Source organism: Streptomyces sp. NPDC052079, assembly GCF_040680275.1.
In the GTDB taxonomy this organism is placed as follows: Bacteria; Actinomycetota; Actinomycetes; order Streptomycetales; family Streptomycetaceae; genus Streptomyces.
The window spans coordinates 1-213,739 of sequence record NZ_JBFAWL010000006.1 but is presented as its reverse complement, the minus strand read 5'-3'; the positions used below and the strand labels follow the sequence as shown (position 1 = coordinate 213,739).

The 213,739-nt window shown below is 70.7% G+C and carries 183 protein-coding genes, 5 tRNA genes, 7 pseudogenes and 2 riboswitches; of the genes and pseudogenes, 53 read left to right on the top strand and 142 right to left on the bottom strand.

What is annotated here, in order from left to right; translation table 11 throughout:
• A partial coding sequence (locus AB0L56_RS13375) for a DUF4190 domain-containing protein (protein WP_365422469.1) occupies window positions 1-471 on the bottom strand: 471 nt, incomplete at its 3' end.
• Window positions 472-1,060: 589 nt separating this feature from the next.
• Here AB0L56_RS13375 and AB0L56_RS13370 point away from each other — a divergent pair.
• Both AB0L56_RS13370 and AB0L56_RS13365 read left to right on the top strand, forming a co-directional pair.
• Complete coding sequence (locus AB0L56_RS13370; protein ID WP_365422466.1) at window positions 1,061-2,128, top strand: adenosine deaminase; 1,068 nt, start codon at window positions 1,061-1,063, stop codon at window positions 2,126-2,128.
• A 20-nt stretch (window positions 2,129-2,148) separates the two neighbouring features.
• Window positions 2,149-2,913, top strand: coding sequence for a glycerophosphodiester phosphodiesterase (locus AB0L56_RS13365; protein ID WP_365422463.1), 765 nt, complete (start codon window positions 2,149-2,151; stop codon window positions 2,911-2,913).
• Here AB0L56_RS13365 and AB0L56_RS13360 read toward each other — a convergent pair.
• Both AB0L56_RS13360 and AB0L56_RS13355 read right to left on the bottom strand, forming a co-directional pair.
• A complete protein-coding gene (locus tag AB0L56_RS13360; protein ID WP_365422460.1) occupies window positions 2,870-3,400 on the bottom strand; it encodes a hypothetical protein in 531 nt (176 codons plus the stop codon). The genes AB0L56_RS13365 and AB0L56_RS13360 overlap by 44 nt on opposite strands.
• 107 nt (window positions 3,401-3,507) lie before the next feature.
• Window positions 3,508-4,947, bottom strand: a complete 1,440-nt coding sequence (locus tag AB0L56_RS13355; protein WP_365422457.1) for a gamma-aminobutyraldehyde dehydrogenase — start codon at window positions 4,945-4,947, stop codon at window positions 3,508-3,510.
• A 203-nt stretch (window positions 4,948-5,150) separates the two neighbouring features.
• Between AB0L56_RS13355 and AB0L56_RS13350 the strand changes: the two genes are divergently transcribed.
• The 7 genes from AB0L56_RS13350 (at window position 5,151) to AB0L56_RS13320 (ending at window position 11,858) form a co-directional block, all read left to right on the top strand.
• Window positions 5,151-5,669, top strand: a complete 519-nt coding sequence (locus AB0L56_RS13350; RefSeq protein ID WP_365422631.1) for an Lrp/AsnC family transcriptional regulator — start codon at window positions 5,151-5,153, stop codon at window positions 5,667-5,669.
• A gap of 2 nt (window positions 5,670-5,671) precedes the next feature.
• Window positions 5,672-7,045 (top strand): aspartate aminotransferase family protein, encoded by a 1,374-nt coding sequence (locus AB0L56_RS13345; protein ID WP_361024495.1) that lies wholly within the window; start codon window positions 5,672-5,674, stop codon window positions 7,043-7,045.
• A gap of 226 nt (window positions 7,046-7,271) precedes the next feature.
• On the top strand, window positions 7,272-8,021 hold the full coding sequence (locus AB0L56_RS13340) for an ATP-binding cassette domain-containing protein (protein ID WP_361024498.1): 750 nt from the start codon (window positions 7,272-7,274) through the stop codon (window positions 8,019-8,021).
• Window positions 8,003-9,382, top strand: coding sequence for a hypothetical protein (locus tag AB0L56_RS13335; protein WP_365422453.1), 1,380 nt, complete (start codon window positions 8,003-8,005; stop codon window positions 9,380-9,382). The genes AB0L56_RS13340 and AB0L56_RS13335 overlap by 19 nt, the downstream gene beginning before the upstream one ends.
• Before the next feature lie 84 nt (window positions 9,383-9,466).
• Window positions 9,467-9,874 carry a VOC family protein gene (locus tag AB0L56_RS13330; protein ID WP_361024504.1) on the top strand — a complete coding sequence of 136 codons (408 nt, stop codon included), beginning with the start codon at window positions 9,467-9,469 and terminating at the stop codon, window positions 9,872-9,874.
• A gap of 18 nt (window positions 9,875-9,892) precedes the next feature.
• A complete protein-coding gene (locus AB0L56_RS13325) occupies window positions 9,893-11,014 on the top strand; it encodes a Rossmann fold nucleotide-binding protein (RefSeq protein WP_361024507.1) in 1,122 nt (373 codons plus the stop codon).
• 148 nt (window positions 11,015-11,162) lie between these two features.
• Window positions 11,163-11,858 (top strand): LAETG motif-containing sortase-dependent surface protein, encoded by a 696-nt coding sequence (locus AB0L56_RS13320; protein ID WP_361024510.1) that lies wholly within the window; start codon window positions 11,163-11,165, stop codon window positions 11,856-11,858.
• A 63-nt stretch (window positions 11,859-11,921) separates the two neighbouring features.
• Here AB0L56_RS13320 and AB0L56_RS13315 read toward each other — a convergent pair.
• From AB0L56_RS13315 to rpsB, 10 genes and pseudogenes are all read right to left on the bottom strand, one after another.
• Window positions 11,922-12,286, bottom strand: a pseudogene (locus AB0L56_RS13315) (hypothetical protein); the annotation flags it as partial.
• Between the two features lie 65 nt (window positions 12,287-12,351).
• A complete protein-coding gene (locus AB0L56_RS13310; RefSeq protein ID WP_365422448.1) occupies window positions 12,352-13,371 on the bottom strand; it encodes an ABC transporter ATP-binding protein in 1,020 nt (339 codons plus the stop codon).
• Window positions 13,372-14,973 carry an iron ABC transporter permease gene (locus AB0L56_RS13305; protein WP_365422445.1) on the bottom strand — a complete coding sequence of 534 codons (1,602 nt, stop codon included), beginning with the start codon at window positions 14,971-14,973 and terminating at the stop codon, window positions 13,372-13,374.
• A 47-nt stretch (window positions 14,974-15,020) separates the two neighbouring features.
• On the bottom strand, window positions 15,021-16,109 hold the full coding sequence (locus AB0L56_RS13300; RefSeq protein ID WP_361024519.1) for a thiamine ABC transporter substrate-binding protein: 1,089 nt from the start codon (window positions 16,107-16,109) through the stop codon (window positions 15,021-15,023).
• A gap of 80 nt (window positions 16,110-16,189) precedes the next feature.
• Window positions 16,190-16,295, bottom strand: a riboswitch (TPP riboswitch).
• 35 nt (window positions 16,296-16,330) lie between these two features.
• A complete protein-coding gene (rlmN, locus tag AB0L56_RS13295; RefSeq protein WP_365422440.1) occupies window positions 16,331-17,437 on the bottom strand; it encodes a 23S rRNA (adenine(2503)-C(2))-methyltransferase RlmN in 1,107 nt (368 codons plus the stop codon).
• A gap of 210 nt (window positions 17,438-17,647) precedes the next feature.
• Entirely contained in the window at window positions 17,648-18,772 is a 1,125-nt protein-coding gene (locus tag AB0L56_RS13290; protein WP_361024582.1) for a phosphatidate cytidylyltransferase, read from the bottom strand.
• Window positions 18,772-19,329 (bottom strand): ribosome recycling factor, encoded by a 558-nt coding sequence (gene frr, locus AB0L56_RS13285; RefSeq protein ID WP_190165539.1) that lies wholly within the window; start codon window positions 19,327-19,329, stop codon window positions 18,772-18,774. Before frr ends, AB0L56_RS13290 begins: the two co-directional genes overlap by 1 nt.
• A 121-nt stretch (window positions 19,330-19,450) precedes the next feature.
• Window positions 19,451-20,209, bottom strand: coding sequence for a UMP kinase (gene pyrH, locus AB0L56_RS13280; RefSeq protein ID WP_361024585.1), 759 nt, complete (start codon window positions 20,207-20,209; stop codon window positions 19,451-19,453).
• Window positions 20,210-20,399: 190 nt separating this feature from the next.
• On the bottom strand, window positions 20,400-21,236 hold the full coding sequence (gene tsf, locus AB0L56_RS13275) for a translation elongation factor Ts (protein ID WP_365422435.1): 837 nt from the start codon (window positions 21,234-21,236) through the stop codon (window positions 20,400-20,402).
• Between the two features lie 154 nt (window positions 21,237-21,390).
• Window positions 21,391-22,278, bottom strand: a complete 888-nt coding sequence (rpsB, locus tag AB0L56_RS13270; protein WP_361024590.1) for a 30S ribosomal protein S2 — start codon at window positions 22,276-22,278, stop codon at window positions 21,391-21,393.
• A 282-nt stretch (window positions 22,279-22,560) separates the two neighbouring features.
• Here rpsB and AB0L56_RS13265 point away from each other — a divergent pair, with 282 nt between their 5' ends.
• On the top strand, window positions 22,561-23,160 hold the full coding sequence (locus AB0L56_RS13265; protein WP_365422432.1) for a M23 family metallopeptidase: 600 nt from the start codon (window positions 22,561-22,563) through the stop codon (window positions 23,158-23,160).
• 539 nt (window positions 23,161-23,699) lie between these two features.
• Here AB0L56_RS13265 and AB0L56_RS13260 read toward each other — a convergent pair.
• The 17 genes and pseudogenes from AB0L56_RS13260 to AB0L56_RS13180 form a co-directional block, all read right to left on the bottom strand.
• Complete coding sequence (locus AB0L56_RS13260; protein WP_365422628.1) at window positions 23,700-24,257, bottom strand: helix-turn-helix domain-containing protein; 558 nt, start codon at window positions 24,255-24,257, stop codon at window positions 23,700-23,702.
• A gap of 91 nt (window positions 24,258-24,348) precedes the next feature.
• A complete protein-coding gene (gene whiG, locus AB0L56_RS13255; protein ID WP_365422429.1) occupies window positions 24,349-25,191 on the bottom strand; it encodes an RNA polymerase sigma factor WhiG in 843 nt (280 codons plus the stop codon).
• Window positions 25,192-25,463: 272 nt separating this feature from the next.
• Window positions 25,464-26,624 (bottom strand): DNA-processing protein DprA, encoded by a 1,161-nt coding sequence (gene dprA / locus AB0L56_RS13250; protein WP_361024598.1) that lies wholly within the window; start codon window positions 26,622-26,624, stop codon window positions 25,464-25,466.
• A complete protein-coding gene (locus AB0L56_RS13245) occupies window positions 26,621-28,246 on the bottom strand; it encodes a YifB family Mg chelatase-like AAA ATPase (RefSeq protein WP_361024601.1) in 1,626 nt (541 codons plus the stop codon). The genes dprA and AB0L56_RS13245 overlap by 4 nt, the downstream gene beginning before the upstream one ends.
• 1 nt (window position 28,247) lies before the next feature.
• Entirely contained in the window at window positions 28,248-28,619 is a 372-nt protein-coding gene (locus AB0L56_RS13240; protein WP_361024604.1) for a YraN family protein, read from the bottom strand.
• Between the two features lie 109 nt (window positions 28,620-28,728).
• Entirely contained in the window at window positions 28,729-29,037 is a 309-nt protein-coding gene (locus AB0L56_RS13235; protein ID WP_361024607.1) for a DUF2469 domain-containing protein, read from the bottom strand.
• Between the two features lie 53 nt (window positions 29,038-29,090).
• Window positions 29,091-29,618: an NUDIX hydrolase gene (locus tag AB0L56_RS13230; protein WP_365422423.1), complete on the bottom strand. Its 528-nt coding sequence runs from the start codon at window positions 29,616-29,618 to the stop codon at window positions 29,091-29,093.
• Window positions 29,608-30,384, bottom strand: a complete 777-nt coding sequence (gene lepB, locus AB0L56_RS13225) for a signal peptidase I (RefSeq protein ID WP_365422420.1) — start codon at window positions 30,382-30,384, stop codon at window positions 29,608-29,610. The genes AB0L56_RS13230 and lepB (AB0L56_RS13225) overlap by 11 nt, the downstream gene beginning before the upstream one ends.
• 33 nt (window positions 30,385-30,417) lie before the next feature.
• On the bottom strand, window positions 30,418-31,404 hold the full coding sequence (gene lepB, locus AB0L56_RS13220; RefSeq protein ID WP_365422417.1) for a signal peptidase I: 987 nt from the start codon (window positions 31,402-31,404) through the stop codon (window positions 30,418-30,420).
• Window positions 31,334-32,383 (bottom strand): annotated as a pseudogene (gene lepB / locus AB0L56_RS13215) (signal peptidase I); the annotation flags it as partial. The gene lepB (AB0L56_RS13220) and the pseudogene lepB (AB0L56_RS13215), both read right to left, overlap by 71 nt.
• Entirely contained in the window at window positions 32,376-33,116 is a 741-nt protein-coding gene (lepB, locus tag AB0L56_RS13210; protein ID WP_365422414.1) for a signal peptidase I, read from the bottom strand. The pseudogene lepB (AB0L56_RS13215) and the gene lepB (AB0L56_RS13210), both read right to left, overlap by 8 nt.
• 45 nt (window positions 33,117-33,161) lie before the next feature.
• Window positions 33,162-33,512: a 50S ribosomal protein L19 gene (gene rplS / locus AB0L56_RS13205; RefSeq protein ID WP_190098062.1), complete on the bottom strand. Its 351-nt coding sequence runs from the start codon at window positions 33,510-33,512 to the stop codon at window positions 33,162-33,164.
• A gap of 130 nt (window positions 33,513-33,642) precedes the next feature.
• Entirely contained in the window at window positions 33,643-34,476 is an 834-nt protein-coding gene (gene trmD, locus AB0L56_RS13200) for a tRNA (guanosine(37)-N1)-methyltransferase TrmD (RefSeq protein WP_365422411.1), read from the bottom strand.
• Window positions 34,476-35,030 carry a ribosome maturation factor RimM gene (gene rimM / locus AB0L56_RS13195; RefSeq protein ID WP_361024626.1) on the bottom strand — a complete coding sequence of 185 codons (555 nt, stop codon included), beginning with the start codon at window positions 35,028-35,030 and terminating at the stop codon, window positions 34,476-34,478. Before rimM ends, trmD begins: the two co-directional genes overlap by 1 nt.
• 112 nt (window positions 35,031-35,142) lie before the next feature.
• On the bottom strand, window positions 35,143-35,382 hold the full coding sequence (locus AB0L56_RS13190) for an RNA-binding protein (RefSeq protein ID WP_055606155.1): 240 nt from the start codon (window positions 35,380-35,382) through the stop codon (window positions 35,143-35,145).
• Between the two features lie 2 nt (window positions 35,383-35,384).
• On the bottom strand, window positions 35,385-35,801 hold the full coding sequence (rpsP, locus tag AB0L56_RS13185) for a 30S ribosomal protein S16 (RefSeq protein ID WP_361024630.1): 417 nt from the start codon (window positions 35,799-35,801) through the stop codon (window positions 35,385-35,387).
• A gap of 284 nt (window positions 35,802-36,085) precedes the next feature.
• Window positions 36,086-36,682 carry a hypothetical protein gene (locus AB0L56_RS13180; RefSeq protein WP_361024633.1) on the bottom strand — a complete coding sequence of 199 codons (597 nt, stop codon included), beginning with the start codon at window positions 36,680-36,682 and terminating at the stop codon, window positions 36,086-36,088.
• 559 nt (window positions 36,683-37,241) lie between these two features.
• On the opposite strand from AB0L56_RS13180, the gene AB0L56_RS13175 reads away from it, so the two are divergent.
• Entirely contained in the window at window positions 37,242-38,096 is an 855-nt protein-coding gene (locus AB0L56_RS13175; protein WP_361024635.1) for a methyltransferase domain-containing protein, read from the top strand.
• Window positions 38,097-38,156: 60 nt separating this feature from the next.
• On the opposite strand, the gene ffh is transcribed toward AB0L56_RS13175, so the two are convergent.
• The 5 genes from ffh to AB0L56_RS13150 form a co-directional block, all read right to left on the bottom strand.
• A complete protein-coding gene (gene ffh, locus AB0L56_RS13170) occupies window positions 38,157-39,707 on the bottom strand; it encodes a signal recognition particle protein (protein WP_361024638.1) in 1,551 nt (516 codons plus the stop codon).
• Window positions 39,708-39,799: 92 nt separating this feature from the next.
• Window positions 39,800-42,238 (bottom strand): [protein-PII] uridylyltransferase, encoded by a 2,439-nt coding sequence (locus AB0L56_RS13165; RefSeq protein ID WP_365422404.1) that lies wholly within the window; start codon window positions 42,236-42,238, stop codon window positions 39,800-39,802.
• Window positions 42,239-42,267: 29 nt separating this feature from the next.
• Complete coding sequence (locus AB0L56_RS13160) at window positions 42,268-42,606, bottom strand: P-II family nitrogen regulator (RefSeq protein ID WP_030231663.1); 339 nt, start codon at window positions 42,604-42,606, stop codon at window positions 42,268-42,270.
• Window positions 42,603-43,943, bottom strand: coding sequence for an ammonium transporter (locus AB0L56_RS13155; protein WP_365422400.1), 1,341 nt, complete (start codon window positions 43,941-43,943; stop codon window positions 42,603-42,605). The genes AB0L56_RS13160 and AB0L56_RS13155 overlap by 4 nt, the downstream gene beginning before the upstream one ends.
• A 346-nt stretch (window positions 43,944-44,289) precedes the next feature.
• On the bottom strand, window positions 44,290-45,786 hold the full coding sequence (locus tag AB0L56_RS13150; RefSeq protein ID WP_365422397.1) for a hypothetical protein: 1,497 nt from the start codon (window positions 45,784-45,786) through the stop codon (window positions 44,290-44,292).
• Between the two features lie 446 nt (window positions 45,787-46,232).
• Here AB0L56_RS13150 and AB0L56_RS13145 point away from each other — a divergent pair, with 446 nt between their 5' ends.
• Window positions 46,233-46,898 carry a bifunctional DNA primase/polymerase gene (locus tag AB0L56_RS13145; protein WP_365422394.1) on the top strand — a complete coding sequence of 222 codons (666 nt, stop codon included), beginning with the start codon at window positions 46,233-46,235 and terminating at the stop codon, window positions 46,896-46,898.
• 294 nt (window positions 46,899-47,192) lie between these two features.
• Here AB0L56_RS13145 and ftsY read toward each other — a convergent pair whose 3' ends face one another.
• From ftsY to AB0L56_RS13120, 5 genes are all read right to left on the bottom strand, one after another.
• Window positions 47,193-48,395 (bottom strand): signal recognition particle-docking protein FtsY, encoded by a 1,203-nt coding sequence (gene ftsY, locus AB0L56_RS13140; protein ID WP_361024653.1) that lies wholly within the window; start codon window positions 48,393-48,395, stop codon window positions 47,193-47,195.
• 230 nt (window positions 48,396-48,625) lie between these two features.
• Complete coding sequence (locus AB0L56_RS13135; RefSeq protein ID WP_361024656.1) at window positions 48,626-50,044, bottom strand: sugar porter family MFS transporter; 1,419 nt, start codon at window positions 50,042-50,044, stop codon at window positions 48,626-48,628.
• 194 nt (window positions 50,045-50,238) lie between these two features.
• Window positions 50,239-54,105 carry an AAA family ATPase gene (locus AB0L56_RS13130; protein WP_365422390.1) on the bottom strand — a complete coding sequence of 1,289 codons (3,867 nt, stop codon included), beginning with the start codon at window positions 54,103-54,105 and terminating at the stop codon, window positions 50,239-50,241.
• A 287-nt stretch (window positions 54,106-54,392) separates the two neighbouring features.
• Window positions 54,393-54,596 carry a hypothetical protein gene (locus AB0L56_RS13125; protein ID WP_030824772.1) on the bottom strand — a complete coding sequence of 68 codons (204 nt, stop codon included), beginning with the start codon at window positions 54,594-54,596 and terminating at the stop codon, window positions 54,393-54,395.
• A 377-nt stretch (window positions 54,597-54,973) separates the two neighbouring features.
• The gene (locus AB0L56_RS13120; RefSeq protein WP_365422386.1) at window positions 54,974-55,255 is read right to left on the bottom strand and encodes an acylphosphatase; all 282 of its coding nucleotides are present in this window, start codon (window positions 55,253-55,255) and stop codon (window positions 54,974-54,976) included.
• A gap of 177 nt (window positions 55,256-55,432) precedes the next feature.
• On the opposite strand from AB0L56_RS13120, the gene AB0L56_RS13115 reads away from it, so the two are divergent.
• On the top strand, window positions 55,433-56,701 hold the full coding sequence (locus AB0L56_RS13115) for a CAP domain-containing protein (protein WP_365422383.1): 1,269 nt from the start codon (window positions 55,433-55,435) through the stop codon (window positions 56,699-56,701).
• Window positions 56,702-57,066: 365 nt separating this feature from the next.
• On the opposite strand, the gene mutM is transcribed toward AB0L56_RS13115, so the two are convergent.
• From mutM to AB0L56_RS13055, 12 genes are all read right to left on the bottom strand, one after another.
• Window positions 57,067-57,927: a bifunctional DNA-formamidopyrimidine glycosylase/DNA-(apurinic or apyrimidinic site) lyase gene (gene mutM / locus AB0L56_RS13110; protein ID WP_365422380.1), complete on the bottom strand. Its 861-nt coding sequence runs from the start codon at window positions 57,925-57,927 to the stop codon at window positions 57,067-57,069.
• Window positions 57,928-58,032: 105 nt separating this feature from the next.
• Entirely contained in the window at window positions 58,033-58,851 is an 819-nt protein-coding gene (rnc, locus tag AB0L56_RS13105; RefSeq protein ID WP_361024672.1) for a ribonuclease III, read from the bottom strand.
• A gap of 19 nt (window positions 58,852-58,870) precedes the next feature.
• Window positions 58,871-59,044 carry a 50S ribosomal protein L32 gene (rpmF, locus tag AB0L56_RS13100; RefSeq protein WP_003951102.1) on the bottom strand — a complete coding sequence of 58 codons (174 nt, stop codon included), beginning with the start codon at window positions 59,042-59,044 and terminating at the stop codon, window positions 58,871-58,873.
• 2 nt (window positions 59,045-59,046) lie between these two features.
• Window positions 59,047-59,691: a DUF177 domain-containing protein gene (locus AB0L56_RS13095; protein WP_361024675.1), complete on the bottom strand. Its 645-nt coding sequence runs from the start codon at window positions 59,689-59,691 to the stop codon at window positions 59,047-59,049.
• Between the two features lie 149 nt (window positions 59,692-59,840).
• On the bottom strand, window positions 59,841-60,917 hold the full coding sequence (locus AB0L56_RS13090) for an ATP synthase F0 subunit B (protein ID WP_365422377.1): 1,077 nt from the start codon (window positions 60,915-60,917) through the stop codon (window positions 59,841-59,843).
• Window positions 60,918-61,026: 109 nt separating this feature from the next.
• Entirely contained in the window at window positions 61,027-61,506 is a 480-nt protein-coding gene (gene coaD / locus AB0L56_RS13085) for a pantetheine-phosphate adenylyltransferase (RefSeq protein WP_361025019.1), read from the bottom strand.
• A 26-nt stretch (window positions 61,507-61,532) separates the two neighbouring features.
• Window positions 61,533-62,120, bottom strand: coding sequence for a 16S rRNA (guanine(966)-N(2))-methyltransferase RsmD (gene rsmD / locus AB0L56_RS13080; protein ID WP_365422375.1), 588 nt, complete (start codon window positions 62,118-62,120; stop codon window positions 61,533-61,535).
• A 49-nt stretch (window positions 62,121-62,169) separates the two neighbouring features.
• The gene (recG, locus tag AB0L56_RS13075) at window positions 62,170-64,377 is read right to left on the bottom strand and encodes an ATP-dependent DNA helicase RecG (protein ID WP_365422372.1); all 2,208 of its coding nucleotides are present in this window, start codon (window positions 64,375-64,377) and stop codon (window positions 62,170-62,172) included.
• 61 nt (window positions 64,378-64,438) lie between these two features.
• The gene (locus AB0L56_RS13070; protein ID WP_365422369.1) at window positions 64,439-64,690 is read right to left on the bottom strand and encodes a hypothetical protein; all 252 of its coding nucleotides are present in this window, start codon (window positions 64,688-64,690) and stop codon (window positions 64,439-64,441) included.
• A gap of 70 nt (window positions 64,691-64,760) precedes the next feature.
• Window positions 64,761-65,012, bottom strand: coding sequence for a hypothetical protein (locus AB0L56_RS13065; RefSeq protein ID WP_365422366.1), 252 nt, complete (start codon window positions 65,010-65,012; stop codon window positions 64,761-64,763).
• Window positions 65,013-65,039: 27 nt separating this feature from the next.
• Window positions 65,040-65,192 carry a hypothetical protein gene (locus AB0L56_RS13060; RefSeq protein WP_365422363.1) on the bottom strand — a complete coding sequence of 51 codons (153 nt, stop codon included), beginning with the start codon at window positions 65,190-65,192 and terminating at the stop codon, window positions 65,040-65,042.
• Window positions 65,193-65,232: 40 nt separating this feature from the next.
• Window positions 65,233-66,924 (bottom strand): DAK2 domain-containing protein, encoded by a 1,692-nt coding sequence (locus AB0L56_RS13055; RefSeq protein WP_365422360.1) that lies wholly within the window; start codon window positions 66,922-66,924, stop codon window positions 65,233-65,235.
• A 269-nt stretch (window positions 66,925-67,193) separates the two neighbouring features.
• Here AB0L56_RS13055 and rpmB point away from each other — a divergent pair, with 269 nt between their 5' ends.
• Entirely contained in the window at window positions 67,194-67,379 is a 186-nt protein-coding gene (gene rpmB / locus AB0L56_RS13050; RefSeq protein ID WP_003993230.1) for a 50S ribosomal protein L28, read from the top strand.
• Window positions 67,380-67,632: 253 nt separating this feature from the next.
• Here the strand turns inward: rpmB and thiD are convergent, their stop codons facing one another.
• On the bottom strand, window positions 67,633-68,430 hold the full coding sequence (thiD, locus tag AB0L56_RS13045; RefSeq protein ID WP_365422357.1) for a bifunctional hydroxymethylpyrimidine kinase/phosphomethylpyrimidine kinase: 798 nt from the start codon (window positions 68,428-68,430) through the stop codon (window positions 67,633-67,635).
• The gene (locus AB0L56_RS13040; protein WP_361024699.1) at window positions 68,427-69,392 is read right to left on the bottom strand and encodes a thiamine-phosphate kinase; all 966 of its coding nucleotides are present in this window, start codon (window positions 69,390-69,392) and stop codon (window positions 68,427-68,429) included. Before AB0L56_RS13040 ends, thiD begins: the two co-directional genes overlap by 4 nt.
• Window positions 69,393-69,598: 206 nt before the next feature.
• On the opposite strand from AB0L56_RS13040, the gene AB0L56_RS13035 reads away from it, so the two are divergent.
• Together AB0L56_RS13035 and AB0L56_RS13030 are read left to right on the top strand one after the other, a co-directional pair.
• Window positions 69,599-69,832: an Lrp/AsnC ligand binding domain-containing protein gene (locus tag AB0L56_RS13035; RefSeq protein WP_361024702.1), complete on the top strand. Its 234-nt coding sequence runs from the start codon at window positions 69,599-69,601 to the stop codon at window positions 69,830-69,832.
• Between the two features lie 27 nt (window positions 69,833-69,859).
• Window positions 69,860-70,031, top strand: a pseudogene (locus AB0L56_RS13030) (DUF3515 domain-containing protein); the annotation flags it as partial.
• Between the two features lie 153 nt (window positions 70,032-70,184).
• Here the strand turns inward: AB0L56_RS13030 and AB0L56_RS13025 are convergent.
• The 3 genes from AB0L56_RS13025 to AB0L56_RS13015 form a co-directional block, all read right to left on the bottom strand.
• On the bottom strand, window positions 70,185-71,342 hold the full coding sequence (locus AB0L56_RS13025) for a D-alanine--D-alanine ligase family protein (protein ID WP_365422353.1): 1,158 nt from the start codon (window positions 71,340-71,342) through the stop codon (window positions 70,185-70,187).
• Between the two features lie 82 nt (window positions 71,343-71,424).
• Window positions 71,425-72,435, bottom strand: a complete 1,011-nt coding sequence (locus tag AB0L56_RS13020) for an NAD(P)H-dependent glycerol-3-phosphate dehydrogenase (protein ID WP_365422350.1) — start codon at window positions 72,433-72,435, stop codon at window positions 71,425-71,427.
• Window positions 72,432-73,235, bottom strand: coding sequence for a lysophospholipid acyltransferase family protein (locus tag AB0L56_RS13015; protein WP_361024710.1), 804 nt, complete (start codon window positions 73,233-73,235; stop codon window positions 72,432-72,434). Before AB0L56_RS13015 ends, AB0L56_RS13020 begins: the two co-directional genes overlap by 4 nt.
• A 219-nt stretch (window positions 73,236-73,454) precedes the next feature.
• On the opposite strand from AB0L56_RS13015, the gene cofC reads away from it, so the two are divergent.
• Window positions 73,455-74,093, top strand: coding sequence for a 2-phospho-L-lactate guanylyltransferase (cofC, locus tag AB0L56_RS13010; RefSeq protein WP_365422346.1), 639 nt, complete (start codon window positions 73,455-73,457; stop codon window positions 74,091-74,093).
• A 9-nt stretch (window positions 74,094-74,102) separates the two neighbouring features.
• Window positions 74,103-74,306, top strand: coding sequence for a hypothetical protein (locus AB0L56_RS13005; RefSeq protein WP_361024716.1), 204 nt, complete (start codon window positions 74,103-74,105; stop codon window positions 74,304-74,306).
• A gap of 99 nt (window positions 74,307-74,405) precedes the next feature.
• Here AB0L56_RS13005 and AB0L56_RS13000 read toward each other — a convergent pair whose 3' ends face one another.
• From AB0L56_RS13000 to leuC, 4 genes are all read right to left on the bottom strand, one after another.
• Window positions 74,406-75,023, bottom strand: a complete 618-nt coding sequence (locus AB0L56_RS13000) for an HU family DNA-binding protein (protein ID WP_361024718.1) — start codon at window positions 75,021-75,023, stop codon at window positions 74,406-74,408.
• Window positions 75,024-75,159: 136 nt separating this feature from the next.
• Window positions 75,160-75,390 carry a hypothetical protein gene (locus AB0L56_RS12995; RefSeq protein WP_361024721.1) on the bottom strand — a complete coding sequence of 77 codons (231 nt, stop codon included), beginning with the start codon at window positions 75,388-75,390 and terminating at the stop codon, window positions 75,160-75,162.
• A 277-nt stretch (window positions 75,391-75,667) separates the two neighbouring features.
• The gene (leuD, locus tag AB0L56_RS12990) at window positions 75,668-76,261 is read right to left on the bottom strand and encodes a 3-isopropylmalate dehydratase small subunit (RefSeq protein ID WP_365422342.1); all 594 of its coding nucleotides are present in this window, start codon (window positions 76,259-76,261) and stop codon (window positions 75,668-75,670) included.
• A 6-nt stretch (window positions 76,262-76,267) separates the two neighbouring features.
• Window positions 76,268-77,698, bottom strand: coding sequence for a 3-isopropylmalate dehydratase large subunit (leuC, locus tag AB0L56_RS12985; RefSeq protein WP_365422340.1), 1,431 nt, complete (start codon window positions 77,696-77,698; stop codon window positions 76,268-76,270).
• A 196-nt stretch (window positions 77,699-77,894) separates the two neighbouring features.
• On the opposite strand from leuC, the gene ndgR reads away from it, so the two are divergent.
• Window positions 77,895-78,608, top strand: coding sequence for an IclR family transcriptional regulator NdgR (ndgR, locus tag AB0L56_RS12980; protein ID WP_006130487.1), 714 nt, complete (start codon window positions 77,895-77,897; stop codon window positions 78,606-78,608).
• A 225-nt stretch (window positions 78,609-78,833) separates the two neighbouring features.
• Here the strand turns inward: ndgR and AB0L56_RS12975 are convergent.
• From AB0L56_RS12975 to AB0L56_RS12940, 8 genes are all read right to left on the bottom strand, one after another.
• Window positions 78,834-78,906: transfer RNA gene (locus AB0L56_RS12975), tRNA-Glu, on the bottom strand.
• Between the two features lie 27 nt (window positions 78,907-78,933).
• Window positions 78,934-79,005 (bottom strand) — tRNA-Gln (locus AB0L56_RS12970).
• Window positions 79,006-79,026: 21 nt separating this feature from the next.
• A tRNA-Glu gene (locus tag AB0L56_RS12965) sits at window positions 79,027-79,099 on the bottom strand.
• Window positions 79,100-79,186: 87 nt separating this feature from the next.
• Window positions 79,187-79,259, bottom strand: a tRNA-Glu gene (locus AB0L56_RS12960).
• Between the two features lie 39 nt (window positions 79,260-79,298).
• Window positions 79,299-79,370: transfer RNA gene (locus tag AB0L56_RS12955), tRNA-Gln, on the bottom strand.
• Between the two features lie 209 nt (window positions 79,371-79,579).
• On the bottom strand, window positions 79,580-81,064 hold the full coding sequence (gene gltX / locus AB0L56_RS12950; RefSeq protein WP_361024730.1) for a glutamate--tRNA ligase: 1,485 nt from the start codon (window positions 81,062-81,064) through the stop codon (window positions 79,580-79,582).
• Complete coding sequence (locus AB0L56_RS12945; protein WP_361024733.1) at window positions 81,057-81,842, bottom strand: fumarylacetoacetate hydrolase family protein; 786 nt, start codon at window positions 81,840-81,842, stop codon at window positions 81,057-81,059. The genes gltX and AB0L56_RS12945 overlap by 8 nt, the downstream gene beginning before the upstream one ends.
• A gap of 170 nt (window positions 81,843-82,012) precedes the next feature.
• On the bottom strand, window positions 82,013-82,201 hold the full coding sequence (locus AB0L56_RS12940; protein ID WP_361024736.1) for a hypothetical protein: 189 nt from the start codon (window positions 82,199-82,201) through the stop codon (window positions 82,013-82,015).
• A gap of 607 nt (window positions 82,202-82,808) precedes the next feature.
• Here AB0L56_RS12940 and AB0L56_RS12935 point away from each other — a divergent pair.
• The 8 genes from AB0L56_RS12935 (at window position 82,809) to AB0L56_RS12900 (ending at window position 93,443) form a co-directional block, all read left to right on the top strand.
• On the top strand, window positions 82,809-86,591 hold the full coding sequence (locus tag AB0L56_RS12935; protein ID WP_365422334.1) for a nitrate- and nitrite sensing domain-containing protein: 3,783 nt from the start codon (window positions 82,809-82,811) through the stop codon (window positions 86,589-86,591).
• 9 nt (window positions 86,592-86,600) lie between these two features.
• A complete protein-coding gene (locus AB0L56_RS12930; protein ID WP_030231800.1) occupies window positions 86,601-87,014 on the top strand; it encodes a roadblock/LC7 domain-containing protein in 414 nt (137 codons plus the stop codon).
• 112 nt (window positions 87,015-87,126) lie between these two features.
• Window positions 87,127-87,522 (top strand): DUF742 domain-containing protein, encoded by a 396-nt coding sequence (locus tag AB0L56_RS12925; protein WP_004924977.1) that lies wholly within the window; start codon window positions 87,127-87,129, stop codon window positions 87,520-87,522.
• Window positions 87,503-88,093, top strand: coding sequence for an ATP/GTP-binding protein (locus AB0L56_RS12920; protein ID WP_361024742.1), 591 nt, complete (start codon window positions 87,503-87,505; stop codon window positions 88,091-88,093). The genes AB0L56_RS12925 and AB0L56_RS12920 overlap by 20 nt, the downstream gene beginning before the upstream one ends.
• A gap of 376 nt (window positions 88,094-88,469) precedes the next feature.
• A complete protein-coding gene (locus tag AB0L56_RS12915) occupies window positions 88,470-91,790 on the top strand; it encodes a nitrate- and nitrite sensing domain-containing protein (protein WP_365422330.1) in 3,321 nt (1,106 codons plus the stop codon).
• Between the two features lie 10 nt (window positions 91,791-91,800).
• Entirely contained in the window at window positions 91,801-92,214 is a 414-nt protein-coding gene (locus tag AB0L56_RS12910; protein WP_004983065.1) for a roadblock/LC7 domain-containing protein, read from the top strand.
• A 94-nt stretch (window positions 92,215-92,308) separates the two neighbouring features.
• A complete protein-coding gene (locus AB0L56_RS12905; protein WP_361024749.1) occupies window positions 92,309-92,881 on the top strand; it encodes a DUF742 domain-containing protein in 573 nt (190 codons plus the stop codon).
• A complete protein-coding gene (locus AB0L56_RS12900) occupies window positions 92,862-93,443 on the top strand; it encodes an ATP/GTP-binding protein (RefSeq protein WP_009314218.1) in 582 nt (193 codons plus the stop codon). The genes AB0L56_RS12905 and AB0L56_RS12900 overlap by 20 nt, the downstream gene beginning before the upstream one ends.
• 395 nt (window positions 93,444-93,838) lie before the next feature.
• On the opposite strand, the gene AB0L56_RS12895 is transcribed toward AB0L56_RS12900, so the two are convergent.
• The 3 genes from AB0L56_RS12895 to AB0L56_RS12885 all read right to left on the bottom strand — a co-directional run bounded on the left by AB0L56_RS12895 (window position 93,839) and on the right by AB0L56_RS12885 (window position 96,968).
• Window positions 93,839-94,033 carry an acyl-CoA carboxylase subunit epsilon gene (locus tag AB0L56_RS12895; protein WP_361024752.1) on the bottom strand — a complete coding sequence of 65 codons (195 nt, stop codon included), beginning with the start codon at window positions 94,031-94,033 and terminating at the stop codon, window positions 93,839-93,841.
• A 15-nt stretch (window positions 94,034-94,048) separates the two neighbouring features.
• Entirely contained in the window at window positions 94,049-95,632 is a 1,584-nt protein-coding gene (locus AB0L56_RS12890; RefSeq protein ID WP_365422325.1) for an acyl-CoA carboxylase subunit beta, read from the bottom strand.
• Window positions 95,633-96,131: 499 nt separating this feature from the next.
• Window positions 96,132-96,968, bottom strand: coding sequence for an SDR family NAD(P)-dependent oxidoreductase (locus tag AB0L56_RS12885; protein WP_361025023.1), 837 nt, complete (start codon window positions 96,966-96,968; stop codon window positions 96,132-96,134).
• A 287-nt stretch (window positions 96,969-97,255) separates the two neighbouring features.
• Between AB0L56_RS12885 and hpnR the strand changes: the two genes are divergently transcribed.
• Window positions 97,256-98,755: a hopanoid C-3 methylase HpnR gene (gene hpnR, locus AB0L56_RS12880; RefSeq protein ID WP_365422322.1), complete on the top strand. Its 1,500-nt coding sequence runs from the start codon at window positions 97,256-97,258 to the stop codon at window positions 98,753-98,755.
• Window positions 98,756-98,909: 154 nt separating this feature from the next.
• Complete coding sequence (locus AB0L56_RS12875) at window positions 98,910-99,515, top strand: YceI family protein (protein ID WP_365422319.1); 606 nt, start codon at window positions 98,910-98,912, stop codon at window positions 99,513-99,515.
• A gap of 48 nt (window positions 99,516-99,563) precedes the next feature.
• Here AB0L56_RS12875 and AB0L56_RS12870 read toward each other — a convergent pair whose 3' ends face one another.
• From AB0L56_RS12870 to AB0L56_RS12820, 11 genes are all read right to left on the bottom strand, one after another.
• Window positions 99,564-100,904, bottom strand: a complete 1,341-nt coding sequence (locus AB0L56_RS12870; protein ID WP_365422316.1) for a hypothetical protein — start codon at window positions 100,902-100,904, stop codon at window positions 99,564-99,566.
• 93 nt (window positions 100,905-100,997) lie between these two features.
• On the bottom strand, window positions 100,998-102,602 hold the full coding sequence (gene cimA / locus AB0L56_RS12865; protein WP_361024767.1) for a citramalate synthase: 1,605 nt from the start codon (window positions 102,600-102,602) through the stop codon (window positions 100,998-101,000).
• Window positions 102,603-103,276: 674 nt separating this feature from the next.
• Window positions 103,277-103,822, bottom strand: a complete 546-nt coding sequence (locus AB0L56_RS12860) for a TetR/AcrR family transcriptional regulator (protein WP_361025026.1) — start codon at window positions 103,820-103,822, stop codon at window positions 103,277-103,279.
• A gap of 53 nt (window positions 103,823-103,875) precedes the next feature.
• Window positions 103,876-104,940 (bottom strand): agmatine deiminase family protein, encoded by a 1,065-nt coding sequence (locus AB0L56_RS12855; RefSeq protein WP_365422312.1) that lies wholly within the window; start codon window positions 104,938-104,940, stop codon window positions 103,876-103,878.
• An 8-nt stretch (window positions 104,941-104,948) separates the two neighbouring features.
• Window positions 104,949-106,661 (bottom strand): urease subunit alpha, encoded by a 1,713-nt coding sequence (locus AB0L56_RS12850; RefSeq protein ID WP_365422309.1) that lies wholly within the window; start codon window positions 106,659-106,661, stop codon window positions 104,949-104,951.
• Window positions 106,658-107,365: an urease subunit gamma gene (ureA, locus tag AB0L56_RS12845; RefSeq protein WP_365422306.1), complete on the bottom strand. Its 708-nt coding sequence runs from the start codon at window positions 107,363-107,365 to the stop codon at window positions 106,658-106,660. The genes AB0L56_RS12850 and ureA overlap by 4 nt, the downstream gene beginning before the upstream one ends.
• A 181-nt stretch (window positions 107,366-107,546) precedes the next feature.
• Window positions 107,547-108,635, bottom strand: coding sequence for a branched-chain amino acid aminotransferase (locus AB0L56_RS12840; protein ID WP_365422303.1), 1,089 nt, complete (start codon window positions 108,633-108,635; stop codon window positions 107,547-107,549).
• Between the two features lie 250 nt (window positions 108,636-108,885).
• The gene (locus AB0L56_RS12835; protein ID WP_365422300.1) at window positions 108,886-109,929 is read right to left on the bottom strand and encodes a 3-isopropylmalate dehydrogenase; all 1,044 of its coding nucleotides are present in this window, start codon (window positions 109,927-109,929) and stop codon (window positions 108,886-108,888) included.
• A 75-nt stretch (window positions 109,930-110,004) separates the two neighbouring features.
• The gene (locus AB0L56_RS12830) at window positions 110,005-110,136 is read right to left on the bottom strand and encodes a hypothetical protein (protein WP_106979167.1); all 132 of its coding nucleotides are present in this window, start codon (window positions 110,134-110,136) and stop codon (window positions 110,005-110,007) included.
• A gap of 308 nt (window positions 110,137-110,444) precedes the next feature.
• Complete coding sequence (gene pruA, locus AB0L56_RS12825) at window positions 110,445-112,076, bottom strand: L-glutamate gamma-semialdehyde dehydrogenase (RefSeq protein ID WP_365422297.1); 1,632 nt, start codon at window positions 112,074-112,076, stop codon at window positions 110,445-110,447.
• A gap of 111 nt (window positions 112,077-112,187) precedes the next feature.
• Window positions 112,188-113,114: a proline dehydrogenase family protein gene (locus AB0L56_RS12820; RefSeq protein WP_365422294.1), complete on the bottom strand. Its 927-nt coding sequence runs from the start codon at window positions 113,112-113,114 to the stop codon at window positions 112,188-112,190.
• A 138-nt stretch (window positions 113,115-113,252) separates the two neighbouring features.
• On the opposite strand from AB0L56_RS12820, the gene AB0L56_RS12815 reads away from it, so the two are divergent.
• Window positions 113,253-114,485 (top strand): helix-turn-helix domain-containing protein, encoded by a 1,233-nt coding sequence (locus tag AB0L56_RS12815; RefSeq protein WP_365422291.1) that lies wholly within the window; start codon window positions 113,253-113,255, stop codon window positions 114,483-114,485.
• Between the two features lie 22 nt (window positions 114,486-114,507).
• Here AB0L56_RS12815 and AB0L56_RS12810 read toward each other — a convergent pair whose 3' ends face one another.
• From AB0L56_RS12810 to AB0L56_RS12770, 9 genes are all read right to left on the bottom strand, one after another.
• On the bottom strand, window positions 114,508-115,701 hold the full coding sequence (locus tag AB0L56_RS12810) for an amidase domain-containing protein (protein WP_365422289.1): 1,194 nt from the start codon (window positions 115,699-115,701) through the stop codon (window positions 114,508-114,510).
• Between the two features lie 145 nt (window positions 115,702-115,846).
• On the bottom strand, window positions 115,847-117,130 hold the full coding sequence (locus tag AB0L56_RS12805; RefSeq protein ID WP_365422286.1) for a hypothetical protein: 1,284 nt from the start codon (window positions 117,128-117,130) through the stop codon (window positions 115,847-115,849).
• A 69-nt stretch (window positions 117,131-117,199) separates the two neighbouring features.
• Window positions 117,200-119,326, bottom strand: a complete 2,127-nt coding sequence (locus tag AB0L56_RS12800; RefSeq protein ID WP_365422622.1) for a transglycosylase domain-containing protein — start codon at window positions 119,324-119,326, stop codon at window positions 117,200-117,202.
• A gap of 494 nt (window positions 119,327-119,820) precedes the next feature.
• The gene (gene serA / locus AB0L56_RS12795; RefSeq protein ID WP_365422283.1) at window positions 119,821-121,422 is read right to left on the bottom strand and encodes a phosphoglycerate dehydrogenase; all 1,602 of its coding nucleotides are present in this window, start codon (window positions 121,420-121,422) and stop codon (window positions 119,821-119,823) included.
• Window positions 121,423-121,689: 267 nt separating this feature from the next.
• On the bottom strand, window positions 121,690-122,688 hold the full coding sequence (ilvC, locus tag AB0L56_RS12790) for a ketol-acid reductoisomerase (protein ID WP_365422280.1): 999 nt from the start codon (window positions 122,686-122,688) through the stop codon (window positions 121,690-121,692).
• Window positions 122,689-122,809: 121 nt separating this feature from the next.
• Window positions 122,810-123,334, bottom strand: coding sequence for an acetolactate synthase small subunit (ilvN, locus tag AB0L56_RS12785; protein WP_030216544.1), 525 nt, complete (start codon window positions 123,332-123,334; stop codon window positions 122,810-122,812).
• Window positions 123,335-123,355: 21 nt separating this feature from the next.
• Window positions 123,356-125,206, bottom strand: a complete 1,851-nt coding sequence (locus AB0L56_RS12780; RefSeq protein ID WP_361024809.1) for an acetolactate synthase large subunit — start codon at window positions 125,204-125,206, stop codon at window positions 123,356-123,358.
• Between the two features lie 227 nt (window positions 125,207-125,433).
• Entirely contained in the window at window positions 125,434-128,427 is a 2,994-nt protein-coding gene (locus tag AB0L56_RS12775; protein WP_361024812.1) for an EAL domain-containing protein, read from the bottom strand.
• 409 nt (window positions 128,428-128,836) lie between these two features.
• The gene (locus tag AB0L56_RS12770) at window positions 128,837-129,790 is read right to left on the bottom strand and encodes a 2-hydroxyacid dehydrogenase (RefSeq protein WP_365422275.1); all 954 of its coding nucleotides are present in this window, start codon (window positions 129,788-129,790) and stop codon (window positions 128,837-128,839) included.
• Between the two features lie 297 nt (window positions 129,791-130,087).
• Here AB0L56_RS12770 and AB0L56_RS12765 point away from each other — a divergent pair, with 297 nt between their 5' ends.
• Entirely contained in the window at window positions 130,088-131,086 is a 999-nt protein-coding gene (locus AB0L56_RS12765; protein WP_361024818.1) for an aldo/keto reductase, read from the top strand.
• Between the two features lie 89 nt (window positions 131,087-131,175).
• On the top strand, window positions 131,176-132,339 hold the full coding sequence (locus AB0L56_RS12760) for a PQQ-dependent sugar dehydrogenase (RefSeq protein ID WP_365422271.1): 1,164 nt from the start codon (window positions 131,176-131,178) through the stop codon (window positions 132,337-132,339).
• Here AB0L56_RS12760 and AB0L56_RS12755 read toward each other — a convergent pair.
• The 16 genes from AB0L56_RS12755 to AB0L56_RS12680 all read right to left on the bottom strand — a co-directional run bounded on the left by AB0L56_RS12755 (window position 132,332) and on the right by AB0L56_RS12680 (window position 152,204).
• Window positions 132,332-132,541, bottom strand: a complete 210-nt coding sequence (locus tag AB0L56_RS12755) for a DUF6191 domain-containing protein (protein ID WP_361024824.1) — start codon at window positions 132,539-132,541, stop codon at window positions 132,332-132,334. The genes AB0L56_RS12760 and AB0L56_RS12755 overlap by 8 nt on opposite strands.
• 36 nt (window positions 132,542-132,577) lie before the next feature.
• Window positions 132,578-135,634 carry an AAA family ATPase gene (locus AB0L56_RS12750; RefSeq protein ID WP_365422619.1) on the bottom strand — a complete coding sequence of 1,019 codons (3,057 nt, stop codon included), beginning with the start codon at window positions 135,632-135,634 and terminating at the stop codon, window positions 132,578-132,580.
• Window positions 135,635-135,795: 161 nt separating this feature from the next.
• Window positions 135,796-135,981 carry a hypothetical protein gene (locus AB0L56_RS12745; protein ID WP_361024827.1) on the bottom strand — a complete coding sequence of 62 codons (186 nt, stop codon included), beginning with the start codon at window positions 135,979-135,981 and terminating at the stop codon, window positions 135,796-135,798.
• Window positions 135,982-136,225: 244 nt separating this feature from the next.
• Window positions 136,226-136,774, bottom strand: a complete 549-nt coding sequence (locus AB0L56_RS12740; RefSeq protein ID WP_365422266.1) for a hypothetical protein — start codon at window positions 136,772-136,774, stop codon at window positions 136,226-136,228.
• A 35-nt stretch (window positions 136,775-136,809) separates the two neighbouring features.
• A complete protein-coding gene (locus AB0L56_RS12735; RefSeq protein ID WP_365422263.1) occupies window positions 136,810-137,364 on the bottom strand; it encodes a GNAT family protein in 555 nt (184 codons plus the stop codon).
• Window positions 137,342-139,588 carry an MMPL family transporter gene (locus tag AB0L56_RS12730; RefSeq protein ID WP_365422260.1) on the bottom strand — a complete coding sequence of 749 codons (2,247 nt, stop codon included), beginning with the start codon at window positions 139,586-139,588 and terminating at the stop codon, window positions 137,342-137,344. Before AB0L56_RS12730 ends, AB0L56_RS12735 begins: the two co-directional genes overlap by 23 nt.
• Before the next feature lie 252 nt (window positions 139,589-139,840).
• Window positions 139,841-141,355 carry an Asp-tRNA(Asn)/Glu-tRNA(Gln) amidotransferase subunit GatB gene (gene gatB, locus AB0L56_RS12725; RefSeq protein WP_361024839.1) on the bottom strand — a complete coding sequence of 505 codons (1,515 nt, stop codon included), beginning with the start codon at window positions 141,353-141,355 and terminating at the stop codon, window positions 139,841-139,843.
• Between the two features lie 16 nt (window positions 141,356-141,371).
• A complete protein-coding gene (locus tag AB0L56_RS12720) occupies window positions 141,372-141,611 on the bottom strand; it encodes a hypothetical protein (protein WP_361024842.1) in 240 nt (79 codons plus the stop codon).
• Window positions 141,608-143,104: an Asp-tRNA(Asn)/Glu-tRNA(Gln) amidotransferase subunit GatA gene (gene gatA, locus AB0L56_RS12715; protein ID WP_361024845.1), complete on the bottom strand. Its 1,497-nt coding sequence runs from the start codon at window positions 143,102-143,104 to the stop codon at window positions 141,608-141,610. The genes AB0L56_RS12720 and gatA overlap by 4 nt, the downstream gene beginning before the upstream one ends.
• A gap of 6 nt (window positions 143,105-143,110) precedes the next feature.
• A complete protein-coding gene (gene gatC / locus AB0L56_RS12710) occupies window positions 143,111-143,407 on the bottom strand; it encodes an Asp-tRNA(Asn)/Glu-tRNA(Gln) amidotransferase subunit GatC (RefSeq protein WP_125504077.1) in 297 nt (98 codons plus the stop codon).
• Window positions 143,408-144,202: 795 nt separating this feature from the next.
• Entirely contained in the window at window positions 144,203-146,533 is a 2,331-nt protein-coding gene (locus AB0L56_RS12705; protein ID WP_361024849.1) for a bifunctional diguanylate cyclase/phosphodiesterase, read from the bottom strand.
• A 259-nt stretch (window positions 146,534-146,792) separates the two neighbouring features.
• Window positions 146,793-148,988 (bottom strand): NAD-dependent DNA ligase LigA, encoded by a 2,196-nt coding sequence (ligA, locus tag AB0L56_RS12700; RefSeq protein ID WP_365422254.1) that lies wholly within the window; start codon window positions 148,986-148,988, stop codon window positions 146,793-146,795.
• 14 nt (window positions 148,989-149,002) lie between these two features.
• Window positions 149,003-150,010 (bottom strand): methionine synthase, encoded by a 1,008-nt coding sequence (locus AB0L56_RS12695; RefSeq protein WP_361024856.1) that lies wholly within the window; start codon window positions 150,008-150,010, stop codon window positions 149,003-149,005.
• A 137-nt stretch (window positions 150,011-150,147) separates the two neighbouring features.
• Window positions 150,148-150,846 (bottom strand): SDR family oxidoreductase, encoded by a 699-nt coding sequence (locus AB0L56_RS12690; protein ID WP_361024859.1) that lies wholly within the window; start codon window positions 150,844-150,846, stop codon window positions 150,148-150,150.
• 18 nt (window positions 150,847-150,864) lie between these two features.
• Complete coding sequence (locus AB0L56_RS12685; protein ID WP_365422249.1) at window positions 150,865-151,404, bottom strand: TIGR00730 family Rossman fold protein; 540 nt, start codon at window positions 151,402-151,404, stop codon at window positions 150,865-150,867.
• Window positions 151,401-152,204 carry a class I SAM-dependent methyltransferase gene (locus tag AB0L56_RS12680; RefSeq protein WP_365422246.1) on the bottom strand — a complete coding sequence of 268 codons (804 nt, stop codon included), beginning with the start codon at window positions 152,202-152,204 and terminating at the stop codon, window positions 151,401-151,403. The genes AB0L56_RS12685 and AB0L56_RS12680 overlap by 4 nt, the downstream gene beginning before the upstream one ends.
• Before the next feature lie 73 nt (window positions 152,205-152,277).
• On the opposite strand from AB0L56_RS12680, the gene AB0L56_RS12675 reads away from it, so the two are divergent.
• Window positions 152,278-152,601 carry a DUF427 domain-containing protein gene (locus AB0L56_RS12675; protein ID WP_365422243.1) on the top strand — a complete coding sequence of 108 codons (324 nt, stop codon included), beginning with the start codon at window positions 152,278-152,280 and terminating at the stop codon, window positions 152,599-152,601.
• Window positions 152,602-152,681: 80 nt separating this feature from the next.
• Window positions 152,682-153,461, top strand: coding sequence for an alpha/beta hydrolase (locus AB0L56_RS12670; protein ID WP_365422240.1), 780 nt, complete (start codon window positions 152,682-152,684; stop codon window positions 153,459-153,461).
• Window positions 153,462-153,497: 36 nt separating this feature from the next.
• Here AB0L56_RS12670 and AB0L56_RS12665 read toward each other — a convergent pair whose 3' ends face one another.
• The 3 genes from AB0L56_RS12665 to AB0L56_RS12655 form a co-directional block, all read right to left on the bottom strand.
• Window positions 153,498-154,241: a SprT family zinc-dependent metalloprotease gene (locus AB0L56_RS12665; protein WP_365422238.1), complete on the bottom strand. Its 744-nt coding sequence runs from the start codon at window positions 154,239-154,241 to the stop codon at window positions 153,498-153,500.
• 53 nt (window positions 154,242-154,294) lie between these two features.
• Complete coding sequence (locus AB0L56_RS12660; protein WP_365422235.1) at window positions 154,295-157,873, bottom strand: type I restriction endonuclease; 3,579 nt, start codon at window positions 157,871-157,873, stop codon at window positions 154,295-154,297.
• A 217-nt stretch (window positions 157,874-158,090) separates the two neighbouring features.
• Window positions 158,091-158,660: an ATP-binding protein gene (locus AB0L56_RS12655; RefSeq protein WP_365422232.1), complete on the bottom strand. Its 570-nt coding sequence runs from the start codon at window positions 158,658-158,660 to the stop codon at window positions 158,091-158,093.
• Window positions 158,661-159,005: 345 nt separating this feature from the next.
• Here AB0L56_RS12655 and AB0L56_RS12650 point away from each other — a divergent pair, with 345 nt between their 5' ends.
• A complete protein-coding gene (locus AB0L56_RS12650) occupies window positions 159,006-159,857 on the top strand; it encodes a helix-turn-helix transcriptional regulator (protein WP_365422229.1) in 852 nt (283 codons plus the stop codon).
• Between the two features lie 3 nt (window positions 159,858-159,860).
• Window positions 159,861-160,070 carry a DUF397 domain-containing protein gene (locus AB0L56_RS12645; RefSeq protein WP_365422226.1) on the top strand — a complete coding sequence of 70 codons (210 nt, stop codon included), beginning with the start codon at window positions 159,861-159,863 and terminating at the stop codon, window positions 160,068-160,070.
• On the opposite strand, the gene AB0L56_RS12640 is transcribed toward AB0L56_RS12645, so the two are convergent.
• The 5 genes from AB0L56_RS12640 to mnmA form a co-directional block, all read right to left on the bottom strand.
• Complete coding sequence (locus AB0L56_RS12640) at window positions 160,067-161,302, bottom strand: restriction endonuclease subunit S (RefSeq protein WP_365422223.1); 1,236 nt, start codon at window positions 161,300-161,302, stop codon at window positions 160,067-160,069. The genes AB0L56_RS12645 and AB0L56_RS12640 overlap by 4 nt on opposite strands.
• Window positions 161,292-163,922: a class I SAM-dependent DNA methyltransferase gene (locus AB0L56_RS12635; protein ID WP_365422220.1), complete on the bottom strand. Its 2,631-nt coding sequence runs from the start codon at window positions 163,920-163,922 to the stop codon at window positions 161,292-161,294. Before AB0L56_RS12635 ends, AB0L56_RS12640 begins: the two co-directional genes overlap by 11 nt.
• A gap of 106 nt (window positions 163,923-164,028) precedes the next feature.
• The gene (locus AB0L56_RS12630; protein ID WP_365422217.1) at window positions 164,029-164,865 is read right to left on the bottom strand and encodes an RloB family protein; all 837 of its coding nucleotides are present in this window, start codon (window positions 164,863-164,865) and stop codon (window positions 164,029-164,031) included.
• Complete coding sequence (locus AB0L56_RS12625; protein WP_365422214.1) at window positions 164,862-166,124, bottom strand: ATP-binding protein; 1,263 nt, start codon at window positions 166,122-166,124, stop codon at window positions 164,862-164,864. The genes AB0L56_RS12630 and AB0L56_RS12625 overlap by 4 nt, the downstream gene beginning before the upstream one ends.
• A gap of 177 nt (window positions 166,125-166,301) precedes the next feature.
• Window positions 166,302-167,432, bottom strand: coding sequence for a tRNA 2-thiouridine(34) synthase MnmA (mnmA, locus tag AB0L56_RS12620; RefSeq protein ID WP_365422212.1), 1,131 nt, complete (start codon window positions 167,430-167,432; stop codon window positions 166,302-166,304).
• A gap of 60 nt (window positions 167,433-167,492) precedes the next feature.
• Between mnmA and AB0L56_RS12615 the strand changes: the two genes are divergently transcribed.
• The gene (locus tag AB0L56_RS12615) at window positions 167,493-168,158 is read left to right on the top strand and encodes an N-acetylmuramoyl-L-alanine amidase (RefSeq protein WP_365422209.1); all 666 of its coding nucleotides are present in this window, start codon (window positions 167,493-167,495) and stop codon (window positions 168,156-168,158) included.
• A 113-nt stretch (window positions 168,159-168,271) separates the two neighbouring features.
• On the opposite strand, the gene AB0L56_RS12610 is transcribed toward AB0L56_RS12615, so the two are convergent.
• The 5 genes from AB0L56_RS12610 to AB0L56_RS12590 form a co-directional block, all read right to left on the bottom strand.
• Window positions 168,272-168,850: a hypothetical protein gene (locus AB0L56_RS12610; RefSeq protein ID WP_365422206.1), complete on the bottom strand. Its 579-nt coding sequence runs from the start codon at window positions 168,848-168,850 to the stop codon at window positions 168,272-168,274.
• Between the two features lie 88 nt (window positions 168,851-168,938).
• Entirely contained in the window at window positions 168,939-169,514 is a 576-nt protein-coding gene (locus AB0L56_RS12605; RefSeq protein WP_365422204.1) for a hypothetical protein, read from the bottom strand.
• Between the two features lie 59 nt (window positions 169,515-169,573).
• Entirely contained in the window at window positions 169,574-170,743 is a 1,170-nt protein-coding gene (locus AB0L56_RS12600) for a cysteine desulfurase family protein (RefSeq protein WP_365422201.1), read from the bottom strand.
• Between the two features lie 68 nt (window positions 170,744-170,811).
• Entirely contained in the window at window positions 170,812-171,078 is a 267-nt protein-coding gene (locus tag AB0L56_RS12595; RefSeq protein WP_361024895.1) for a DUF4190 domain-containing protein, read from the bottom strand.
• Window positions 171,079-171,139: 61 nt separating this feature from the next.
• Entirely contained in the window at window positions 171,140-171,307 is a 168-nt protein-coding gene (locus AB0L56_RS12590) for a hypothetical protein (RefSeq protein WP_361024898.1), read from the bottom strand.
• A 138-nt stretch (window positions 171,308-171,445) separates the two neighbouring features.
• On the opposite strand from AB0L56_RS12590, the gene AB0L56_RS12585 reads away from it, so the two are divergent.
• Window positions 171,446-172,126 (top strand): TetR family transcriptional regulator, encoded by a 681-nt coding sequence (locus AB0L56_RS12585; RefSeq protein ID WP_365422197.1) that lies wholly within the window; start codon window positions 171,446-171,448, stop codon window positions 172,124-172,126.
• 106 nt (window positions 172,127-172,232) lie between these two features.
• Here AB0L56_RS12585 and AB0L56_RS12580 read toward each other — a convergent pair whose 3' ends face one another.
• The 10 genes and pseudogenes from AB0L56_RS12580 to AB0L56_RS12535 form a co-directional block, all read right to left on the bottom strand.
• Window positions 172,233-173,090, bottom strand: a complete 858-nt coding sequence (locus AB0L56_RS12580) for a thioesterase family protein (protein WP_365422194.1) — start codon at window positions 173,088-173,090, stop codon at window positions 172,233-172,235.
• A gap of 54 nt (window positions 173,091-173,144) precedes the next feature.
• Window positions 173,145-173,801 (bottom strand): trimeric intracellular cation channel family protein, encoded by a 657-nt coding sequence (locus AB0L56_RS12575; protein ID WP_365422191.1) that lies wholly within the window; start codon window positions 173,799-173,801, stop codon window positions 173,145-173,147.
• Window positions 173,802-174,276: 475 nt separating this feature from the next.
• A pseudogene (locus tag AB0L56_RS12570) lies at window positions 174,277-175,665 on the bottom strand (oligopeptide/dipeptide ABC transporter ATP-binding protein); the annotation flags it as partial.
• Window positions 175,662-176,663 (bottom strand): ABC transporter ATP-binding protein, encoded by a 1,002-nt coding sequence (locus tag AB0L56_RS12565; protein WP_361024910.1) that lies wholly within the window; start codon window positions 176,661-176,663, stop codon window positions 175,662-175,664. The pseudogene AB0L56_RS12570 and the gene AB0L56_RS12565, both read right to left, overlap by 4 nt.
• Window positions 176,664-176,669: 6 nt before the next feature.
• Entirely contained in the window at window positions 176,670-177,629 is a 960-nt protein-coding gene (locus AB0L56_RS12560; protein ID WP_361024913.1) for an ABC transporter permease, read from the bottom strand.
• 1 nt (window position 177,630) lies between these two features.
• Window positions 177,631-178,635 (bottom strand): ABC transporter permease, encoded by a 1,005-nt coding sequence (locus AB0L56_RS12555; RefSeq protein WP_365422187.1) that lies wholly within the window; start codon window positions 178,633-178,635, stop codon window positions 177,631-177,633.
• 113 nt (window positions 178,636-178,748) lie between these two features.
• Window positions 178,749-180,419 (bottom strand): ABC transporter substrate-binding protein, encoded by a 1,671-nt coding sequence (locus AB0L56_RS12550; RefSeq protein WP_365422184.1) that lies wholly within the window; start codon window positions 180,417-180,419, stop codon window positions 178,749-178,751.
• Between the two features lie 411 nt (window positions 180,420-180,830).
• Complete coding sequence (locus tag AB0L56_RS12545; protein ID WP_361024924.1) at window positions 180,831-181,619, bottom strand: enhanced serine sensitivity protein SseB C-terminal domain-containing protein; 789 nt, start codon at window positions 181,617-181,619, stop codon at window positions 180,831-180,833.
• Window positions 181,620-181,727: 108 nt separating this feature from the next.
• Entirely contained in the window at window positions 181,728-182,507 is a 780-nt protein-coding gene (locus AB0L56_RS12540) for an enhanced serine sensitivity protein SseB (protein WP_365422180.1), read from the bottom strand.
• Window positions 182,508-182,560: 53 nt separating this feature from the next.
• Complete coding sequence (locus AB0L56_RS12535) at window positions 182,561-183,235, bottom strand: AAA family ATPase (RefSeq protein ID WP_365422177.1); 675 nt, start codon at window positions 183,233-183,235, stop codon at window positions 182,561-182,563.
• 214 nt (window positions 183,236-183,449) lie between these two features.
• A riboswitch (glycine riboswitch) is annotated at window positions 183,450-183,550 on the top strand.
• Between the two features lie 200 nt (window positions 183,551-183,750).
• Between AB0L56_RS12535 and gcvT the strand changes: the two genes are divergently transcribed.
• From gcvT to AB0L56_RS12515, 4 genes are all read left to right on the top strand, one after another.
• Window positions 183,751-184,869 carry a glycine cleavage system aminomethyltransferase GcvT gene (gcvT, locus tag AB0L56_RS12530; RefSeq protein WP_365422174.1) on the top strand — a complete coding sequence of 373 codons (1,119 nt, stop codon included), beginning with the start codon at window positions 183,751-183,753 and terminating at the stop codon, window positions 184,867-184,869.
• 138 nt (window positions 184,870-185,007) lie between these two features.
• Window positions 185,008-185,385 (top strand): glycine cleavage system protein GcvH, encoded by a 378-nt coding sequence (gene gcvH / locus AB0L56_RS12525; RefSeq protein ID WP_361025032.1) that lies wholly within the window; start codon window positions 185,008-185,010, stop codon window positions 185,383-185,385.
• A gap of 14 nt (window positions 185,386-185,399) precedes the next feature.
• Complete coding sequence (gene glyA, locus AB0L56_RS12520) at window positions 185,400-186,659, top strand: serine hydroxymethyltransferase (protein WP_365422171.1); 1,260 nt, start codon at window positions 185,400-185,402, stop codon at window positions 186,657-186,659.
• 146 nt (window positions 186,660-186,805) lie between these two features.
• Window positions 186,806-188,173 (top strand): L-serine ammonia-lyase, encoded by a 1,368-nt coding sequence (locus AB0L56_RS12515; RefSeq protein WP_365422169.1) that lies wholly within the window; start codon window positions 186,806-186,808, stop codon window positions 188,171-188,173.
• 42 nt (window positions 188,174-188,215) lie between these two features.
• On the opposite strand, the gene AB0L56_RS12510 is transcribed toward AB0L56_RS12515, so the two are convergent.
• Both AB0L56_RS12510 and AB0L56_RS12505 read right to left on the bottom strand, forming a co-directional pair.
• Entirely contained in the window at window positions 188,216-188,347 is a 132-nt protein-coding gene (locus tag AB0L56_RS12510) for a hypothetical protein (protein WP_365422166.1), read from the bottom strand.
• A 204-nt stretch (window positions 188,348-188,551) separates the two neighbouring features.
• Window positions 188,552-188,964, bottom strand: a pseudogene (locus tag AB0L56_RS12505) (transposase); the annotation flags it as partial.
• 310 nt (window positions 188,965-189,274) lie between these two features.
• On the opposite strand from AB0L56_RS12505, the gene AB0L56_RS12500 reads away from it, so the two are divergent.
• The 3 genes from AB0L56_RS12500 (at window position 189,275) to AB0L56_RS12490 (ending at window position 192,190) form a co-directional block, all read left to right on the top strand.
• The gene (locus AB0L56_RS12500; protein WP_365422163.1) at window positions 189,275-190,039 is read left to right on the top strand and encodes a hypothetical protein; all 765 of its coding nucleotides are present in this window, start codon (window positions 189,275-189,277) and stop codon (window positions 190,037-190,039) included.
• A 1,207-nt stretch (window positions 190,040-191,246) separates the two neighbouring features.
• Window positions 191,247-191,441, top strand: coding sequence for a hypothetical protein (locus AB0L56_RS12495; RefSeq protein ID WP_365422161.1), 195 nt, complete (start codon window positions 191,247-191,249; stop codon window positions 191,439-191,441).
• Between the two features lie 191 nt (window positions 191,442-191,632).
• Window positions 191,633-192,190, top strand: coding sequence for a glycoside hydrolase family 25 protein (locus AB0L56_RS12490; protein WP_365422158.1), 558 nt, complete (start codon window positions 191,633-191,635; stop codon window positions 192,188-192,190).
• A gap of 52 nt (window positions 192,191-192,242) precedes the next feature.
• Here AB0L56_RS12490 and AB0L56_RS12485 read toward each other — a convergent pair whose 3' ends face one another.
• The 4 genes and pseudogenes from AB0L56_RS12485 to AB0L56_RS12470 form a co-directional block, all read right to left on the bottom strand.
• On the bottom strand, window positions 192,243-192,455 hold the full coding sequence (locus AB0L56_RS12485) for an EF-hand domain-containing protein (RefSeq protein ID WP_361024945.1): 213 nt from the start codon (window positions 192,453-192,455) through the stop codon (window positions 192,243-192,245).
• A 49-nt stretch (window positions 192,456-192,504) separates the two neighbouring features.
• Window positions 192,505-192,765: pseudogene (locus tag AB0L56_RS12480) on the bottom strand (MerR family transcriptional regulator); the annotation flags it as partial.
• Window positions 192,766-192,800: 35 nt separating this feature from the next.
• Window positions 192,801-193,997 (bottom strand): RNA-guided endonuclease TnpB family protein, encoded by a 1,197-nt coding sequence (locus AB0L56_RS12475; protein WP_365422155.1) that lies wholly within the window; start codon window positions 193,995-193,997, stop codon window positions 192,801-192,803.
• Between the two features lie 10 nt (window positions 193,998-194,007).
• Window positions 194,008-194,805 carry a MerR family transcriptional regulator gene (locus AB0L56_RS12470; RefSeq protein WP_365422152.1) on the bottom strand — a complete coding sequence of 266 codons (798 nt, stop codon included), beginning with the start codon at window positions 194,803-194,805 and terminating at the stop codon, window positions 194,008-194,010.
• Between the two features lie 50 nt (window positions 194,806-194,855).
• Between AB0L56_RS12470 and AB0L56_RS12465 the strand changes: the two are divergent.
• Window positions 194,856-195,511: pseudogene (locus AB0L56_RS12465) on the top strand (GNAT family N-acetyltransferase).
• 275 nt (window positions 195,512-195,786) lie between these two features.
• Here the strand turns inward: AB0L56_RS12465 and AB0L56_RS12460 are convergent.
• From AB0L56_RS12460 to AB0L56_RS12445, 4 genes are all read right to left on the bottom strand, one after another.
• On the bottom strand, window positions 195,787-196,395 hold the full coding sequence (locus AB0L56_RS12460) for an ATP-binding protein (protein ID WP_365422149.1): 609 nt from the start codon (window positions 196,393-196,395) through the stop codon (window positions 195,787-195,789).
• A 179-nt stretch (window positions 196,396-196,574) separates the two neighbouring features.
• Window positions 196,575-197,342: an enoyl-CoA hydratase-related protein gene (locus AB0L56_RS12455; protein ID WP_361024957.1), complete on the bottom strand. Its 768-nt coding sequence runs from the start codon at window positions 197,340-197,342 to the stop codon at window positions 196,575-196,577.
• Window positions 197,343-197,399: 57 nt separating this feature from the next.
• On the bottom strand, window positions 197,400-198,641 hold the full coding sequence (locus tag AB0L56_RS12450) for an Ig-like domain-containing protein (RefSeq protein WP_365422145.1): 1,242 nt from the start codon (window positions 198,639-198,641) through the stop codon (window positions 197,400-197,402).
• A 149-nt stretch (window positions 198,642-198,790) separates the two neighbouring features.
• A complete protein-coding gene (locus AB0L56_RS12445; protein WP_365422142.1) occupies window positions 198,791-200,017 on the bottom strand; it encodes an Ig-like domain-containing protein in 1,227 nt (408 codons plus the stop codon).
• 187 nt (window positions 200,018-200,204) lie between these two features.
• Between AB0L56_RS12445 and glgX the strand changes: the two genes are divergently transcribed.
• From glgX to AB0L56_RS12420, 5 genes are all read left to right on the top strand, one after another.
• Window positions 200,205-202,457: a glycogen debranching protein GlgX gene (glgX, locus tag AB0L56_RS12440; protein ID WP_365422139.1), complete on the top strand. Its 2,253-nt coding sequence runs from the start codon at window positions 200,205-200,207 to the stop codon at window positions 202,455-202,457.
• 142 nt (window positions 202,458-202,599) lie between these two features.
• Window positions 202,600-204,630, top strand: a complete 2,031-nt coding sequence (locus AB0L56_RS12435; protein ID WP_365422136.1) for an ABC transporter ATP-binding protein — start codon at window positions 202,600-202,602, stop codon at window positions 204,628-204,630.
• Complete coding sequence (locus AB0L56_RS12430; protein WP_365422134.1) at window positions 204,627-206,477, top strand: ABC transporter ATP-binding protein; 1,851 nt, start codon at window positions 204,627-204,629, stop codon at window positions 206,475-206,477. The genes AB0L56_RS12435 and AB0L56_RS12430 overlap by 4 nt, the downstream gene beginning before the upstream one ends.
• A gap of 33 nt (window positions 206,478-206,510) precedes the next feature.
• Window positions 206,511-208,220, top strand: coding sequence for an ABC transporter ATP-binding protein (locus tag AB0L56_RS12425; protein WP_365422131.1), 1,710 nt, complete (start codon window positions 206,511-206,513; stop codon window positions 208,218-208,220).
• On the top strand, window positions 208,217-210,001 hold the full coding sequence (locus AB0L56_RS12420) for an ABC transporter ATP-binding protein (RefSeq protein ID WP_365422128.1): 1,785 nt from the start codon (window positions 208,217-208,219) through the stop codon (window positions 209,999-210,001). The genes AB0L56_RS12425 and AB0L56_RS12420 overlap by 4 nt, the downstream gene beginning before the upstream one ends.
• Window positions 210,002-210,024: 23 nt before the next feature.
• On the opposite strand, the gene AB0L56_RS12415 is transcribed toward AB0L56_RS12420, so the two are convergent.
• Window positions 210,025-210,186: a hypothetical protein gene (locus tag AB0L56_RS12415; protein WP_365422125.1), complete on the bottom strand. Its 162-nt coding sequence runs from the start codon at window positions 210,184-210,186 to the stop codon at window positions 210,025-210,027.
• Window positions 210,187-210,760: 574 nt separating this feature from the next.
• Here AB0L56_RS12415 and AB0L56_RS12410 point away from each other — a divergent pair.
• Both AB0L56_RS12410 and AB0L56_RS12405 read left to right on the top strand, forming a co-directional pair.
• The gene (locus AB0L56_RS12410; RefSeq protein ID WP_365422122.1) at window positions 210,761-212,803 is read left to right on the top strand and encodes a M4 family metallopeptidase; all 2,043 of its coding nucleotides are present in this window, start codon (window positions 210,761-210,763) and stop codon (window positions 212,801-212,803) included.
• Window positions 212,804-212,877: 74 nt separating this feature from the next.
• Window positions 212,878-213,399 carry a DUF1990 domain-containing protein gene (locus tag AB0L56_RS12405; RefSeq protein ID WP_365422119.1) on the top strand — a complete coding sequence of 174 codons (522 nt, stop codon included), beginning with the start codon at window positions 212,878-212,880 and terminating at the stop codon, window positions 213,397-213,399.
• The last annotated feature ends 340 nt before the right edge of the window (window positions 213,400-213,739 follow it).

The following is a 213,739-nucleotide window of genomic DNA, read 5'->3' as shown; positions in this document are numbered from 1 at the left end:
GGCGATCCCGACCGCGCCGCAGATGATCCCGGCCATGGCCTGCCCCGCGTTCGTGGCCTTGCCCCGGTGGGCCTTGCTCCGGCCGATTCCGCCGAAGATCAGGGCCAGCACCCCCAGCAGGATGGCCACCGGCCAGAGGCAGAAGACGGCGGCCGAGATGATGCCGAGCACGAGTCCGGTGACGCCCGGCCCGTTGCTCGGCATCGGTGCCGTGCCGGACCATCCGGCGTACCCCGGTGCCGGGGCGCCGCCGTACGGGGTGCCCGGATAGCCGTACGGGACCCGGCCCGGGCCCTCGGGGCCGATGGGCGGCGGCGGAACGGGCTCGCTCCCGGCCGGGGGTGCGAACGGGTTGGCCGCGGGGGTGGGGGCGGAGGGCGGCACCGGAGCGGACGGGCCCGCCCACGGCTGGGGCTGCGCGGGGGCGCCGCCCATCGCCGGGAAGGACGTCACCGTCTGCTGGTCGTGCACGGAAGGGGGCGGGGCGGAGGAGGGCACGGACGGCGCGGCAGGTCCAGCAGGGGCGGCAGGCCCGGAGGGCACGGACGGCGCGGCAGGTCCAGCAGGGGCGGCAGGCCCGGAGGGCACCGAAGGCACGGATGGCGCGGACCACGGCGGGGGGTCGCCGGCCACGACGGTCTCGCCCGGGCCGCCTGCTCCCCCGCCCTCGGAGCGCGGGCCGTCGGATCCGGGGCCCGGCGCCGCGGCACCGTCCGCGGGCGGCGGCCAGGTGCTCGAGGGCGACGTGTCGGTGGTCCGCACGTCCACCAGGGAACCGTCCTGCGCCGCCGCGTCCCGCGCACCGCCGTCGGCCGGTGCCGGCCACACGGCACCTGCATGCGTGTCACCGGACGGCGTGCCCCCCGTGGCCTGTTCCCGCGCCTGAGGCGTCTGCGCGTCGTCGCCCATGTTCTGGGCCCCCTCCGTCGGACGTCCCGCCATGCTACGGCCCGTGCCCGCACCGCGCGCGCCCGGCCTACGATGACCCGAACACCGATCAGCCGATCATCTGCGTGCCGCCCCAGCACGGCCGGGGGTACGCCGTTCCCGGGGAGGAACATTGACCGACCACCTGGACGCAGCCACCGCCGGGCCGGTCCGCGACCTGCACGCCTTCATCGCCGGACTGCCCAAGGCCGAACTGCATGTGCACCACGTCGGCTCCGCCTCCCCCCGTATCGTCTCGGAGCTGGCCGCCCGCCACCCCGACTCCAAGGTCCCCACCGACCCCCAGGCCCTGGCCGACTACTTCACCTTCACGGACTTCGCCCACTTCATCGAGGTGTACCTGTCCGTCGTCGATCTGATCCGCACCCCCGAGGACGTCCGGCTGCTGACCTACGAGGTGGCCCGTGAGCTGGCCCGGCAGCAGGTGCGGTACGCCGAGCTGACGATCACCCCGTTCTCCTCCACCCGCCGCGGGATCGACGAGCGTGCCTTCATGGACGCCATCGAGGACGCGCGCAAGGCGGCCGAGTCCGAGTTCGGCACGGTGCTGCGCTGGTGCTTCGACATCCCGGGCGAGGCCGGGCTGGAGTCCGCCGAGGAGACCGCGCGCCTGGCCACCGACGACCGGCTGCGCCCTGAGGGCCTGGTCTCCTTCGGCCTCGGCGGCCCGGAGATCGGCGTGCCCCGCCCCCAGTTCAAGCCGTACTTCGACCGTGCCATCGCCGCCGGACTGCACTCCGTACCGCACGCGGGCGAGACGACGGGGCCGGAGACCGTGTGGGACGCGCTCAACGAACTGGGCGCCGAGCGCATCGGGCACGGCACCAGCTCCGCGCGGGACCCCAAACTGCTCCAGCACCTGGCCGAGCAGCGCATCGCGCTGGAAGTGTGCCCCACCTCCAACATCGCCACCCGCGCGGTGAGAACGCTCGACGAGCACCCGATCAAGGAGTTCACCCGGGCCGGTGTCCTGGTGACGATCAACTCCGACGACCCGCCGATGTTCGGCACCGACCTCAACAACGAGTACGCGGTCGCCGCCCGGCTCCTCGGCCTCGACGAGCGGGGCCTGGCCGGTCTCGCGAAGAACGCGGTCGAGGCGTCGTTCCTGGACGCCGCCGGCAAGAAGCGGCTGGCCGCCGAGATCGACACCTACACCGCGTCCTGGCTCGCCCCCTGACCGCCCCGCGAAGGTCCGCCATGCACAACGTGACCGCCGTGGCCCACCGCGGCGACCCCTACCGCTTCCGCGAGAACACCCTCCCCTCGCTGCGGTCCGCGCTGCGGCGGGGCGCGGACGCGGTGGAGATCGACGTACGTCTCACCCGGGACGGCGTCCCGGTGCTGCTCCACGACGACACCCTGAAGCGGCTGTGGGAGCACGACCGCCCGCTGGCGTCGCTGTCGTGGGAGGAGGTGCGCGGGGTGACGGACGGCGGGGTGCCCACGCTCTCCGAGGCGCTGGCGGCGACGGACGGCAGCCGGGTGATGATCGACCTGCCCGGGACACCGGACGTGCGCGCCGCGCGCCGGGTCGTGGACGTCGTGCGCGAGAGCGGCGCCGAGGACCGCGTCTACTACTGCGCGGGCGCCCCCGCCATGCTCGCCGTGCGCGCGGCCGACCCGTCCGCCGAGATCGCGCTCACGCGGACCACGCTGGCCCCGCCGCGCGCCGGTCTCCTGGAGGCGATCCGGCCCCGCTGGCTGAACTACCGCTTCGGCCTGGTGGACCGGGCGCTCGCCGACCGCGTCCACCGCGGCGGCCATCTGCTCTCCGTGTGGACCCCGGACACCCGCCGTTCCATGCGCCGCCTGCTGGCGATGGGCGTCGACTCGATCACCACCAACCGCATCGACGTCCTGTGCGCCCTGCGCGACCGCCGGGCACGCTCCGGCGCCTCCTCCTCGCCCGGCCGGCGTCTCACTGCGGCACGGGAACGGGGCGGGCGCCGGCCTGCGGGCTGAGTGCCTCCAGCCGCTTGATCTTCCGGCGTACGACGTACAGCGGGAGGACGCCGAACACCCCGAACGCGATGTCGATGACGCTCCACCAGAACGGGATGCCGCGGATCGGGCCGCAGACGAGGGCGAGCGGGACGATGCCGGCGCAGGCGATCATGCCGAACTCGACGACCCAGATGTTGCGGACCGGGTCGCGGTAGGGGCCGTAGAGGGCGACCGCGATCACGAGATGGGCGAAGGCGAGCCAGTCGGTGCCGTAGAGGAGGAAGGGATAGTCGGCGTCGGCGGTGTCGAGCCCTTCCCGCACGCGCTCGATCCACTCCATGAGGGCGGGCAGGTGCTCCGGCACCGACAGCGCCCGCAGCAGGTCCTCGCTCCAGCGCAGCTCGTGCACCAGGGGGAAGGCCGTGGCTCCGCTGAGCACCAGGCAGACGATGAAGAACACCAGCCAGACACGGATGCCCCGGAGCAGGGCGGCTTCGTCGCTCATGGCGGCAGCGTACGCCGGAAGTTGAACATGTTCAAAAATGGTCCGGCGCCCGGACACACGCCGGCCCCGGACGGTGCACCACCGTCCGGGGGCCGACGCCGTGACGCCTACGCGTCCAGGGACGTCATCACGTGCTTGATGCGGGTGTAGTCCTCGAAGCCGTACGCCGAGAGGTCCTTGCCGTAGCCGGACTTCTTGAAGCCGCCGTGCGGCATCTCGGCGACCAGCGGGATGTGGGTGTTGATCCAGACGCACCCGAAGTCGAGCTTCTTGGACATCCGCATCGCACGCCCGTGGTCCTTGGTCCACACCGAGGAGGCCAGCGCGTACTCGACGCCGTTGGCGTACTCGACGGCCTGGTCCTCGTCCGTGAAGGACTGGACGGTGATGACCGGTCCGAAGACCTCCTTCTGGATGATCTCGTCGTCCTGCTTGAGACCGGAGACCACGGTCGGCGCGTAGAAGTAGCCCTTGTCGCCGACCCGCTTGCCGCCCGCCACCACGCGCGCGTGCGCGGGCAGCCGCTCGATGAAGCCCTCGACCTGCTTGAGCTGGTTGGGGTTGTTGAGCGGGCCGAAGAGAACGTCCTCGTCGTCGGGCATACCGGTCTTGGTGTCGCCGGCCGCCTTGGCGAGCGCCGCGACGAAGTCGTCGTGGATCGCCTCGTGGACGAGGACGCGCGTGGCGGCCGTGCAGTCCTGGCCGGCGTTGAAGAAGCCCGCCACCGAGATGTCCTCGACGGCCTTGGCGATGTCGGTGTCCTCGAAGACGACGACCGGGGCCTTGCCGCCCAGCTCCAGGTGGACCCGCTTGAGGTCCTTGGCCGCGGACTCGGCGACCGACATGCCGGCGCGCACCGAGCCGGTGATGGAGGCCATCGCCGGGGTGGGGTGCTCGACCATCAGACGGCCCGTGTCACGGTCGCCGCAGACGACGTTGAAGACACCCTTGGGCAGGACCGAGCCGAGGATCTCGGCGAGCAGGACCGTGGAGGCCGGGGTGGTGTCCGAGGGCTTGAGGACCACGGTGTTGCCCGCCGCGATGGCCGGGGCGAACTTCCACACGGCCATCATCATCGGGTAGTTCCAGGGGGCGACCTGCGCGCAGACGCCGACCGGCTCGCGGCGTACGAAGGAGGTCAGCCCCTCCATGTACTCGCCCGCGCCCTTGCCCTCGAGCATCCGCGCCGCGCCCGCGAAGAAGCGGATCTGGTCCACCATCGGCGGGATCTCCTCGGTGCGGGTCAGCCCGACGGGCTTGCCCGTGTTCTCCACCTCCGCCGCGATGAGTTCCTCGGCGCGCTCCTCGAAGGCGTCCGCGATCTTCAGCAGGGCCTTCTGCCGCTCCGCCGGGGTGGTGTCGCGCCAGCCGGGAAACGCCTCGGCGGCTGCCGCCATCGCGGCGTCCACATCCGCCGGCCCGGACAGCGGAGCGGTCGCGTACGCCTCGCCGGTCGCGGGGTTGACCACCTCGGTGGTCCGTCCGTCGGCGGCGTCCCGGAACTCCCCGCCGATGTAGTTGCGCAGACGACGCAGCTCGGTGCTCACTGCAGGCCCTCCTGGTGTTCCTTGTGGGTGTCCGAGGTGTCGGCTCGAAACTGTCGAGCTGTCCAAGCTCTGAGACACCCACCCTAGACCGACGGCTGACGTTTTCAACACCCCCGCCCACTCGGCATCTGCGAAATCCGCAGGACCAACCCCTGAAGACAACGGATTTCATCGATCGAACCTTGCAAAACTGTCGATACGTGGTGCAGAGTGGCCGCGTGGCCAGTCGAAGCGCAGACCCGAAGGACTCGCGCGAGTCCAGGAACGGCGGCGGTCCCCAGTTGGACGCCGTCTCTCTCGCCATCATCGAGCAGCTCCAGGAGGACGGCCGCCGGCCGTACGCCGCCATCGGCAAGGCCGTGGGCCTGTCGGAAGCGGCCGTGCGCCAGCGCGTCCAGAAGCTGCTGGACCAGGGCGTGATGCAGATCGTCGCCGTCACGGACCCGCTCACCGTGGGCTTCCGCCGGCAGGCGATGGTCGGGGTCAACGTCGAGGGCGACGTGGAGTCCGTGGCCGACGCGCTGGCCGCCATGGCCGAATGCGAGTACGTGGTGATGACCGCGGGCTCCTTCGACCTGATGGTCGAGATCGTCTGCGAGGACGACGACCACCTTCTGGAGGTCATCAACAAACGCATCCGGGCCGTTCCCGGAGTGCGCTCCACCGAGAGCTTCGTCTACCTCAAGCTCAAGAAGCAGACCTATATGTGGGGAACCCGATAATCGTGAGTACCGACAGCCCCAAGGACCTCAGCAAGTCCGCGTACGACCACCTGTGGATGCACTTCACCCGCATGTCGTCGTACGAGAACGCCCCCGTCCCCACCATCGTCCGGGGTGAGGGCACCCACATCTACGACGACAAGGGCAAGCGCTACCTCGACGGCCTCGCGGGCCTGTTCGTGGTGCAGGCGGGCCACGGCCGTCAGGAACTCGCGGAGACGGCCTCCAAGCAGGCTCAGGAGCTGGCCTTCTTCCCGGTGTGGTCCTACGCCCACCCCAAGGCCGTGGAGCTCGCGGAGCGGCTGGCGAACGAGGCCCCGGGCGACCTCAACAAGGTCTTCTTCACCACCGGCGGCGGTGAGGCGGTGGAGACCGCCTGGAAGCTCGCCAAGCAGTACTTCAAGCTCGTCGGCAAGCCGACCAAGTACAAGGTGATCTCCCGCGCGGTGGCCTACCACGGCACCCCGCAGGGCGCCCTGTCCATCACCGGACTGCCGGGGCTGAAGGCCCCGTTCGAGCCGCTGGTGCCGGGCGCGCACAAGGTGCCGAACACCAACATCTACCGTGCGCCGCTCTTCGGTGACGACCCGGAGGCGTTCGGCCGCTGGGCCGCCGACCAGATCGAGCAGCAGATCCTCTTCGAGGGCCCGGACACGGTCGCGGCCGTCTTCCTGGAGCCGGTGCAGAACGCCGGCGGCTGCTTCCCGCCCCCGCCCGGCTATTTCCAACGGGTGCGCGAGATCTGCGACCAGTACGACGTGCTGCTCGTCTCCGACGAGGTCATCTGCGCCTTCGGCCGCCTCGGCACGACATTCGCCTGCGACAAGTTCGGCTACGTCCCGGACATGATCACCTGCGCCAAGGGCATGACCTCGGGCTACTCCCCGATCGGGGCCTGCATCATCTCCGACCGCCTCGCCGAGCCGTTCTACAAGGGCGACAACACCTTCCTGCACGGCTACACCTTCGGCGGCCACCCGGTCTCCGCCGCGGTCGGCATCGCCAACCTCGACCTGTTCGAGCGCGAGGGCCTGAACCAGCACGTGCTGGACAACGAGGGTGCCTTCCGCGCCACCCTGGAGAAGCTGCACGACCTGCCGATCGTCGGCGACGTCCGCGGCAACGGGTTCTTCTACGGCATCGAACTGGTCAAGGACAAGAACACCAAGGAGTCCTTCGACGCCGACGAGACCGAGCGGGTCCTGTACGGCTTCCTGTCGAAGAAGCTCTTCGAGAACGGCCTGTACTGCCGTGCCGACGACCGCGGCGACCCGGTGATCCAGCTCGCGCCGCCGCTGATCTCCAACCAGGAGACCTTCGACGAGATCGAGCAGATCCTGCGCGCGACCCTCTCCGAGGCGTGGACCAAGCTGTAGTCCGTTACGCCATCCGAGGTTCCGATCTTCCTTCTGGATGATCAACACCAGCCCCGGAGCCGCCCGTTCGAGTGAGAAACGGCGGCCCGGGGCCGCGTGCTGTCCGGCCCGCCGCCATGGCCTGCCTAGCGTGCCCAGTGACCGATCGGCCGCGCCTTCGTTCCCCCGGACGGGGGACTTACCCGAATAGCGCACGGCATTTCCGATCCGAACCGAGGTGTACGCCATGGTGGCCCCACCGGACAACGACGTGCTCTGGGCGCGATCCCTGCACTTCCGGCATGACGACGGCTCACCCGGACTGAGCGGGGTCTCGCTCGGCGTCCGGGAGAGCGAGATCCTCGCCGTCGGCGGCCCGCGCGGCAGCGGCAAGACCACCCTGCTGCGCTGCCTGTCCGGCCTGCTGCCCGCGCGCAGCGGCGAGATCTGGTTCAACAGCGTGCCCGTGCACACCATGACCCGGGCGGCCCGCGAGCGGCTGCGCCGGGACCGCTTCGGCTGGGTCGACCCGGCCCCGGTGCTCGTCCCCGAGCTGAACGTCTGGGAGAACGCCGCCCTGCCGCTGATGCTGCGCGGCACCGGCCGGCGCCGCGCCAAGACGGCGGCCGTGGAGTGGCTGGAACGCCTCGACGTCGGTGACAAGGCTCGCAAGCACCCCGTCGAACTGACGCATGCGGAGCGGCAGCGGGTGTGCGTCGCCCGCGCCCTCACCCCGGCGCCCACGGTGGTGTTCGCCGACGAGCCGACCGCGCCCCTGCACGGCGTCGACCGTGCCCACGTCCTGCGCACACTCATCACCGCGGCGCGCTCGCACGGCATCACCGTCGTCCTCGCCACCCACGACACGCAGACCGCCGCGCTCGCCGACCGCACCGTGTCGCTGCTCGACGGGCGGCGCGTGCACACCCTCCACCTGCCGCCGGTCTCCGGGACGGCCGACACGGAAGGCCGAGCGGCGTGCTCGCTCTCCGTCTGAGCCTCGGCGCCCATCCGGCCGTCCAGCTGCGCCGGCTGCTGGTCGCGGCCGCGTCGGCGGGCACCGGCTTCCTGCTGCTGAGCGCCCTCGGCCATGCCCTGGGCAACCCGGACCCGTCCGTCTCGGCGCTCCGGCTGGCCTGGTGCGCGGCCCCGCTGGCCGCCACGGTGTACTTCGCGGTCGCGGTCGCCCGCACCGATCCGGCGACCCGGCCCCGGCCCGGTCTGTCGGCGATCGGCCTGGGTCCCGTCCGTCTGATGGTGATCTCCGCGACCACCACGGCCCTGTCCTGCCTGCTGGGCTCGGCGCTGGCCCTGCTGGTCTTCCTCCAGCTGCGCGGCGACCTCACCGGCATGCCCCTCGACGGCGCCGCGACGGACTTCCTCGCCGCCGGGCGGCCGCTTCCACTGCCGGCCGCGCTGACGCTGCTGGCCCTGGTGCCGCTGAGCGCGTCGGGGGCGGTGGCGGTGACGCTGCGGCCACGCGAGCCGGTTTCGGGCGCGCCCCGCGCGGCACGGACGTACGGCAGGTTCGGCGCGTACCGGCGTACGGCGGCACGCGAGTCGTTCGGGGCGTACGGACGCTTCGGCAGGCAGCTGGGCACTCCGGCACGCAGTCGGCGTACTGCCGGGGCGACGCCGGAGCAGCCGGAGCAGGAGGGCGCGGCGGAGGCCGCCGGGAGCTTCGCGGGGCCGGATGGCGAGTCCGCTGAGTCAGCCGAGTCCGCGCAGTCCGTTGAGTCCGCGGTGTCCGCCGAGGTGCCGCCCGCCGTTCCGCACGCACCGCCGTCCGGGCTGCCCTGGGGCATCGCGGTGCTGGCGGTCGGGCTGGCCGTGGAGGCCTTCGCGAGCCGTACGGGCGCGGGAGGCGGACCGGGCGACCGGCCGGCCGCGCTGCTCGGGCTGGCCCTGGCCTGCGTCGGGCTCGCGCTCGCCGGCCCGGGTCTCACCCATCTGTGCGGCCGGCTGCTCCAGACGATCCGCCCCGGCGCGCTGCGGCTGCTCGCCGGGCGGGTGCTGATGACGGAGGCCACGCGCATCGGCCGTCCGCTGGGCGTGGTCTGTGCGGTCATGTCGGCCGCGTACGCCATGGCCTCGCTGTACGACCGGGAGGACGCGTCCTCCGGTCCGCTCGTCGCGCTCGGGGTGCTGCTGGTGACGGGCTGCACGCTGGCGACCCTGCTCACGGCAGCGGTCGAGTCGAAGCAGGCCCGCTCCGACACCACCGCCGCGCTACGGCGCCTCGGTGCGCCCGCGACCACGCTGCGCCGGGCGGCCGTGCTCCGCGCGGGCACGCTGCTCGCCCTGTTCGGCCCGTTGTCGCTGGTCGTCGCCGAACTGTCGGCGTGGCCGCTGAACTGAAATCTGCGTGCACCGATGAGTTTCGCGCGGGCGGCCTGTCCACCCCTACGAACGCTACGGAACCGATTGGCGGAGGCCCCCGTTATGTACCAGCAGATGATCTTCGTGAACCTTCCCGTCAACGACCTCGACGCCTCGAAGAAGTTCTTCACGGAGCTGGGCTACTCGATCAACCCGCAGTTCAGCGACGAGACCGCCGCCTCGGTCGTGATCAGCGACACCATCGTGGCGATGCTGCTGACCCGGCAGAAGTACGCGGAGTTCACGAAGAAGGAGATCGTGGACGCGAGGAAGAGCAGCGAGGTGCTGATCGCGCTGAGCGCCGAGAGCCGCGAGAAGGTCGACGAGCTGGTGGACAAGGCCCTGGCGGCGGGCGGGACGGTCGCCGGCGAGACCCTGGACCACGGCCTCATGTACGGCCGCTCCTTCGACGACCTCGACGGCCACACCTGGGAGGTCGTGTGGATGGACCCGGCAGCCCTGGAGGGCTGAGCGACCTAGCATGGGCGGGTGCAGACCAGTCCCGCCCATGCCGTCCATCACGGGGACCGCGAGATCGAGACGCTCGAGGAGTTCGACGCGATCGTCTCCTCGCGCGGCACGCTCGCCGGGTTCCGTGTCCAGGCCGTCGATCTGACCGACCGGACCCGGGAGTTGCTCACCACCGACACCGCCGAGGCGGTGTTCCTCGGCTGCCGGATGCGTCCAGAGGCGGCGGAGAAACTCCGTGCCGACGGCGCCCTGGTCCTGCCGCCGGTCCCGGGCCTGCCCTTCGATCCCTATCGGGGGCATCTCTACACACCCGGTGACCTGTTCGCCTCGCTCGACAAGGGCTATGAGGCGACTCCGGACGCGCTGACCTACACCTGGTTCCAGCGGACCAAGGCGGACGGCGACATCTTCGCCTCCATGCTGCGCGCGGTCCACGACGACTCCATGTCCGACGCCCTCGACGAACTCCTGCGCGGGGCACGGGTCGTGGGGGTGATGGGCGGTCACGCGATGGCCCGCGGCACCGAGCAGTACCTGGGTGCCGCCCGGCTCGGACGGGCGCTGACCCACGCCGGTTTCACGGTGGCGACGGGCGGCGGCCCGGGCGCGATGGAGGCGGCGAACCTCGGCGCCTACGCGGCCCCCTACGACGAGGCAGTGCTGGACGAGGCCTGCCAACTGCTGGCGGCGGCACCCTCGTTCACGCCGTCGATCACCGACTGGGCGCGGGCCGCCTTCGAGGTGCGCACCCGCTGGCCGAAGGGCAACCACTCGGTCGGGATTCCCACCTGGTTCTACGGCCACGAGCCGCCCAACGCCTTCGCCTCCCACATCGCGAAGTACTTCGCCAACGCCACGCGCGAGGACGGACTGCTGGCCCGCTGCAACGCGGGCGTGGTCTTCCTGCCGGGCGCCGCCGGCACCGTCCAGGAGATCTTCGACAACGCGACGCCGAACTACTACGAGTCGCGCGGTGAACCCACGCCCATGGTGCTGGTGAACCGGGCGCACTGGACGGAGAAGCTGCCGGCCTGGCCGCTGCTGCGGTCGCTCGCCCGAGAGCGTTCGATGGACACGCGGATCACCCTGGTGGACCGGATCGAAGAGGCCCCGGAGGCGTTGAAACGTCTGGGCGGTTAATGAAAAGGCAAAGCCCGGGCCCGCGGTCGGCATATGCGTTGACACTACTTATGCGGCGCTTATAGACCTGGGAGCTACCTGGGAGTGCTGATGCTCCGTCAACACTCCCTCAACCCCCCGCATTTACACATCCCCGTAAAGGACAAACGTGGCAGTTCTGTCCGTATCCCGCCGTACCGTCGCGCGCTCCGTGCGCGCCCTCGGTGTCGCCTCCGCGTCCGCCGCGCTCGCGCTCGGCGTCGCCGGCAGCGCGGCGGCCTGCGACATCACCGAGTTCTCGGCCGAGGCCACGTGCGTCGGTGACAGCGGTGTCATCACCGTCACCGACGTCGACCCGGCCGGCGTCCCCGCCACCGTCACCGTGTTCCTGCTGAACAACGGCGCCGACATCAAGAAGGTCGGCGAGCAGGTGGTCAAGGGCACCCGTGAGGGCACCACCATCACCTTCGAGGAGGACTGGAAGCCCAACGCCGAGTACCGCGTCCACGTCAAGGCGACGCCCTACGTCGACGAGGACATCAAGCCGAACCTGACCACCCCGGCGACGTCCTGCAAGAAGACGGAGAAGTCCCCGGCTCCGGCGCCCTCGACCCCCTCGGAGAACCCTTCGACCCCGGCCGAGGAGCCCGGCTCCCCGACCCCGTCGGCGTCGGAAAGCGAGAGCACCCCTCCGGCGGACACGTCGAACAACGCGCCGTCCCCGGCCGGTGAGTCCAACCTCGCCGAGACCGGCGCCGGCTCCAACACCGGCCTGATCGCCGGCATCGCGGCCGCCCTGGTCGCGGTCGGCGGTGGCGCGATCTTCTTCGGCATGCGCCGCCGCGGGGCGAACAGCAACCGCTGACCCCGCACGGACACAGAAGCGGCCCGCCCCCTCGGGAGCGGGCCGCTTCGTCGTTCCGAACGCTCAGCCGAACGTCACCCGCTCCAGCCAGAACTCCAGCAGCTTCCGGTCGCCGAGCACCTGCAGTTCCGGGGCGTCCTGGAGCACCTCGGTGAGCGGTCCGCGCGGGGCGACCGTGGCCTTGTCATGGCCCCGGTGCCAGGGGACGCCCTCCTCGCGTCGGCGGCGGCATCGGGCGCGACCTCGAAGGGCAGTCCGGCGGCGAGGGCCGCGTCCGCGCGGTGGACGATCAGCTCGTGCGTCATACGGCGGGCCCAGAACCCGGCATTGCGGATGTCCGCCCAGCTTCACAACTGCGCGCCCGGCCCCGCCGTCCGCAGGTCGCCGACGATCAGCCGGCCGGACTCCGACGGCCACCCGTCCAGCGCGCCGCGATCGCGCAGTAACGGCCGTACCCGAGTCGAATCATGACGCAGACCGTAGACAGCAGCGGTCACCCCAGCACGGCGATTTCCGCCTCGTCGAACTCCACTCCGACCTCGTCCCCGACGTCCGGCGCGGCCCTGAGCGCGCAGGCCGCCTCCAGCCGGGGCGCGTCCTCGGGCTGGAGGTGCACGGCGACATGGGTGCCCCGAAAGGTGCGTGCGGCCACGGTGCAGCGCAGTCCCTCCTCGACGGGGACCAGACGGACACCGGCGGGCCGGACCAGCAGCGTCCGCGTGCCCTGTGGGGCGCCGTCCGGGACGGGGACCTTGCCCCAGGGGGTCACGGCGACCCCGTCCCCGACGGCTGCCTCGACGACGTTCTCGAAACCGAGGAAACGCGCCACGAAGGCGTCGGCCGGCCGCTGCCACACCTCGAGCGGCGTTCCGGACTGGGCGATCCGCCCGTCCCGCATCACCACCACCCGGTCGGCCAGCGCGAACGCCTCGCCCTGGTCGTGGGTCACGGCGAGCACGGTGGTGCCCAGCCGGCCGAACAGCTCGCGCAGTTCGACGACGAGCCGCTCCCTGAGCGACCGGTCGAGCTGTCCGAGCGGCTCGTCCAGCATCAGCAGCCGGGGGCTGGGAGCGAGGGCGCGGGCCAGCGCGACACGCTGCTGCTCGCCCCCGGACAGCGAGGCGACGGCCCGCCCGGACGCCCCGGGCAGACCGACCAGGTCCAGCAACTCCCCCACCCGCTCCGCCTGCCGGGCGCGTGACGCGCCGCGCATCCGCAGCCCGAACGCCACGTTGCCGCCCACGTCCCGCTGCGGGAAGAGCTGGTGGTCCTGGAACATCAGCCCCACCCCGCGCCTGTGCGCGGGCACGCCCGACTGGTCGTGCCCGTCGAGCAGGACCTGCCCGGAGTCGAGGGGCTGCAGACCCGCGACCGCCCGCAGCAGGGTCGACTTGCCGCTGCCGCTGGGCCCGAGCACACACACGATCTCCTGCTCGGCGACCTCCAGGTCGACGGCGTCCAGCACCGCGCGCCCGCCGAAGCGGACGGTTGCGGCCCGAAGGCTCAGCAGCATCTAGAACTCCCCGGTCCGGTCGGTCCGCAGCCGCTCCAGCACCAGCAGCGCCACCGCGCACACGATCATCAAAATCGTCGACAGGGCCATGGCCTGGCCGTAGTTGAGGTCTCCGGGCCGCCCGAGCAGCCGCGCCACGGCCACCGGCAGCGTGGGGTTCTCCGGCCGGGCGATGAACACCGTCGCCCCGAACTCCCCCAGCGACACCGCGAAGGCGAACCCGGCCGCGATCAGCAGCGCCCGCCGCACCATCGGCAGGTCAACCTCACGCCAGGCCCGCCACGGCGACGCCCCGAGCACCGCCGCCGCCTCCCGCAGCCGTACGTCCACCGCCCGCAGCACCGGCAGCATGGTCCGTACGACGAACGGCACGCCCACGAGCGCCTGCGCGAGCGGGACCAGGATCCAGGAGGCCCTGAGGTCCAGCGGCGGCTCGTCGAGGGCGATCAGGAAGCCGAAGCCGACGGTCACCGCCGACACCCCGAGCGGCAGCATCAGCAGGGCGTCGAACCCGCGCACCAGCCGTCCCGCGTCCCGCCGGGTCAGCGCGACGGCCGCGAGGCCGCCGATCACCACGGCGATGGCGGTGGCGGCGAGGGCGTACCGCAGCGAGTTGCCGACCGCCTCGATCGGCGCGACCAGGAACACTCCTCCGTCGTCCTCGGTCAGCGCCCGGTAGTAGCCGAGGCCGGCGCCGTCGAAGGAACGCTGCACCAGCACCGCGAGGGGCAGCAGAAGCAGTACGGCGACACCGGCGACGACTCCGCCCAGCAGCGCCCACTGCCCGGTGCCGCGCGGCCGGCGGGCGGTCACCGAGGCGTCCACGAGCCGCAGGGCGGTCTCCCGCCGCCGGACGGTCCAGGCGTGCAGGGCGAGGATGGAGCCCACGGCGACGAACTGGATCATCGTCAGGACGGCGGCCGTGGACAGGTCGAAGATCTCGGAGGTCTGCCGGTAGATCTCCACTTCCAGCGTGGAGAAGGCCGGCCCGCCCAGGATCTGCACCACACCGAAGGAGGTGAAGGTGAACAGGAAGACCATCAGCGCGGCCGCGGCCACGGCGGGCGCGAGCGCGGGCAGAGTGACGGTCCGCCAGGCCGCGAACCGTGAGGCGCCGAGCACCCGCGCGGCCTCCTCCTGCCGCGGGTCGAGCTGGGACCAGAGGCCGCCCACCGTGCGCACGACGACGGCGTAGTTGAAGAAGACATGCGCGAGCAGAATCGCCCACACGGTGGTGTCCAGGCGCACCCCCCACAGTTCGTCGAGGAGTCCGCCGCGTCCGACCAGCGCCATGAACGCCGTACCGACGACGACCGTGGGCAGCACGAACGGCACCGTGACCACGGCCCGCAGCACCTGCTTGCCGGGGAAGTCGAAGCGGGCGAAGACATAGGCGCCGGGCAGGGCGATCAGCAGGGTGAGGACAGTGGAGACGAGAGCCTGCCAGGTGGTGAACCACAGCACCTGCCGGACGTCGGACTGGGCCAGTACGTCCCCGATCCGCCCGAGCTGCCAGGTCCCGTCCGTCTTGAGTCCGCGCGCGACGATCGCGGTGACGGGATAGGCGAAGAAGACGGCGAAGAACGCGACGGGCACGGCCATGAGACCGAGCCGCGCCGCGCTCCCGCGCCGCCTTGCCGCCGCTCGCGTCACTTCAGTACGAGCGAGGTCCACGACTTGACCCACTGGTCACGGTTCTCGGCGATCTTCGCCGGGTCCATGGTCTCCGGATCCTTGGCCTGCGGCCCGAACTGCTTGAACTCCTCGGGCACCTCGGCGCCCTCCACCACCGGGTACACGAACATGTTGAGCGGCATGTCCTCCTGGAACCGCTTGCCGATCAGGAAGTCGAGCAGCGCCTTTCCGCCCTCGGGGTTCTTCGCGTTGCTCAGCAGTCCGGCGTACTCGACCTGGCGGAAGCAGGTGCCCTCGGCGACGCCGGTGGGCGCGGTCTCCGGCCGGGGCTCGGTGTAGATGACCTCGGCGGGCGGCGAGGAGGCGTACGACACGACGAGCGGACGGTCGGCCTTGGCCTTCCTGCCGCCGGCCGAGCCGGAGAACTCCTCGTTGTAGGCCTGCTCCCAGCCGTCGACCACCTTGACGCCGTTGGCCCGGAGCTTCTTCCAGTAGTCCGGCCAGCCCTCGTCGCCGTACTGGGCGGCCGTGCCGAGCAGGAAGCCCAGGCCGGGCGAGGAGGTGGAGGCGTTCTCGACGACGAGGAGGTCCTTGTACTCGGGCTTGATCAGGTCGTCGAAGGTCTTGGGCGGGTTAAGGTCGTGCTCGGCGAACCACGCCTTGTCGTAGTTGACGCAGATGTCACCGGTGTCGACGGGGGTGACCCGGTGTTCGTCCTCGTCGGCCCGGTACTCGGGCAGGACCTTGTCCAGGCCCTTGGCCTCGTACGGCTGGAACAGCCCGTTGTCGAGGGCGCGGGAGAGCAGGGTGTTGTCGACGCCGAAGAAGACATCGCCCTGGGGGTTGTCCTTGGTCAGGATGGCCTTGTTCACGGCCTGTCCCGCGTCGCCGTCCTCCAGGACCTTGAGCTCGTAGCCGGACTGCTTCTCGAAGGCGGCGACGACGTCCTCGGACACGGCCCACGAGTTGTGGCTGACGAGGGTGACGGTCTTGGACCCGCCGCCGTCGCCGCTGCCGCCGTCCCCGTCGGACGACCCGCACGCGGACGCCGTGACCAGCCCCAGCCCGACGGCCAGGACCGTGACCTTCTTGGTGATGCCCACTTGATTCCTCCTGGGGGTGACCAGGAAGAGACGCGGCCCTGCCCGGGACCCCTGGCGGAGTCCCGGGCAGGGCGCAACAGCTCGAGTGATGACCGATCTCCCTACCCAGAATGACCTGGGCCAGGTTCGGAGGGTCTGCGGCCGGTGCCGCACTCTCAGCGCTGTGGCGCTCCCCTGTCGGAATATGAGGTTGTCCTTACCTCTGACTTACACGGGTCACCCTACCGCTCGCTCGCGGCGAGCTGACCGCATGCCCCGTCGATCTCCTGTCCACGGGTGTCCCGGATCGTCACCGGCACACCGTGCGCGGCGATCGCCTCCACGAACGCCTTCTCGTCCTCGGGCCGGGAGGCGGTCCACTTGGAACCGGGCGTCGGGTTGAGCGGAATGAGGTTGACGTGCACGGGCCGCCCCTTGAGCAGCCGCCCCAGCCGGTCACCGCGCCACGCCTGGTCGTTGATGTCCCGGATGAGCGCGTACTCGATGGACAGCCGCCGCCCCGACTTGGCCGCGTACTCGAACCCGGCGTCCAGCACCTCGCGCACCTTCCACCGCGTGTTCACCGGGACGAGGGTGTCGCGCAGCTCGTCGTCGGGGGCGTGCAGCGAGATGGCGAGCCGGCACTTGAAGCCCTCGTCGGAGAAGCGGTGGATGGCCGGGACGAGGCCGACGGTGGACACGGTGATCCCGCGCTGCGACAGCCCGAGCCCGTCCGGCTCGGGGTCGGTGAGCCGCCGGATGGCGCCCACGACCCGCTTGTAGTTGGCGAGCGGCTCCCCCATGCCCATGAACACGATGTTGCTCAGCCGCGCCGGGCCCCCGGGCACCTCACCGTCCCGGAGCGCGCGCATCCCGTCCACGATCTGGTGCACGATCTCGGCCGTCGACAGGTTCCGGTCCAGCCCCGCCTGCCCCGTGGCGCAGAACGGGCAGTTCATACCGCACCCGGCCTGCGAGCTGATGCACATGGTCACCCGGTCCGGGTATCGCATCAGCACCGACTCGACGAGCGTCCCGTCGAACAGCTTCCACAGCGTCTTGCGGGTCGTCCCCTGGTCGGTGGACAGATGTCGTACGACCGTCATCAGCTCCGGAAGCAGCGCCTCCCGCAGCCTGCCGCGCGCACCGGCCGGGATGTCGGTCCACTGCTCCGGCTCGTGCGCGTACCGCGCGAAGTAGTGCTGCGACAGCTGCCTGGCACGAAACGCCTTCTCACCGACCGCAACGACCGCCTCCTTCCGCTCGGCAGGCGTGAGATCGGCAAGATGCCGCGGCGGCGTCTTGGCTCCGCGCGGCGCAACAAAAGTAAGTTCTCCGGGCTTAGGCATGGCTGTACCAGTGTCGCAGATCGACATGGGTGGCCCGGCCGGGCTCAGAACAGGTCGGCGATCAGAACGGTGACCTTGGTGGCGTGGCTCTTCGTACGGTTCCAGGGGGCCGCGCAGTAGCGGCGTGGTCATTGGGTGATCGTACTGAAACGGACGTCGGGCCCGCGTCCTGGGAGGGCGGGGGCCGATCGGTTTGGGGGTGGGTGCGGGTCAGGTGGAGCCGACGAAGATCACCAGTAGGAGCCACACCACCGGTGCCGTCGGGAGCAGGGAGTCCAGGCGGTCCATGATGCCGCCGTGGCCGGGCAGCAGGGTGCCCATGTCCTTGATGCCCAGGTCGCGTTTGATCATGGACTCGCCGAGGTCGCCCAGGGTGGCGCTGGCCGCGACCGCGAGGCCCAGCAGCAGGCCCTGCCACCAGCTGCCGTCGTCGATCAGGAACTGCATGCACAGGGCGCCCGCGACCATCGCGAACGCGATTGCGCCCAGCAGGCCCTCGCGGGTCTTGCCGGGGCTGATCCGCGGGGCGAGCTTGTGTTTGCCGAAGCGCCAGCCGACGGCATAGGCGCCCGTGTCGCTGACCACCGTCAGCAGGAGGAAGGTGAGGACCCGCCAGTGACCGTCGTCGGCGGTGAGCATCATCGCGACGAAGGTCGCCAGGAACGGGACGTAGAACGCCGCGAAGACACCCGCCGTGACGTCCTTGAGGTAGCCCTCGGGCGGCGCCGTCATACGCCAGACCAGCACCGCCAGCGTGGTGAGCGCCATGGCGACCCACGCGCCCTCGGCCCCCCGGGCGTACCCGGCGACGACCATGGCGGCACCGCCGAGCGCGAGCGGGACGAGGGGCGCCTTGATGCCCTTGCGCTCCTCGAGCCGCGTGGTCAGCTCCCACAGGCCGACCACGACGGCGACGGTGATCACGCCGACGAAGACGGCCTTGACGACGAACAGCGACGCGACGATCACCGCGCCGAGTCCGACGCCGACGCCTATCGCGGCGCCGAGGTCGCGCCCCGCGCTCTTCTTCTGCGGGGCGGGCGCCGGCTGCGGGACGTCGGGCATGGGCTCCGGATTCTGCCGCACCTCCCCGGGATGGGGCCGTGCCTGCGGGATCTCGTCTCGGAACAGGGGACCGCCCAGCCGAGCGGCCCCCCGGTCCACATCCTGGTCTCCGCCGTGTTCGGGCACGTCGGGCACGATGGGCATGGGGCGAGTCTGCTGCGCGTAGTGCGCATGGTACGCGGGACCCGCAGGGGCAGCCCCCTGGCCGGGCCCGTGGTCGGACGGCCCCCAGTACCCGGTCTGCGGCGGCCCCCAGGAAGAGTCGTTCATCAGACCTCGAGCAGTTCCGCTTCCTTGTGCTTCAGGAGCTCGTCCACCTGGGCGACGTACTTCGCGGTGGTGTCGTCGAGCTCCTTCTCCGCACGGCGGCCCTCGTCCTCGCCGACCTCGCCGTCCTTGATCATCTTGTCGATGGCGTCCTTGGCCTTGCGGCGCACGGAACGGATGGAGACCTTGGCGTCCTCACCCTTGCCCTTGGCGACCTTGATGTACTCGCGACGGCGCTCCTCGGTCAGCTCGGGGAACACCACCCGGATGATGTTGCCGTCGTTGCTCGGATTGACGCCCAGGTCGGAGTCGCGGATCGCCTGCTCGATGTTGCGCAGCGCGCTCTTGTCGAACGGCGTCACCACGGCCATGCGCGGCTCGGGCACGGAGAACGAGGCCAGCTGGTTGATCGGCGTCGGTGCGCCGTAGTAGTCGGCCACGATCTTGTTGAACATCGCCGGGTGCGCACGGCCGGTGCGGATCGCGGCGAAGTCCTCCTTGGCGACCACGACGGCCTTCTCCATCTTCTCCTCGGCCTCGAGGAGGGTCTCTTCGATCACCACTTGCTCCTGCGTGTCTTGAGTAGGCCCGGCTGCGGTTCCTTGTCAGGGCGGCGGCCGGCTGCGTCGCGTCTTATTCCTGCACGGTTCCCGACCGGCAGGACATTGTCCATCCCCCCGGTCAGTTGCGTCCGGCGTGGTCACCCACAAGCGTGCCGATCTTCTCACCCTTGACCGCGCGGGCGATATTGCCCTCCTTCAGAAGCTCGAAGACGACGATCGGCAGGCTGTTGTCACGGCAGAGCGTGACGGCCGTCGCGTCGGCGACCTTCAGATCCCGGGTGATGACCTCGCCGTAGACGAGCGCGTCGAACTTCACGGCGTCGGGGTTGGTCTTGGGGTCGGAGTCGTAGACCCCGTCCACGCCGTTCTTGCCCATGAGCAGCGCCTCGGCGTCGATCTCCAGGGCGCGCTGGGCGGCGGTGGTGTCGGTGGAGAAGTACGGCATGCCCATACCGGCGCCGAAGATGACGACGCGGCCCTTCTCCAGGTGGCGTACGGCGCGCAGCGGGATGTAGGGCTCGGCGACCTGCCCCATGGTGATGGCGGTCTGCACACGGCAGTCCACTCCCTCCTTCTCCAGGAAGTCCTGGAGGGCGAGGCAGTTCATCACGGTGCCGAGCATGCCCATGTAGTCGGAGCGGGCGCGGTCCATGCCGCGCACCTGCAGCTCGGCGCCGCGGAAGAAGTTGCCGCCGCCGATGACGATCGCGATCTGCGCGCCGTCCCGTACGACGGCCGCGATCTCACGTGCGATGGCGTGCACCACGTCCGGGTCGACACCTAGTCCCCCGCCACCGGAGAAGGCCTCTCCGGACAGCTTCAGCAGAAACCGGCCGCGTACTTTGCCGTCGTCGCTCTTCTCAGCCTTGGTGGTCATCGGGGATCCCGCCTCTTTCGCGTGTTGCACATACGAAGAAGGCCATTGCCGGTGGGGCGTGGTTCGCATCCCATACGGCAATGGCCTCCTCGTCAGATCTGCTGTCGCCCGGCACGCGCGCATGCGCGGACGCGTGTCCGTACGACTGCTCTCGACCCTATCGGGGTCGCGCGCCCGTCGCGGTACGGACTCAGATGCCGACCTTGATGCGCGTGAAGCGCTTCAGGGTGACACCGGCCTCGTCCAGGACCTTCTGGACGGACTTCTTGTTGTCGAGCGCGTAGGGCTGGCCGAGCAGCGTGGCGTCCTTGAAGAAGCCGTTGAGGCGGCCCTCGACGATCTTCGGCAGGGCGGCCTCGGGCTTGCCCTCGGCGCGGGTGGTCTCCTCGGCGACGCGGCGCTCGGACTCGACGACCTCGGCCGGGACGTCCTCCTTGGAGAGGTACTTCGGCGCGAAGGCGGCGATGTGCTGGGCGACACCCTTGGCGATCTCGGCGTTGGGCTTGTCCAGCTCGACGAGCACACCGATCTGCGGGGGCAGGTCGGGCATCGTGCGGTGCATGTACGCCGTCACGTAGCCGTCGGCGAACTGCGCGAAGCGGTCCAGGACGATCTTCTCGCCCAGGTTGGCGTTGGCCTCGTCCACGAACGCCTGGACGGTCTTGCCGGGCTCGATCTCGGAGGCGAGCAGGGCCTCGAGGTCGGCCGGGGAGGTCTTGGCGACGTGCTCGGCGATGGCCTTCGCCACTGCCTGGAACTTCTCGCCCTTGGCGACGAAGTCCGTCTCGCACTTCAGCTCGACGAGGACACCGGAGGAGTTGTCGTCGGCGATGATCGAGACCACGGCGCCGTTCTCGGCGGAGCGGCCCTCGCGCTTGGCGACGCCCTTCTGGCCCTTGATGCGGAGCGCCTCGACGGCCTTGTCGACGTTGCCGTCGGCCTCGTCCAGTGCCTTCTTGCAGTCCATCATGCCGGCGCCGGTGAGCTCCCGGAGCTTCTTGACGTCTGCGGCGGTGTAGTTCGCCATGAGTCTGTGAATCTTTCTCGAAGTCTGGAGGTTCGGAGATCTGCGGGTCAGGACCTGACTGAGGGCGGGTCTCCGACTCGCCGCTGACCTACGGGTGAACGGCGGGAGCGATGAGATGTCACCGCTCCCGCCATCAACGGCTCTGACGGGGCGGTCAGGCCTGCTCGGCCTGGGCGGCCGGAGCGGCCTCGGCGGCGGGAGCCTCGGCGGCGGGGGCCTCGGCCGGCTTCTCGGCCTCGGCGGCGGCCGGAGCGGCCTCCTCGGCCTTCTTCTCGCCCTCGAGCAGGTCGCGCTCCCACTCGGCCAGCGGCTCGCCGGCGGCCTTCTCGCCCTTGCCCTCGGTGGCGACACCCGAGCGGGCGATGAGGCCCTCGGCGACGGCGTCGGCGATCACGCGGGTGAGCAGGGTGACGGAGCGGATCGCGTCGTCGTTGCCCGGGATCTTGTAGTCGACCTCGTCGGGGTCACAGTTGGTGTCGAGGATGGCGACAACCGGGATGTTGAGCTTCCGGGCCTCGCCGACCGCGATGTGCTCCTTCTTGGTGTCCACGATCCAGACGGCGCTGGGCACCTTCTGCATCTCGCGGATACCGCCGAGGGTCTTCTCCAGCTTGGCCTTCTCGCGGGAGAGGACCAGCAGCTCCTTCTTGGTGAGGCCGGAGGCGGCCACGTCCTCGAAGTCGATCTGCTCGAGCTCCTTGAGGCGCTGCAGACGCTTGTAGACGGTCGAGAAGTTGGTGAGCATCCCGCCCAGCCAGCGCTGGTTCACGTAGGGCATGCCGACGCGGGTGGCCTGCTCCGCGATGGCCTCCTGCGCCTGCTTCTTCGTGCCGACGAACATGACCGTGCCACCGTGGGCGACGGTCTCCTTGACGAACTCGTAGGCGCGGTCGATGTACGACAGCGACTGGAGCAGGTCGATGATGTAGATGCCGTTGCGCTCCGTGAAGATGAAGCGCTTCATCTTCGGGTTCCAACGACGGGTCTGGTGACCGAAGTGGACGCCGCTCTCCAGCAGCTCCCGCATCGTGACGACGGCCATGGCCGTATCTCCTTGAATTTCTCGGTTGTGCCGCGGATGCCGGACGGCTTCCGCGCCTGACGCCCACGACGCGCCGCTGCCGCAAGGACCGAGGGGCGCTGACACCGGGGTTCCGGCCGTGACCGGTCCTGATGTCGGGGCGTGCGAAGTCGACCCGGTGGCCCGGGTCGCCACCAGAAGTGTACGGGACCCGCGGGGCCGCGGGTGACGCCGTTGTCCACAACCCGGCCGTCGGTCCACAGGTCCCGGCGCTGATCGCGAGCTCCCGGCACGCTTTCGGGCATGCGAACGATGCGATGGGCGAGGACGGCCGTACGGCTGGTCCTGCTGGTGATCATGGCCCTGGCGGCGCTGCTTGCCCCGCCGCCCCCATCCTGGCTGCCGGCGGCGGCACCGACGCCGGCGGCCGAGGACGACGGCACGGCACCGGCCGTCGGGCGGGCGTGGCCGGTGGGGGTACGGCCCCGGGTGCTGCGCGGCTGGGAGCCACCGGCGACGGTGTACGGGCGCGGGCACCGGGGCGTGGACCTGGCGGCGGCGCCGGGAACTCCGGTACGGACGGTGGCGGCGGGCCGGGTCTCCTTCGCGGGCCGGGTGGCCGGACGGGGCGTCGTCTCGGTCGAGCTGGCGGGCACGGGCGATCCCCCACTGCGCACGACCTTCGAACCGGTCCGCGCGTCGGTGGCCAAGGGCGACGAGGTGGCGGCGGGCGAGGCGATCGGCACGGTGGAACCGGCGGGCTCCCACTGCACGGCACCGTGCGTGCACTGGGGACTGCTGCGGGCCGACACCTACCTGAATCCGCTCACCCTGCTGCCCCCGTGGCTGCTCCACAGGCCGTCGAGACTGCTGCCGGTCCTGGGGGGCGCGGCGCCCGGCTGATCACCACCGGACACGTCCCGCGGTCCCCCCGCAGGTCGGCCGGCCACCGCCCCGCCCCGCCCGCCGAACCGGCCCCCTGCACCGCAGCGCCCGTCCCGGCACACCCCCGCCACGCTGCAGCTCGCTCTCCTTGGCGGGACGAGACACCGAAAGGCACAGCGGAAACGTCCCGTGTCCGGAGCGGCCCGACGCCGGTCCCGCACCCTGACAGGCCGCGGTGCCCACGGCGACTCGCCCTGCCCGGAGACACCAGACACCGGCGGGCCCGGCGAAGGGCGGCGCGAAACGGCCCGTGTCCCGCGCGGCCCAACGCCCGTTCCGCCACCCGGACAGGCCGCGGTGCCCGCGGCGACTCGCCCTGCCGGGACACGAGACACCGGCGGGCACGGCAAAGGATGGCGCGAAAACGGCCCGTGTCCCGCGCGGCCCAACGCCCGTTCCGCCACCCGGACAGGCTGCGGTGCCCGCCGCGACACGCCCTGCACGGAGACACCAGACACCGGCGGGCGCGGCGAAGGGTGGCGCGGAAACGGCGGTCGTCAGCCTCGTACGCCCCTGAGGACCATCGTGACCGCTGCCTCGGTGATCGCGTCGGGGTGTTCCGCCGCGCCCAGTTCGATGCGGCGCACGGCGGCGTCCACGACGCCCTGGAGGAGCATGGCCGCGAGGCGGGGCTCGGTGTGGCCCAGGCCGGCCAGGGCGTCGCCGATCATCGTGACGAGACCGCCGTGCGCGGCGCGGATCTTCTCGCGCGCGCCCGCGTCGAGCTCGCTCGCGGAGATCGCGACCACGGCGCGGTGCCGCCGGTCCCCGACCAGTTCCAGCTGCTTGCGGACGTAGGCCTCGATGGTGGCCTCGGCTCCGTCGGCGGCCGCCATCGCCGCCTCGACCTCCGCCGCCCAGACCGGGAAGTCGACCTCGCACAGTTCCTCGACGACGGCCGCCCGCGAGCGGAAGTACTCGTACACGGACGAGCGCGCGAGGCCGGTGCGCTCGGCGAGGGCCGGGAAGGTCAGCGCCTCCGTACCGCCCTCGGACAGCAGGGAGCGTGCCGCGTCCAGCAGGGCGGCTCGCTGCATCGACCGGTGCTCGGCCACGGAGGCCGCTCGAATCCTTGGCACGTCAACCACTTTACGGAGGCACGGCCCGCGGCGGCCAGGGGATCGGCCGGCTCTCCGCCGGACGGGCTCAGCGGCCGAAGCTCGCCAGCTTCGCGCGCAGCTGGAGCACGGACTTGGTGTGGATCTGGCTGACCCGGCTCTCGGTGACGCCGAGGACATTGCCGATCTCGGCGAGGGTGAGGCCCTCGTAGTAGTACAGCGTGACCACGGTCTTCTCCCGCTCAGGGAGCGTGTTGATGGCCCGGGCGAGGAATCTCCGCAGCTCCCGGTCCTCGGCCACTTCCACCGGATTGTCGGCGGCGGTGTCCTCCAGGGTGTCCATGAAGCTCAGCTGGTCGCCGCCGTCGCCCCCGGCGTGCAGCAGCTCCTCCAGGGCGACGACGTTCGCCAGCGACAACTGGCTGAAAACCGCGTGCAGCTCCGCGACCGTGATGCCCATCTCATCGGCGACCTCGCCCTCCGACGGCGTACGCCGCAGCCGCGCCTCCAGCGTGGCGTAGGCGCGCTCCACGTTGCGCGCCTTCTGCCGCACCGAGCGCGGGATCCAGTCCAGTGCCCGCAGCTCGTCGATCATCGCGCCCCGGATGCGGGTGATCGCGTAGGTCTCGAACTTGATCTCCCGGTCGACGTCGAACTTCTCGATGGCGTCGATCAGCCCGAAGATCCCGGAGGAGACGAAGTCCGCCTGCTCGACATTGGGCGGCAGCCCGACACTGACCCGGCCGGCCACGTACTTCACCAGCGGCGAGTAGTGCAGGATCAGCTGCTCCCGCAGTCGTTCGTCCCCCGTCGCCTTGTACGACCGCCACAGCTCGTCGAGTGTCGAGGGAGCGGGCGGCCGCGCGCTGCCACCATCGCGGGCGGCTGGGGGGATCGCCGCCCGGTCGGACCCGGAGGTGTGCTGGGGCATTCGTCGCCTAGTGCCGTTCTGCCGTGGGCTGGTGCTGGCTGGGTGCGTGGTCTGTCCGATGTGGAGTTGCCTGTCCGTGTCGGGGTCCTCGTGAGCGTAGCGTGACTGCGGCGTCGCGGTGTGCGAAGAATCGAGGTGGGGCCGTGCGCAGATTCGTTCCGGGGGCCGTCCCACCGGGGCACGACCGTCGCTCTGAGTGATCGCCGGGGTACCCCAACTGGCGTATGTGCCAAGGAGTGTCGGGGTTCCCCCGGACGGCCGAACACGCTCCGTCAACGCGGGTCGGGACCACCGCGGACCGACATCACCGCCTGGCGCGTCAACTTCCAGCCGTCGCCGTGTCGTTCGACGTAACCAAGTGCTCGTAGTTCGTACAGTCTCGCGATCGCGTCGTCCGGCGTGGTCTGCGCGGCCCGTGCGATCTCGTCCGGCGGGGCCGCTCCGCGGGCCGGGAGCGCGGCGAGAACCTGGCGGCCCGCCGGGTCGAGGAGGTCACGCGGCAGCACCGGCCCCCGGCGCTCCGGCGCGAGCTCGCCCATGTCCCCGACCAGTTCAATGACCTCGTCGGCATCGGTGACCAGGACGGCGTCCTGGCGCAGCAGTTCGTGCACCCCGGCGGAGAGCCCGCTGGTGGCCGGTCCCGGGACTCCTATGGTGTGCCGTCCCAGTCGCCGGGCCGCCCGGGCGGTCACCAATGAGCCGCTGCGGTGGGCGGCCTCGACGACGACCGTGCCCCTGGTGAGGGCGGCGATCACTCTGTTGCGGAGGATGAATCTGCTCGGTGTCGGATGGTCGCCGGGCGGCAGCTCGCCGACGACGAGCCCCTGGTCGGCGATTCTGCCGATCAGCCCGGCGTGTCCGCGCGGATAGGGCCGGTCCAGGCCGCAGGCGAGGACGGCGACGGTGGCGCCGCCCGAGCCCAGCGCCCCGCGATGGGCGGCGCCGTCGACCCCGTAGGCACCACCCGAGACCACGATCCAGCCGCGTTCGGCAAGACCTGACGCGAGCGTGGCGGCCATGTGCGCGCCGTACTCGGTGCAGGCGCGGGCGCCGACGACGGCGACCGAGCGCAGCGCCCACATGCGCAGGTCCGCGCCGCCGCGCACCCACAGCCCGAGCGGCCGGGCGTCCCCCAGGTCGTCGAGCTGCGCGGGCCACTCGGCGGTCCCGGGACAGACGAACCGCACCCCGGCGTCCCGTGCGACGGCGAGATCCCGGCCCGGCTCGGCCCGCCCGGCCCGGGCGACCAGGCCGGCCCATCGTCTGCCGCTGACCCCGGGCAGCGGCTCGGTCCGTTCCCGCAGCCTCCGCACCACCTCCTCCACGCCGAATTCCCTGACCCAGCGCCCGCCGGTCTCGTCACCGGGTTCGACGACCCGGGTGAGGAAGACCCGGCCGAGCAGCTCCCGCGCGGGCCCGGCCGCGGCGCTCATACTCCCGCTCCGACGGCCATGGGCACCCCTCGCGGGACACCGGTGCGCAGTTGCAGGGCGAGGGCGACGTCCGTGGCGTCGGGACGGTCGTGTCCGCGGAGGTCGGCGACGGTCCAGGCGACCCGCAGCACCCGGTCCAGGCCCCGGGCGGTGAGCGCACCGCGCTCCAGGCTCCGCTCGGCGTCGTCCATGGCGCCGGGTGCGGCCTGCCAGCGGCTGCGCAGCTCCCGTCCGGGGACTTCGCTGTTGGTCCCCCACGGCGTGCCGGTGAGCCGGGCGGCCGCGCGTTCCCGAGCGGTCCGTACCCGTGCGGCGACCGTGGCGGTGGCCTCGCCCCGGGCGCCGTTGGCCGTCAGTTCGGTGCGGGTGACGCGGTCCACCTCGACGCGCAGGTCGACCCGGTCGAGCAGCGGCCCGGACAGTCTGGCCTGGTAGCGGCGGATCGCCGCGGGCGGGCATTCGCACTGGTCGTTCGTCTGCGAGAAGCGTCCGCAGGGGCACGGGTTGGCGGCGAGCACCATCAGGAACTGTGCCGGGAAGCGCACCACCCCCGCACTGCGCGCGATGATCACATGTCCGGCCTCCAGCGGCTGACGCAGAGCGTCCAGGGCCCGGCTGCTGAACTCCGGCGTCTCGTCCAGAAACAGCACGCCTCGGTGCGAGAGGGATACCGCTCCCGGCCGGGCCGTACCGGGGCCGCCGCCGACGAGTGCCTGCATCGTGGCCGAGTGGTGCGGGGCGCAGTAGGGGGCCGTGTCGATCAGGGGCTTGCCTGGTGGCAGCAGGCCCGCCACCGAGTGCACGGCCGTCACCTCGAGGGACGCCTGCCGGTCCAGCGGCGGCAGGATCGACGGCAGCCGCTCGGCGAGCATGGTTTTGCCGGCGCCGGGCGGCCCCTCGAGGAAGAGGTGGTGTCCGCCGGCCGCGGCGACCTCCACCGCCGTCCGCGCCGAGAGCTGGCCCACGACGTCCGCGAGATCGTGACCCTGGTCGTGCTGGGCCGCGCCGGCGCTGTGCATGCCGGTGGCCGCTCCGGTGCCGGGGATGCGCAGCCCGGCGAGCAGCGGATCGGGCCGTGTCGGTTCCTCGGCCGCCTCCTCGGGCACGGGCTCGTCGGTGAGGACCGCGATCAGCTGGCGCAGGCTGCGGATGCCCAGGACGGACACGCCCGGTACCAGCGAGGCCTCGGCCGCGGCGCACTCCGGTACCACCACCTGCTCGTATCCCGCGTCGGCCGCGGCCAGCACGGCGGGCAGGATGCCGCGCACGGGCCGTACCCGGCCGTCCAGCCCGAGTTCGCCGATCATCACGATGTCGGCGAGCGCCCGTGGATCGATCCGCTCGGCGGCGCCGAGCACGGCGCAGGCGACGGCGAGGTCGAACCCGCTGCCGGCCTTCGGGACCGAGGCCGGGCTGAGTCCCACGGTGAGCTTCTTCTGCGGCCACTCCCCGCCGGAGTTGACCACGGCCGCCCTGACCCGGTCCCGGCTCTCCGTCAGGCTCTTGTCCGGCAGCCCCACCAGCGTGAACGCCGCGACCCCCGGTTCCAGGTCGGCCTGGACCTCCACGACGACGCCCTCGACGCCCACCAGCGCCACCGAACACGTACGGGCGAATCCCATGTCAGGCCACCCCCCGGACGTGCTCGACGACGGGTGCGCCGCGGGCGGGCAACAGCACGCCGACCAGGTCGATGCGGACGCCGCCGGGCGGTGCTCCCCCGTGTTCCTGCAGCCAGCGTTCCGCCAGGCCCCGGAGTCGGCCCGCCTTGGCCGGTGTGACGGCCTCCATGGGGTGCTGGAACGGCCCTGCCCTGCGGGTCTTCACCTCGCAGACGACCAGGGCGTCACCGTCCCTGGCCACGATGTCGATCTCACCGGTCCTGCCGCAGCGCCAGTTGCGCTCCAGGACCGTCATCCCCGCCTGCGTCAGCCGTCGTGCGGCCAGTGTCTCGCCGTACCTGCCGAGTGCGCTGCGTGCCCGTTGTGCGGTCATGTCGAACACCACCTCCGGGGACAACGGTCACGCAGCCCGCCGCCCGGAGTGGATCTTGGTGCACAACTCGGCGGCTGTGGACAACTCCATCACCCGCACGAGGGGCGGCTCACCCCCTCGGGAGCTCCAGATCGCTCTTGTTGAGCTCCTCGATATTCACGTCCTTGAAGGTCAGGACGCGCACCTGCTTGACGAAGCGGGCCGGCCGGTACATGTCCCAGACCCAGGCGTCCGCCATGGACACCTCGAAGAACACCTCTCCCTGGACCGAGTGCACCTGCATCTCGTAGTCGTTGGTCAGGTAGAAGCGCCGCTCCGTCTCGATCACGTATTTGAACAGACCGACGACGTCGCGGTACTCCCGGTAGAGCTTCAGCTCCATCTCGGTCTCGTACTTTTCGAGGTCCTCGGCGCTCATGGCATGTTCCCCTTCAGCCGTGCGATCCCACCATTGTGCGCCAGTCCCGGGGGTCACCGGACGATTTCGGTGTCCAGGGTCACGGGCCCGGCGGGGGGACCTTCATCGAGCAGTGTCCGCAGCAGCCCGGCGAGTCTGGTCGGATACACCGTCTCATGGGCCCGGGCGAGTTCCTGGCATGTCCACCAACGTGCTCCGGCGACACTGCTCCGCTCCAGTTCGGTCAGGGCCGTGGCGGCGATCGCCGTCTGTGTGGTGCGGGCGAGGTAGTACCACTCGTCCTGGTTCCAGCGGCGCCCCGCGAACGGGAAGGAGCACCTGCGCCGCCAGAGCACGGGCCCCAGCTCGACGTCCGTGATGCCGGTCTCCTCGGCGAGTTCCCGCAGCGCGGCCTGCTCCCGGGTTTCGTCGCCTTCCACACCGCCGCCGGGGGTGAACCACCAGTCGTCGGCGGGGTCGTCCGGTTCATGGCCGTGCAGCAGGAGGATGCGGTCGTGCGGGTCGAGCAGCACGACCCGGGCGACCTTGCGCAGCCCGCCGGTGTACGAGTCCTCGATCGCCGGGACCGGTTCAGCGGACACCGGTGGTTCCCGCGTTCGCCCGGGCCCTTGACGCGCCCGCACGCTTGGCGACGGGGCCGTACGCGGCCCCGCCGAGCACGAGCACGGCGCCGCCGATCACCAGTGCGACGACGGTCCTGAGCGGGCCCGGTGAGGAGAGCGCACCAAGCTGTTCGAAGCCGGTGGGAGCCTCCAGCATGCCCTCCATCGGCCAGGCCACGGCGTCGACCCGGGCCTGGACCGCACCGCGGGCGACGGTGCCACTGGCGGCGTCGGTCAGATGGGCCGTGGAGTCGACCGACCCGGAACGCTCGTCGCCGAGCAGGAACAGCCGCCCCTTCGGGACGGTGACCTCGGGGAAGTTGGCGAACCCGGTCACCGTGTCCCTGGGGAGATACGGTTCGTCGATCTCCTTGCCGTTCACCTTCAGCTTGCCGTCCTGGCAGCAGGAGACCTTGTCACCGCCGACGGCGACCACCCGCTTCACCATGGGTGCGTTCGACCAGCTGGCGTCCTTGAAGACGACGACGTCACCGCGGCGGACGTCACCGCCGTCGATGCGCTGGGCCAGCACCCGGTCGCCGGCGCCGATCGTCGGTGCCATCGAGGTGGTGGGCACGGTGTACGGCCGGTACACCACCGCACCCCAGACGAAGCCGCCGAGGAAGAGCACCATGCCCAGCGCCACGGCCAGGTTGGACAGACGCTGCCCGGTCCGGCCGCCCGCCCGGTTGCTGCCCGGGCCGCTGCTGCCGGGGACCGTGCGCGTCGTGCTCTGACCACTCATGGGCCGCACCCTACCCGGCAGTACCGGACGCGGTCAGCCCTCCTGGCGGCCCGCTCCGCCGCCGTGCCGCCGGCGCCGCAGGAGCACCAGCGGCGCCGCTCCCGCGAGCGCGAGTCCCTGCGGCGCGACCGACAGGGCCGCGGCGGACGGCGACGACGCGTTCAGGCCGGGCTGGTCGAAGGTGTCCGGGACCGGGAGGTTGGACCACCGGTTGATCGGCCAGGCGATGACGATGGCGCGGCCGACGACCTTGTCCACGGGGACGAAGCCGTCGTTCTTGTCGGCCCGGTTGTAGCGCGAGTCCCGGGAGTTCTGACGGTGATCGCCCATGACCCAGATGTGGTCCTCGGGGACCTTCACCTTGAACTGGCCGCCCTCGCGGTCCTGGCTGCACGGGGTGTTGCCCGGGTACACATACGGCTCGTTCAGCGCCTTGCCGTTGACCTTGAGCGGGCCGGTGCCCTTGCACTCGACGGTGTCACCGCCGACGCCGATGACCCGCTTGATCAGGTCCTTCTCCTCCGCGGACGGCATCAGGCCGATCCAGCTGAGGACCTTCTGCAGGGGGTTGGGGTCGGGGGTCGGCTCACCCGCCAGCCAGTTGTCGGGGTCATGGAAGACGACCACCTCACCGCGCTCGGGCTCGGAGCCGAACCAGGGGGTGAGCTTGTCGACCAGGACCCGGTCACCCTTCTGGAGGGTGTTCTGCATCGAGTCGGACGGGATGGAGAACGCCTGCACCAGGAACGTCTTGATCAGCAGCGCGAGCACCAGCGCGATGCCGATCAGGATGGGCAGCTCCTTCCAGAAGGAGCGGGGCTGCTTCGCCCGGGGGGAGCCGTCGCCCGGCCCTCCCTGCTCCGTGGGGGGCTCGTCCCCGGGACCGTCGCCGCCACCCGCCGAGGAGGGTTTCCCAAGGGACACGGTGTCGTCCGCCGCCGGATAGCCCGCTCCCGCGGGACGTCCGCGCTGCTCCTCGCCCTCGCGTCCGGACCGTGCGCCAACCGCCGCATCCCCCACGCCAACTCCTCACTCTCTGCCGCCGCCCGCGCCATGCCCGGCGCAGGCCCACCACTCCCATAACGAGCGGGAGTTCCGCAGGGGTCGGGAGCCGGACGATTCCGTTGGGACCGTCCGGGGCAACCCTATGCGACAGCGGGCCGGCAGCGGTCGAACCCGGCGCCGAGTCCGACACGGAAGCGTAGGTCGTGGGTTCCTCCAGCATGCTCCAGTGGGCGAGCGGCCAGGCGATCACCATGGCCCGGCCCACCACCTCGTCCTCGGAGACGGTGCCCCCGTATCCCCGGTCCTGGTGGAAGCGGGAGTCGGCCGAGTTGGACCGGTGGTCGCCCATCACCCACAGCCGCCCCTCGGGCACCGTGACGTCGAAGGGCGTCTTGGAGGGGACATTGCCGGGGTAGAGGTAGTCCTCGTTCAGCGGTACGCCGTTGACGGTGACCCGGCCGTCCTTGTCGCAGCACTGGACCCGGTCGCCGCCGACGCCGACGACCCGCTTGATGAGGTCCTTCTCGTTCTCGGACGGCAGCAGTCCGATGAAGGTGAGCCCCTCCTTGATCTGCTTGATCCCGACGGGGTCCTCCTTCTTGCGGACGGTCCCCTCGTCCTTGAGCCAGCCGCCGGGGTCCTTGAACACGACCACGTCGCCGCGCTGCGGCGTGGAGCCGAACCACGGGGTGAGCTTGTCGACCAGCACCCGGTCGCCGATCTGGATCGTCTGCTCCATGGAGCCGGACGGGATGACGAAGGCCTGGACGAGGAACGTCTTGAGCACCAGCGCGATCAGGACGGCCACACCGATGAGGAGCGGGATCTCCTTGACCGCGCTGCGCCTGCGGCGCCGCTTGACCTTGCGCTGGAGCTTGCGCCGCTCGGCCCGGCTGCGCCCCGAGCCGGGGGCGGCCGTGCGCCGGGAGCCGGTGGGCAGCAGGTTCTCCGTGGGGCTCTCCGGGATGCCGCGGGGCTTGCCGCGATTACCCATGGCCGCCCCCTGCCGGACGGACCACGTCCGCCTCCCGGTCGGGCACGCGCGCATAGGAGTCGGGCCGGTGCAGCCCGGTGGCACGATCGAACGGCCATACGATCCCGTCGGCGCGGCCGATCACCTCGTCCACGGGGACCATGCCGCCGCCGGGCGAGCCGAGGCGGTCCCGGGAGTCACTGGAGTCGCTGCGGTGGTCACCGAGGACGAACAGTCTCCCGTCGGGCACGACGACGTCGAACGGCACCGTGGAGGGGCTGTCACCGGGGAACAGGAAGCCCGACTCGTCGACCGAACGGCCGTTCACCCGGATCCTCCCCTCACCGTCACAGCAGACCACGTGATCCCCGCCCACCCCGACGACCCGTTTGATGTAGTCGGCGTCACCGAAATACCCGGTGCCGTCGAACACAATCACGTCGCCGCGCTCCGGCCCGTCGCCGAAGCGGTACGCCAACTTATTTACGAGAACACGGTCCCCGGCCCTCAATGCGCGTTCCATCGATCCGCTGGGAATCTCGAACGGCCGCGCCACGAGGGTGTTGACGGCCAGCAGGAAGAGCAGACAGAGCAGCAGGGCCAGGGTAATGCGCCCGCCGGGCAGCGAACGCGTGATGCGCGGCACCAACGCGGAACGCGACCGCCCCTCCAGCCCCGCCGGACCCGAGGTGTCCTCAGGTCCGGCCGGGGGAAAGGAACGGTCGCGCTCCGTCGGCTGTGCTTCGGTGTCCATCGGGGCCAGATGCTATCCGGCCGCGACGTGACGCCGGTAAAGCGCTCAGTTCTCGCGCTTCTCCTTGATCTTCGCCGCCTTGCCGCGCAGCTCGCGCAGGTAGTACAGCTTGGCGCGGCGGACGTCACCCTTGGTGACGAGCTCGATCTTCTCCACGATCGGGGTGTGCACCGGGAAGGTGCGCTCGACGCCGACGGAGAAGGAGACCTTGCGGACCGTGAAGGTCTCGCGGACGCCGGCACCCTGGCGGCGGATCACCACGCCCTTGAACTGCTGCACACGGGAGCGGTTGCCCTCGATGACGCGCACGTGGACGTTGACGGTGTCGCCGGGGCGGAACGCCGGGACGTCGCTGCGCAGCGACGCGGAGTCGACGGAGTCGAGCAGGTGAGACATTTCGTCTGCTTTCTTCGCTGATGCCGCAGGTCATCAACGGCAACTAGGGTTTCGGACCAGAGGTGCGATCCGGGCGGGCGTCGTGTCCCCCTGCGGCAGGGGCGCACGCCGGACGGCGCACAACAGCGGCCTATTCTTCCACGCCGTCGGTCCTGCGCCAAAATCGGCCGTACCGCTCACCCTCGGGGTCCGGTTCCCAGCCCAGGATGGACAGCATCTCGCGGTCCTTCTTGTCGAAGGCCTTGGGATCGCAGCGCTCGACGAGGTCGGGCCGGTGGGCCGTGGTCCGCCGCAGCGCCTCGTCGCGCCGCCAGCGGGCGATCTTCCCGTGGTGGCCGCTGAGCAGCACGTCCGGCACGCCCCGGCCGCGCCACAACGGGGGCTTGGTGTGGACGGGGCCCTCCAGCAGGTTGGCCATGGCGCCGGGTGCGAAGGAGTCGTCGCGGTGCGATTCGGCGTTGCCGAGAACACCGGGGAGCAGCCGTGCCACGGCCTCGGTGATGACGAGGACGGCCGCTTCGCCGCCGGCCAGGACGTAGTCCCCGATGGACACCTCGTACACGGGCATCCGGGTGGCGTACTCGTCGACGACACGACGGTCGATGCCCTCGTAGCGCGCCGGAGTGAAGATCAGCCAGGGGCGCTCGGAGAGGTGGACCGCGAGTTCCTGGGTGAAGGGACGGCCGCTGGGGGTGGGGACGATCAGGGCAGGTTCAAGGGAGCCGGCCTCGTAGCCGTCCGCCAGCACCGAGTCCAGCGCGTCGCCCCAGGGCTCGGTCTTCATGACCATGCCGGGGCCACCCCCGTACGGGGTGTCGTCGACGGTGTTGTGCCGGTCGTAGGTCCAGGCGCGCAGGTCGTGAACCTGGACGTCGAGCTGGCCGCGCGCGCGTGCCTTGCCCACGAGGGAGACGTTCAGCGGCTCCAGGTACTCAGGGAAGATCGTGACGACGTCGATCCGCATTACGCCTCTTCCTCGCCGGCGTCCCGCGTGGAGGCGATCTCGGCACGGTCGTCGATCAGTCCGGGCGGCGGGTCGATGACCGCGCGCTGCTCCTCCAGGTCGATCTCGGTGACGATCTCCTCGACGAACGGCACGTACACCTCGGTGCCGTCGGGGCGTTCGACCACGAAGAGGTCCTGGGAGGGCAGGTGCGAGATCTCGGAGATCCGGCCGACCGCGGTGCCCTCGACGGTCACCACGTCGAGGTCGATCAGCTGGTGGTCGTAGTACTCGTCCTCGTCCTCGGGCCGCTCGTCCGGGTCGACGTCGGCGATGAGGAGGGTGTTGCGCAGCGCCTCGGCGGCGTTGCGGTCGCGCACGCCCTCGAAGCGCAGCAGAAGGCGGCCGCTGTGCACACGGCCGGTCTCGATGGTGAGCGGACCGACGGAGGCGGGGTCGGTGGTCAGGACGGCACCGGGCCCGAGCCTGAGTTCCGGTTCGTCGGTACGGACCTCGACGGTGACCTCGCCCTTGATGCCGTGGGCGCGGCCGATGCGAGCGACTACCAGCTGCACTGTGCTTGATCTCCTGTCGGACTGTGACGAACCGCCGCCGGCTCCTACGACTGCGGGCCGGGGACGGCCCAAAAGAGGCCCTCCCCGGCCCGAGCCGGTGCTGCGTTGTGCGTCAGCGGACGTGGTCCACGTCGACGAGGTCGACACGGACACCGCGGCCGCCGATGGCGCCCACGACGGTACGCAGAGCGCGTGCGGTGCGGCCGTTGCGGCCGATCACCTTGCCGAGGTCGTCCGGGTGGACCCGGACCTCGAGCACTCGCCCGCGCCGCAGGTTGCGCGAGGCGACCTGCACATCGTCGGGATGGTCGACGATGCCCTTCACGAGGTGCTCGAGAGCCTCCTCGAGCATGCTCAGGCCTCGGTCGAGGACTCGGCGGCGGCCTCGTCCTTCTTCTCAGCCTTCTTCTTCTGGGTGATCGCCTCACCCTTGCCCTCGTCCTCGCCGCCGATCGCCTCGAACGACGGACGGGCGGGCTTCTCGGCCTGCTGCAGCAGCGGCGCGGGAGCGGGCTCGCCCTTGAACTTCTGCCAGTCGCCGGTCTTCTTCAGGATGGCGAGCACGGGCTCGGTCGGCTGGGCGCCGACACGGAGCCAGTACGCCACACGCTCGCTGTCGACCTCCATCACCGACGGGTTGTACGTCGGGTGGTACTTGCCGATCTCCTCGATGGCCCGGCCGTCACGGCGGGTACGGGAGTCGGCGACGACGATGCGGTAGTGAGGCGAACGGATCTTGCCCAGACGCTTCAGCTTGATCTTGACTGCCACGGGAGTGGGTTCTCCTGGATTTGACGTGGTTGGGCACGGCGAGACGCCGCGTGGGGTTGCGGTACCCGAGTGCCCGATGGACGCGTCAGCCGGAGGAGAGAGGGGTCCTGTGCGGCTGTCGAGTACAGCTGACCATTCTGCCACACCCTTCGGGGCGCGGATGCCGCGGGGCGTCCGCGCGCGGGCACGCCTCCGCGGCACCCGGCGCTGCACTGTCACCACGCCGGGTGCACGGCCTGAAAGCGGCGGCCGAGCCGACCCGGCACCCACGAGGTGCCGGGTGGTCAGCTCGCTGCCGCGACTTCCGGGATCCGGAAGGGCTTGCCGCAGCCTCCGCAGACGATGGGGGCCTGGGCCAGGACCGAGGGGACGACGCGGACGTTGCGACCGCAGTCGCAGACGGCCTTGACGCGCACCCCGCCCCCGGAGGAGCCGTGCCGTGCGGCCGGCCCGCGGAAGCTGCGGGCGGTGTCGCCCGCGGTCGCCGCGGTGTGGGCCTTCAGGGCGCGATGGAGGCGCTCCGTCGTCTGACGGTAACGCCGCTTCGCCTCGGGAGTGAGCGTGACCAGCGAGAAACCGCTGCTGGGGTGCGGCTCCTCGGGGTGGTCCAGGCCCAGCTCCTCGGCAATCGCGAGGAATCTGCGGTTGTGGTAGCGGCCGGCGCGGGATGTGTCGCGTACGCCGCGCGCTGCGGCGACGCCATGGACTGCCTCATGCAGCAGTCGTTCGAAGGAGAGCTCGTGACCGCATGCGGACGACGACTCCCCGATCAGGGACTCGGGCGCGGCAAGGTCGGGCAGTTCGGGGTGGTACCGCTGAATGTCGGCCCACGCCTGTGCCAGCTCTGCGGCGAGAACAGGTGGTGTCTGTGTCGTGCTCACGTAATGACAACGAGCCGGGATGCCTCTGTGTTCCGATTCCGGGGCATCCCAAATAATTTGCACGTACCCGTCAGTTGCCGCTGATGCGTCCTGACGAGGGCGGGTGCGCTGATCTGCGGAGAAGCCTCGCAGCTCACCTCAAGGTGGTGCGTAGGCTGACGTACGCCCTCCCGTCTCCCGCCACCACCCTCAGAGGAGGCCCTCGCGGGCCGCCCCCCTGCTTGGCGCGTAAGCGGTCTCCCCCGCCGGTGTGCGTGAGGCCCCCGGATGCGCAAGAGGCGTTTCGGCCGCCCTCGTGGCGACATGCCGCCCCTCCGGCTCACCGCGGGCGCTAAGACCGTGACGTTACCGCGTCCCCCACCGGCACCACACACCGCCCGGATTACCGGAATGCGAATTCTTGCCACTGGCACGAGCAACTACCAAGCCGCGGCCGCATTCCACTGGACGACACGTCGAGGCCGGAGTTTCCTGGCATACGGGGGGTGTGCGGGCGCACTGCACGGGGGCCAGGGAATCGGGCACTGCGGCAACTCTCGGCTGATTGGGGCGCTTACCTATGACACCTACGCTCGTGCGGCAGCACCTGCCTCAGACCGGGGCCGCCCCCCGGGTGGACCTGCGTGCACGCGCGCGTGACTGGTCCGAGATCCAGGAGCGGATGCTCGTACCGCTGTACGAGGCCGTCTACGAGCGACTGGACGTGGGTCCCACGACGCGGCTGCTCGGCCTCGGCTGCGGCTCCGGACTGGCCCTGCTGATGGCGGCCTCGCGCGGTGCCACGATCACCGGTGTCGACACCTCCGCCGACCGGCTGGCTCTCGCGCGGGAACGGCTGCTGCCCGAGGAAAGGGAGCCGTACGCGCCGGCCGGCACCAGAATCGTGCAGGGCTCACCGGCGGACACGGCCCGCGCGGACGCGGCCGCGTACACCGTGGTGACCGCGTTCGAGCCGATCGGCTGTCTCGCGGGCGACGCGGAGGGGCTGGGCGAGTTGCTCGCCGAGGCGGTGCCGCTCGCCGGGCGCCGAGCGGCCGTGGTGCTGGCCGGCTGGGGCCCGCCGGAGCGGTGCGCCACGGCGTCGGTGCTGCGGGTGGCCGCCAAACTCGCGGAGCCGCTGCGCGGCGGGGGCACCTGGCGCCCCGCCGACCGCGACGACCTGGAACGGGTCGCCGAGCGGGCGGGACTGCGGCCGGACGGATCCGGACGGGTGGCCTGCCCGTTCGGCTACGCCGACGCCGACAGCGCGGTGCGGGGCCTGAAGTCGACCGGGCTGTTCGACCCGGCGATCAGGGCGACGGACCAGGTGCAGGTCGACAAGGAGCTGACGGAAGCCGTGCACCCCTATCAGCGGCCGGACGGGACCGTGTGGATGCCCAACGTGTTCCGGTACCTCGTCGCACGCACCCCCTGAAACATGCCACCGGGGCGCCCCCACGTGGAGGGGGCGCCCCGGTGTCACGCCGGTGCGGCCTCAGCCCATGAACTTCTTGAACTCGTCCGGCAGCTCGAAGTCCTTGCCGCCCTGCTGCGGCAGACCGAAGGCGCTGCCGCCCTCCGCGGCGGCGGCGCGGCGCGCGGCCGCCTCCTGCTCCTGCTGCTTGCGCTTCATCGGGTTGCCGGAGCGCTGCTTGCCCTTGGCCTGCTTCTGCTTCTTCTTCTGCCGGCCCGGGCCGCCGCCCGTGCCCGGCATCCCGGGCATCCCCGGCATGCCGCCGCCCTGCGCCATGCGGGACATCATCTTGCGCGCCTCGAAGAACCGCTCGACCAGGTTCTTCACCGCGCTGACCTCGACACCGGAGCCCTTGGCGATACGGGCGCGGCGCGAGCCGTTGATGATCGTCGGCTCCTGGCGCTCGGCCGGGGTCATCGACTTGATGATCGCGGCAGTGCGGTCGACGTCCCGCTCGTCGAGGTTGTTGATCTGGTCCTTGATCTGGCCCATGCCGGGCAGCATCCCGAGCAGCTTGCTGATGCTGCCCATCTTCCGGACCTGCTCCATCTGGGCCAGGAAGTCGTCCAGGGTGAAGTCCTGGCCCTTCTTCGACGCCAGCTTGGAGGCCATCTTCTCGGCCTCTTCCTGGCTGAACGTCTTCTCCGCCTGCTCGATCAGGGTGAGCAGGTCACCCATGTCGAGGATGCGGGAGGCCATCCGGTCCGGGTGGAAGGCGTCGAAGTCGTCGAGCTTCTCGCCGTTGGAGGCGAACATGATCGGCTTGCCGGTGACCTGCCGGATCGACAGCGCCGCACCACCGCGCGCGTCACCGTCGAGCTTGGAGAGCACCACGCCGTCGAAGCCGACGCCGTCACGGAAGGCCTCCGCGGTGTTGACCGCGTCCTGACCGATCATCGCGTCGACGACGAAGAGGATCTCGTCAGGGCTGACGGCGTCCCTGATGTCCGCGGCCTGCTGCATCATCTCCTGGTCGATGCCCAGGCGGCCCGCGGTGTCCACGATCACGATGTCGTGGACCTTGGTCTTCGCGAACTCGATGGAGTCCTTGGCGACCTTCACCGGGTCGCCCACACCGTTGCCCGGCTCGGGCGCGTAGACGGCGACGCCCGCACGCTCGGCGACGACGCTCAGCTGGTTGACGGCGTTGGGGCGCTGCAGGTCGGCGGCGACCAGCACCGGCGAGTGCCCCTGCTCCTTCAGCCAGCGGCCGAGCTTGCCCGCGAGGGTGGTCTTACCGGCACCCTGCAGACCGGCCAGCATGATCACGGTGGGGGGCTGCTTGGCGAAGCGCAGCCGGCGGGTCTCGCCGCCCAGGATCTGGATCAGCTCGTCATTAACGATCTTGATGATCTGCTGGGCCGGATTGAGCGCCTTGGAGACCTCGGCGCCGAGCGCACGCTCCTTGACGTTCTTGATGAACGCGCGAACGACGGGCAGGGCCACGTCGGCCTCGAGGAGGGCGATGCGGATCTCTCGCGCCGTGGCGTCGATGTCCGCCTCGGACAACCTGCCTTTGCCGCGGAGGTTTTTGAAAGTCGCGCTGAGGCGGTCGGAGAGGGTATCGAACACGGTGGCGTCGGTCCTCGAGGTCGGGGGCGAAACTGGGCTGCCCTCCAGGGTATCCGGCCCGGCAAGCAAATCGCCCCCGCCCGCTGAGGTGGTCACGCCCGCAGCGCCTCTTCCAGCTTCCGTGCCACAGCCACCGCCTCTTCATCCGGCAAAGGAACACCCTGCTCCTGCGTTACGTAGAACGCATCCACCGCGTTCGCCCCCAGCGTGCTCACATGGGCGCTCCGTACCCGCACCCCCGCGTCCTCCAGCGCCCGCCCCATGCGGAACAGCAGCCCGGGGGCGTCCTGGGCACGGACCTCGATCACCGTGGCGTGCCGGGAGGCGGCCGGGGCGACCGTCACGCGGGGCGGGGGTGCTACCACGCCGCGCCGCCTCGGGTACGCGGCGTCGCGCTCGGCGAGGCGGCTCCCGATGTCGAAGCTGCCGTCCAGGGCGCGGACGAGGTCGGCGCGGAGCCGGGCGGCCTGGGGCAGGGAGCCGTACTCGGCGGCGACCCGCCAGTCCAGCAGCAGCACGGAGCCGTCGACGCCGTCGGGCAGGTCCAGGGCCCGCAGCTCGGCGGTCCGCACGGTCAGCCGGTGCACGGCGAGCACACCGGCCACCGCGGGCAGCACGCCCGCCTGGTCGGGTACGGCGATGAGCAGCTCCACGCCCAGCGGTTCGGGGTCGCCGGAGGGCTCGGCGGGCGCGGCCTGGGCCCGCAGCGACAGCACGGGCGCGCCCGTGGCGATGGCCTCGAGCCCGAGGCGCTCGTGTTCCGCGGTGGGTGCGGCCTCGGCGGGGTCGGCCGGGACCTCCCCGGACAGCACGGCGGAGACCCGTGTGACCAGGTCGGCGACGAGCGAGGCACGCCAGGACGACCAGGCGGCGGGCCCGGTGGCGAGGGCGTCCGCCTCGGTGAGGGCGTGCAGGAGTTCGAGGGTGCCCTGGGTGCCGACGGCCTCCGCCACCGCGCGCACCGTGGCGGGGTCCTCCAGGTCGCGCCGGGTGGCGGTCTCGACGAGCAGGAGGTGGTGGCGTACGAGGGCGGCGATCACGGTGATGTCCTCGTGATCGAAGCCGATGCGGGCGGCCACGTCCTTGGCGATGATCTCGCCGGCCACCGAGTGGTCGCCGGGCCGGCCCTTGCCGATGTCGTGCAGCAGCGCGGCGACCAGCAGCAGGTCGGGCCGGTGCACGCACCGGGTGAACTCGGAGGCGCGCACGGCGGTCTCGATGAGGTGCCGGTCCACGGTCCACAGGTGGACGGCGTTGCGCTGGGGCCGGCAGCGGACCCGTTCCCAGTCCGGCAGCAGGCTGTTGACCAGGCCTTCCGCCTCCAGTGCCTCCCAGACCTGCACCGTGGGCCGGCCGGAGCCCAGCAGGGTCACGAGCTGTTCCCGCGCCTCGGCGGGCCAGGGCGTGGGCAGCGGGCACGCGCCGGTGGCCATGCGCCGTACGGCGTGCGGGGAGAGCGGGAGCCCGGCCTGTGCGGCGGCGGCTGCGGCGCGCAGGGGGAGCACAGGATCGCGTTCGGGGCGTGCGGCGCGGGCGAGTACCACCTCGCCGTCGTGTTCCACGACCCCTTCGGCCAGCGGGGAGCGCTCGGGCGCCGTCCTTCCGCGGCCCAGCACGGCACGCAACCGGGGGCGCACCGCGCGGGAGCGCAGGACGCGTCCCACTTCGCGCCAGGTGACGTCACCGGCGTAGGCGATGACCCGCGCGGCCTCGTACACCTGCCGGAGCAGCGCGTCCGCGTCGAGCAGGGCGAGTGCGGCCGCGACCTGGTCCTGCTCCTGGAGCGCCAGGCGGTCGGTGGCGCGGCCGGTCGCCAGATGCAGGGCGTCCCGTACGTCGAGGAGCCGGCGGCGGGCGTCGGTGAGGCCTTCGCGCGGGGCGTCGGCGAGCCAGGACGCCGCCACCGCGCGCAGGGCGGTGAGGTCGCGCAGTCCGCCGCGGGCCTCCTTGAGGTCGGGTTCCAGGAGGTACTGCAGCTCGCCGTGCCGTTCGGCGCGTTCCTCGCTCAGCTCCCGCAGCGCGGGGAGGCGTTTGGGCGCCTGGTTGCGCCAGTCGGCGAGCACGGCTGTGCGCAGGGCGGTGGTGAGGCCGAGGTCGCCGGCGATGTGCCGGGCGTCCAGCAGTCCGAGCTGGACCTTGAGGTCCTCGCCCGCGGTCCTGCGGGCCTCGGCCGGGGTGCGGACGGAGTGGTCGAGGGCGAGGCCCAGGTCCCAGACGGGGTACCAGAGGCGGTCCGCGAGTGCGGCGACCTCCTCGGGGGCGGTGCCGTCGTGCAGCAGGAGCAGGTCGAGGTCGCTGCGCGGGGAGAGTTCCGCGCGCCCGTAGCCGCCCACGGCGACCAGGGACACTCCGCGCGCCCCCTGGCTGCCGGCGGTGAAGAGCCCCGTGAGCCACTGGTCGGTGAGCCCCGCGAGGGCGGCACGGCGCGGCGGCCCGGGCCGCGCCTTGCTGTGGAGAAGGTGCAGCCGGGCCGCCGCGTAGCCGCTGGGTCCCGAGTCCTCTGCCTCGTTGTGCATGTCCGTCCCCGTCACCCGGCGGCTCCTGTTCCGTCCGTCTGCCGTCAGAGCGCGTCCGGGCCGCGCTCGCCGGTCCGCACCCGTACGGCCGTCTCGACCGGGATCGACCAGACCTTGCCGTCGCCGATCTTGCCGGTGCGGGCCGCCTTGACCACGACGTCGATCAGCTGCTCGGCGTCGTCGTCCTCGACCAGCACCTCGATGCGGATCTTGGGCACCAGGTCGACGGTGTACTCGGCACCGCGGTAGACCTCGGTGTGGCCGCGCTGGCGGCCGTAGCCGCTGGCCTCGGTGACCGTCAGACCGTGCACTCCGAAGGCCTGTAGGGCCTCCTTGATCTCGTCGAGCCGGTGCGGCTTCACAACGGCGGTGATGAGCTTCATGCGTCCACCTTCTTGGACTCGGCCGGGGCGACGGGGGCGGTGGCGGCGGTACGGGCCGCGCCGCCGCCGGCGCCGCTGAAGTCGTATGCGGTCTCGGCGTGCTGGGCCTGGTCGATGCCGGTCACCTCGTCGTCCTCGGAGACTCGCATGCCGATGGTCTTGTCGAGGAGGAAGGCGAGGATCGCGGAGGCGATCAGAGAGTAGGCGAGGACGCCGAAGACGCCGGCGCACTGCTTCCAGAACTGGTCCAGGCCGCCGCCGTAGAAAAGGCCCTCGACGGCGGACTGGCCCTTGCCGGTGGCGAAGAAGCCGATGAGCATGGAGCCGATGACACCGCCGACGAGGTGGACGCCGACGACGTCGAGGGAGTCGTCGTAGCCGAGCTTGTACTTCAGGCCGACGGCCATGGCGCACAGCACACCGGCGATCAGGCCGACCGCGATGGCGCCGAGCGGGGAGACCGCGCCGCCGGCGGGGGTGATGGCGACCAGACCGGAGACGGCGCCGGAGGCGGCGCCCAGCGTGGTGAAGGCGCCGTGGCGGATCTTCTCGTAGGCGAGCCAGCCGAGGACCGCGGCGCCGGCGGCGACCTGGGTGTTGACGAACATGAGCGCGCCCACGCCGTCGTCGTTGCCGAGCCACGAGCCGGAGTTGAAGCCGAACCAGCCGAACCACAGCAGCCCCGCGCCGAGCATGACCAGGGGGAGGCTGTGCGGGCGCATCGGGTCCTTCTTGAAGCCGATGCGCCTGCCGATGACCAGGATCACGCCGAGCGCGGCGGCACCGGCGTTGATGTGGACGGCCGTGCCGCCGGCGAAGTCGATGACGCCGAGCTCGAAGGCCCAGCCGCCGGATCCCCAGACCCAGTGGGCGACCGGGAAGTAGACGACGGTGACCCACAGGGCGATGAACAGCGCCCAGGCGGTGAACTTCACGCGGTCCGCGAGGGCGCCGCTGATCAGCGCGGGTGTGAGAACGGCGAACATCAGCTGGAAGACCAGGAAGACGAACACGGGGATGGTGTAGCCGTCCCAGAGTTCGGTAAGGCCGATGTCGCTGAGGCCGACCCAGTCGGAGTTCCAGCCGATGAGGCTGCCGGAGTCGGTGCCGAACGCCATGGAGAAGCCGTACAGCACCCACAGGACGGTGACGATGCCGAGGCTGATGAAGCTCATCATCAGCATGTTCAGGGTGCTCTTGACGCGGACCATGCCTCCGTAGAAGAAGGCCAGGCCCGGGGTCATGAGCATCACCAGGGCGGAACAGATGAGCATGAACCCTGTGTTGGCGGCGGACAGCGTGGGCGCGTCTGCGGCCAGGGTGATGGCTGATGCCATCGGCGTCTCCTCGTCGTTGGTACGGCCCCGTGCGGGCGAAGCCTTGAGCGGATTGAGGGGTGGGCCGGTTATGCGCCACGAGATTGGCGCAGCGCCGTTTCGGTGGAAGCCCCTCGTGGTTTCGCCGCCGTGACGAAGACACCCGGCGTGTTACAGGTCGATGAACTGCCGGATCCGGGCCGCGCCGGTCGTTATCGTGGCGCAACCTTCGGTGCTCGGCCGGGAGCCGTGGCCGTGGTGATGAAAAGGCCGGCCGCGACCGGCCTCCGAATGACTGGCATGGGGGAGCCGAGTCGGGCAGTTCGGGAGGGCCGGCCGCGGCCGGGGCACGGTGGTTCCTCTGGGGTCAGACCGCCTCGGCGGTCTCGGGGAGCTCGATCGCGAGCCGCTCGGTGAGTTCCACGACTTCGGCGAGATCCCCGAAGTCGCGTACGGCGGTGTCGACCGTTTTTCGGATACGAGTGTTGACGCGCTCGGAACGGACCTTCTTGGCCGCCTTGACGGCCTCGGTGGCGAGAACCGTGCTCTGCTCGGGCTCGCGCTGGAGGAGATGGACGGTGGCCATGCCGATCAGGTTGAGGGCGTAGGACCGCTGGTGTGCGCCGCCCTCCTGGCCGAACAGTTCCACGGCCCGCCGCATCAGCGGCTCGGCGAGCGAGGCGTAGGTGGGGCTGCGGCCGGCGACGTAGGCGAGGTCGCGGAAGGAGTGGGAGTTCTCGGCGTAGAGCTCGGCCTCGGAGAAGAAGCGGATCCAGTCGGCGTCGGGCTCGTCCCACTCGTCGGCCTCGGCGAAGGTGTCCTCGGCCATCCGCACGGCCCGCTTGCACCGGCCGGGCTGGCCCATGTTGGCGTAGGCGCGGGCCTCCATCGCATACAGCATCGACTGGGTCCGCGGGCTCGCGCAGTCGCGGCTGCCGTACTGCGCGAGGTGGATCAGCTCCAGGGCGTCCTCGGGCCGGCCGAGGTGGATCATCTGGCGGCTCATGCTGGACAGCACATAGGAGCCGAGCGGCCGGTCGCCGGCTTCCTTGGCGGCGTGCAGGGCGAGCACGAAGTACTTCTGGGCGGTGGGCTGGAGCCCCACGTCGTACGACATCCAGCCGGCCAGTTGGGCGAGTTCGGCGGCGACCTTGAACAGCCGTCGGGCGGTGGCCTCGGGCTGGGGTTCCTGGAGCAGGTCGGTCACCTCGTGCAGCTGGCCGACGACCGCCTTGCGGCGCAGCCCGCCGCCGCACTGGGCGTCCCACTGCCGGAACATGACGGTGGTGGTCTCCAGCAGGTCCAGCTCGGGCCTGGACAGCCGACCGCGGGCACGGGCGGAGGAAAGGACGGTGTCGGGTTCGGTCCGGGGCTGCGGGGCGGGCGGGGAGGGGACGAGCCAGCGCTGCATGGGCTCGATGAGGGACGGGCCCGCGGAGAGGGCGAGCGAGCTCCCGAGGAAGCCGCGCCGCGCCAGCATCAGGTCGCTGCGCGAGAACTCGCTGATCAGGGCCACGGTCTGCGGGCCCGTCCAGGGCAGGTCGACGCCGGTCGCGGAGGGTGCCGGGCGGGTGGTGCGCAGGCCCAGGTCCTCAACGGAGACGACGACGCCGAAGCGTTCGGAGAACAGCTCGGAGAGGATTCTGGGGATCGGCTCGCGTGGGTTCTCCCCGTCGAGCCAGCGGCGCACGCGTGAGGTGTCGGTGGAGATGTGGTTGGCGCCCAGCTGGCGGGCTCTGCGGTTGACCTGTCGGGCGAGCTCGCCCTTGGACCAGCCGCTGCGGACGAACCACGAGGCGAGAAGCCCGTTCGGACGCTTCTCCTGACTCGCCGTGTTCGCCCCGCCACCGCCGTTGCCGCTCACTGGAACGCCCCCATCCCTGAAGACCACTTGTCGCTGAGTGCGCCAAGCCCTATCAGAATGCCGGTTGTCGGGGCCGCCCGTCCGGCGGTTGCCACCCTTCGAACGGAAAGCCGAGTTGCCTCCGGCATACCCGCGAGTGCATGTGCCCCAAGAAACCGTGCACACAAAGTAACCCTACGATCACCCGTCTCACCATGGCGGAACCGCAATCGCCACCATTCGCCACCCCTTCGAATGAACTCACGGTCGCCGACCCGCGATTCACTTGACGCAGGACAGCCAAGAGTGGGTGCAGCGATGCATGCAGGGGCGCGCATCACCCGGCGCACCACCCTCGGCGCGTCGAAGCGCAGGTTGGTCGGCATGGCGTGGGGAAGTCGGAAACAGAGCGTCACGTTCTGCGTCCGCTACGTAACCACCGATACGTCGGACCCGTTGGAGGGGGCATGGGCTTCACGATCGGTATCAGTCGGGGCATCCGCGACATCCGGTCCGGTTCGCGTCGCCGGAGCCGCTCGTCGGACGGCACGGTCGTGGCGGAGTACACCGGGCTGTGGGGCTGGGATGTGGTGCCGGGGGTACGGGCCGCCGCGGGCGCCTGCTCCTGCGGACGCGCCGACTGCCGGGCACCGGGCGCCCATCCGCTCGGCCAGGCGCCGGTGCTCCGCGCCGGGGCGCCCCTGGACGAGGTCACCGCGGTCTGGTCCGAGTTCCCGGGCGCCACGCTGATGCTGCCGGTGGGTCGGGCGTTCGACGTGATCGAGGTCGCCGAGCCGGTTGGGCGGCACGCCCTGGCCCGGCTGGAGCGCATGGGCCTGCCGGTCGGCCCGGTCGCGGCCACCCCGGACGGCCGCGCGCACTTCTTCGTCGCCCCGGGTGCCGCCGCTGCCCTGCCCGATCTGCTCTACCGCATGGGCTGGGACGACCCGGCCGCCCTGGACGTACGCGGCCTGGGCCCGGGTGCGTACATCACGGCGCCGCCGTCCGACCGCGGCGGCCTCGGCCCGGTGCACTGGCTCCGCTCCCCCGCCCTCGACTCGGCCTCCTGCCCCCCAGAGGCCCGCCTACTCCTGGGCACCCTGGCCTACGTAGCCCACCGCTCGGGAGCGTAACCGCGACCCGCGGGCAGTCGTGCCGCTGGGGCGGCCGCGAGGGCCCCCCACCGCTCGGGAGCGTAGGTAGCCGCGATCCGCGGGCAGTCGTGCCTCCCCCAGTGCCTTAAGGGCCTGGGAGGTACCCCCAGGGCGGCACGGGTGGGCGCGACGGCACCCCGCCCGCGCTGGCTGCGCAACCCACCCCCGCCCGGCACCGACGCCGGCCACCCCGGAAAACAGCGAAGCGCCCGTCCCCCGTTTGCTCCGGGGGCGGGCGCTTCCTCGCAATCTGCGGGACCGATGAAGGGGACGTCACTCCCCGATGAGCGCATCCACGAACGCCTTCGGCTCGAACGGCGCCAGATCATCCGCGCCCTCACCGAGTCCGATCAGCTTGACCGGCACGCCCAGCTCACGCTGCACGGCGATCACGATGCCACCCTTGGCCGTGCCGTCCAGCTTGGTGAGCACGATGCCGGTGATGTCCACGACCTCGGCGAAGACCCGGGCCTGGACCAGCCCGTTCTGACCGGTCGTGGCATCGAGCACGAGCAGCACCTCGTCCAGCGGCGCCTGCTTCTCCACGACACGCTTGACCTTGCCGAGCTCGTCCATGAGCCCGGTCTTGGTGTGCAGCCGCCCGGCGGTGTCGATGAGCACCGCATCGGCGCCCATGTCCTTGCCCTCCTTGACCGCGTCGAACGCGACCGAGGCCGGGTCACCGCCCTCCGGCCCGCGGACGGTATGGGCGCCCACCCGCTCGCCCCAGGTCTGGAGCTGGTCGGCTGCGGCGGCACGGAAGGTGTCGGCGGCGCCGAGGACGACGGTGTTGCCGTCGGCGACCAGCACGCGGGCAAGCTTGCCCGTCGTGGTGGTCTTGCCCGTGCCGTTGACGCCGACGATCATCACGATGCCGGGGCCACCGGCCTCGTTCTCGGTGTGCACGGTGCGGTCCATGTCCGGACCGACCAGGGTGACCAGCTCCTCGCGGAGCAGCCCGCGCAGCTCCTCGGGGGTGCGGGTGCCGAGCACCTTCACCCGCTCGCGCAGCCGCTCGACGAGTTCCTGGGTGGGCTGCACACCGACGTCCGCGGTGAGCAGGATGTCCTCGACCTCCTCCCAGGTGTCCTCGTCGAGGTGTTCCCGGGACAGCAGGGTGAGCAGGCCCTTGCCCAGGGCGTTCTGTGAACGGGAGAGACGGGCGCGCAGCCGGACCAGCCGGCCTGCGGTGGGCTCCGGGATCTCGATCTCGGGAGCCTCGGCGGCGGGCGGTTCCTCGATGACGACGGGACCGGCGCCCGCCGGAAGATCAACCTCCTCGATGGTGCGCCGCGGTTCCTCCCGCGGCGTCTCGGCCTCTTCGCCGACGTGCGGCTCGGCCGGAGGGGCGGTGATGTCGGGCGCAGCGGGCGGCGGCGGGGGCTGCGGCTTCTTGCGCCGGGTGCCGACGATGAGCCCGCCGAGCGCGCCGAGCACGACCACGGCGATGACTACAGCAAGGATGACGATGTCCATAACGCGTCCAGTATCGGCCATGGGTACCCCGGTCGCGCCGATCGTGACCCGCGCCGGTCGGTGCGTGCCGCGCGGTGCGGGTGCCGCCCCGGGCCGGGGAGCGGCGTCGGGGGCGGACATGCCGCCGCCCCGGCTCGGACGGACCGGGCCGGGGCGGCGGGTGGGGGGGGTTGCGGGGAGAGGGACAGCGGGGACTTGAGCCCTTCTCCCCGGTCTTGGCGGACCGCTGGTCAGCCCATCTCCTCCAGCGACTTGCCCTTCGTCTCCTTCACGAACTTGAGGACGAACGGGATGGAGAGCGCTGCGAAGACCGTGTAGATCACGTAGGTGAGCGACAGGTTCCAGTCGGCCAGCGAGGGGAAGCTCGCGGTGATGGCCCAGTTGGCGATCCACTGTGCGGCTGCGGCGACACCGAGGGCGGCGGCGCGGATCCGGTTGGGGAACATCTCGCCGAGCATGACCCAGACGACGACACCCCACGACAGGGCGAAGAAGAGGACGAAGAGGTGCGCGGCGATCAGGGCGACCCAGCCCTCGGTGGCGGGCAGCCGGCCGTCCACGAGGTCCGACGAGAAGGCCCAGGCCTCCAGCGCGAGGCCGATCACCATGCCGACGGAGCCGATGATCGCGAGCGGCCGGCGGCCGATGCGGTCGACGAAGATCATCGCGATGACGGTGCCGACGATATTGATGATCGACGTGGTGAAGGAGTAGAAGAAGGAGTCCGACGGGTCGACGCCGACCGACTGCCACAGCGTCGCCGAGTAGTAGAACGCGACGTTGATGCCGACGAACTGCTGGAACACCGACAGGCCGATGCCGATCCAGACGATCGGCTTGAAGAAGAAGCTGCCGCCGAGCAGGTCCTTGAAGCTGGCCTTCTCCTCGCTGTGCATCGCCGACTCGATCTCGGTGACGCGGGCGTCCAGATCGATCCCCTTGCCCTCGACCTCTTCGAGGATCTGCCGGGCGCGCTCGTGCTTGCCGACGGAGATCAGGTAGCGGGGGGACTCGGGGATGGCGAAGGAGAGCAGGCCGTAGAGGACGGCCGGGACGACCATGACGCCGAGCATGAGCTGCCAGGCCTCCAGGCCCAGGAGCTCACCGCGCTGGTCGCCCTCGGCGGCGTTGAGGATGCCCCAGTTGACCAGCTGCGACACGGCGATGCCGATGACGATCGCGGCCTGCTGGAAGGAGCCGAGGCGGCCGCGGTAGGCGGGCGGGGCGACCTCGGCGATGTAGGCCGGGCCGATGACGGAGGCCATGCCGATGGCGAAGCCGCCGACGACCCGCCAGAAGGCGAGGTCGTACAGCGAGAAGGGCAGCGCGGAGCCGACGGCACTGACGATGAACAGGACCGCGGCGATCTGCATGCACCGGATGCGGCCGATGCGGTCGGCTATGCGGCCGGCGGTCGCGGCGCCGATGGCGCAGCCGATCAGGGCGACGGCGATGACCTGGGCGAGCGCGGCGGAGCCGATGTCGTAGCGACCGCGGATGGCCTCGACGGCACCGTTGATCACGGAGCTGTCATAGCCGAAGAGGAAGCCGCCCATGGCGGCGGCCGCCGCGATGAAGATGACGTGCCCGAGATGTTCGGGTTGAGCCGTCCCGGCTCCTGATGTCTGTGCCTGCGTGGTGCTGGTCACGTGTACTCCTCGGGCCACCGGCAGCGTCGCCGGATGGGGGGTCAGCCCTTCGAGGTCCAGCTGACGGTACCTGAAGGTAAAAACAACATTGCAGAGACTATGTCTTCAACTTTTGAAGTCAATAGGCCCGGGTCTATGAGTTCGGAGACACGGCGAGGTACAGATCGTTCAGGACTTGAAGGTTTTGTGCCGTTCTAGCGCAGGCGCTGGCTGATGACCTTGGAGACGCCGTCACCCTGCATGGACACGCCGTAGAGCGCGTCGGCGACCTCCATGGTGCGCTTCTGGTGCGTGATCACGATCAGCTGCGAGGCCTCCTGCAGCTCCTGCATGATCCGGATCAGCCGCTGGAGGTTGGTGTCGTCGAGGGCGGCCTCAACCTCGTCCATGACGTAGAACGGGCTGGGCCGCGCCTTGAAGATCGACACGAGCAGCGCCACGGCGGTCAGGGACCGCTCACCGCCCGAGAGCAGCGACAGCCGCTTGACCTTCTTGCCGGGCGGACGCGCCTCGACGTCCACGCCCGTGGTGAGCATGTTGTCGGGATCGGTCAGCACCAGCCGGCCCTCGCCGCCGGGGAAGAGGCGCGAGAAGACGCCCTCGAACTCGCGGGCGGTGTCCCGGTAGGCCTCGGTGAAGACCTGCTCGACGCGCTCGTCGACCTCCTTGACGACCTGGAGCAGGTCCGCGCGGGTCTTCTTCAGGTCCTCGAGCTGCTCGCTGAGGAACTGGTGGCGTTCCTCCAACGCCGCGAACTCCTCCAGGGCGAGCGGGTTCACCTTGCCGAGCTGCTGGTAGGCGCGTTCGGCGGCCTTCAGGCGCTTCTCCTGCTCGGCCCGCACGAAGGGACGGGGCCTGTTGCGCGGGTGCTCCGGGTCCTCCGGAAGCTGTTCGCCCTCGGCGGGGGGCGAGGGCGGCACCGGCTGGTGCGGGCCGTACTCCGCCACCAGCCCCGCCGGCTCGACACCCAGTTCCTCCAGCGCCTTGGTCTCCAGCTGCTCCACCCGCAGCCGCTTCTCGGCGCCGAGTACCTCGCCGCGGTGAACCGAATCCGTCAACTTGTCGAGTTCCGCCTTGAGATCGCGCCCCTCTGAGCGGGCACGGGCGAGGTCCTGCTCGCGGCGGGCCTTGGCGGCGTCGGCGGCGGTGCGCTCCTCGGCGGCGCGGGCAAGGGATACCTCGACGTGTGCGAGCAGTTGGCGGGCGCCTTCGGCGACCGCTCCGGCGACGGCGGCCTCGTGGCGCAGCCGGGCCCGGCGCTGCTCCGCACGCGCCCGTGCCTCACGCTCCGCGCGGGCGGCACGGTCCAGGGAATCGGCCCGTCCGGCCAGGCCCTTGACCCGTTCCTCGTGCGTACGGGCCTGGAGGCGGGCCTCCATCTCGGTCTGGCGCGCGTTGGCGCCGTCTGCGGCGAGCCGGTCGCGTACGGAGGTGTCGGGCTCCTCCTCGAACGGCATCTCCTCGGCGACCTCGAGCCGTTCGGCGAGTTCCTCGACGTCGGCGAGCGCCTTGTCCAGGGCCTCCTGCGCCCGTGCCGCCGCGGCACCGGCCCGCTCCGCCTCCCCGGCGGCACCGCGCGCCTGTCCGGCGAGCCGGCCGAGCTGCTGGGCGACGGCGGACTTCTCCCGGTCGGCGGCCCGGCGGCGTTCCCCGAGCTCCTCGACGAGGGCCGCGCACTCCCGGCGGCGGCCGGACGCGGCTTCCTGCGCCCCGGCGAACTCCTCGCACCGCACGGCCAGCTCCTCCAGCTCGGCGGCGGCCTCGTCCACGGACGCCTGCACCTCCAGCAGGCTGGGGGCGCCTGCGGAGCCGCCGTGCGCGAAGTGGGCGCCGAGGAGGTCGCCTTCGGCGGTGACGGCGGTGAGGTCGGGGTGGGCGTGGACGAGTTCCTCGGCGTCCTCCAGGGTGCCGACGACCACGATGCGGTGCAGCAGCCGTCGTACGGCCGGCATGAGATCGGCTGGGCCGCTGACGAGGCGCTCGGCGGGGAGGGGGGTTGCGGGTGCGGGGGCGTTGTGGTCGAGTGCGCCGTTCCCCGCGCCCCTGGAGGGGGTTGCCCCCGCGGCGTCGGATGCGGCGAGGTCCCCCTCGGGGACGGGGGTTGCGGAAGGAGTGGCGGGTGCGGAGGCGTCGTGGCTGGGCGCGCCGTTCCCCGCGCCCCTGGAGGGGGTTGCCCCCGCGGCGTCGGATGCGGCGACGTCTCCCTCGGGGACGGGGGTTGCGGAAGGAGTGGCGGGTGCGGAGGCGTCGTGGCTGGGCGCGCCGTTCCCCGCGCCCCTAGGGGGCGTCGCGGTGGGCCCGTCGGACTGGTCGGCGGCGGGGTGCTCCGGGGCGGCGGCCGGGGTGTCTGTCAGGAGGAGGGCTGCTCGGCCTGCGTCCTGTTTACGGAGGAGGCGGATGGCGTCGGCCGCCGCGGTCGGGGAGGTGACGGCGAGGGCGTCCGCTGCCGCGCCGAGGGCTGCCGCGAGCGGTACCTCGTAGCCGGGCGTCACCGTGAGCAGTTCCGCTGCCGGGCCCAGCAGTCCGGTGAGGCTGTCCTTCGCGTCCAGCAGGGCGCCGGTGCCGTCCTTGCGACGCAGGCCGAGGGCGAGTGCCTCGTGACGGGCCTGTGTCGCGGCGCGCTTGCGTTCCGCCGCGGTGAGCGCCTCGCGGGCGGCGGCGAGGGTGGCTTCCGCCTCCGCGAGCTGCCGCTTGGCCTCCTCGTGCCGTTCCGCGAGTTCGGCGTCGTCCGCGTCGAGGCCGTCGACCTCGGCCTGGAGCGCCTCGTACTCCTCCTGGGCGGCGGCGGCCCGTTCCCGGGCCTCGTCCCGGGCGACGGACAGCCGCTCGATCTCGGCCTGGGCCGCGGCGGCGCGGGACCGGGCGGCGCCCACCTGCCCCTTGAGCCGGGCGAGTCCCTCGCGCCGGTCGGCGATGGCCCGTGCGGCGTCCTTCAGGCGCCGTTCCTCCTGGGCGAGTTCGCGTTCCAGCTCCGCGCGGTGGGCGACCGTGTCCTCCAGGGCGCGCTCGGCCGCTTCCAGGGCGGCCTCCAGCTCGGCCTCCTGTTCACGGATGCGGGCGGCCTCGCGCTCCATGTCCTCGGGGTCCCGGCCCCGCCGTTCCTCGGGGGGCGCGGAGGTGGCGCTCTTCACGCGGGCGTCGGCCAGCGAGATGGTGCCGCGCACCCGCTCGGCGAGCTGGGAGAGCTCGTACCAGGTCTGCTGGGCGTTCTGGAGACGCGGGGTGAGCCGGCGGACCTCGTCCTCCAGCTGGGCCTCGCGTTGGAGCGCCTTCTTCAACTCCAGCTCGGCGGCTTCCTTGCGTTCCTTCAGTGCGGCTTCGTCGGCGATCTCGGCCTTGAGCGCCTCGCGCAGCCGTACCAGGTCGTCGGCGAGGAGGCGCAGCCGCGCGTCACGGAGGTCGGCTTGGATGACGGCGGCCCTGCGGGCGACGGCCGCCTGCCGGCCGAGCGGCTTGAGCTGACGGCGGAGCTCGTCGGTGAGGTCCTGCACGCGCGCGAGGTTGGCCTGCATCGCGTCCAGCTTCCGCAGCGCCTTCTCCTTGCGCTTGCGGTGCTTGAGAACACCGGCCGCCTCCTCGATGAAGGCGCGGCGGCCCGTGGGATCGGCGTGCAGTACGGAGTCGAGCTGGCCCTGGCCGACGATGACGTGCATCTCGCGGCCGATGCCGGAGTCGGAGAGCAGTTCCTGGATGTCCAGGAGACGGCAGGTGTCGCCGTTGATCTGGTATTCGCTGCCGCCGTTGCGGAACATGATCCGCGTGATGGTGACCTCGGCGTACTCAATGGGGAGGGCGCCGTCGGAGTTGTCGATGGTCAGCGACACCTCCGCACGGCCCAGCGGGGGCCGGCCGGTGGTGCCGGCGAAGATGACGTCCTCCATCTTGCCGCCGCGCAGCGACTTGGCGCCTTGCTCGCCCATGACCCAGCTGAGCGCGTCCACGACATTGGACTTGCCCGAGCCGTTCGGACCGACGACGCACGTGATTCCCGGCTCGAACCGGAGCGTGGTCGCGGAGGCGAACGACTTGAAGCCGCGGAGGGTCAGGGCCTTGAGGTGCACGCCGCCGGACTCTACCCGCCGGGTCTGTCTCACTCCATGAACGCGCGGTTTCGCGGGTGAACGCGAAGGGCACACCAGATGTTGAAGACGGTGAAAGGATGCGCGGTACAACAAGCGCTGAGCGCCGTGCGCGGGGGCACGGGGTCGCGGAAATTCGGTTCGCGGGGCAGAGGACGCGGAGGGGAAAGAAAGAAGGGACGCCGTGGCGTCCCTTGCCATTCTGACTGCTTGGCGGTGGTGACGGGCGGGCCCAACCACTGCTGTGCTTTTGTGGAGCGGTGCAGTGATCAGGTGAGCGCAGGCTCCGCCTGGTGTGCGTCAACGCTCTCCATGATCCTGTCGTGAGAAGCGGCAGCCGCCAGCGCGTCCTTCTCGGCCTGGATCCTGACGAGCTCGGATTCCAGGTCCTGGACACGCTGCTGGAGCCGTCGCATCTCGGCGAGGAGTCGAGGGTCGGAGCCGCCGACGTAACCGAGAAGCGCCTTTGCCATGATGGATGGTCCTCCACACTGAGTGACCGACCGATGCGGTGTGGGTCGTGAGGGATTCGCACCCGCGGTGCTTGGCAGGCCTGGAGTTGTGCTGCCGTTCAGCCATGCCAAACAGCTAAGGTGCGCGGGGCTTTCAGCGTCTCACCAAAAAGTTTGAGGGTCAACACGATCACGCCCCGTATTGGCGGACAACCGGGTGCACACGGCCAGGAAGCGGCGGCGTAGCGACTCTCACGGGTCCTCGGGACGTGGCGATCATCTTGGCGGCCGACGCGTCCCATGGCAAGCCGTTCGCCGCAATCACCAGGTCGTTTTCGTCGGCGGGGGTCCGCGGCGCGGACCGGACGGGCCTCGCGGAGGCGCTCCGGCGGGCCGGATCAGCGGATGGCGAAGCCGTCGTAGCCGCCTCTCGGTGTGTCCCAGATCTCGGTGACGCCCTCCAGGCGCCCGGGCGTGTCGCCGGACCGGAGCCACTCGAGCAGCCGCTCGCAGCGGTCGCGGGGGCCCTCGGCCACCACCTGGACCCTGCCGTCGCCCAGATTGAGCGCAAAACCACTCAGGCCGCCGATCTCCAGGGCCTTGGCGCGGGTGTACCAGCGGAAACCCACACCTTGGACATGTCCCCGCACCCAGGCGACCAGTCGCACATCATCGCTCATGGCTGAAACCTAACCGGACAAAGTCCACACTGGGCACTCCGGCCCCTGGCGCCATGCGGTACCGTCCCCACCCATGAATCTCATATGAAACTCACTCGTTCGTGTGAGTTTTGTGATCATCGAGTTTCGTGCTGGTCGCGACGACGAGTCGACCGCAAGGACGAGGAAGGCCACAACATGGGACGCCACCGACGCTCCGCCGCCGGCCGCGCCGCCACGGACCGCGCCACCGGGGTCGCTCACCACGACGGCCCCCACGACGGGGGTCCGGACCTTCTGGGCGACTGGGTGGACGGCCCGCCCACGATGGGCACGGCGCCGTATCTGAACCCGGAGGCCTACGCCGAGACGTACGCGAGGAGCGAGGCGTACCTCTACGCGACGGACGACGGCGGCGCGTACTCCGCCGCCCAGGACTTCACCCGGTGCGGCTTCCCCGGCACCAGCTTCTCGACGGGTCAGGACCTGCCCGGCCCCGCCTTCGCCGGTGACGGCTTCCCGGCCGACGGCTTCACCGTCCGCGACGGTTTCGCGTCCTCCGACGGCCTCCCCTCCCCCGGCGGCTCCTCCGCCGGCGAGATCGGCCGGCCCGCGAGCGGGCACCGGCGGCGCAAGAAGAAGGCCGCGACACCGGTCAAAACCGGCCTGCTCGGCGTCTCGGCCGCGGTGGCCATCGGCACGGTCGCGGTGGCCACGGGCGCGGTGCCCGGCCTGGAGAACTACAAGCTCGGTGGCGGCAGCAGCCCCGGCGAGGAGGTGCAGGCCGGCGGCACGGTGACCAGCCTGCCCACCCAGCAGGGCGGCACGTCCGGCAGCGTGGAGTCCCCCGGCCGGGACGCGGGCACCCCCGTCGGCCGCGGATCCGACCGCTCCGAGGCGGCCGAGCCATCCACGTCCCCCTCCCCCTCCGCCTCCGCGCCGACGAAGACCCCGGAGGAGAAGGAGAAGGGCGAGCCGCAGGAGAAGAAGCCCGCGGCGCCCCCGGAGAAGACGGAGGAGAAGGCGCCGTCCCGCAAGGCGACGCCCGAGCCGGGGAAGAAGACCAACAACCCCGCACCCAGTTCCGCGGAGGCCGTCGCCGGGGCGGAGGTGCTCCGGCTGGTCAACGAGGAGCGCGCCAAGGTGGGCTGCAGCCCGGTCACCGCGAGCAGTGTGCTGACCGCTCTGGCCACGGCGTTCAGCGACGACATGGCCAAGCGGGACTTCTTCGACCACACGGACCCCGACGGCGACACCCCGTGGGACAGGGCCCAGGCGGCCGGCATCAGCAGCCTCGGCGGCGAGAACATAGCCCGGGGGCAGGCCGACGCCGAGGCCGTGATGCAGGCCTGGATGGACAGCCCCGGCCACAAGGCGAACATCCTGAACTGCGACTTCAAGACGCTGGGCGTGGGCGTGCACATGGGCCCGGGCGGCCCTTGGTGGACCCAGAACTTCGGCTACTGAGATAACCGCAGGTCAGAGACCTAATCCCGCTCCTGGGCCGTCTCGGGGCCGTCTTCCGTGGGTTCGTCGTCCTGGAACACGCGGTCCACGGCGGCCCGGGTCCGGGTCTCACTGGACGGCATCAAGTGATCGTGCGGAACGGCGACGTTGTCCACGGCGCTAGCTGAGCCCTGAACCAGCCTGTCACGCCGGGGCGACTGGCGGGGCCGTCTCTGGGCCGTCCGAGGGTGCTCAACGACAACCAACGCTGACATCCGCCGACAGCTAAGTCGCAGGTCGCAGCGTTGATCGTTCACACGGCCACAGGTCAGAACCCCGGCCCTTCACTTCTTCGGCTACTAGTAACCGCAGGTCAAAGTAGTCCGCTACGACGAGACGCGCGGCGGGCGCTGGCACCTCGGGCAGAAGTAGCTGGAGCGGTTCATCCACGCCCGTCGGCGCATCGGCGTACCGCAGCGGCGGCAGGGCAGGCCCTCACGGCCGTACGCGTCCAGGGAGCGGTCGAAGTAGCCGGACTCGCCGTTGACGTTGACGTAGAGGCTGTCGAAGCTGGTGCCGCCGACCGACAGCGCGGCGTTCATGACGTCCCGGACGTGGCCCAGCAGGAGCAGGGTGCGCGGGCGGGTGAAGCCGGCCGTGGGGCGTTCGTAGTGGATGCGGGCGCGCCACAGCGCCTCGTCGGCGTAGATGTTGCCGACGCCGCTGATCAGTGACTGGTCGAGCAGGGCCCGCTTGATGGTGGTCCGCCTGCGGCGCAGGGCCTGGTGGAACGCCTCCTCGTCGAAGAGCGGGTCGAGGGGGTCCCGGGCGATGTGCGCGATGACGTCGGGCAGGCCGTCGGGGGTGGTGTCGTGCAGCGACAGTCCCCCGAAGGTGCGCTGGTCGACGAACCGGAGTTCGGTCTCCAGGGCGTCGGTGAAGCGGACGCGGATGCGCAGGTGCTTCTCGTCCGGCGCCGTGTGCGGCTGGACCAGCAACTGGCCGCTCATGCCGAGGTGGGCCAGCACGGACTGGCCGGTGTCCTCCAGCGGCAGCCAGAGGTACTTACCGCGGCGGCTGGGCACTCCGACACGGTGGCCCTTGAGCCGGTGCGTGAAGTCGTCCGCGCCGGTGAGATGGCGGCGTACCGCGCGCGGATGCAGTACCTCGGCGTCGGCGACGGTCCGGTGGGCGACCCACCGCTCGAGTCCCCGCCGTACGACCTCGACCTCGGGCAGCTCGGGCATGGTCTCCCTCCAGAAACCGGTGTGGCGGAGCGCCACCGCCGGACGGCCCCGAACGCCGAGCGCCCGACCCCGACCCGGGGGCGGGCGCTCGGATCGCGCTGTTCGTCAGGCGGAGGCCGACGGGGCGTCGGCGCTCTTGCCGGAGGCTTCGGCTTCGGCGGCCTGGACGACCTCCTCGGCCTCCGCCGCCGCCTTGGCGCGCTCGTCCGCAGCGGCCCGGATGGACCGCCAGGCGGACTCGGCGGCCTGCTGCTCCGCCTCCTTCTTGCTGCGGCCGGTGCCGGTGCCGTACGAGACGCCTCCGACGCGGGCGGCAGCAGTGAAGGTCTTCTCGTGATCCGGTCCGGTCTCCGTGACCAGGTACTCGGGGACACCGAGGCCTTCGGTCGCGGTGAGCTCCTGGAGACTGGTCTTCCAGTCCAGGCCGGCACCGAGGTTCGACGACTTCTCGATCAGGGGGTCGAACAGGCGGTGCACCAGCTCCGCCGCCGATTCCAGGCCCTGGTCGAGATAGACGGCGCCGATCACCGCTTCGAGGGTGTCGGCGAGGATGGACGCCTTGTCCCGGCCCCCCGTGCCCTCTTCACCGCGGCCGAGCCGGATGAAGGAGCCCAGTTCGAGCCCGCGGCCCACTTCCGCCAGCGCACGCGAGTTGACCACCGCGGCCCGCAGCTTGGCCAGCTGGCCTTCGGGCAGGTCGGGGTGGGTGCGGTACAGCGTGTCCGTGACGACGAGGCCGAGCACGGAGTCCCCGAGGAACTCCAGCCGCTCGTTCGTCGGCAGACCGCCGTTCTCGTATGCGTAGGAACGGTGGGTCAGCGCACGCACCAGAAGGGCGGACTCGACGTGGTAGCCGAGCCGCCCTTCCAGAAGCGTGTGGGACGAGGCCTGGTTGTCCGCAGAGTTTTTCTTCGGCGTGGACACAGTGCCTCTCACCAGCCGCTCAGACCTCGAGGACCTGGCGCTTGTTGTAAGTGCCGCAAGACGGGCACGCGATGTGCTGCTGCTTGGGCTCGTGGCAGCGCTCGCACGCAACCAGGGTGGGGACCGCAGCCTTCCACTGCGACCGGCGGTGGCGCGTGTTGCTGCGCGACATCTTCCGCTTCGGAACAGCCACGGCTACTTCTCCTGCTTCTCGTCGACGCCCGGTTCGGCGCCGCTCATCTCGTCCTTCTCGCCGTCCGACATGGTGTCGGCGAGTCCCTGCAAAGCCGCCCAACGGATGTCGACGGCATCGTGGTGGTGGTCCGGGTCGTCAGCGAGCCGTACTCCGCACTCGGAGCACAGACCCGGGCAGTCTTCCTGGCACACCGGCTGCATCGGCAGTGCGAGCACCACCGCATCACGCAGCACCGGCTCGAGGTCGAACAGGCCGTCCTCGAGAAAGAGCCGGTCCTCGTCGTCCTCGGCGTCGTCGCCCGGTTCCGCGATCACACGGCCCCGGTCGTCGGCGTCAGGGTACGAGAACAGCTCCTGGAAATCCGCTTCGAGCTGCTGCTCCAGCGGCTCCAGACACCTTACGCACTCCCCCTCGGCCTTGGCACGGACGGTGCCTGTGACGAGCACACCTTCCATGACCGACTCGAGCCGGAGTTCGAACTCCACCGGGGCGCCTTCCGGCACTCCGATGACCCCTGCGATCCCGAAATCCGCCGGAGCGTCGACCGTACGGGACAGACGCTGCAGCGCACCGGGCCGCCGCCCCAGCTCGTGCGTGTCGAACACGAGGGGGTTCCGGTGGTCGAGGCGGGCGTTCAGGGTCATTCCTGCTTTCGGTCTTCGAGCTCAGGGGTACCGCTGCCGTGCGGGGTTCCCGGGCAGCAAAGATCGCGGGCGTATACGGAGACAACGCAGGCGCACACGCGACCGAAGAGCCAGGATACTGGACCATTCGCTTTCGGCCCAATCCGCCTCTACAGACCCCGCTCGCGCTCGTACGCCCGCAACTGCTCGGGCGTGATCATGCTGGTGTCGAAGAGACTGGTCTCGTCCAGAGCGTAGCCCTGCTGGGCCTGGTGCGCCTGCTGGGCCTGGTGCGCCTGGTTCGGGTCGTACGCCTGCTGCTGGGCGTCGTAGCCCTGGTACGCGGCGTAGGGGTCGGACTGCTGCTGATAACCGTACTGGTCCTGCCCGCCGCCGTACTGCTGCTGATAGCCGGCGTAGGCGTCGGGCTGCTGCTGATAGCCGTACGCGGGTTCCGGCTGGGCGTACGGCTGCTGCGGCTGTTCGGGCTGCTGCGGCTGCGGGGACTGCTGGGGCGGGGCGCCCCGGTCGGTGACCGACGCGAGGTCGGCGAGGTAGTCGGCGTCGCTGGAGTGCTGGACGGTCGAGAGGTCGTCGGCGAGGGCGCCGAGGTCGTCGGAGGCGATCCGGCCGTGCAGCTTCTGCCGGCCCCGGCCGACCGCCTCCAGGGTCTTGGCGAGCACCGCCTCGAAGGCGCCCAGCTTGACGTCGACGTACTCGTCGGCGGTGCGGCGCAGGGTCTCCGGGTCGTGGCTGCGCTCGGGGGCGTCCTCGTCCTCGTAGCCCTGCTCGTCGAGGCCCGGGCCGGTGCCCAGCAGCTTCTCGCGGCCGCGGCCGACGGAGCCGAGGGTCTTGGTGAGGACGACCTCGAAGTTGGCGAGCTTGGAGTCGACGTAGTCGTCGGCCTCCGCGCGGATCTCCTCGGCCTCCTTGCGGGCGTCGGCGAGGATCCGGTCGGCCTCGGACTGGGAGCGGCGGGCGATCTCGGTGTCGGAGATCAGGGAGCCGCGCTGGGCGTGGGCGCTCTCGATGATCCGCTCGGCCTCCTGGCGGGCCTGCTCGACCATCTGCTCCCGGTCGCCGATCAACTCCTGGGCCTGGGCGAGGGAGTCGGGCAGCGCCGCGCGCACCTCCTCCAGCAAGGAGAGCAGTTCGGCGCGGTTGACCACACACGAGGCCGACATGGGCATCGACCGGGCGCCGGAAACCGCGGCGACGATCTCGTCGAGCTTCTTCTGCACGTCCACCTGTGCTCGCCACTCTCTACAGCTGTGTTGGAGACGGACGGGACGACTGTACGGCCCTGGGGCGCCCGGTGGACACCAGACGCCCGTACGACAGCGGCCGCGGGCGGGGTCAGTCCTTGCGCAGGCGGTCGGAGAGGGCGGTCAGGACCTCCGGCGGCACCAGGTGGGAGACGTCGCCGCCCCAGGCCGCGACCTCCTTGACGAGCGAGGAGGACAGGAAACTGTAGGTGGGGTTGGTGGGGACGAAGAGGGTCTCCACGCCGGAGAGGCCGTTGTTCATCTGGGCCATCTGCAGTTCGTAGTCGAAGTCGCTGACCGCGCGCAGCCCCTTGACGATGGCGGGGATGTCGCGCTGCTTGCAGAAGTCGACGAGGAGGCCGTGGAAGGCCTCGACCCGGACGTTGCCGTACTCGGCGGTGACCCGGCGGATCAGGTCGATCCGCTCCTCGATCTCGAACAGCCCCTTCTTGGACTGATTGATCATCACCGCGACGTAGACCTCGTCGTACAGCCGGGAGGCCCGGCCGATGATGTCGAGGTGTCCATTGGTGATCGGGTCGAACGACCCGGGGCATACGGCGCGGCGCACTGGCGATCCCTCGCTCTCCGGTCCGGTCATCGTGCGTCTTCGCACGTAGAGGCGGCGCGACCGTACCAAAACGTTCCCTCGCCGTAGCGACGGGCCCGGATCGCCTCGAAGCCGGGCGGCCAGGCGAATTCCCCGCCTCTGGTGCTGCGCTCCACGGTGACGAGGGCGTCTTCCGTGAGCCAGCCTTCCGAGCGGAGTGTGAGCAGAATCTCGCGAAGATCGTCGTCCCGGACGGCGTAGGGCGGGTCCAGGAAGACGATGTCGTACGGCTCCTGCGGGGGCGCCGTGCGGATGATCTGTTCCGCTTTGCCGGATCTGACCTCGGCGCCGGGGAGTTGAAGCGACTTCACGTTCTCCCGGACCGTGCGGGCGGCCCGGGCGTCGGCCTCGACGAGCAGGACATGTCCGGCGCCCCGGGAGAGGGCCTCCAGGCCGACGGCGCCGGAACCGGCGTACAGATCGAGGACGCGTTCGCCGTCCAGCGGGCCGCCGAGCAGCGACTGCCAGGTGGAGAAGAGGCCTTCGCGCGCCCGGTCGGAGGTGGGGCGGGTCCCCTGCCCGGGCGGAACGGCCAGGCGGCGTCCGCCGGCCGCGCCGGCGATCACGCGAGTCATGTCCTCGGTCCTTGTCGGTGGGTGCGGGTCGGTGGCCGTTCCCAGTCTGTCAGCCCTTCTCCAGGTACTGCTCCCGCTCCTCGTCCAGCAGTGCGTCCAGGGCGGTGCGCAGGGCGGGCAGGTCCGTCAGGTCCGGGTCTGCGGCGACGATCCTGGTGGCCTCCTCCCGGGCCTCGGCGATGATCTCCTCGTCGTCGATGACGGCGAGCATGCGCAGGCTGGAGCGGGTGCCGGACTGGGCCTGGCCCAGTACGTCGCCCTCGCGGCGCTGCTCCAGGTCGATGCGGGAGAGCTCGAAGCCGTCGAGGGTGGAGGCGACGGCGTTGAGCCGCTGCCGGGCCGCGCTCGCCTCGGGCATCTCGGTGACCAGCAGACACAGTCCGGGGGCAGAGCCCCGGCCGACGCGGCCGCGCAGCTGGTGGAGCTGGGAGACGCCGAAGCGGTCGGCGTCCATGATCACCATCGCGGTGGCGTTCGGGACGTTGACGCCGACCTCGATCACGGTCGTGGCGACCAGGACGTCGACCTCGCCGGCGGCGAAGCGGCGCATGACGGCGTCCTTGTCGTCGGGCTGCATGCGCCCGTGCAGAACCTCGACCCGGAGCCCTCGCAGCGGCCCTTCGGCGAGTTGGCCGGCGATGTCGAGGACGGCGAGCGGGGGCCGCTTCTCGGCCTCGTCCTCGGGGGACTTCTTCTTCGCGGCGCCCTTGGGGGCGTCCTCCTCGTCGCCGATGCGCGGGCAGACGACGTACGCCTGGTGGCCGCTCGCCACCTCCTCGCGGACCCGCTCCCAGGCGCGGGCGAGGAAGTGCGGCTTGTCGGCGGCCGGTACGACATGGCTGGCAATGGGCGAGCGGCCGGCCGGGAGCTGGTCGAGGACGGAGGTCTCCAGGTCGCCGAAGACCGTCATCGCGACCGTGCGCGGGATGGGGGTGGCGGTCATGACGAGCAGGTGCGGGGGCTGTTTGCCCTTGCCGCGCAGGGCGTCGCGCTGCTCCACGCCGAAACGGTGCTGTTCGTCGACCACGACCAGGCCCAGGTCGTGGAACTGCACCTTGTCCTCGATCAGCGCATGAGTGCCGATGACGATGCCGGCCTCGCCGGTGGCCAGGTCGAGCAGGGCCTGTCGGCGGGCCGCCGCGCCCATGGAGCCGGTGAGCAGCACCACCTTGGTGGCGTCGTCCGCTCCCACGAGCATTCCGCCCTCGGCCAGCTCCCCCATCATCTCGGTGACCGACCGGTGGTGCTGCTGGGCGAGCACCTCGGTCGGGGCGAGCATCGCCGCCTGCCCGCCCGCGTCGACGACGGCGAGCATGGCGCGCAGGGCGACGAGGGTCTTTCCGCTGCCGACCTCGCCCTGGAGCAGGCGGTGCATGGGGTGTTCGGTGGCGAGGTCGGCGAAGATCTCCTCGGAGACCTTCCGCTGGCCCTCGGTGAGGGTGAAGGGGAGGCGGGCGTCGAAGGCGGTGAGGAGGCCGTCGGGCTGCGGACGGCGGGCGACGGCGGGCAGTTGGGCGTCGGTGTGCCGGCGGCGGGCGAGGGCGGTCTGGAGGACGAAGGCCTCGTCCCACTTCAGGCGCGCGCGGGCGTCCTCGATGTCGGCCTTGGTGTGCGGGCGGTGGATCTTCAGCAGGGCCTCGGGGAGCGGGACGAGGCCGCGGCCGGCGCGCAGGGAGTCCGGGAGCGGGTCCAGTGCCTCCTGGGCGCTGGGCAGGACCGTCTGCAGCGCCTTGCCGATCTTCCAGGACTCCATCTTGGCGGTGGCCGGGTAGATCGGGATGAGGGCTCCGGCCCAGGTCTCGACGGTCTCCTCGGTGTCTCCACGCAGCAACTCGTAGGCGGGATGCGCGAGTTGCAGACGGCGGTTGAAGACGGAGACCTTGCCGGCGAACATCGCCCGGGTGCCGGGCAGCAGTTCCTTGTGCGGTTTGTGGACACCGGCGCCGAAGAAGACCAGTTGCAGCCTGCCGCTGCCGTCCGTGATGGTCACCTCCAGGCGCTGGCCCTTGCCGCGCGGGGCCTTGGCGGAGGCGAAGGTGTGCAGACGGGCGTCGGCGACCTGGGCGACCACCGTGACGTGCTCGTCCATGGGCAGGTCGGCGAGGTGGGTGAGGCGGCCGCGTTCCTCGTAGCGGCGCGGGTAGTGGTGGAGGAGGTCGCCGACGGTCTGCAGGCCGAGATGCTCGGCCATCACCTTCGCGGTGGCGGGGCCGAGCACCTTCTTCAGTGGTTCTTCCAGTGCGGGCACGACATCCATTGGACACCACAGCACTGACATCCCGGGGACCACCGACACGGACGCGCCCGGCCGGCGGGGATCATTCCACGCCGATGAGCAGGACGGCACCCTGTCCGCCGCCGTGGTAGATCACCGTATCGACGGCGAGACAGCCCTCACGGAGGCGCTTCTCCAGGTGGGCGGCGAGGTGGGTGAGGCGGCCGCGTTCCTCGTAGCGGCGCGGGTAGTGGTGGAGGAGGTCGCCGACGGTCTGCAGGCCGAGATGCTCGGCCATCACCTTCGCGGTGGCGGGGCCGAGCACCTTCTTCAGTGGTTCTTCCAGTGCGGGCACGACATCCATTGGACACCACAGCACTGACATCCCGGGGACCACCGACACGGACGCGCCCGGCCGGCGGGGATCATTCCACGCCGATGAGCAGGACGGCACCCTGTCCACCGCCCTGGTAGATCACCGTATCGACGGCGAGACAGCCCTCACGGAGGCGCTTCTCCAGGTGGGCGGCGAGGTGGGTGAGGCGGCCGCGTTCCTCGTAGCGGCGCGGGTAGTGGTGGAGGAGGTCGCCGACGGTCTGCAGGCCGAGATGCTCGGCCATCACCTTCGCGGTGGCGGGGCCGAGCACCTTCTTCAGTGGTTCTTCCAGTGCGGGCACAACACGGACGCGCCCGGCCGGCGAGGGTCATTCGACGCCGATGAGCAGGACGGCGCCCTGTCCTCCGCCGTGATAGACCACCGTATCGACGGCGAGACAGCCCTCGCGGACGCGGTTCTCCAGGTGGGCGGCGAGGCGTCCGCGTTCCTCGTAGCGGCGCGGGCACCACCGCACTGACATCCCGGGGATCACCGACACGGACGCGCCCGGTCGGCGGGGATCATTCGACGCCGATGAGCAGGACGGCGCCCTGTCCACCGCCCTGGTAGATCACCGTATCGACGGCGAGATAGCCCTCACGGACCCGGTTCTCCAGGTGGGCGGCGACGGAGGCCGGGGCGCCGTCGCCGAGGACCAGGGTGACCAGTTCGCCGCCGGCCGCGAGCATGCGGTCGAGGACGGCCTCGGCGGTGGCCGTGACGTCCTGGCCGATCACGGCGACATCGCCGTCGACCAGGCCGAGGATGTCTCCGGCCTGGCAGATGCCCGCCATCGTCCAGGACTGGCGTTCGGCGACGGTGACCTCTGCGTAGCGGGTCGCGCCCGCCGCCGATGTCATCGACACCACGTCCTCGTCGAAGCGGCGCCCCGGCTCGTGCACGGCGAGCGCGGCGATGCCCTGGATCGCCGAGCGGGTCGGGATGAGGGCCACCCTGATGCCGTCGGCCCGGACCTGCTCGGCCGCCGCCGCGGCGGTGTGGCGCAGGTCGGCGTCGTTCGGCAGCAGCACCACCTCGCGCGCGTGCGCACGCCGTACGGCCTCGACGAGCTCACCGCTGGCAGGCGGCTCCCCGGGGCGGGCGAGCACGGTGGTCGCGCCCGCCTCCGTGTACAGCCCCGCCAGGCCCTCGCCCGGCACCACGGCCACGACGGCCCGCTCGGCGCGTTCCTCCTGGGCCCGCCCGGCCGCCGCTGTCGCGTGGGCGTCGCCGGCGCCGAAGTGGGTGATCCGGATCCGGTACGGCCGGCCGGCCTCGACGCCCGCCTCGACGGCCGCGCCGGCGTCGTCGACATGCACATGGACGTTCCACAGCCCGTCGCCGCCGACCACGACGAGCGAGTCGCCCAGTGCGTCGAGCCGTTTCCTCAGCCGTGCCACGGCCGCGTCCTCGGCCTCCAGCAGGTAGATCACTTCGAAGGCGGGCCCCCCGGGTCCCGGTGCCGGCGCTGCATCCGCGCACCCGGGCGCCGCCCAGGATGTGCCGTCGCGGGCCTCTCCGCGTCGGTGCGGGTCGCGCGGCGGCTCCCCGGTGAACGTCGCCACCAGGGCCGCGAGCACCGCCACCAGCCCTCTGCCGCCGGCGTCCACCACGCCCGCGCGCCGGAGGACGGGCAGCTGGTCCGGTGTCTCGGCGAGCGCCGCGCGGGCGCCGTCGTGGGCCGCGCGGGCCACCGCCGCGCAGTCGCCGTCCGGCGCGCCGGCGGCGTCCGCTGCGTCCGCGGCGGCGGAGGCGACGGTGAGGACCGTGCCCTCGACGGGGTGTGCCACCGCCTGGCGCGCGGAGTCCGCCGCCCGGCGCAGGGCGAGCCGCAGCCCTTGGCCGTCGGCGTGGTCCGGGGCCTCGTCGCCGGCCAGCACCTGGGCCATGCCGCGCAGCAGCTGCGCGAGGATCGTCCCGGAGTTACCGCGGGCGCCGATCAGCGCTCCGTGGGCCATCGCCCGCAGCGCGTCGGCCAGGGTCGGCCCGGGTCCGCGGTTCCCGCCTGCCTCGTGGCCCTCGAACACCGCCTCCACCGCCGCGGCCGCCGACTCGACGGTCAGATAGAGGTTCGTGCCGGTGTCGCCGTCCGCCACGGGATAGACGTTGATCGCGTCGATCTCCTCCCGGGCCCGTCCCAGCGCGTCGAGCGCGAGACCGCACCAGGCGCGCACCGCGAGAGCATCGAAGAATGTCTGCGGCACCTGCGCCACCTGCGCCTCCCTGAGCTGCCGGCCGTGGCACGCAGCGTAGACCGTGGGGCCCTGCCGACCGGAAGAGGGCCGCGGGCGGGCCCCTGAGCTGCCGTGGTAGTTTCGTTGTACGGGTGCAGCCGTTGTATGCTGCTCCGGTTGCCCGATCCGATCGGGCCTCTCCCCTGGCAACGCCACTCAGATTCCAACAGGGCTCCCTGGAGCCCGGGATCTTGATCCCGGCCTGCCGGGATCAACCGTAAGTGCATCTGAAGTCTTTGGAGTGACCCGTGGCTGCCAACTGCGACGTCTGCGGCAAGGGGCCGGGCTTCGGCAACAACATCTCGCACTCGCACCGCCGTACGTCCCGTCGCTGGAACCCGAACATCCAGCGTGTGCGTACCGTGGTCGGCGGGACGCCGAAGCGCGTGAACGCCTGCACCTCGTGCATCAAGGCCGGTAAGGTCTCGCGCTGACGCTTTCGCTGAGCGCGCGGCCACTGCCGGTTTCGCCGCAACGGCCGGTCCACCTTGGGGTGGGCCGGCTTTTTGCTGTGTCGCGGTGCGCGTCGGTGGGGGCCGGGGGTGGGTTGCGCAGCCCGGCGCTTACGGGGTGCCGTCGCGCCCACCCTCCCCCACTCTCGGCTTCGCTCGAGCGGGGGGACCCCCATCGCCCTGGGGGTACCTCCCAGGCCCTTAAGGCACTGGGGGAGGCACGACTGCCCGCGGATCACGGGAGGTTCCAGGCGTGGTTGACTGGGCCTATGCCTGTGCCCAGGGGGAAGCCGGTGGAGATGGCTCCGGTGACGTAGGTCTTGGCCGCCTTCACCGCTTCCGGGACCGGGTGGCCCTTCGCCAGGTGTGAGGCGATCGCCGACGCCAGTGTGCAGCCCGTGCCGTGGGTGTGGCGGTTGTCGTGCCTGGGGGCGCGCAGCCAGTGTTCCTCGGACCCGTCGGTGAGCAGGTCCACCGCGTCACCGGACAGATGGCCGCCCTTGATCACCACCCAGCGCGGCCCGAACTCCAGCATCGCCTCGGCCGCCCGGCGCAGATCGCGCTCCGAGCCAACCCGGACGCCGGTGAGTTGCCTCACCTCGTCCAGGTTCGGTGTGGCCACCGTGGCCACGGGCAGCAGCCTGGTCCGTACGGAGTCCAGCGCGGAGGCGGCCAGCAGCGGGTCCCCGTGCTTGGAGACGCCCACCGGGTCGACGACCGTCGGCGCGTCCGTACCGGCGATCAACTCGGCCACCGTCTCGACGAGTTCGGCCGAGGACAGCATGCCGGTCTTGACCGCCCGCACCCCGATGTCGTCGACCACGCTGCGGTACTGGGCCCGCACAGCCTCCACCGGCAGCTCCCAGGCCCCCTGCACGCCCAGCGAGTTCTGCGCGGTCACCGCGGTGAGCACGCTCATGCCGTGCACGCCGAGCGCCAGCATCGTCTTCAGGTCGGCCTGGATGCCGGCGCCGCCGCCCGAGTCGGAGCCGGCCACGGTGAGGACCCCGGGCGGGGCGGTGCGGCCGCTCATGACTCGATGTCCCCGAAGTGGTCCCAGCCGCCCTGGCTGGTCCAGGGCGCCCCGTCGACCGTCACCTGGGGCAGCGCCGAGGGGTTGAGTACTTCGCCGATCACCTTCCAGCGGGCCGGCAGCTTCACGTCCGGCGGGAAGGTCGCCACGATCGCGTGGTCCTCTCCCCCGGTCAGCACCCACTGCATGGGGTCGACGCCGACGGCCTGGCCGATGTCGTTCATCTGCGACGGGATGTCGATGGCCGCTGAGCGGATGTCGATGCGCACCTTGCTGGCCTCGGCGATGTGCCCCAGGTCGGCGATCAGTCCGTCGCTCACGTCACACATCGCCGTGGCGCCGAGCCCGGCGGCGGCGGGTCCCGCGTGGTACGGCGGTTCGGGGCGCCGGTGCGCCTCGACGAAGGCGCGCGGCGAGCGGAACCCGCGGGAGAGCACCGCGTGTCCGGCCGCGGACCAGCCCAGCCAGCCGGTCACCGCGACGAGGTCGCCCGGCTGCGCTCCGGCGCGGGTGACGGGCTCCTGGTTGCGCAGATCACCGAGCGCGGTGATCGACACCATGATCTGGTCGCCGCGTACGACATCGCCGCCGACGACCGCGGCGCCGGCCACCTGACACTCGTCCCGCAAGCCGTCCATCAGCTCGCTCGGCCAGGTCACCGGCAGTTCCGCCGGGACGACGAGGCCGAGCAGCAACGCGGTCGGCACGGCGCCCATGGCGGCGATGTCGGCCAGGTTCTGCGCGGCGGCCTTGCGGCCGACGTCGTAGGCCGTGGACCAGTCGCGCCGGAAGTGCCGGCCCTCCACCAGGATGTCGGTGCTGGCCACGACCCGGCGATCGGGCGCGGAGACCACCGCGGCGTCGTCGCCGGGGCCGACCCGAACCGCCGGAGTGGTGGTGAGACGGGAGGTGAGCTCCCTGATGAGCCCGAACTCACCGAGCTCACCAACAGTGCCCTTCATTGCCCTTTCGCCCCTTCTCTCCCTGTGCATGCCCGGTCCCAAGCCGTCCGAGTCCTCGCTACGGTCGATATGACCGTCAACTTCTCTCGTGTCTGTACCCCGGCGCGCAAGGCCCGGTTCCCGCAGGTCTCCCCGCGATGTGCGGCAACGCGATACCGTGGCGTTCCTTTTCCCCACATGATCCTCGTGGCCGCCCTGGAGGTTCCGTGGTACAGGCGTACATCCTGATCCAGACGGAGGTCGGCAAAGCGTCGACCGTCGCCGACCTGGTCGGCAAGATCCCTGGAGTCATCCAGGCCGAGGACGTGACCGGACCGTACGACGTGATCGTGCGCGCCCAGGCCGACACCGTGGACGACCTGGGTCGCATGGTGGTGGCCAAGGTCCAGCAGGTGGACGGCATCACCCGCACCCTGACCTGCCCGGTCGTCCATCTGTAGCCCCCCGTCCCCGTCTCCCCCGCGCCGGTGAGGTCCTTCCCCCACCGGCGCCCGTGCTCCGCGCTCGCGGTGCTGATCGCCGCAGGCTGTTCCTCAGCAGACGACAGCGCGTCCGCGGCGGTTCCGGCCCGGACGCGAAGGTCACCGAGCTGTGCCGGAACCCGGACAAGCTCCTGCCGAAGTGAACGGTGAACGTCGCGAACGGTCCCGCAGCCGCGTCCAACCGGCCGCGGGCCGGGGCGGCGTGGCGATCATACTGCGGTGCGGGTCCGGCACCTTCCGGAAGACCGCCGCGCGCGAAGGCGACCCCCGAGGGGATCGCCTTCGCGGTGTGTGGGGGAGGTGGCGCGGCTCAGCGCAGCCCGGTCGACCGGCGCAGCGCCGCCTGCACCAGCCGGTCCACCAGCTCGGGGTAGCCGACCCCGGTGGCCTGCCACATCTGCGGATACATCGAGATGGGGGTGAAGCCGGGCATGGTGTTGATCTCGTTGATCACGAACTCGCCGTCCTCGGTGAGGAAGAAGTCCGCGCGCACGAGCCCTTCGCAGGACGCCGCGTCGAACGCCTCGACCGCGAGCCGGCGCACCTCGGCCGTCTCCTCGTCGGTCAGCGGGGCCGGCACGATGCCGGGGGTGGAGTCGATGTACTTGGCCTCGAAGTCGTAGTACGCGTGCGTGTCGGGGGGCGGGATCTCCGCGGGCAGCGACGCGCGCGGGCCGTCCTCGAACTCCAGCACCCCGCACTCGATCTCGCGGCCGCGCAGCGCCGCCTCCACGAGGAACTTCGGGTCGTGGCGCCGGGCCTCGGCGATCGCCTCGTCCAGGCCGGAGAGGTCGTCGACCTTGGTGATGCCGATCGACGAGCCCGCCCGCGCGGGCTTCACGAACAGCGGCCAGCCGTGCTCGCCCGCGAAGTCGACGATCTTCTTGCGGGCGGCGGACTCGTCACGCTCCCACTCGCGCGGCCGGATCACCAGGTACGGGCCGACCTTGAGCCCGAAGGAGGTGAACACCCGCTTCATGTACTCCTTGTCCTGGCCGACGGCCGAGGCGAGCACACCGGAGCCGACATAGGGGACGCCGGAGAGCTCCAGGAGGCCCTGGAGGGTGCCGTCCTCGCCGTAGGGGCCGTGCAGCACCGGAAAGACGACGTCGACCTCGCCGAGGGCCTTGGGCACCGAACCCGGCTCGCTGTAGACGACTTCGCGGTCGCCGGGGTCGACGGGGAGCACCACACCGCCCTCCGTCGACTCGGCGAGCTCGTCGACGCTGGGCGTACGGCGGTCGCTGATCGCCATGCGTTCCGGCGCGTCGGCGGTCAGCGCCCAGCGGCCGTCCTGCGTGATGCCGATCGGCAGGACGTCGTACGTGCTCCGGTCGATGGCCTTGAGGACGGCGCCGGCCGTGACCACGGAGATCCCGTGCTCGGAGCTGCGCCCGCCGAACACAACGGCCACACGCGGCTTACGGGACGGCTGCTCGGGGCTCTGGGGGAGGTTCTCGGTGCTCATATCGCGATGAGACTACCCGTTGACGAAGCCGGGAGTCAGCGCCCGCAACGCCGTGCGTGAGCCGAACGGAGGGGCCTGTCGCTCAGCGTCGTTCGGGCTTCGCGCTGCGCGACATCAGCTCCTTGAGGGCGACCACGGGGGGCTTGCCCTCGTGCACGATGCTGACGACCGTCTCGGTGAGCGGCATGTCGACGCCGTGCCTGCGGGCGAGGTCCAGCACCGATTCGCAGGACTTGACGCCCTCCGCGGTCTGCTTGGTGACCGCGATGGTCTCCTGCAGGGTCAGGCCCTTGCCGAGGTTGGTGCCGAAGGTGTGGTTGCGGGACAGCGGCGAGGAGCAGGTGGCCACCAGGTCGCCCAGGCCCGCGAGTCCGGAGAACGTCAGCGGGTCGGCGCCGAGCGCGACACCGAGCCGGGTGGTCTCGGCGAGGCCGCGGGTGATGAGCGAGCCCTTGGTGTTGTCGCCGAGCCCCATGCCGTCCGCGATGCCGACGGCCAGCCCGATCACGTTCTTCACGGCGCCGCCCAGCTCGCAGCCGATGACGTCGGTGTTGGTGTACGGGCGGAAGTACGGGGTGTGGCAGGCGGTCTGGAGCCGCCGGGCGACGTCTTCGTCGGTGCAGGCGACCACGGAGGCGGCCGGCATACGGGCGGCGATCTCCCGGGCCAGGTTGGGGCCGGTGACCACGGCGATCCGTTCGGGGCCGACCTTGGCGACGTCGTCGATCACCTCGCTCATCCGCATCGCGGAGCCGAGTTCGACGCCCTTCATCAGGGACACCAGGACCGTGCGGGGCGCGAGCAGGTCGGTCCACTCGGCGAGATTGCCGCGCAGCGTCTGCGAGGGGACGGCGAGGACGGTGAAGTCGGCGCCGCGGGCCGCTTCGGCGGCGTCGGCAGTGGCCCGCAGGTTCTTGGGGAGTTCGACGCCGGGCAGGTAGTCGGGGTTGGTGCGGGTCGAGTTGACGGCTTCGGCCAGTTCGGGGCGCCGTCCCCACAGCACGACGTCGCAGCCCGCGTCGGCGAGGACCATGCCGAAGGCCGTCCCCCACGATCCGGTGCCGAAGACGGCCGCCTTGACCGGCTTGCTCACGTGCCCAGCTCCTCTTCCCGTGCGGTGGGCCTGCCGCCCCGCGTCCGGTCCTGCCGCCGCTGCCTCTGCGTATGCGTCTTGTGGCGCTGCTCGACCCGCACCCGGCGCGGGTCGTAGGGCGTCTCGGGGGCCTTCTCGCCGCGGATCAGCTCGAGCTGGGCGGTGATGGCCGCCATGATGGCCTCGGTCGCCTCCTTGAGCAGTTCGGGGGTCATCTCCCGGTCGTAGAAGCGGTCGAGGTCCACCGGCGGCCCGGCCAGCACCCGGCTGGTCTTGCGCGGCAGCAGGCTGGGCTTCTTCGCATACGGCGGCAGCAGCTCGTTGGCACCCCACTGGGCCACCGGAATCACGGGGCACTTGGTCTGCAGCGCGACGCGGGCGGCACCGGTCTTGCCGGTCATGGGCCAGCCGTCCGGGTCGCGGGTGAGGGTGCCCTCGGGGTAGAAGGCGACGCATTCGCCGCGCTCCACGGCGTCGATCGCGGCACGGAAGGCACTGAGCGCGTCGGTGCTCTCGCGGTAGACGGGGATCTGCCCGGTGCCGCGCATCGCGGCGCCGATGAATCCCTTGTTGAAAAGGCCGCTCTTCGCCAGGAATCGCGGAACGCGTCCGGTGTTGTACTGAAAATGCCCATAGGCGAAGGGATCGATGTGTGAATTGTGGTTCACCACGGTGATAAATCCACCCTCGGCCGGAATGTTCTCCATTCCGCGCCAGTCCCGCTTGAGCAGAACCACCAGCGGCGGTTTGCAGAGAACCGCGGCGAAGCGGTACCAGAAGCCGATTCTGCGGCGCGGCACAAGTACACCTTCCTCTTCCGAATGACAGGCCCGGGCCCGGCCCCGGAGGCCAGGCGGGCCGCACAAGTGTCGCCCCGGGCCGCCGGTCTGTCGAGAACACCGTACGCCCGCCCGTCTCCCGCCACCGCCCTCGAAGGAGCTTCGCCCCCTCCACCCGGCTCCCGCGCCGCCCGGTGCTCCGGGGGACAATGGGCGCGACAAGAGAGGGACGCGACACTCGTGCAGTGGACCTTGGTGGTACCCCTGAAGCCGCTGGCCGAGGCCAAGAGCAGGCTGTCGGACACGGCCGGCGACGGCCTGCGGCCGGGTCTCGCGCTCGCATTCGCGCAGGACACGGTGGCCGCCGCGCTGGAATGCCCGGCGGTACGGGATGTGGTGGTCGTCACGAATGACGCCCTGGCCGCCCGTGAGCTGGCGGCGCTGGGCGCGGGAATCGTCCCCGACGAGCCGCGCGGCGGTCTCAACGCGGCGCTCGCGCATGCCGCGGCGGCGGTGGGCTCCGCGCGGCGCGCTGCTTGCGTGGCGGCCCTCAACGCGGATCTGCCGGCCCTGCGCCCGACGGAACTCGCCCGCGTTCTGGACACGGCGGCCGAATTCCCGCACGCATTCCTCGCCGATGCCGCCGCGGTCGGTACGACATTGCTGGCGGCGAGCCAGGGCCGGGAATTGCGTCCCTTCTTCGGACCCGCCTCCCGGCTCCGGCACCGGGCGTCCGGCGCGGTGGAACTCGGCCTGGACGCGGTGGATTCCGTACGGCAGGACGTGGACACCGGGGAGGACCTGCGGGCGGCGCTGGCGTTGGGGGTCGGCCCTCGCACTGCCGCGGTCGCCGCGCGGTTGCTGATATCGGAGCAGTAGGCTGCCCGCATGCAGGCCACCGCATACACCTACGACGCCGACAGCCGCAGCGGGCAGGTGCTCCTGGACGACGGCACCCCGGTGCCCTTCGACGCCCAGGCGTTCGACGCGGGGGGCCTGAGGCTGCTGCGTCCGGGACAGCGGGTGCGCATCGAGACCGAGGGCGAGGGCGAGGCCCGGAGGATCACGCTGGTGACGCTCCAGACGTTGTGACCGCCCTGGCCGCCGGCTCTTCGGACACACCGCGGGCCGGGCTCCTCGAGGAGTCCGGCCCGGCGTGAGAACCGCTTGCCCAAGGGGCTGGGGCGTCCGCTACTTCTTGCGGGCGGTCGTCTTCTTGGCGGTGGTCTTGCGCGCGGTCGACTTCTTGGCGGGGGCCTTCTTGGCCGTCGCCTTCTTCCCGGGGGCCTTCTTGGCGGTCGTCTTCTTCGCGGGGGTGGTCTTCGCCGCCGCGGTCTTGGCGGGCGCCTTCTTGGCCGTGGTCTTGGTGGTGGCCTTCTTCGCGGGGGCCTTCTTGGCGGTCGTCTTCTTCGCGGCGGCCTTCTTGCCCGTGGTCTTCTTCGCGGCGGCCTTCTTCACCGTCGCCGCGGCGCCGCCGGTCAGACTGCCCTTGGGCGCCTTCTTGACCGAGACCTCACCGCCACGCGGCAGCTTCTTCGAACCGCTCACAAGATCCTTGAAGCCCTGGCCCGCGCGGAAACGCGGAACGGAGGTCTTCTTGACGCGAACCCGCTCGCCCGTCTGGGGGTTACGGGCGTAGCGGGCCGGGCGGTCCACCTTCTCGAACGAACCGAAGCCGGTGACCGAGACCCGCTCACCCGCAACGACCGCGCGGACGATGGCGTCCAGTACGTGGTCGACGGCGTCGGCGGCCTGCTGGCGGCCGCCCACCTTGTCGGCAATCGCTTCTACGAGCTGCGCCTTGTTCACGTCTTCCCCTTCGGAGACATCGCCAGAACGAATGTGTTCAAGCTTTTTCGCACGTTAGGCAGATATATACCGCAAATCAAACACGAAACGGGCTAATCACCCTTGTGCCGCAACGAACTCGACTGCCTTGACTGGTTCAGCGTTCCTCTTCGGGGAATCGACCCGCGTCGAGATCCGCGTTGAACCGCTCCAGACGCCTTGCCGCACCGGCGAGATCGTGCTTGGCCGCGGCCGTAATGACCAGCAGCTTCCGGGTCAGCGCCATCCGTACGCCCTCCGGGACTTGCAGTGCGCGCACCCTTGCATGCGCTTCCTTGAGCCGGCCCGCGACCACCGCATAGAGCTCGAGTTGGCCATCGCGTTCCATGCACAGATTGTGCCATCTGGGGCGAGTTGTCGCCTGCCCAGGGGGCAACTGCCGCCTGTGACGACCGTCCGTGCTCGCGCGGGGATCACGCGCACGTGACACGTGTACCCCAGCAACCACTTTCTTAACGCGGCAAGTTGAGCACCCTCAAGACGGCGCGCGGGGCCGAACGGGTGCAGACACGCCCGTACCCCCGATCGAGCCGATCGGGGGTACGGGAGGGGCGATGCGGTGGCCGAAAGTCGACCTCTCGCGAGGACTTCGGCCGGGGTGCGGGTCAGGCCGTGAGCGTCCTCGGCTTGAACGACGGGCGCTTCGCCTCGTACGTGGCGATGTCCGCCTCGTTCCGCAGCGTGATGGAGATGTCGTCGAGCCCGTTCAGCAGCCGCCAGCGGGAGTTCTCGTCGAGCTCGAAGGAGGCGGTGATGCCCTCGGCGCGCACCTCGCGGGCCTCGAGGTCGACGGTGATCTCGGCGGTGGGGTCGGCTTCCGTGAGCTCCCACAGCGCGTCGACGATCTTCTGGTCGAGGACCACGGTCAGCAGGCCGTTCTTCAGCGAGTTGCCGCGGAAGATGTCGGCGAAGCGGGAGGAGATCACGGCCTTGAAGCCGTAGTTCTGCAGCGCCCAGACGGCGTGCTCGCGGGAGGAGCCGGTGCCGAAGTCGGGGCCGGCGACCAGGACCGTGGCGCCCTGCCGCTCGGGGCGGTTGAGCACGAACTCGGGGTCCTTGCGCCAGGCCTCGAACAGCCCGTCCTCGAACCCGTCCCGCGTGACCTTCTTGAGCCAGTGGGCGGGGATGATCTGGTCGGTGTCGACGTTGCTGCGGCGCAGCGGGACGGCCCGGCCGGTGTGGGTGGTGAATGCTTCCATGACTGATCAGACTCCAGCGGGCGCAGGGACGTCGGCGGCGGCGAGGTCGGCCGGGGAGGCGAGGTGGCCGAGGACCGCGGTGGCGGCGGCGACCTGCGGGGACACCAGGTGGGTGCGGCCGCCCTTGCCCTGCCGGCCCTCGAAGTTGCGGTTGGAGGTGGAGGCGGAGCGCTCACCGGGGGCGAGCTGGTCGGGGTTCATGCCCAGGCACATCGAGCAGCCCGCGTGCCGCCACTCGGCGCCGGCCTCCTTGAAGACCACGTCCAGTCCCTCGGAGACGGCCTGCAGGCCCACCCGGGCGGAGCCGGGGACGACCAGCATCCGTACGCCGTCGGCGACTTTGCGGCCCTTGACGATGTCCGCGGCGGCGCGCAGGTCCTCGATGCGGCCGTTGGTGCATGAGCCTACGAAGACGGTGTCCACGTGGATGGAGCGCAGCGGCTGGCCGGCCTCCAACCCCATGTATTCCAGGGCCTTTTCGGCGGCGAGGCGCTCCGAGGCGTCCTCGTACGAAGCCGGGTCGGGGACGGACGCCGAAAGGGGAGCGCCCTGGCCCGGGTTGGTGCCCCAGGTGACGAACGGCGACAGCTCGGAGGCCTCGATGACGACCTCGGCGTCGAACTCGGCGTCCTCGTCGGACTTCAGCGTCTTCCAGTAGGCGACGGCCGCGTCCCAGTCCTCGCCCTGGGGCGCGTGCGGACGGCCCTGGAGGTAGGCGAACGTCGTCTCGTCGGGGGCGATCATGCCCGCGCGGGCGCCGGCCTCGATCGACATGTTGCAGATGGTCATCCGGGCCTCCATCGAGAGCTTCTCGATGGCCTCGCCGCGGTACTCCAGGACATAGCCCTGGCCGCCGCCCGTGCCGATCTTCGCGATGATCGCCAGGATCAGGTCCTTGGCCGTGACGCCGTCGGGCAGTTCGCCGTTGACCGTGATCGCCATGGTCTTGGGGCGGGCCATCGGCAGCGTCTGGGTGGCCAGCACGTGCTCGACCTGGGAGGTGCCGATGCCGAACGCCAGCCCGCCGAAGGCGCCGTGCGTGGAGGTGTGCGAGTCACCGCAGACGACGGTCATGCCGGGCTGGGTCAGACCCAGCTGCGGGCCGACGACGTGGACGACGCCCTGCTCGACGTCGCCCAGCGGGTGCAGCCGGACGCCGAACTCCGCGCAGTTCTTGCGCAGCGTCTCCAGCTGGACCCGGGAGACCGGGTCGGCGATCGGCTTGTCGATGTCGAGGGTCGGGGTGTTGTGGTCCTCGGTCGCGATGGTGAGGTCGAGCCGACGCACCCGGCGGCCGTTCTTGCGGAGCCCGTCGAAGGCCTGCGGGCTGGTCACCTCGTGCAGCAGGTGCAGATCGATGAAGAGGAGGTCGGGCTCGCCCTCGGCGCGCCGGACGACATGGTCGTCCCAGACCTTCTCCGCGAGTGTCCTACCCATCGCTTTCCCTCCGGCCGGCAAGTGGTGCGCCGGCCCAACTAGATCTGTGGGGAGGCGGCGCCCGCACCCCTGACACCGGGCGCCCGCCGCCAGGCCCGGGTGGTCCACGGGCCGCGTTGCTTCCGTGCTTCAAGGGTGGCGGGTTCCACGCAAAATTGAACTTGCGTTTCACAGAGTGAGACGCAAGTATCGTTGCATGGACAACAGTAGCGGCGTCGGCGTTCTGGACAAGGCGGCACTCGTCCTGAGCGCTCTGGAGTCCGGTCCGGCCACCCTCGCGGGGTTGGTCGGGGCCACCGGACTGGCACGACCCACGGCCCACCGCCTGGCCGTGGCGCTGGAACACCACCGCATGGTGGCGCGCGACATGCAGGGCCGATTCATTCTCGGCCCGCGCCTGGCCGAACTGGCCGCGGCGGCGGGCGAGGACCGGCTGCTCGCCACGGCGGGCCCGGTGCTGACCCACCTCCGTGACGTGACCGGCGAGAGCGCCCAGCTCTACCGCCGCCAGGGCGACATGCGGATCTGTGTCGCCGCGGCGGAGCGGCTGTCGGGTCTGCGGGACACAGTGCCGGTGGGCTCCACGCTCACCATGAAGGCCGGCTCCTCGGCGCAGATCCTGATGGCCTGGGAGGAGCCCGAGCGGCTGCACCGCGGCCTGCAGGGCGCCCGCTTCACGGCGACGGCCCTGTCGGGCGTACGGCGCCGGGGCTGGGCCCAGTCGATCGGCGAGCGCGAGCCGGGCGTGGCGTCCGTCTCGGCGCCGGTGCGCGGCCCCTCCAACCGCGTGGTGGCCGCCGTCTCGGTCTCCGGCCCCATCGAGCGTCTGACCCGCCACCCGGGCCGTATGCACGCCCAGGCCGTCATCGACGCGGCCGCACGTCTCTCGGAGGCGCTGCGCCGCTCCTGACCTTCCAGCCCCCGTCCACATGGAGAACGGGTCCGCCTCAACGCCGCGGCGGACCCTCCCCCGCCTCACCCGCCGTCGGCGGCGCCTTTTCCGGCCGGTACGCGAACGTAGTTGATGAACGCTCACGCGCTGTGATGGATCGTGTCCGGCGCGTGCACGTAGGCGCTCTCCGCCGTGTATAAAGCGAAGGCCCCCTCACCGGAGTGAGAGGGCCTTCGTCGGTTGTACCCCCGACCGGATTCGAACCGGCGCTACCGCCTTGAGAGGGCGGCGTGCTAGGCCGCTACACAACGGGGGCGTGGATCACGCGTTTCCGCAGATCCTGCTGGTCTACCTGGACTCGAACCAAGACTAACTGAACCAGAATCAGTCGTGCTGCCAATTACACCATAGACCAATGATGGTTTAGACCAGTCAGTACCCCCGACCGGATTCGAACCGGCGCTACCGCCTTGAGAGGGCGGCGTGCTAGGCCGCTACACAACGGGGGCCCTAGCGATCCCCACCCGGCGGTAGCCGGATGTTGTCACCGCGGGGACAGCGGGAGCTACCCTGACTGTCCTCGCGGGAAGGATCTGTACCCCCGACCGGATTCGAACCGGCGCTACTGCCTTGAGAGGGCAGCGTGCTAGGCCGCTACACAACGGGGGCTTGCGGATGTGATCCGCGGGTGCAGATGAGCTCTGCGAGCTGGCCTACCTGGACTCGAACCAAGACTAACTGAACCAGAATCAGTCGTGCTGCCAATTACACCATAGGCCACTGGAACGCAAGCCCCTGAGGGGATCTTGTTCTAGTTCGACGCTTGGGGTTCCGGCCTTCCGGCCCGCTCCCCGCGGCGCAGGAAGAACATTACCTGAAGGTGGACGGGGCTCCAAAACGAGTATCGGAAGGCCATGTCACCGACCGTACCCAGAGACGGCAGGGGCGGTGCCGGATGCTCCCGGCGCCGCCCCTGGACGTCGGTGAACCTACGCGGTGAGCTTCTCCAGCGCCGCGTCGATCCTCGCCAGCGTCTTCTCCTTGCCCAGGACCTGCAGGGACTCGAAGAGCGGCAGGCCGACCGTGCGGCCGGTGACGGCAACGCGGACCGGGGCCTGGGCCTTGCCGAGCTTGAGGCCGTGAGCCTCACCGGCGGCCAGGACGGCCTCCTTCAGCGACTCGGGGGACGTCCAGTCGGCGGCCTCCAGCTTCTCCCGCGCGGTGCGCAGCAGGGCGTCGGAGCCCTCCTTCATCGCCTTGTTCCAGGAGGCCTCGTCGAAGACCGGCTCCGGCAGGAACAGGAAGTCGACGTTGTCCGTGATCTCGGAGAGGACCTTGACGCGGGTCTGCGCGTGCGGGGCGATGGCCTCCCACTTGGTCTCGTCGAAGTCCTCCGGGGCCCAGGGGGCGAACGGGGCCCTGAGCCAGGGGGCGCAGCGCTCCGTGAAGTCCTTCACATCGAGCATGCGGATGTGCTCGGCGTTGATCGCCTCGCACTTCTTCAGGTCGAAGCGGGCCGGGTTCGGCTGCACGTCGGCGATGTCGAAGGCGGCGACCATCTCGTCGAGGGTGAAGACGTCCCGGTCGGGGGAGAGCGACCAGCCCAGCAGGGAAAGGTAGTTGAGCAGGCCCTCGGGCAGGAAGCCGCGCTCGCGGTAGAGGTTGAGCGAGGCCTGCGGGTCGCGCTTGGAGAGCTTCTTGTTGCCCTCGCCCATGACGTACGGCAGGTGGCCGAAGGCCGGGGTCTGCTGAGCGATGCCCAGTTCGGTCAGCGCCTTGTACAGCGCGATCTGGCGCGGGGTGGAGGAGAGCAGGTCCTCGCCGCGCAGGACGTGGGTGATCTCCATCAGGGCGTCGTCGACCGGGTTGACCAGCGTGTACAGCGGGCTGCCGTTGGCGCGGACGATGCCGTAGTCCGGGACGTTCTCCGGGGTGAAGGTGAGCTCACCGCGGACCAGGTCGGTGAAGGTGATCGTCTCGTCGGGCATCCGGAAGCGGACGATCGGCTGGCGGCCCTGCGCCTTGTACTCCTCGACCTGGGCGGCGGTCAGCGCGCGGCAGTGGCCGTCGTAGCCGGAGGGCCGGCCGGCGGCGCGGGCGGCCTCGCGACGGCTGTCGAGCTCCTCCTGGGAGCAGTAGCAGTGGTAGGCGTGGCCGGCGTCGAGGAGCTTCTGCGCGACGTCCTTGTAGATGTCCATGCGCTGCGACTGGCGGTACGGGGCGTGCGGGCCGCCGATCTCGGGGCCCTCGTCCCAGTCGAAGCCCAGCCAGCGCATCGAGTCGAGGAGCTGGGCGTACGACTCCTCGGAGTCGCGGGCCGCGTCGGTGTCCTCGATACGGAAGACCAGGGTGCCGCCGTGGTGCTTGGCGAACGCCCAGTTGAACAGGGCGGTGCGGACCAGGCCCACATGGGGGTTACCGGTGGGCGAGGGGCAGAAACGGACGCGTACGGGAGAGCCGGGTGCGCTAGCCACGCTTGACAACCTTGTTGGTGAGAGTGCCGATGCCTTCGATGGTGACGGCGACCTCGTCGCCGACGTTGAGGGGGCCGACCCCAGCCGGGGTGCCCGTGAGGATGACGTCGCCCGGGAGCAGGGTCATGGCCTCGGAGATGTTGACGATCAGATCCTCGATGGGGTGGATCATCTCGCTGGTGCGGCCGAGCTGGCGCTGGGCGCCGTTGACGGTGAGCTGGATGGTCAGGTCGTTCGCGGCGTCGATGTCCAGGTCCGTCTCCACCCAGGGGCCGAGCGGGCAGGAGGTGTCGAAGCCCTTGGCCCGGGCCCACTGCTTCTCGCGCTTCTGGACGTCCCGCGCGGTGATGTCGTTGGCGCAGGTGTAGCCGAAGATCACGTCCCTGACGCGTTCACGCGGGACCTCGCGGCACATCCGTCCGATGACCACGGCCAGCTCGGCCTCGTGGTGCACCTCCTGGGTGAAGGAGGGGTACTGGATGTCGTCGCCCGGGCCGATCACCGAGGTGGCGGGCTTGAAGAAGGCGAAGGGGACGTCGGGCACCTCGTTGCCCATCTCCTTCGCGTGGTCGGCGTAGTTGCGGCCGAAGGCGACCACCTTGTTGGGGAGCACCGGGGGCAGCAGCCTGACCTTGCTCAGCGGGACCTTGGTGCCGGAGAGCTCGAAGTCCGTGAACGGGATGCCCTTGATGATGTCGAGGACGAGTTCGTCCTGCTGCTCACCCTCGACCGCGCCGAAGGCGACGTTCCCGTCGATGGAGAATCTGGCGATGCGCACGGGATGCTTGTCCCCTTGACCGATGGGCTGGAGTCTGACGCTCCAGGCTAACGCGGAGGTGTCCCCGCCTGGCGACATGAACGAGGGGCGCCCCTGTCGGTGTGGGGCGCCCCTCGTTCTTGCGCGGCGGGCCTTGAGCATTTCCCGGCCGGTGCGCGTATGGATCGTTGTCAGTTCGCGGCGGCCGCCGCGACCGGGATCTCCATGAGGACGGTGCGCTTGGGATTGGCAGTCTGGGCCGGGAGTTCGACGGAGTGTTCCTGCTGCACCGGCGTCTGCAGATCATCGGCACCCTCAAGGTGCGCCAGCGTCGTACGCCGGGGGTTGGCGATCTTGTAGAACATCGTCGTCGTCTTCACTGTTTACTTGACCCTGTCCTGATTCACGGGCGCCCGGAGGAGGTCCTGGACCCCGGTCGCGGGCGCGGCTTGTCGGTTCTGCCATCCCTGTAAAGCGTCAGGCTAAACATGCAATTCCCTGCCGACCGGGCCCGGAGGGCATGATCCCAGTGTGATTTTGCTCACAGCGTAGAGGACATACCAGGCAATCCGGACGCCCTCCCCGGGCGGCGGAATCCGACATTCTCCCCTTGAAGCCATCATTCCGCTCCTGATCATGTCGACTGGGACACCCGGACCACCCCGGGGATTCGCCCTTATGCGCCCGTTATGCACGAGATCACCGTCCACCCCCGGTGACTCATCGCTCACGCGGTGTCACGTATCTCACCTGTAAGGCCACGGGCCTTGTTGGAGATCCTGCACTGTGCTGGAATTCCACGGACCGCCGCAGGGATCGAGCCGGCGCACAGGGGGCGCACAAACGCGCCGAGTGGCGGGCGAGGAGGGGGAGCCAGCGCCGGTCACTCAGACCACCACGGGGGCGTATTCAGGGCGCCCCCATGACGCCGACACCGTGCCTCGCCGTTCACGCGGAGGGGTGCCTGGTCCAGAGGTTGCGACGCTAGTGCAGGGACGTTTCAAGAGGGATGGCAGCGCTTCGGCGGAGCCGGAGCCGCAGGGCGGGACTGGCCCCAAGGCCGTCAGCTCCTCGCCCCAGCACGCCCAGAACCAGGGCCCGACCACGCCCGGGAACGGCGGCGACCGTCCCGGTGCCGGCGCGCCGACGGCACCGCCGACTCCGGCGCCGGCCGCGCCCACGGGTCCGACCGGCCCCGGCCCGCGAATAGCCCTGCGCAACTGGCGCATCTCGACCCGTCTGGTGTCGCTGCTCGCCCTACCGGTGGTCGCGGCCACCTCGCTGGGCGCCCTGCGTATCCAGCAGTCGATGGACGACATCCAGCAGCTCGACAACATGAAGCTGCTGACGGACATGACCCAGCAGGCCACCGTGCTGGCCGCCGCGCTCCAGGAGGAGCGCGACCAGTCGGCCGGCCCGCTGGCGCACGGCGGCAAGGGCACCGACTTCGCGGTCAAGGGCGTCCGAGAGAAGACCGACCGGGCGCGGAACAACTTCATCGAGGGCTCGGAAGCGATTGACGCTGCGAGCAGGGACGGCAATCTCAAGGGCGTCCGCGACAACCTGGTACAGCTCGCCGGCGACCTGGGCGAACTCGAGAAGATCCGCAACACGGCCTTCCAGACGGAGAAGAACTCCACCCAGACCGTCGAGGGCTACCACCGCCTGATCGAGAACCTGATCGACCTCTCGCAGGACATGGCGGAGGCGACCAGCAACCCCGACATGATCCAGCGCACGCGTGCCCTGGCGTCCTTCTCCTCCGCCAAGGAGTACGCGTCGATCCAGCGCGCGGTCCTCGCCGCGGCGCTGCCCGCGAGCAACGCCTCCAAGGGCCAGCTCTCCGAGAACGACCGGCTCTACGCCGAGTCGGCGCTGGCGAGCCAGAAGTCCGAAATCCGCAGCTTCAAGAGCATCTACGGCGAGGCCTCGGCCGACGAGCTGCTGCTGCCGATCGAAGAGGGCAACACCACGATCAAGGCCACCGACGAGTACGCCGGCCGTGCGCTGGCCTCGGAGTTCGGTCTCGCCTCTGTGGGCGCCCGGTCCTACCGCGACTGGCTGGACGACAGCGGCACCAAGATCCAGCAGATGGAGAACATCGAGCGCACGCTGCTCGAGGAGATGGAACAGAAGGCCCGTGAGCTGCGCAGCGCCACCGAGCGCGACGCGATCATCTCCGGTGCGCTGATCCTGCTCGTGCTCGGTGTGTCGCTGGTCGGCGCCTTCGTCGTGGCCCGCTCCATGATCCGCTCGCTGCGCCGGCTGGAGGAGACCGCGACCAAGGTCGCCCAGGAGCGTCTGCCCGACCTGGTCAAGCAGCTGTCCGAGACGGACCCGCAGGACGTCGACACCTCCGTGCAGTCCGTCGGTGTGCACTCCCGGGACGAGATCGGCCGAGTGGCCGCGGCCTTCGACGACGTGCACCGCGAGGCGGTCCGCCTCGCCGCCGAGCAGGCCCTGCTGCGGGGCAACGTCAACGCGATGTTCACCAACCTCTCGCGCCGCTCCCAGGGTCTGATCCAGCGCCAGCTGTCGCTGATCTCCGAACTGGAGTCCCGCGAGGCCGACCCGGACCAGCTGTCCTCGCTGTTCAAGCTGGACCACCTCGCCACGCGTATGCGCCGTAACGGTGAGAACCTCCTCGTCCTCGCGGGTGAGGAGCCCGGCCGCCGGTGGACCCGCCCGGTCCCGCTGGTCGACGTGCTCCGCGCCGCCGCGTCCGAGGTTGAGCAGTACGAGCGCATCGAGCTGGCCGCGGTGCCGAGCACCGAAGTGGCCGGCCGGGTCGTCAACGACCTCGTGCACCTGCTCGCCGAGCTGCTGGAGAACGCGACCTCGTTCTCCTCGCCGCAGACCAAGGTCAAGGTCACCGGTCACGCCCTGCCCGACGGCCGGGTGCTGATCGAGATCCACGACACCGGTATCGGTCTGTCGCCGGAGGACCTGGCGGCGATCAACGAGCGGCTCGCCTCGCCGCCCACCGTGGACGTGTCGGTCTCCCGCCGCATGGGTCTGTTCGTGGTCGGCCGGCTGTCGCAGCGGCACGGCATCCGCATTCAGCTCCGACCGTCCGACTCCGGCGGTACGACCGCGCTGGTCATGCTGCCCGTCGACGTCGCCCAGGGCGGCAAGAAGCCCCAGGGCAAGCCCGGTCAGCCGGGCGGCGCGGCCGGTGGTGGCCCCGCGGCCGCCCAGGCTGCCGCCGGTGCCGCCGCCGCACGGCGTGGCGCCGGTGCCGGCCAGTCCGGCTCCGGTGCTCCCGGCGGCCGGCTCGATACCGGCCAGGGCCCGCGGGCCGCGCTGCCCGGGCGCGACGGCGGTGGCCGGCCGGGCGGCGGCCGGGGGCCGCAGGGTCCGTCGGGCAACCAGTCTCCTTCGCTGTTCGACCAGGGCGCTCCCTCCGGCCCGCCGCAAGGCCGTCCCGCGCCCGCCGGTGGGAGTGCCGGATTCGGCGACCGGGGGCCCGGCGCCCCGCAGGGGATGCAGGCCGCCGGTCCGAACGGGAAGCAGGACCAGGACGCCTTCGGTGGCGGACGCGGCCAGGTGCCCCCGCAGCGGGGCAACGGCAACGCCGAGCGCGGCCGTCGTCCGCAGCTCCCGCCGCGCGGTGGCGCGCGCCCCGAGCTGCCCAGCGGTGACCAGCAGCAGCCGCGCGTGCCCAGCTGGAGCGACGAGAACGCCCAGCCGCCGGTGCCGCGCGCCTCGCTGGACACCCCGCGCGGACACGAGGAGCCGGGCGTCTCGCGGACCTCTGCCATGCCGCGGTTCGACGAGCGGCAGGGTCCCGGCGCGACGGCGGAGATCCCGCGGTTCGACGAGCAGCAGAACCAGGGCGCGTACGGCGCGAACAGCGGCCAGAACACGGGCCAGTACGCCCAGCCGGGCGCGAACGGCAGCCAGAACACGGGTCAGTACGCCCAGCCGGGTGCCAACAGCGGCCAGTACGCCCAGCCGGGCGCGAACGGCGGCCAGAACACAGGCCAGTTCGTCCGGGGTGACATCTTCGGCGCCCCGCAGGGCCGGCCGGGCGGGCAGAACCCGTCCACGACGGGCCAGTTCCCCGCCCCCCAGGGCTACGACAACGGCTCGACCGGCCAGTACTCCCTCCCGGAGCGTCCGGCCGCGGACCCCGCGGCCACCGGCCAGTTGCAGCGTCCGCAGATGAACGGCGCGCACGGCGCCGGGCCGGGCGCACCGCGCCCGCCGGCCCCGCAGCAGCGGCCGGCCCGCCAGGAGCCCGGCGGCGCCCCGCGGCGGACCGACGCGTCCGACGCCTGGGCCCTGCCTCCGGCGACCGGTCCCGGCGACGGCCGTACGCCGCTGTACGACACGCTGGAGACCAACTGGTTCCGCGGCGGCCACGGCGGCTCGCAGGAGCAGGGCACCGGCTCGACTCCGGCTCCGTCGTCCCAGCAGCCGCAGCAGCAGTCCCAGCAGCAGTCGCAGGGCCCCACCGGGCCACAGCGGTCCGCCGCCGCCTGGCGCAGCTCGCCCAACGACGAGCTGGTCCGGCAGGCCGAACGCGTCCGGCAGCCGGCCGCGGGCGGCGTCACCACCTCCGGCCTGCCGCGCCGCGTGCCCAGGGCGAACCTCGTCCCGGGTACGGCTCAGCAGCAATCGCACCAGAGCGGTCCTCAGGTCTCGCGCGCCCCCGATGACGTGCGCGGCCGGCTGACCAATCTCCGTCGGGGTATCGCACAGGGTCGTCAGGCCGGGTCCACCCAGACCGGCAGCTTCCCGCGGCCCACTCACCAGCAGGAGCGTTAGTTGAGCCCGATGAGCCAGGCGGCACAGAATCTCAACTGGTTGATCACCAACTTCGTGGACAACACCCCTGGGGTGTCCCACACCGTCGTCGTATCGGCCGACGGTCTCCTTCTGGCGCTTTCCGAGGGGTTCCCGCGCGATCGCGCGGACCAGCTCGCGGCCGTCGCTTCGGGACTGACCTCCCTGACGGCCGGCGCCTCCCGGATCTTCGAGGGCGGCGATGTCGCCCAGACCGTCGTCGAGATGGAACGAGGATTTCTTTTCCTCATGTCCGTCTCCGACGGCTCCTCGCTGGCCGTTCTCGCGCACCCCGAGTGCGACATCGGCCTCGTCGGCTATGAAATGGCGCTCCTGGTCGACCGCGCGGGGGCGGTCCTCACCCCGGATCTGCGCGCCGAACTACAGGGAAGTCTGCTCCACTGATCGGCCCCGGCACCACCCGTCTCACCAAATCACCGTCCGGCCGCCACAATCCCCCCACCGGCCCCCGACAGACGGCTTGCCTGACCAACTTGCTGTCCCGCCCGGAGGATCCATGACCCCGCCCACCGCCTCTCATGATCCGTACGCGGAGCCGTACGAGGACGAGGGCGACCAGCCGCTGGTCCGTCCCTATGCGATGACCGGCGGCCGGACCAGGCCGCGCTATCAGCTGGCCATCGAGGCACTGATCAGTACGACAGCCGACCCGGCAGCGCTCATGGGACTCCTTCCGGAGCACCAGCGGATCTGCCATCTGTGCCGTGAGGTGAAGTCGGTCGCCGAGGTCTCGGCGCTGCTCAACATGCCGCTGGGGGTGGCCCGGATCCTGGTGGCCGACCTCGCGGAGGCGGGACTCGTCGCCGTGCACCAGCCGGGTGGCGACGAGACGACCGGCGCCCCGGACGTGACACTGCTCGAAAGGGTGCTCAGTGGACTTCGCAAGCTCTAGCAGCGGGGCGGTCTCCGACAACCGCGCCACCACCTCGGCGAAGATTGTGGTGGCGGGTGGCTTCGGCGTGGGCAAGACCACGTTCGTCGGGGCCGTTTCGGAGATCAACCCGCTGCGCACGGAGGCCGTCATGACGTCTGCTTCGGCGGGCATCGACGACCTCACCCACACCGGGGACAAGACCACCACCACGGTGGCCATGGACTTCGGCCGTATCACCCTGGACCAGGACCTGATCCTGTACCTGTTCGGTACGCCCGGTCAGGACCGCTTCTGGTTCATGTGGGACGACCTGGTGCGTGGCGCCATCGGCGCGGTCGTGCTGTGCGACACGCGCCGCCTGGCGGACTGCTTCCCCGCGGTGGACTACTTCGAGAACAGCGGGCTGCCGTTCGTGGTCGCCCTCAACGGCTTCGACGGCCAGCAGCCGTACACCCCCGAGGAGGTGCGTGAGGCGCTGCAGATCGGTCCCGACGCCCCGATCATCACCACGGACGCCCGGCACCGCGCGGATGCGAAGAGCGCGCTGATCACACTGGTCGAGCACGCCCTTATGGCGCGCCTCAGGTAGAGCCAAATCACAAGCGACATACCGCGGTTGTCGTAGATGTACCGGTGCCGGCTGTGTCCTTTGACACGGCAGGCCCCGGTGTTCATAACGTTTCGGCAGAGGAATCGGGTGAGGTCGACACGCGACGCGGTCACGCGGTACCGCTGTGCGCACGAACAGCTCGCCTTTTGCCGGGGCTCGCTCTGTATGACCGTTTTATCTGGGGCGTACATCACTCGGATTCCTCGCCTTCCCATGTTTGGAAGAGCGCTGGTCGGCATGCTGGAATGCCTGAACTGCCCATTGGTCAAAGACATACTCAGTAGTCGATGGCATGCCGGGCCCTGAGACACCGCGGCACGACGAAGGTGCCGACCGCCGGAAGGTTGTTGGTCGAGTGAGGCGAAGCACGAACAGTCCCGAGCCGTCGGCCCGGGGCAACTTCACGCCGCCGCCGCGCACAGCGGCGCCCGCCCCCGTGCCCGGTCCCGAACCGACGGCCGCGCCCGCGCCCAGCGGGGGCCGCATGTCCCCGCGGAACTGGCGGGTGGCGACCAGACTGAACGCGATCCTGCTCATACCCGTGCTGGTCGGCCTGGTCATGGGCGGCTTCCAGGTGAAGAGCTCGATCGACACCTGGAACGAGGCCGAGGACGCGGAGAACACCGCGCGTCTGGTGCAGGCCTCCCTCACCTACGCGAACGCCCTCTACAACGAGCGCGACGTCACCGCGGTGCCGCTGCTCCAGGGCAAGGGCCAGAGCGACCCGGCCGTCACCAAGGCGCGGGCCGCGACCGACAAGGCGGCCGACGCCTTCGACGAGGCCACGCAGAGCATGCCGGACAAGCCCGGCCTGGAGCGCCGGCTGAAGCTGTTCCGCGAGGCCGAGCCGCAGCTGACCGGGCTGCGTGCCGCCGCGTACACCTCCAAGCTCAAGGGCGTGCAGACGGAGGAGGGCTACGTCCGCGTCGCCCACCCCCTGATGGAGTTCGCCAACGAACTCGGTCTCGGCACCGGCAACATCACCAGCTACGGACGTACGGTCTACGCGATCTCGCTGACCAAGGCGGCGCTCTCCCTCGAGCGCTCCATCGGCATGCACCTTCTCGTGAAGCCGGGTCCGACCGACGGCCAGCTCGCCAGCCAGCGCGTGGCCCTCACGTCGTACGCCTACCTCGAGGGCATCGCCATCGAGGAGTACAAGGGCGGTGGCACCGATGCGGACACCGCCAAGCTGGAGCAGACCGCGCAGAAGATCCAGGCCGAGGGCGCGGCCATGGCCAAGGAGGCCAAGCAGCGGGACCCGGACTACGTCCCGCCGCCCGCCAAGCCCGAGACGATGATCGCCGAGCTCGGCGGCCTGCCCTCCACGGACCCGTCCGCCCGTGCCGAGCTCGCCGCGCAGGGCATCAGCCCCGCCAACTGGTGGGCCGTGAACACCCTCAAGTTCGACGGTTACCGCGAGATCGAGTCGGATCTGTCCGACACCGCGGTGAACGAGGCCGCCCAGATCGCCGACGACGCCCAGCGCGACGCGCTGATCACCGGTGCCGCCGTGGTCATCGCGCTGCTCGCCGCGTTCATCCTGGCCGGCATGGTGGCCCGCCAGATGAGCCGCTCGATGCGCCAGCTGCGCAACGCCGCCTTCGGCATCGCCGAGCAGCGCCTGCCGATGCTGGTCGACCAGCTCTCCCGCACCGACCCGGGCCGGGTCGACACCAAGGTCGCGCCGATCCCGATCACCTCCACGGACGAGATCGGCGAGGTCGCCCGCGCCTTCGACCAGGTCCACCGCGAGGCCGTCCGGCTCGCCGCCGAACAGGCCCTGCTGCGGGGCAACATCAACGCGATCTTCACCAACCTGTCGCGCCGCAACCAGTCGCTGATCGAGGGCCAGCTGACCCTGATCACGGACCTGGAGAACAACGAGGCCGACCCGGACCAGCTGGAGAACCTCTTCCGCCTGGACCACCTGGCCACCCGCATGCGCCGCAACGGCGAGAACCTCCTGGTCCTCGCCGGCGAGGAGCCGGGCCGCCGCTGGGACCAGCCGGTGCCGCTGGTCGACGTGCTGCGCGCCGCCTCCTCCGAGGTGGAGCAGTACGAGCGCATCGAGCTGTCCGGCGTCCCCGAGGCCGAGATCCACGGCCGCGCGGTGACCGACCTCGTGCACCTGCTCGCCGAGCTCCTGGAGAACGCCACCACGTTCTCCTCCCCGCAGACCAAGGTCCGCGTCACCGCGACCCGTCTCCCCGACGGCCGCGTGATGATCGAGATCCACGACAAGGGCATCGGCCTCACCGCCGAGGACTTCGCGGACATCAACCACAAGCTGGCCAACCCGCCGACCGTGGACGCCGCGATCTCGCAGCGCATGGGCCTGTTCGTGGTCGGCCGGCTGTCCGACCGGCACGGCATCCGGGTCCAGCTGCGCCCCTCGGGCGAGCAGGCCGGCACCACCTCGCTGGTCATGCTGCCCGACGCGATCACCCACGGTGGCGGCGGCGAGCAGCAGATCGACCGCGACGAGTTCACGGTCTCGCAGATCATCCCGGAGCAGAACTTCCGGGGTGAGGACTTCAACCACCAGCCGATGCGCACCGCCGCGGAGCTGGGCTTCGACGACAGCCGCTACTCGGAGGTCCCCGACGACATCCGGGAGCTGGACCCCGTCGGCCGTTCCCTGATGCGCGAGGAGCGCCGGGCGGCCCTGGAGGCCCAGTCGCAGCCCGAGTTGACCGCCCCGAACGCCCAGGAGACCCCCGAGGCGCCCGGCTACCCGGACGAGTTCGCCGCCCCGCAGGGCTACGACAACGGCCAGGGGTACGACAACGGGCAGGGCTACGACGTCAACGGTCAGGGCGGCTACGCCGAGGGCCATGGTTTCGACGGTCAGTACCAGGAGCAGCAGAACGCCGGGTACGACCAGCAGGCGTACGACAACGGGCAGCAGACGTCGTACGACGAGCAGCAGCAGGCGGCGTACGGCGACGGCTACTACGCGCAGAACGGTCACCTGCCGCAGAACGACTCCTTCTCGTCCGACGGCGGTTACGCCGACCCGTCCTACGGGGAGCCGGGCCGGCGCGGCCACGCGGCCCCGGGTGCCTCCGCCACCGACTCCTTCCCGGCCTTCGGCGACCGGCGCCAGCAGGACGACTGGCCGCAGCAGGACAACTACCGCAACGGCTACCCGGCCCAGTACCCTGCTCAGGCCCCCGGAGCGGAAACCGCGCAGGCCGGTGACGTACGCGAGCAGGACAGCGTAGGCTTCGACCGTCCGGGACCGGCTGCCTCCGAGGGCCGCCTGACCGACGCCGGGCTTCCGCGCCGCGGATCCACCCCGAGCGGCGCCAACGGCACGAGCGGCGCACGGCGTGTGAACCAGGAGCCGCCGGCCTCCACCCCGGAGAACGACGGCGACAGCGGCTGGCGTTCGGCGAACGACGAGCGCTGGCAGCAGGCCTCGTCGCTCCGTAAGCCCAAGGCGGGCGGAGTGACCTCCTCCGGTCTGCCGCGGCGGGTTCCCAAGGCCAACCTGGTCCAGGGAGCCGCCGAGACCACCCCCCAGGGAGGCCCCCAGGTCTCCCGCGCCCCGGAAGACGTCCGGGGCAGGCTGAGCAACCTGCGTCGCGGCGTCCAAAAGGGCCGCAGCGCGGGCAGTGAAACGAACGGCCAGGGCTTCGGTCCTGACAGCACCTACAACCAGGAGCGTTAGTGTGAGCCCGATGAGCCAGGCGGCACAGAACCTGAACTGGTTGATCACCAACTTCGTGGACAACACCCCGGGGGTGTCCCACACGGTGGTGGTCTCCGCCGACGGACTCCTTCTGGCGATGTCCGAAGGCTTTCCCCGTGACCGCGCCGACCAGCTCGCGGCCGTCGCCTCCGGTCTGACGTCTCTGACGGCAGGCGCCTCCCGGATCTTCGAGGGCGGCAGCGTGAACCAGACGGTTGTGGAGATGGAGCGGGGATTCCTCTTCATCATGTCCATTTCCGACGGTTCGTCGCTCGCGGTACTCGCACATCCGGAGGCGGACATCGGCCTCATTGGGTACGAGATGGCCCTTCTGGTCGACCGTGCCGGTACGGTCCTGACGCCGGACCTTCGAGCGGAGCTCCAAGGGAGCCTTCTCAACTAAAGGACAGACGGTGCGGTTTGGCGTCCCGGGGCCGTAAGGTTTCGGGACGCGGCTCCACACTGATGGGTGCCAGGCACAGTCGGAGGAGGAGAAAGTGGCAACACCCCCAGGCGGTTCGTCGTCGGGCAACTGGTCGTACGGTCCTGCACAGGGCCAGAACGACGCTGCCCAGAGCGGATACGGCTACCCCTCCGCCCCGAACCACCGGCAGCCGTACGCGCCGCAGGGCCCCGGTCCCTCGCCGTACGACCAGCCGCACGCCCCGCGCATCCAGCCGGTGCAGCCGCAGCGCCGAGCACCCGAGGCGTCGCCTGCCGGGGCGTCGAACAATCCCCTGGTGCGCCCGTACGCGATGACGGGCGGCCGCACCAGGCCGCGGTACCAGCTCGCCATCGAGGCGCTGGTGCACACCACCGCGCAGCCGCACCAGATGCAGGGCCAACTGCCCGAGCATCAGCGGATCTGCAACCTCTGCCGGGAAATCAAGTCGGTGGCCGAGGTCTCGGCCCTGCTGACCATCCCTCTCGGCGTGGCCAGGATCCTCGTCGCCGACTTGGCGGAGGCGGGACTGGTCGCCATCCATCAGCCCGGCGGCGACGAGAACGCCGGCGGCCAGCCAGACGTGACACTGCTCGAAAGGGTGCTCAGTGGACTTCGCAAGCTCTAGCGGCGGTCCTTCCCGCTCCACCACCTCGGCGAAGATTGTGGTGGCGGGTGGCTTCGGCGTGGGCAAGACCACGTTCGTCGGGGCCGTTTCGGAGATCAACCCGCTGCGCACGGAGGCCGTCATGACGTCTGCTTCGGCAGGCATCGACGACCTCACCCACACCGGGGACAAGACCACCACCACGGTGGCCATGGACTTCGGCCGTATCACCCTGGACCAGGACCTGATCCTGTACCTGTTCGGTACGCCCGGTCAGGACCGCTTCTGGTTCATGTGGGACGACCTGGTGCGCGGCGCCATCGGCGCGATCGTGCTCGTGGACACGAGGAGGCTCGCCGACTGCTTCCCCGCGGTGGACTACTTCGAGAACAGCGGGCTGCCGTTCGTGATCGCGCTGAACGGCTTCGACGGTCAGCAGCCGTACAACCCGGACGAGGTCCGGGAGGCTCTGCAGATCGGTCCGGACACTCCGATCATCACAACGGACGCGCGGCATCGGGCCGACGCGAAGAGCGCGCTGATCACGCTAGTGGAACACGCCCTGATGGCCCGCCTCCGCTAACGGCTCCGCCGCCACCCGCCGCCTCCGCCGACTGCCCGCAGCCTGCCGCCTTCCCGCCGCAGCCTGCGGGCAGTCGTGCCTCCCCCAGTGCCTTAAGGGCCTGGGAGGTACCCCCAGGCGGCACGGGTGGGCGCTGGGGGTACCCCCTCTGAGGGAGGAACCTCGTAGCGCCGAGTTGCGCAGGCACCCCCGGCCACGCGTCTGCGGGGTGCCTGTTCAGCGCCGGGTGCGGGCAGGTACGTGGCTGGTCGCGCAGTTCCCCGCGCCCCTGGGTGTGTTGAGCGCCCCGGCGCCACAAAGGCCCCCTCGGCAACAAGTCCGCCGCAAAGGCCCCCTCGGCAACAAGTCAGGGCCCCCTCCCATCCGGAGGGGGCCCTGACTTGTTGGCCGTGCGGTCAGCGCCAGCTGTGGGGCGCGCGGAAGCCGTTCTCGCGCTCCAGGCGCCGCCACCCGGCCCGGGCCCTCCCCCGGTGGCCCGGCGCAGCACCCGGCGCCGGCGCCGCAGCGCGGGCAAGCAGGATCGCCGTAATCGCTGCGACTTCCTCGGGCCCGGCATGGCCCTTCTCGACACGGATGTCAGGTGTACTCATGGGCGTGCGTCTCCCTTACTGCGGCGGATTGCCGTGCTTACGGGACGGCAGGTCGGCGTGCTTGGTCTGCAGCATCGCCAGCGAACGGATCAGCACCTCACGGGTCTCGGCGGGGTCGATGACGTCGTCCACCAGTCCGCGTTCGGCGGCGTAGTAGGGGTGCATCAGCTCGGACTTGTACTCCTTGACCATGCGGGCGCGCATGGCGTCGGGATCCTCGGCCTCGGCGATCTGCCGGCGGAAGATGACGTTGGCCGCGCCCTCCGCGCCCATCACGGCGATCTCGTTGGTGGGCCAGGCGTAGGTGAGGTCGGCGCCGATGGACTGGGAGTCCATGACGATGTAGGCGCCGCCGTACGCCTTGCGCAGGATCAGCGAGATCCGCGGCACGGTGGCGTTGCAGTACGCGTACAGCAGCTTCGCGCCGTGCCGGATGATGCCGCCGTGTTCCTGGTCGACGCCCGGGAGGAAGCCGGGGACGTCAAGGAAGGTGAGGATCGGGATGTTGAAGGCGTCGCACATCTGCACGAAGCGGGCGGCCTTCTCGGACGCCTCGATGTCCAGCACGCCCGCCAGCGACTGCGGCTGGTTGGCGACGATGCCCACGACCTGGCCGTCCATCCGGGCCAGCGCGCAGATGATGTTGCGCGCCCAGCGCTCGTGGACCTCCAGGTACTCGCCGTCGTCGACGATCTCCTCGATCACCTTGGCCATGTCGTAGGGCCGGTTGCCGTCGGCCGGCACCAGGTCCAGCAGGACCTCGGAGCGGCGCTCGGCGGTGTCGGAGCTCTCCACCCGCGGGGGGTTCTCACGGTTGTTCTGCGGGAGGAGGGAGAGGAGGTAGCGCACCTCGTGGATGCAGGTCTCCTCGTCGTCGTAGGCGAAGTGACACACACCGGAGGTCTCGGCGTGCACGTCCGCGCCGCCCAGACCGTTCTGCGTGATCTCCTCACCTGTCACCGCCTTGACCACGTCCGGGCCGGTGATGAACATCTGCGAGGTGTCGCGCACCATGAAGACGAAGTCGGTGAGGGCGGGGCTGTAGGCCGCGCCGCCCGCGCACGGGCCGAGCATCACGCTGATCTGCGGGATGACACCGGAGGCCTTGGTGTTGCGCTGGAAGATGCCGCCGTAACCGGCGAGCGCCGAGACGCCTTCCTGGATACGGGCGCCGGCGCCGTCGTTCAGCGACACCAGCGGCGCACCGGCCGCGATGGCCATGTCCATGATCTTGTGGATCTTCGTGGCGTGGGCCTCGCCCAGCGCACCGCCGAAGATCCTGAAGTCGTGGGCGTAGACGAACACGGTACGGCCCTCGACCGTGCCCCAGCCGGTGATGACACCGTCGGTGTGGGGCTTCTTCTCCTCCAGACCGAAGCCGGTGGCCCGGTGTCGGCGCAGCTGCTCGACCTCACGGAAGGAACCGGCGTCCAACAGCAGTTCGATGCGCTCCCGCGCGGTCAGCTTGCCCTTGGCGTGCTGCGCCTGGGTCGCCTTCTCGCTCGGGCCGGCCAGTGCCCGGGCACGGATCTCGTGCAGTTCGGCCACGCGTCCGCGCGCGTCGGTCGGCTCACCCGGCGCCTCATCCAAAACGGTCATGTAGTGACCTTACGAAGCACACCGCGGAATGCGAGCCGTCGACTCCTCACAGTCTCCGGGGTGTTTTCCTGGTGCCACTGAACAGAACCACGGGGACATGCAGGCGTTCCGACTGCTCAGAGGGCTTCCTGCTTGTAGGGGTCGCACAAAGACGCCCTCTGAGAGCCACCTCACACTCATGCGCGGCGCATGCCTCCCCAGGAGTGACGCACAGCCTCAGCCGCGGCCCGGGGTGCCCAGAATCCCACGGAGCCCGGGGCGTTCAGCACCCTCCGCACCGGCTGATCCCAAACGATGCCCATCGGTTCACCCGTTCGAGTCGCCCCGCTCCCGCAGAGGGTAGCGGTACGACCGTGACGGCGAAGCAGCACGACGTCCACTCAACGGACACCGCGAACGCCCTACCCCGCCGACCCCTCCCGGCACATACCGGAACACCGCCCCCTCAGGACCCCGGTCCAGGCTCGAGTCGTACAGGCGCGGTCGCGGTGCGCGGGGGTCAGCCGAAGCGGTTGAGGAGTTTGCGGTAGAGGGATGGGGTGAGGGCGCGTACTCGGGCGGGGAGGGTGAGCCAGGTGGGGATGTAGGTGTCGTCCCGGGACCGGGAGACGGCGTCCCAGACGGCGGCCGCGACTCGGCCGGGCGAGGCGGGACGGGGGTACGCGCGGTCGTACGGCCTGCCGCGGCGGGCGAAGAAGGCCGTCTGGACGGGGCCGGGCACGACGAGGGTCACGCCCACGCCCGTCCCCCGCAGTTCCTGCCGCAGCGCCTCGGCGAACGCGGCGAGTCCCGCCTTGGCGGCGGAGTACACCGCCTCCTCCCGCACGCCCACGGATCCGGCCACCGAGCCGATGAGCACCACCCGGCCCCGGCCGGCCGCCACCATGGCGGGCAGCACCTGCCGTACCAGGTGCAGCGTGGCCGTCAGGTCCAGGAACAGCACCCGGTCGATGTCGGTGTGCGGCATGGTCACGAACGGCCCCGCCCAGCCGATGCCCGCCCCGGCCACCAGCACGTCGATCCGGCCGGCCGCCCGCAGCGCGGCCTCGGCCAGCAGTCTCGCCCCGTCCGGGGCGGCGAGGTCGGCGGGGAGGACGACCGCCGAGGTGCCGGACGCCGTCCTCTCCAGCCGGCGCCGGTCCCGCCCGCTCAGCAGCAGATGCCAGCCCCCGGCGGCGAACCGCCGCGCGGTGGCCGCGCCGATGCCCGAGGACGCGCCGGTGACGAGGGCGACGCGCCGGTCCGTGCGCGGCGGCCCGTGCCGCGCGGAAGCGGCGGCACCGCGCGCGGGGCCCGCCGGGGGGTCGTAGGTGGAGCCAGAGCCGGTGGTGGTCACGAGACGGTCTCCCATGCGCTGTCGCTGCGGGTCCTCGTCATCCAGGACACCCCCGGTCCGCCGCACCCCGCCAGTGCGGGAGGCCCGGTCCGGCGCGTGCCGAACCCGGTCCGCGGGCGGGGCCCGGCTCTCCCCGGGGCCGGTGCTCCGCGCCGCAGGACCACTCCTGCGTGCCGCCGGATACACCCAGGCGGGCGAATGGGGCGCACGGGGCCGGGCCCGCCGGGATACGAAGAGGAGACCTTGCGTGTCCCGTCCGACCTGCCCCCTCCGTGACGAGGTCCCCCATGCGTCTGCTGCTCGTCCATCCCAGCGCCCTGATGTACTCCGAGATCTTCCTCCGGCTCGAACCCCTGGGCCTGGAGCGGGTGGCCGGTGCCGCCCGGGAGGCCGGTCACGAGGTCCGGGTGGTCGACCTGCAGGTACGCGGTGTCAACCGGCTGCGTGACGAGGTGCGGTCCTTCCGGCCGGACGCCCTCGGCATCTCCCTGAACTATCTGGCGAACATCCCCGAGGCGATCACGCTGGCCGCACGGGTGAAGCAGGAGGTGCCGGGCTGCTTCGTCTTCCTCGGCGGGCACAGCGTCTCCTTCGTCGCCGAGGAGGTCGTCGCGCAGGCGGGGGGCGTGGTCGACGCCGTGCTCCGCGGTGAGGGGGAACCGCTGGTCGGGCCGTTGCTCGAGGCGGTGCGCGACGGCGGCGTGGACGGCGTCCCGGGCATCGTCACGGCGTCGGGGCGCGGTCCCGGGCCGCTGATGCTGCACAGCATCGACGCACCGCTCCCCGCCCGTGACCTGATGCGCAACCGGCGCCGCTACTTCATCGGCGAGCTGGATCCTTGCGCCTCGATCGAGTTCACCCGGGGCTGTCCCTGGGACTGCTCGTTCTGCTCGGCGTGGACGTTCTACGGCCGCAGCTACCGCAAGGCCTCCCCCGAGGCGGCGGCGGAGGACCTGGCGATGATCCGCGAGCCCAACGTGTTCATCGTGGACGACGTGGCCTTCATCCGGCCCGAGCACGGCAACGCCATCGCCGCCGAGGTGGAGCGGCGGGGCATCCGCAAGCAGTACTACCTGGAGACCCGCTCCGACGTCCTGCTGCGCCACCCGGAGGTGTTCGAGCGGTGGGCGCGGCTGGGGCTGCGCTACATGTTCCTCGGCATGGAGGCGATCGACGCCGAGGGGCTCGACCTGTACCGCAAGCGCGTCAGCCCCGACGAGAACATGAAGGCTCTGGAGACGGCCCGCCGGCTCGGCATCAAGGTCGCGATCAACCTGATCGTGGATCCCGCCTGGGACGAGGATCGCTTCCGGGTGGTGCGGGAGTTCGCGCTGGCCGTCCCTGAGATCGTGCACTTCACCGTGATGACGCCGTACCCGGGCACGGAGATCTGGCACACCGAGTCCCGCCGGCTCACGACCCGTGACTACCGCCTCTTCGACATCCAGCACGCGGTGGTGCCGACGACGCTGCCGCTGGAGCGGTTCTACGAGGAGCTGGTGCGCACCCAGGCGGTGATCAACCGCAAGCATCTGGGGGTGCGCACGGCGTTCGGCGCGGGCCGCGTGCTCGTCCGCAACCTCGCGCACGGACAGACGAACTTCGCCCGCATGCTGTGGAAGTTCAACCAGGTCTACAACCCGCGCCGGCAGCTCGCCGACCACGCGCGGCCGGTCCGGTACGAACTGCCGCTGCCGGAGCGCCTCGACGTGGGCGACCGCCGCAAGCTGTACGTCCACACGCGGGGCGGCACGCAGGGCGCGCCGGCCCGCCGGGCGACGGAGTAGCCCGGGCAGGCCCCACCACCGGCGAGTTCCACGCGTTCCTGCGGCCCGATCGCGACACTCTTCCGGATGATGTTGAACATTGAAGGAAGTGGGTCTACGGTGGGTCGTGTCGGGATAGTTGAACATTCAACGTGATTTCCTCGGGAGGAACACCATGGGCATCTTCGGCAGCAAGAACGACGAGACCGCCACCGCGACCACCACCGGCGTGAACCCGGACCTCGCGGCGCTGACCGGCGAGTACACGATCGACCCCGCGCACACCACGATCGGCTTCGTCGCCCGTCACGCGATGGTCACCAATGTCAAGGGCAGCTTCCAGGACTTCACCGGCACGCTGGAGCTGGACGGCTCCGACCCGGCCAAGTCCACGGCCACGATCGACGTGGTGATGGACAGCATCGAGACGGGCAACGCCGACCGCGACGGCCACCTGAAGAGCGCGGACTTCTTCAAGACGGACGAGTTCCCGACGATGACCTTCCGCACCACCAAGGCGGAGGCCCTCGGCGGCGACGACTACCGCATCACCGGTGACCTGACGATCCTTGGCACCACCAAGCCGCTCACCATCGACCTCGAATTCAACGGTGCCGCGACCGACCCCTTCGGCAACCAGCGCGTCGGCTTCGAGGGCAAGGCGGAGATCCTGCGCTCCGAGTGGGGCCTGACCTGGAACGCGGCGCTGGAGACGGGCGGCGTCCTGGTCTCAGACAAGATCAAGCTGAACTTCGACATCTCGGCGATCCGCAAGGCCTGACCGCCGCTCCGGCGCTCCGGCCCGGTCGTCGTCGCGGAGGCAGGCCGTTCAGAAGCCTCCGCCGAAGTCCCCTCCGCCGAAACCGCCACCGCCGCCGAAGTCTCCTCCGCCGAAGCCGCCGCCGAAGTCACCGGCGTCGAAGTCGGCGCCGGAGACGTCGCCGCCGCCGAAGTCGCCGTAGCCGGCGCCGTAGTCGGCCGCGTAGCCGGGGCCGGCCATCATGCCGCCGAGCATCGTGCCGACGAGCAGGCCGGGCAGGAGACCGCCGCCGAAGTAGCCGCCGGCCCAGGGGCCGTAGGCGGGACCGGCCTCCCAGTACGGCCGGCGTCCGTACTCGGTGTCGACCTCACGCACGGCCGGGTCGGCACCGGCGGCCAGGCGGTCCCGGTCGGCCGCGCACACCGGGACCTCGCGCTCGGCGCCGCCCGGGGGCCGCCAGGTGGCGTCGGCGACCGAGGGGCCGTGCCGTGGGTCGAAGAAGCAGGGCGGGCGGCGCTCCGGCAGCGGCCGCCCCTCCCGGCGGGCCTCGAGCCGGGCGAGGGCGAAGCGGCCGTCCTCCACCGCCTGGGTGACGGCCCGCACGTCCTCCGGTTTCCGGGCGGCGGCCATGTACGACTTGGCCTGCTCGTAGGCGTCCAGCGCGTGCTCGTAGTCCGCGCGCATGGCGTCGTCCGCGCCGGCTTCGCCCGGGTGGAAGTCGAGGCGGTCCAGTTCCTCGCCGAACGCGGTGATGTCCTCGTCGACCACCACCCGCAGCTTCTCCAGCGCGGCCTGCTGTTCCTCCTCGTGGCGGCGCCGGTTGCGGCGGGAGACGGCGTACACGCCCGCGCCCCCGGCCGCCACCAGCGCGCCGATGGTGATCAGCCCGCCGACGGGCACCTCGGCGGACCCGTCGTTCCAGGAGCTCGGGGCGCCGCCGCCGGTGTTGCGCAGCGCGTTGTCGACGAAGTCGTTCAGCTGGGCCTTGGCGTCGCCGGCGCCCTGCACGGAGGCGACGAGGTTCCGCACGCCCTGCGGGCTCAACACGCTGCTGTCGGCCCGGGCGTCGAACCGGTCGCCGAGCCGGATGCCGTACAGACCGGTGACGCCGGTCTCGGTGCGCAGGTTCCGGAAGAGGTCCTGCGTCGGGTAGTCACCGGGGAGGACGGCGATGAAGATCGGTTTGTCCGCGTCCTCGATCTTGTCCGCGAGCGCCTCGGCGTCGGACGGCGCGAGGATGTCCTCGGCCTCGGGATCGACGTAGACGGGGCTCTCGCGGAGCTTCTCGGCGACGACCGAGAGATCCGTGGCGGCCTGCGCCCCCGGGGCACCGGCCAACAGGACCGCCAGAGCGGCGGCCACCGGCACGATCAGCAGGCGTACGAAAGTACGCGCCAGCGCGACCTTCATATACAAGAAGTTACCCGAATGAGGGCGAAAAAGGACATCCGGGCCGGCAGAGGTTTTTTGGTACGCCCCTGCCGGGGCCCGGTTGAGCGCGTACTAGGCCGCCGGCTCCACGCCGGCCCGCAGCAGTCCGTACGCGTACGCGTCCTCCAGCGCCTGCCAGGACGCGGCGATGACGTTGTCCGCGACGCCCACCGTCGACCACTCCCCCGCTCCGTCGGACGTGGAGATCAGCACCCGGGTCGTCGAATGCGTGCCGTGCTTGCCCTCGAGGATGCGGACCTTGTAGTCGACCAGCTCGAGCTTGGCCAGCTGGGGGTAGATCTTCTCCAGGGCGACGCGCAGGGCCCGGTCCAGGGCGTTGACCGGGCCGTTGCCCTCGGCGGTGGCGACGATGCGCTCGCTCTTGGCCCACAGCTTCACGGTGGCCTCGTTGGCGTGGCTGCCGTCGGGGCGGTCCTCGACGATCGCGCGCCAGGACTCGACCTCGAAGTACTTCAGCGGCCTGCCCTCGGCCTCCGCGCGCAGCAGCAGCTCGAAGGAGGCGTCGGCGGCCTCGTACGTGTAGCCCTTGAGCTCGCGCTCCTTGACCCGCTCCACGACCCGGCCGACCAGTTCCCGGTCGCCCCCGAGGTCGATTCCGAGTTCCTTGCCCTTGAGCTCGATGGAGGCGCGGCCGGCCATGTCGGAGACCAGCATCCGCATGGTGTTGCCGACCTGTTCGGGGTCGATGTGCTGGTAGAGGTCCGGGTCGACCTTGATCGCGGAGGCGTGCAGGCCGGCCTTGTGGGCGAAGGCGGAGACACCGACGTAGGGCTGGTGGGTGGACGGGGTGAGGTTGACGACCTCGGCGATGGCGTGCGAGATGCGGGTCATCTCGCGCAGCCGGCCCTCGGGGAGGACCTTCTTGCCGTACTTCAGCTCCAGGGCCGCCACGACCGGGAACAGGTTGGCGTTGCCGACCCGCTCGCCGTAGCCGTTGGCGGTGCACTGCACGTGGGTGGCGCCCGCGTCGACGGCGGCGAGGGTGTTGGCGACCGCGCAGCCGGTGTCGTCCTGGGCGTGGATGCCGAGCCGGGCGCCGGTGTCGGCGAGGACGGTGGAGACCACGGCCTGGATCTGCGCCGGGAGCATGCCGCCGTTGGTGTCGCACAGGACGACGACGTCGGCGCCCGCCGCGGAGGCGGTGCGCACGACCGCCTTCGCGTACTCGGGGTTGGCGCGGTAGCCGTCGAAGAAGTGCTCGCAGTCGACGAACACGCGGCGGCCCTGTCCCTTGAGGTAGGACACCGTGTCGCGGACCATCGCCAGGTTCTCGTCGAGGGTGGTGCGCAGGGCGAGCTCGACATGGCGGTCGTGGGACTTGGCGACCAGCGTGATCACCTGTGCGCCGGAGTCGAGCAGGGCCCTGACCTGGGGGTCCTGCTCGGCGGTGGTGCCGGCGCGGCGGGTGGCGCCGAAGGCGACCAGCGTCGCGTGCCGGAACTCGATCTCCTGCTGGGCGCGGGCGAAGAACTCGGTGTCCCGGGGGTTCGCGCCGGGCCAACCGCCCTCGATGAAACCCACGCCGAACTCGTCCAGATGCCGTGCGATGGCCAGCTTGTCGGCGACGGTGAGGTTGATGCCCTCCCGCTGGGCGCCGTCGCGCAGGGTGGTGTCGAAGACGTGGAACGAGTCGTCGGGCTCGCTTCTTGCGGTCATGGTCTGAAGGCTCCTGAGTTGATCTCGGTCTACCGGAATGACCGGTTCCACCGTTCCCCCATGGTCCCGCACGCCCGTCCCCCGGCTGCGGATGGGCCAGGAAACAGAAAAACCTCTCGCGGGTGCGAGAGGTCTGCGCGCGGGTCGAGGACGACGGTGCCCGCCCGTACGGTGTCGTACGTGCGGTCACTGCGGACCGGCGCGCCTGCTGCCAATAATCGTGGCGAACGAGAGCACGGGGGGAAGTTTTACACAAGTCACCCCCGTGCTCATGCTTCGTCTCAGGATGCGGGCGGTGCGTGTTCACCGCAGGCGACGGACGAAGCCGTCGCGCGGCCCGTTGGTGTCATCGGGGACGAGCTGTGCGGACGCACCGGCGAGGCCGACCAGGTCGTCGCCCCGGTATTGGAAGGCGATCGTCCGGCCGTCAGCGGACGGCGCCGCCCGGGTAGGCCGACCCCCCGTCGAGGCCGACGCTGATCCGCGCCCTGCGGCCGGTGCGCCGGTCGCGCAGGTAGATGTCGTAGACACCGGTGTCCGCCTGCACGCCGTCCGGGCCGACGTTGACCCGCTCGACGGTCCCCTTGCGGCCCCGCGCCGAGGGCTCCCCCGAGCCAATCGCACCTCCGGCCGGGTGGTCGATCCGCCGTTCCGACTAGAGCCCGGGCCCCGGCTCAGGCGTCCGCGAGGAGTGTTTCGGCGATGAACTCCCGGGCGTGGGTGAGGACTTGGGCCCGGTCCGTGCCGCGCAGGCCGATCGCGACCTGGATGGAGAGGCCGTCGAGCAGCGCGCGCAGCCGGGCCGCGTGGCGGTCGGCGTCGACGCGGCGGAACTCGCCGCGGGAGATGCCCTCGGCCAGCAGCGCCACGAGGTCGCGGTGCCAGGCGCCCTCGATGGCGGCCTGCCGGTCGCGGGCGTCGGCGTCGGCGTTCTTCGAGCGGTTCCAGACCTCCAGCCACAGCGTCCAGTGCGGATCACGATGGCCGTCGGGGACGTACAGACCGACGTAGGCGTCGAGACGTTCCCGTGCGGGGGCCGAACGGGCCAGCAGCCGTGCCCGTTCGGCGCCGAGGCGGCCCTCGCTCCACTCCAGGGTGCGCAGCAGCAGTTCGTCCTTGGAGTGGAAGTAGTAGATCAAGTGGCCGCTGCTCATGCCGACGTCACGGCCGAGGGCGGCCATGGTCAGCTGTTCGAGGCCGCGTTCGGCGATCATCGCCATGGCGGCGGCGAGGACGTCCTCGCGGGGCGGCGCCGGGGTGCGGCGGCGGGTGGTCACCGGGCGGCCTCCCTCCCGACGAGCCCCTTCGGCTGCTGCTGGGTGATGCAGTGGACGCCCCCGCCGCCGGCGAACACGGCCCGCGCGTCCACCAGCGTCACGGTCCGCTCCGGGAACAGCCGCCGGAAGATTCCGGCCGCGGTCTCGTCACGGGGGTCGTCGAAGCCGCACAGCACCACTCCGCCGTTGCAGAGGTAGTGGTTGATGTAGGAGTAGTCGGCCCAGCGCCCGTCCGCCTCAAGGACGGTCGGGGCGGGGACCTCCACGACCTCGAGGCGGCGGCCCCGCGCGTCCGTCTGCGAGGCGAGCAGCCCGACGATCTCCTTGGTGATCTCGTGGTCGGGGTGCGCCGGGTCCGGCTGCACATGGGCGACGACCACACCGGGACGGGCGAAGGCGGCGACGATGTCCACATGACCGAGGGTGCCGAAGCCTTGCGGGGGATAGTCCCCGGTGAGGCCGCGTGGCAGCCAGATCGCCTTGCGGGTGCCGAGGTGGGCGTGGATCTCCTGCTCGACCTCCTCGCGGGACCAGCCGGGGTTCCGCTCGGGGCCGAGTTGCACCGTCTCCGTGAGCAGCACCGTGCCCTCGCCGTCCACATGGATTCCGCCGCCCTCGTTGACGAGCGGCGAGGCGTACGTCCGTGCCCCCGCGAGGTCGGCGACATGCGCGGCGATCTTCGCGTCGTGCTCCCAGCGGGCCCACTCCTGGGCGCCCCAGCCGTTGAAGGTCCAGTCGACGGCGGCCAGCCGGCCCGCACGGTCGGTCAGGAAGGTGGGCCCGATGTCCCGCATCCAGGCGTCGTCGAGATCCCGTTCGACGGTGTCGATGCCGGGGCCGAGGAGCGCCCGCGCCCCGGCCGCCTGCCCGGTGCCGCACACCACCGTCACCGGCTCGAAGCGGCGCACCGCGCGGGCCACCGAGGCCCAGGCGGTGCGGGCGGCGGCCAGTTCACCGGGGTCGGCGAACGTGGGGTTGGGGCCGGGCCAGGCCATCCAGGTGCGCTCGTGCGGGGTCCACTCGGCGGGCATGCGGAAGCCGTCGGATGCGGGCGTGTTCATGGGGGTCCTCAGAGGAAGTAGAGGCGGTTGAGGGAGACCGAGTCGGCGGGCCGGGAACGCAGCGGTTCTCCGTCGAGGGTGACGAGGCCGGTGCGCGGGTCGACGTCGACGGCCCCGGTACGGGAGTTGAGGCGCAGGTCGGCGGGCCCGATGCCGCGGGTGCCGCGGACGGCGACCCGGCGGCGCCGGGTCGGCATCGTGTCGTGACCCTGTTCGGCGGCCGCGCGGGAGACGAAGGCGACCGAGAGGTCGGCGGGGGTGGCGCCGTACGCCCCGAACTGCGGCCCCAGGACGAGCGGTTCGCAGGTGTCGGTCGCCGCGTTGGGGTCTCCTGTCACGCCGTACGCGGGGAAGCCGGCCTTGAGCACCAGTTGCGGTTTGGCGCCGAAGTACTCCGGGCGCCACAGCACGATGTCGGCGAGCTTGCCGGTCTCGATCGAACCGATCTCGTGGGCGAGGCCGTGGGCGATCGCCGGGTTGACGGTGAGCTTGGCGATGTAGCGCAGCACCCGCTCGTTGTCGTCGTCCCCGTGGGCGCCGGACTCGGCCTTCATCTTCCCGGCCAGGGCGAAGGTGCGGCGGACGGTCTCGCCCGCGCGGCCCATGCCCTGGGCGTCGGACGAGGTGATGCCGATGGCGCCCAGGTCGTGCAGCACGTCCTCGGCGCCCATGGTCCCGGCGCGGATGCGGTCGCGGGCCAGGGCGGCGTCGCCGGGCAGGTCGGTCTTCAGATCGTGAACGGACACGATCATGCCGTAGTGCTCGGCGACCGCGTCCCGGCCGAAGGGCAGGGTGGGGTTGGTGGAGGAGCCGATGACGTTCGGCACCCCGGCCATCTTCAGGACGTTGGGGACGTGTCCGCCGCCGCAGCCCTCGATATGGAAGGCGTGGATCGTGCGGCCCTCCAGCACCTTCAGGGTGTCCTCGACCGAGAGGCACTCGTTCAGTCCGTCGCTGTGCAGGGCGACCTGGACGTCGTGCTCCTCGGCGACCCGGAGGGCGGTGTCCAGGGCACGGGTGTGGGCGCCCATGTCCTCGTGCACCTTGAAGCCGGACGCCCCGCCCTCGGCGAGCGCCTCGATCAGCGGCGCCTCGTGGGACGACGAACCCCGGCCGAGGAAACCTATGTTGACCGGCCAGGCGTCGAACGCGTTGAACGCGTGCCGCAGCGCCCAGGGCGAGTTGACACCGACCCCCCAGACCGGCCCGAACTCCTGTCCGATGATCGTGGTGACCCCGGAGGCCAGGGAGGCCTCCATGATGCGCGGCGACAGCAGATGGACGTGGGTGTCGACGGCCCCGGCGGTGGCGATCAGCCCCTCGCCGGACACGATCGAGGTGCCCGTGCCGACCACGACGTCCACACCGTCCAGGGTGTCGGGGTTGCCGGCCCGCCCGATCGAGCAGATCCGCCCCTCCCTGATCCCGATGGACACCTTCCGTATCCCGAGGACCGCGTCGATCACGACCACGTTGCTGATGACGACGTCACAGGTCTCGCGCACGGCGGCGGCCTTGAGGTGCAGCCCGTCGCGGGCGGTCTTGCCGAAGCCGGCCAGGAACTCGTCGCCGTGGCGCTGCGCGTCGGACTCGACGCGGATCACGAGACCCGAGTCGCCCAGGCGGAGCCGGTCGCCGGCGCGGGGGCCGTGGGTGGCGGCGTAGGCGTGGGGGTCGATGGCGAGGGACTCGTCGCTCTCGCGGCCCTTGGAGCGGCTCATCGTCCGTCTCCTTCCGGTTCCGCGGGTGCGGCGCCGAGATATCCGCAGGCCGCGGCCCGCCGCAGCGCCTCCTCCTTGGCGCCCGGCGCGTCCAGGGGGCCGTCGACCAGTCCGGCGAAGCCGATGGCGACCCGGGCACCGCCGATCGGCACCAGCCCGGCCTCGCGGGTCTCGCCCGGCCCGAAGCGCACGGAGGAGCCGGCGGGCACGGCGAGCCGCATGCCGTAGGCGTCGGCGCGGCGGAAGTCCAGGCGGGGGTTGGCCTCGAAGAAGTGGAAGTGGGAAGTCACCGAGACGGGCACGGTGGCGGTGTTGGTCACGGCCAGCCGCACCACCGGCTCCGGCTCGGTGTGCCGGCACGGTCCGGGCAGCAGCGCTCCCGGGGCCCGCTCCCCGAGTCCGCCGCCGATCGGGTCGGAGACGACCGCGAGCCGGGAGCCGTCGTCGAAGACGGCCTCCACGTGCACCTCGGTGACCACGTCCGCCACCCCGGGCAGGACGTCGTCGGGCCCGAGCACCGACCGGGCGCGCTCGACGGCCTCGGCGAGGCGCGCGCCGTCCCGGGCGGCCTCGCACACGGTGTCGGCGATCAGCGCCGTCGCCTCGGGCACGTTCAGCCGGAGCCCCCTCGCCCGGCGGGCCCGGGCGAGCTCGGCGGCCCCGAAGAGCAGCAGCCGGTCACGTTCCGTGGGGGTCAGTCTCACGACGCGGCACCTCCCTGTCATCCCGGAATTAGAGCATCACTCTAAACCCGGCATTCATGGAGAGGAACCATGGACGGACAGCCCAGCAGACCGTCACATGGAACGTCGCTCCAAAAGTCGGACGGCCGTCGAAGGAGGAGGGCCCGGGGGCGGAACCCCCGGGCCCTCCGACGCCGGTGCCCTACGCCAGCCGGTGCATCCAGCCGTGCCGGTCCTCGGCCGTACCCCGCTGGATGTCGAGCAGCGCCTGGCGCAGCCGCAGCGTGACCTCACCCGGCTCGCCCCCGCCCTGCTGCCACTGGGCACCCTCCCGCTTCACGGTGCCGACCGGGGTGATGACCGCCGCCGTACCGCAGGCGAAGACCTCGGTGAGACTGCCGTTCTCCGAGTCGCGCTGCCACTGCTCCGCGGAGACCCGCTCCTCGACCGCCTCATAGCCGAGGTCGCGGGCCACGGTCAGCAGGGAGTCGCGGGTGACGCCCTCCAGGATCGAGCCGGTGAGCGTGGGGGTGACGATCCTGTCGCCGTACACGAAGTACAGGTTCATGCCGCCGAGTTCCTCGACCCACCGGTGCTCCACGGCGTCGAGGTAGCAGACCTGGTCGCACCCCTTGGCGGCGGCCTCGGCCTGGGCGAGCAGGGAGGCCGCGTAGTTGCCGCCGGTCTTGGCGTCGCCCATGCCGCCGGGGACGGCGCGGACCCGGTCCTCGGAGACCCAGATGGAGACCGGCTTCACCCCGCCCGGGAAGTAGGCGCCGGCCGGCGAGGCGATGACCAGGAACAGGTACTCGTTGGCGGGCTTCACGCCCAGCCCGACCTCGGTCGCGATCATGAACGGACGCAGATAGAGGGACTCCTCGCCGCCGTGCGCCGGCACCCACGCCTTGTCCTGGTTGACCAGCGCGTCGCACGCCTCGATGAAGGTCTCGACGGGCAGTTCGGGCATGGCCAGCCGCCTGGCGGACCGCTGGAAGCGCTCGGCGTTCTTCTCGGGGCGGAAGGTGGCGACGGAGCCGTCGGGCTGACGGTAGGCCTTCAGGCCCTCGAAGATCTCCTGCGCATAGTGCAGCACGGTGGTCGCCGGGTCGAGGGAGAGCGGCGCGTACGGGACGAGCTGGCCGTCGTGCCAGCCGCGGCCCTCGGTCCACTTGATCGTCACCATGTGGTCGGTGAAGTGGCGGCCGAATCCGGGGCTGGCCAGGATCGCCTCGCGCTCTGCGTCCGAGAGCGGGTGTGCCGAGGGCTTGAGCTCGATCGTGGGCGTCGTCATGAGTGGTTGTCCTTCACCGGTTGTAGTGACGGGCCGCGCACACGCCCGTACGGCCGGTGGCCAGTGCTAGGACGTCCGAGCATTCCCTCATTCCGCGGCTCCGTGTCCGATTATCGCCCGGAGGCTGCGGCGGAAGAAACAGGGTGAATGCGGCCCGGTGGGTCGATGGTGGCACCCGGCGGGGACAGGGGGAAGCCGCCGGGTGCGGATACGACCCGGCGGCTTCGAATGGTGTCGAGGGGGCGCCGGGTCAGCCGGCTACTCGTGCGGCGAGCGCGTCGCCGATCTCCGAGGTGCTGCGGGCGGGCAGGCCGCCGCGCTCCGCGAGGTCGGCGGAGACGGCGTCCTCGATACGGGCCGCCTCGGCGTCGTGGCCGAGATGGCGCAGCAGGAGGGCGACGGACAGGACCGTGGCGCTGGGGTCGGCCTTGCCCTGACCGGCGATGTCCGGGGCCGAGCCGTGCACGGGCTCGAACATGGACGGGAACTCGCCGGAGGGGTTGATGTTCCCGCTCGCGGCGACGCCGATGCCGCCGGAGACGGCTGCGGCGAGGTCGGTGATGATGTCGCCGAAGAGGTTGTCGGTGACGATCACGTCGAAGCGGGCCGGGTCGGTGACGAGGTAGATCGTCGCGGCGTCGACGTGGATGTAGTCGGTGGTGACCTCGGGGTACTCCTCGGCCACCTTGGTGAAGATGTTCGTCCACAGGTGGCCGGCGAAGGTCAGCACGTTGTTCTTGTGGACCAGCGTGAGCTTCTTGCGCGCCCGCGCCTGAGCACGGGCGAAGGCGTCACGGACCACGCGCTCGACACCGAAGGCGGTGTTGACGGACACCTCGGTGGCCACCTCGTGCGGCGTGCCCTTGCGGATGGTGCCGCCGTTGCCCGTGTACGGACCCTCGGTGCCCTCGCGGACCACGACGAAGTCGATCTCCGGCTGTCCCGCGAGCGGGGTGGCCACGCCGGGCAGGAGCTTGCTCGGCCGCAGGTTGACGTGGTGGTCGAAGGCGAAGCGGAGCTTGAGCAGGAAGCCGCGCTCGAGCACGCCGGAGGGGACCGACGGGTCGCCGATGGCGCCGAGCAGGATGGCGTCGTGCCGCTTCAGCTGGTCGAGGTCGGCGTCGGTGAGGGTCTCACCCGTCGCGTGGTAGCGCTTGGCGCCGAAGTCGTACTCCTTGGTCTCCAGCTTCACATCCTGCGGAAGGACGGCGGAGAGGACCTTCAGGCCTTCGGCCACGACCTCCTGGCCGATGCCGTCACCGGGGATCACTGCGAGATTGAGGCTGCGAGACATGCGGGCACCCTACTCCTCGTCCCACGGAATGACATATGGCGTCCGGCATACGGACGCCGTGGGCGTGTGGGCGTATCAGTGGCCGGTCGAGCCGCCGTTGTCCCTGCGGTCGAGGGCGCGCTGGAGGGCGGCCGCGGCGTTCTTGCGGTCGGATTCGCTCGTGCGGGGGGTGTGACGGACGCGGCGGCGGACGGTCGTCTCGGCCATGGGTCATCGACTCCTTCGGCGTACATGGAGTGCGGAAACAAAGGGGTTGCGAGACACCGAGTGGGGGCGGGAAGCCGCGGGCCGCAGGGGTTGCCTGCACGGGGCCCGGCTCACGACCGCCGTTCGCTTGATCGAGCGATTCGTTCGGCTCCTACAAAGCTAGAGGAGCGGGGTGCATCTGTCTGCACGATTACTCGGACTTCCTACTATCTGAGACGGTGGACCGGGTCGCACCGCTCCCACCTGCGAAAACACCGGACGGGCCAGGTCGGGGGGGAGACCTGGCCCGTCCGGGGTCGGGGTGGGCGTCAGCCCATGTGCGGGTAGGTGTAGTCGGTCGGCGGGACCAGCGTCTCCTTGATGGCGCGGGTCAGCGTCCAGCGCATCAGGTTCTGCGGGGCACCGGCCTTGTCGTTGGTGCCGGAGGCACGGCCGCCGCCGAAGGGCTGCTGGCCGACGACGGCACCGGTGGACTTGTCGTTGATGTAGAAGTTGCCGGCCGCGTAGCGCAGCTTCTCCATCGTGTACGCCGCCGCCGCGCGATCGTTCGCGATGACCGAGCCGGTCAGGGCGTAGTCCGACACCGACTCCATCTGGGTCAGCATCTCGTCGTACTTCTCGTCGTCGTACACGTGCACGGCGAGGATCGGGCCGAAGTACTCGGTGCGGAACACCTCGTTCTCCGGGTCACCGCACTCGATGACGGTCGGACGGACGAAGTAGCCCTCGGAGTCGTCGTAGGAGCCGCCCGCGACGATCGTGCAGGAGGCGTCCTCCTTGGCGCGGTCGATGGCGGCCTTGTTCTTGGCGAAGGCCCGCTCGTCGATGACGGCGCCGATGAAGTTCGACAGGTCGGTGACGTCACCCATCTTGATGCCGTCCACCTCTGCCGCGAACTCCTCCTTGAAACCGGAGTTCCAGATCGACGCCGGGATGTACGCCCGGGAGGTCGCCGAGCACTTCTGGCCCTGGTACTCGAAGGCACCGCGGGTGAGCGCCGTCCTGAGGACGGCCGGGTCGGCGCTCGGGTGGGCGACGAGGAAGTCCTTGCCGCCGGTCTCGCCGACCAGACGCGGGTAGGTGCGGTACTTCTCGATGTTCTGGCCGACCGTCTTCCACAGGTGCTGGAAGGTCTTGGTCGAGCCGGTGAAGTGGATGCCCGCCAGGTCGCGGTGCTCGAGGGCCACCTTGGAGACCTCGATGCCGTCGCCCGTGACGAGGTTGATGACGCCCTTGGGCAGACCGGCCTCCTCCAGCAGCCGCATCAGCAGCACGGCGGCGTGGGTCTGGGTCGGGGACGGCTTCCAAACCACCACGTTGCCCATCAGCGCGGGCGCGGTGGGCAGGTTGGCCGCGATGGCGCTGAAGTTGAACGGCGTGATCGCGTAGACGAAGCCCTCGAGCGGGCGGTGGTCCAGACGGTTCCAGACACCCGGGGCGTTGGCCGGGGGCTGCTCGGCGAGGATGCCGCGTGCGTAGTGGACGTTGAAGCGCCAGAAGTCGACCAGCTCGCAGGGGCTGTCGATCTCGGCCTGCTGGACGGTCTTGGACTGGCCCAGCATGGTGGAGGCGGCGATGGTCTCGCGCCAGGGGCCGGCCAGCAGCTCGGCGGCGCGCAGGATGATCGCCGCGCGGTCGTCGAAGGACATCGCGCGCCACGCGGGCGCGGCGGCGAGGGCCGCGTCGATGGCGTCCCGGGCGTCCTGCTGGGTGGCGTTGGCGTAGGTGCCCAGGCGCGCCTTGTGGTTGTGCGGCTGCACGACGTCGAAGCGCTCACCGCCGCCCATCCGCTTCTCGCCGCCGATGGTGCAGGTGAGCTCGATCGGGTTGTCGGCCAGCTCCTTGAGCTTGGCCTCCAGCCGGGCACGCTCGGGCGTCCCGGGGGCGTAGCCGTGCACCGGCTCGTTGACGGGGGTGGGGACCTGGGTCACAGCGTCCATGGGTTCCGTACTCCTTAGGTGAGCGGTGTGGTGTCAGCCCTTGGTGATCATGCTTCGGGCGCAGAAGCAGAGGTTGGCCGGCGTCTCCGCCGGTCGGCGCATGCCGTCTTCTCAGCCATGGCTCATCACGCTCCGCAGGAAGAACCGCAGGTTCGCGGGCTTCTCAGCCAGTCGGCGCATGAAGTAGCCGTACCAGTCGGTGCCGTAGGCCGTATAGACGCGCATGCGGTGGCCCTCGGCGGCCAGTCGCAGGTGCTCGTCGCTGCGGATGCCGTACAGCATCTGGAACTCGTACTCGTCGAGCTTTCGCCCGGCGGTGCGGGCCAGTTCCTGGGCGATGGAGATCAGACGCGGGTCATGAGACCCGATCATCGGGTACCCGTCGCCCTCCATCAGCGTCCGCAGGATGCGCACGTACGCCTTGTCGATCTCGTGCTTCCGCTGGTAGGCGACCTCGGCGGGCTCCTTGTAGGCGCCCTTGACCAACCGTACGCGACTGCCGGCGGCGGCGAGGCGACGCGCGTCCTCCTCGGTGCGGAAGAGGTAGGCCTGGATGACGCAGCCCGTCTGCGGGACGTCCTTCCGCAGCTCCTCGTGGATGGCGAACATCGAGTCCAGGGTGGTGTGGTCCTCCGCGTCCAGCGTCACCGTCGTGCCGATCGCGGCGGCGGCCTCGACGACGGGGCGGACGTTGGCGAGGGCCAGCTCGTGGCCGCCGGGAAGGGCCTGGCCGAACATCGACAGCTTCACCGACATCTCGGCACGGGCGCCGAGCTCCAGCGGCTCGAGCCGGTCGATCAGCTCAAGGTAGGCGTCGCGGGCGGCGGCGGCCTGCTCGGGGGTGGTGATGTCCTCGCCGACGACGTCCAGGGTGAGTTCGAGTCCCTGGCCGGTGAGCTCCCGGATGATCGGCAGGACCTCGTCGACGGTCTCACCGGGGATGAAGCGGTCCACGACCTGTTTGGTCCCCGGGGCCGCCGAGATCAGACGTCGCATCCGGTCGCTGCGCGACGCGGCGAGAATCACGGGACCCAGCACGGGGCACCTCCACAAGCTGCGTGAGGCCGTCACCCGACCTTTCGGGTACGGCACGGAGAACCACCGTGAAACCTAAGGATGACCCCGATCGTGGGCCATCGACAGCTGTCACGCATCCGTGCGCCGGATCTCAGACAGATGTATGAAGGCCCCGGGACTTTGCGGCAGAATGCCCGGGTGACGTCGGAATACAGGGATGACTACCAGGAGCTGGTGGACGAGATCTCGGAGCTGCTGGGCGCTCCGGCGACCCTGGAGAACCGCGATTTCGAGCTGATCGCCTTCGGGGCCTACGACAGCGAGGGCGACCTGGACCCGTCCGCGCTGGACCCGGTGCGCACCCGCTCGATCCTGACCCGCCGTTCGACGGCCGCCGTCCGCACCTGGTTCGAGGGCTTCGGGATCACCCGCGCGACCGGCCCGGTGCGCATCCCCCGCACTCCTGAGGCGGGCGTGCACCGGGGGCGCATCTGCCTGCCGGTACGCCATCGGGGTGTCGTCCTCGGTTACGTCTGGCTGCTGGACTACGACCCGGGCCCCTCACGGCAGCAACTGGACGCGGCCATGCGGGTGACGGCACGGATCGGTGCGCTGCTCGCGGACGAGGCCCAGCACGGCGCCGACCTCACCCGGGAACTGCGTGCGGTGCTCACCGCGGAGCACGACTGGCAGCGGGAGATGGCCGTCGCCGAGCTGCGCACCGCCCTGGGCAGCCGCGCGGAGGGCCTGCACACGATGGTGTGTGCCGTCCCCTGGCCGTCCGACGACCCCGACGACGCCCCGTCGGTGCGGACGATCCCGGGGGCGACGGCGCTGTGCACCCTGCCGTGGGGTGCGACGGCCCTGTGTCTGGCCCTGCTGCTGCGGCTCCGCTCCAGCGATGTGCTGACCCCGGCGAGGACGGCGGCCGGCCGGCTGCTGGAGCGGGTGCGGGAGAGCGGGGAGGGCGGCGTCTGTGTGCCGGTGGCGGCCGGGATCGCCGTGCCCCGCACGGGTCTGGCCCAGGTGGGCAGCGCCTGGACGGAGGCGTCGGCCGCCGCCCGGGCGGCACTGGCCGAACCCCGGCTGGGCCCCGTCACCGAGTGGGCGTCGATCGGCCCCTACCGCCTGCTCACGGCGCTGCCGGCGCAGGCGGTCCATGACCCCGTGGTCCGCCCGTTGCTCTCCCCCGCCCACCATGAGCTCGCGCATACCGCGGAGGTCTACCTCGACTGCGCGGGACAGGCCGGCCGCACGGCCGCCGAGCTGGGCATCCACCGCCAGACGCTGTACTACCGGCTGTCCCGTATCGAGCAGCTGACGGGACTGGACCTGGACGACGGCGAGGACCGCCTGCTGCTGCACATGGCCCTCAAGTCCGCCCGCCTGTGATCCCCCGTTCGTGCGCCACCGCTCAGGTGCGGTACGCGTAGTACGCGGCGTTCGGGTACGAGGCGATGATGCTCGAGACCGACCGGCGCAGCGTGTTGGTGGAGTGGTAGGTCAGATACGGCACTCCCTGGGCGCTGCGGTACGTCACGACCATCGTGTGGTCCTTGGACCCGTCCCCGTCGAAGTCGACCTGCAGCACATCACCGACGTCCATCTGGTACACGTTGGCGAGGCTGGTGACGCGCTGGGAGTTCTGCGCGAACCACGACCACTCGTTGACCCCCACGAACGAGTGCGACTGGATCTCGGCATTGCCGAACCAGCGGGTGTAGTCGTACACATAGCCGGGCACGTGCTTCCAGCCGCCCGCCTTCAGGGACTGGCTGACGAAGTTGGTGCAGTCGCCCCCCGCACCCTGCCCGTCGAAGCTCGGGTAGTCCGGGTTGTAGTCGCGCCAGTACTTCTCCGCGTACGCGGCCATCGCCTTGTAGTCGTACGCGCCCCCCGTGAGCGTCTTCGGGGCGGATGGTGCGGGGCGTGTGATGGCCGCCCTCGGCGCCGACGGCGTGGTGTTGGCGGCAGCCGCGGCGGACGGACTGGGGCTCGGCGAGGACGCGACCATCGGCGTGACCGGCTGGTTGACGGCGAGCTGGTCGTCGTCGCTCTCGCGGATGTCGGTCAGGCGCCAGTTGCCCCGCTGGTCGGCGCGGAAGGTGAGCCGGTGGCGGGCCTGGAAGCCGGTCGTCCTGGGCTCGTCCCCGCGGACCCTGTCGTACGTCAGCGTCGTGGTCTCGGTGACCATGACGACGGCCTTGCGGCCGTCCACCCGGGTACGGTCGAGGGTGACCGTGGTGCGGGCGTCGCTGTACTTCTCCCCGTGCCGCGCGAGCCGTTCCCGGCGGGTGGTGAGCCGGTCCAGCGCCTTGTCCTCGTCCCGGGCCGTCCCGGAGGACAGCGCGACCCGGCCGGAGAAGCCGTTGGATATCTGCTTCCTCTTGCCCGGCCTGTCGACCAGGGCGTCGGTGCGGTCGGTGAAGACCGCGTCCGCCAGCCGCTGGAACGTGGCCTTCGTCCTGGCGTCCACCTCCGGCTCGGTGGAGGTGGAGGCGCCGGCGCTCCACACGGGAAGCATCGCCGCCCCCGCGACGACCGAGACGGCCGCAGCCGTGATCACGGTCGCGCGGCGTCGGGTGCCGCGCAGCTTTCTTGATCTCACTGGAACTCCCCTCTTCCCGGCGGGGGTTTGCCGGGTCGAGCGGAGTCTCGCATGACGTGTGTGAGTGCTGTTAAGGGGGTGGGTGCCTCGCCCGCGCGGAAGTTACCCGACCGTCACCTCCGCGCGGATGCGACGGCCGTTGGGGTCACTTGACGACCGTGGACCAGTCCGGGGACTGCGCCGGGTCCAGGGTCCTCAGCCGCTGCAGAACGGCCGGGTCCTGTGCGTCCATCCAGTCCGCGAGCTCCCTGAACGACACACACTTGACGTCCTTTTTGGTGCAGACCCGCTTGATGACCTCTTCGACGGCCTTCATATAGATACCGCCGTTCCATTCCTCGAAGTGGTTGCCGATGAACAGGGGCGCCCGGCTTCCGTAGTAGACCCGGTTGAACCCGTTCATGTACGTGTTGACCGTCTCCTGCTGCCACCGCGGGTACTGCGCCGGGTCGCCTTCGGTCTCCCCGTCGGACTGGTTGTAGAGGAAGTTGAAGTCCATGGACAGCCCCTGGTACTTGCCGCCCTCGTAGGGGAGCATCTGCAGCGGGAAGTCCCAGATGCCGTCCTTCTTCCGCGGCCATATCTGGAAGTCACCGGCGGAGCTGGCGTCGTAGCGCCATTTGTAGTGCTTGGCCGCCTTCAGCAGATTGGCCTGTCCCTCCAGGCACGGGGCACGGCCGCCGACGACCTCCCTCTCGATGTCGAACGGCAGGGGGTCCATATCGGTGAAGCCGGTGTTGGTCTTCCACGTCTTCACAAAGTCGTAGAACTGGTCGGTCTCGCTCTTCCACTCCTCGACGCTCCAGTCGCCACCGCCCTTGCTCCCGCAGAAGTGACCGTTGAAGTGGGTGCCTACCTCATGGCCGTCCTTCCAGGCCGCGGACAGCTCGGTCAGGGTGGTGCGGATGTGCTCGTCGGTGGGGAAGCTGATCGCCGCGGCGCCGGCGGGGTGTTTCGGCGGTTCGTAGAGATCCCGCTTGCTCTTGGGCACCAGGTAGATGCCCGTGAGGAAGAAGGTCATGTGCGCGTCGTACTGCTCGGCCGTCTGGCGGAAGTGGGAGAACAGGCCGTCGTCCCCCTGGAGCGCACCGTCCCAGGAGAAGACCACGAACTGGGGCGGCTTCTGCCCTGGTTCGAGCCGCTGCGGCTTGAGCCGCTTCTTCTGGGGGCCCGTGTAGGAGGTCGATCCGTCACCGATCACTCTGACCTTGCCGTCCCACTCCGGCTCCTCGGTCGCCCGCTGCTCCGGCCGCTTCGGTCCCTCGGCCTGGGCGGACCCGGTGGGCGCGGTGCTGTCCCGGCCGGAGAGCGTCAGATAGGCGATCACGAGGGAGGCGACGACGAGGACCGCCGTCATGCCGAGGACGTGTGGGCGGGCGGGACGGCGGGGTTCTTTGGTTTTGCGGCGGCGGCCCGACGGCTGCTTCATCTATGGCTCGACCTCTGTGAGACGGGGGAGTTGCTGGCTGGCGGGGAGGCGGGTGGCGGTACCGGTGACTCAGTCACCGATCCCCAGGGCTTGCGACCAGATGCGGTACGGGACACTCCCCGCCGGTTTGCCGCCCAAGCCCTTGAGCGGCAGCGGCTCGAGGCTCTCGGCCAGGTCGATGCGGTACACGACCACGGCGGTGCTCTCCTTGCCCAGGTTGCCGACGTACCAGGCGGCGGTGTCGTCCTCGGTCGTTCCCACCTTGCCCGCCGCCTCGGCCGGGCCGCCCGGGTGGGCGACGCGATGGCCCTCGGCCAGAGCGGCCTGGATCTCTCGTGCGGTGCCGGCGCCCACCGCACGGCGCTCCGAGGGCCGGGACAGCGGGATCGCGTGGCCCCCACGGGTGATCTTCCGCACCGAGTACGGCTCGGTGTGCACCCCGTCGGCGACGAACGTGGCGTAGCCGCTGGCCATCCGGATGGCGCTGGGTCTGGCGCTGCCGGCCGCCAGCGAGGGCACCTGCGCCCCGAAGCTGGAGGGCAGCAACCCCGCGGCCACCGCGGTGCTGCGCACCGTGGCCAGCCCGGTGTCCATGCCCAGTTGCAGGAACGGGGCGTTGACGGACAGCGCCAGCGCCCGGTGCAGCGAGATACGGCCGTAGGACTTGCCGCCGTCGTTGCGCGTGAGCACCTTGCGGCCGCCGCGGTCCCAGTACGGGCCCTCGGGCGTGGTGACGGGGACCCGGTCGTCGCCGTTGTAGAGCGTCTCACCGCTCACCGGTGTGGGCTTGCCCTCCCGGCTGGTGCGCACACCGTGCTCGAGAGCCGCCGCGTACACGAACGGCTGGAACGCCGAACCCGCGGGCACGGTGGTCGCGTTGGACTCGTTGTAGCCCTGCTTGCGGTGATCGGGGCCACCGTGGACGGCGAGGATCCTGCCGTCGGCGGCGACGGTGGCGGCTCCGTAGTGAGCGTCCGCGGCCGCCTTGGGGTGGTCCTTGCGGTTCTTGTCCCGTGCCTTCTCCACCGCCTTGGTGAGAAGGTCCTCGCGCTTCTTGTCGAACGTCGTGTAGATCTGGTAGCCGCCGAGGTCGAAGTCCCGTTCCGAGATGTTCGCGGTCTTCTTGACGTACTGGGCGGCGAGTTCCACCAGGTAGTCGCTCTGCTCACCGGTCGCGTACAGCGGATTGCGCTTCAACGGGTCGGGGAACTCGCGGTACTTGGCGCGCTCCTCGGACGACAGCTTCCCGAGCTTCACCATCCGGTCGAGGTTCCAGGTCCAGCGTTCCACCGCCCGGTCACGATTGGCCTGGCTCAGCGTGGGGTCGTACAGGCCGGCGCCCTTGAGCAGGGAGGCGAGGAACGCGGCCTCGCTCACATTGAGTTCCCGGACCTCCTTGCCGTAGTAGGCCTGTGCGGCGCGCTGGATGCCGTAGGTGCCGCGGCCGAACCAGCTGGTGTTGAGATAGCCCTCCAGGATCTCGTCCTTGCTCATCTCGTTGTCGAGCTTGAGCGCGATCATCGCCTCCTCGAACTTGCGGCCGAGCGTGCGGTCCTGGTTGAGGTAGACGTTCTTCACATACTGCTGGGTGATGGTGGAGCCGCCCTGGGTGTCGCCCTGGCCGAAGGTGCGCAGGAAGGCGCGGGTGATGCCCTTCGCCGAGATGCCCGGATCGCTGTAGAAGCTGTCGTTCTCGGCGGCGAGCACGGCCCAGCGCACATGCTCGGGGATCTCCTCCAGCGGCATGGCCTGCCGTTGCACCCATCCGGTACGGGCCAGCGGGGTGCCGTCGGACCAGAAGTAGACGTTGTCCTGCTGGGTGGCGTGGGTGTTGAGGTCATCCGGGATGTCGGTGGCGGCATAGGCGACCACGATGAAGAGGGTGCTCAGCCCCAGCGACGCCAGGAAGCCCGCGAGCGTCTGGCGCCGGGAGGGGACCCAGCGGCGCCACCCGGTGCGCCCCGGCCTCGGATAGTGCGGACGCAGCCGACGTGCGTAGGGGCCGAGCCGGGCGGCCAGGGGAGCGACCACGGGCTCCAGCCGGGCGGCCACGGGAGCGATCACGGGCTCCAGCCGTGCCGCCAGATGGGAGAAGGCGGACCGGCGGGGCGCCTTGCGGGAGCGGGGAGCCTCGGACGGCTTCCGCTCGGGTATGCCTTCCTCCGGTATGCCCCCCTCGGGCACCCGCAGTTGCATGGTCTCGTCGGCGGGTGCGCGCAGTTGGTCGACGCGCAGCTGCACCGTCACATCAGGACGAAGCGGCGGCGACGCATCGTCACTCCGCTCCTCGTCCTTGCGTCCGTCCCCCCGACCGACCCGGGCCATGCCCGTCCCTCCCTCCGCACATCGCGCGGGCGGCTCAGCAACCGCACGACAGTACGAGAACCGGGGACCACGGCCACGTCAGGCCTGGTTCCCCGCTCCCCCCGTTTCATGAGCATCACACTGCACATGAAATTACCAACATATCGGCCGTACAAGTTGGACGAACGTGCGAATGTCGCAACGTGGCGAGGGTCTCATCACGATGTGGCGGATCGCACCGTGAGGAGACCGCCGAGAATACGCCGGTCATGCGGGTGCGCGGGCACGTACACGACAGCGCCGGACGGGCTGATCGGCTCAGCCCGTCCGGCGCTCCGCACGCGGAAACAGGGGGCGGGGCTTGAGGTCCCGCTCCGGGGGGGGTGTCAGACGAGGTTGACGGAGCGGGCGAACGTGGCCCCGATCTCCGAAGCGACCTCGGCCACCACCGCGGCGGGCACCGTGTCGTCCACCGTGAGCACCGCCAGCGCCTCCCCGCCGACCGCGGCGCGGGCTACCTGCATACCGGCGATGTTGAGGCCCGCCTCGCCGAGGATACGGCCGACGGTGCCGACGACACCGGGGCGGTCCTCGTAGCGCAGCACCAGCATGTGGTCGGCGAGCGCCACGTCGACGTCGTAGTCGCCGACCGCGACGAGCTTCTGGACGTGCTTGGGGCCGGTCAGCGTGCCGGAGACCGAGACCTCCTCGCCGTCGGAGAGGGTGCCGCGCACGGTGACGACATTGCGGTGCTCGCCCGACTCCGAGCTGGTCGTCAGCCGGACCTCGACGCCGCGCTCCTGGGCGAACAGCGGGGCGTTGACGTAGGACACGGTCTCGTCGACGACGTCCTCGAAGACACCCTTGAGCGCGGAGAGTTCGAGCACCTTGACATCGTGCTGGGTGATCTCGCCGTACACCTCGACGTCGAGGCGGACCGCGACCTCGCCGGCGAGCGCGGTGAAGATCCGGCCGAGGCGCTCGGCCAGCGGCAGACCCGGCTTGACGTCCTCGGCGATGACACCGCCCTGCACGTTCACCGCGTCCGGGACGAGCTCACCGGCGAGCGCGAGGCGCACCGAGCGGGCGACGGCGATACCGGCCTTCTCCTGGGCCTCGTCGGTGGAGGCACCGAGGTGCGGGGTGCAGACGACCTGGTCGAACTCGAAGAGCGGGGAGTCGGTGCACGGCTCCTTGGCGTACACGTCCAGACCCGCGCCGGCGACCCGGCCCTCCTTCAGCGCCGAGTACAGTGCCTCCTCGTCGACGATGCCGCCGCGCGCGGCGTTGATGATGCGCACGCTCGGCTTGACCTTGCGCAGCGCCTCGTCGCCGATCAGGCCAAGGGTCTCGGGGGTCTTCGGCAGGTGGACGGTGATGAAGTCGGAGACCTCGAGCAGCTCGTCCAGCGACAGCACCTTGACGCCCATCTGCGCGGCCCGCGCGGGCTGCACATAGGGGTCGTAGGCGACGATCTTCATGCCGAAGGCGGACATGCGCTGCGCGACCAGGGCGCCGATCCGCCCCAGACCCACCACACCGAGGGTCTTCTCGGCGAGCTCCACGCCCGTGTACTTGCTCCGCTTCCACTCGCCGTTCTTCAGCGCGGCGTTGGCCTGCGGGATGTTGCGCGCGGTGGCGAGGATCAGACCACAGGCGAGCTCGGCGGCGGTGACGATGTTCGAGGTGGGGGCGTTGACGACCATCACGCCGGCCTTGGTGGCGGCGGAGACGTCCACGTTGTCCAGACCGACCCCGGCGCGGGCCACGACCTTCAGCCGGTTCGCGGCGGCGATCGCCTCGGCGTCGATCTTGGTGGCCGAGCGGATCAGGATGGCGTCCACGTCGGCGATGGCCGGGAGCAGCTCCGCTCGGTCCGCGCCGTTGCAGTGGCGGATCTCGAAGTCCGGGCCGAGCGCGTCGACGGTGGCGGGCGACAGCTCTTCGGCGATGAGAACCGTCGCTTTTCGACTGGGGTACGAGCTCACGTGAGTCCTCACAAGTCCAATGCGGACGGCCGTCCCGACGGCCGCAGGCGGTGAAGAAGTGCTAGCCGCGTGGAAGACGCACGACGCTGTGGGCCTGACGCGTTTGTTGTTCAGCAGTCTAGTGGCGCCGAGGGCGTCGTCTTACGCCGCTTCGGAAGGATCACCCGTCCGTGGCCGGACAGGATGGACAACGCCGTACCACCGACGTTACCCCGGGTTCGCCCCGAAGGGCCGGAGCATTCCGCTCCGGCCCTTCGGGCGTGAGACTCACGCCTCTTCGTCGACCCAGCTCATGAGCTTGCGCAGCTCCTTGCCGGTGGTCTCCAGCAGGTGCTCGGAGTCCTGCTTCTTGTACTCGTTGTACTTCTTCAGACCGCCGTGGTACTCGTCCATCCAGTTGCGGGCGAAGGTGCCGTCCTGGATCTCGGCGAGGACCTTCTTCATCTCCGCCTTGGTGGCGTCGGTGATGATCCGCGGGCCGGTGACGTAGTCGCCCCACTCGGCGGTCTCGGAGATCGACCAGCGCATCTTCTCCAGGCCGCCCTCGTACATGAGGTCCACGATCAGCTTCAGCTCGTGCAGGCACTCGAAGTAGGCGATCTCCGGCTGGTAGCCGGCCTCGGTCAGGGTCTCGAAGCCCGCCTTGACCAGGGCAGCGGTGCCACCGCACAGGACGGCCTGCTCACCGAACAGGTCGGTCTCGGTCTCCTCGGTGAAGGTCGTCTTGATGACGCCGGCGCGGGTGCCGCCGATGCCCTTGGCGTACGACAGGGCCAGCGCGAAGGCGTTGCCGGAGGCGTCCTGCTCGACGGCCGCGATGCAGGGAACGCCGCGGCCCTCCTCGTACTGACGGCGCACCAGGTGGCCCGGGCCCTTGGGGGCGACCATGCAGACGTCCACGCCGGCCGGGGGCTTGATGAAACCGAAGCGGATGTTGAAGCCATGACCGAAGAACAGGGCGTCGCCGTCCTTCAGGTTCGCGGCGATGTGCTCCTCGTAGACCTGGGCCTGGATCGGGTCCGGGACCAGGATCATGATGACGTCGGCCTCGGCGGCGGCCTCGGACGGGCTCACCACGCGCAGCCCCTGCTCCTCGGCCTTGGCCTTGGACTTGGAGCCCTCGTGCAGACCGACGCGCACGTCGACGCCGGAGTCGCGCAGCGACAGGGCGTGGGCGTGACCCTGGCTGCCGTAACCGATGACCGCGACCTTGCGGCCCTGGATGATGGACAGGTCGGCGTCGGCGTCGTAGAACAGCTCGGCCACTTTGGGTCTCTCCTTGAGTGCAGATGTTGCGTCCCACCGTATGACGGCGGGGGGACGGGAAGTTTCGGAGTCTCGGAATACGGGCGGCCGTTTCATTCGGCCGGCCGCCCGTTCCGTGTCTTTACGCCGACCGGTCCAGTGCGCGCAGCGACCGGTCGGTGATCGAACGGGCGCCGCGTCCGATCGCGATCGTGCCGGACTGGACAAGCTCCTTGATGCCGAACGGCTCCAGCATCTTCAGCATGGCGGACAGCTTGTCGCTGCTCCCGGTGGCCTCGATGGTCACGGCCTCCGGGGAGACGTCCACGGTCTTGGCGCGGAACAGCTGGACGATCTCGACGATCTGGGACCGCGTCTCGTTGTCGGCGCGCACCTTCACCAGAACGAGTTCGCGCTGGACGGCCTGCCCGGGTTCGAGCTCGACGATCTTCAGCACGTTGACGAGCTTGTTGAGCTGCTTGGTGACCTGCTCCAGCGGGAACTCCTCGACGCTCACCACGATGGTGATGCGGGAGATGTCGGGGTGCTCGGTGACCCCGACGGCCAGGGAGTCGATGTTGAAACCGCGGCGGGAGAACAGGGCGGCGATCCGGGCCAGGATGCCGGGGGTGTTCTCCACCAGGACGGAGAGCGTGTGCTTGGACATGATCTGCTTCCTTTACGGCTCTCAGTCGTCTTCGTTGTCGCCGAAGTCGGGGCGGACGTCCCGGGCGGCCATGATCGTGTCGTTGGAGGTGCCGGCGGCGACCATCGGCCACACCATCGCGTCCTCGTGGACGATGAAGTCCACGACGACCGGGCGGTCGTTGATCGAGTTGGCCTCCTCGATGACCTTGTCGAGGTCGGCGGGGTCCTCGCAGCGGATGGCATGGCAGCCCATGGCCTCCGACAGCTTCACGAAGTCGGGGACCCGGGTGCCGGCGCTCTTCTCGCCGGCATCCTGGCCGGGGCCGGAGTGCAGCACCGTGTTGGAGTACCGCTGGTTGTAGAAGAGGGTCTGCCACTGGCGGACCATTCCGAGGGCGCCGTTGTTGATGATGGCGACCTTGATCGGGATGTTGTTCAGGGCGCAGGTGGTGAGCTCCTGATTGGTCATCTGGAAGCAGCCGTCGCCGTCGATCGCCCAGACCGCGCGGTCGGGCATGCCGGCCTTGGCTCCCATGGCGGCCGGGACGGCGTAGCCCATGGTTCCGGCGCCGCCGGAGTTCAGCCAGGTGGCGGGCTTGTCGTACTGGATGAAGTGCGAGGCCCACATCTGGTGCTGGCCGACGCCGGCCGCGAAGATCGTGCCCTCGGGGGCGAGCTGTCCGACGCGCTCGATGACCTGCTGCGGGGAGAGCGAGCCGTCCTCGGGCAGGTCGTAGCCGAGCGGGTAGGTCTCGCGCCAGCGGTTCAGGTCCTTCCACCAGGCGGTGTAGTCGCCGCGGTTGCCGTCGGCGTACTCCTTCTGGACGGCCTGGATGAGGTCGGCCAGGACCTCGCGGGCGTCACCGACGATCGGCACGTCGGCGGCGCGGTTCTTGCCGATCTCCGCCGGGTCGATGTCGGCGTGGACGATCTTGGCGTATGGGGCGAAGCTGTCCAGCTTGCCGGTGACGCGGTCGTCGAAGCGGGCTCCGAGGGCGACGATCAGGTCGGCCTTCTGCAGCGCGGTGACGGCGGTGACCGAACCGTGCATGCCCGGCATCCCCACGTGCAGCTCGTGGCTGTCGGGGAATGCGCCGAGTCCCATCAGGGTGGTGGTGACGGGAGCTCCGGTGAGTTCTGCGAGGACCTTCAGCTCGGCGGTGGCGCGGGCCTTGAGGACGCCGCCGCCGACGTAGAGGACCGGCCGCCTGGCGGCGGTGATCAGCTTGGCGGCCTCCCGGATCTGCTTGGCGTGCGGCTTGGTGACGGGCCGGTAGCCGGGCAGGTCCATGGTGGGCGGCCAGGAGAACGTGGTCTTCGCCTGGAGGGCGTCCTTGGCGATGTCGACCAGCACCGGGCCGGGGCGGCCGGTGGAGGCGATGTGGAACGCCTGGGCGATCACCCGCGGGATGTCCTCGGCCTTGGTGACCAGGAAGTTGTGCTTGGTGATCGGCATGGTGATGCCGACGATGTCCGCCTCCTGGAAGGCGTCCGTACCGATCGACTTGGACGCGACCTGGCCGGTGATCGCGACCATGGGCACGGAGTCCATGTGCGCGTCGGCGATCGGGGTGACCAGGTTGGTGGCGCCGGGTCCGGAGGTCGCCATGCAGACGCCCACCTTGCCGGTGGCCTGTGCGTAACCCGTGGCCGCGTGGCCGGCGCCCTGCTCGTGACGGACCAGGACGTGGCGCACCCGGGTGGAGTCCATCAGAGGGTCGTAGGCGGGAAGGATCGCACCGCCGGGAATGCCGAATACCGTGTCGGCGCCGACCTCCTCGAGAGAGCGAATGAGGGACTGCGCCCCCGTCACGTGCTCGACGGGGGCTGACTGTCCTCCGGGTCGGGGCCGCGGCTGCGGGTGATGGGCCCCGGTGGCCTGCTCGGTCATCGGCTTCTCTTCTCGATGCTGAGGGTTTTGGCGAAGTTTGTGCGGGTTACGCGTGCTGCTCGGCAGGTGCCTGTGCAACAAAAAACCCCTCGTGCCAGGAGGCAAGCGAGGGGAAGCGCGTCGGGTGGTGGTCGCTGAGCGATCGCTCAGCGTCAGCCGACGCGCTGTCCAAGTACGAGAATTCGGGTGCGCATGGCACTGACCCTCCCCCCGGCGCACACCCACTGTCAAGTGGGTGGGACGGGAGTCTCACCATGTGAGCGAAGGGTCGTACCGGCTTTGAGTACGGCGGTCACTCCCGTGGCGTACACCCCGGGTCCGCCCGCGAGCACGGGCTCGGCCGGTCCGTGCGGCACCGGGTAGTGGCCGGCGGCCAGCGCTCTGCGCAGCCGGTACTCGTCCAGCGGTCCGGAGAAGGCCATGCCCTGTCCGTGGGTGCAGCCCATCGCGCGCAGGGCCACGGCCTGCTCGGGCAGGTCCACGCCGACGGCCACGGACTGCATCCCGAGGTCGGAGGCGATCCGCAGCAGTCCGCGGGTGATCTTGTACAGCCGTGCGGACTCCGCGACGCCGTCGACCAGGCCCCGGTCGAGCTTGAGCACATCGACGGGGAGCCGCCTGAGGGCCGTGATGGCCGCCAGCCCGCCGCCGAAGCCGTCGAGCGCGATCCGGACGCCGAGCCGCCTGAGCACGGCCAGCCGGCGCTCCAGCTCGTCGAGCGGGACCCGGTGGTCGGTATGGGCCAGCTCGACGACCAGGGAGCCGGACGGCAGCCCGTGCCGGGTGAGCAGGGACTCGATCGAGCCGAGCGGCAGCGACCGGTCCAGCAGCCGGCGCGCGCTCAGCCGGACGGCCACCGGCACGGGCAGGCCCGTGGCATGCCGCTCGGCAGCCTGCTCCACGGCCTCCTCCAGGACCCAGCGGCCCAACTCCGCCGTCTTCTCGCTGTCCTCGGCCACCCGCAGGAACTCCTCGGGCGTGAACAGCACACCCTGCGAGGAGCGCCAGCGCGCCTGCGCGCAGACCGAGGTGATCCGGCCGTCCGCCAGACGCACCACCGGCTGGTGCAGCAGGGCGAACTCGCCGTGGTGCAGCGCCGCGCGCAGCCGCGTGGCAAGCTCCGCCTTGCGGATGACGTCCTGCTGCATCTGCGGCCGGTACAGCTCCACGCGGCCTTTGCCGGCCGCCTTCGCCCGGTACATCGCGAGATCGGCGTTGCGCAGCAACTCGCCCGCGCCGAGGCCCGGTTCGGCGAAGGCCACGCCGATGGAGGCATTGACCCGGACATCGTTGCCGTCGATGAGATAGGGCTGGGACAGGGTCGCTCTGAGACGGTCGGCGAGCTCCAGCATGTGCCGCTCCCGGGCGTCCCGGTCACGGACGCCGTCCCCGGCGATCAGGGCCGCGAACTCGTCGCCGCCCAGCCGGGAGGCGGTGTCGCCCTTGCGGACCGCGTCCTGGAGCCTGCGGGCGGCCTGGACGAGCAGTTCGTCCCCGGCCTGGTGCCCGATGGTGTCGTTGACGCCCTTGAAGCCGTCGAGGTCGATGAAGAGCACGGCCGTGCCCCGGAGGGCGGTCCCGCGATCCGCGGCGCGGCGGCCGGACAGCGCCTGCTGGACGCGCCGGGTGAACAGGGCGCGGTTGGGCAGGTCGGTGAGCGGGTCGTGCTCCGCGTTGTGCTGGAGCTGCGCCTGGAGCCGGACTCTCTCGGTCACGTCACGGCTGTTGAAGATGAGGCCGCCGTGGTGCCGGTTGACGGTCGACTCGACGTTCAGCCAGCCTCCCCCGCCGCCGGACCGGAAGCGGCACTCGATGCGGGTCGTGGGTTCCTCCACCGGGTCCGCGGCAAGGAAGCGGCGCACCTCGTGCACCACGCTGCCCAGGTCCTGCGGGTGGATCAGAGCGGCCAGTTCCGTCCCCACCAGGTCTTCCGCGGAACGGCCGTACACCCCGGCGGCGGCCGGCGAGACGTAGCGCAGGATGCCGCTGGGCGCGGCGATCATGATGACGTCGCTGGAGCCCTGCACCAGGGAGCGGAAGTGGTTCTCCGCCTGCGCCAGCTCCTGGGTGAGGGTGATGTTGTCGAGCAGCATGATGCCCTGGCGCACCACGAGTGCGAGCACCACGGTCCCCCCGGTGATCAGCACCACCCGGTCGACGCTGCGGCCGTTGAGGACGTTGTAGAGGATCCCCAGGGTGCACACGGCCGCGGCGAGGTACGGCGTGAGCGCGGCGAGGGACCCGGCGATCGGCCGGGAGAGCGGATACCGGCCGTGGTCACCGCCGGCCGCGGGCAGGTGACGGTGGTCCGGCACGCCGCGCCGCCCCGGGAGATGCTCACGGACCACTCTCGTGTGCCCCTCCCGCTCGGGCAGGCCGCCGCGCGGCGCGGTCCAGGGGGCGTAGGCCAGCAGCAGCGAGCCGGCGAACCAGCCCGCGTCGAGCAACTGGCCGGAGCGGTACCCGGCGTGCAGCAGCGGTGAGGTGAACAGGGCGTCGCACATCACGGTCAGCGCGAGGGCGCCGATCGCGGTGTTGACCGCCGACCGGTTCACCGCCGAGCGCCGGAAGTGCAGCGCGAGCACCATGCTGACCAGGGCGATGTCCAGCAGCGGGTACGCCAGTGACAGCGCGGTGTGCGCGACGCCCGGCCCTTCGGCCTGGGCGGCCTGGGCGAGGGCGAGGCTCCACGCGAGCGTGAGCAGGGAGCCGCCGATCAGCCAGGCGTCCAGGGCGAGACAGACCCAGCCGGCCTTGTTCACGGGCCGTTTGGCCAGTACCAGCAGTCCCACGATGGCGGGCGGCGCGAAGCACAGGAAGAACAGGTCGGCGTAGCTGGGATTCGGCACGGTCACGCCCAGCACGACCTCGTACCATCCCCAGACCAGATTGCCCAGGGAGGCCATGGCCGAGGAAAGGCCGAACAGCAGCCAGGCGGGCCGAAACCGGGTGCCCGGGGTGCGGGCGTAGACGACGCACGACACGGCGGCGGCACCGGCGGCGGCGCTCAGCCCGAAGTCGCCCATGATCAGCGCGAGTTGCTCGGAGCCCCAGCCGAACGCGGCCCCGACGGCGTAGGCCGCGCACACACAGACGAGGACGAGCTGCGCCACCGGGCCGGGCCGGCGGTCGACGGCCGGCGCACTGGAGGGCCCTGTCCGCGCGGCGGGCGCCGGGCGCAGCGCTCCGTCGAGGGTCGGGGTCGGTGTCGGCGCGCTCACCGGTCCCTCCCGGTCCGCGCCGCTCCCGGATCCCTCTGCCGCCGGAGCACCGGGTGGGCATGCCTCCTGCGGCCGGTGTGCCCGTGGTGGTGGGGACCGGGCCCGCGCCGGCCGCCGTGCCGGGTGCGAAGCCCGCCGTGGTGACCGCGGCTGCGCGCGTCCGCGCTCCCCTGTCGTCGCCGACGGCTCCGCCGCATCGGATCGCTCGTCCTTAGGCCGTGCATCACCCGTCGCCCCCCTCGCAGTCTCCGTGTCCATCCCCCGCGCCGTTGGTCAGCGGCGCAGCCCCTGTCGGGACGATACACCAGTCTCGTCACTCAGGGACATAGGTTCTCTACGCTCCGTAACGATCACCTGATATATGAATACCCACCGCGCCCGGGAAAACGCGGACGGTACGCGAAGCGGACTAGACGGGTTCCGCTCCCGTCACCAGGACCACGTTGGCGAGCTCCTCCTGGTTCAGGTAACGGCGCAACTGGTCGCGCAGCAACCGCTCGGCGCGCGGCCGGAACGCGGAGGTGGGTCCGCCGACGTGCGGGGTGATGAGCACCCCCGGGGCCCGCCACAAGGGGTGTTCCGCGGGCAGCGGTTCGGGATCGGTGACGTCGAGCGCCGCGGTGATGCGTCCGCTCTCCAGCTCGGTGAGCAGGGCCTTGGTGTCGACGACGCCCCCGCGGGCCACGTTCACGAGCAGGGCGCCGTCCTTCATACGGGCCAGGAACCCGGCGTCCACGAGGTGCCGCGTGGTCTCGGTCAGCGGGGTGGAGAGGACGACGACGTCGGCCTCGGGAAGCAGGGAGGGCAGTTCGGTGAGCGGATGCACCGGCCCGCGCTCCGTGGTGCGCGCGGAGCGCGCGACGCGCGCCACCCGCGCGAGCTCAAACGGAACGAGCCGGTCCTCGATCGCCGCGCCGATCGATCCGTACCCCACGATGAGCACGTTCTTGTCGGCGAGCGCGGGCCGGAACCCGCCCCGCCACTTCCCCTTGTCCTGCGCCCGCACGAAGCCGGGGATACCGCGCAGGGATGCCAGGATCAGCGCGAGCGTGAGCTCGGCGGTGCTGGCCTCGTGGACCCCGCGCGCATTGCACAGCCGCACGCCGTCCGGCAGGTGCCTCAGCCCCGGCTCCACATGGTCGGTGCCGGCCGACAGGGTCTGTACGACCCGCACCGAACGCATCAGCGGCATCGGCCGCACACCGACCCCCGCGGGCTTCATGTACGGCACGACGTAGAAGGCGCAGTCGGCCGGATCGGCGGGGAACTCCTCACCGCCGTCCCAGAACAGGTAGCGCGGTCCCTCGGGCAGGCCGTCGACCTCGTCCGGCGGGATGGGAAGCCATACGTCAGCAGCAGTCATGGTCGGGAGGGTAGGGCCTGTCCGGCGGATCAAGTCGGGGGAAACGGGCGGCGCCGTGCAACCCAGGTGAGCGGGGTCTGGTGCGACCAGCCGCAAGGCGGAGGAGGGAGTCGACGCGATGGGGGTCCCCCCGCTCGAGCGGAGTCGAGAGTGGGGGAGTCGGCGACCGACGACAACGCTGCAGATGGGCGTGCCAGACCCCGCGTCCCCGGGATGATCCGCCGGACAGGCCCTCGTTCAGGGCCTGTCGGCTGCAGAGGTTAGGTTGGGGAGCCGGAGAGGGAGGGTCACGGGCAGGTGGAGCGCAGGACGATCGGCGCGGCGGCGCTCGCGGTGGGGGCCGTAGGACTCGGATGCATGCCGATGAGCTGGGCCTACAGCACGTCCCGGCAGCGCGGCGAGGAGTCGCTCAGGGCGGTGCACCGGGCGCTGGACGCGGGCTCGACCCTCCTCGACACCGCTGACATGTACGGCCCGTTCACCAACGAACTGCTGCTCGGGCGGGTGCTGAAGGAGCGGCGCTCCGACGCCTTCGTGTCGACCAAGGTCGGTCTTCTGGTCGGCGACCAGCACATCGTGGCCAACGGCCGCCCCGGATACGTGAGAAGGGCCTGCGACGCGTCGCTGCGCCGGCTCCAGACCGACGTCATCGACCTCTACCAACTGCACCGCGCCGACCCGGAGGTCCCGGTGGAGGAGACCTGGGGCGCGATGGCGGAGCTCGTACAGGCGGGGAAGGTACGGGCGCTGGGGCTGTGCGCGGTGGGCGCACGCTCGTCCCGGCGGCCGGGGGCACGGCTGCACGACGCGACGATCCGGCAACTGGAGCGGGTGCAGCAGGTCTTCCCGGTGAGCGCGGTGGAGGCGGAGCTGTCCGTGTGGTCGCCTGAGGCACTGGAGACGCTGCTGCCGTGGTGCCGGACCCGGGGGATCGGGTTCCTGGCCGCCATGCCGCTGGGCAACGGCTTCCTGACCGGGACGCTGACGCCCGGCGTGGGCTTCGAGGCGGACGATCTGCGCGCCCGGCACCCCCGCTTCACGGCCGAGATGATGGCCGCGAACCAGCCCATCGTGGTCGGCCTGCGCCGCGTCGCACGCCGGCACGGCGAGCAGGTCACCCCGGCGCAGGTGGCCCTGGCCTGGGTGCTGAGCCGGGGGCCGCAGGTGATCCCGGTCCCCGGCACCAAGCGGGAACGCTGGGTCGCGGAGAACGCGGCGGCGGCGGACCTCCGCCTGACGGAACAGGACCTCACGGAGATCGCGGCGCTGCCCGCGGCACAGGGGTCGTGGGACTGAACAAGGGGTTCGGGCTCGGGCGTTCGGGAACCTGTGAGGCGCGAGCGGTGTATGACAAGTAGAACCCGCCGCGTCGAAGGGACAAGATCGTGCGACATCGAGCCGTGACGGCCGTACTGGCCGCCGCCGCGCTCCTGCTGACGGCCGGCTGCTCCTCCGACGACGGAGGAGCAGCCGCCGGGGACGGCAGCGCCACCCCTAGTGACACGGCGACGCGGTCGTCGGCCCCGGAGCGGACGGGGGAGGAAACACCACCGGCGAAGGGCTCGGTGAAGGTGACCCGCACCGTCGCGACGGACCTGGAGAGCCCCTGGGGCCTGGCCCCCCTTCCGGGCGGCGACCTCCTGGTGTCGTCCCGGGACGAGGCGACGATCACCCGGATCGACGCGGAGTCCGGGAAGAAGACCGAGCTGGGCGAGGTGCCGGGGGTGTCGCCGTCCGGCGAGGGCGGCCTCCTCGGCATCGCCCTCTCCCCCGCGTACGCGTCGGACCACATGATCTACGCCTACTTCACCTCCGCCTCGGACAACCGCATCGTCCGCGTTCTCTACGACGAGAAGAGGCCCGCGGGAGAACAGCTCGGCGAGCCCGACACGGTCTTCCGGGGCATCCCCAAGGGCGTGATCCACAACGGCGGCCGGATCGCCTTCGGCCCGGACAAGATGCTGTACGTGGGCACGGGCGAGAGCGGGGACACGGGCCTGTCGCAGGACAAGGAGTCCCTGGGCGGCAAGATCCTCCGCCTGACGCCGGAGGGCGAACCGGCTCCGGGCAACCCCTTCTCCGGCTCCCCGGTGTACTCGTACGGCCACCGCAATGTGCAGGGCCTGGCCTGGGACGCCGAACAGCGGCTGTTCGCCTCGGAGTTCGGCCAGCACACCTGGGACGAGCTCAACGCGATCGAGCCCGGCGACAACTACGGCTGGCCGGAGGCGGAGGGCCGGTCCGACGACGGCGGCTTCCACAATCCGATCGAACAGTGGAGCACGGACGAGGCCTCGCCGAGCGGCATCGCCTACGCCGAGGGGTCGATCTGGATGGCGGGCCTGCGAGGGGAGCGCCTGTGGCGCATACCCCTGAAGGGCACGGCGGCCTCAGCGGAACCGGAGGCCTTCCTGGAGGGCGAGTACGGCCGGCTGCGTACGGTCGTCCCGGCGGGCGGCGACAAGCTGTGGCTGGTCACCAGCAACACGGACGGCCGGCGCAACCCGAAGGACGGAGACGACCGCATACTGGAACTCCGGATCAGCTAGCCGGCCCCGGGTCCTCGTCGGTCTCGTCGGCCTCCTCCGGCGGCGTCGGCGGGCGCACCGTGACCTTCCCGGACGCGAGGTCTATGGGCCCGCGTCCCGGGTCGGAGTCGCCGACGTCCTCCTTGGTCAGTTCCAGGCGCTTCTGCTCGTCACGGGTGTGTTTGCGACCGGGGGCGAACAGTTCCTCGAAGGCGTTGAACATCGCTCCCTTCCCAGGGCCGCATGTGTCGTACACCCATTATCCCGCCGCCAGCGGTTCCCCGGCCGCCGCAGGGAACAGGCCGAGCCGATGGGCCACCGCCGCCGCCTCGCCACGGCCGGAGACTCCCAGCTTGGCGAGGATGTTGGAGACGTGGACGCTCGCCGTCTTCGGGGAGATGAACAGTTCCTCGGCGATACGGCGATTGGTGTGGCCGGCCGCCACCAGACGCAGCACATCGCGCTCCCGGCTGGTGAGCCCGAGCGCCTCGGCCGGATCGGCGGGCCTTGCCTCGGCCTCCCGGGCGGCGGGGGCCAGCACCAGGCGGGCACGCTGGGCGAGCACGGCGGCGGAGCGGGCCAGCGGTTCGGCGCCGAGGTGCCCGGCGACGGCGTCGACCAGCCGCAGCAGTTCCGTGGCGCGGGCCCGCTCGTCCTCGCCCGCTCCGGAGGCGAGCAGCGCCTCGGCGAGCCGGAACCGGACGCGTGCGAGGTCGTAGGGCCGCCCCAAGGTCTCCACCGCCTCGACGGCCACGGACCACTCGTCCGGTTCGAGCCGGCCCTCGGCGCGCAGCAGCTCGGCCCGCAGCCAGAGGTCGTAGGCCTGCCACACGGGCACCCCGGTCGCCAGGGTCTTCGCCGCCGTGCGGATCCGCTCCAGGATCTCCGGGCGGCCGGGCTGGCTCGCCGGGTCGCCGTGGGCGTCGGCCTCGGCGGTCGTGGCGGCGAGCAGCAGGGGCCAGCCGTAGCGCTGGGTGCCGGGCGGGAGTCCGGTGTCGAGGGCGGCGAGCAGTTCGGCGCGGGCGTCGGGGAGGCGGCCCTCGGCGGCGGCCACGCCGACGGCGACCCACTTCATGGGGAGGGCGTACTGCGGCATCGGGTCGTGCGTGCCGAAGTAGGTGCGGGCGTCGGCGAGACGGCGGGCCGCCTCGGCTATGTCCCCCCGGTCGTGGGCGAGGCACGCCAGACGTATCGAGCCCCCGGCGCGCGGCTTGGCGCTCTGCTCGAGACGCTGTGCGCTCTCCGCGGCCTGCGCCGCCTCGTCCCAGCGGCCGAGGGAGTGGAGGGACTCGGCGAGGTTGCCCCACACCCAGCCCTCGGCGTCCGGCAGGCCGAGTCTGCGGGTGAGGTGCACGCCCTCCCGGAGGAGACGTGCGGCTTCCTCGGAGCGGCCGACGCCTTCGAGCACGGACGGCAGGTTCACGTACGCGCGGGCCACCACCGCATCCACGCCCAGTTCCATGGCCCGGTCCTTGACCTCGAACATCTCGGCCAGCCCGGTCTCGATGTCACCGGCGTCGACCATCAGGCCGCCCAGCGTGAGCCGGGCGTTGAGCTCGATGTCGTGGGCGCCGACCATCCGCGCGTACTCGACGGCGCTCTCGGCGGCCGCCATGGCCTCCGGACCGGGTTCGTGCAGCATCGACCAGTTGGCCGCGGAGGCGAGGACCTCGGCGTGCACCTCGGAGGGGGGCAGTCCGCGCACCAGGTCCTGAGCGGTGCCGAGTTCGGCCCAGCCGTCGCCGCGGGCGAGGGCCTGGGTGAGCCGGGAGCGCTGCACCCAGAACCAGGCGGCGCGCAGCGGGTCGGGTTCCTCGTCGAGGAGGCGCAGGGCCCGCTTGATGATCTTCAACGAGCGTTCGCGTTCCCCGCAGAGACGGCCGGCGACGGCGGCTTCGGCCATCAGGTCCAGGTAGCGCAGCGGGGTCGTCTCGGGGTCGCAGCCGCACGGAGGGTAGGCCTCGGCATAGTCGAGCGGGCGCAGGGTGTCCCGTACGGCGTCGGGGACGGCGTCCCACAGCTCCATGGCCCGCTCCAGCAGACGCAGCTGCTCGGAGTAGGCGTGCCGCCGGCGCGCCGCGACGGAGGCGTCCAGGACGGCGGGCAGGGCCTTGGCGGCGTCATGGGCGTGGTACCAGTAGCTGGCCAGGCGGGTCACCCGCTCGTCGGCGGGGACCAGGGTGGGGTCGGCCTCCAGGGCCTCGGCGTAGCGGCGGTTGAGGCGGGAGCGCTCGCCGGGCAGCAGGTCGTCGCTGACGGCCTCGCGGACCAGGGAGTGGCGGAAGCGGTAGCCGTCGCGGTCGGAGGCCGGCGCGAGGATGTTGGCGTTGACGGCGGCGCGCAGGGCCTCGATGAGGTCGTCCTCGGCGAGCCCGGCGACGGCGCCCAGCAGCCGGTCCTCAACGGTGGAGCCGCCCTCGGCGACGATCCGGGCGACCCGCTGAGCACTCTCCGGGAGGCCCTCGACACGGACCAGCAGGAGGTCGCGCAGGGAGTCGGTGAGGCCGGCGCAGCAGCCCTCGTCGGCGGCGACGGCGAGTTCCTCGACGAAGAAGGCGTTGCCGTCGGAGCGTTCGAAGATGTCGTCGACGCGGTCTGCGTCGGGTTCGCGGGCGAGGATGCCGGCGATCTGCCGGTGGACCTCCTCGCGGTTGAAGCGGCCGAGTTCCACGCGCCGGACCGTGCGGAGCCGGTCGAGTTCGGCGAGGAGGGGGCGCAGCGGGTGGCGGCGGTGGATGTCGTCGGAGCGGTAGGTGGCGAGGACGACGAGGCGGCCGGTGCGCAGGGTGCGGAACAGATAGGCCAGCAGGTGGCGGGTGGACGCGTCGGCCCAGTGCAGGTCCTCCAGGGCGAGGACGACGGTGTGCTCGGCGGTGACGCGTTCCAGCAGGCGGGCGGTGAGTTCGAAGAGGCGGGCCATGCCCTGTTCGTCGCGGCGGCCCTCGCGGGCCGCGGCGGTGCCGAGTTCGGGCAGCAGTCGGGCCAGCTCCTCCTCCTGCCCGGAGGCCGCGGCGGCGAGCTGTTCCGGAAGCTCCCGGCGGAGTTGGCGCAGGGCGGTGGAGAAGGGGGCGAAGGGCAGTCCGTCGGCGCCGATCTCGACGCAGCCGCCGAGCGCGATGATCGCGCCCTGGCGGCGGGCCGCCGCGGCGAACTCCTCGACGAGGCGGGTCTTCCCGACCCCGGCCTCACCGGCGACCAGCAGGGCCTGCGGCTCGCCGGCCCCGGCGCGGTCGAGCGCGTTGTTCAGGGTGCGGAACTCGGAGGTGCGGCCGACGAACACCGGACTGACGGACTTGGTCTCCACGCCCCAGAGCATCGCACGCACCTCCGACAACAGGGCACCGTTTTTCATACCAATCCCCACCGCGCCGGGCGTCGGCGGCGGATGTGGGCCGGTCCAGGGGACCCGCGGGTGCGAGCCGGTGTGCGAAGGGGACGGCGGCCGACCCCTGTGCGGCCGCCGTCCCGGGGGTGGAGTCATGCGGCCCGGGCGAACCGCGAGCGGCGGTGGCGGCGGGTATGGCTCTCGGCCTCGGCGCTCCGTGCGGCGGCTTCGCGGCGGGCGGCACGGCGGAGGCGGAGGGCCTCACGGACCTGGCGGTCGTGCTCGGCGGCCTGGAGGAGTTCGTCGTGGCGGAGCTGGTGGAGTGCGTACTCGAACATGGTGTGGTCTCCCTGGTGGAGTCGGTGTCGACATCGCTTTCTGCGATGCCTCCACCTTCGTCTCCAAGGCGGTCCGGCCACATCGGGAGAGTTCCGTATCTTCGAAGGGGCGAGAGGCCTTAGAAAGCACTTAGGAGGGCCACCGCGTACGGCGGACCCTCCTAAGACAGTCGGCCGACTCCCGGCCCCGGACGCGCACAAGGGGCCTCCGGCTGCCCGAAGACCCCTTGTGACCTGCGTCGGCTCAACCGGTTGCGGGCAGGGCGAGGAGTACGTCGGTGTACTTGAGGACGGCCAGCAGCAGTCCGATGACGCCGAGCGAGACACCGGCCCAGGCGACCGACTTGATCCAGGGCGCCTGGAGGGTCCGGCCAGGCGTTCCGAAGGCGGGCCGCGCGAGCACCACCACCCCGACGATCAGCGCGGTCAGCGCGAACAGGCCCGCCCACAGCGCGGTGGTGTTCCAGGCGTCGCCGTACACCTCCTTGACCTGGGTGGCGATGCCCGCGTCCGCGGCCGTCTCCAGCTGGCCCACAAGGGTCTCGCGCGCGGCGGCGACGGTGCCGAGCCAGCCGCCGGTGAGCGAGACGAGGCCCAGTGCCGCCGAGACGACCGCGGCGGCACCCTGTCCGACACCGGAGCCGGCTGGGACTTCGTCCGGTTCTGCTTCCGCTTCTGCCTCTGCTTCCGTCACGGTGACGTCGCCGGCCTCAGTGGCCTCCACCGCCGTCTCGTCGCGCTCGGTGTCGGCCCCGGTCTCGGCTCCGGTTTCGTCCACTGTCTTGGTTCCCATGCCCGGCACCGTACGGACGTTCTCTGAGAGCCCGCTTAATGGTCGCGTGCGCGCCACTCCGGGGCGAGCACGGACCAGACCTCCACGTCGTGACGCACCCCGTGGTGGAGATGGGCCTCGCGGCGCACGCCGTCGCGGGTCATGCCGAGCCGGCGGGCGACGTCGATGCTCGGCACATTGCCGGCCGCGGCGACCCATTCGACGCGGTGGATGCCGCGCTGCTCGACCGCCCAGTCGATGAGCACCCGCATCGCGCGGGTGACGAGCCCGCGTCCGGTGGCGGCGGGCTCCAGCCAGCAGCCGACCTCGCAGGTGCCGTTCTCGGCGTCGAAGTTCAGGGTGAGCACCCCGCCCACCAGCCTGCCCTCCAGCCACAGCCCGTGCAGGGAGGCGGTGTCGGCGGCGCGCCAGTCGGCGTATCTCTGGAGCACCTGCCGCGCACCGACCACGTCGGTGGCCTTGGAGCCGAAGGGCACGTACTGGTTGATGAACTCCCGGCCCCGGTCCAGGTGGGCGAGGAACTCCTCGGCGTGCCAGGGTTCCAGGGGGCGCAGTTCCGCTCCGTCGTCACCCAGTCCTATCGCGTACATCCCGCTGCCGCTCCTCCTCCGCCAGCACGTCCGCCACCTCGGCGTCCGTGGCGGCGGCCAGCTTCTCATGGGCGACGCGGCACTCGGGCGGCTCGATGCTGATCCGGGGCAGGATCCGGTCCAGCGAGCGCGGCAGCCACCAGTTGGCGCCGCCGAGGAGGTGCATGAGGGCGGGGACGAGCAGGGTGCGCAGGACGAAGGCGTCGAGGGCGACGGCTGCGGCGAGCGCGATGCCGAACATGGCGATCACGCGGTCGCCGCTGAGGACGAAGGCGAGGAAGACCGAGATCATGATCACGGCCGCGGAGTTGATCACCCGGCTGGTCTCCGCGAGGCCGACGCGGACGGCGCGCCGGTTGTCGCCGGTCTCCAGCCACTCCTCGTACATCCGGCTCACCAGGAAGACCTGGTAGTCCATGGAGAGCCCGAAGAGGACGGACACCATGATCACGGGGAGGAAGGGTTCGATGGGGCCGGCGCTGCCCAGGTCGAGCAGTTCGCTCCCCCAGCCCCACTGGAATATCGCCACGACGACGCCGAAGGCGGCGGCGACCGCGGCCACGTTCATCGCGGCGGCCTTGAGCGGTATGCCGATCGAGCGGAAGGCCAGCAGGAGCAGCAGACAGCCCAGCCCGATCACCACGCCCACGAAGAGGGGCAGCTTGTCGACGATGACGTCGGCGAAGTCGTCGTAGCCGGCCGTCACGCCTCCCACGTGCACGTCGAGTGAGGTCCCCGACTCGGCCCGCGGCAGCACGTCGTCGCGCAGCCGGTCGACCAGGTCACTGGTCGCCTTCGACTGCGGCGACGACTCGGGTACGACGGTGAGGTACGCGGTGTCGCCGCCCTGGCCGTAGGTGACCGGCGACGCCGACGCGACACCGTCGGTGGCGCGCAGGGTGCTGCCGAGGTTGTCGAGGGCGAGCCGGTCCTGGGCGCCGTCGACCTCGGTGACGAGGGTGAGGGGGCCGTTCACGCCAGGGCCGAAGCCGTCGGCGAGAAGGTCGTAGGCCTGGCGGGTGGTGGAGCCCTTGGGGTCGTTGCCCTGATCGGACGTGCCCAGGTGCAGCGAGAGGGTGGGCAGTGCGAGGGCGGCCATGACGACGACCGCGAGGGCGCCGAGCAGCTTCGGGTGGCGCTCCACGAACGCCGACCAACGGGCGGCGAACCCGGTCGGCATCTCCGGCTCGGGCCCGTGCTCCGCCAGCCGGCGCCGCTCGCGGCGGCTGAGCGCGCGCGTGCCGATCAACGACAGCAGGGCGGGCAGCAGGGTGACGGAGGCGGCGACGGTCAGCACCACGGTGAGCGAGGCGGCTATGGCGACGCCGTTGAGGAAGTTCAGCCGCAGGATCAGCATGCCCAGCAGGGCGATGCAAACGGTGGCACCCGCAAAGACGACCGCGCGTCCGGTGGTGGCGACGGCGTTGGTGGCGGCCTCGGTGACGGAGAGGCCGCGCTTCAGTCCGCGTCGGTGCCGGGTGACGATGAACAGGGCGTAGTCGATGCCCACGCCCAGCCCGATCAGCATGCCGAGCATGGGCGCGAAGTCGGCGACGGTCATGACGTGCCCGAGCAGCACGATGCCCGAGTACGCGGTCCCCACGCCGACCAGGGCGGTGGCGATGGGCAGCAGCGCGGCCGCGGGCGAGCCGAAGGCAAGCAGAAGAACGACCGCGGCGACCAGCACACCGACGATCTCGGCGGTGTGCCCGCCGGAGGACTCGCTCAGCTCGACGGCGCTGCCGCTCAGCTCGACGCTCAGTCCGTCGGTCTCCGCGCTCTTGGCCGTCTCGACAACGGAGGCGGCCTGACCGGCGTCGATGTCCTTGGCCTGGTCGTGGAAGGTGACCGTGGCGTAGGCCGTGCGGCCGTCCGGGCTGACCCGTCCGGCGCCCCCGTCGTCGTACGGGCCGCTCACGGCGGCCACACCGGGGAGGCCCTCGATCCGGTCCAGGGTGCGGGTCATGGTCTGCTCGACGCCGCTGTCTCTGACGCTGCCGGACGATGTGTGCCAGACCACGTTGTCGCTGTCGCCGCCGAGACCCGGGAAGCCCTCCTTGAGCAGCTCGGTGGCCCGCCCGGACTCGGTGCCGGGCACCTTGTAGTCGTTGGAGTAGGCGGAACCGGCGGCGAAGGCGCCCGCGGCGACCCCGCCGAGGGCGAGGAGCCAGAGCAGGACGACGACAAGACGGCGGTGGACACACCAGCGTGCAAGGGCTGCCACGAACGTGCTCCCAGAGGTGACTCGGTGTGGATCTTTGACCGGGAACAGTCGTGCAAGAACGAACAACCCGCAAAGAACGCATCAGCAATGCACTGACACTGTCGCAGGCAAAAATGATCCTTTGTCGCTTTCGTGGACTAACTCACATTTCCGGATGCGCACCCCACCGCCGCCCTGTCGGCGTCCTGATCGCACCACAGAGGGGACGCATCGACCCGATGCGTCCCCTCTGTTTGTCTCTCCGTGCGGAACTCAGTCCTCGCCCACGCCCAGCTTCTCCAGGATCAGCTCCTTCACGCGGGCCGCGTCCGCCTGGCCGCGCGTGGCCTTCATGACGGCACCGACCAGCGCACCGGCCGCGGCGACCTTGCCGCCGCGGATCTTCTCCGCGATGGCCGGGTTGCCGGCGATGGCCTCGTCCACGGCCGCGGTGAGCGCGCCCTCGTCGGAGACGACCTTCAGACCGCGCTTCTCGACGACCTCGTCCGGGGTGCCCTCACCGGCGAGCACACCCTCGATGACCTGGCGGGCCAGCTTGTCGTTCAGATCACCCTTGGCCACCAGCTCGGCGACCCGGGCGACCTGCGCCGGGGTGATCGCCAGCTCGTCCAGCGCCTTGCCGGACTCGTTGGCGCTGCGGGCCAGCTCACCCATCCACCACTTGCGGGCGGAGGCAGCGTCGGCACCGGCCTCGATGGTGGCGACGATCGGATCGAGCGCACCGGCGTTCAGGATCGCCTGCATGTCGGTGCCGGAGATCCCCCACTCCTCAAGGAGCCGGTTGCGGCGCACCAGCGGCAGCTCGGGCAGCCCCGCGCGCAGCTCCTCGACCCATGCGCGCGGGGGCGCCACGGGCACCAGGTCGGGCTCCGGGAAGTACCGGTAGTCCTCGGCCTCCTCCTTCACGCGGCCCGGGGTCGTGGACCCGGTGTCCTCGTGGAAGTGCCGGGTCTCCTGGACGATCGTGCCGCCGCTCTTCAGTACGGCCGCATGCCGCTGGATCTCGAACCGGGCGGCACGCTCGACGGATCGCAGCGAGTTGACGTTCTTGGTCTCGCTGCGGGTGCCGAACTTGTCGGCCCCCTTGGGCATGAGCGACAGGTTGACGTCGCACCGCATCTGGCCCATTTCCATCCGCGCCTCGGACACCCCGAGCGCCCGGATGAGCTCGCGCAGCTCACGGACGTACGCCCGCGCGACCTCCGGAGCACGCTCCCCGGCACCGACGATCGGCTTGGTGACGATCTCGATGAGCGGAATGCCCGCGCGGTTGTAGTCCAGCAGCGAGTAGGCGGCGCCGTGGATCCGGCCCGTCGCGCCGCCGACGTGCGTGGACTTGCCGGTGTCCTCCTCCATGTGGGCGCGCTCGATCTCCACGCGGAAGGTCTCACCGTCCTCCAGCTGCACGTCGAGGTAGCCGTTGAAGGCGATCGGCTCGTCGTACTGGGAGGTCTGGAAGTTCTTCGGCATGTCCGGATAGAAGTAGTTCTTCCGGGCGAAACGGCACCATTCGGCGATCTCGCAGTTCAGCGCGAGACCGATCTTGACGGCGGACTCGACGCCGATCGCGTTGACGACCGGGAGAGCGCCGGGCAGGCCGAGGCAGACGGGACAGGTCTGCGAGTTGGCGTCGGCGCCCAGCTCGGTCGAGCACCCGCAGAACATCTTGGTCTTGGTGCCGAGTTCGACATGGACCTCGAGGCCCATGACGGGGTCGTACGACGCGAGTGCGTCCTCGTACGACACCAGGTCGGTCGTGGTGGTCACGGTGAAAACTTCCCTCTCAGCCCAGCAGGACGTCGTCGTCGCCCAGCCGCTTCAGCTCGCGGTAGAGGATGGCGAGGCCGGTGACGATGGCGGCGGCGGACACGGTGGCGTCGATGAGGACCAGGGTGTCCTTCTCCAGCCGCGCCTTCTTGACACGCTTGGCGACGCCGATCGCGCCGAAGGCGGTGACGGCCATGGACAGGTACGTACCGGACTTGGACTTCTTGAAGCCCTTGGCCTTGGTCAGTGCACTCACAGCGACGGAGCCTCCTCGAGCAGCGGGTGGCCCCACTTTTCCACGAAGGCGGCCTCGACGGCGGCACCCACCTTGTAGAGGCGGTCGTCCTTCATGACCGGGGCGATGATCTGCAGTCCGACCGGCAGGCTGTCCTCGGGCGCGAGGCCGCAGGGCAGCGACATGGCGGCGTTGCCGGCCAGGTTGGTCGGGATGGTGCACAGGTCGGCGAGGTACATCGCCATCGGGTCGTCGGCGCGCTCGCCGATCGGGAAGGCGGTGGTGGGCGTCGTCGGGGAGACGATCACGTCGACCTGCTCGAACGCCTTGTCGAAGTCCTGCTTGATCAGCGTACGGACCTTCTGGGCGCTGCCGTAGTACGCGTCGTAATAGCCCGAGCTGAGCGCGTACGTCCCCAGCATGATGCGGCGCTTGACCTCGTCACCGAAGCCGGCCGCGCGGGTCAGCGAGGTGACCTCCTCGGCGGAGTGCGAGCCGTCGTCGCCGACCCGCAGGCCGTAGCGCAGGCCGTCGAAGCGGGCGAGGTTGGAGGAGCACTCGGAGGGTGCGATCAGGTAGTACGCGGAGAGCGCCAGGTCGAAGGACGGGCAGTCCAGCTCGACGATCTCGGCGCCCAGCTCCTTGAGCAGCTCGACCGACTCGTCGAACCGCTGGACGACGCCGGCCTGGTAGCCCTCGCCGCGGAACTGCTTGACGACGCCGACGCGCATGCCGGCCACGGACCCGTTGCGGGCGGCCTCGACGACCGCGGGCACCGGCTCGTCGATGGAGGTGGAGTCCATCGGGTCGTGCCCGGCGATCACCTCGTGCAGCAGGGCCGCGTCCAGGACCGTACGGGCGCAGGGGCCGCCCTGGTCCAGGGAGCTGGAGAAGGCGACCATGCCGTACCGGGACACGGCACCGTACGTCGGCTTCACGCCGACGGTGCCGGTGACGGCGGCCGGCTGGCGGATGGACCCGCCGGTGTCGGTGCCGATGGCGAGCGGGGCCATGTGCGCGGCCAGCGCGGCGGAGGAACCACCGCCGGAGCCGCCGGGGATCCGGGTGAGGTCCCACGGGTTGCCGGTCGGGCCGTAGGCGCTGTTCTCGGTGGAGGACCCCATGGCGAACTCGTCCATGTTGGTCTTGCCGAGGATGACGACGTCGGCGGCCTTGAGCCGCTTGGTGAGCGTCGCGTCGTACGGCGGGATCCAGCCCTCGAGCATCTTGGAGCCGACGGTGGTCGGGATGCCCTCGGTGGTGAAGATGTCCTTCAGCGCGAGGGGGACGCCGGCGAGCGGGCCGAGCTTCTCGCCCTTGGCGCGCTTCTCGTCGACGGCGCGGGCCTGTGCGAGGGCGCCCTCGCGGTCGACGTGCAGGAAGGCGTGCACCTTCTCGTCGACGGCCTCGATGCGGGCGAGGTGGGCCTCGGTGACCTCGACGGCCGTGAGCTCGCCGGAGGCGATCTTCGCGGCGGTCTCGGCCGCGGTGAGCCTGATGATGTGATCGCTCATGGCGGGTTACTCCTCCCCCAGGATCTGCGGCACCTTGAAACGCTGCTGCTCCTGGGCCGGGGCGCTGGAGAGCGCCTGCTCGGGGGTGAGCGAGGGACGGACCTCGTCCGGCCGCATGACGTTCGTCAGCGGGAGCGGGTGCGAGGTCGGCGGAACGTCTTGGTCGGCGACCTCGCTGACGCGGGCGACCGCGCCGATGATGTCGTCGAGCTGGCCTGCGAAGTGGTCGAGCTCTTCGGGCTTCAGCTCCAGACGCGCCAGCCGGGCGAGGTGGGCGACCTCCTCGCGCGTGATGCCAGGCATGCAGCGATCCTCTGGGGTGAGTGTGTGTGTTTTGGGTCCAATCCTATGGGGCGGGGGGCGGTGCCTGTGTAACCCATTCCGGGGGGCCGGTCATGGGGGGGCGCGTAGGCGCGCTGCAGCTCTGGGCTCGCACGGGCCCGGTGCAGGTGTGAACCGGGGGTGTTCCCGCACCCCGGCGCCCAGCAAGGTGCCCCGGCGGCGAATGCGAACCGGGGGTGTTCGCACACCCCGGCGCCCGGCGTGGGTTGCAAACCGGGGGTGTCCGCACAGCCCCGCACGGCGAGGTGCCCGGCGGCGAATGCGAACCGGGGGTGTTCGCACACGCCGGCGCCCGGCGTGGGTTGCAAACCGGGGGTGTCCGCACAGCCCCGCACGGCGAGGTGCCCGGCGCGAATGCGAACCGGGGTGTTCGCACACCCCGGCGCCCAGCGAGGTGCCCGGCGTGGGTGTGGACGGGGGGTGTTCGCGCAGCCCGACGCGTGCGGGGTGCCGTCGCGCCCACCCGTGCCGCCCCAGCGGCACGACTGCCCGCGGCTGTCGCGGCTGGCTGCCCGCGGGAGCGGCGGGGCGGCGGGGCGGTCGCTTCGCGGATGGCGGGCGGTCTCAGGTATGCCGCCTGCGGCGGGGAGGGGTCGGGGCGGGGGTGTTCGCCCGCAGTGGCTGGCGCGTCCGCGCCGTTCAGCTCCACCAACAAGGACAGTCGCGCCAGTCCGAGGACGGACACCCCCGACCCGGCCCCGCACCACCCACCCACCGTGGGCGACCGACAGCGGCGCCGCAGGCAGGAGGGGTCGGTCAGTCGTCGGCCGTGGTCGTCGCCGCCGGCAGGGCCGCGGCCGGGCGCTGCCAGCCCCGGGAGCCCCGGGCGAGGAGCCAGGCCGTCGTCTCGTCCGGCGGCATCGCCGCGGCGACCAGCCACCCCTGCACCGCGTCACACCGCAGATCCCGCAACCGCTCCCACGTCTCGTCGTCCTCGACGCCCTCCGCCACCACCAGCAGCCCCAGCGAGTGCGCCAGATCAACCGTGCAGCGCACGATCGCCGCGTCCTCGGTGTCCACCGCCAGCCGCGCCACGAACGACCGGTCGATCTTCAGCTCACTCACCGGCAGCCGCCGCAGATGCACCAACGACGAGTAACCCGTCCCGAAGTCGTCCAGCGACATCTTCACCCCGTGCCCCGTCAGCGCGTTCAGCGTGTCCGCCGCCCGCTGCGGATCCTCCAGCAGCACATGCTCGGTGATCTCCAGCTGGAGCGCTCCCGCCGGCACCCCGTGCCGCGCCAGCCGCGCCGCCACGGATCCGGCGAAGCCGGGCGTATGCACATCGCGCGGCGAGACATTGACGGCGACCGGCACGAACAACCCCTGCGCCCGCCACTCGGCGACCTGCCCGAGCGCGGTCTCCAGCACGTACTCGGTGAGATGCGGCATCAGCCCGGACGACTCCGCGATCGCTATGAACTCGTCCGGCGGCACCCTGCCCCGCTCCGGATGCACCCACCGCACCAGCGCCTCCAGCCCCGCGACCTGCCCGTCGAAGCGGACCTTGGGCTGGTAGTGCAGCTCCACCTCACGCGCATCCAGCGCCCTGCGCAGATCACCCAGCAGCCCTAGCCGGTCAGGTGTGTTGGAGTCGCGCTTGGACTCGTACGCCTCAACCCCCGTACGGTCCCGCTTGGCCTGGTACATCGCCACGTCCGCCCGCCGCAGCAACCCCTCGGCGTCCACCGCATGGTCCGGGAACACAGCGACTCCCGCGCTCGCCTCCAGGACCAGGGTGAGGCCGTCGAGGTCGAGCGGGGAGCTGAGGGCGGCGACGAGGCCGCGGGCGACGCGGGTCGCGGATGTCGTGGAGTCGGCGACGGGCAGTAAGACGGCGAACTCGTCACCGCCGAGCCGCGCGGCCTCCGCCCCGCGCGGCAACGCGGCTCTCAGCCGGTCGGCGATCTGCAGCAGCAGCCGGTCACCGGCACGATGCCCGAGCGTGTCGTTGACCGACCGGAACCGGTCCAGGTCGATCAGCATCAGGGCGGCGCGCGCCCCGATCCGCTCGGCATCGTCCAGCGCGGTCCAGATCCGCTCCAGCAGCCACTGCCGGTTGGGCAGCCCGGTCAGCGGATCGCGCAGCTGCTCCTCGGCCCGCGCGCGGGCTATCCACAGGGTGGAGTCGAGCGCGATCAAGGGGATGGAGAACAGCGGCAGCAGCACGGGTTTGGCGTCGGCGACGACACACACCAGGGGCGCTATGCCGAGCAGGGCGACGGCGACGAGCCCTTGCCGCATCAGGGCGGTACGGGCCACGGTGGGCAGCCCCTCGCGCGGGGTCCGCAGGTACCACAGCAGACCGCGGGTGACCGCGAGATAGACGACGGCGACCAGCACCACCCCGGGCGCGGTGTAGAACGTCCAGGTGTCCGGGGTCGACGGCGACTCGACGGACGGCACACAGCCGAACGCGGCCAGTACCAGCGCCCCGGCGCCGATGCCGAGCAGATCCACCGCGCCGTGCAGCACGCCCTGCCGCCAGCGGCCCCGCCGGGCGATGCCGACCAGCACGACGACGGTGAGGCTGACCATCCCGGCCGCGACCCAGCCGTACAGCAGCAGCACGGCCAGTGTGAGCGCGGCGCCCGAACCGGTGCCGCCCCACCAGCGCGCCCGTCCCAGCATCACCAGATGCCCGACGATGATTCCGGTCAGCACGGCCAGGCACCAGCCGACCGTCCCGGACGGGAACAGCGCGCGCCCTTCGGTGAACGCCCGCAGAAACCCCGCACCCAGGACGAACCCGCCCGCGGCGACGACGGCGGTGGGCAACGCGGGCCAGGAGGCGTGCCGTTCAGCCTCGCCCAACGAACCGGCCGCCGAACCACCGGAACCGCCCACCGAACTGGACAGCCCGGGACCGCACCCAACGCCCAACTCCCCGACGCCCGCCCCCCCGACACCGCGCCCGTCCGCGGCACCCGCCCCGGCGCGCCCCTGCGCCCCCGGCTGCCCCGCGGCCCGCCCGTCCCCCCGCCCGCGCCGCCATGCGACCGCGATGCGGCGCAGGCGCACCCGCAGGCGCAGCCGCATGCGCAGCCGCAGCCGTGAGCCCGGAGCGGCGCTCTCGGTCGGTTCCATTCCCGTCCCTCTCACAGCCGGCGGTGCCCACGCCACGCGGCCCGATGCCCGACAACTCTCAGCGGCTCCGCGGTGGAAAGCCCCTCCCCGGACCCTTCACAGGTACGGGGTTGCCCCGACCGCAACTGGGCACGGCAGGCGCACATCTCAACAGTAGGCCGCAGAAGGCTTCCACGGGCACCGGTCGCGGACGGTTGCCCGAATGCGCCCCAGCCACCCGTATGCATCTGGTATGCGCCGATCGGGTGTGCTTCAACCGCTACTCCTCGGCCGAAAGAGCGACCTCGGCCGCGGCCTTCGGGCCCTGCTCGAGAAGGATGTTGAAGCCCTCTTCGTTCAGAACCGGCACCTTCAACTGCATCGCCTTGTCATATTTTGACCCGGGATTATCACCCACCACGACGAACGACGTCTTCTTGGACACCGATCCGGTCACTTTGGCCCCCCGGCTCTGGAGTGCCTCTTTCGCGTCATCGCGGGTGTAGTTCTCGAGAGTTCCGGTCACCACGACGGTGAGCCCTTCCAACGGACGCGGCCCCTCGTCCTCCCCCGGCCGCTCGTCCTCCATGCGGACACCGGCCGCTTTCCACTTCCGGATGATCTCGCGGTGCCAGTCCTCGGCGAACCACTGCTTGAGCGAGGCGGCGATGATCGGGCCGACGCCCTCGGCGGCCGCGAGCTCCTCCTCGGTGGCCTGCTCGATGCGGTCCATGGAGCGGAACTCCCGGGCCAGCGCCTCGGCGGCGACCGGACCGACATGACGGATCGACAGGCCGGTCAGCACGCGGGCCAGCGGACGGTTCTTGGCCGCCTCGATGTTCTCCAGCATCGCGATCGTGTTCTTCTTCGGCTCGCCCCGCTGGTTGGCGAAGACCCTGACGATCTTCTCCTTGCCGGTCTTCGGGTCTCGCTTGGGCAGCCCGCTGTCCTGGTCGAGAACGTACGCCTTGATGGGCAGCAACTGCTCGACGGTGAGGTAGAAGAGGTCGCCCTCGTCCTTCAGCGGCGGCTCCTCGGGCTCCAGCGGCTGGGTCAGCGCCGCCGCGGCGACATAGCCGAGGTGCTCGATGTCCAGCGCCTTGCGCCCGGCGAGATAGAACAGCCGTTCCCGCAACTGGGCAGGGCAGCCACGGGCGTTCGGACACCGCAGGTCGACGTCGCCCTCCTTCATCGCCTTCAGCGGCGTACCGCACTCGGGGCACTCGGAGGGCATCACGAACTCGCGCTCGCTACCGTCCCGCAGGTCGGCGACCGGTCCGAGGATCTCGGGGATCACGTCACCGGCCTTGCGCAGCACCACGACGTCACCGATGAGCACGCCCTTGGCCTTGACCACCTCCTGGTTGTGCAGGGTGGCGAACTCGACCTCGGAGCCGGCCACGGTCACCGGCTCCACCTGTGCGTACGGCGTGACCCGGCCCGTGCGGCCCACGCCCACCCGGATGTCGACCAGCTTGGTGTTGACCTCCTCCGGCGCGTACTTGTACGCGATGGCCCAGCGCGGGGCGCGCGAGGTGCTGCCGAGGCGCCCCTGCAGCGGGATCTCGTCGACCTTGACGACGACGCCGTCGATCTCGTGGTCCACGGAGTGCCGGTACTCGCCGTAGTAGGCGATGAACTCCCGTACGCCGGAGAGGTCGTCGACGACCCTGTAGTGCTCGGAGATGGGCAGACCCCAGGCCCTGAGCAGCTCGTAGGCCTCGGAGAGGCGGGTGATGCCGTTGTAGCCCTCCAGGACACCGATGCCGTGCACCACCATGTGCAGCGGGCGGCTCGCGGTGACCCGCGGGTCCTTCTGGCGCAGCGAACCGGCCGCCGCGTTGCGCGGGTTGGCGAACGGCTTTTCGCCGGCCGCGTTCAGCCGCGCGTTGAGCTCCTGGAACTTCTCCATCGGGAAGTAGACCTCCCCCCGGACCTCCATCAGGTCGGGCACCTTGTCGCCCTTCAGCCGGTCCGGGACGTCCGCGATGGTGCGCACGTTGGGCGTGATGTCCTCGCCGGTGCGGCCGTCGCCGCGGGTGGCCGCGCGGACCAGCCGCCCCCGCTCGTAGGTGAGGTTGACGGCGAGGCCGTCGACCTTCAGCTCGCACAGGAAGTGGAACTTCTGGTCCCCGAGCTCCTTGTGGATGCGCTCGGCCCAGGCGGCGAGGTCCTCGTCGTTGAAGGTGTTGTCGAGGGAGAGCATGCGCGAGATGTGCTGCACGGAGGTGAACTCCGTCTCGTACTGCCCGGCGACCTTCTGGGTCGGCGAGTCCGGGGTGCGCAGCGCCGGATACTCCTCCTCCAGCGCCTCCAGTTCGCGCATCAGCTGGTCGAATTCGGCGTCGCTGATGATGGGGGCGTTCTTCACGTAGTACCGGAAGCGGTGCTCCTCGATCTGCTCAGCGAGCCTGGCGTGCTTCTCCCGTGCCTCGGCGGGCACGCTCGTCGTCTCCGCTTGCTTGTCGCCGGCCACCGTGTGTCCTCCCGTTACTCTGGGTTGTCCGCGAGGGATCTCGCCGCCCGGACGCAGTGTGCGTAGGCCGCGCGCGCGTACGCGGGGGAAGCCCCCGCGAGCCCGCACGCCGGGGTGATCGTGACCGCCTCCGGGAGGAGTCCCGGCCGCAGCCCCAGCCTGCGCCAGAGTGTCCTGACACCCATGACGCTACTCCCCGGGTCCGACAACGGACCGTCCGTCCCCGGGACGACACCGGCGAGCAGCCGGGTCCCGCTCTCCACGGCTTCCCCGATCGCCTCGTCGTCACGCTCGGTGAGAAGGGAGAAGTCGAAGGAGACCCCCGCCACGCCCGCCCGGCGCAGCAGGGCGAACGGGACGTCCGGTGCGCACGAGTGGACCACGACGGGCCCGTCGTCGTGCACCTCGATGACGTCCCGCAGTGTGGCCTGAACGATCTGCCGGTCCACCGCGCGGTGGGTGCGGTAGCCGCTCGCCGTCCGCACCTGGCCGCGCAGTACGGCGGTGAGGGACGGTTCGTCGAGCTGCAGGACGAGCTGCGCGCCGGGGACGCGCCGCCGCACCTCGTCAAGGTGGAGGCGGAGTCCTTCGGCGAGGGAGGCGGCAAGGTCGCGGCAGGCGCCGGGGTCGGAGAGGGCGGCCTCGCCGTTCCTCAGCTCCAGGGCGGCGGCGAGCGTCCACGGGCCGACGGCCTGGACCTTCAGCGGGCCCTGGTAGTCCTGCGTGAACTCCTCCAGGGCGTCGAGGTCCTCGCCGAGCCAGGAGCGGGCGCGCCTGGTGTCGCGGCCCGGGCGGTCGCCGATGCGCCAGCCGCTGGGCTCGACGCGGGCGTACAGCTCTACGAGCATGCCTGCGGTTCGGCCGATCATGTCCGCGCCGGGGCCGCGGGCGGGGAGTTCGGGGAGGTGCGGGAAGTCCTCGAAACTGCCGGTGACGGTTTTGGCGGCTTCTCGGGCGTCGCCGCCCGGCAGGGAGCCGATGCCGGTGGCCGGGCCGAAGCTGAACTGGCTGTTTTCGCTCACACGAGAAGCGTACGCAGGGTCGGCCGGGGTGGTTTTCGCCCCCGCCGCCCCTTCCCGTCCCGTCCCCGGGGGCTGCGCCCCCGGACCCCCTTGTCGGCCCTTCGGGCCTCGTCCTCAAACGCCGGACGGGCTCATTGCTACCGCCCCGGGCGTACCGTGAGGTCGTTGATCTCCGCGTCCCTCGGGAGGTCCAGGGCCGTCAGAATCGTCGTGGCGACCGACTCCGGGTCGATCCACTGGCCTGGGTCGTACTCCTTGCCCTCCTGGCGGTGGACCTTGGCCTGCATGGGGCTGGCCGTGCGGCCGGGGTAGATGGAGGTCACCCTGATGCCGGCCGCGTGCTCCTCGTGGCGCAGGGAGTCGGCGAGGGCCTTGAGGCCGTGCTTGGAGGCCGCGTAGGCGGACCAGCCGGCGTGGGCGCTCAGACCGGCGCCGGAGTTGACGAAGATCACGTGGCCGCGGCTCGCGCGGAGCTGGGGCAGGAAGAGGCGGGTGAGCTCGGCGGGCGCGACGAGGTTGACATCGAGCTGGTGGCGCCAGGTCTTCGGGGTCAGCTCACCGACGGGAGCGATCTCGACGACACCGGCGATGTGGAGCAGGGAGTCCACGTGGTCGGGGAGCGACTGGTGGGAGAAGGCCCAGCTGAGCCTGTCGGGGTCCGTGAGGTCGCCGACGAGGGTGCGGGCACCGGGGAACTCGGTCGCGAGGTCCTTCGCCCGGCCCGCGTCGCGCGCATGGAGCACGAGTTCGTCCCCGCGCGCGTGCAGACGGCGGGCGACGGCCGCGCCGATGCCGGAGCCCGCTCCGGTGATCACATGGGTAGCCATGTCCGCCATGCTCGCATCACCGGGCGCTCATTCCACGCCGAGGCTCTCCTCCAGGTAGGCGAGCGCGCCGACCGGCTCCTCGGCGAAGAACACCAGGTCGGTGAGCGGTCGGGGCAGGAAGCCCTCTTCGTCCATGCGGCGGAACTGTTCCTTGAGTCCGTCGTAGAAGCCGGCGGTGTTGAGCAGCACCACGGGCTTCTCGGTGTGGCCGTGCTTCTTCAGCTCGAGGATCTCGGTCGCCTCGTCGAGGGTGCCGGTGCCGCCCACCATGATCACGACGGCGTCCGCGTTCTCCAGCAACAGGCGCTTGCGCTCGGCGAGGTCCTTGGCGATGACCATGTGGTCGACGCCACGGCGCGCCTTCGCCGCGAGGAACCCCACCGAGACGCCGAGGAGCCGGCCGCCCGCATCCTCCACCCCGTCGGCGACGACCTTCATCAGCCCGACGTCGGAGCCGCCCCACACCAGGGTGTGTCCGCCCTTGCCGAGCAGCCGGGCGAAGTCCCGCGCGGGGCCCGTGTAGCGGTCGTCGAGGTCGGCGGCGGAGAGGAAGACGCAAATGTTCACGGACCTACAGTACGGGCCCGGTCGGACACCGCGGTGAGCCGCATCTTCGACTGCCGGTGCGGCAGCTCCTCCCAGTCCTTCATGAACTCGGCTGCCAGACCGTACCGGGCGGCCAGTTCCGCCAGCGTCTCCGTGCGGTAGTAGAAGTCCTCGTGCAGCACCTGGTGCTCCTCGCCCTCCGTGCGATCGAACGTGAAGTCGAAGAACCCGCCGGGCGCCAGCACCCTGCCGACGTGCGCGAAGCACTCCTCGATGACGTGCAGGGGCGAGTGCGAGAAGACGCTGTGCGCGTGGACGACGTCGAAGTGGCCGTCGGGCAGGAAGGCGAAGGTGAGGTCGTTCGCGAGGGTCAGGTGGGGCAGTTTCGCCTGGAGCCCCTCCCGTACGAGGGTGTCCTGGGCGGCGATCAGGATGTGCGGCGAGATGTCGATGCCGTAGTAGTGGCCCGGTTCCAGGTGGTCGATGAACAGCCGGCCCGCGCGGAGGTTGCCGCAGCCGATCTCCAGCATGCGGTGGTCCGGGCGCAGACCGTGTCGCAGCAGGTAGTCGAACTGCATCCGGCCGATGCGCGCCCATTGCTCGCGGGAGGGGTTGTGACCCACGGCCGCCTCGGCGCTGCGGGCCGCGTCGGAGGCCATCACCGCGCGGTAGTACGCGATGTGGTCGCGGTGCCGCAGCCGCAGCCAGGCGTCGCGCAGGGCGCGCCGCGCGTGGGCGGGGACGCGGCGCGGATGGCCCAGGGCGTAGCGGGCGCGGTGGGCGAGGGTTCCCCGGTTTCTGCGGGTGTCCGTGGCTCCCATGGCGCCTCCTCGGGAAGAACTCGGCTAAAGCCTGCGCTGTAACTGGCGAGTCGGCTACCCGGAAGGAGCGATCGTGACCAGAGGCCATCGCATCACCGTGGAACCGAGTGAACGCCACGTGCGCGTGGTGCACGGCGGGCAGCTCCTGGCGGAGAGTGACCGCGCGCTCGTGCTGCACGAGACGGGCTGTACGCCGCGGTACTACATCCCGCCGGAGGACGTGCGGCTCGAACTGTTGACGCCCTCGGACACCCGCACGCACTGCCCGTTCAAGGGCGACGCCTCCTACTGGTCGCTGCCGGACGCCGCGGACCTGGTCTGGGCGTACCGGGAGCCGAAGGCTGACGTCGCCGCGATCAAGGACCACCTCTGCTTCTACGAGGTGGAGACCGGCTGATCGCCGGGAAGGGTTGCAATCGGCGAACGCGCCGCCCGCCTCCCCGATGAAATTCACGCCGTGCGGCAGTCTGGTGTGACATGGACAAGAACATCACGTCGCGAGACGGCACTCCCCTGGCGTTCGAGAGCGCCGGGCGGGGTTCCACGATCGTCCTCGTCAGCGGGGCGATGTCGACGGGCGCCACGGTGGCACCGCTGGCGGCTCCCCTGTCGGAGCGGTTCCGGGTGGTGGTCTACGACCGCCGGGGCCGGGGCGCGAGCGGCGACACGCCGCCGTACGCGGTCGAGCGCGAGGTCGAGGACCTGGCGGCGCTGATCGAGTCGGTGGGCGACGAGGCGGCGCTGTACGGCATCTCCTCGGGCGGCGCGCTGGCGCTCCGGGCCGCGGCGAGCGGGCTGCCGGTGCGCCATGTCGCCGTGTACGAGACGCCGTACGCGATGTCGGAGGACGATCTCACGGAGCGCGCGCGGTACACCGACCAGCTGACGATGGCGCTCGCGGAGGGGCGGCGCGGGGACGCGGTGGAGCTGTTCCTGCGGCTGACAGGGCTGGACGAGGCGGTCATCCAGGGCGCCCGGCAGTCCCCGATGTGGACGGGGATGGAGGCGTTGGCGCCGAGCCTCGCGTACGACGACGCCGTGATGGGCGACGGGAGCGTGCCGCGCGAGCTGCTGTCGTCGATCGGTGTGCCGGTGCTGTCGATCGCGGGGGACGCGAGCCCGGCGTGGATGCGCGAGGCCGCGCGGGCGATCGCCGAGTCGGTCCCCCGGGGCACGTACCGCGCGCTGGAGGGTCAGACCCACATGGTCGAGCCGGACGTCCTGGCGCCGGTGCTGGCGGAGTTCTTCGCGCGGTGAGCTGTGTGGGTGCGGTCCGCCGACAACACGGACGTGCTACTTCACCGCGCCACGCCACAGCTCGGGTTCCTGTTCCGCGAAACGGCGTTCGCGCTCGTCCGCGTCGGGCAGCGTGCGCCGGACCAGCGCGCGGAACGCGGCACCGTGCCCGGGCGTCCGCAGGTGGCACAGTTCGTGGACGAGAACGAGGTCGACCAGCGCGGCGGGCAACTGCAGGACGGCCCAGTGGACGGTGATCGTGCCGTCGGGGGTGCAGGCGCCCCACCGGTAACCCAGGTCGCGTACTTCCAGTGCCTTCGGTGACACCCCGATCGTTCCGGCGTACGAGGGCGCGCGTACGGCGAGCCACCGGCCTCCGCACGCCCTGTACCACTCGGCGATGGCCTTCCCGCCTGCCCGCCGGTGGGCAGGCCGGGGCAGTTCGAGCCAGCCCTGGTTCAGGCGCACCCGCCGCCCCTCGCCCGCCGGGACGATCCGCAACCGGTGCCGACGGCCGAGGTAGGCGAAGCCCGTCCCGTCCACCAGTTCCTTGGCCTGCTCGGCGGGGCGCTCGCTCCGGCGCCGTACCTCGTCCGCGAGCCGGGGCAACCGGGACCGCACGGCGTCGGCCACCTCGCGGGGATCGGCGTCCGGCGGCACGGCGAAGCGCACGCCGCCGTCCGGGGCGACGTCGATGCCCAGGGTCCGGCGCCGGGGACGCACGACGAGCTCCCACTCCCACTCGTCGGGGAGCGGCAGCGCGGCGATCGCCTGCTGGGCGGGATGGACGGGGCCGGTCACCCGCCATTCCTACCACCGCGCGGGAAGGCCCGGGTGAGGGTGGTCCGTGGCGGTCAGCCGGTCCGGCGCCGGTAGCGCAGGAAGTCGGCGTGCCGGTCGCGGGCGAGCTCCACCAGGTGTCCGGCGAGTGGGCCGCCCCGCTCCCAGTCCACGTGCAGGTTCTCCTCCAGGTGGACGCGCAGTTCCCGGCGCACCCTGATCTGGGTGTCCGCGAGGACGACGAAGTCCTGGGAGCCGACGAGCCGCGCGATCTCCGCGGTGAGGTCGAGGGTCCCTTGGAAAAGGTCCACCCCCTCCGGCGTTCCGGTCTCCTCGAACGCGTCCTTCAGCAGCCTGTGGACCGGTTGTTCGGTCCATCGGTCGAGATCGCGCACCCGGTCGTCCCTGGGGCCCACGTAATCCCCGTCCTCGGCCGCGAGGACATCGGTGCGCAGGGCCGCGAGCGCGGCCGCCGCCTGTTCGAAGTCGTCGCCCATCTGGCGGACGATCTCCTCCAACCGGGCGCTGAACCGCTGGTGGAGCGTGCGGTCGGAGCCGAGGCGGGCGTCGATGTGGAGCCGGATCCTGCTCCTCATGTAGTCGGTTCTGGTCCGGGGGTCCGGGTTGGCGTCCACCCGCTCCATGAAGTCCGCCGCCGACAACTCGACCGACGGTACGCGCTCCTCGATGCCCGAGACCCGCAGGTGGCGGGAGATGAGCCCGCGCACCTTGGCGCCGTAACGGCGTGGGCTGAAGTCGTCGCGTCCGTCCAGGTAACGCTGCCGGGCCAGGTACTGGACCTCGCCCAGCAGGCGCGCGTCGGTCTCGTACTTCAGTGCGGCAGGCCTCGGCAGTACGGCGTTGAGCGCGGTCAGGAAGTCGCGTACGAGTTCGTCGAACTCGCCCAGCAGCAGGGGGTCGGCGAGCGAGGCGAGCAGGTCGTCGCGCTGCCGCTGGTCGGCGAGCGAGGTGACGCCCCGGTCCGCGAGGAGTTCGGCGATCTGTTTGCGCAGGTCGGCCAGCCGGTCGTCAGCGGCGGCCTCAGTCTCCAGCCACATCCGGTCGCGGACCGGCTGGTCACCGGTGTAGTCCGGCCTGAGATGGTCGAACGACGGGTCAGCGTAACCGTACACAGCCCGCAGATGGGCCAAGTCATACTCGTCCATGGACCGGGAGAGTTCGGTGCCGACACCGATGTAGTCGACGACCTGTCCCCATTGCTTGTGCGGGTAGATCCGGTTGGTACGGGCCACCGCCTGGAGCAGTCCGACACCAGAGAGCGGATTGTCCAGGTAGAGCACCTGCTCGACGGGAGCGTCAAAACCGGTGAGCAGCATCGACTGGACGATGAGGAAGGCCATCGGTTTGTCCGGATCGCCACCCCCGGCCCCCCGCCCGCCGCCACCGATCTCCGGCCGTATGCCGGCGTCCCATGGGTCACCCCACCCACGACCTCTGCCGAAGGTGGTGCCCGCGGGTCGTGCGTGCGCCGATACCTCCCAGGAGGGGTCGGCCGCAGCCGCATGAGGGTCACCGAGACCCTGCTTGAAGCGAGCGGTGTGGGCATCCTGCCGAGACTTCGCTGTCCAGGTCTGCCACCCCTTCGGGTCTTTCGGCTGGCCGGATGAGGCCTTCGAGATGACCACCGCCGCGTCGATGGAGCGGAGCAACGGAAGGTGAGGCAGGAGATCGAGTAGTTCCTGCTCTTCGGGGGAGGCAGAATCGTAACCGCTCGGGTCGTACACCATACTGGGGTTCAACTGTTCGATTCGAGCGACGAGACGGTCGAGGGCCGCGAGCAGCGCCGAGTGGTACATGACGGCCGCCTTCCGGGAGACAGTGGCGATCTGCGCACTGAAGCGGTCGGGAAGCGCCGTCCGCGCCCAGTGCCGCAGTATGTGCTCGGCCTTGTCCGCGATCACCGACGGCGTTTCGAGGACCTCCTTCCTGCGGGCGAATTTCCGCAGGATCCGTTCCCGCTGTTCCGGGTCGGCCGGCACCTCCACGTCGAAGGACGCGTCTAGGACGGCCTTCTCTATGACCTCCAGGCGCACGCTGTGGGCCTCGTAGCGGACGGGGACGACGGCCCGGTCGATCTCGGCGTCGCGGAGGGTGTAGGTGTCGGTGAAGCCACCAAAGACGTCCTCGGTGGTCTTGCGCGCCTTGCTGAGAATGGGGGTGCCGGTGAAACCGACCAGGACGGCGTTCGGCAGCATGGCGCGCAGCCGGGCGTGCTGCCAGGCGTGGTGCCCCCGGTGTGCCTCGTCGACCAGGACGACGATGTCGTGCCCGGGGTTGGCGACGTGATTCTGAACCACATCCTGCTCGTCCGGCGTCTCGGCGAGCTTCTCCTCGCGGCCGTCCCAGGCGGTATCGTCCCGGCGCGCCTTCTGGAGCATCACCAGGGTGACGTCGGGGACGTCGACGGCGAGGTACTTGCGGGCCCGGGGGACCGAGCCTGAGCGGTAGATCTTCTCCTCGGCGGCGGCGAGGCTGCGCCGGATCTGCTTCTCCAGGTCGATGCGGTCGGTGACCACGACGACCTTGTGCCCGCGCAGGTCCTTGGTGCTCCTGAGATGGCGGACGAGGAAGGCCATGGTGAGGCTCTTGCCGGAGCCCTGGGTGTGCCAGACCACCCCGCCGCGCTGGTGGACGTCCTCCCCCGCGTCGAGGGCCCGGCGGCGTTCGCGGAGCGTCGCGGCGATCGCGTGGACCGCCCGGAACTGCTGGAAGCGGCCGACGGCCTTCACGGTGCGTGAGCCGTGCCGGGTCTCGGTCGTGAAGTCCCTGACGAGGGTGAGGAGGTGGGCGGGCCGCAGGACACCGGCGACCAGTGTCTGCTGCGCCGAGAGCTCCCGGTCCTCCGGGACCCCGGCCTCCGGCTTGACCTCCGTCTCCCGGGCAGGTGCCACGGTCCGCCAGGGCGCGAAGTGCTTGGCCTCGGCGGTGACGGTGCCAAGTTCGGCGTGTGTCCAGTCGGTGCCGACGAGCAGCTGCGCGGAACGCATGAACTCGGCTACGGGGGCAGTGGCGTCCGTGCCCGCGTAGGCGATGACCTCCATGACCGCCTGGTCGAGGGCGAAGCGCGCGTTCTTGCGGCCGGTGGTCACGGGCGCCTTGCACTCGACGACCACCCAGGGCAGGCCGTTCACGAACAGCACCATGTCGGGGGTAGCGGCCGGCGCACCGGGACGTTCCACCCGGAACTGGGAGACGGCCAGGAAGTCGTTGCCGTCCTCGAAGCGCCCGTCCCAGTCGACGAGCCGGACGTGCTCGGGGTCGCCCTTGGTCCAGCCGGGGATCGTCCGGGCAGGAATGCCCTCCCTCAGCAGCCGGGTGACTTCTAAGTTCGCGGACACTCCTCGCCCGGCCGCGCCCTGGCCGGGGGCGGTGCCGCGTACGCGGGCCAAGATGTGGTCGAGCTGCTGGGCGGTGAGCCAGGAGGTGCCGTCCTCCGGGCGAACGTTGATCCGGGCCACGGCGTTACGGAACCGGTCCGCGTAGATGACGTCGGTGAACGACCTGCGCCCGGAGTCCTCGGGCCGGGTGGCGGGTTGTCCTGGGGGCGCGCCCCTCAGGTGTTCCCACCCCATGGCTTCCAGCTGCTCGATCAGCGGCCGTTCGACCTTCACGTACTCCGGCTGTTCCGCCACCGGCTCCCCTTGCCCCGCCCGTCGCCGTACGCACCGCCCACACCATCGTGAACAGAGGTGCGGACCAGCCTACCCGCGCAGGTGGTTGACGTCAGGAAGAGTGCGAGTGAGGTGGCGTATCCGGCCAACCGGCGGGTGGAGCACGGGGGTCACGAAACCGTGAACACTTGCCCAGCAAGTGTCCACGGTTTTCGGTGGGTGGGCCGGGGACGGCCGTTCAGGCCGCGAGCACCGGCAGTACGGGCGGTCTCGGTGTGATGCCGTCGCCGGTACCGCCGCCACTGGGTGGCGGGTCACCTCCGCCTAGCACCAACTCGAACCAGATGGTCTTGCCGCCCACGCCGAACAGCGACTCCCCGAGGCTGCATCCGCCCCATGCGTCGGCCAGCAGGTCAAGGATCAGTAGCCCACGGCCACACTCGGCGTCCGGCTTGTTCTGCACCAGCGGCAGGGGAAAGACGGGACAGGTGTCCATCACGCTGACCCGCAGGACCGGGTTGGTCCAGCACAGTCGCACGATGGCGGGCCCGAGGGAGTAGCGGACGGCGTTGGTGGTCAGCTCGGAGGTGAGCAGTTCCGCCCGGTCGGTGAACTCCGCCAGCCCGTGCGCGCCGAGCACGGCCTTGAGCGTCGTACGGGCGACGGCCGGCCCGCGCGGGTCACGAGGGAAGTGGAGTTCGTACTCCCAGGGTTCGGTGAAGGGGATGAGGGGCGGGGTGGGGATGAGGTGGTCATCCCGGCGGGACGGTTCGGGGGTCTGCTCGTGTTCCGGTTCCGCGTTCTTCACGCGTCACCTCCTTATGCGTGCGCAGGTTCGCGGTGCGACGGTCACGGTGTCGGTTCGTTGAGGTTGGTCGGTGTGGTGTCCCGTACGGCGTCACCCACGGCATGGGCCGAGTCCATTGCGTCCGGCGGTGGCCTGCCGCCGGGCCCCTGTCCCGTCGGGCCCGGGACGGGAAGGGGTGGGCGGTGCGCTTCCGCTGGAAGGGGATGGAGTGGTGGCGCGGATCACACGCTAGCGCGTCGACTAAAACGCGTGCTACTAACTTCACTAAAACGGGTTTTTTTTAGATTACGATGGACGCCGGCCCCAGACGATCGGCAAACTGTGCGCGCGAGCGAGGAGTTGTACATGGCACCACGGCATCAGCCGAGCATCCGTCAGCGTCGGTTCGGGGCCGAACTACGGCGGCTGCGCGAAGCCGCCGGCATGGCCGCACCCGCGGCCGCGACACGGCTCGGCGCGGACCGCACGATGATTTCGAACATCGAGTCGGGCCGGTTCGGCATCAGCGAGGAGCGGCTACGACGACTCGCGAGCATCTACGAGTGCAACGACCCAGACTTGATCGACGCCTTGGCCACGATGACGGGCGGACGCCCCAAAGGCTGGTGGGACGAGTACCGGGGAAAGATTCCGCCGGACTTCCTTGATGTAGCAGAGCTGGAGTACCACGCCACCAGTCTCAGAACCCTCCAGACCGCCCACATCCCGGGCCTCTTCCAGACAGAGGACCATGCCCGAGCCCTGTTCGATCTGTTCGTACCAGCACTCCCCCGCCTGGAGTTGGAACTGCGGGTGGCCCAGCGACTCGGTCGTCACAGCGTGGTGGCGAACAGCCCCGGCGTGCCGTACGTGGGGTACGTCCACGAAGCGGCCCTACGCATGCGGATCGGAGGACGGCACGTCGCCAAGGCACAACTGAACCGACTGCTCGAGGAGAGCGAACGCGACAACGTCCGACTGCTCGTCATCCCCTTCACGGCGGAGGGCTTCCCCATGGCCGGGGACACCGTGATGTACGCGTCAGCACCAAACCCGCACCTGGACACCGTGCAGGTGGACTCCCCTATCGGCGCGGTCTTCTTCGACTCCCCCACCCATCTGGCCAACTTCCGAACGCGGCTGGACTTGATCGAAAAAGTGGCGTTGAATCCCAAGAAATCGAGGGACTTCATCCTCGAAATCATTGGAGATCTGTAAGGGGTGCCAGCTTTGTCCGAGTTGAAATGGTTCAAGTCCTCGTTCTCGGAGGCTTCCGGCAACGCCTGCGTCGAGGTCGCGGTCCGCGATGACGCACGGGTGGCGATACGGCACAGCGTCTACCCTGCCTGGGGGTTCTCCGTCGACCGGACGACGTTCTCTTCCTTCGTTAGCGCGGTACGGTCCGGGACTCTCAGCATCAGCACACGTTAACCAGTAGCCGACGCAAGAAAATCTACTGGAGGCAGGGAGACTCTTCCGCTAAGCAAGTCCTCCATGAGACTAAGTTGAGTAGTGCGCAGTTTGGCAATCTGCCTCTGCACCGAATTGGCTCGTCGTCTGCCTACCGCCAGTGCGGCCTGGACTCGCCTCTGCTCCTCAAGCGGGACATCCGGCACCAACAGCCGTTCAATTGACCCCTGGCTGATGTTCTTCATGCTCCCACTCGTGCCCGTCGCGGCAGACTTAATCTGCGCCCGGACGGCAGGGTCGGACAATACTGCTGCAACAAACCCTACATCGGCCATCGAATCATCAACCATAAGCCTGAGCGTCTTGTCACTCAGCATGAGCCTGGGCGGTGAATTCCCCACGACGCAAGCGAGTCCCACAAGATCCTCCGTGTTGGCCCGCGTCATCAGCAAGTCGCCGGATCGAACTTCGAACTGAGGATTGATAAATTCAGCATCACGAACGACTTTGTTTTCGTGGCCCAAAAACCCGTCAGCCTGCACGGCACTAACTTTAAGCACTCCCCATTCACCATCCCCTGCGGGAGTGTCTTGAGCCAAGGGACTTTTCCCCGCTTCGATACGATGAAGCCAGGAACTGAGCGGCACCCTTTCCGAAGTCTCCGTGAGCTTCCTTGAAACGAGAGCGGTCTTAGCGGTCTTCAACTTGTCCCGCACACGCTCCAGCGCCGCAATTCGCCGCTCCGTCACCGCGTGAGCGGCGACGATCCTGCGCTGCTCCGACACCGGCGGCACGCCGATCTCCAGCTCCTGAAGTCGCTCCGTATCCAACCGCCCCGTGCCATGGCTGGTTTCCTCCACCATGGCCAAAATTTTCGGCGTGCGGGTCTGCAGAGCGTGGGCGAGGAAATGCGGGTCGATTCCGTCGGCTGCGATGATCGCCTTGCAGTCCTGGCCGAAAGCAACCTGACGCTCGGTGACCCCGATCCGGAACTCCGACTTCAGGCTCATCCCACGGACCACGAAGAGGACCGTGCCTCTGTCAACCAGACGCGAGCCGTTGTCCGCGCCGAGCCGCGTCACGCGGCGATCCGAGCGATCGATGCGAAATTCCTTCAAGCTGGCCGCACTGATCCAAGGGATGTCTCCATCCCAGTAAGCGCTGTTCGCCGTGCTGGGTGTGCCGCCGGACAGCCACTTACCGGCCTCCGCGAGCGGCACCCGCCTCCAGCCGTCAGGCCATTCACCGCGCATAGCCAAGCCCCTTCAGCCACGCCCCGAACTCCTCCGCCGCGCCCTCGCTGTCCGCCTCCAGCTCCGCGAGCGACACCGCGTACTTCTCGGCCCAGCGGCGGAAGGTCGCGACCAGTTCGCGGCGGCCCGTGGCCGACATCGCGTCCAAGCGGGTGGAGAGGCCCTCCCCAAGGACTTCCAGGACAACGTTCTGTCCACCGTCCCCGGCCTTGGCCATCTCCGCCGCCGCCTTCAGTTCCGGCAGGAACTTCGCGTCCACGGCCGACCGGCGCTTCGAGGCCGCCGTGCGCTCCTTGCGGCGTTGGGTGATCGTCTTCTCCAGGGCGGCGATCTCCTCAGGGTCGGCCAGCTCGGATTCCGTCACCTCCGCCTCGGAGGTCTCTTCCTCCTCGTCGTCCGCGTCCGACTCCGCAGGCCCCTGCCCCTCCGCCAGCCAGGCCACCGCCTCCTTGTACGCAGCCTCCGCCTCCGCCAGCGCCGCGTCCGCGCGGGCGACCTCCGCCAGGAACTCGGGGATGAGGGACCGTACGACCGACTCGTCCAGTGCGCGGCGCTTGTCCGCCGTAGTCACCGTGGACTTGGACCGGCCACGGCGGGGCCGTCCGCCCTCGATCTCCTCCTCGTCGGGGACGACCGGGTTGACCATGGTCTCCACCGTCTCCACCCAGCCGTCGAGCACCCGCTCGTAGCCGCCCGCAGCCAGCGCCTTCACGTCGTACCGCGCGGAGGACCACCAGTCGGCGACGATGCCGTCCGTCTCGTACCGGTCCAGGATGCCGACCGGCTCGATCACCGCCCGGAAGCCGGTGACCAGCCGCTCCCGCAACCGCATCGGCTGCTGGTCCACGCTCAGCTTCGAGAAGTGCTCGGCCTGCTCGGCCCACCACTTCTCGTACGCCTCACCCAGCTCGCGCTCCTTCACCGCCGCCAGGCCCGGAATGCGCTCAGCCGTGGCGTCCGGTCCCTCCGGCAGGAAGTCGACGTAGTCCTCGTCGTCCGCTCGCGCTGCGAAGAGAGACGGCAGGTTCACGCCGTAGGCCTCGAAGGCCTCCTTCTTCGCGTCGATCTCCGCCTTCGGCACCCCGCCGTACAGGTGCGCGCGCACGTCCTGCGGCTCCGCGGCCGGCGAGTTGTCGACCCAGCGGCGGATGTTGAGATTGCAGTCGGCGGCCAGCAGGTCGTCCCTGCTGACGACGCGCGCGTAGCCGTCGATCGGGGTCCAGTCGCGGTAGACCGTGACGATCTTCTCGACGTACTCGGGGCCGAGGACGTTCTGGTTCTTGCCCGGCCGGTACTCGCGGTCGGCGTTGATGAAGAGGACGTTGCCCTGCCGGTCGCCGTGCTTGCGGTGCGGCTTGCGCAGGATCAGGATGCAGGCCGGGATGCCGGTGCCGTAGAAGAGGTTGGGGCCGAGGCCGATCACCGCCTCGACGCAGTCGTCCTTCAGGAGCTCCCTACGGATGTCGCGTTCCTTGCCGCCCCGGAACAGCACGCCGTGCGGCATGACAGTGGCGGCGACGCCGTCGTGCTCCAGCACGGAGATCATGTGCTGGACGAACATCAGGTCGGCCTTCTTGCCCGTCTCCGGCGCCCAGCCCCACTTCATCCGGGTGCCGTGCGCCTCCTCGGCCTTCTCCACCTCGTCCTTGTCGTAAGGGAGGGAGAAGGGCGGGTTCGACAGCACCTTGGTGAACGTCCGCAGTTGCTTGCTGCCGTCCGGCCGCCAGTGCAGCGGCTCGGTGAGGGTGTCGCCGAGCTGGAGATCGAACTCGCGGATGCCGTGCAACACCATGTTCATGCTGGCCATGGACCAGGAAGGGCCGTTCTTGTCCTGCCCGTTGACGGACAGCAGCTGCGGCTCCCCGCCGTGCTCCTCGACGTGTTCCCGCGCGGCGATCAGCATGCCGCCCGAACCCGCGCAGGGGTCGTAGACCGATTCCCGCTCCTTCGGGTCCACGAGGCGGACCATCATCCGCACGACCTCGCGGGGGGTATAGAACTCGCCGCCGCGCTGGCCCGCCGAGTCGGCGAAGCGGGCGAGCAGGTACTCGTACGCGGCGCCGAGCATGTCCGGGAACTCGAAGTCCTCGTTGCGCAGCCGGTAGAGGCTGAAGTGCCGGATCAGGGCGCGTAGTTCGACCGTCGTGAAGCGGGACTTGGTGCCGACCGTGTCGTTGAAGGAGATGTGGGAGGTGACGCCCGCCAGCCGTTCGTTGGAACCGGTTAGTGCCGCCAGCGCCTGGTCGAGTGCCTGGCCCACGTGCTCGGTGAGGCCGGAGATGCCAGGCTCCGGCTCCGGGAACGGGCCGTCCTTCTCCAGAGGCTCGTGGTACTTGTGGGGCCCCTTCCACCAGCGTGCCTTCTGGGGCACGAAGAAGACGCGGGGGTAGCTCTCGGGATCGTTGGCGCGGGCGAGGGCGGCCTTCTCGTCCTTGCCCGGCTTCTCGAGCTCCGCGTGGTAGATCCGCTCCCACTCCGGCTGGAACTCGTCCGAGGAACGCTTCAGGAAGAGCATCCCGAAGATGTAGTCCCGGTACTCGGAGGCGTCCATGCGGCCGCGCAGGATGTCGGCAGCCGAGAACAGATGCCGTTCGAGCTGGGGCAGGGTCAGTCTGGCCACGGACCGGTCCTTCGTGCGCCGTCGGGATTCTGGAGAACTCCGGCAGCCTAGTCCGGTCGATCGGCCCACAAGAAATCGCCCGTGAGGCCGCGGACGATTCCCGGCCTCACCGGGCCGACGTCTCGTCCTCGACGATCCCCAGGTGGACGAGGAGCCGCCAAACGTCGGTGGACGGGTCGCGCTTGAGCGGGTCGCAGTTCTCCGCGTGGCCGCTGTGACGGGTCCATTCCGCGTAGCTCTCGGTACGTGGTCCGGGAATCGGGGTGTGCACGAGGTTCCTGGCCGAGCACGAGCCGTGCGAGCACAGGCTCACGAGCTTGCGGGCATTGCGTACGGCGTCCTTCTCCCGCCCCAGGAGCGACTGGCCGCGCTGGTCGTCGAGCCCCTTGCCGCGATCACCGGATGCCTTGTCGTACTCCGCGAAGCCCTTGGCGTCCCGGTGTTCACGCAGCCGGCGCAGGACGGTGTCGTTCACGCCTCCCTCCTGGCTGGTGAACTGCTGGAAGTGCAGCAGCAGCCACAGTTCGAAGGAGGGGTGGGAGAGCGCGACCTGGACGCCGTGGTCGGCGGCCTCGCGCATTGCCTCCGGGATGTCCTGGTCCCGGTTGTCCTGCGCGTCACGGTCGAAGAGCGCCCACTTCTCGTCCGCAGGGTCGGAGGCGGACTCGATCACCTTCTGCACGACCTCGGTGGGGCGCAGCCCGTTCCTGGCCCCGTGGAACTTGAGTAAGAACTTCTCCCGTTCGCCGTAGGTCTTGTTCAGCAGCGCGATGTAATCCCGTTCGGTCTTCTCGCCCTCGGCGGCGATGTAGACCACCCGGCGGGACTCGTCCTCGTAGGACTGGGGCGGCCGGCGCAGCGGCCTGGCCTCGTCGGCGTCGCGGCGGCGCCGGCGGCTCCGCGGCTGGTTCCGGTTCTGGCGGTCCTGTGGTCCCCTGCTCACGCTGTTGCCCGCAGCCCCTCTTCGATGAGTGCGATCTGCCGTGCGATCTCGCCGCTGGTCAGTCGGGGGACGCCGCCGTAGTGACCGTGCAGGTAGCGGCGTTCCAGGTTGTCGTCGCGGCGGGCCTTGCGGGCCGCCGTAATCGGGTAGAGCTGGGACTCGCCGGTGGCGTTCTTGAGGGCGATCCACACCTGGTCGCGGTCGAGTGGCCGCTCCACCACGGACGGGCCCAGCAGGGTCGCGTCGTGCGTGGTGAAGATCAGCTGTGCGGTGTGCGGGTTGGCTTCCTCGTCCTGGAAGAGGCGGATGACCTCGGCGGCGAGGATCGGGTGGAGGCTGGAGTCGAGTTCGTCGGCGAGGAGCACCCCGCCCTGGTCCAGGACGTGGAAGAGAGGCCCCAGGAAGGCGAACCAGGCGTGGGTACCCAAGGACTCCTGGTCCCAGAAGTCCAGGGGACGGGGAGTGCCGTCGGCGCTGCGGTGCAAGAGCTGTACCTCGCCGCTCTCGGGGTCCAGGGTCAGCCCGGTGATCCCCAAATCCGCTGCGGCCAGCATCGCACCGATGCGTTTACGCAGTTCAGCGCCGTTCTTGCGGTCGGTGAGCCGCGTACGGGTCCACTCCGTCCGATGGGGAACGTCCGCGCCGGACGTCACCAGCCAGAGGTTGTCGACGAACCAGCGGTGCACCGCTGAGAGCGCTGGGTGATTGAGCGTGGCTCCGGCTGTCAGGAACAGGGCGTCGGGTCGGGTGGACGCAACGATCACGTCCTTGTGCCCCTTCAGCCCGTTGCCGGGGAAGCGGAACTCGCCACCCTCGTCGTCCGGGCGGTCCGCCTCGCGGTCGAACCACACCTGGCGTCGCCCGGACGGATAGGCATGCAGCCACTCGGCCTCCACCCGGTCGTCGGACAGTTCGAAGCCGTAGGTGTAGCGGACGGGCTGCTTGCCGAGCAGCAGATCGACCTCGAAGAGGCTGGTCTCCTCCTGCGCCTCCGAGGCGAGTTCGAACGGCTCCCGCGGCACTCCGGGCCTCTTGCCCCAGTCCGCGAAGGAGTCCAACACCGCCTTCCGCATGAACCGCAGGGCGTCCAGGACGTTGCTCTTGCCGGAGGCGTTGGCCCCGAAGATGCCGACCGTTGGCAACACGGACACCGGCTTGCCCTCAGAGCGGGCACCGGTCTGCCGGGCGGTGTCCTCGTTGAGCTCCGTGGCCACGAGGGAGAGCTCGGTCTCCTCCCGGATGGACCTATGGTTGGCCACCCGAAAACTGAGCAGCACAGCCGACCTCCAGACGAGGCGGGTACCTGGTTCGCCGCCTTAGGCTCCTACGTGCGGGTAATCCGCACGGTCGAGCCTAAAGCGACTCATCGAGATGCGCCAGAGCTCGTCATCGAACGTTGACCGCGCTCTTCCCGTACCGGGCCCGCAGGAGCGCCGTCAGGCCGCGCCGGCCGTGGCCCGCACCGTCGACGCGATCGTCGCCGAGCCGACCACGCGGGTGCCGTCGTACAGGACGACCGCCTGGCCGGGCGCGACGCCGCGCACAGGCTCGGTGAAGCGGACCCGGAGTTCCCCGTCGACGAGTTCCGCCGTCACCTCGGTCTCGCCGCCGTGGGCGCGCAGCTGGGCGGTGTAGGTGCCGGGCCCGGAGGGGGCGGTTCCGCACCAGCGGGGCTTGATCGCGGTAAGGGCAGTGACGTCGAGGGCCGCCGCGGGTCCGACCGTGACGGTGTTGGTCACCGGGGAGATGTCGAGTACGTAGCGGGGCTTGCCGTCGGGGGCGGGGGTGCCGATCCGCAGTCCCTTGCGCTGGCCGATGGTGAAGCCGTACGCGCCCTCGTGGGTGCCGACCTTGGTGCCGGACTCGTCGACGATGTCGCCCTTGGCCCTGCCGAGACGGTTCGCGAGGAAGCCCTGGGTGTCGCCGTCGGCGATGAAACAGATGTCGTGCGAATCGGGCTTCTTGGCCACGGCCAGTCCGCGCCGCTCGGCCTCCGCGCGGATCTCCTCCTTGGTGGTGACCGTGTCGCCCAGCGGGAACATGGCGTGGGCGAGCTGGCGGTCGTCGAGCACGCCCAGCACGTACGACTGGTCCTTGGCCATGTCGGAGGCGCGGTGCAGCTCGCGGGTGCCGTCCTCGCGCAGGATCACCTTGGCGTAGTGGCCGGTGCAGACCGCGTCGAAGCCGAGCGCGAGCGCCTTGTCCAGCAGCGCAGCGAACTTGATCTTCTCGTTGCAGCGCAGGCAGGGGTTGGGGGTGCGGCCGGCCTCGTACTCGGCGACGAAGTCCTCCACGACGTCCTCGCGGAAGCGGTCGGCGAGGTCCCAGACGTAGAAGGGGATGCCGATGACATCGGCGGCGCGGCGGGCGTCGCGCGAGTCCTCGATGGTGCAACAGCCCCGCGCGCCGGTACGGAACGACTGCGGGTTCGCGGACAGGGCGAGGTGGACGCCGGTCACGTCGTGGCCCGCTTCGGCCGCGCGGGCGGCGGCGACGGCGGAGTCGACGCCTCCGGACATGGCGGCCAGGACGCGGAGGGGGCGGGAGGGCTGCGGGGTGTCAGTCATAACCCCTCCAGGGTACGGGGGCGCGGGAACCACGGCCGCCGAGTATCCGTTGACGATCACATGGGGGAGAAAAGGGCTTCCGAGGACGGGGACCGGCGCATCGGGCGGCGGGCGCTGATCGTGGGCGGGGCCGCGGCCGCGGCGGGCACGGCGGTGCTGGCGCGGGACGAGCTGGCGCGCCTGTGGTGGCGCATTCCCGGTGTGGAGAAGCCGCGCAAGCAGGGCGCGGTCGACTACGCGGGCGCCCGCTGGGTGGCCGCCTCGGACGCCAACTGGCGGCGTGCGGACCGGCCGGACGACTACGGCGTCGACATGGTGATCGTCCATGTCACCCAGGGCAGCTTCGACAGCGCGGTGAAGGCCTTCCAGGACCCGGGGCACAAGGCGTCGACGCACTACATCGTCGGGCAGGACGGCCGCATCACCCAGATGATCCGCGAGCTGGACGTGGCCTACCACGCGGGAAACCGCGACTACAACGAGCGCAGTATCGGCATCGAGCACGAGGGCTTCGTGGACCGCCCGGAGGACTTCACCGACGCGATGTACGAGTCCTCGGCCCGCCTCACGGCACGCATATGCGCCCGCTACGACATCCCGGTCGACCGGGAACACATCATCGGCCATATCGAGGTCCCGGGCACGGACCACACGGACCCGGGCCCCCACTGGGACTGGAACCGCTACCTGAAACTGATCCGCCGCGCCCGCACCTCGCGGGCCTGAGCGGGGCGGGCGGGACGCGGCTGCCGCTCACCGGCTCATCCCGACTGCCGCCCCGCCCGCGCGAACCGGCGGCGGGAAGGTGTGGACGGCGATGACTGAGGACCTTCACGGGGTCACTGGAAGATCTCCAGCCATTCCAGCGACCGGTTGAAGAAGGCGCGGACGGCGCCGCCCCGGGTGAGGTTGCGGGTGTTGACCCCGAGCATCACGGCGGCCAGCGCCAAGTCGGTGGCGTCGGCGGGGCCGTGGACGGCGAGGGTGGCCCTCTTGCGCGCGCCGCTGCCCTGCCGACCGGTCCGGATCTCCATACCATCGCGGACCAGGGCGCGGTCGCGGTGCCGTCGGCCCGTCGCGAGATAGCGGTACTCCCGCCCCGCGACCTGCAGCCGCAGGGCACGCCCGGATCTGGTCTGCGCCCAGCGGTTGCGCTTGATGCGGATTCCGGCGCCGCCGACGCTGAGCTGTGCCAGGTGCAGTGAGGGCTTGCGTCCGTGGGCCCAGCCGCCGAAGGAGGTGGCGGGGACGGTGTCGCCACTGACCTCGGTGACGTGACGATCGCCGTGCCGCTTCGCCGGGTAGACCACCTCGATCCGTCCGAACTCCCCCACCGTGCCCCGGTAGCCGAAGGTCCAGGTCATCCGATGGCCGGAGCGGTCCTCCCAGCGGTCGAGCGTGTACGTGTGCTGCTGCATGGTTTCTCGCAATCCACACCGAACCCGGAAGGCCCTCACCTGTTCAAGCACCCAGCACGCGTGTCACCAACGTCCAGGGACAGCACACCTAGCCCTCGTGGGCCCGCGTCAGTGCGTCGAGCAGGGCGGCGCGGTCGTGGGTGGCGATCAGCAGTGGCTCACCCTGCACGTTCTCGACCACGATCTGGTCCATGCCCAGCGGCACGGACCATCCGCCGCCCATGATCCGCGGGGGCACGGCCGCGCCGCTCCTTCGCCGCATCTCCGCGATCTCCTCACGCGAGCGTGCGGCCAGGGAGGCGGCGAACTCCGCGTCGGTGGGCTGTTCACGGGCTTCCCGGAGCGACGCCGCCGTCAACGATTCCACCGCGATCGTCTCCCGTCCCACGGTCAACTGCCCGTCGCCAAGGCGGATCCGGTGGTAGACGCGCTTGGAGAGGGGCACGGCGTTGAGGACCAGGGCGAGGAACGTGGAGCCGCCAAGAATGACGAACCAGACGGTGCTGTCCTCGGGAAGCAGGATGCTGCCCTGGTAGGCGACCCAGACGGCCAGCACCGTCACGGTGGCGACGCTCCAGCGCCTCGGCAGTTTCTCGTGGTACACCACCGCCCGCCCGTACGACGCCGTCGCCGCGCCCCCTCCGGAACCTCCCGTGCCGTCCACGTCCGCTCCCCTCAGCTCGTACCGGTCAAGGTGTCATGGTCCTGGCCCCCGGAAGCGCCTCAGGTCAGGCCCGCTGCCCGGGCCCGTTCCACGGCGGGGCCGATGGCCTTGGCCAGGGCCTCGATGTCGGCCTTCGTCGAGGTGTGCCCCAGGGAGAAGCGCAGGGTGCCGCGGGCCAGGTCGGGGTCCGTGCCGGTGGCCAGGAGGACGTGGCTGGGCTGGGCGACGCCGGCGGTGCAGGCGGAGCCGGTGGAGCACTCGATGCCCTGGGCGTCGAGGAGGAGCAGCAGGGAGTCGCCCTCGCAGCCGGGGAACGTGAAGTGGGCGTTGGCCGGAAGTCGCCCCTCGGGTGCGGGGTCGCCGCCGAGGACGGCGTCCGGGACGGCCTCGCGGACCGCGGCGATCAGGTCGTCGCGCAACTGCCCGATCTCGCGGGCGAACCACTCCTGCTGTTCGGCGGCGAGCCGTCCGGCCGCCGCGAAGGAGGCGATGGCGGGGACGTCGAGGGTGCCGGAGCGGACATGGCGCTCCTGGCCACCGCCGTGCAGCACGGGCACGGGGGTGTGCTCACGGCCCAGGACCAGCGCGCCGATGCCGTACGGGCCGCCGATCTTGTGGCCGGACACGGTCATCGCGGCGAGCCCGGACGCGGCGAAGTCCACCGGGATCTGCCCGAACGCCTGGACCGCGTCGGAGTGCAGGGGGACACCGAACTCGGCGGCGGTCTCGGCGAGTTCGCGGACCGGCAGGATGGTCCCGATCTCGTTGTTGGCCCACATGACCGTGGCGAGGGCGACGTCGTCGGGGTTGCGGGCGATGGCCTCGCGCAGGGCCTCCGGGTGGACCCGGCCGTGCGCGTCGACCGGCAGGTACTCGACGGTGGCGCCTTCGTGTTCGCCGAGCCAGTGGACGGCGTCCAGGACGGCGTGGTGCTCGACGGGGCTGGCGAGGACCCGGGTGCGGGCCGGATCGGCGGCGCGGCGGGACCAGTACAGGCCCTTCACGGCGAGGTTGTCGGCCTCCGTGCCGCCGGAGGTGAGGACGATCTCGCTGGGGCGGGCGCCGAGTGCTTCGGCGAGGGTTTCCCTGGCCTCCTCGACGGTGCGCCGGGCGCGGCGGCCGGCCGCGTGGAGGGAGGAGGCGTTGCCGGTGACGCCCAGGTGCGCGGTGAGTGCCTCGACTGCCTCGGGAAGCATCGGGGTGGTCGCGGCGTGGTCGAGGTAAGCCATGGTGGGGCCGATTCTACGGGGCCCCGTGCGCCGGCCACGGGTTGCGGTGGGCCGGGATGCTCGCGGAGTCAGAAGCTCCAGGAGACGGTGCCGTCGGCCTGCATGAACGCCAGGAGGACGAGGAGGTCGGCGACGCCGAGTCCGAGTCCGAGGAGGGCGCGGCCGCGTCGTGCTGTGCCGCGCCACAGCGCGACGGCCGCCAGCACGATGGCGGTCGGGCCGAGGAAGACGTTGAGGACGAGCAGGCCGAGCAGGCCCAGAACGAAGGACGCGACGGCCATTCCGTCGGCGTCATGGATTCCGGTGCGCCGGTCGGCCGGTGCGGTGAGGTGCATGGTGATCGGCTCCCATGGTTGTGGGTGTGCGGTGCGGACGGGACAGGCTGCTGTGCGTGGGTCAGCGCAGGGAGGGGCCGCGTCGGCGGCCACGGCGCTCGCGCAGGGCGAAGACGCCCAGCCAGACGGCGATGACGGCTCCGGCCGCGACGGAGAAGGACAGCGGCGCGTGGGCCACGGTGCCCAGGACGACGCCCAGCAGCAGGAGCGCGGCGACGAGGAACAGCATGAATGGATCCCCCAGGTCGGTGAACAGGTTCGGTGAACGGGTTCGGCGAACGTTTACGGTTACACTTGTTCACTGACTTTTCAGTCTAACGGGATGCCTGGCTTTTCATTTCGAGAGCACAGTTGTTAACTGCATGGTATGAGTCACATTTCCGGCGTCCGGCAGGCCCAGAAGCAGAAGACCCGGCAGGCACTGCTCGACGCGGCGCTGGAGCTGCTCGAGGGACAGAGCCTGAGCAGTCTGGGTCTTCGTGAGGTCACCCGGGCGGTGGGGATCGCGCCGACCGCCTTCTACCGGCACTTCCGGTCGATCGAGGATCTGGGCGTGGCGCTGGTCGAGGAGGCGCTGGGGAGTCTCCATCCGATGATCCGGACGACGGTGGCCACGACGGGGGACCGCGAGGAACGCATCGCGCGTGCGCTGGAGCTGATCGCCGATCATGTGGACGCGTACCCGGCGCACGTCCGGTTCATCGCTCGTGAGCGGCATGGCGGGGTGCGGGCGGTGCGGGAGGCGATACACGCCGAACTGGGCCGGTTCACGGCGGAGGTCGGGGAGGCGTTGGCCAAGGATCCGGTGTCCGCGGGGTGGAGCGAGGAGGATGTCCTGATGCTGGCGCAGCTGTATGTGGATCTGATGCTGGGGACTGCGTCGCTGTTTCTGGAGGCGCGGGGTGGGGAGGCGGGGGCTCGGGAGCGGGTGGCTCGGGTGGCTGCTCGGCAGATGCGGCTGATTGGGATCGGGCGGGAGTACTGGCTTGACCAGTCGGGTGGGGCGGGTGGGGCAGGCGGGATGGGTGAAGCCGGTGGGGGTGGGTGACCCCGGTTTTCGCCCCCGCCGCCCCTTCCCGTCCCGTCCCCGGGGCTGTGCCCCCGGACCCCCCTTCGACCCTTCGGGCCTCGTCCTCAAACGCCGGACGGGCTGACTACAGGCGGACTCTCGCCAGTTGGCGGGACTGGGCCACCAGGCGGTCGTTGGTGTCCCAGACCTCGGCGTCCTCCTCCAGGAAGCCGCCGGCGAGGTTGCGGGTGGTGATCGAGACGCGCAGGGGGCCCGGGGCCGGGCGGGAGCGGACGTGGACGGTCAGCTCGACCGTGGGGACCCAGCCGGAGATGCCCATCTCGAAGGCGGTCGGCGGCAGGGCGTCCACCGCGAGCAGCAGCGCCAGCGGGTCCGGGTCCCGGCCGTCGGCGAGGCCGAACCAGGCCCGCATCTCCCCCTTGCCGGACGGCTGCCCGAGCGCCCAGCCGAGGGTCGAGGGGTCGAGCTTGAGCATCAGGCGTTCGGTGATGGCGGAGCTGCCGTCGACGGGGGCGGGTCCGTCCTCGGGGCCGAAGCACTGCTCCATCGGCGGGATCGCGGGCGGCCCGGCCGTCGTACGGACGTCGGCGGGGAGGGAATCGAGGTCGCCGTAGGAGGCGAGAACGCGGATGCGCTCCACCTCGTTGCCCTGCTCGTCGAACTGGAACAGGGACGCCTGACCGGTCGACAGGGTCCGCCCGGTGCGCACGGTCTCCGTGCGGACGACCGCCGGGCCCGGCTGGGAGGCGGTCAGATAGTGCGCGGAGATGGTGAACGGGTCGGCGTGCGGCAGGGCGTCCGCGAGCGCGCGGCCGAGCACCGCCAGCAGGTAGCCGCCGTTGACCGCGTTGATGATCGTCCAGCCGGCGGAGAGGTCGATGTCGTAGACGCCGGGCGCCCGCCGGGTGAGAGCGGTGTCGCGGTCGAACTCACTGGCGCCGATCATGGCCCGGGTGGCCTGGGCGGAGGCTGCATCTGGCATGGCTGAACAGTACAAGAAGATAATACTAAGCGGTAGCTTTGCTCGCAGGCGCGGCTACTCCTCCCGGACCGTCGAACGGCGGTGCCAGGCGCGGGGAGCCCGCCAGTGGTACCGCATCGCGAGAAGCCGCAGCACGAAGGCCGTGATCACGGCGATGGTGCTGGTCACCGGGTTCAGCACGTCGTAGCGGAGGCACAGCGCGACCATGGTGGCGCCGACGATGGCCGGGACCGCGTACAGGTCCCGGTCCCAGCGCAGCAGCGAGGGCACCTCATTGGCGAGCACATCGCGAAGCACACTGCCGCCGACCGCGGTGGCCAGGCCCAGACAGGCGGAGGCGGTCAGGCCGAGTCCGTAGTCGTACGCCTTGGTGGTGCCGACGACGCAGAAGAGGCCGAGGCCGGCCGCGTCGAAGACGTTGACGGCCGCCTGGATGCGCTCCACGTGCGGGTGCAGGAAGAACACCAGGACCGCGGCGACCATGGGCGTGACGAAGTAGCCCAGGTCCGTGAAGGCTGCGGGCGGCACCGCGCCGATCACCAGATCGCGGAAGAGTCCTCCGCCCAGGGCGGTGACCTCGGCGAGTACGGCGATGCCGAACACGTCGAAGTTCTTGCGGACGGCCAGCAGTGCGCCCGAGATCGCGAAGACGAAGATGCCGATCAGGTCGAGCGTGTGCAGGACGGACGGACTGAACAGTTGCTGAAGCACCCGTACATTCTTACTCAGCAAGCACCCCTCGCCTTGCAAAACAAGGCGAGGGGCGGGGTGGGCTTGCTGACTTCTGTTTCGGCTATACGGCCTTGTCGGCCTTCTCGGGCTCACCGGCCGTTTCAGCCTCACCGGCCGCTTCGGCCGCTTCCGCCTTCGGCTCGGACGGCTCCGCGGGCTCGGTGTCCCGTTCGGCGGGCTCGTCCGACGCCTCGGCCTCCTCGGGCTCACCGGCCGCTCCCGCCTTCAGTCCGGCTGGCTCGGCGTCCCCTTCGGCGGGCCCGCCCGACGCCTCGGCCTCCTCCGCCTGCTCGGCCTGCTCGGCCTTCTCGGGCTTACCGGCCGTTTCAGCCTCACCGGCCGCTTCGGCCGCTTCCGCCTTCGGCTCCGCCGGATCGGCGGACTCGGCGTCCCGTTCGGCAGGCTCGTCCGACGCCTCGGCCTCCTCCGCCTGCTCGGCCTGCTCAGCCTGCTCGGCCTTCTCGGGCTTACCGGCCGTTTCAGCCTCACCGGCCGCTTCGGCCGCTTCCGCCTTCGGCTCGGACGGCTCCGCGGGCTCGGTGTCCCGTTCGGCGGGCCCGCCCGACGCCTCGGCCTCCTCGGCCTTCACGGCCTCCTCCGCCTGCTCGGCCTTCTCCGCCGTCTCCACGGCCTTCTCGGCCTTCTCCGCCGTCTCTACGGCCTTCTCTGGCTTCTCCGCCATTTCAGCCGTCTCGGCCAGCTCAGCCGTTTCGGCCTTCACCACCGTCTCGGTCCTCACCGCCGTCCCGGCCTGCTCCGGTACCTTCGCCGCCGCGAGCTCCTCGGATACGGGGGCGTCCTCGACGCCCTCGCGCGTGGCCGACACGACCTCTCCGGCCGTCCGCTTCACCGTCCCGGCCGCGATCTCCTCGGCGTAGTGGCAGGCCACCCGGTGGCCGCCGCCGACGTCCCGCAGCTGCGGCCGTTCGGTCGAGCACCGCTGGGCCTGGGCCCAGGGGCAACGGGTGTGGAAGCGGCAGCCGCTGGGCGGGTTGGCCGGGGAGGGCAGGTCGCCCGTGAGCAGGATGCGCTCGCGCTGGTCCTCGACCTCCGGGTCCGGCACCGGCACGGCCGACATCAGGGCCTTGGTGTACGGGTGCTTCGGCTCGGCGTAGAGCGCGTCGCTCGGCGCCTCCTCGACCAGCGAACCCAGGTACATCACGCCGATCGTGTCGGAGATGTGCCGGACCACCGCGAGGTCGTGCGCGATCACCACGTAGGTCAGACCGAGTTCCTTCTGGAGCTCGTCCAGCAGGTTGATGACCTGGGCCTGGACCGACACGTCGAGCGCGGAGACCGGCTCGTCGCAGATGATCACGTCCGGTTCGAGGACCAGCGCGCGGGCGATGCCGATGCGCTGGCGCTGGCCGCCGGAGAACTCGTGCGGGTAGCGGGAGAGGGCGTTGGAGGGCAGGCCGACCTTGTCCAGGATCGACTTGATCTTCTCCCGGCGCTCCTCCTGATTCTTGCCGATGCCGTGGGCGACCATGCCCTCGGACAGGATCGACTCGATGTTCTGCCGGGGGTTCAGCGAGCCCAGCGGGTCCTGGAAGACCATCTGCAGCCGGCGGCGGAAGCGGCGCAGTTCCTCACCGGGCAGCTTGGCCAGGTCGGTGCCGTCGAGGACGACGGACCCCTCGGTGATGTCCACCAGCCGCAGCACCGACCGCCCGAGGGTGGTCTTGCCGCAGCCGGACTCGCCGACCAGGCCGTAGGTCTGGCCGGCCTCGACCTTCAGGGAGACCCCGTCCACGGCGTAGACGTGGCCGACCGTGCGGTCGAACAGGACACCCTTCTTGATGGGGAAGTGGACCTTGACGCCGTCCAGTTCGAGCAGGCTCATGCGGGGACCTCCTCGGCCTTCGCGTCGTCGAGTACGGGATTGACGCACCGCACCTGGTGACCGGCCCCGCGCGGTTCGGAGAGCTGCGGGGTGCCGGTCAGACAGCCCATCTCGTACCGGTCGCAGCGGGGCGCGAAGGCGCAGCCGTCGGCCCAGGCGATGCGGTCGTTGATGGAACCGCGGATGGGGTTCAGCGGCTCGCCCCGGGGGGCGTCCAGACGCGGGATGGAGCCCAGCAGTCCGTGCGCGTAGGGGTGGGTGGGGTGACCGAAGAGCTCGCGGCGCCCGGCGGACTCCACGACCTTGCCCGCGTAGAGCACGTTGACCTGGTCGCAAAGACCGGCGACCACACCGAGGTCGTGGGTGATCATCAGCAGGGCGGTGCCCTCCTGGTCCACGAGTTCCTTGAGTAGTTCCAGGATCTGCGCCTGGATGGTCACGTCGAGAGCCGTGGTGGGCTCGTCGGCGATGAGCATGCGCGGGGCGCAGGCCACCGCCATGGCGATCAGCGCACGCTGGCGCATACCGCCGGAGAGCTGGTGCGGGTACTCCTTGAGCCGCCGGGTCGGGTCCGGGATGCCGACCCGGTCCAGCAGATGGGCGGCCTCCTTGCGGGCGGCCTCCCCCTTCATCGCGCGGTGGCGCTCGAGGATCTCGGTGACCTGCACGCCGAGCGGCACGACCGGGTTGAGCGAGGACAGCGGGTCCTGGAAGATCATCGCCATCTCGCTGCCGCGCAGATCACGGCGGGCGGACGGGCTCATCGTGAACAGGTTGACGCCGTCGAAGTCGGCACGGCCGCCGATGGTGACGCCCTTGTGCGGCAGGAGGCCCATCAGGGCGAGGGAGGTGACGGACTTGCCGCAGCCGGACTCGCCGACCAGGCCCACGACCTGGCCCTGGTCCACCTCGAAGGAGACGCCGTCGACCGCCCGGGACTCCGTGCGGCCGCGACCGCCGAAGGTGATGGTCAGTTCGTCGACAGTGAGCAGAGACATGGTGGTTCAGCCCCTCAGCTTCGGGTCGAGGGCTTCCCGCATGGCCTCGCCGAGGAGGGTGAAGCCGAGGGCGGTGATGATGATGCCGACGGCGGGGTAGACCGCCATCATCGGCGCGTTGTCGAAGAAGCGCTGCGCCTGGGTGAGCATGACGCCCCACTCGGGGATGGCCGGATCGGGGTTGCCGAGGCCCAGGTAGGACAGGGCGGCCGCCTCGATGATCGCGGTGGCCAGGGAGAGCGTGGCCTGCACGATCACCGGGCTGAGCGAGTTGGGCACGATCTGCGAGAGCACGATGCGCCGCTTGCGCACACCGAGGGACTTGGCGGCGAGCACGTAGTCCGCGCTGCCCTGGGCCAGCATGGAGCCGCGCAGCAGCCGGGCGAACACCGGGATCTGCACCACACCCACGGCGATCATCACGGTGGTCAGGGACTGGCCCATGACGGCGGCGATGGACACGGCCAGCAGTAGCGAGGGCATCGCCAGCATGATGTCGATGAAGCGCATGATGACGGAGTCCACGCGCTTTCCGGTGTCGCCGCCAAGGGTGGCGAAGGCACCGGCGAGGCCGCCGATCACGAAGCCGATGACCAGACCGATCATCGTGGCGACGACACCGACGAGCAGCGTCTGGCGGGCGCCGACGAGGATGCGGGAGAACATGTCCCGGCCGAGATGGTCGAGCCCGAACCAGTTCTCGGCGCGCATGCCGACAAACTCGCCCCGGTTGGGGAAGACCTCGCCGCGCCAGGTCTGGGCGGTCGGAGCGTACGGGGCCAGGAAGGGCCCGACGATCGAGAGGAGGACGAACAGGGCGATGATGACCGCACCGACGATCGCCATCTTGCTGTGCTTGAGGCGTCGGAACGCCTCCCGCCACAGGCTGGCTCCGGTGCTGGTCTCCTTGACTGCGGCCAGTTCGGCGAGGCGCTGGATCTTGTCTGTCTTGGTGGCGACACTCATGTCAGTGCACCCGCACTCTCGGGTCGATGAGGCTGTACGCGAGGTCCACCAGCAGGTTGATCAGGACGTATATCAGCGCGATGAACATGATGAACCCGACGAGCACGGGGTAGTCACGGCCGTCGATCGCGGTCCGGATGAAGGAACCGATGCCTCCGAAGGTGAACACCGACTCGGTGAGGACCGCCCCTGACAGCAGCGAGCCCGTGAGCAGGCCGACCGAGGTCACCACGGGAAGCAGGGCGTTGCGCAGCACATGCCGGTTGCGGACGACGCTCCGCTTGAGGCCCTTGGCCTCGGCGGTGCGGACGTAGTCCTCGTCCTGCACCTCGAGGATGCTGGCGCGGGTCATGCGCACGATCACCGCCAGCGGGATGGTCGCCAGTGCGATGGCCGGCAGGATCAAGTGGGTGATCGCGTTCCAGGAGGCGTCGAACTCCCCGGTGAGGATGCCGTCGAGGACGGCGAAGCCGGTGACCTTGGTGGCGTCGATGCCGGTGTCCAGGCGTCCGTAGCTGGGGAAGATCCCCATGTTGACGGCGAAGACGCCCTTGAGGATCTGCGCAAGGAAGAAGACCGGGATGCAGATGCCGATGAGCGAGCCCGAGACCGCGCCGACATCGAGCCAGCCACCGCGCTTGCGGGCCGCGAAGTAGCCCAGCGGAATACCGACCGCCACGGCGATGAGGATCGCGGTGAGGGACAGCTCCACGGTCGCGGGGAACCGCAGGACGAACTCGTCCCACACCGGCTGGCCGGTCTGGGTGGACGTGCCCAGGTCGAGTTCGAAGATGCGCTTGAGGAAGCGCCAGTACTGGACGTAGACGGGCTGGTCGAGCCCGAGCGCACGGTTGATGCGCGCCACTTCGGCCTCGGTGGCCTTTTCCCCCAGGATCGCTGAGGCGGGTCCACCGGGCAGCCGGTCGAGCCAGAGGAAGAGCAGAACCGACAGACCGAGCAGCGTGGGTATGAGCTGGAGCAGTCTTCGTACGACGAGACGCAGCACCCCGCATGCCCCTTTCTTGCGTGGTTTCCTACATGAATGGACCCGCCCGGCCGCCGAGTTGCGGCGGCCGGGCGGAACCCCCCGTTTTTGTTCACCTGCCGATCAGGCGCCTGCTACTTGAAGCTGGCCTCGGCGAACACTTCCTGCGTCAGCGGGGAGACGTTCGGCGGGTTCACGTTCTTGGCGAACGCGATGGCCGGCGGGGAGGAGGAGATCGGGACACCCGGCAGGTAGTCCATGATGACCTCGTTGGCCTTCTCGTAGGCGGCGATGCGCTCGTCGGCCTTGCCGAGCTTCGAGCCGGCGTTCACGGCCTCGAAGACCTTCTTGTCCTTGAAGCCCCACTGCTTGTCGTACTCGGCGAACCAGGTGCCGATGAAGTTGTAGCCGTCGTTGAAGTCACCGGTCCAGCCGAGCATGTGCAGGGCGCAGGAGCCTGCCTCGGTGGCGTCCAGGTAGTCCGGGGCCCACTTCATGGCCTTGGGCTTGACCGTGATGCCGGCCTTCTCGAGATCGGCCTTCATCAGCTCGAACAGGTCCTGCGGGGCAGGCATGTACGGGCGGGTGACCTCGGTCGGGTAGCAGAACTCGATCTCGAGCTTCTCCTCACCGGCCTTCTTGAGGAGGTCCTTGGCCTTGGCGGTGTCGAACGGGTACTTCGTGACGTTCTTGGAGTAGCCCGCGATCGTGTCCGGCATGAACTGGTCGGCGACCTTGCCGCCCTCGGGCAGCTGGGTCTTGACCAGGTTCTCCTTGTCGATCGCCTGCGCGATCGCCTGGCGGACTTCCTTCTTCTTGAGGGCCTTGTTGGCGTTCTGGCTCATGCCCACGTAGAAGAGGTTGAAGACGCCACGGGTCGGGACGACGTAGCCCTGGTCCTCGAGGGTCTTGACGTCGGCCGGGGCGACGAGGTCGTAGCCGTCGATGTCACCGGCCTGGAGCGCCTGGCGGCGGCCCTCTTCGGTGTCGATGGTGCGGAAGACCAGGTTCTTGATCTTCGCCTTCTCGCCCCAGTAGTCGTCGAAGCGCTCAAGGGTGACTTCCTTGTTGCCCTTGTTCCACTTCGTGATCTTGTACGGGCCGGTACCGGCGACCGTACCGGCCTCCTGGCTGTACTTGGGGTACGTGATGGCGTCGCCCTTGGCGGTCGCGTCCTGCTTCTTGTACTCCTCGATGGCCTTCGGGGAGTGAATGGCGAGGGCGTTGAGGGAGAAGCCGCCGGGGAGGTTGGCGGAGGGCTTCTTGACCTCGATGACGGCGGTGTTCTCGTCCTTCGCGGTGCAGGACTTGTAGTTCGCCTCGGGCGTCTCCTTGTCCTCGTTCTTCGCGAAGCCGCCCATGACGGTCTGCCAGTAGTAGGAGACCGCGCTGGACTGGTAGGTGCCCGTCCAGTTGAACCAGTGGTCGTAGTTGGCGCAGACGGCCGCCGCGTTGAACGCCTCGCCGTCGTGGAACTTCACGCCCTTGCGGAGGTTGAAGGTCCAGACGGTGCCCTTGTCGTTGCTCGACCAGGTCTCGGCGAGGCCGCCGACCAGCTTGGTGCCGCCGGACTCGTGCTCGAGCAGGGCCTCGAACGCCTGACGCGTCACACGGAAGGTTTCGCCGTCACTCGCGAGGGCAGGGTCCAGGGAACCCGGGTCACCGGCACCGGCGAAGACGAAGGTGTCCTTCCCGCCGTCGCTCTTGTTGTCACTGTCCCGCTCGCTGGAGCAGCCCGTGGCAATCAGACCGACCGCCACCGCGGCCGTGATCGCCCGAGCGACTCGGGACTTGGGTATGCGCATATTGGGGCCACTCCGGGTCCGCTACGTGGATGCATTTGACCGGCCGAACACTACAGACGTTCGCAGTCAGTCAGGAACAGTCCGGATAGCGGTGATACCTACCTGAGATCTGAACACTTGACATATGGGATGGTTCAGGCACCCCGGCGTCGACTTTTGACCCACCGGACACAAAAAACGGCGCTCGAAGGGCCGTTCGGATGGCGTCTTACGGGGTGAAGAAGGGGTGAAACCGCAGGTGACGCGAGGTCAACGGGTCGTCGCTCCCCGCACCTGGCCGGAAATCTGACGGAAATCAGCGGCGGCCACACCGGCCCGTCCTCGTCGGCGGTCATGTCCAGGTCGTGGACACGGTGACGCTGAGTCGGCGTGAGCCGTAGAACGGTGGGGGTGACCCCCGGATCCTGCCGGTCAGCGGTGCTGGGCGGGCGGGTAGCCGTACCCCGTGGCGGGCGGCTGGACCGCGCCGTGCGCCTCCCGGTCGTAGAAGGGGCGGGCGTTGACGCGCAGCCACATCGCGACCGGGTCGTGCTCGTCGGACATCGCGACGGTCGACACGGGCAGCCCGTCCGGGACCGCGCCCAGCGACTGCTGCATCATCGCGCGCACCGCGTCCACGGCGGGCGGGGAGGTGTCGTACACGTCCAGGCCGATGGCGAGGTACGGGGCGCCCAGCGCGGGCTGCACCCAGGCGCGGCGCAGGGCGCGGACGGCCGGGGTGCGGTGGGCGTTCTGCGCGAGGAGGGCGTAGAACTGGGGGATCTCGATGGCCGGTTCGGACAGCCGCAGCGGTCCGGCGGGCTGGCGGTCCAGTCCGCCGGCGATCCGGCGCAGGTCCAGCCAGGGGATGCCGACACCGCCGCCCGGCGCGTGCGGATTGAGCCAGAGTCCGTACCGGTCGGGGAAGAGCGCGCGGGCCACTTCGAGGCCGTCGACCACCTCGTACGACCGGTTCCAGCCGCTGGCCGACAGCTCCTGGGCCGAGGTGACGCAGGGCGCGTAGCCGAAGCCGTCGACGTCCATGTTCCCGTACTGGGCGTCCGGGGAGCCGGCCTGACCGTGCCACAGCAGCATCCAGACCTGGCCGGTCGAAGGGTTCGCGAGAGCGCGCAGCAACGCCTCGTAGGCGTCGTAACGCCCGGGCGTCACCTGGCGCAGCATGTGCTCGACCTGCCCGGCCGCCGCGGTGCCAGCGCTCACTTTGTATCGCCCCTCCGTAACACACCTCACCAGCGAACGAACCTAGCTTAAGCCGACGGCCTCCGGCGGTCTGCGTTCAGTACGCGGCAGGGCGCGCGTCCCGGAGGGTCACGGGTGGCGCTGGTAGAAGGGGGTGACCCGGGTGCGCATCCAGTCCGCCACCGGGTCCTGGGCCAGGTCCATGAGGATCAGGTTGACCGGCCAGCGGGCCGGGGTGCGGCCCAGGGCCCGGCCCAGGGCGTCCAGTGGGAGGGCGCGGGCGTCGCCCTCCGCGTGGGCGAGTTCCACGCCGATGAACAGGACCGGGTCCGCGGTCTCGATCGCGGCCAGGCAGCGGCGGGCGGTCGTCACGACGCCGATGGCGTCGAACTCCTCGGAGGCGGCGCCGAGGAAGTCCACCGGGTCGTCCTGCCAGTCGGGCTCGAACAGCCGGACCCGGCCGCCGCTCGCCGGGCCGTCCAGCGGGCCGCGTCCGGCCCGGCACAGTTCGGCCACGGCGCCCGGCGGCAGCGGCGCGGAGACCACGCCACCGGGGTTCACCGCGATCCCCGCCTGCGGCGGCAGACCGCGGGCGAACTCCACGGCGGGGGCGATCGTGTACGACATGTGGGAGCCGACGACCTGCCGGAACTGTTCCTCCGAGCTGAAGACGGGGACGTAGGCCTGGCCGTCGAGTTCCATGGTGGGCAGGTCCAGCGGGCCGCTGTGCGGGCCGCCGCCGTTCGGCAGCGGGACCCAGACGAAGCTGCGGCCCAGCACCTCGATGATCCTCGCTCCCGCGGAGGGAACGCCGAGGGAGGCGGAGAGCACCTCCTCCAGTTCGTTACCGGGCCATCCGCCGTGCGGATGGGGGTGCGTCCGGTCCGAGTATTCCGCCGGGAAGTCCATCGTTCGCCTACCGCCTGCCTGGAACCACTGCTGTGGCTGAAAAGGCTATCGGGTCATGCCGCGAAGCCGATCCGGTCCAACGCGTCCACCGCGTCCCGGTCGATGAGCACCGCCGAGCCGCAGCCCTCCGGTACCCGGCCGCGCTGCACCGCGCGCAACAGCCGGTCGCTCGCCGCGCGGTGGCGCCGGAAGGCGTACCGGGAGACTCCGCGGCCGCGCTCGCGCTGGCCGGCCAGGGCCTGCTGCGGGGTGACGTCGAGCAGCAGCAGATGCAGGCTCGCACCGCGGCGCCGGGCCTCGCGGGCCAGCCAGCGCCGTACCCAGGCCTGCGTGCCGCAGTCGTGGACGACGAGCGGGCCGCCGGCGCGCAGGGCGCGGCGCAGCCCGGCGTAGTGGGCGAGGCGGACCAGCGGGCGGTATACGGCGTACGGCAGGTAGCGCGGCATGCGGCGGTCCCAGCGGTCGCGGGTGAGCTGGGAGTCGACGCGGGCGCCGCGCACCGTACGCCGCATCAGCGTGGATTTGCCGCTGCCGGGCAGTCCGGTGACCACGACGAGGTCGCGGGGTCCGAAGAGCAGCGCGCGCGGGCTGCGGCCGGCGCGTGCCCGCAGATCGCGGACGACGGGCGACGGCAGCGCGCCGCGTGCCCGGCGGGTCCGGGCAGCCGGCTGCGCCGGCAGTGCGGCGCCGGTAGTGGTGGCGCACGCCGTGGTCCTGTTCACCGTCATGGTCCTCCCATGGGGCCGGGCACATGTCCCGTCCCCGCCGAGTGTAAAGAGAAGGTAATGCCAGGTGCTCTCGTTTCCGTGCCTTTCGTGAAACAGGCCTGTCACAGCTCCCTGTGACCGCGCCCGCACATCCTGTGCATACCAGGGAAGGGTCCCCCTGCCGGACCCCGGCGATGCGTGCAATGATGTGCGCGCCAACTGCATACCGGCCGTTTGAATCCGCGCGGGAGAGTCCCCGGCACCGTGTGCCGCCGGGGCGCCGAAGGAGCAAGTCCCTCCCTTGAATCTCTCAGGCACCGTTACCGCGTGGGCGAGGCACATCTGAAAAGCGGGCCGCCGCAGCCGTGCTCCAGCGACCCCACCCAAGGTGCAAGCCGTGACGCCGCCCCGGTGCGGGCGATCATGGCGAACCTCTCAGGTTCCGATGACAGATGGGGAGGAAATGTCCTCGCCTTCTCCCACGCTCGCATGAACTCGCGCGGGAGGGACCCCCATCGCCTCTGGGAGACCGACCGATGAGCAGTACCGAACCCCGCCGGACCGCGCTCGATGCCCTGCATCGTTCGCTCGGCGCGACGATGACCGACTTCGCCGGCTGGGAGATGCCGCTGCGCTACGGCTCCGAGCGCGACGAGCACAACGCCGTGCGCACCCGGGCCGGCCTGTTCGACCTCTCGCACATGGGCGAGATCACCGTCGCCGGACCGGGGGCCGCCGCCCTCCTCGACCACGCCCTGGTGGGCAACATCGGGGGCGTGAAGCCCGGCCGCGCCCGCTACACCATGATCTGCCGCGAGGACGGCGGCATCCTGGACGATCTGATCGTCTACCGGCTCGGCGAGACGGAGTTCATGGTGGTCGCCAACGCCTCCAACGCCCAGACGGTGCTCGACGCGCTCGTCGAGCGCTCGGCCGGTTTCGACGCCGAGGTCCGCGACGACCGCGACGCGTACGCGCTGCTCGCCGTGCAGGGCCCCGAGTCCCCGGCGATCCTCGCGTCGCTCACCGACGCCGATCTGGACGGCCTGAAGTACTACGCCGGTCTGCCCGCTGCGGTCGCCGGTGTCCCCGCGCTCATCGCCCGCACCGGCTACACCGGTGAGGACGGCTTCGAACTGTTCGTGAAGCCGGAGCACGCGGTGGAGCTGTGGCAGGCGCTGACCAAGGCCGGCGAGGGCGCGGGTCTGGTCCCATGCGGGCTGTCCTGCCGCGACACGCTCCGCCTGGAGGCGGGCATGCCGCTGTACGGCAACGAGCTGAGCACCGACCTCACGCCCTTCGACGCCGGTCTCGGCCGGGTGGTGAAGTTCGAGAAGGAGGGCGACTTCGTGGGCCGCGCCGCCCTGACGGAGGCCGCCGAGCGCGCCGCCACGCAGCCGCCCCGCGTGCTGGTCGGCCTGGTCGCCGAGGGCCGCCGGGTGCCGCGCTCCGGATACGCGGTCGTGGCCGGCGGCGAGGTGATCGGCCAGGTCACCTCCGGCGCCCCCTCCCCCACGCTGGGCAAGCCGATCGCGATGGCGTACGTCGACGCGGCGCACGCGGCGCCGGGCACGGAGGGCGTCGGCGTGGACATCCGCGGCAGCCACGAGCCGTACGAGGTCGTGGCGCTGCCGTTCTACAAGCGGCAGAAGTGACACCGTCGTAGGCAGCCTCCGGGCGGCCCCGCGCGCGCCCGAGCCGGCGTCGGCGTACCCGCTCACAGCGCTTTCCGCTGTCCCCACCGTCATCAGCAGTCCCCCGCGTACAGGAGAATTCAGGCCATGAGCAACCCCGTGAGCAACCCCCAGCATCTGCGGTACAGCAAGGAGCACGAGTGGCTGACGCCCGCCGAGGACGGCGTGTCGACGGTCGGCATCACCGAGCACGCGGCCAACGCGCTCGGCGACGTGGTGTTCGTCCAGCTCCCCGAGGTCGGTGACACCGTGACCGCGGGCGAGACCTGCGGCGAGCTGGAGTCGACCAAGTCGGTCAGCGACCTCTACTGCCCGGTCAGCGGCGAGGTCACCGAGGTCAACGAGGACGTCGTGAACGACCCGTCGCTGGTGAACTCCGCCCCCTTCGGGGAGGGCTGGCTGTTCAAGGTGCGCGTCACCGACGAGCCGGCCGACCTGCTGACCGCCGCCGAGTACCACGCCCACATCGCGGGCTGAGGAGCCGTAGCCGCATGTCGCTTCTGAACACGTCCCTGCACGCGCTCGACCCGGCGGTGGCCGCCGCGGTCGACGCCGAGCTGCACCGTCAGCAGTCCACCCTCGAGATGATCGCCTCGGAGAACTTCGCCCCGGTCGCGGTCATGGAGGCCCAGGGCTCGGTCCTGACCAACAAGTACGCCGAGGGCTACCCGGGCCGCCGGTACTACGGCGGCTGCGAGCACGTCGACGTGATCGAGCAGATCGCCATCGACCGGGTGAAGGAGCTCTTCGGCGCCGAGCACGCCAACGTGCAGCCGCACTCGGGCGCGCAGGCCAACGCGGCCGCGATGTTCGCGCTGCTGAAGCCCGGTGACACGATCATGGGCCTGAACCTCGCGCACGGCGGGCACCTGACCCACGGGATGAAGATCAACTTCTCCGGCAAGCTCTACGACGTCGTCGCCTACCACGTCGGCGACGACGGCCAGGTCGACATGGCCGAGGTCGAGCGGCTCGCCAAGGAGAGCAAGCCGAAGCTGATCGTCGCCGGCTGGTCGGCGTACCCGCGTCAGCTGGACTTCGCCGCGTTCCGCCGGATCGCGGACGAGGTCGGCGCGTACCTCATGGTCGACATGGCCCATTTCGCCGGTCTGGTGGCCGCGGGCCTGCACCCGAACCCGGTCCCGCACGCACACGTCGTGACGACCACGACCCACAAGACCCTCGGCGGCCCGCGCGGCGGTGTGATCCTCTCCACCGCCGAACTGGCCAAGAAGATCAACTCCGCGGTGTTCCCCGGTCAGCAGGGCGGTCCGCTGGAGCATGTGGTCGCCGCCAAGGCGGTCGCGTTCAAGGTGTGCGCCTCGGAGGAGTTCAAGGAGCGCCAGCGCCGTACCCTGGAGGGCGCCCGCATTCTGGCCGAGCGCCTGATCAAGGACGATGTCAGGGCCGTGGGCGTGGATGTGCTGTCCGGCGGCACGGACGTGCACCTGGTCCTGGTCGACCTGCGGAACTCCGAGCTGGACGGCCAGCAGGCCGAGGACCGGCTGCACGAGGTCGGCATCACCGTCAACCGCAACGCGATCCCGAACGACCCGCGCCCGCCGATGGTCACCTCGGGCCTGCGGATCGGCACTCCCGCCCTCGCCACCCGCGGTTTCACGGCCGATGACTTCACCGAGGTCGCGGACGTGATCGCGGAGGCGCTCAAGCCGTCCTACGACGTCGAGGCGCTCCGGGCCCGGGTGACGGCACTCGCCGAGAAGCACCCGCTGTACCCCGGTCTGACGTAATTTTCTTCCGCATTTCTTCTGTTTCGCACGCTTTTCTTTTGTACGGATATCCGGGGCATCGCGCACACTGAGCCGGTGAGCGCGGTGCCCCGCATCATGAACCACAGGCGGACAGCGTCGTCCGCCGAACCCTGAGGAGTCCTCCCGTGGCCATCTCGGTCTTCGATCTGTTCTCGATCGGCATCGGCCCGTCCAGCTCGCACACGGTCGGCCCGATGCGGGCGGCCCGGATGTTCGCCCGGCGGCTGCGCAACGAGGACCTGCTGGACTCGGTGGCCTCGGTGCGGGCGGAGCTGTACGGCTCGCTGGGCGCCACCGGGCACGGCCACGGCACGCCCAAGGCGGTGCTGCTCGGCCTGGAGGGCGACTCGCCGCGCACGGTGGACGTGGAGTCGGCCGACGAGCGGGTGGAGAAGATCAAGGACGGCGGCCGGATCCGGCTGCTCGGCGAGCACGAGATCGCGTTCTCCTTCGACGACGACATGCTGCTGCACCGCCGCAAGGCGCTCCCCTACCACGCCAACGGGATGACGCTGTGGGCATATGACGCGTCCGGCGCGGAGGTCCTGAGCAGGACGTACTACTCGGTGGGCGGCGGTTTCGTCGTCGACGAGGAGGCGGTGGGCGCGGACCGCATCAAGCTCGACGACACCGTCCTGAAGTACCCCTTCCGCACGGGCGACGAGCTGCTGCGCCTCACCCGGGAGACCGGTCTGTCGATCTCCGCCCTGATGCTGGAGAACGAGCGCGCCTGGCGGTCCGAGGAGGAGATCCGCGAGGGTCTGCTGGAGATCTGGCGCGTGATGCGGGCCTGCGTCGACCGCGGCATGTCCCGTGAGGGCCTCCTGCCGGGCGGTCTGAAGGTCCGCCGCCGTGCCGCGAACACCGCCCGCAAGCTGCGCTCGGAGGGCGATCCACAGGCCCTCGCCATGGAGTGGATCACCCTCTACGCGATGGCCGTGAACGAGGAGAACGCGGCCGGCGGCCGGGTCGTCACGGCGCCCACCAACGGCGCGGCGGGCATCATCCCGGCCGTCCTGCACTACTACATGAACTTCGTGCCCGGCGCCGACGAGGAGGGCGTGGTCCGCTTCCTGCTGGCGGCCGGGGCGATCGGCATGCTGTTCAAGGAGAACGCCTCCATCTCCGGCGCCGAGGTGGGCTGCCAGGGCGAGGTGGGCTCGGCCTGCTCCATGGCCGCGGGGGCCCTCGCCGAGGTGATGGGCGGCTCGCCGGAGCAGGTGGAGAACGCGGCCGAGATCGGCATGGAGCACAACCTGGGTCTGACCTGCGACCCGGTGGGCGGCCTGGTGCAGATCCCGTGCATCGAGCGCAACGGCATGGCCGCCGTCAAGGCGGTCACGGCGGCTCGCATGGCCCTGCGCGGCGACGGCTCCCACAAGGTCTCCCTGGACAAGGTCATCAAGACGATGAAGGACACCGGCGCGGACATGTCGGTCAAGTACAAGGAAACGGCCCGGGGCGGGCTGGCGGTGAACATCATCGAGTGCTAGGCGGATGGGCCCCTTAACAGGCGTTTGCATCTTTCAGCGCTGTCAGCCTTCCTTGCTTACGCGGCGGAAACCCTGGAAACGCCCTGGGGTAGAGGTGAAATTCCCTGAAAAGTCCCGCTCGGCCACGGCCAGCTCGGCCTGGATGCGTTCGGCTTCCTCCCGCAGCTCGTCCACCAGACGGCGAGCACCCGGCTCCCGCGCTTGCAGCAGCTCAAACCACCGATGGCATCCGCGACCCCCACAGCAGCAGCGACGACATGACGGGTCGTCACTCTCACCCAACCGCCGCCCCTATGCCCACCAGCGAAAACACGATCCTCACGTCCGGAATGACAACAGCTTCTCAGCTTGTTGTTTGACCTGGTTTGGCAACGTCAAGTACGGCCAGGCAGGGACGAACTGGTCGCTGGAGCGCCCGCTGCGGCCATAGACATGACAGAACAGGCGGTCCGCGCTGCATGGGGCGTGGGGCCGCAGCCAGTTGGCCATGTCGACCGCGAGGGTGAGCCGGTTGTCGGCGGGCTTGGGCTGCGGCAGTACCGCCAGGGCCCGCCGCAGCCCCGCCACGTCGATACGGCCGCAGTTCAGCGCGTCGTACAACGCTCCGTGACCGCGGCGGTGCTCGGCCAGCAGCGTCAGATCCACCGGCGACACGAACAGCCCGTTCTCGCGCAGGATCGCGTCGCACAACTCGAACAGGTGTCACCGCGCCGGGCCAGGCACGGGTAGAAGTCCTCCCGGAAGTGTGACGCGAAGTCGCACGCGTCCCGCCGGGCGTCGTCATGCAGCAGGCTCACCCCTGCGGCTTCCGTATGAATCTGGTTCCGTGGCGGAACGCGGGATCATGCGAAGGCCGTCCCCCTGGCGGTTCCCGAGGTCGGACCGTAAAGAACAAGCTCAGTCCCCATACCCAAGTCATAGAGCCCGCAGCTAACTTGACGCTAAGCTTGCGGGCCTTGCCGCGAGACGAGGAGACCTGGGATGACTGCCGGCCCGGAGACCACGCCATCTCCTGGAGCAGGGCCCGACGATGGGGACCACACCCCACGGCCATCACTGCGAGAGCGTTACAGGGCGCTGGACTCAGCCCATAAGGTGGCTGTGATCGGGCTCGCCGGGGCGATGCTCGCTGCAATGATCGGCGGGTTCTTCACTCTGGCCAACACTGTCCTAGCTGACGCCCTTGCGGACGACACGCCCGACCCTTCGGCTTCACCCTCAAAAAGCGCTGCTGGTTCTGACACGGCACGTCCCGCCGCACCAGCCGTCACGTATGACTGGCATGCACCATGCGCCCGCCGCTACCTGAAGCAGTCCGTGGAGCAGGTCGACCCCACTCAGGTGCCACCGGGTGAACCAGAGGAGGACGAGCCGGTAGTCGCTGACGACGCCTGGCTGGACATCTCGGTGGAGAACAGGAACAAGGCCGAGCTGCAGCTCACTGAGCTCCGGATCGAGGAGATCGACAGGAGCGCCACACCCCGCACAGGCATCCTTCTGCGACCCGGCATCGGCTGCGCCGAGGGAACCGCGCAGTTTGCATGGGATGTGGCCCTGGACGAACAGAAGCCGACGCTCTCTCCAAAGGACATGGCAGTCGGGGTGGATGGGGCCGTAAACCGGATTTCACTGCCGTACACCGTTAGCCACTCACATAGCGAGACATTCCGGCTGTACTTCAATAGCGAGGGCTGTTCGTGCCGGTTCCGCGTGGTGCTGGAATGGACGTACGGCGGAGAGCCGACCGAACCAAGCGAGTTTCCGGACGATGGAAAGCGGTTTCACGTCGTCCCGCGCGGCGACCTCCCAGGCTACCGCCTGGAACGATCCGCCGACGGACAGCTCTCCCTGGAGCCGGAGAGCTGAAGCCCACCGCCCCGTCCTAGCGCACCACACGTCGACCACGACGGCGCCCAGGCCAGCCGGTCTACCAGTCGGCAGTCCCTTACCAGTGGCACCGCCCCCGCTGTCTGGTGCAGGATCGCTGCCCTGGCTGCCCTGGCTGCCCAGGCCAGGATGCTCTGCCCTCGCATGGACAGCCCGAGCCGGTTCCAGTGGAAGATCACGTGGTAGCTGAGCACCTGCCGCAGCCCGCGGTCGAGAGTTCCGTCCTGGACGCCTTCGGCGAGAGCTTGACCGGTGCTGCGGAGGGTGGCGGCCCACTCTGCGACAGGCTCCAGCGGACCACCGGAGCGCAGCGGGACGTTGCTGTCGGCGAGAAGCAGGGGGTCGGATCTCCCTGGTGCTCGGGCGTTGAGCCGCTCCACCGGAAAGTCGCTGACGGCCGAGCGGTGCTCCGTCGTGATGACGCACTCCCAGACATCCGCCTGGCACTGGCTCGCCACAGCGAAGACGGACACCAGGCGTGGGGAGTTCGAAGATCCGGCGAGACGGTGACATGTGCCTCACCGAGTACATCGTCGACCACTGGTGGCCGAGTCGAACCGACCAGCCCTCGACTGAGGGACCCATGCGCAGCCCCATCTGGAACGACGTCATTCCGCCTCCTGGGCGAACTCCCTCTCCGAGAGATCGACGCCTCGGCGCTGCGCTCGTTCGCGGCTGCTCTGCCCACCCACGTTTCGAGGGCTCGACGGCAGAAGTGACCGGGCACCTCTCGTCCATCCTCAGCAGCGCGTTCGACGACAAGCGGCTGTTGAGGAATCGCATCAAGGAGCACCGCAGTCAAGCCTCCGCGGCGTACGGAGAAGAAGGCCAGGGCCTGGAGCCGGTCCGTCGTCGACGCGGCCCGCCGCGGCCTCCAGGACCGCTACTGGTTCGCAGTCGACCTCGGACTCGGACTCGACCTGCGCCAGGGAGAAGCCTTCGGCCCGGGGTAAGAGGACTTCGACTTGGAGGCCGGTGTCGTATACGTCCGGCGTCAGCTCAGGTGGGACACCAGGGGAAGGCCGTACTTCTGCCTCCCCAAGGGAGGCAACCCGAACCTCGCTGCCCGAGCCCGTCACCACTTCCGGCGTTTCCCGTCCACGGCGTGTACGTTGCCCTGGCGGAATCGGGAGCCCCGGGCCAACGCACTCGAAGCTCGACAGCGGGCGCCCATCACCGTGCGCTGGTGCTAATGACCTCGCACGGCAACCGCATCTACTACCGGACGTGGAATGACCAGAGCTGGAAGTCCGCCCTGGCGGCGGCCGGCCTCATCACGGCTGTGGGTGAGAAGGTCCGCCGGAACGGCGGCCGCATCCGGCGGGTTCCGGTCTACGCGGCGCAACGCGAGGACATGTCCATGTGTTCCCGGAACACGTAGCCAGCGTGCAACTGGAGGCCGCCGAATCAGTCGTGAGCCTGTCCACGTGGCTCGGGCACTCCTCGCCAAAACGGCCCGGGGCGGGCTGGCGGTGAACATCATCGAGTGCTGAACGGCGTTCCGCGTCAGCATGGTTGAAGCGGGGAATAAGACAACTCCCGTTCCCCCACGGCAATACACGGGAGACCCGCATGCTGCGTGGCATCGACGTGAGCTCGTACCAGTCCTCCTCGTACGACACGGACGGCCTGTCCTTCGTCTTCGTCAAGGCGACGGAGGGCCGCTCGTATGTGAACCCCAAGCTCAGCGCCCAGACCAGGACCGGCAGGGAGGCCGGTCTGGTGGTCGGGTTCTATCACTTCCTCTGGCCGGGACATGTCACCGCACAGGCCGAGTACTTCGTGAGCAAGGCCCCGGAGAAGCGGGGCGACATCCTCGCGGTCGACTGGGAGACGACGGGCGAGGGCTCGCATGCGAGCAACTCCGAGAAGGACCGCTTCCTCCGCAAGGTGAAGGAGCTGCGGCCGAACAACAGAGTTGTTCTGTATTGCAACAGGAATTTCTGGCTCAACGTCGATACGACGTCCTACGCCGGTGACGGCCTCTGGATCGCCGACTACGTCAGCGCCGGGAAGCCCCGTATTCAGGCGAAGTGGCGCTTCCACCAGTACACCGACGACCCGCTGGACAAGAACGTCGCGGACTTCTCCAGCAAGTCGGCGCTGCGACAGTGGGCCGAGGCCGCCTGAAGCCGGGCAATGGCGCGCCCCGGTGACGGTCCCCGGCCGGACTGTGGTTCACCTACTTGTTCAGGTGCGCCCAGAACTCGTCGAACGACAGGACCTTGTCGCCGTCCAGGTCGCGGGACTTGATCAGGGCCTCCGCGACCGCCTCGGTGACGTTCCAGTCCCCGCCCTGCGCCAGCGCGGTCTTGAACTCGGCAGCGGTGACGAACCCGTCCCCGTCCGTATCGATCCGCTCGAACTGCTTGCGCGCTTCCTCGATGTCCGCCACCGGTCCGCCCCTCATCTCGTGCTTTGCCGTCTTGCTGACGCCGGTCAGATTATCGGGCCGCCTGAGACCCCAGTGCGGCGACCACCCACCCGAACTCCTCCGCGTACGAGGACGGGGGCTCCAGACCGTTCACGATCGCGGACAACTCGCGGTAGCGGGCGAGGCGTACGTCGGCCGCGGACGCGAGGCGCTCCCGTACGGCGGCCGGGTCGGCCTCGCCGATCAGCTCGCGCAGCACGGCGCCGGCACGCGGGGAGCCGGGGGCGACGCCGTCCTTGAGAGCACCGCCCGCGAGTTGGATCAGACGGCTCTTGACATCCTCCCCTCCCTGAAGGGAGGGGATTCCTACGGCTCGCGCCGTGGGGTTTTCTGCTTCATCGCCGACTGCCCGCTCGGAGAACTCCGTTGAGGTCTTACACCAGCTCCACAGACAGACACCGCCAGTCCGGCGGCCAAAAGGTTCTTCGCTGCGTTCACGTCCCGGTCGTGGGTCGCCCCGCAGTCGCACGTCCAGGTGCGGACGCTCAGCGGCATCTTGTCCTGCAAGGTGCCGCAGGCGGAGCACAGCTTGGACGAGGGGAACCAGCGGTCGACCGCGATCACTTCGCGCCCGTACCACTGGGCCTTGTACTCCAGCATGCTCCGGAAGTCGGCCCACGCCGCGTCGGAGATGGCGCGGGCCAGTTTGCCGTTCTTCAGCATGTTCCGAACGGTGAGGTCCTCGATCACGATCGTTTGGTTTTCACGAACGAGCCGAGTGGTCAGCTTGTGCAGGTTGTCCCGGCGCCGGTCGGTAATCCGGGCGTAGACCTTGGCGGCCTTCTGGCGGGCCTTGCGGCGGTTGGCGCCGTCACCCTTGGCCTTGCGGGCAAGCTGCCGCTGGGCCTTGGCGAGACGGGCACGGTCGCGGCGCTCGTGCCGGGGGTTGGAGATCTTCTCGCCGGTCGAGAGCGTCAGGAGGTGGTCGAGTCCGACGTCTACGCCGACGGCCGTATCGGTGACCGGAAGCGGCTGAACCGTCGGGTCCTCGACCAGCATGGACACGTACCAGCGTCCGGCCGCGTCCTGCGACACGGTCGCCGTGGACGGCGACGCACCCTCGGGCAGCGGACGGGACCACACGATGTCGATTGGCTCCGCCATCTTCGCCAGGGTCAGCTTCCCGTCCCGGAACCGGAACGCGCTGGTGGTGTACTCCGCCGACTTCCGCGACTTCTTCCGCGACTTGAAGCGCGGGTACTTCGCGCGCTTGCCGAAGAAGTTGGTGAACGCCACTTGGAGGTGCCGGAGGGCCTGTTGCAGAGGGACGGAGGAGACCTCGTTGAGGTACGCGAGCTCCTCGGTCTTCTTCCAGACGGTCAGCATCGCCGACGTCTGGTTGTAGTTCACCCGCTCCTGCCGCCTCCACGCTTCCGTGCGCGCCGCGAGAGCCAAGTTGTAGACCTTCCGCACACACCCGAACGTGCGCGACAGCTCGGCTGCCTGCACATCGGTCGGATAGAAGCGGTACTTGAAAGCCCGCTTCACGTGAGTGGTCTTCACGGCTCACACACTACCGCATCAGCTTGTGACAGAGCAGGCAGTCGGGGTATACGCCGGTCCGCCCTGGCGTCGAACCGGCTTTTCCTGCCCTGCTCCGCAGGAGCTTCGTTTCCTCCCCGGCCTGAAGGCCGGGGTATCCACGAAGGAGAGCCCCGATGAACCACAGGGAACTGCCGGCGGGGACGTCCGGCCCCCGGTCCGCCGCGTTGAACTCGATCATCTTGCGCATCGTGGCCCGGAATTCCGGGTCCTGGATGAGCTCGGCCAGCTCCACCCACGCGTCCACCTGTGCGGGGGTGGGGTCGTCGGGCAGGTCAGCGGCGGCGAAGCGCAGGCGTTGGCGGATGTCGGGGTCCGCCGTGCCAATGCCCTCGAAGACCTCCGCCATGAAGTCGTCCAGGATGCGCCGGCGCTCAGCAGCGGACAGTCGGGCCAGTTTGTTCATGAGTGTCATCTCCTCGACGGTCGAGCCACGTCGTGCCACGGTGGACAGCACCGCGCGGGTCACCTTCAGGGCCCGGATCTGCGCCTCCAGCGCGGCCACATGCGCCGCCGCGACCTCCCCGACCGTCGTCTCGCCGGTCAGCACCCGGCGTACGTCGGCGAGACCGAGGCCCAGCTCGCGCAGGGTACGGACCAGTTCCAGACGGGCGACGGAGCCGGCGTCGTAGAGCCGGTAGCCGCCCGTGGAACGGGCCACCGGCGGCAGGGCGCCCTCGTCGGACCAGTAGCGGATGGTGCGTACGGACAGGCCGGTGGCACGGGCGAGTTCGCCGATGGTGAGAAGTCCGGTGCCGTCTTCGATCATGTCTGCGAGTCTGGGCCTTCCAGTGGGTGGAGACTCAAGGAGGCGGCTCGGTGGCGGACAGTCTGCGGGAGATTCTCGATGCGGCGGCGCGCGGTGTCTTTCCGGCGGCGGACGGGGGTACGACGGTGGTGCCCCAGCCGTCCGCGCGGGATGCGGGGGTGCTGGCGTTCACCGCGCACTCCGTCGTCTTCACCGACGAGGACCCGGCGTGGGTGCGGCGGGCGCTGGCCGCTGTCGACTGCGATGCCTTGGCCGCCAGTATGAACGCGCGGTTTCTGGCCGCCTTTATGGAGCGCACGGGGCGGCGGACGGACACGATCGATGTCATGGCGGTGGCGGCTCCGCTGGTGGATGTTCCGTCGGTTGGCCTGGAGGAGATCGTGATGCCGGGCATCCGCGGGTGGTGAGTGCCCGGCGGCGGCGGGATGGCGTGCGGGTGTGGGTGGCGGAGGGGGGTGGGGGCGTGGTGGTGCTGGGGCGTGGTGTGGCGGGGCGGCTGGAGGTCGCGGTGGAGATTGCGGAGGGGGCGCGGTGTCGGGGGGTGGGGCGGCGGTTGGCGTTGGCGGCGCGGGGGCTGGCGGGGCGGTTGGCGGGGGGTGAGGCGGTCTGGGCGCAGATTTCTCCGGGGAATGCTCGGAGTTTGCGGGCGTTTCAGGCGGCGGGGTATCGGGTGGTGGGGGCGGAGGCGTTGCTTCTGCCGGGGTGATGTGCGGGCGGTTCTGCGGGGGGCGCGTGGTCACCCGGCCCCCGGTTTACAAGCGCTGTTCGCGTGGCTCGCCGGGGGGCGTTTCAGGCGCTGCTCGCTTTGAGGTGCCGCTGCGCCCACCCTCCCCCACTCTCGGCTTCGCTCGAGCGGGGGGACCCCCATCGCCCTGGGGGTACCTCCCAGGCCTTTAAGGCACTGGGGGAGGCACGACTGCCCGCAGCTGGGCCCTGCTCCCGGCGGGGCGGCTGCCCGCAGCTGCGGGGGGGGGCGCGCAGCTAGCGGTCTGTTGTGCGGAGTTCGAACCAGGTGGTTTTGCCTCGGGGGAGGAGGTCGACGCCCCAGCGGTCGGCTAGTTTGTCGACGAGGAAGAGGCCGCGGCCGCTGATGTCCAGGTCCTGGACCGGCATGAGACAGGGCAGTCCGCGGGAGGGGTCACGGACCTCGACGCGGATCCAGCCGCGCCGGTGGCGCATGCGGAGGCCGAAGACCCGGGCCCCGGTGTGGCGTACGGCGTTGCCGACGAGTTCGGAGACGAGCAGGACGGCGTCCTCGGTGGTTCTGGCGGTCAGACCCCAGTGGCGCAGGACGACGATCTGGACGAGCCGGCGTGCGGTGGCGGCGGACTCGGGACGGGACGGCAGCGGAACCTCCGCCTCCGTGGGGTCGCCGAACAACTCCAGTGCCTCGAGGGCCCGTTCGTCCTCGACCGTCGGCGACCAGCGCGACGCGGTCACGCGTCCGTCTCCCCGCGGCTGTTCCCTGCCATCCAGCCCCGCCATGCCCCCATCATGGCCGTCCAAGGGGTCCTCCGGGGCCGTTCCGGGGGAATACGCCCCCTGTGCGCCCCCGCCCGACACCGGGCCCCCGGCATATGCGGATGGCACTTCGGCGTCGCCGGAAGCCCGTCCTACCTGCGGAAACGGCTCGCTCTCAGGCAATCGACGGGCTCCCTCGACACGAACGGCTTAAGGGTGCATCAAGGCTCCCATAATCCGCCCCATCGAGGGACCCACATCAGACATCGCGTCAATTGCAAGAGGGCAGAGAGGATTTCAGGGGGTCGTCAGAGGAACTTCGCCTTGCCGGGGCCCTCCTCGACGAAGCTGCGCATCCCGCGTTCCCGGTCCTCCGTGGCGAACAGGCCCGCGAACCAGTTGCGTTCGACGGCGAGGCCGGTGTCGATGTCCGTCTCCAGCCCGGTGTCGATCGACTCCTTGGCCGCGCGCAGCGCGATCGCCGGGCCCTGGGCCAGCTTCGCCGCCCAGGCGTGCGCCTGCGCGTAGACCTCGTCGGCGGGGACCACGCGGTCCACCAGGCCGAGGGTGAGCGCCTCGTCGGCCCGGACCTGGCGGCCGGTGAAGATGAGGTCCTTGGCCTTGGACGGGCCGATCAGCCGGGCCAGCCGCTGGGTGCCGCCCGCGCCCGGGATCAGGCCGAGCAGAATCTCAGGCTGGCCGAGCTTGGCGTTGTCCCCGGCGATGCGGTAGTCGGCGCAGAGCGCGAGCTCGCAGCCCCCGCCGAGCGCGTAGCCGGTGACGGCGGCCACGACGGGCTTGGGGATGCGGGCCACGGCGGTGAAGGAGTCCTGCAGGGCCCGGGACCGCGCGATCATCGCCGCGTGGTCCATGGCCTGCATCTCCTTGATGTCCGCCCCGGCCGCGAACACCTTCTCGCCGCCGTAGATCACCACGGCGCGCACGTCCTCGCGGCGCGTGGCCTCCTCGGCGAGTTCCTTCAGACGGTCCTGCGTGGCGACGTCCAGCGCGTTCATGGGCGGCCGGTCCAGCCGCAGCGTGCCGACGCCTTCGGCGACTTCGAGATGTACGGTCATGGCAGCAGGTTAACGGCCACTAACGACGTCGGCGAAGGTGCTGTCGGTCACCCCGGGTTACTCCTTCCACTTCTCCCAGGGCATGTTCCAGCCGTTGAGGCCGTTGTCCGGGGCGACGGTGGCGTCGTTGGAGTTCTTGACGATCACCACGTCGCCGATCATGGAGTTCTGGAAGAACCAGGCGCCCGGCGCCTTCTTGTCCCAGCCGCCGCGCACGTCGCGCAGGCCTATGCAGCCGTGGCTGGCGTTGTAGTTGCCGAAGGCGCCGCCGCCCCAGTAGTTGCCGTGCAGGAAGGTGCCGGAGGTGGTCAGGCGCATGGCGTGCGGGACGTCCTTGATGTCGTACTCGCCGCCGTAGCCGACCGTCTCGCCGTTCATCCGGGTCACCTTCAGCCGCTCGCTGATGACCATCTCGCCGTTCCAGGTCTCCATGCCGGCCTTGCCGGTGGTGACCGGGATGGTCTTGATGACCTTGCCGTCCCGCTCCACCTTCATCGTGAGCTTCTTGGCGTCGACGACGGAGACCTGCCTGCGCCCGATGGTGAAGGAGACGGTCTTGTCCTGCTCGCCGTACACGCCCTCGCGGCCCTCGACGCCGTCGAGGTTGAGGTGGACGGTGACCTTGGTGCCGGCCTTCCAGTACTTCTCCGGGCGGAAGTCGAGGCGGTCGTTGCCGAACCAGTGGCCCTCGACCTCGACGGCCGGCTCCGTGGTGATGCGGATGGCCTTCTCGACGTCCTCCGGATTGGTGATGCCCCGGGTGAAGCGCAGCGAGAACGGCATGCCGACGCCGACCTTGGAGCCGTCCTCAGGAGTGAAGGTGCCGATGAAGGTGTTCTTCGGCGTCAGGGTGGTGAAGCTGGAGTCCTTGGCGGCGCTGCGGCCCTCGGAGTCCTTGGCGACCGCGTGCACCGTGTACTTGGTGGAGGCGGCCAGGTGGGTGGACGGCGTCCAGGAGGCGCCGTCCGCGGATATCTCACCCTCGATCCTGTCGCCGCCGGGGTCCTTGACGACGACCTCGGTCAGCTTGCCCTTGTCGGCGTCGACCTTCAGCGCGCCGGTGGTGTTGACGGACTTGGCGCCGTCCTTGGGCGCGATGCCGATCACGGCCTGCGACTGCTTGCTCCGCGCCGCGGTGGAGTCCTTGCCCTTGCCGTCCCCCGACCCGGATCCCGAATCCGACCCTCCGCCGCCGCAGGCGGTGACCGCCAGCATCACACCGAGCGCGAGCGCCGCGAGCTTCCTGCCGCCTCGCCTGCGCACGCCAACCGAAGCCCCCGATATCGGCGCCACGTTCACTTGTTTTCTCCCCTCGGCGGGTCTGGCCCGACCCGCGCCCCCGCGCCCCTCGCGCACAGGACGGATGGTAACCACAGGCCAGAGGCGTTCGAGGCGGCGGAATTGTCACCGTTCCGTTCCAACTTCAACGGCCCGCCCGAGGGTTCGGATCAGCGCTGCTTCACCGCGCCGCCCGCCTTCCATTCCTTCCAGTTCATGTTCCAGCCGCCGAGGCCGTTGTCCGGCGCGACTTTCCTGTCCTTGCTGTGGACGACCTCGACGACGTCGCCGATGAGGCTGCGGTCGAAGAACCAGCCCGCCGGGGTGTCGGCGCCGCCGCCCTTCACATCGCGCAGGCCGATGCAGCCGTGGCTGACGTTGCTGCTGCCGAAGACATCGGGCTCGGCCCAGTAGTTGCCGTGCAGGAACGTGCCGGAGCTGGTCAGGCGGATGGCGTGCGGGACGTCGGGGATGTCGTACTCGCCGCCGAAGCCGACCGTGCGGCTGTTCATGCGGGTCACCTCGAGCATCTCGGTGATGACCATTTTCCCGTTGTACGTGGGGGTCTTCTTCGCTCCCGCCGTGATGGGCACGGTGGTCAGCAGCTCCCCGTCCCGCCGTACGCGCAGGGTCTGCGCGGCGGCGTCGACCACCGACACCTGGCTGCGGCCGACGGTGAAGGTGAAGGTGCGGTGCTGAAGGCCGTAGACGCCGGGTGCGCCCTCGACGTCGCGCAGGTTCAGGTCGACGGTGACCTTGGTGCCCGGCTTCCAGTAGCGCTCGGGGCGGAAGTCCAGACGCGAGTCGCCGAACCAGTGCGGGCGGATCTCGACGGCCGGGCGGGCGGTGACGCGGACGGCCCGTTCGACGGCCGCCCGGTGGGTGATCTTCCGGTTGAACTCCAGGGAGACGATCATGCCGGTGCCGACGGTGGAGCGGTCCTCCGGCGCCACGTAGCCGATGAAGCGTTCCTCCGGGACATAGGTGGTGAAGGTGGTGTGCCGGGCGGAGCGGCGGCCCTCGCCGTCCACGGCCACCGCGTCCACGGTGTACTTCGCGGCGAGCGCCAGCCGGTCGTCGTCGGGCTTCCAGGTCAGCCCGTCGGCGGAGATGCGGCCCGGGACCGGCGACTCCCGCGCGTCCTGGGACGCGACGACCTCCACCGATTCCAGCCGCCCTTCCGGCACCCGTACCCGCAGCTTGGAGTCGGGGCGCACGTCCTTGCGGCCGTCGGCCGGCGCCACCCGGATGACGTCCCCGCGGCCCGGAGGTCCGAACGCCCCCTCGATGGGGCCGCCCGCGGTACACCCGGCGGCTCCGGTCAGCAGTCCTGCCCATGTCAGTACGACGGCCAGTGCGGCCCTCGCGCGCCGTGCGCGCCCTTGTACGTGCCTCACGCGGTACCCAACGACGGGCCTCGCCTCCGGGAAACGACCATGCCGCCCCCCGGGGAAACGTGAGTGCGAGGCAGGCTTTGGGCAGAACTGTGGGAGGACGACGCGCCGGGGAGCCATGGCCGGGCCGCTGAACGGGCCGTACACCCCTGTCCGCCGCCGTCCTCCACGAGCCGCGGGAGGCTGACAGGTGTCCAGCGCAGCCGAGCAGGAGGCGGTGGCCGGAGAGCGGGCCACCGGGGACGGGCGCCCGGCCGCCGTCGTGAACGGCTCGCGGCCGGCGCCGCCCGTGCCCACGGTGCCCGTGCGGCCGGGCCGGGCGACGCCGCTGGGCGCCCGGTTCCGGGTGGGCCCGGACGGGGTGGCGGGGACCAACTTCGCGTTGTGGGCGGGCGGTGCGGAGGGTGTCGAGCTGTGTCTGTTCGACGAGCGCGGCAAGGAGAGCAGGGCCCGGCTCACCGAGCTGACGCACGGGATCTGGCACGGCTTCGTCCCGGGGGTGCGGCCCGGGCAGCGCTACGGCTACCGGGTGCACGGCCGCTGGGACCCGTGGACCGGCGCTCGCTGGAATCCGGCGAAGCTGCTGCTCGATCCGTACGCCCGCGCGGTGGACGGAGACTTCCGGCTGCCGGGAGAGGTGTACGGGCATGTCCGGGACTGGCCGGAGCAGCATGTCGCGGACACCGTGCGCGACGACCGGGACTCCGCGCCGTACGTCCCCAAGGGTGTGGTCGTCCACGATGACGACGACTGGGCGGACGACCGCCGGCCGAAGACCCCGTGGGCGGACTCGGTGATCTACGAACTGCATGTCAAGGGGTTCACGCAGCGGCATCCCGGCATACCCGAGGAGCTGCGCGGCACCTACGCGGGGCTGGCGCACCCCGCGGCGATCGGGCATCTGACCCGGCTCGGGGTCACGGCCGTGGAGCTGCTGCCGGTGCACCAGTTCGCCCACGAGGACCATCTGCTGCGCCGGGGGCTGCGCAACTACTGGGGCTACAACTCCATCGGCTACTTCGCCCCGCACGCCGGCTACGCGGCCTCCGGGACGACCGGGCAGCAGGTCGGCGAGTTCAAGCGGATGGTGCGGGCCCTGCACGCGGCCGGGATCGAGGTGATCCTCGACGTGGTGTACAACCACACGGCGGAGGCGGGCGAGCTGGGCCCCACCCTGTCCCTGAAGGGCATCGACAACCGCGGCTACTACCGTCTCCAGCCGGACGCCCGCAGGTACGCCGACTACACGGGCTGCGGCAACACCCTGCACGTCGTCCAGCCGCACGTGCTGCGGCTGATCACGGACTCGCTGCGCTACTGGGTGACGGAGATGGGCGTCGACGGCTTCCGCTTCGACCTGGCGGCCGCGCTGGCCCGCTCGATGCACGACGTCGACATGCTGTCGCCGTTCCTCGCGGTGATCGCGCAGGACCCGGTGCTGCGCCGGGTGAAGCTGATCGCCGAGCCGTGGGACGTCGGCTCCGGCGGCTACCAGGTGGGGGCGTTCCCGCCGCTGTGGACGGAGTGGAACGACCGGTACCGCGACACCGTGCGGGACTTCTGGCGCCACGCGCTGCCGGATGTGCGGGAGATGGGCTACCGGCTGTCCGGGTCGAGCGACCTGTACGCCTGGGGCGGGCGGCGGCCGTACGCCTCGGTCAACTTCGTCACCGCGCACGACGGTTTCACCCTGCGGGACCTGGTGTCGTACGACCGCAAGCACAACGAGGCCAACGGCGAGGGCAACCGGGACGGCTCGGACCACAACCGGTCGTGGAACTGCGGCGCGGAGGGAGAGACGGAGGACGAGGAGATCCGGGCCCTGCGGCGGCGGCAGCTGCGCAACCTGCTGACGACGCTGCTGCTGTCGACGGGCGTGCCGATGCTGGTCGCCGGCGACGAGATGGGCCGCACCCAGCGCGGCAACAACAACGCCTACTGCCAGGACAACGAGATCGGCTGGGTGGACTGGAGCCTGCTGGACGACCCTCGGTGGCGGTCCCTGTTCGAGCTGACCTCCCGCCTGATCGCCCTGCGCCACCGGCACCCGGTGCTGCGCCGCCGTTCCTTCTTCTCCGGCCGGGCGCACTCCGCGGACGGGCTGCGCGACCTGGCCTGGTTCACTCCGCAGGGCACGGAGATGACCGAGGGCGACTGGTACGCGCCGGCCGCCACGCTCGGCATGTACCTCTCCGGCCGGGACATCCCGGGACGCGACGAGCAGGGGGCGCCGGTCCTCGACGACAGCTTCCTGGCCGTTCTGCACGCGGGTGAGGAGCCGGTGGAGTTCGCGCTCCCGGGAGCGCCCTGGGCGCGGCGGTACGAGGTGGTCGTCGACACCGCGCGGGAGGAGCAGGAGGGGGCTCCGGGTGCGGAGCGCCGCGCGGGGACACGGATCACGGTGCCGGGACGGTCGGTGCTGCTGCTGCGGGTGCGGCCCTGAGTTCGGCGTCGCCGCGCGGGTACAGGGGTACGACCCCGGTCGGCGGGCCCGGTGTCCGCGCAGGTCGTAGGACCAGCGGACGAGTGCGGTCGGGCCAAAACTCGGTGGGCAGTGTCAGTGGCGATCCGTAGGCTCGCTGCTGATGCCCACGACACCTCATCCCCCGGAACCCCGCTCCGCCGTGCGTACGCTGCTGCGGCTGTGGCCGTATGTGCGGCCCGTGCGGGCGCGGTTGTTCACCGCCGCGTTCATCGCGATCGTCGCCTCCTGCATCGGGCTGGTCATCCCCCTGGTCCTGAAGTGGATGGTGGACGGCCCGGTCGCCGACCGGGATCCGGCCGGGGTGTGGCTGGGCGCGCTGTACCTGCTGCTGCTCGGGCTCGCGGAAGCGCTGCTGTTCGGGTTCCGGCGGTGGCTCGTGGCCCGTCCGCTGTCGCATGTCGAGGCGGAGATGCGGGCGGATCTGTACCGGCATCTGCAGCGGCTGCCGGTCGCCTTCCACGACCGGTGGCCCTCGGGGCAGTTGCTGTCGCGGGCCACCACGGATCTGATGCTGCTGCGCATGTTCCTGGCGTTTCCGTTGACGTTCTTGCTGGTCAACGGGGTGACGATCCTGGTCGGTGTGATCATTATGCTGGTTCAGGACTGGGCGCTGGGGCTGGTCATCCTGATCCCGGCCGTGCCGGTGCTGATCACCTGCGCGGTGTTCGAGAAGCGGTACTCCGCTGCGGCCCGGCGGGCGCAGGACCAGGTGGGCGATCTGACGACGGTGGTCGAGGAGAGTGTGCTCGGCATCCGGATCATCAAGGGGTTCGGCCGGCACCGCAGTCAGGCGCGGGCGTTCCGGGAGCTGTCGGGCAGGCTGCGGGGGACGGAGCTGCACAAGGCGCGGCTGCTGGCGACGATCCTGGGCGTCATCGTGACGCTGCCGGAGGTGGCGATCGGGGCGGCGCTGGTGCTGGGGGCCGTGCAGGTGGCGGACGGGTCGCTGTCCGCGGGGACGTTGGTGGCGTTCCTGTCCACGGCGCTGGCGCTGCGGTGGCCGGTGGACTCGATCGGGTTCCTGCTGGCGATGAGCCAGGAGGCGGCGACGGCGACGGAACGGTACTTCGAGGTGATGGACGCGGAGCCGGAGTCCCCGCGAGCTGCGGGCAGTCGTGCCACTGGGGCGATGGGGGTCCCCCCGCTCGAGCGAAGCCGAGAGTGGGGGAGGGTGGGCGCAGCGGCACCTCGTAACGCCGAGCGGCGTGTCGACCCCCCGGACGAGTCGCGCAACCCGGCGCTTGCAGGGTGCCGTCCGCGCCCACCCGTGCCGCCCAAGCGGCACGACTGCCCGCGGGATGGCGGGCTTGGCGGGCCCGGCGACGGCGGGCACGGCGGGCTTGGCGGGCCCGGCGACGGCGGGCCCGGCGACGGCGGGCTTGGCGGGCTTGTGTTTCACGGCGTCAGGTTTCGGTACCCCGATGCGTCCCCCGACTCGCCGCCCGTGCTGGACGGGATTGATTTGCACATCCGGCGTGGGGAGTCGCTCGCGCTGGTCGGGGCCACCGGGAGTGGGAAGACCACGCTCACCGCTCTCGTGCCGCGGTTGCATGAGGTGACGTCCGGGCGGATCACCCTGGACGGGACCGACATCGCGGAGATGTCCCGGGAGGAGCTGCGCTCCCGCGTCGCCGTCGCCTTCGAGGAGCCCACGCTGTTCTCGGCGAGCGTCGGCGAGAACGTACTGATGGGCGGCGGAGCGGGAGCGGACGACCTCGGCCGGGCGCTCGCCGTCGCCCAGGCCGACTTCGCGCACGCCCTGCCGCAGGGTGTGGACACCCAGGTCGGCGAACAGGGCCTCAGCCTCTCCGGCGGCCAGCGCCAGCGCCTCGCGCTGGCCCGCGCCGTGGTCGGACGCCCCGACTTCCTGGTCCTGGACGACCCTCTGTCCGCGCTGGACGTGCACACGGAGGCAGCGGTGGAGGCCGCCCTGCGCCGGGTGCTCGCGGACACCACCGCCCTCATCGTGGCGCACCGGCCCTCCACGGTCCTCCTCGCCGACCGCGTCGCCCTGCTCTCCGGCGGCCGGATCACCGCGGTCGGCACGCACCATGAACTGCTGCGCACCCACCCCGAGTACGCCCACCTCATGTCGGGCGATCCGGCGGGAGAACAGGAGTACCAGCGATGACGGCGGCCACCACCGCACCGGTCCGGGACGAGGACGACGACCGGGCACCACAGTCCGGCGACCCCTTCGACAACGACCAGCTGCCCACTCCCCCGGGCGCCACCGGCACACTGCTGCGTTCCCTGCTCGCGCCGATGCGGGGCAGGGTCGCCGTCACCGCGCTGTTGCTGCTGCTGCAGCAGGCGGCGGTGCAGGCCGGCCCGCTGCTGGTGGCGTACGCGATCGACCGGGCCGTGCCCGCCTTCCGCGGCGACGACAACGGGCCGCTGATCGCGGTGGCGGTGGGCTATCTGCTGTGTGCGGTGGCGGCCGGGGCGCTGCAGTACGCGTTCGTCATGGCGTCCGCCCGGGTCAGCCAGGACGTCCTGCTCGATCTGCGCGGCCGTATCTTCCGCCACGCCCAGGAGCTCAGCGTCGACTTCCACGAGCGCTACACCTCGGGCCGGCTGATCTCCCGTTCCACCACCGACGTCGAGTCGCTGCGGGAGCTGCTGGAGGAGGGCCTGCAGGAGCTGGTGATGGTCATCCTGTCGGCCGTCTACATCTCGGTGCTGCTGCTCTGGCTGGATCTCGGCCTGGGTGCCGTCGCGGTGGCGTCCTTCGTACCGCTGTATCTGCTCGTCCGGTCCTACCGGCGGCGGGCGGCACGGGTGTACCGGAAGCGGTCGACGGCCATCGCCGCGGTGATCGTGAAGTTCGTCGAGACGATGAACGGCATCCGGCCGGTGCGCGCCTTCCGCCGGGAGGACGCGAACGACGCCGACTTCGCGGTGCTGAACCGGCGGCACGAACGGACCAACGGCGACGCGCTGCTGGAGATGGCCCGCTATGTGGTCGGCTCGCGCATTACGGCGAACACCACGGTGGCGCTGATCGTGCTGTGGGGCGCCTTCCGGGTGGCGGACGGGTCGCTGGAACTCGGCGTGCTGGCGGCGGCGGTGCTGTATCTGCGGCGGCTGTACGACCCGGTCGACCGGCTCGGCATGTTCCTCAACTCCTACCAGTCGGCGGCGGCCTCGCTGGAGAAGATCGCCGGTCTGCTGGCGCAGACCCCCTCGGTGCCGGAACCGGCCTCCCCCCGGGGGCTCCCCGAGCGGCGCCCCGGGCTCCCCGGCCGCGACGTCGTCTTCGCCGGCGTCCGTTTCGCGTACCGCACCGGCGGCGAGGTGCTCCCCCGCTTCGACCTCACCCTCCCGGCCGGACAGACCGTCGCGGTCGTCGGCTCGACCGGCGCGGGCAAGTCGACGCTGGCCAAGCTGCTCGCCCGGTTCTACGACCCCACCGACGGCCGGGTGCTGCTCGACGGCGTGGACCTGCGCGACCTGACGGGACGCGGTCTGCGGCGCGAGGTGGTGATGGTGACCCAGGAGGCGTTCCTGTTCTCCGGGACGGTCGCGGAGAACATCGCCCTCGGACGGCCGGACGCCACCCGCGCGGAGATCGAGCAGGCGGCGAAGGAGATCGGCGCGCACGACTTCATCGCCGCCCTGCCCGACGGCTACGACACCGACGTCCGCAAGCGCGGCGGCCGCATCTCGGCCGGCCAGCGCCAGCTGGTCTCCTTCGCCCGCGCGTTGCTGGCCGACCCGGCCGTCCTCATCCTGGACGAGGCGACCAGTTCCCTGGACGTCCCCGGCGAACGGGCGGTGCAGCGCGCGATGGCGACGGTGCTGAAGGGACGTACGGCGGTGGTGATCGCCCACCGTCTGTCGACCGTCGAGATCGCGGACCGGGTCCTGGTCATGGAGCAGGGACGGATCGTGGAGGACGGCAGCCCGTCCGAACTCATCGACCGCACCGGCAGGTTCGCCGACCTGCACCGGGCGTGGCGGGACAGTCTGGCGTAGCGGGAAGGACGGGGTACGGGGGAGAGTGAGCGCATGATCGACGCGTACGAGGACCCCGGCACGCCCGACTGCCGGAGCGGGACCCGGTATCTGTGGTGGCTGGTGCGGCGGCAGCCGGGGCGGTGTGCGGCGGGGGCGGTGTTCGGCAGTGTGTGGATGGTGGGTCTTGCGGCGACGCCGTATCTGATGGCGCGGGCGGTGGACGACGGGTTGGCGCCCGGTGACATGGGGGCGCTGGCGCTGTGGTCCGGGGTGCTGCTCGCGGTGTGCGGGTTCAACGCGTGGCTGGGCATCATGCGGCACCGCACGATGACGCGGGTGCGGATGGACGGCAACTTCCGCACGGTGAAGGTGGTGGTCGGGCAGACGGTGCGGCTGGGTGCCTCGCTGGAGCGGCGGACGGGGGCCGGGGAGGTCGTCACCATCGGGGTGGGCGATGTGCAGGTGATCGCCCAGTCGCTGTCGGTCGTCGGGCCGGGAATCGGCGCGGTGGTGGCGTACGCGGTGGTGGCGGGGCTGCTGTTGTCGGTGTCGCCGCTGCCGGCGGTGGTGGTGCTGCTCGGGGTGCCGGTGATCGGCCTCGTCGTGGGGCCGCTGGCGGGGCGGTTACGGGGGACCGAGACGGAGTACCGGGAACGCCAGGGTGTGCTGACGGCACGGATCGGTGATCTGGCGGGCGGGCTGCGGGTGTTGAGTGGGCTCGGCGGGAAGAGCCTGGTCTCCGACGCGTTCCGCCGGGACTCGGGGCGGCTGCGGGAGCAGGGGTACCGGGTCGGTGCGGTGACCAGCTGGATCCAGGCGCTCGCGGCGGGGCTGCCTACGCTGTTTCTCGCGGGGGTGACCTGGATCTCGGCGCGGCTGGCCGCGCAGGGTGAGATCACGGTGGGCGAGCTGGTGTCGGTGTACGGCTATGTGGCCGTACTGGTGTGGCCGGTGATGTTCCTCATCGAGTGCGGATACCAGCTGAGCCGCGGTGTGGTGGCCGGGCGGCGGGTCGCGGCGCTGCTGCGGCTGGAGCCGCCGGCCGAGGCCGCCACCGCCGACCCGCCGGCCGAGCCCTCCGCGCTGTACGACCCGGAGTCCGGGGTGCGGGTGCTGCCGGGCCGGCTGACCGCGCTCGCCGCCACGCGTCCCGCCGACGCGTTCGCCGTGGTCGACCGCCTCGGCCGGTACACGCCCTCGGCGGCCACCTGGGGCGGGGTGCCGCTGGACGAGATCGCGCTGGCCCGGGTGCGGGAGCGGATCCTGGTCGCCGACCCCGAGGCCGACCTGTTCACCGGTCCGCTGCGGGAGGTGGTGGCCGGGCGCGGGGATCCGTCCGACGAGGACGTGCTGCGCGCGCTGCACGCGGCCGCCGCCGACGACGTCGTACAGGGGCTGCCCGACGGGCTCGCCTCGACCGTGTCCGCGCAGGGCCGCAGCCTCTCCGGCGGCCAGCGGCAACGGGTGCGGTGGGCGCGGGCGTTGCTGACCGACCCGGAGGTGCTGCTGGCGGTGGAGCCCACCTCGGCGCTCGACGCGCACACCGAGGCCACGGTCGCCGACCGGCTGCTCGAGGCCCGCAGGGGCCGTACGACGCTGCTGGCCACCACCTCGCCGCTGGTGCTCGCGCGCGCCGACGAGGTGGTCTTCCTGGTCGACGGGAAGGTCGCCGCCAGCGGCCGTCACCAGGGACTTCTCGACTACGAGCCCGGCTACCGGGACCTGGTGGCCAGGGACGCCGAAGGGGAGGCCGTGCGATGAGCGGGGAGCGTCTGCCCCTTGCCGGGCCCGTCGATGTGCGCCGGGCGGCTATGGGGCTGGTGCGGGCGGACCGGCGGGCCTTCGCCGGCGTGCTGGCGCTGAACGGGCTGGCGGCCGTGGCGGGACTGGCGGGGCCCTGGCTGCTGGGGCGGATCATCGACGAGGTGCGCGACGGGGGCGGTGTGGCGGCGGTGGACCGGCTGGCGCCGGTCATCGCGCTGTGCGCCGTCGCGCAGTTGCTGCTGTCCCGCTGGGCCCGGTACGTGGGGCACCGGTTCGGGGAGCGGACGCTGGCCCGGGTGCGGGAGCGGTTCGTGGACCGGGCGCTGGCGCTGCCCTCGTCGGTGGTGGAGCGGGCCGGTACGGGTGATCTGACGGCGCGGGGCACGGGGGACGTCACCACCGTGGGCACGACCCTGCGGGACGCGGGCCCCGCGCTGCTGGTCAACGCCGTGCAGTCGCTGTTCGTCATGGGCGCGGTGCTGGTGGTGGATCCGCTGCTGGGTGCGCTGGGGCTGCTCGGGCTGACGCCGATCTGGCTGGTGCTGCGCTGGTATCTGCGCCGGGCCCGCGACGCCTACCTGGCCGAGGGGGCGGCCAATTCGGACGTGGCGGAGATCGTCGCGGCGACGGCGGCGGGGGCCCGCACGGTGGAGGCGTTCGGGCTGGGGGAACGGCGCGTCCGGGCCTCTCGGGACGCGCTGGAGACCTCCCGGCGCACCCGATTCCACACGCTGTTCCTGCGCTCGGTGTTCTTCCCGGTGGTCGAGGTGTCGTACATCGTGCCGGTGGCCGGGGTGCTGCTGTTCGGCGGGTGGCTGCACCGGCAGGGGATGGTGAGTCTCGGGGCGGTGGTGGCGACCTCCCTGTATCTGCTGCAGCTGGCCGGGCCGCTGGACGAGGTGCTGATGCGGCTGGAGCAGTTGCAGGCCGGCGGCGCGTCCTTCGCCCGGGTGGAGGGCCTGGCGCGGGCGCCGCGCGCGGCGGAGCGGACGGACACTCCGGATCCGGCCGGCGACCGCATCGACGTGACCGGCGTGCGCTACGCCTACGACGGGGGCGGCGAGGTGCTGCGGGGCGTGGACCTGACTGTGACACCGGGTGAGCGGCTGGCGGTGGTGGGGCCGTCCGGTGCGGGCAAGACCACGCTGAGCCGGCTCATGGCGGGCGTGGACGCGCCGACCGCGGGGACGGTGACCGTGGGCGGGGTGCCGGTGGCCGGGCTCGACCCGGAGCGGCTGCGGCGGCAGGTGGTGCTGGTCACCCAGGAGCACCATGTGTTCCTCGGCTCGGTCCGCGACAATCTGCGGATCGCCGAACCGGCCGCCGGGGACGCACAGTTGTGGGCGGCGCTGGCCGTGGTCGGCGCCGACGCGTGGGTGCGGGAGCTGCCGGAGGGGCTGGACACCGAGCTGGGCGAGGGCGGCCATGCCACGGACGGCTCGCAGGCGCAGCAACTGGCGCTGGCGCGGGTGGTGCTGGCCGATCCGCACACGCTGATCCTCGACGAGGCCACCGCGCTGCTCGACCCGACGACCGCCCGGCACACCGAGCGGGCGCTGGCCGCCGTCCTTGAGGGCCGTACGGTCATCGCGGTCGCGCACCGGCTGCACACCGCGCACGACGCGGACCGGGTGGCCGTCATGGAGAACGGCCGCCTCACCGAACTCGGCACGCACGACGACCTGGTGGCGACCGGCGGCGTGTACGCGTCCCTGTGGCACTCCTGGCACGGCGACCGCCCTTCCGGCCCGTCGGGGGGTGCCCCCGTCGGCGGATGACCGGCAGCACTGCGCTTTCTGAGTCAGAAGGGTGGGTCTTCGGAGTAGCCGCCTGACCCGTCGGTCGCCCACCAGGAATCACGTTCCGCCTTGAGGCGGGCGTAACGCTTGCGGGCTGCGATGTCGTCCGCGTTCTCCAGGTCGCTGGTGTCGTGACTCTCGATCCGGCTGCGGCTGTTGGTCACAGGCGGAGGCTATAGCGTCTATGAGCCGGGCGTTTGAGCATCTTGATGCGATGCACGTGTCCTTCGACGGCGCCTGAGTTCCCGGGGCCAGTCGGCGAGGATCTTCGGGCCGGCCGCTTTGACGATGTGGTGGTCGGCGCCGGCCTCCAGCCCGCTGCTGGTTCTCCTGGATTCTGCGGCATCCTTCAGGCCGGTGCGGTTTCGGGCGCGGTGGGCGACCGGTCGTCGCGCTCGTCTTCGCGTTCGCCGGGTCGGTCGCGCTGTGGGCGGCGGTCCCCGTACCGCGGACGGCGGCCGGCTTCGTTGGTGTCATGCGCCGCGGCCTTGACCGTTCGTATACCGGACCCGGGCTCCCGGACAACGAACGATTTCTGGCCAAAGTTTTGACGCGCTCCTGACAGGAGCCGTGATCCCCTGCCACTCTTCCCACGGCCGCTGCACAGCAACCCCACAGCGCCTTCGCTCCCGCTGCCCGGCGGCCACGGCTCAGAGCACTTCCGTTCTGCCCGGGCGGCTCACCGCCGGCCGGTCTCCCCAGGCCGCGCGACCCGCGGCCGTGCAGAAGGAGTCCGCGTTGAGAACCAGGTCGTCCCACAGACGCACCCCCCACACCATGCACCGCCGCGCCGCCGTCGCCCTCGCCGGGGTGGCCGCGCTGATCGCCACGGCCGTGCAGTCCGGCAGCGCCGTCGCCGCCCCCGAGCAGACGCCGGCGGCCGCGAGCAAGGCGAAGCCGGGTTCCGAGTCGGTCAAGCTCACCCCCGCCCAGCGCGCCGCGCTGATCCGCGAGGCGAACGCCACCAAGGCGGAGACCGCCAAGGATCTCGGGCTGGGCGCGAAGGAGAAGCTCGTCGTCCGTGACGTGCTCAAGGACCGCGACGGCACCGTGCACGTCCGCTACGAACGCACCTACGACGGTCTGCCCGTCCTCGGCGGCGATCTCGTCGTCCAGGGCGACACGGCCGACGAGGCGGACAAGGTCGTGAAGGCGACCCGGGCCGCGGTGAAGCCCGCCACCACCGCCGCGACGGTGCCGGCCGCGAAGGCCGAGGCGCAAGCCCTGTCCGCCGCGAAGGGCGAGAAGGCCGAGGGCGCCGACGTCGACCGCGCCCCGCGCAAGGTGATCTGGGCGGCCGAGGGCAAGCCCGTTGTGGCGTACGAGACGGTCGTGGGCGGCCTCCAGCACGACGGCACCCCGCAGGAACTGCACGTCATCACGGACGCCACCACGGGCGAGAAGCTCTTCGAGTGGCAGGCCGTCCAGAACGGGACCGGCCACACCGTCTACAGCGGCACCGTCGACCTGACCACCACACAGTCCGGGTCGTCGTACAACCTCACCGACGGGGCGCGCGGCGGGCACAAGACGTACAACCTCAACCGCGGGACCTCCGGCACCGGCACGCTGTTCTCCGGCGCGGACGACGTCTGGGGCAACGGCAGCCCGTCCAACGCGGAGTCGGCCGGCGCCGACGCCCACTACGGCGCCGCGCTGACCTGGGACTACTACAAGAACGTGCACGGCCGCAGCGGCATCCGCGGTGACGGCGTGGGCGCCTACTCCCGCGTCCACTACGGCAACAACTACGTCAACGCCTTCTGGTCGGACAGCTGCTTCTGCATGACGTACGGCGACGGGTCGGGCAACGTCAACCCGCTCACCTCGATCGACGTCGCCGCGCACGAGATGACCCACGGTCTGACCTCGGTCACCGCCCGCCTGATCTACAGCGGCGAGTCCGGCGGCCTCAATGAGGCGACCAGCGACATCTTCGGCTCCACGGTCGAGTTCCACGCCAACAACTCCTCCGACGTCGGTGACTACCTCATCGGCGAGGAGATCGACATCAACGGCAACGGCACCCCGCTGCGCTACATGGACAGGCCGAGCAAGGACAGCCGGTCCAAGGACTCCTGGTACTCCGGCATCGGCAGCATCGACGTGCACTACTCGTCCGGGCCGGCCAACCATTTCTTCTACCTGCTCAGCGAGGGCAGCGGCACCAAGACCATCAACGGTGTCACCTACGACTCGCCCACCTCGGACGGCCTCCCGGTCACCGGCATCGGCCGCGCCAAGGCGGAGAAGATCTGGTTCCGCGCGCTGACCACCAAGTTCACCTCCACGACCAACTACGCGGGCGCCCGCACCGGCACCCTCGCGGCGACCGGTGAGCTGTACGGCACGGACAGCGCCGAGTACAAGGCGGTGCAGGACGCGTGGGCGGGCGTCAACGTCGGTTCGCGCTCCGGTGGCGGCGGCGGTGGCGGTACGTCCTTCGAGAACACCGCCGACGTGTCGATCCCGGACAACGGCGCCGCGGTGACCTCCTCGATCACCGTCACCGGACGGACGGGCAACGCGCCCTCCAACCTCCAGGTCGCGGTCGACATCGAGCACACCTGGAGCGGCGACCTGGTCGTCGACCTGGTGGCCCCGGACGGCACGGTGTACAACCTGCGCAACCGCACCGGCGGCTCCGCGGACGACGTCAAGGAGACGTTTACGGTCAACGCCTCGTCCGAGGCCGCCAACGGCACCTGGCAGCTGCGGGTGCAGGACCGGGCACGCTACGACACCGGTTACATCAGCGGCTGGAAGCTCACCTTCCCGTAAAACGGAGGCTCGAGCGATGTGCGCGGCGCCCCGCCTTTCCCGAAGGCGTGGGCGCCGCCCTACTCTTGGGTCTCATGTCTTCGGCGGACTTCACCTACGACCACGTCGGCGCGACCCGGGACCCCGGTTTCTGCCCTCCCGGCTTCCACCCCATGTCGGTGCGCACCCGGCTTGGCGAGGGCGAGGCCGTCTTCCGGCAGGCGGCGGAGGCGCTGTTCACCTGGGAACTGCACCGGGAGCTGGGGGTCGGCATCGACGTCACCGCCGAGCGGGCGGCCCCGGGCGTCGAGGTCACCGTCACCCTGGCCGGGGTGGTCAAGGCGCCCTGCCGGGTGGTGTGGACGGTGGAGGAACACCGCAGGGCGGGGTGGGCGTACGGCACGCTGGCCGGGCATCCGGAGAGCGGGGAGGAGGCGTTCGTGGTGGACCGCACGGGTGATGGGACGGTGTGGCTGACGGTGTCGGCGTTCAGCAGGCCGGCTCGCTGGTACGCCCGTGCGGGTGGTCCCGCGACGCGGGGGTTCCAGCATGCGTATGCCCGCCGCTGCGGGAAGGTGCTGCGGCGGCTGGCCAACCGGGGCATCGAACAGGACTGACGCCTGCGCAGCCTGCGGCACCCTTTCAGCTGCGCAACCTGCGGGCAGTGCCGCTCGGCCGGGACGGGTGGGCGCGCGCGGCACCCCTTCAGCTACGCAGCCTGCGGGCAGTCGTGCCGCTGGGGCGGTATCCCTTCAGCTGCGTAGCCTGCGGGCAGTCGTGCCTCCCCCAGTGCCTTAAGGGCAATGCCGTGTAGTTAGGGCCTGGGCTGATGTGTCAAGCAGGCTGAAACAGAGATGGAGCTCCTGCTAGAACCGTGTCGACCAAGATCACTGTTCAGCAGGAGCCCCATTGGACGCCAAGTCTGTCATTGCTCACGAGGTAGCGGTTGCCGCGGGT

Bases quoted from the DNA above. Each gene is read 5' to 3' on its own strand.
- AB0L56_RS13365 (WP_365422463.1), top strand. From the start codon at position 2,149: ATGCACAACGTGACCGCCGTGGCCCACCGCGGCGACCCCTACCGCTTC.
- AB0L56_RS13360 (WP_365422460.1), bottom strand. From the start codon at position 3,400: ATGAGCGACGAAGCCGCCCTGCTCCGGGGCATCCGTGTCTGGCTGGTG.
- AB0L56_RS13340 (WP_361024498.1), top strand. From the start codon at position 7,272: ATGGTGGCCCCACCGGACAACGACGTGCTCTGGGCGCGATCCCTGCAC.
- AB0L56_RS13330 (WP_361024504.1), top strand. From the start codon at position 9,467: ATGTACCAGCAGATGATCTTCGTGAACCTTCCCGTCAACGACCTCGAC.
- AB0L56_RS13310 (WP_365422448.1), bottom strand. From the start codon at position 13,371: ATGCTGCTGAGCCTTCGGGCCGCAACCGTCCGCTTCGGCGGGCGCGCG.
- AB0L56_RS13305 (WP_365422445.1), bottom strand. From the start codon at position 14,973: ATGGCCGTGCCCGTCGCGTTCTTCGCCGTCTTCTTCGCCTATCCCGTC.
- rlmN (WP_365422440.1), bottom strand. From the start codon at position 17,437: ATGCCTAAGCCCGGAGAACTTACTTTTGTTGCGCCGCGCGGAGCCAAG.
- AB0L56_RS13290 (WP_361024582.1), bottom strand. From the start codon at position 18,772: ATGAACGACTCTTCCTGGGGGCCGCCGCAGACCGGGTACTGGGGGCCG.
- pyrH (WP_361024585.1), bottom strand. From the start codon at position 20,209: ATGACCACCAAGGCTGAGAAGAGCGACGACGGCAAAGTACGCGGCCGG.
- tsf (WP_365422435.1), bottom strand. From the start codon at position 21,236: ATGGCGAACTACACCGCCGCAGACGTCAAGAAGCTCCGGGAGCTCACC.
- rpsB (WP_361024590.1), bottom strand. From the start codon at position 22,278: ATGGCCGTCGTCACGATGCGGGAGCTGCTGGAGAGCGGCGTCCACTTC.
- AB0L56_RS13265 (WP_365422432.1), top strand. From the start codon at position 22,561: ATGCGAACGATGCGATGGGCGAGGACGGCCGTACGGCTGGTCCTGCTG.
- whiG (WP_365422429.1), bottom strand. From the start codon at position 25,191: ATGCCCCAGCACACCTCCGGGTCCGACCGGGCGGCGATCCCCCCAGCC.
- dprA (WP_361024598.1), bottom strand. From the start codon at position 26,624: ATGAGCGCCGCGGCCGGGCCCGCGCGGGAGCTGCTCGGCCGGGTCTTC.
- AB0L56_RS13245 (WP_361024601.1), bottom strand. From the start codon at position 28,246: ATGGGATTCGCCCGTACGTGTTCGGTGGCGCTGGTGGGCGTCGAGGGC.
- AB0L56_RS13240 (WP_361024604.1), bottom strand. From the start codon at position 28,619: ATGACCGCACAACGGGCACGCAGCGCACTCGGCAGGTACGGCGAGACA.
- AB0L56_RS13235 (WP_361024607.1), bottom strand. From the start codon at position 29,037: ATGAGCGCCGAGGACCTCGAAAAGTACGAGACCGAGATGGAGCTGAAG.
- lepB (WP_365422420.1), bottom strand. From the start codon at position 30,384: ATGAGTGGTCAGAGCACGACGCGCACGGTCCCCGGCAGCAGCGGCCCG.
- lepB (WP_365422414.1), bottom strand. From the start codon at position 33,116: ATGGACACCGAAGCACAGCCGACGGAGCGCGACCGTTCCTTTCCCCCG.
- rplS (WP_190098062.1), bottom strand. From the start codon at position 33,512: ATGTCTCACCTGCTCGACTCCGTCGACTCCGCGTCGCTGCGCAGCGAC.
- trmD (WP_365422411.1), bottom strand. From the start codon at position 34,476: ATGCGGATCGACGTCGTCACGATCTTCCCTGAGTACCTGGAGCCGCTG.
- AB0L56_RS13190 (WP_055606155.1), bottom strand. From the start codon at position 35,382: ATGCTCGAGGAGGCTCTCGAGCACCTCGTGAAGGGCATCGTCGACCAT.
- AB0L56_RS13175 (WP_361024635.1), top strand. From the start codon at position 37,242: ATGACACCTACGCTCGTGCGGCAGCACCTGCCTCAGACCGGGGCCGCC.
- AB0L56_RS13160 (WP_030231663.1), bottom strand. From the start codon at position 42,606: ATGAAGCTCATCACCGCCGTTGTGAAGCCGCACCGGCTCGACGAGATC.
- AB0L56_RS13155 (WP_365422400.1), bottom strand. From the start codon at position 43,943: ATGGCATCAGCCATCACCCTGGCCGCAGACGCGCCCACGCTGTCCGCC.
- AB0L56_RS13145 (WP_365422394.1), top strand. From the start codon at position 46,233: ATGGGCTTCACGATCGGTATCAGTCGGGGCATCCGCGACATCCGGTCC.
- ftsY (WP_361024653.1), bottom strand. From the start codon at position 48,395: ATGGACATCGTCATCCTTGCTGTAGTCATCGCCGTGGTCGTGCTCGGC.
- AB0L56_RS13125 (WP_030824772.1), bottom strand. From the start codon at position 54,596: ATGGCAAAGGCGCTTCTCGGTTACGTCGGCGGCTCCGACCCTCGACTC.
- AB0L56_RS13120 (WP_365422386.1), bottom strand. From the start codon at position 55,255: ATGAGCGATGATGTGCGACTGGTCGCCTGGGTGCGGGGACATGTCCAA.
- AB0L56_RS13115 (WP_365422383.1), top strand. From the start codon at position 55,433: ATGGGACGCCACCGACGCTCCGCCGCCGGCCGCGCCGCCACGGACCGC.
- mutM (WP_365422380.1), bottom strand. From the start codon at position 57,927: ATGCCCGAGCTGCCCGAGGTCGAGGTCGTACGGCGGGGACTCGAGCGG.
- AB0L56_RS13095 (WP_361024675.1), bottom strand. From the start codon at position 59,691: ATGACCCTGAACGCCCGCCTCGACCACCGGAACCCCCTCGTGTTCGAC.
- rsmD (WP_365422375.1), bottom strand. From the start codon at position 62,120: ATGACTCGCGTGATCGCCGGCGCGGCCGGCGGACGCCGCCTGGCCGTT.
- recG (WP_365422372.1), bottom strand. From the start codon at position 64,377: ATGGATGTCGTGCCCGCACTGGAAGAACCACTGAAGAAGGTGCTCGGC.
- AB0L56_RS13060 (WP_365422363.1), bottom strand. From the start codon at position 65,192: ATGTCAGTGCGGTGGTGCCCGCGCCGCTACGAGGAACGCGGACGCCTC.
- thiD (WP_365422357.1), bottom strand. From the start codon at position 68,430: ATGAGCGGCCGCACCGCCCCGCCCGGGGTCCTCACCGTGGCCGGCTCC.
- AB0L56_RS13040 (WP_361024699.1), bottom strand. From the start codon at position 69,392: ATGAAGGGCACTGTTGGTGAGCTCGGTGAGTTCGGGCTCATCAGGGAG.
- AB0L56_RS13025 (WP_365422353.1), bottom strand. From the start codon at position 71,342: ATGAGCACCGAGAACCTCCCCCAGAGCCCCGAGCAGCCGTCCCGTAAG.
- AB0L56_RS13005 (WP_361024716.1), top strand. From the start codon at position 74,103: ATGCAGGCCACCGCATACACCTACGACGCCGACAGCCGCAGCGGGCAG.
- AB0L56_RS12995 (WP_361024721.1), bottom strand. From the start codon at position 75,390: ATGGAACGCGATGGCCAACTCGAGCTCTATGCGGTGGTCGCGGGCCGG.
- leuD (WP_365422342.1), bottom strand. From the start codon at position 76,261: ATGGAAGCATTCACCACCCACACCGGCCGGGCCGTCCCGCTGCGCCGC.
- leuC (WP_365422340.1), bottom strand. From the start codon at position 77,698: ATGGGTAGGACACTCGCGGAGAAGGTCTGGGACGACCATGTCGTCCGG.
- ndgR (WP_006130487.1), top strand. From the start codon at position 77,895: ATGGACAACAGTAGCGGCGTCGGCGTTCTGGACAAGGCGGCACTCGTC.
- AB0L56_RS12930 (WP_030231800.1), top strand. From the start codon at position 86,601: ATGAGCCAGGCGGCACAGAATCTCAACTGGTTGATCACCAACTTCGTG.
- AB0L56_RS12925 (WP_004924977.1), top strand. From the start codon at position 87,127: ATGACCCCGCCCACCGCCTCTCATGATCCGTACGCGGAGCCGTACGAG.
- AB0L56_RS12910 (WP_004983065.1), top strand. From the start codon at position 91,801: ATGAGCCAGGCGGCACAGAACCTGAACTGGTTGATCACCAACTTCGTG.
- AB0L56_RS12895 (WP_361024752.1), bottom strand. From the start codon at position 94,033: ATGAGTACACCTGACATCCGTGTCGAGAAGGGCCATGCCGGGCCCGAG.
- AB0L56_RS12890 (WP_365422325.1), bottom strand. From the start codon at position 95,632: ATGACCGTTTTGGATGAGGCGCCGGGTGAGCCGACCGACGCGCGCGGA.
- hpnR (WP_365422322.1), top strand. From the start codon at position 97,256: ATGCGTCTGCTGCTCGTCCATCCCAGCGCCCTGATGTACTCCGAGATC.
- AB0L56_RS12875 (WP_365422319.1), top strand. From the start codon at position 98,910: ATGGGCATCTTCGGCAGCAAGAACGACGAGACCGCCACCGCGACCACC.
- AB0L56_RS12870 (WP_365422316.1), bottom strand. From the start codon at position 100,904: ATGAAGGTCGCGCTGGCGCGTACTTTCGTACGCCTGCTGATCGTGCCG.
- cimA (WP_361024767.1), bottom strand. From the start codon at position 102,602: ATGACCGCAAGAAGCGAGCCCGACGACTCGTTCCACGTCTTCGACACC.
- AB0L56_RS12860 (WP_361025026.1), bottom strand. From the start codon at position 103,822: ATGGCGATGATCGCCGAACGCGGCCTCGAACAGCTGACCATGGCCGCC.
- AB0L56_RS12855 (WP_365422312.1), bottom strand. From the start codon at position 104,940: ATGAACACGCCCGCATCCGACGGCTTCCGCATGCCCGCCGAGTGGACC.
- AB0L56_RS12850 (WP_365422309.1), bottom strand. From the start codon at position 106,661: ATGAGCCGCTCCAAGGGCCGCGAGAGCGACGAGTCCCTCGCCATCGAC.
- AB0L56_RS12840 (WP_365422303.1), bottom strand. From the start codon at position 108,635: ATGACGACGCCCACGATCGAGCTCAAGCCCTCGGCACACCCGCTCTCG.
- AB0L56_RS12835 (WP_365422300.1), bottom strand. From the start codon at position 109,929: ATGTCTCGCAGCCTCAATCTCGCAGTGATCCCCGGTGACGGCATCGGC.
- AB0L56_RS12830 (WP_106979167.1), bottom strand. From the start codon at position 110,136: ATGGCCGAGACGACCGTCCGCCGCCGCGTCCGTCACACCCCCCGCACG.
- pruA (WP_365422297.1), bottom strand. From the start codon at position 112,076: ATGGACGCTGTGACCCAGGTCCCCACCCCCGTCAACGAGCCGGTGCAC.
- AB0L56_RS12815 (WP_365422291.1), top strand. From the start codon at position 113,253: ATGTATGAAGGCCCCGGGACTTTGCGGCAGAATGCCCGGGTGACGTCG.
- AB0L56_RS12805 (WP_365422286.1), bottom strand. From the start codon at position 117,130: ATGAAGCAGCCGTCGGGCCGCCGCCGCAAAACCAAAGAACCCCGCCGT.
- AB0L56_RS12800 (WP_365422622.1), bottom strand. From the start codon at position 119,326: ATGCAACTGCGGGTGCCCGAGGGGGGCATACCGGAGGAAGGCATACCC.
- ilvN (WP_030216544.1), bottom strand. From the start codon at position 123,334: ATGTCCAAGCACACGCTCTCCGTCCTGGTGGAGAACACCCCCGGCATC.
- AB0L56_RS12780 (WP_361024809.1), bottom strand. From the start codon at position 125,206: ATGACCGAGCAGGCCACCGGGGCCCATCACCCGCAGCCGCGGCCCCGA.
- AB0L56_RS12770 (WP_365422275.1), bottom strand. From the start codon at position 129,790: ATGACTGCTGCTGACGTATGGCTTCCCATCCCGCCGGACGAGGTCGAC.
- AB0L56_RS12755 (WP_361024824.1), bottom strand. From the start codon at position 132,541: ATGTTCAACGCCTTCGAGGAACTGTTCGCCCCCGGTCGCAAACACACC.
- AB0L56_RS12750 (WP_365422619.1), bottom strand. From the start codon at position 135,634: ATGCTCTGGGGCGTGGAGACCAAGTCCGTCAGTCCGGTGTTCGTCGGC.
- AB0L56_RS12745 (WP_361024827.1), bottom strand. From the start codon at position 135,981: ATGTTCGAGTACGCACTCCACCAGCTCCGCCACGACGAACTCCTCCAG.
- AB0L56_RS12740 (WP_365422266.1), bottom strand. From the start codon at position 136,774: ATGGGAACCAAGACAGTGGACGAAACCGGAGCCGAGACCGGGGCCGAC.
- AB0L56_RS12735 (WP_365422263.1), bottom strand. From the start codon at position 137,364: ATGTACGCGATAGGACTGGGTGACGACGGAGCGGAACTGCGCCCCCTG.
- gatA (WP_361024845.1), bottom strand. From the start codon at position 143,104: ATGAGCGATCACATCATCAGGCTCACCGCGGCCGAGACCGCCGCGAAG.
- gatC (WP_125504077.1), bottom strand. From the start codon at position 143,407: ATGCCTGGCATCACGCGCGAGGAGGTCGCCCACCTCGCCCGGCTGGCG.
- AB0L56_RS12705 (WP_361024849.1), bottom strand. From the start codon at position 146,533: ATGGAACCGACCGAGAGCGCCGCTCCGGGCTCACGGCTGCGGCTGCGC.
- AB0L56_RS12690 (WP_361024859.1), bottom strand. From the start codon at position 150,846: ATGGCGGACATGGCTACCCATGTGATCACCGGAGCGGGCTCCGGCATC.
- AB0L56_RS12680 (WP_365422246.1), bottom strand. From the start codon at position 152,204: ATGGGAGCCACGGACACCCGCAGAAACCGGGGAACCCTCGCCCACCGC.
- AB0L56_RS12670 (WP_365422240.1), top strand. From the start codon at position 152,682: ATGGACAAGAACATCACGTCGCGAGACGGCACTCCCCTGGCGTTCGAG.
- AB0L56_RS12650 (WP_365422229.1), top strand. From the start codon at position 159,006: ATGGCACCACGGCATCAGCCGAGCATCCGTCAGCGTCGGTTCGGGGCC.
- AB0L56_RS12640 (WP_365422223.1), bottom strand. From the start codon at position 161,302: ATGCGCGGTGAATGGCCTGACGGCTGGAGGCGGGTGCCGCTCGCGGAG.
- mnmA (WP_365422212.1), bottom strand. From the start codon at position 167,432: ATGACTGACACCCCGCAGCCCTCCCGCCCCCTCCGCGTCCTGGCCGCC.
- AB0L56_RS12615 (WP_365422209.1), top strand. From the start codon at position 167,493: ATGGGGGAGAAAAGGGCTTCCGAGGACGGGGACCGGCGCATCGGGCGG.
- AB0L56_RS12610 (WP_365422206.1), bottom strand. From the start codon at position 168,850: ATGCAGCAGCACACGTACACGCTCGACCGCTGGGAGGACCGCTCCGGC.
- AB0L56_RS12600 (WP_365422201.1), bottom strand. From the start codon at position 170,743: ATGGCTTACCTCGACCACGCCGCGACCACCCCGATGCTTCCCGAGGCA.
- AB0L56_RS12595 (WP_361024895.1), bottom strand. From the start codon at position 171,078: ATGCACCTCACCGCACCGGCCGACCGGCGCACCGGAATCCATGACGCC.
- AB0L56_RS12590 (WP_361024898.1), bottom strand. From the start codon at position 171,307: ATGCTGTTCCTCGTCGCCGCGCTCCTGCTGCTGGGCGTCGTCCTGGGC.
- AB0L56_RS12585 (WP_365422197.1), top strand. From the start codon at position 171,446: ATGAGTCACATTTCCGGCGTCCGGCAGGCCCAGAAGCAGAAGACCCGG.
- AB0L56_RS12580 (WP_365422194.1), bottom strand. From the start codon at position 173,090: ATGCCAGATGCAGCCTCCGCCCAGGCCACCCGGGCCATGATCGGCGCC.
- AB0L56_RS12565 (WP_361024910.1), bottom strand. From the start codon at position 176,663: ATGTCTCTGCTCACTGTCGACGAACTGACCATCACCTTCGGCGGTCGC.
- AB0L56_RS12560 (WP_361024913.1), bottom strand. From the start codon at position 177,629: ATGAGTGTCGCCACCAAGACAGACAAGATCCAGCGCCTCGCCGAACTG.
- AB0L56_RS12550 (WP_365422184.1), bottom strand. From the start codon at position 180,419: ATGCGCATACCCAAGTCCCGAGTCGCTCGGGCGATCACGGCCGCGGTG.
- AB0L56_RS12540 (WP_365422180.1), bottom strand. From the start codon at position 182,507: ATGGACTTCCCGGCGGAATACTCGGACCGGACGCACCCCCATCCGCAC.
- AB0L56_RS12535 (WP_365422177.1), bottom strand. From the start codon at position 183,235: ATGACGGTGAACAGGACCACGGCGTGCGCCACCACTACCGGCGCCGCA.
- gcvT (WP_365422174.1), top strand. From the start codon at position 183,751: ATGAGCAGTACCGAACCCCGCCGGACCGCGCTCGATGCCCTGCATCGT.
- glyA (WP_365422171.1), top strand. From the start codon at position 185,400: ATGTCGCTTCTGAACACGTCCCTGCACGCGCTCGACCCGGCGGTGGCC.
- AB0L56_RS12490 (WP_365422158.1), top strand. From the start codon at position 191,633: ATGCTGCGTGGCATCGACGTGAGCTCGTACCAGTCCTCCTCGTACGAC.
- AB0L56_RS12470 (WP_365422152.1), bottom strand. From the start codon at position 194,805: ATGATCGAAGACGGCACCGGACTTCTCACCATCGGCGAACTCGCCCGT.
- AB0L56_RS12455 (WP_361024957.1), bottom strand. From the start codon at position 197,342: ATGACCGTACATCTCGAAGTCGCCGAAGGCGTCGGCACGCTGCGGCTG.
- AB0L56_RS12435 (WP_365422136.1), top strand. From the start codon at position 202,600: ATGCCCACGACACCTCATCCCCCGGAACCCCGCTCCGCCGTGCGTACG.
- AB0L56_RS12430 (WP_365422134.1), top strand. From the start codon at position 204,627: ATGACGGCGGCCACCACCGCACCGGTCCGGGACGAGGACGACGACCGG.
- AB0L56_RS12425 (WP_365422131.1), top strand. From the start codon at position 206,511: ATGATCGACGCGTACGAGGACCCCGGCACGCCCGACTGCCGGAGCGGG.
- AB0L56_RS12420 (WP_365422128.1), top strand. From the start codon at position 208,217: ATGAGCGGGGAGCGTCTGCCCCTTGCCGGGCCCGTCGATGTGCGCCGG.
- AB0L56_RS12405 (WP_365422119.1), top strand. From the start codon at position 212,878: ATGTCTTCGGCGGACTTCACCTACGACCACGTCGGCGCGACCCGGGAC.